General features: G+C 64.7%; 204 protein-coding genes, 1 pseudogene and 1 riboswitch (2 of these 206 only partly in view). Of the genes and pseudogenes, 90 read left to right on the forward strand and 115 right to left on the reverse strand.

Translation table 11 applies throughout. The annotated features are described in order from the left end of the window. The 10 genes from JY96_RS08120 to JY96_RS08165 all read right to left on the reverse strand — a co-directional run. A protein-coding gene (locus JY96_RS08120; protein ID WP_035036497.1) for a DUF1501 domain-containing protein crosses the window boundary here: on the reverse strand, positions 1-321 show its beginning. The gene continues 1092 nt to the left of window position 1, outside the view; only the first 321 of its 1413 coding nucleotides appear in the window; its start codon is at positions 319-321; its stop codon lies beyond the left edge, outside the window. A 13-nt stretch (positions 322-334) separates the two neighbouring features. Then, positions 335-1972: a DUF1800 family protein gene (locus tag JY96_RS08125; protein WP_081961128.1), complete on the reverse strand. Its 1638-nt coding sequence runs from the start codon at positions 1970-1972 to the stop codon at positions 335-337. Between the two features lie 91 nt (positions 1973-2063). After that, positions 2064-3488 carry a DUF1501 domain-containing protein gene (locus tag JY96_RS08130; protein WP_035036499.1) on the reverse strand — a complete coding sequence of 475 codons (1425 nt, stop codon included), beginning with the start codon at positions 3486-3488 and terminating at the stop codon, positions 2064-2066. Between the two features lie 14 nt (positions 3489-3502). Then, positions 3503-5245, reverse strand: a complete 1743-nt coding sequence (locus tag JY96_RS08135; protein WP_052162270.1) for a DUF1800 family protein — start codon at positions 5243-5245, stop codon at positions 3503-3505. 152 nt (positions 5246-5397) lie between these two features. Further along, complete coding sequence (locus tag JY96_RS08140; RefSeq protein ID WP_035041724.1) at positions 5398-8724, reverse strand: carboxyl transferase domain-containing protein; 3327 nt, start codon at positions 8722-8724, stop codon at positions 5398-5400. 87 nt (positions 8725-8811) lie between these two features. Continuing rightward, positions 8812-9042, reverse strand: coding sequence for a hypothetical protein (locus tag JY96_RS08145; RefSeq protein ID WP_052162917.1), 231 nt, complete (start codon positions 9040-9042; stop codon positions 8812-8814). Positions 9043-9223: 181 nt separating this feature from the next. Continuing rightward, complete coding sequence (locus JY96_RS08150) at positions 9224-10735, reverse strand: methyl-accepting chemotaxis protein (RefSeq protein WP_152606401.1); 1512 nt, start codon at positions 10733-10735, stop codon at positions 9224-9226. A gap of 162 nt (positions 10736-10897) precedes the next feature. After that, the gene (locus tag JY96_RS08155) at positions 10898-11764 is read right to left on the reverse strand and encodes a hypothetical protein (protein ID WP_035036501.1); all 867 of its coding nucleotides are present in this window, start codon (positions 11762-11764) and stop codon (positions 10898-10900) included. A 95-nt stretch (positions 11765-11859) separates the two neighbouring features. After that, positions 11860-13074: an acyl-CoA dehydrogenase family protein gene (locus JY96_RS08160; RefSeq protein ID WP_035036503.1), complete on the reverse strand. Its 1215-nt coding sequence runs from the start codon at positions 13072-13074 to the stop codon at positions 11860-11862. A 130-nt stretch (positions 13075-13204) separates the two neighbouring features. Then, a complete protein-coding gene (locus JY96_RS08165; RefSeq protein WP_035036505.1) occupies positions 13205-14515 on the reverse strand; it encodes an acyl-CoA dehydrogenase family protein in 1311 nt (436 codons plus the stop codon). Between the two features lie 120 nt (positions 14516-14635). On the opposite strand from JY96_RS08165, the gene JY96_RS08170 reads away from it, so the two are divergent. From JY96_RS08170 to JY96_RS08180, 3 genes are read left to right on the forward strand one after another with little or no spacing between them, the layout of a single operon-like run. Continuing rightward, complete coding sequence (locus tag JY96_RS08170) at positions 14636-15685, forward strand: AraC family transcriptional regulator (protein ID WP_035036507.1); 1050 nt, start codon at positions 14636-14638, stop codon at positions 15683-15685. Between the two features lie 56 nt (positions 15686-15741). Then, positions 15742-16839 (forward strand): RNA methyltransferase, encoded by a 1098-nt coding sequence (locus tag JY96_RS08175; protein WP_052162271.1) that lies wholly within the window; start codon positions 15742-15744, stop codon positions 16837-16839. 53 nt (positions 16840-16892) lie between these two features. Continuing rightward, complete coding sequence (locus tag JY96_RS08180) at positions 16893-17894, forward strand: PEP-CTERM sorting domain-containing protein (protein ID WP_035036510.1); 1002 nt, start codon at positions 16893-16895, stop codon at positions 17892-17894. Between the two features lie 27 nt (positions 17895-17921). Here JY96_RS08180 and JY96_RS08185 read toward each other — a convergent pair whose 3' ends face one another. Then, positions 17922-19916 carry an acetoacetate--CoA ligase gene (locus JY96_RS08185; protein WP_035041736.1) on the reverse strand — a complete coding sequence of 665 codons (1995 nt, stop codon included), beginning with the start codon at positions 19914-19916 and terminating at the stop codon, positions 17922-17924. 97 nt (positions 19917-20013) lie between these two features. Here JY96_RS08185 and JY96_RS08190 point away from each other — a divergent pair, with 97 nt between their 5' ends. Further along, positions 20014-21222, forward strand: a complete 1209-nt coding sequence (locus JY96_RS08190; protein ID WP_200883456.1) for a serine hydrolase — start codon at positions 20014-20016, stop codon at positions 21220-21222. Between the two features lie 16 nt (positions 21223-21238). Here JY96_RS08190 and JY96_RS08195 read toward each other — a convergent pair whose 3' ends face one another. The 4 genes from JY96_RS08195 to JY96_RS08210 form a co-directional block, all read right to left on the reverse strand. Continuing rightward, entirely contained in the window at positions 21239-21967 is a 729-nt protein-coding gene (locus JY96_RS08195) for an ABC transporter substrate-binding protein (protein ID WP_161784264.1), read from the reverse strand. A gap of 138 nt (positions 21968-22105) precedes the next feature. Beyond that, the gene (locus tag JY96_RS08200) at positions 22106-23293 is read right to left on the reverse strand and encodes a hypothetical protein (RefSeq protein ID WP_152606403.1); all 1188 of its coding nucleotides are present in this window, start codon (positions 23291-23293) and stop codon (positions 22106-22108) included. Positions 23294-23382: 89 nt separating this feature from the next. Beyond that, positions 23383-24366: a CDF family Co(II)/Ni(II) efflux transporter DmeF gene (dmeF, locus tag JY96_RS08205; protein WP_035036514.1), complete on the reverse strand. Its 984-nt coding sequence runs from the start codon at positions 24364-24366 to the stop codon at positions 23383-23385. Positions 24367-24401: 35 nt separating this feature from the next. Continuing rightward, complete coding sequence (locus JY96_RS08210; protein WP_035036516.1) at positions 24402-24977, reverse strand: TMEM165/GDT1 family protein; 576 nt, start codon at positions 24975-24977, stop codon at positions 24402-24404. Positions 24978-25041: 64 nt separating this feature from the next. Next, a riboswitch (yybP-ykoY riboswitch) is annotated at positions 25042-25182 on the reverse strand. A gap of 262 nt (positions 25183-25444) precedes the next feature. Here JY96_RS08210 and JY96_RS08215 point away from each other — a divergent pair. Then, positions 25445-27526: a serine hydrolase gene (locus JY96_RS08215; protein WP_035036518.1), complete on the forward strand. Its 2082-nt coding sequence runs from the start codon at positions 25445-25447 to the stop codon at positions 27524-27526. On the opposite strand, the gene JY96_RS08220 is transcribed toward JY96_RS08215, so the two are convergent. Continuing rightward, a complete protein-coding gene (locus tag JY96_RS08220) occupies positions 27511-28623 on the reverse strand; it encodes an ATP-binding protein (protein ID WP_035036520.1) in 1113 nt (370 codons plus the stop codon). The two genes, JY96_RS08215 and JY96_RS08220, sit on opposite strands and share 16 nt — an antisense overlap. After that, a complete protein-coding gene (locus JY96_RS08225; protein WP_035036523.1) occupies positions 28620-29759 on the reverse strand; it encodes an FIST signal transduction protein in 1140 nt (379 codons plus the stop codon). The genes JY96_RS08220 and JY96_RS08225 overlap by 4 nt, the downstream gene beginning before the upstream one ends. A gap of 359 nt (positions 29760-30118) precedes the next feature. Between JY96_RS08225 and JY96_RS08230 the strand changes: the two genes are divergently transcribed. The 7 genes from JY96_RS08230 to JY96_RS08255 are packed head-to-tail and all read left to right on the forward strand — an operon-like array spanning position 30119 to position 37084. Then, a complete protein-coding gene (locus JY96_RS08230) occupies positions 30119-32674 on the forward strand; it encodes an EAL domain-containing protein (protein WP_152606405.1) in 2556 nt (851 codons plus the stop codon). A gap of 30 nt (positions 32675-32704) precedes the next feature. After that, entirely contained in the window at positions 32705-32881 is a 177-nt protein-coding gene (locus JY96_RS23525; protein WP_161784265.1) for a hypothetical protein, read from the forward strand. Then, entirely contained in the window at positions 32878-33723 is an 846-nt protein-coding gene (locus JY96_RS08235; protein ID WP_035036525.1) for an HDOD domain-containing protein, read from the forward strand. Before JY96_RS23525 ends, JY96_RS08235 begins: the two co-directional genes overlap by 4 nt. 17 nt (positions 33724-33740) lie before the next feature. After that, entirely contained in the window at positions 33741-35039 is a 1299-nt protein-coding gene (locus JY96_RS08240; RefSeq protein ID WP_035036528.1) for an HD domain-containing phosphohydrolase, read from the forward strand. Then, complete coding sequence (locus tag JY96_RS08245) at positions 35036-35575, forward strand: response regulator (RefSeq protein WP_035036530.1); 540 nt, start codon at positions 35036-35038, stop codon at positions 35573-35575. The genes JY96_RS08240 and JY96_RS08245 overlap by 4 nt, the downstream gene beginning before the upstream one ends. A gap of 58 nt (positions 35576-35633) precedes the next feature. Further along, positions 35634-36308, forward strand: coding sequence for an alpha/beta hydrolase (locus JY96_RS08250; protein WP_035041748.1), 675 nt, complete (start codon positions 35634-35636; stop codon positions 36306-36308). Positions 36309-36355: 47 nt separating this feature from the next. Beyond that, a complete protein-coding gene (locus JY96_RS08255; protein WP_052162274.1) occupies positions 36356-37084 on the forward strand; it encodes an acetoacetate decarboxylase family protein in 729 nt (242 codons plus the stop codon). Here the strand turns inward: JY96_RS08255 and JY96_RS08260 are convergent. Both JY96_RS08260 and JY96_RS24115 read right to left on the reverse strand, forming a co-directional pair. Beyond that, positions 37044-37937, reverse strand: coding sequence for a LysR family transcriptional regulator (locus JY96_RS08260; RefSeq protein ID WP_035036536.1), 894 nt, complete (start codon positions 37935-37937; stop codon positions 37044-37046). The genes JY96_RS08255 and JY96_RS08260 overlap by 41 nt on opposite strands. 53 nt (positions 37938-37990) lie before the next feature. Then, complete coding sequence (locus JY96_RS24115; RefSeq protein WP_255352669.1) at positions 37991-38125, reverse strand: hypothetical protein; 135 nt, start codon at positions 38123-38125, stop codon at positions 37991-37993. 135 nt (positions 38126-38260) lie between these two features. On the opposite strand from JY96_RS24115, the gene JY96_RS08265 reads away from it, so the two are divergent. From JY96_RS08265 to JY96_RS08295, 7 genes are read left to right on the forward strand one after another with little or no spacing between them, the layout of a single operon-like run. After that, positions 38261-40381 carry a 3-hydroxyacyl-CoA dehydrogenase NAD-binding domain-containing protein gene (locus tag JY96_RS08265; RefSeq protein WP_035036539.1) on the forward strand — a complete coding sequence of 707 codons (2121 nt, stop codon included), beginning with the start codon at positions 38261-38263 and terminating at the stop codon, positions 40379-40381. Between the two features lie 27 nt (positions 40382-40408). Beyond that, positions 40409-41605 (forward strand): acetyl-CoA C-acyltransferase, encoded by a 1197-nt coding sequence (locus JY96_RS08270; RefSeq protein WP_035036543.1) that lies wholly within the window; start codon positions 40409-40411, stop codon positions 41603-41605. Between the two features lie 16 nt (positions 41606-41621). After that, the gene (locus JY96_RS08275) at positions 41622-42818 is read left to right on the forward strand and encodes an acyl-CoA dehydrogenase family protein (protein WP_035036545.1); all 1197 of its coding nucleotides are present in this window, start codon (positions 41622-41624) and stop codon (positions 42816-42818) included. Position 42819: 1 nt separating this feature from the next. Further along, positions 42820-43956, forward strand: coding sequence for an acyl-CoA dehydrogenase family protein (locus JY96_RS08280; RefSeq protein ID WP_035036547.1), 1137 nt, complete (start codon positions 42820-42822; stop codon positions 43954-43956). Positions 43957-43986: 30 nt separating this feature from the next. Further along, positions 43987-45666: a long-chain fatty acid--CoA ligase gene (locus JY96_RS08285; protein ID WP_035036549.1), complete on the forward strand. Its 1680-nt coding sequence runs from the start codon at positions 43987-43989 to the stop codon at positions 45664-45666. Positions 45667-45683: 17 nt separating this feature from the next. Beyond that, positions 45684-46877 (forward strand): acyl-CoA dehydrogenase, encoded by a 1194-nt coding sequence (locus tag JY96_RS08290; RefSeq protein WP_035036551.1) that lies wholly within the window; start codon positions 45684-45686, stop codon positions 46875-46877. 9 nt (positions 46878-46886) lie between these two features. Further along, positions 46887-47339 carry a ribonuclease HI family protein gene (locus JY96_RS08295; protein ID WP_035036553.1) on the forward strand — a complete coding sequence of 151 codons (453 nt, stop codon included), beginning with the start codon at positions 46887-46889 and terminating at the stop codon, positions 47337-47339. Between the two features lie 32 nt (positions 47340-47371). Here JY96_RS08295 and JY96_RS08300 read toward each other — a convergent pair whose 3' ends face one another. Beyond that, on the reverse strand, positions 47372-47980 hold the full coding sequence (locus tag JY96_RS08300) for a lipocalin family protein (RefSeq protein WP_235333878.1): 609 nt from the start codon (positions 47978-47980) through the stop codon (positions 47372-47374). Between the two features lie 89 nt (positions 47981-48069). Beyond that, complete coding sequence (locus JY96_RS08305) at positions 48070-49404, reverse strand: sigma-54-dependent Fis family transcriptional regulator (RefSeq protein ID WP_035036556.1); 1335 nt, start codon at positions 49402-49404, stop codon at positions 48070-48072. 165 nt (positions 49405-49569) lie between these two features. Here JY96_RS08305 and cydP point away from each other — a divergent pair, with 165 nt between their 5' ends. The 7 genes from cydP to JY96_RS08335 are packed head-to-tail and all read left to right on the forward strand — an operon-like array spanning position 49570 to position 54230. Then, a complete protein-coding gene (cydP, locus tag JY96_RS08310) occupies positions 49570-49755 on the forward strand; it encodes a cytochrome oxidase putative small subunit CydP (protein WP_035041754.1) in 186 nt (61 codons plus the stop codon). Then, on the forward strand, positions 49752-51305 hold the full coding sequence (locus tag JY96_RS08315) for a cytochrome ubiquinol oxidase subunit I (protein ID WP_035036558.1): 1554 nt from the start codon (positions 49752-49754) through the stop codon (positions 51303-51305). Before cydP ends, JY96_RS08315 begins: the two co-directional genes overlap by 4 nt. Before the next feature lie 24 nt (positions 51306-51329). Further along, positions 51330-52466, forward strand: a complete 1137-nt coding sequence (gene cydB / locus JY96_RS08320; protein ID WP_035036562.1) for a cytochrome d ubiquinol oxidase subunit II — start codon at positions 51330-51332, stop codon at positions 52464-52466. A gap of 39 nt (positions 52467-52505) precedes the next feature. Beyond that, on the forward strand, positions 52506-52628 hold the full coding sequence (gene cydX, locus JY96_RS22800) for a cytochrome bd-I oxidase subunit CydX (RefSeq protein ID WP_081961135.1): 123 nt from the start codon (positions 52506-52508) through the stop codon (positions 52626-52628). A gap of 53 nt (positions 52629-52681) precedes the next feature. Next, positions 52682-52948, forward strand: a complete 267-nt coding sequence (locus tag JY96_RS08325) for a cyd operon YbgE family protein (protein WP_035041755.1) — start codon at positions 52682-52684, stop codon at positions 52946-52948. A 9-nt stretch (positions 52949-52957) separates the two neighbouring features. Further along, positions 52958-53518: a hypothetical protein gene (locus tag JY96_RS08330; protein ID WP_052162276.1), complete on the forward strand. Its 561-nt coding sequence runs from the start codon at positions 52958-52960 to the stop codon at positions 53516-53518. Positions 53519-53525: 7 nt separating this feature from the next. After that, positions 53526-54230, forward strand: coding sequence for a class I SAM-dependent methyltransferase (locus JY96_RS08335; protein WP_035036564.1), 705 nt, complete (start codon positions 53526-53528; stop codon positions 54228-54230). 22 nt (positions 54231-54252) lie between these two features. On the opposite strand, the gene JY96_RS08340 is transcribed toward JY96_RS08335, so the two are convergent. The 12 genes from JY96_RS08340 to JY96_RS08395 form a co-directional block, all read right to left on the reverse strand. Then, a complete protein-coding gene (locus JY96_RS08340) occupies positions 54253-54678 on the reverse strand; it encodes a hypothetical protein (RefSeq protein WP_152606407.1) in 426 nt (141 codons plus the stop codon). Positions 54679-54854: 176 nt separating this feature from the next. After that, positions 54855-56237: a HAMP domain-containing sensor histidine kinase gene (locus tag JY96_RS08345; protein ID WP_035036567.1), complete on the reverse strand. Its 1383-nt coding sequence runs from the start codon at positions 56235-56237 to the stop codon at positions 54855-54857. After that, on the reverse strand, positions 56213-56878 hold the full coding sequence (locus JY96_RS08350) for a response regulator transcription factor (RefSeq protein WP_035036570.1): 666 nt from the start codon (positions 56876-56878) through the stop codon (positions 56213-56215). The genes JY96_RS08345 and JY96_RS08350 overlap by 25 nt, the downstream gene beginning before the upstream one ends. Before the next feature lie 37 nt (positions 56879-56915). Further along, a complete protein-coding gene (locus JY96_RS08355) occupies positions 56916-57674 on the reverse strand; it encodes a membrane protein (RefSeq protein WP_035036572.1) in 759 nt (252 codons plus the stop codon). 17 nt (positions 57675-57691) lie between these two features. Then, positions 57692-58123 (reverse strand): hypothetical protein, encoded by a 432-nt coding sequence (locus tag JY96_RS08360; protein WP_035041759.1) that lies wholly within the window; start codon positions 58121-58123, stop codon positions 57692-57694. A 36-nt stretch (positions 58124-58159) separates the two neighbouring features. After that, on the reverse strand, positions 58160-58942 hold the full coding sequence (locus tag JY96_RS08365; RefSeq protein WP_035036574.1) for a membrane protein: 783 nt from the start codon (positions 58940-58942) through the stop codon (positions 58160-58162). Between the two features lie 455 nt (positions 58943-59397). Then, entirely contained in the window at positions 59398-59562 is a 165-nt protein-coding gene (locus JY96_RS23530; RefSeq protein ID WP_161784266.1) for a hypothetical protein, read from the reverse strand. A 78-nt stretch (positions 59563-59640) separates the two neighbouring features. Beyond that, the gene (locus tag JY96_RS08375; protein ID WP_035036576.1) at positions 59641-60123 is read right to left on the reverse strand and encodes a GreA/GreB family elongation factor; all 483 of its coding nucleotides are present in this window, start codon (positions 60121-60123) and stop codon (positions 59641-59643) included. 43 nt (positions 60124-60166) lie between these two features. Further along, the gene (locus JY96_RS08380) at positions 60167-60409 is read right to left on the reverse strand and encodes a hypothetical protein (RefSeq protein WP_035036578.1); all 243 of its coding nucleotides are present in this window, start codon (positions 60407-60409) and stop codon (positions 60167-60169) included. A 306-nt stretch (positions 60410-60715) separates the two neighbouring features. Beyond that, complete coding sequence (locus JY96_RS08385; RefSeq protein ID WP_035036580.1) at positions 60716-61420, reverse strand: hypothetical protein; 705 nt, start codon at positions 61418-61420, stop codon at positions 60716-60718. Next, a complete protein-coding gene (locus JY96_RS08390) occupies positions 61417-62991 on the reverse strand; it encodes a hypothetical protein (protein WP_035036584.1) in 1575 nt (524 codons plus the stop codon). Before JY96_RS08390 ends, JY96_RS08385 begins: the two co-directional genes overlap by 4 nt. A gap of 395 nt (positions 62992-63386) precedes the next feature. Beyond that, positions 63387-64736 (reverse strand): chloride channel protein, encoded by a 1350-nt coding sequence (locus JY96_RS08395; RefSeq protein ID WP_052162278.1) that lies wholly within the window; start codon positions 64734-64736, stop codon positions 63387-63389. 50 nt (positions 64737-64786) lie between these two features. On the opposite strand from JY96_RS08395, the gene JY96_RS08400 reads away from it, so the two are divergent. Further along, positions 64787-65323: a MarR family winged helix-turn-helix transcriptional regulator gene (locus JY96_RS08400; protein WP_235333881.1), complete on the forward strand. Its 537-nt coding sequence runs from the start codon at positions 64787-64789 to the stop codon at positions 65321-65323. A gap of 27 nt (positions 65324-65350) precedes the next feature. Here the strand turns inward: JY96_RS08400 and JY96_RS08405 are convergent, their stop codons facing one another. Together JY96_RS08405 and JY96_RS08410 are read right to left on the reverse strand one after the other, a co-directional pair. Further along, positions 65351-66223, reverse strand: a complete 873-nt coding sequence (locus JY96_RS08405; protein WP_052162279.1) for a mechanosensitive ion channel family protein — start codon at positions 66221-66223, stop codon at positions 65351-65353. A 24-nt stretch (positions 66224-66247) separates the two neighbouring features. Then, positions 66248-68053, reverse strand: a complete 1806-nt coding sequence (locus JY96_RS08410; RefSeq protein WP_035041769.1) for a glycoside hydrolase family 15 protein — start codon at positions 68051-68053, stop codon at positions 66248-66250. Positions 68054-68122: 69 nt separating this feature from the next. Between JY96_RS08410 and JY96_RS08415 the strand changes: the two genes are divergently transcribed. Next, complete coding sequence (locus JY96_RS08415; RefSeq protein WP_035036587.1) at positions 68123-70357, forward strand: trehalose-6-phosphate synthase; 2235 nt, start codon at positions 68123-68125, stop codon at positions 70355-70357. 1 nt (position 70358) lies between these two features. Continuing rightward, positions 70359-71114: a trehalose-phosphatase gene (otsB, locus tag JY96_RS08420; protein ID WP_035036590.1), complete on the forward strand. Its 756-nt coding sequence runs from the start codon at positions 70359-70361 to the stop codon at positions 71112-71114. Between the two features lie 146 nt (positions 71115-71260). Here otsB and JY96_RS08425 read toward each other — a convergent pair whose 3' ends face one another. Genes JY96_RS08425 through atpD (JY96_RS08460) form a run of 8 tightly spaced genes read right to left on the reverse strand, consistent with a single transcriptional unit; the run spans position 71261 to position 77351 of the window. Then, complete coding sequence (locus JY96_RS08425) at positions 71261-72076, reverse strand: F0F1 ATP synthase subunit gamma (protein ID WP_152606409.1); 816 nt, start codon at positions 72074-72076, stop codon at positions 71261-71263. Further along, positions 72073-73491, reverse strand: a complete 1419-nt coding sequence (locus JY96_RS08430; RefSeq protein WP_035036594.1) for a F0F1 ATP synthase subunit alpha — start codon at positions 73489-73491, stop codon at positions 72073-72075. Before JY96_RS08430 ends, JY96_RS08425 begins: the two co-directional genes overlap by 4 nt. Further along, complete coding sequence (locus JY96_RS22100) at positions 73488-74264, reverse strand: hypothetical protein (RefSeq protein ID WP_052162280.1); 777 nt, start codon at positions 74262-74264, stop codon at positions 73488-73490. The genes JY96_RS08430 and JY96_RS22100 overlap by 4 nt, the downstream gene beginning before the upstream one ends. A 12-nt stretch (positions 74265-74276) precedes the next feature. After that, the gene (gene atpE, locus JY96_RS08440; RefSeq protein WP_369796192.1) at positions 74277-74528 is read right to left on the reverse strand and encodes an ATP synthase F0 subunit C; all 252 of its coding nucleotides are present in this window, start codon (positions 74526-74528) and stop codon (positions 74277-74279) included. A 27-nt stretch (positions 74529-74555) separates the two neighbouring features. Further along, positions 74556-75263, reverse strand: coding sequence for a F0F1 ATP synthase subunit A (locus tag JY96_RS08445; RefSeq protein ID WP_052162281.1), 708 nt, complete (start codon positions 75261-75263; stop codon positions 74556-74558). Further along, positions 75260-75538 (reverse strand): AtpZ/AtpI family protein, encoded by a 279-nt coding sequence (locus tag JY96_RS08450; RefSeq protein ID WP_052162282.1) that lies wholly within the window; start codon positions 75536-75538, stop codon positions 75260-75262. Before JY96_RS08450 ends, JY96_RS08445 begins: the two co-directional genes overlap by 4 nt. Next, a complete protein-coding gene (locus JY96_RS08455; RefSeq protein WP_035036597.1) occupies positions 75535-75966 on the reverse strand; it encodes a hypothetical protein in 432 nt (143 codons plus the stop codon). The genes JY96_RS08450 and JY96_RS08455 overlap by 4 nt, the downstream gene beginning before the upstream one ends. Next, entirely contained in the window at positions 75963-77351 is a 1389-nt protein-coding gene (gene atpD / locus JY96_RS08460; protein ID WP_052162919.1) for a F0F1 ATP synthase subunit beta, read from the reverse strand. The genes JY96_RS08455 and atpD (JY96_RS08460) overlap by 4 nt, the downstream gene beginning before the upstream one ends. Positions 77352-77807: 456 nt before the next feature. On the opposite strand from atpD (JY96_RS08460), the gene nirB reads away from it, so the two are divergent. The 6 genes from nirB (at position 77808) to JY96_RS08490 (ending at position 86670) form a co-directional block, all read left to right on the forward strand. Next, positions 77808-80330 (forward strand): nitrite reductase large subunit NirB, encoded by a 2523-nt coding sequence (gene nirB, locus JY96_RS08465; protein WP_035036600.1) that lies wholly within the window; start codon positions 77808-77810, stop codon positions 80328-80330. Between the two features lie 51 nt (positions 80331-80381). Further along, entirely contained in the window at positions 80382-80729 is a 348-nt protein-coding gene (gene nirD / locus JY96_RS08470; protein WP_035036607.1) for a nitrite reductase small subunit NirD, read from the forward strand. Between the two features lie 71 nt (positions 80730-80800). Beyond that, positions 80801-82087: a nitrate- and nitrite sensing domain-containing protein gene (locus JY96_RS08475; protein WP_035036610.1), complete on the forward strand. Its 1287-nt coding sequence runs from the start codon at positions 80801-80803 to the stop codon at positions 82085-82087. Positions 82088-82256: 169 nt separating this feature from the next. After that, complete coding sequence (locus JY96_RS08480) at positions 82257-83069, forward strand: formate/nitrite transporter family protein (protein ID WP_035036614.1); 813 nt, start codon at positions 82257-82259, stop codon at positions 83067-83069. 35 nt (positions 83070-83104) lie between these two features. Continuing rightward, entirely contained in the window at positions 83105-84865 is a 1761-nt protein-coding gene (locus JY96_RS08485; RefSeq protein WP_035036615.1) for a bifunctional protein-serine/threonine kinase/phosphatase, read from the forward strand. Between the two features lie 116 nt (positions 84866-84981). Then, complete coding sequence (locus JY96_RS08490) at positions 84982-86670, forward strand: alkaline phosphatase D family protein (RefSeq protein WP_081961136.1); 1689 nt, start codon at positions 84982-84984, stop codon at positions 86668-86670. A 27-nt stretch (positions 86671-86697) separates the two neighbouring features. On the opposite strand, the gene JY96_RS08495 is transcribed toward JY96_RS08490, so the two are convergent. Then, positions 86698-87810: an NADH:flavin oxidoreductase/NADH oxidase gene (locus JY96_RS08495; RefSeq protein WP_035036617.1), complete on the reverse strand. Its 1113-nt coding sequence runs from the start codon at positions 87808-87810 to the stop codon at positions 86698-86700. Positions 87811-87872: 62 nt separating this feature from the next. Between JY96_RS08495 and JY96_RS08500 the strand changes: the two genes are divergently transcribed. The 6 genes from JY96_RS08500 (at position 87873) to JY96_RS08525 (ending at position 95081) form a co-directional block, all read left to right on the forward strand. Beyond that, positions 87873-88781: an alpha/beta hydrolase fold domain-containing protein gene (locus JY96_RS08500; RefSeq protein ID WP_161784267.1), complete on the forward strand. Its 909-nt coding sequence runs from the start codon at positions 87873-87875 to the stop codon at positions 88779-88781. A 153-nt stretch (positions 88782-88934) separates the two neighbouring features. After that, positions 88935-89942 carry a YeiH family protein gene (locus JY96_RS08505; RefSeq protein ID WP_035036619.1) on the forward strand — a complete coding sequence of 336 codons (1008 nt, stop codon included), beginning with the start codon at positions 88935-88937 and terminating at the stop codon, positions 89940-89942. A gap of 156 nt (positions 89943-90098) precedes the next feature. Then, a complete protein-coding gene (locus JY96_RS08510; RefSeq protein WP_035036621.1) occupies positions 90099-91991 on the forward strand; it encodes a DUF1302 domain-containing protein in 1893 nt (630 codons plus the stop codon). Between the two features lie 44 nt (positions 91992-92035). Further along, positions 92036-93376 (forward strand): MFS transporter, encoded by a 1341-nt coding sequence (locus JY96_RS08515; protein WP_035036623.1) that lies wholly within the window; start codon positions 92036-92038, stop codon positions 93374-93376. Between the two features lie 48 nt (positions 93377-93424). Further along, positions 93425-94396 carry a quinone oxidoreductase gene (locus tag JY96_RS08520; RefSeq protein WP_035036625.1) on the forward strand — a complete coding sequence of 324 codons (972 nt, stop codon included), beginning with the start codon at positions 93425-93427 and terminating at the stop codon, positions 94394-94396. A gap of 13 nt (positions 94397-94409) precedes the next feature. Beyond that, positions 94410-95081: a DsbA family oxidoreductase gene (locus JY96_RS08525; protein WP_035036629.1), complete on the forward strand. Its 672-nt coding sequence runs from the start codon at positions 94410-94412 to the stop codon at positions 95079-95081. Between the two features lie 23 nt (positions 95082-95104). Here the strand turns inward: JY96_RS08525 and JY96_RS08530 are convergent, their stop codons facing one another. Continuing rightward, the gene (locus JY96_RS08530; RefSeq protein ID WP_035036632.1) at positions 95105-96148 is read right to left on the reverse strand and encodes an AraC family transcriptional regulator; all 1044 of its coding nucleotides are present in this window, start codon (positions 96146-96148) and stop codon (positions 95105-95107) included. Between the two features lie 188 nt (positions 96149-96336). Here JY96_RS08530 and JY96_RS08535 point away from each other — a divergent pair, with 188 nt between their 5' ends. The 3 genes from JY96_RS08535 to JY96_RS08545 are packed head-to-tail and all read left to right on the forward strand — an operon-like array spanning position 96337 to position 98870. Then, on the forward strand, positions 96337-97185 hold the full coding sequence (locus tag JY96_RS08535) for a TauD/TfdA family dioxygenase (protein WP_035041791.1): 849 nt from the start codon (positions 96337-96339) through the stop codon (positions 97183-97185). Positions 97186-97208: 23 nt separating this feature from the next. After that, the gene (locus JY96_RS08540; RefSeq protein WP_035036635.1) at positions 97209-98270 is read left to right on the forward strand and encodes a 3-keto-5-aminohexanoate cleavage protein; all 1062 of its coding nucleotides are present in this window, start codon (positions 97209-97211) and stop codon (positions 98268-98270) included. A gap of 21 nt (positions 98271-98291) precedes the next feature. Beyond that, positions 98292-98870 carry an alpha/beta hydrolase gene (locus tag JY96_RS08545; RefSeq protein WP_035036638.1) on the forward strand — a complete coding sequence of 193 codons (579 nt, stop codon included), beginning with the start codon at positions 98292-98294 and terminating at the stop codon, positions 98868-98870. On the opposite strand, the gene JY96_RS08550 is transcribed toward JY96_RS08545, so the two are convergent. From JY96_RS08550 to JY96_RS08610, 13 genes are all read right to left on the reverse strand, one after another. Continuing rightward, complete coding sequence (locus tag JY96_RS08550) at positions 98862-99668, reverse strand: protein-glutamate O-methyltransferase CheR (RefSeq protein ID WP_035036640.1); 807 nt, start codon at positions 99666-99668, stop codon at positions 98862-98864. The two genes, JY96_RS08545 and JY96_RS08550, sit on opposite strands and share 9 nt — an antisense overlap. Positions 99669-99695: 27 nt before the next feature. Then, positions 99696-100274: a chemotaxis protein CheW gene (locus JY96_RS08555; protein WP_200883459.1), complete on the reverse strand. Its 579-nt coding sequence runs from the start codon at positions 100272-100274 to the stop codon at positions 99696-99698. A gap of 5 nt (positions 100275-100279) precedes the next feature. Beyond that, positions 100280-101950, reverse strand: coding sequence for a methyl-accepting chemotaxis protein (locus JY96_RS08560; protein WP_081961138.1), 1671 nt, complete (start codon positions 101948-101950; stop codon positions 100280-100282). A 115-nt stretch (positions 101951-102065) separates the two neighbouring features. After that, positions 102066-102593 carry a chemotaxis protein CheW gene (locus JY96_RS08565; RefSeq protein ID WP_035036642.1) on the reverse strand — a complete coding sequence of 176 codons (528 nt, stop codon included), beginning with the start codon at positions 102591-102593 and terminating at the stop codon, positions 102066-102068. A gap of 3 nt (positions 102594-102596) precedes the next feature. After that, positions 102597-104279 carry a methyl-accepting chemotaxis protein gene (locus JY96_RS22105; protein WP_081961139.1) on the reverse strand — a complete coding sequence of 561 codons (1683 nt, stop codon included), beginning with the start codon at positions 104277-104279 and terminating at the stop codon, positions 102597-102599. A 53-nt stretch (positions 104280-104332) separates the two neighbouring features. Beyond that, entirely contained in the window at positions 104333-106510 is a 2178-nt protein-coding gene (locus tag JY96_RS08575; RefSeq protein ID WP_035036644.1) for a chemotaxis protein CheA, read from the reverse strand. After that, entirely contained in the window at positions 106507-106803 is a 297-nt protein-coding gene (locus tag JY96_RS08580; protein ID WP_052162284.1) for a lipid asymmetry maintenance protein MlaB, read from the reverse strand. Before JY96_RS08580 ends, JY96_RS08575 begins: the two co-directional genes overlap by 4 nt. Beyond that, entirely contained in the window at positions 106800-107171 is a 372-nt protein-coding gene (locus JY96_RS08585) for a response regulator (RefSeq protein ID WP_035036647.1), read from the reverse strand. The genes JY96_RS08580 and JY96_RS08585 overlap by 4 nt, the downstream gene beginning before the upstream one ends. Before the next feature lie 33 nt (positions 107172-107204). Continuing rightward, positions 107205-108500: a methyl-accepting chemotaxis protein gene (locus tag JY96_RS23720; protein WP_369796132.1), complete on the reverse strand. Its 1296-nt coding sequence runs from the start codon at positions 108498-108500 to the stop codon at positions 107205-107207. Between the two features lie 148 nt (positions 108501-108648). Continuing rightward, positions 108649-109272, reverse strand: coding sequence for a response regulator (locus JY96_RS08595; RefSeq protein WP_161784268.1), 624 nt, complete (start codon positions 109270-109272; stop codon positions 108649-108651). A 16-nt stretch (positions 109273-109288) separates the two neighbouring features. Then, the gene (locus JY96_RS22110; RefSeq protein WP_052162286.1) at positions 109289-112441 is read right to left on the reverse strand and encodes a hybrid sensor histidine kinase/response regulator; all 3153 of its coding nucleotides are present in this window, start codon (positions 112439-112441) and stop codon (positions 109289-109291) included. Positions 112442-112465: 24 nt separating this feature from the next. Next, positions 112466-113281 (reverse strand): ABC transporter substrate-binding protein, encoded by an 816-nt coding sequence (locus JY96_RS08605; protein ID WP_161784269.1) that lies wholly within the window; start codon positions 113279-113281, stop codon positions 112466-112468. A gap of 133 nt (positions 113282-113414) precedes the next feature. Then, positions 113415-114347, reverse strand: a complete 933-nt coding sequence (locus JY96_RS08610) for a LysR family transcriptional regulator (RefSeq protein ID WP_035036656.1) — start codon at positions 114345-114347, stop codon at positions 113415-113417. 155 nt (positions 114348-114502) lie between these two features. Here JY96_RS08610 and JY96_RS08615 point away from each other — a divergent pair, with 155 nt between their 5' ends. Beyond that, on the forward strand, positions 114503-114790 hold the full coding sequence (locus JY96_RS08615; RefSeq protein WP_035036658.1) for a hypothetical protein: 288 nt from the start codon (positions 114503-114505) through the stop codon (positions 114788-114790). A gap of 24 nt (positions 114791-114814) precedes the next feature. Here the strand turns inward: JY96_RS08615 and JY96_RS08620 are convergent, their stop codons facing one another. Then, complete coding sequence (locus JY96_RS08620; RefSeq protein WP_081961142.1) at positions 114815-116119, reverse strand: TAXI family TRAP transporter solute-binding subunit; 1305 nt, start codon at positions 116117-116119, stop codon at positions 114815-114817. A 145-nt stretch (positions 116120-116264) separates the two neighbouring features. Between JY96_RS08620 and JY96_RS08625 the strand changes: the two genes are divergently transcribed. Continuing rightward, entirely contained in the window at positions 116265-117776 is a 1512-nt protein-coding gene (locus JY96_RS08625) for a M20 family peptidase (protein ID WP_200883463.1), read from the forward strand. 12 nt (positions 117777-117788) lie between these two features. On the opposite strand, the gene JY96_RS08630 is transcribed toward JY96_RS08625, so the two are convergent. Beyond that, entirely contained in the window at positions 117789-118457 is a 669-nt protein-coding gene (locus JY96_RS08630) for a DsbA family oxidoreductase (RefSeq protein ID WP_035036660.1), read from the reverse strand. Positions 118458-118646: 189 nt separating this feature from the next. On the opposite strand from JY96_RS08630, the gene JY96_RS08635 reads away from it, so the two are divergent. The 3 genes from JY96_RS08635 to JY96_RS08645 all read left to right on the forward strand — a co-directional run bounded on the left by JY96_RS08635 (position 118647) and on the right by JY96_RS08645 (position 123541). Continuing rightward, entirely contained in the window at positions 118647-119291 is a 645-nt protein-coding gene (locus tag JY96_RS08635) for a DUF4142 domain-containing protein (RefSeq protein ID WP_052162287.1), read from the forward strand. A gap of 206 nt (positions 119292-119497) precedes the next feature. Further along, positions 119498-122002 carry a hybrid sensor histidine kinase/response regulator gene (locus tag JY96_RS22115; protein ID WP_052162288.1) on the forward strand — a complete coding sequence of 835 codons (2505 nt, stop codon included), beginning with the start codon at positions 119498-119500 and terminating at the stop codon, positions 122000-122002. A gap of 144 nt (positions 122003-122146) precedes the next feature. Continuing rightward, entirely contained in the window at positions 122147-123541 is a 1395-nt protein-coding gene (locus JY96_RS08645; protein WP_035036663.1) for a sigma-54 dependent transcriptional regulator, read from the forward strand. Position 123542: 1 nt separating this feature from the next. Here JY96_RS08645 and rpoN read toward each other — a convergent pair whose 3' ends face one another. Continuing rightward, positions 123543-124970, reverse strand: a complete 1428-nt coding sequence (gene rpoN / locus JY96_RS08650) for an RNA polymerase factor sigma-54 (RefSeq protein ID WP_035041825.1) — start codon at positions 124968-124970, stop codon at positions 123543-123545. A gap of 243 nt (positions 124971-125213) precedes the next feature. Between rpoN and JY96_RS08655 the strand changes: the two genes are divergently transcribed. Then, entirely contained in the window at positions 125214-125534 is a 321-nt protein-coding gene (locus tag JY96_RS08655; protein ID WP_035036666.1) for a BON domain-containing protein, read from the forward strand. 71 nt (positions 125535-125605) lie between these two features. On the opposite strand, the gene JY96_RS08660 is transcribed toward JY96_RS08655, so the two are convergent. Next, positions 125606-126019 carry a hypothetical protein gene (locus JY96_RS08660; RefSeq protein ID WP_035036668.1) on the reverse strand — a complete coding sequence of 138 codons (414 nt, stop codon included), beginning with the start codon at positions 126017-126019 and terminating at the stop codon, positions 125606-125608. Positions 126020-126127: 108 nt separating this feature from the next. Here JY96_RS08660 and JY96_RS08665 point away from each other — a divergent pair, with 108 nt between their 5' ends. Further along, positions 126128-127213, forward strand: coding sequence for a mechanosensitive ion channel family protein (locus JY96_RS08665; RefSeq protein ID WP_081961602.1), 1086 nt, complete (start codon positions 126128-126130; stop codon positions 127211-127213). On the opposite strand, the gene JY96_RS08670 is transcribed toward JY96_RS08665, so the two are convergent. Then, on the reverse strand, positions 127204-129570 hold the full coding sequence (locus JY96_RS08670) for a trehalose-6-phosphate synthase (protein WP_052162290.1): 2367 nt from the start codon (positions 129568-129570) through the stop codon (positions 127204-127206). The genes JY96_RS08665 and JY96_RS08670 overlap by 10 nt on opposite strands. A gap of 148 nt (positions 129571-129718) precedes the next feature. Between JY96_RS08670 and JY96_RS08675 the strand changes: the two genes are divergently transcribed. From JY96_RS08675 to JY96_RS08685, 3 genes are all read left to right on the forward strand, one after another. Further along, positions 129719-129997 (forward strand): hypothetical protein, encoded by a 279-nt coding sequence (locus JY96_RS08675; protein WP_152606411.1) that lies wholly within the window; start codon positions 129719-129721, stop codon positions 129995-129997. 215 nt (positions 129998-130212) lie between these two features. Continuing rightward, entirely contained in the window at positions 130213-132657 is a 2445-nt protein-coding gene (locus JY96_RS08680; RefSeq protein ID WP_035036671.1) for a PAS domain S-box protein, read from the forward strand. A gap of 72 nt (positions 132658-132729) precedes the next feature. After that, positions 132730-132972 carry a DUF3297 family protein gene (locus JY96_RS08685; protein ID WP_035036673.1) on the forward strand — a complete coding sequence of 81 codons (243 nt, stop codon included), beginning with the start codon at positions 132730-132732 and terminating at the stop codon, positions 132970-132972. A gap of 23 nt (positions 132973-132995) precedes the next feature. Here the strand turns inward: JY96_RS08685 and JY96_RS23870 are convergent. Both JY96_RS23870 and JY96_RS24120 read right to left on the reverse strand, forming a co-directional pair. Continuing rightward, a pseudogene (locus tag JY96_RS23870) lies at positions 132996-133841 on the reverse strand (putative bifunctional diguanylate cyclase/phosphodiesterase); the annotation flags it as partial. Between the two features lie 687 nt (positions 133842-134528). After that, positions 134529-134651 (reverse strand): hypothetical protein, encoded by a 123-nt coding sequence (locus tag JY96_RS24120; RefSeq protein WP_255352672.1) that lies wholly within the window; start codon positions 134649-134651, stop codon positions 134529-134531. Between the two features lie 60 nt (positions 134652-134711). On the opposite strand from JY96_RS24120, the gene JY96_RS08695 reads away from it, so the two are divergent. The 3 genes from JY96_RS08695 (at position 134712) to JY96_RS22120 (ending at position 137588) form a co-directional block, all read left to right on the forward strand. Continuing rightward, complete coding sequence (locus JY96_RS08695; protein WP_035036675.1) at positions 134712-136190, forward strand: RNB domain-containing ribonuclease; 1479 nt, start codon at positions 134712-134714, stop codon at positions 136188-136190. 29 nt (positions 136191-136219) lie between these two features. Next, entirely contained in the window at positions 136220-136717 is a 498-nt protein-coding gene (locus JY96_RS08700) for an LEA type 2 family protein (RefSeq protein ID WP_035036677.1), read from the forward strand. A gap of 136 nt (positions 136718-136853) precedes the next feature. Beyond that, complete coding sequence (locus JY96_RS22120) at positions 136854-137588, forward strand: glycine zipper 2TM domain-containing protein (RefSeq protein WP_052162292.1); 735 nt, start codon at positions 136854-136856, stop codon at positions 137586-137588. Here JY96_RS22120 and JY96_RS08710 read toward each other — a convergent pair. Further along, positions 137574-139346, reverse strand: a complete 1773-nt coding sequence (locus tag JY96_RS08710) for a diguanylate cyclase (protein ID WP_052162293.1) — start codon at positions 139344-139346, stop codon at positions 137574-137576. The genes JY96_RS22120 and JY96_RS08710 overlap by 15 nt on opposite strands. Before the next feature lie 309 nt (positions 139347-139655). Here JY96_RS08710 and JY96_RS08715 point away from each other — a divergent pair, with 309 nt between their 5' ends. Further along, positions 139656-141155, forward strand: coding sequence for an NAD(P)/FAD-dependent oxidoreductase (locus JY96_RS08715; RefSeq protein WP_035036679.1), 1500 nt, complete (start codon positions 139656-139658; stop codon positions 141153-141155). A 78-nt stretch (positions 141156-141233) separates the two neighbouring features. Here the strand turns inward: JY96_RS08715 and JY96_RS08720 are convergent, their stop codons facing one another. The 5 genes from JY96_RS08720 to JY96_RS08740 all read right to left on the reverse strand — a co-directional run bounded on the left by JY96_RS08720 (position 141234) and on the right by JY96_RS08740 (position 145369). After that, complete coding sequence (locus JY96_RS08720; protein WP_035036681.1) at positions 141234-143081, reverse strand: serine hydrolase; 1848 nt, start codon at positions 143079-143081, stop codon at positions 141234-141236. A 95-nt stretch (positions 143082-143176) separates the two neighbouring features. Then, entirely contained in the window at positions 143177-144256 is a 1080-nt protein-coding gene (hisC, locus tag JY96_RS08725) for a histidinol-phosphate transaminase (protein WP_035036684.1), read from the reverse strand. 216 nt (positions 144257-144472) lie between these two features. Further along, the gene (locus tag JY96_RS08730) at positions 144473-144814 is read right to left on the reverse strand and encodes an RNA-binding protein (protein ID WP_035036687.1); all 342 of its coding nucleotides are present in this window, start codon (positions 144812-144814) and stop codon (positions 144473-144475) included. A gap of 52 nt (positions 144815-144866) precedes the next feature. Next, positions 144867-145133 carry a translation initiation factor IF-1 gene (infA, locus tag JY96_RS08735; RefSeq protein WP_035036689.1) on the reverse strand — a complete coding sequence of 89 codons (267 nt, stop codon included), beginning with the start codon at positions 145131-145133 and terminating at the stop codon, positions 144867-144869. An 8-nt stretch (positions 145134-145141) separates the two neighbouring features. Next, complete coding sequence (locus tag JY96_RS08740) at positions 145142-145369, reverse strand: hypothetical protein (protein ID WP_035036691.1); 228 nt, start codon at positions 145367-145369, stop codon at positions 145142-145144. Positions 145370-145855: 486 nt separating this feature from the next. Between JY96_RS08740 and JY96_RS08745 the strand changes: the two genes are divergently transcribed. Next, complete coding sequence (locus tag JY96_RS08745; protein ID WP_152606412.1) at positions 145856-146113, forward strand: hypothetical protein; 258 nt, start codon at positions 145856-145858, stop codon at positions 146111-146113. A 2-nt stretch (positions 146114-146115) separates the two neighbouring features. Here JY96_RS08745 and JY96_RS08750 read toward each other — a convergent pair whose 3' ends face one another. Both JY96_RS08750 and JY96_RS22125 read right to left on the reverse strand, forming a co-directional pair. Next, positions 146116-146721, reverse strand: a complete 606-nt coding sequence (locus tag JY96_RS08750) for a DUF1566 domain-containing protein (protein ID WP_052162294.1) — start codon at positions 146719-146721, stop codon at positions 146116-146118. Further along, positions 146718-148574, reverse strand: a complete 1857-nt coding sequence (locus JY96_RS22125; RefSeq protein ID WP_161784270.1) for an ATP-binding protein — start codon at positions 148572-148574, stop codon at positions 146718-146720. Before JY96_RS22125 ends, JY96_RS08750 begins: the two co-directional genes overlap by 4 nt. A gap of 175 nt (positions 148575-148749) precedes the next feature. On the opposite strand from JY96_RS22125, the gene JY96_RS08760 reads away from it, so the two are divergent. Beyond that, the gene (locus tag JY96_RS08760) at positions 148750-149913 is read left to right on the forward strand and encodes a cyanophycinase (protein ID WP_161784271.1); all 1164 of its coding nucleotides are present in this window, start codon (positions 148750-148752) and stop codon (positions 149911-149913) included. 21 nt (positions 149914-149934) lie between these two features. On the opposite strand, the gene JY96_RS08765 is transcribed toward JY96_RS08760, so the two are convergent. Beyond that, a complete protein-coding gene (locus JY96_RS08765) occupies positions 149935-150123 on the reverse strand; it encodes a hypothetical protein (protein ID WP_035036695.1) in 189 nt (62 codons plus the stop codon). A 305-nt stretch (positions 150124-150428) separates the two neighbouring features. Here JY96_RS08765 and JY96_RS22130 point away from each other — a divergent pair, with 305 nt between their 5' ends. Further along, positions 150429-153023: a diguanylate cyclase domain-containing protein gene (locus JY96_RS22130; RefSeq protein WP_052162297.1), complete on the forward strand. Its 2595-nt coding sequence runs from the start codon at positions 150429-150431 to the stop codon at positions 153021-153023. On the opposite strand, the gene JY96_RS08780 is transcribed toward JY96_RS22130, so the two are convergent. Both JY96_RS08780 and JY96_RS23725 read right to left on the reverse strand, forming a co-directional pair. Then, on the reverse strand, positions 153006-153371 hold the full coding sequence (locus JY96_RS08780) for a hypothetical protein (RefSeq protein WP_035036697.1): 366 nt from the start codon (positions 153369-153371) through the stop codon (positions 153006-153008). The genes JY96_RS22130 and JY96_RS08780 overlap by 18 nt on opposite strands. A 64-nt stretch (positions 153372-153435) precedes the next feature. Beyond that, positions 153436-153588: a hypothetical protein gene (locus JY96_RS23725; RefSeq protein ID WP_200883465.1), complete on the reverse strand. Its 153-nt coding sequence runs from the start codon at positions 153586-153588 to the stop codon at positions 153436-153438. A 107-nt stretch (positions 153589-153695) separates the two neighbouring features. Between JY96_RS23725 and JY96_RS08785 the strand changes: the two genes are divergently transcribed. The 4 genes from JY96_RS08785 (at position 153696) to JY96_RS08800 (ending at position 160344) form a co-directional block, all read left to right on the forward strand. Continuing rightward, positions 153696-155177, forward strand: a complete 1482-nt coding sequence (locus JY96_RS08785; RefSeq protein WP_235333884.1) for a hypothetical protein — start codon at positions 153696-153698, stop codon at positions 155175-155177. Further along, complete coding sequence (locus tag JY96_RS08790; RefSeq protein WP_369796133.1) at positions 155174-156025, forward strand: hypothetical protein; 852 nt, start codon at positions 155174-155176, stop codon at positions 156023-156025. Before JY96_RS08785 ends, JY96_RS08790 begins: the two co-directional genes overlap by 4 nt. 6 nt (positions 156026-156031) lie before the next feature. Then, positions 156032-158848, forward strand: coding sequence for an ATP-binding protein (locus tag JY96_RS08795; RefSeq protein WP_035036700.1), 2817 nt, complete (start codon positions 156032-156034; stop codon positions 158846-158848). A 218-nt stretch (positions 158849-159066) separates the two neighbouring features. Further along, entirely contained in the window at positions 159067-160344 is a 1278-nt protein-coding gene (locus JY96_RS08800; protein ID WP_052162298.1) for a pectin acetylesterase-family hydrolase, read from the forward strand. 134 nt (positions 160345-160478) lie between these two features. Here JY96_RS08800 and JY96_RS08805 read toward each other — a convergent pair whose 3' ends face one another. Both JY96_RS08805 and JY96_RS08810 read right to left on the reverse strand, forming a co-directional pair. Then, complete coding sequence (locus JY96_RS08805) at positions 160479-160970, reverse strand: FxDxF family PEP-CTERM protein (RefSeq protein WP_081961145.1); 492 nt, start codon at positions 160968-160970, stop codon at positions 160479-160481. A gap of 340 nt (positions 160971-161310) precedes the next feature. After that, complete coding sequence (locus JY96_RS08810) at positions 161311-163170, reverse strand: phosphoenolpyruvate carboxykinase (GTP) (RefSeq protein WP_035036705.1); 1860 nt, start codon at positions 163168-163170, stop codon at positions 161311-161313. Positions 163171-163534: 364 nt separating this feature from the next. Between JY96_RS08810 and JY96_RS08815 the strand changes: the two genes are divergently transcribed. The 6 genes from JY96_RS08815 (at position 163535) to JY96_RS08840 (ending at position 167941) form a co-directional block, all read left to right on the forward strand. Further along, complete coding sequence (locus JY96_RS08815; protein WP_035036707.1) at positions 163535-164335, forward strand: hypothetical protein; 801 nt, start codon at positions 163535-163537, stop codon at positions 164333-164335. Positions 164336-164338: 3 nt separating this feature from the next. Further along, on the forward strand, positions 164339-165070 hold the full coding sequence (locus tag JY96_RS08820) for a molybdenum ABC transporter permease (RefSeq protein WP_152606415.1): 732 nt from the start codon (positions 164339-164341) through the stop codon (positions 165068-165070). Continuing rightward, positions 165067-166221: a molybdenum ABC transporter ATP-binding protein gene (locus tag JY96_RS08825; protein WP_161784272.1), complete on the forward strand. Its 1155-nt coding sequence runs from the start codon at positions 165067-165069 to the stop codon at positions 166219-166221. Before JY96_RS08820 ends, JY96_RS08825 begins: the two co-directional genes overlap by 4 nt. Positions 166222-166282: 61 nt before the next feature. Then, positions 166283-166888, forward strand: a complete 606-nt coding sequence (locus JY96_RS08830; RefSeq protein WP_035036711.1) for an MOSC domain-containing protein — start codon at positions 166283-166285, stop codon at positions 166886-166888. A 29-nt stretch (positions 166889-166917) separates the two neighbouring features. Next, positions 166918-167550 (forward strand): glutathione S-transferase family protein, encoded by a 633-nt coding sequence (locus JY96_RS08835; protein ID WP_035036714.1) that lies wholly within the window; start codon positions 166918-166920, stop codon positions 167548-167550. Between the two features lies 1 nt (position 167551). Then, positions 167552-167941 (forward strand): SRPBCC family protein, encoded by a 390-nt coding sequence (locus JY96_RS08840; protein ID WP_035036716.1) that lies wholly within the window; start codon positions 167552-167554, stop codon positions 167939-167941. Between the two features lie 5 nt (positions 167942-167946). Here JY96_RS08840 and JY96_RS08845 read toward each other — a convergent pair whose 3' ends face one another. From JY96_RS08845 to JY96_RS08855, 3 genes are all read right to left on the reverse strand, one after another. After that, positions 167947-168270, reverse strand: a complete 324-nt coding sequence (locus JY96_RS08845) for a hypothetical protein (RefSeq protein ID WP_035036719.1) — start codon at positions 168268-168270, stop codon at positions 167947-167949. Beyond that, complete coding sequence (locus JY96_RS08850) at positions 168267-169172, reverse strand: 5'-nucleotidase (RefSeq protein WP_035036722.1); 906 nt, start codon at positions 169170-169172, stop codon at positions 168267-168269. The genes JY96_RS08845 and JY96_RS08850 overlap by 4 nt, the downstream gene beginning before the upstream one ends. 74 nt (positions 169173-169246) lie before the next feature. Next, positions 169247-170254: an AAA family ATPase gene (locus JY96_RS08855; RefSeq protein ID WP_052162300.1), complete on the reverse strand. Its 1008-nt coding sequence runs from the start codon at positions 170252-170254 to the stop codon at positions 169247-169249. A gap of 224 nt (positions 170255-170478) precedes the next feature. Between JY96_RS08855 and JY96_RS22135 the strand changes: the two genes are divergently transcribed. After that, positions 170479-172947 (forward strand): hybrid sensor histidine kinase/response regulator, encoded by a 2469-nt coding sequence (locus JY96_RS22135; RefSeq protein ID WP_161784273.1) that lies wholly within the window; start codon positions 170479-170481, stop codon positions 172945-172947. On the opposite strand, the gene gspF is transcribed toward JY96_RS22135, so the two are convergent. From gspF to gspG, 11 genes are all read right to left on the reverse strand, one after another. Then, the gene (gspF, locus tag JY96_RS08865) at positions 172940-174166 is read right to left on the reverse strand and encodes a type II secretion system inner membrane protein GspF (RefSeq protein ID WP_035036725.1); all 1227 of its coding nucleotides are present in this window, start codon (positions 174164-174166) and stop codon (positions 172940-172942) included. The genes JY96_RS22135 and gspF overlap by 8 nt on opposite strands. 25 nt (positions 174167-174191) lie before the next feature. Then, positions 174192-175616: a type II secretion system ATPase GspE gene (gene gspE / locus JY96_RS08870; protein ID WP_035036728.1), complete on the reverse strand. Its 1425-nt coding sequence runs from the start codon at positions 175614-175616 to the stop codon at positions 174192-174194. 17 nt (positions 175617-175633) lie between these two features. Then, entirely contained in the window at positions 175634-177895 is a 2262-nt protein-coding gene (gene gspD, locus JY96_RS08875; protein WP_081961146.1) for a type II secretion system secretin GspD, read from the reverse strand. A gap of 3 nt (positions 177896-177898) precedes the next feature. Then, complete coding sequence (gene gspN / locus JY96_RS08880) at positions 177899-178795, reverse strand: type II secretion system protein N (RefSeq protein WP_235333885.1); 897 nt, start codon at positions 178793-178795, stop codon at positions 177899-177901. A 16-nt stretch (positions 178796-178811) separates the two neighbouring features. Next, positions 178812-179330 carry a type II secretion system protein GspM gene (gene gspM, locus JY96_RS08885; RefSeq protein ID WP_035041893.1) on the reverse strand — a complete coding sequence of 173 codons (519 nt, stop codon included), beginning with the start codon at positions 179328-179330 and terminating at the stop codon, positions 178812-178814. 22 nt (positions 179331-179352) lie between these two features. Further along, entirely contained in the window at positions 179353-180618 is a 1266-nt protein-coding gene (gspL, locus tag JY96_RS08890) for a type II secretion system protein GspL (RefSeq protein WP_035036731.1), read from the reverse strand. A gap of 124 nt (positions 180619-180742) precedes the next feature. Continuing rightward, a complete protein-coding gene (gene gspK, locus JY96_RS08895; protein WP_035036734.1) occupies positions 180743-181807 on the reverse strand; it encodes a type II secretion system minor pseudopilin GspK in 1065 nt (354 codons plus the stop codon). Between the two features lie 20 nt (positions 181808-181827). After that, on the reverse strand, positions 181828-182541 hold the full coding sequence (locus tag JY96_RS08900) for a type II secretion system protein J (RefSeq protein ID WP_052162303.1): 714 nt from the start codon (positions 182539-182541) through the stop codon (positions 181828-181830). Further along, positions 182541-182915 (reverse strand): type II secretion system minor pseudopilin GspI, encoded by a 375-nt coding sequence (gene gspI / locus JY96_RS08905; RefSeq protein WP_052162304.1) that lies wholly within the window; start codon positions 182913-182915, stop codon positions 182541-182543. Before gspI ends, JY96_RS08900 begins: the two co-directional genes overlap by 1 nt. Further along, on the reverse strand, positions 182899-183417 hold the full coding sequence (locus tag JY96_RS08910) for a Tfp pilus assembly protein FimT/FimU (protein ID WP_052162305.1): 519 nt from the start codon (positions 183415-183417) through the stop codon (positions 182899-182901). Before JY96_RS08910 ends, gspI begins: the two co-directional genes overlap by 17 nt. Continuing rightward, positions 183392-183844 carry a type II secretion system major pseudopilin GspG gene (gene gspG, locus JY96_RS08915; protein WP_035041901.1) on the reverse strand — a complete coding sequence of 151 codons (453 nt, stop codon included), beginning with the start codon at positions 183842-183844 and terminating at the stop codon, positions 183392-183394. Before gspG ends, JY96_RS08910 begins: the two co-directional genes overlap by 26 nt. Before the next feature lie 187 nt (positions 183845-184031). On the opposite strand from gspG, the gene JY96_RS08920 reads away from it, so the two are divergent. Continuing rightward, positions 184032-184628, forward strand: a complete 597-nt coding sequence (locus tag JY96_RS08920) for a hypothetical protein (RefSeq protein WP_052162307.1) — start codon at positions 184032-184034, stop codon at positions 184626-184628. Between the two features lie 3 nt (positions 184629-184631). Here the strand turns inward: JY96_RS08920 and ilvA are convergent, their stop codons facing one another. Both ilvA and JY96_RS08930 read right to left on the reverse strand, forming a co-directional pair. Continuing rightward, a complete protein-coding gene (gene ilvA / locus JY96_RS08925; protein ID WP_052162308.1) occupies positions 184632-186227 on the reverse strand; it encodes a threonine ammonia-lyase, biosynthetic in 1596 nt (531 codons plus the stop codon). Between the two features lie 46 nt (positions 186228-186273). Continuing rightward, a complete protein-coding gene (locus JY96_RS08930) occupies positions 186274-187539 on the reverse strand; it encodes an oxygenase MpaB family protein (RefSeq protein WP_161784274.1) in 1266 nt (421 codons plus the stop codon). A gap of 120 nt (positions 187540-187659) precedes the next feature. On the opposite strand from JY96_RS08930, the gene JY96_RS08935 reads away from it, so the two are divergent. After that, positions 187660-188766 carry an AraC family transcriptional regulator ligand-binding domain-containing protein gene (locus JY96_RS08935; RefSeq protein WP_035036737.1) on the forward strand — a complete coding sequence of 369 codons (1107 nt, stop codon included), beginning with the start codon at positions 187660-187662 and terminating at the stop codon, positions 188764-188766. Positions 188767-188844: 78 nt separating this feature from the next. On the opposite strand, the gene JY96_RS08940 is transcribed toward JY96_RS08935, so the two are convergent. The 9 genes from JY96_RS08940 to JY96_RS08980 form a co-directional block, all read right to left on the reverse strand. Beyond that, the gene (locus JY96_RS08940) at positions 188845-189261 is read right to left on the reverse strand and encodes a F0F1 ATP synthase subunit epsilon (RefSeq protein ID WP_035036739.1); all 417 of its coding nucleotides are present in this window, start codon (positions 189259-189261) and stop codon (positions 188845-188847) included. A 146-nt stretch (positions 189262-189407) separates the two neighbouring features. Beyond that, on the reverse strand, positions 189408-190817 hold the full coding sequence (atpD, locus tag JY96_RS08945) for a F0F1 ATP synthase subunit beta (RefSeq protein ID WP_035036741.1): 1410 nt from the start codon (positions 190815-190817) through the stop codon (positions 189408-189410). 36 nt (positions 190818-190853) lie between these two features. Beyond that, complete coding sequence (gene atpG / locus JY96_RS08950) at positions 190854-191720, reverse strand: F0F1 ATP synthase subunit gamma (RefSeq protein WP_035036743.1); 867 nt, start codon at positions 191718-191720, stop codon at positions 190854-190856. A 13-nt stretch (positions 191721-191733) separates the two neighbouring features. Beyond that, on the reverse strand, positions 191734-193287 hold the full coding sequence (gene atpA, locus JY96_RS08955) for a F0F1 ATP synthase subunit alpha (RefSeq protein WP_035036746.1): 1554 nt from the start codon (positions 193285-193287) through the stop codon (positions 191734-191736). Positions 193288-193429: 142 nt separating this feature from the next. After that, positions 193430-193963, reverse strand: a complete 534-nt coding sequence (locus JY96_RS08960) for a F0F1 ATP synthase subunit delta (protein WP_035036748.1) — start codon at positions 193961-193963, stop codon at positions 193430-193432. Between the two features lie 2 nt (positions 193964-193965). Continuing rightward, positions 193966-194436, reverse strand: coding sequence for a F0F1 ATP synthase subunit B (locus JY96_RS08965; RefSeq protein WP_035036750.1), 471 nt, complete (start codon positions 194434-194436; stop codon positions 193966-193968). Between the two features lie 49 nt (positions 194437-194485). Next, positions 194486-194743 (reverse strand): F0F1 ATP synthase subunit C, encoded by a 258-nt coding sequence (gene atpE / locus JY96_RS08970; RefSeq protein ID WP_035036753.1) that lies wholly within the window; start codon positions 194741-194743, stop codon positions 194486-194488. A gap of 86 nt (positions 194744-194829) precedes the next feature. After that, the gene (atpB, locus tag JY96_RS08975) at positions 194830-195738 is read right to left on the reverse strand and encodes a F0F1 ATP synthase subunit A (RefSeq protein ID WP_369796135.1); all 909 of its coding nucleotides are present in this window, start codon (positions 195736-195738) and stop codon (positions 194830-194832) included. Positions 195739-195750: 12 nt separating this feature from the next. After that, the gene (locus tag JY96_RS08980) at positions 195751-196113 is read right to left on the reverse strand and encodes an ATP synthase subunit I (RefSeq protein ID WP_161784275.1); all 363 of its coding nucleotides are present in this window, start codon (positions 196111-196113) and stop codon (positions 195751-195753) included. A 492-nt stretch (positions 196114-196605) separates the two neighbouring features. Here JY96_RS08980 and JY96_RS08985 point away from each other — a divergent pair, with 492 nt between their 5' ends. Genes JY96_RS08985 through JY96_RS08995 form a run of 3 tightly spaced genes read left to right on the forward strand, consistent with a single transcriptional unit; the run spans position 196606 to position 200243 of the window. Next, a complete protein-coding gene (locus JY96_RS08985; protein ID WP_200883467.1) occupies positions 196606-197472 on the forward strand; it encodes a hypothetical protein in 867 nt (288 codons plus the stop codon). Between the two features lie 2 nt (positions 197473-197474). Then, positions 197475-199100, forward strand: a complete 1626-nt coding sequence (locus tag JY96_RS08990; protein ID WP_035036759.1) for a GH3 auxin-responsive promoter family protein — start codon at positions 197475-197477, stop codon at positions 199098-199100. Positions 199101-199145: 45 nt separating this feature from the next. Then, on the forward strand, positions 199146-200243 hold the full coding sequence (locus JY96_RS08995) for a hypothetical protein (protein ID WP_035036761.1): 1098 nt from the start codon (positions 199146-199148) through the stop codon (positions 200241-200243). On the opposite strand, the gene JY96_RS09000 is transcribed toward JY96_RS08995, so the two are convergent. Continuing rightward, on the reverse strand, positions 200244-201629 hold the full coding sequence (locus JY96_RS09000; RefSeq protein WP_035036763.1) for a hypothetical protein: 1386 nt from the start codon (positions 201627-201629) through the stop codon (positions 200244-200246). A 145-nt stretch (positions 201630-201774) separates the two neighbouring features. Between JY96_RS09000 and hemE the strand changes: the two genes are divergently transcribed. Beyond that, complete coding sequence (hemE, locus tag JY96_RS09005; protein ID WP_035036765.1) at positions 201775-202893, forward strand: uroporphyrinogen decarboxylase; 1119 nt, start codon at positions 201775-201777, stop codon at positions 202891-202893. A 56-nt stretch (positions 202894-202949) separates the two neighbouring features. Here hemE and JY96_RS09010 read toward each other — a convergent pair whose 3' ends face one another. After that, positions 202950-204062 (reverse strand): septal ring lytic transglycosylase RlpA family protein, encoded by a 1113-nt coding sequence (locus tag JY96_RS09010; protein ID WP_035041914.1) that lies wholly within the window; start codon positions 204060-204062, stop codon positions 202950-202952. A gap of 128 nt (positions 204063-204190) precedes the next feature. On the opposite strand from JY96_RS09010, the gene JY96_RS09015 reads away from it, so the two are divergent. Further along, on the forward strand, positions 204191-205450 hold the full coding sequence (locus JY96_RS09015) for an alpha/beta fold hydrolase (protein ID WP_035036768.1): 1260 nt from the start codon (positions 204191-204193) through the stop codon (positions 205448-205450). Between the two features lie 123 nt (positions 205451-205573). On the opposite strand, the gene JY96_RS09020 is transcribed toward JY96_RS09015, so the two are convergent. Beyond that, a complete protein-coding gene (locus JY96_RS09020) occupies positions 205574-206248 on the reverse strand; it encodes a PEP-CTERM sorting domain-containing protein (protein WP_035036771.1) in 675 nt (224 codons plus the stop codon). A gap of 261 nt (positions 206249-206509) precedes the next feature. Here JY96_RS09020 and JY96_RS09025 point away from each other — a divergent pair, with 261 nt between their 5' ends. Both JY96_RS09025 and JY96_RS09030 read left to right on the forward strand, forming a co-directional pair. Beyond that, positions 206510-208624 (forward strand): ATP-dependent helicase, encoded by a 2115-nt coding sequence (locus tag JY96_RS09025; protein WP_035036774.1) that lies wholly within the window; start codon positions 206510-206512, stop codon positions 208622-208624. 261 nt (positions 208625-208885) lie between these two features. After that, positions 208886-209308 (forward strand): OsmC family protein, encoded by a 423-nt coding sequence (locus tag JY96_RS09030; protein WP_035036777.1) that lies wholly within the window; start codon positions 208886-208888, stop codon positions 209306-209308. Between the two features lie 20 nt (positions 209309-209328). Here JY96_RS09030 and coq7 read toward each other — a convergent pair whose 3' ends face one another. From coq7 to JY96_RS09060, 6 genes are all read right to left on the reverse strand, one after another. After that, the gene (gene coq7, locus JY96_RS09035; RefSeq protein WP_235333887.1) at positions 209329-209997 is read right to left on the reverse strand and encodes a 2-polyprenyl-3-methyl-6-methoxy-1,4-benzoquinone monooxygenase; all 669 of its coding nucleotides are present in this window, start codon (positions 209995-209997) and stop codon (positions 209329-209331) included. A gap of 107 nt (positions 209998-210104) precedes the next feature. Then, positions 210105-211259: a rod shape-determining protein RodA gene (gene rodA, locus JY96_RS09040; protein WP_035036780.1), complete on the reverse strand. Its 1155-nt coding sequence runs from the start codon at positions 211257-211259 to the stop codon at positions 210105-210107. After that, the gene (gene mrdA, locus JY96_RS09045) at positions 211256-213481 is read right to left on the reverse strand and encodes a penicillin-binding protein 2 (protein ID WP_052162312.1); all 2226 of its coding nucleotides are present in this window, start codon (positions 213479-213481) and stop codon (positions 211256-211258) included. The genes rodA and mrdA overlap by 4 nt, the downstream gene beginning before the upstream one ends. Before the next feature lie 24 nt (positions 213482-213505). After that, positions 213506-214021: a rod shape-determining protein MreD gene (mreD, locus tag JY96_RS09050; protein WP_035036783.1), complete on the reverse strand. Its 516-nt coding sequence runs from the start codon at positions 214019-214021 to the stop codon at positions 213506-213508. Further along, positions 214018-214986 carry a rod shape-determining protein MreC gene (gene mreC, locus JY96_RS09055; protein WP_052162313.1) on the reverse strand — a complete coding sequence of 323 codons (969 nt, stop codon included), beginning with the start codon at positions 214984-214986 and terminating at the stop codon, positions 214018-214020. Before mreC ends, mreD begins: the two co-directional genes overlap by 4 nt. 72 nt (positions 214987-215058) lie before the next feature. After that, a complete protein-coding gene (locus JY96_RS09060) occupies positions 215059-216102 on the reverse strand; it encodes a rod shape-determining protein (RefSeq protein WP_035036785.1) in 1044 nt (347 codons plus the stop codon). A gap of 344 nt (positions 216103-216446) precedes the next feature. Between JY96_RS09060 and gatC the strand changes: the two genes are divergently transcribed. From gatC to JY96_RS09095, 7 genes are all read left to right on the forward strand, one after another. Continuing rightward, positions 216447-216746, forward strand: a complete 300-nt coding sequence (gatC, locus tag JY96_RS09065; protein WP_035036788.1) for an Asp-tRNA(Asn)/Glu-tRNA(Gln) amidotransferase subunit GatC — start codon at positions 216447-216449, stop codon at positions 216744-216746. Continuing rightward, on the forward strand, positions 216743-218236 hold the full coding sequence (gene gatA / locus JY96_RS09070; protein ID WP_035036791.1) for an Asp-tRNA(Asn)/Glu-tRNA(Gln) amidotransferase subunit GatA: 1494 nt from the start codon (positions 216743-216745) through the stop codon (positions 218234-218236). Before gatC ends, gatA begins: the two co-directional genes overlap by 4 nt. Further along, complete coding sequence (locus JY96_RS09075; RefSeq protein WP_081961148.1) at positions 218233-219102, forward strand: metal-dependent hydrolase; 870 nt, start codon at positions 218233-218235, stop codon at positions 219100-219102. Before gatA ends, JY96_RS09075 begins: the two co-directional genes overlap by 4 nt. 5 nt (positions 219103-219107) lie before the next feature. After that, positions 219108-220601 carry an Asp-tRNA(Asn)/Glu-tRNA(Gln) amidotransferase subunit GatB gene (gene gatB / locus JY96_RS09080; protein WP_035036795.1) on the forward strand — a complete coding sequence of 498 codons (1494 nt, stop codon included), beginning with the start codon at positions 219108-219110 and terminating at the stop codon, positions 220599-220601. Positions 220602-220714: 113 nt separating this feature from the next. After that, positions 220715-222295, forward strand: coding sequence for a DUF2306 domain-containing protein (locus tag JY96_RS09085; protein ID WP_035036797.1), 1581 nt, complete (start codon positions 220715-220717; stop codon positions 222293-222295). Between the two features lie 14 nt (positions 222296-222309). Continuing rightward, positions 222310-223398 (forward strand): AraC family transcriptional regulator ligand-binding domain-containing protein, encoded by a 1089-nt coding sequence (locus JY96_RS09090; protein ID WP_052162314.1) that lies wholly within the window; start codon positions 222310-222312, stop codon positions 223396-223398. Further along, positions 223395-223844, forward strand: coding sequence for a DUF2834 domain-containing protein (locus JY96_RS09095; protein ID WP_035036800.1), 450 nt, complete (start codon positions 223395-223397; stop codon positions 223842-223844). Before JY96_RS09090 ends, JY96_RS09095 begins: the two co-directional genes overlap by 4 nt. 19 nt (positions 223845-223863) lie before the next feature. On the opposite strand, the gene JY96_RS09100 is transcribed toward JY96_RS09095, so the two are convergent. The 3 genes from JY96_RS09100 to pyrE all read right to left on the reverse strand — a co-directional run bounded on the left by JY96_RS09100 (position 223864) and on the right by pyrE (position 226066). Further along, positions 223864-224556, reverse strand: a complete 693-nt coding sequence (locus JY96_RS09100; RefSeq protein ID WP_152606417.1) for a hypothetical protein — start codon at positions 224554-224556, stop codon at positions 223864-223866. 39 nt (positions 224557-224595) lie between these two features. Beyond that, positions 224596-225315 (reverse strand): DUF4124 domain-containing protein, encoded by a 720-nt coding sequence (locus tag JY96_RS09105; RefSeq protein ID WP_235333888.1) that lies wholly within the window; start codon positions 225313-225315, stop codon positions 224596-224598. Positions 225316-225388: 73 nt separating this feature from the next. Continuing rightward, a complete protein-coding gene (pyrE, locus tag JY96_RS09110; RefSeq protein WP_035036804.1) occupies positions 225389-226066 on the reverse strand; it encodes an orotate phosphoribosyltransferase in 678 nt (225 codons plus the stop codon). Between the two features lie 15 nt (positions 226067-226081). Here pyrE and JY96_RS09115 point away from each other — a divergent pair, with 15 nt between their 5' ends. Together JY96_RS09115 and JY96_RS22140 are read left to right on the forward strand one after the other, a co-directional pair. Beyond that, positions 226082-226894 (forward strand): exodeoxyribonuclease III, encoded by an 813-nt coding sequence (locus tag JY96_RS09115; RefSeq protein ID WP_035036806.1) that lies wholly within the window; start codon positions 226082-226084, stop codon positions 226892-226894. A 204-nt stretch (positions 226895-227098) separates the two neighbouring features. Next, positions 227099-229332, forward strand: the 5' portion of a protein-coding gene (locus tag JY96_RS22140; RefSeq protein WP_052162316.1) for an EAL domain-containing protein. Its footprint extends 544 nt past the window's final position; the window shows 2234 of its 2778 coding nt (coding positions 1-2234); it begins with the start codon at positions 227099-227101; its stop codon lies off the right edge, out of view.

The following is a 229332-nucleotide window of genomic DNA, read 5'->3' on the forward strand; positions in this document are numbered from 1 at the left end:
CATCTGGCGTGCGCCAGGCAAGGCCACCGTCGGCTGCAGGGCCGTGGCCAGCAAGCTGCTTTGGGGCAAGGCCAGGCTGCCGCGCGCAGTGGCATACGGCGCGTAGCTGGCACTGTCAAAGGGGATGAGCGTGTTGGCGTGGTCGTTGCCGCCCTGCAGGAACACGCACACCAGGGCCTTGTAGCCGTCGGATGTGGACGTGGCCGCGGCGGCATCGGCCATGGCCGCCAGGTTGAAGGCCCAGGGCGCCGCCGAGCCCATCATGGACAGGGCGCTGGCACGGCGCAGGAAGGCGCGCCGGCTCGCATCGATTCGAGACATGAGGGGCCTTTCTTCAGCGTTGAACCAGGAACTCGGGCGCGCACAGCACGGTCAGCATGGCGGTGAGCACACGCCGTTTGGCGCCATCGGGCATGTCCAGCGGCAAGGTCGCCAGCGCGGTGGTGAGGTCCGACACCAGGGCGGCGGACAGGCTGCGCCCGGTGAACAAGAGGTTGATGCGGTCGACCAGCGTGGCGGGGTCGCTGGCCAGGGGCAACCAGTCGCTGTAGTCCACGCTCACGTTGGACGCCCCGTTGGGCAGGATGCCGAAGAGGAAGTTCACGTAGCCGATCACCGAGGATTCGTCGGTGATCTGGAACTCGGGCGCCACCAGGCCTTGCTGTGCCATGGGCGTGTTCAGGGGCACGTAAGCAGGCCGGAAGAAGTTGAACACCGAGGGCGCTCGCAGGGGGCTTTGCCCCAGGCGCTCGGGCGAGGACAGGTCACCCACGCCCCACAAGCCGTCGCTGCTCTGAAGCTTGACCACGCGGGCCCATTGCAGGAAGCGCAGGATGGGCTCACGCAGCTTGCCGATCTCGTCGTCGGGCAGCGGGGACAGCCTCAGGCGGGCCTCACCGTCCATCAACACCGCACGGATCACGGCCTGCAGGTCACCACGTACCCCGGCCCCGTTGTCATTGAAGACACGGGCCACGCGGGCAATGTAGTCGCCACTGGGGTTGCTGCTGGTCAGGCGCTGGATCAGCTGCCTGGCGATGAAGGGCCCGACATTGGGGTGCGCGCAGATGGTGTCCAGTGCCTGCTTGAAGGCCAGTTCGCCGGGCGTGTTGCCCGGTATGGTCGTGCCCAGAAAGGCTTTGACGAGCGTGCTGTGGTTGGCCGCCGTGAAGACCATGGGGCGGCGTGTGTAGTCGGGTGTGGTGCCGTCAAAGCCATCGAGATCCCAGCCGGTGAACACCCGGGCCAGGCCGGTGATGTCGTCCATGTTGTAGGTGTCCACAGCCTGCCCCTTGGCGTCCAGCCTGGGTGAGCCGTCGATATTGAGCTGCACCAGGCCGATGGTGAACAACTGCAGCAACTCGCGTGCGAAGTTCTCGTCGGGGCGGCGGCCGCTGCCGTCTTCCTTGCTGCTGCCGCGCATGCTCAGGTACACGCCCATGGCCGGCGACAGGGCCACGCGCTCGATCAGGGTGCGGAAGGTGCCAAAGCAGTTGGCCTCCAGCGTTTCCCAGTAAGCCACGCACAGCAGCTGCCCCCAGGGCACCGGCATGTTGCGCACCGACACGACGAAGATCTCTGACAGGGCCAGCACCACGCGCTGGCGCAGCACATCGGGCGCGTTGATCAGGCGAAACCACAAGGCGTTGTCCACACCCACGTCGGTGGACTTGTACTGCGCGGCGTGGAAGCCCATGGCCTGTGTCCAGGCCCACAAAGGGGTGGACAAGGGCATGGCGAATTGCTTGTCCAGCCAGGGGCCGTAGCCCAGCTGCATCAGGTCTGCGGCGTCAGCGGTGGTGGCGGCCACGCTGGCCTGGCCCAGAAACCGCGCCGCATCGTCCTCGGTGGGGGGCCCCAGTTGCTCATCGGTACACGCAGCCAGCAAGCCCGCGGCCACGCCCGCTGCAGCCAGCACAGCTAGAGACCGATCAGCCCGCTGGTCTTGCGACACGTCCTCGCCTGCATCCACGACACGCTCCCCATTTGATGTTCATGGAGGGCGAATCTAAGTAATGCAATCACATGAGACGCAACCAGTTGTTGATCTGGCAAACCCTTGGTCAGAAGAGCCCGGCCAACGGGCTCGGCCCCGGGAACTTCGCCAGATGCGGTGCGATCTGTTGCAAAGCACCGGGATCTGTTACGCCCATCCAGCCGGCCAGGGCCGCAGCCAGGTGATCCACCGAAGTGGTGGGCAGCAAGCGCCCCTGACCGATGTTGTGCTCACCAGCTTCGAAGTCGCTCACGTCGGGCCAGGTGCCGTAGAGTTGCCCGCCCTTGACGGCACCGCCCATCACGAAGTGGTGGCTGCCCCAGCCGTGGTCCGAACCATCACCATTGGACGTCAGCGTGCGCCCGAAGTCACTGGCCGTGAAGGTGGTGACCTGGTCGAGCATGCCCATGTCTCGCAGGTCGTTGTCCAGCTGGGCCATGGCTTCAGCCAGCTTGCCCAGCAGGCCCGGGTGTGCGCCCTGGAAGTTGTCGTGCAGGTCAAAGCCCCCCATCGACACGAAGAAAACCTGGCGCTTGATGCCACCGGCGCCGCCCAACTGCCCATGCGCTGCGATGATGCGCGCCGCGGTGTTGAGCTGCTGGGCCAGCGCGTTGCCTTCAAGGTAGCGCGCAGGTGGCACGCTCACCGTCGCGAGCTGCTCGATCAGCTGGCTGTTGGTGTTCATGGCACGGCGCATGATGGCGCTGTGCTCCTTGGCCAGGCGGTGGACAGTGGGTTGTTCGGTAGAGACGAGGGATCGAAAGGCATCCACACAGGCTTGTGAGCCAAACAGATTGGCCGCGTCCTTCGCCAGCAGGGGCACTGGCCCCTGCGGGTTGACCATGAACTGCCCGGCCTGTTGCCCAGCCAGGTACACGGCATTGCCGGACAGGTTCACGCACGTCAGCGAGGCCGTCGCGTTCTTGGACAGGCCGGCATCGCCAATCAGACCGCCCCAGCCCACGGTGCTGCCCTCTGCGCCATAGGACTGCCACACCGATTGCTGGTCGTTGTGGGAGAAGAGCTTGTCGGGCAGTTCCACACTGCGCTGCTGGAACTGTGTCTTGCTGGTCGGTTCATGCAGCGGGCCGATGTTGAGCAGGACAGCCAGGCGCCGTTGCTCGTTGAAAAGCGGCAGCAGCTTGCCCAGGGCCTCGGGCAAGGCCAGCGTGGGGGCACCGGCCGCATTCGGGCTGACGGGCTGCAGTTGCTGCGCGAGCAGTTTCGACTGGGGCAAGGCCAGCGCCCCTCTGAGCCGCGCATACAAGGCATAGCCGGCGTCGTCGACCGGGATGATGGTGTTGCCCTGGTCATTGCCCCCATGCAGGAAGATGCAGATCAGGGCCTTGTAGTCGTCACTGGCGCTGGCCTGTGCGGCGGCGGCCTGCGCCATGCCGGCCAGGTTCATGGCCCAGGGGGCGGCCACTGCGGCCAGGGACAAGGTGCCACTGCGGCGCAGGAAGCCTCGGCGGGTGATGTCGTTGTGGTTCATGCTCGTGGGCTCCCTCAGCGCTGGATCATGTAGTCCGGCGACGTCAGCATCAGATAGAAAGCGGCCTTGACGCGGTTGGCCAGGCGCACGCTGGTGTCCGCAGGCATCGTCTTGATCGCGGCCACGATGACATCGACGGTGACGCTGGCCAGGTTGCGCGCCGTGAGCATGAGGTTGAGGCGATCGACCAGCTTGACGGCATCGGTGGCCAGCTCCGTCCACTCGCTGTAGTCGACCACGATCTTCATCTCGGGGGCGCCATCCAGGTGCAGGAGCATGAAGTTGGCATAACCGACCACGGTGGACTCGTCGGTGATCTGAAACTCGGGCGCGACGAAACCGTCGGCGCTGACGCCGGAGTTGAGCGGCACATAACCCGGGCGGAAGAAGTTGAACACCGAGGGTGCACGCATGGGGCTTTGCGCCAGCCGATCGGCAGTGGACAGATCCGGGATGGACCAGGCGCCATCAGACGACGTCAGGCGCGCCAGACGGCCCCACTGCAGGAAGCGCAGCATGGGTTCGCGCAGCTTGGAGCGCTGCACGGCCTCGATACCGGTGAGCGTGTCACGGGCCGTGGGGTCGGTCAGGATGGCGCGGATGACGGCCTTCATGTCCCCGCGGATGCCTTGCCCGTTGTCCTTGAACTTGGTCGCCACACGCAGCACATAGTCCGGTGTCGGGTTGCTCATGACCAGGCGCTGGATCAGTTGTCTGGAAATGAAGAAGGGCACGTTGTGATGCGCGCAGATGTGGTCCAGGGCCTTTTCCAGGTCGCCGGCAGCGTCGTTGGCCTTGGCGGGGATGGTCAGCCCCAGGAAGGTCTTGCTGGTTTCGTCATGCAGTGAGGGGACGGGCACCATGGGGCGGCGTGTGAAGTCTGGCGTGGTGTCGCCGTCATAGGCCGGCGGGGTGCCCACATGGTCCACATCGAAGTCCCAGCCACTGAGCACCTTGGCCAGTTGCATGACGTCTTCATTGCTGTAAGTGTCCTGCTTGGTCGGCAGGCCGTTGTCATCCAGCACCTTCAGGCCAATGGTGAACAACTGCAGCAACTCGCGCGCGTAGTTCTCATCGGGGCGGCGGCCGCTCACGCTGTCGGCCTTCTGGCTGCCCCGCATGCTCAGGTACACGCCCATGGCCGGTGACAGGGTGATGCGTTCAATCAGTTCGCGGAAGTTGCCAAAGCAATAAGTCTCCAGCGTGTCCCAGTAGGCCAGGCAGGCGAACTGGCCCCAGGGGATGGGCAGGTTGTTCATGGAGACCACGAAGATCTCGGACAAGGCCAGCACGATGCGTTGGCGCAGCACGTCCTTGGCATTGAACAGCCGGTACCAGAGGATGTTGTCGACGATGGTGTTCTTGGCGATGTTGGCGGTGCCCTCGGCTTGCCCCAGGTCCTTGGCGATCTGCCACAGCGAGCCGACAGGCTTCACGGCGAACTGCTGGTCCAGCCAGGCATGGAAGTCCAGCTTGCCGGCGATCAGCGCATTGACTTCAGCCGTGGTGGCGCCCAGGCCAGCCTGGTCCAGGAAGCGCACCGCCTTCTCTTCTTGCTGCGGCGTGACGGCCTGGTCTACCTGAGACGGTTGCGCAGTGGCGCCTGTTGTCGGGGTGCCCTCACCGGCGCCGCAAGCGGCCAGGGCCGCGCTGCTGATGGCAGCCAGCCCCCATGTGCTGCTTGAGCCGGTTTCAGCTTGCTCGGGCGCACGCGCGCCCACAGGCGCCGCCAAAGCGCCCTCTTCCCTGTTGTTCATTTTGCCTGCCTGGTTTGTCTACGGGGCAGACTCTAACGCAGCGGCCACGGGGACTCAATGACCAGGCTGACACACCCCTGCAAACAGGGGCTGCGGGCTCTCACGCCATGAAAGGCGATGGGGCCAACGCGCGCGGATTGCCCTGAAACGCCTCACCAGGCATCCACAAAGGGGCGCTTGCGTCCTTGACGCGGCAGTGGCTCGGGCATGGCGGCCAGGCCGCGCACCAGCCAGCGGCGTGTGTCGGCCGGGTCGATGACGTCATCGAGCTCCAGGTGGGCAGCCATGTTGAGCGCCTTGCCCTTCTGGTAAGCCGCAGCCACGAGGCCATCGAACAGTTGCTGACGCTGCACCGGGTCCTCGATGGCGTCGAGCTGCTTGCTGAAGCCCAGGCGCACCGCGCCCTCGAAGCCCATGGGCCCGAACTCGCCGGTGGGCCAGGCCACGGTGAAGTCGGGCGCCAGCAGGCTGCCGGCGGTCATGGCCTGTGCGCCCAGGCCATAACCCTTGCGCAGCACCACGGTGAAGTAAGGCACGGTGAGGCTGGCCGCGGCCAGGAACATGCGCGAGAAGTGGCGCACGGTGGCGGTCTTCTCGGCATCGGGCCCGACCATGAAGCCCGGTGTGTCGCACAAGGCGATCAGCGGGATGTCATAGGCATCGCACAGCTGCATGAAGCGCGCGGCCTTGTCGGCGCCGGGTGCGTCGATGGCGCCGCCGAGGTGGCGCGGGTCATTGGCGATCAGGCCCACAGGGCGGCCTTCGATGCGGGCCAGCGCGGTGATCATGCCGGGCGCGAAGTCGCGGCGCAGCTCCAGCACCGAGGCCGTGTCGCACACGGTGTGGATGACCTCGCGCACGTCGTACACGCGAGTGCGCTTTTCTGGCACCACGTGGCGCAGCGTGCGTTGATCGGCACACTGCCAATCTGGTGTGCGGCCCTGGAAGTAGCCGATGTATTGCTGCGCCACCTGGATGGCGTCCTGCTCGTTGTCCACCACGATGTCGATGACGCCATTGGGCGCCTGCATGCTGACCGGGCCCACCTCTTCGGGCTCGAACTTGCCCAGGCCACCGCCTTCGATCATCGCGGGGCCGGCCATGCCGATGGTGGTGTCGCGCGTGGCGATGATCACGTCGCAGCAACCCGCCAGGGAGGCATTGCCCGCGAAGCAACGGCCATTGACGATGGCGATCGTGGGCGCCTGGCCGCTCAGTCGCGCCAGGCCGAGGAAGGTCATGTTGTCCAGCAGGCTGACACCAGGGTACTCGTCATTGGGGCGGCCACCGCCCCCTTCGGCCCACAGGATCAAGGGCAACTGACGCTGCAAGGCCAGGTGCAGCATGCGGTCGGTCTTCTTGTGGTTGATGATGCCCTGCGTGCCGGCGAACACGGTGTAGTCATAGGCCAGCACCATGCAGCGCGCGGCCTGCTCGCCGAACTGCGCGGCATTGACAGTGCCCAGGCCCGCGATCAGGCCATCAGCGGGGCTGCGTTTGATGAGTTCGTCTTCCTTGTGGCGGATGCGTTGTGAGGCCAGGGCCAGCGCGCCGTATTCGATGAAGCTGCCTTCGTCCAGGAAGTCACCGACGTTCTCGCGGGCGGTGCGATGGCCCTTGGCATGGCGCTTGGCCACGGCCTCAGGCCGGCGCTCGTCCAGCGTGACGGCATGGCGCTCGATGACTTCGGCCAGATCGGGGCGAATGTGGTCCGGGTCCAGGGCCTGCTCTTGGGCGGCATGAGCCTGGCCATCGTCTGCGGAAGGGTCCAGCGCCAGCAGGGCCTGGCCTTCGTTGACCACGGTGCCCACCTCGGCCAGCACCGCCTCCACACGGCCACCTTGCGGCGCCATGATCTCGAACTCCATCTTCATGGCCTCGATCACCGCCAGACGCTGGCCGGCGCGCACGATGTCGCCGGGCTGCACCAGCAGGGTCACGAGTGAACCGGGCACGCTGGCGTTCACGGCCACACAGCCTTCGGGCACGGCGTTGCTGCCAGGGGCTGCGGCCACGTGATCCGGGTGCCAGGCGTGTTGCAGCTCGCGCGGGCGAGGCTGTTGCGCGGCGGCTTGCAGCAAGGCGGCCACATGCAGTTGCAGCCAGCGTGTGCTGACGCGGTAAGCGGCCATGTCCTCGTGGGCCAGCAGGGCTTGCACAAAGGCGACGTTGTGGTCGACACCATCGAGACGGAACTCGGCCAGTGCGCGGCGCGTGCGCTGCAAGGCCGCATCAAAGCCCAAGGGGTGGTGCACGATGACCTTGGCCAGCAAGGTGTCGAAGCCCGGGTGGGGCTGCATGCCGGCGTGGCCGTGGCCGTCAACCCGGATGCCGGGGCCGGCAGGTGGCTCGTAGGCACGGATGGTGCCGCCGGCGGGCAGCGCACGCCCGTCCGGGCCCATGCGCTCGACATTGATGCGCGCCTGGATGGCACTGCCGCGCGGGCGGGCGATGTCAGGCTGCTGCAGTTGCAGATCAGCCAGGGACTGGCCTTGCGACAGCAGCAACTGGGCCTGCACCAGATCCAGGCCGGTGATGGCTTCGGTGACCGTGTGCTCGACCTGCAGGCGCGGGTTGGACTCCATGAAGTAGTAGGTGCTGGAGCCCGGGTGGTCCAGGTCCAGCAGGAACTCGAAGGTGCACAGGCCACGCAGCTTGACGGCCTGGGCCAGGGTCACGGCCGCATCCAGCAGGTGCTGGCGCAAGGCGGGGTCCAGACCCGGCGCGGGCGCGATCTCCACCAGCTTCTGGTGGTTGCGCTGCACGGTGCAGTCGCGCTCCCACGCATGGCTGACGGCGCCGGTGCCATCGCCCAGCACCTGCACCTCGATGTGACGGGCGCGGCGCACCAGTTGCTCGACGTACAGCTCGCCCCGGCCAAAGGCCGCCAGCGCTTCGGATTGGCAACGCGCGAAGCTGGGCGCGACGTCATCGGCTTGCTCGACGATGCGCATGCCCCGGCCACCACCACCGGCGAGCGCCTTGATCATCATGGCGGGCTGGGTGCTGTGTTCAGCAAGCTGCGCAAAGAAGGCCTGCGCCTGCGCCAGGGTCACGGCGCTGTCGATGCCCTCGGTCACCGGCACGCGGCAGCGGCGCGCCAGGGCACGCGCCTGAGCCTTGTCACCCAACAGGTCCAGCACCTCGGGTGCGGGGCCCACAAAGGTGAGGCCAGCCGCCGCACAGGCACGGGCGAAGTCGGCGTTCTCGCTCAGCAAGCCGTAGCCGGGGTGCACATGGGTGCAGCCTTGGGCCAGCGCCGCTTCCACGACTTGCGCAATGTGCAGGTAGGCTGGCACGCCCTTGCCGGGCAGCACCTGCACCGCGTCCATGTGGCAGGCGTGTTGCGCGTCCTGCTCGTCTTGCGCCACCAGGCCCACGGTGCGCCAGCCCAGCTCGCAGGCGGCGCGGGCAATGCGGATGGCGATCTCGCCTCGGTTGGCGATCAACAAGACGGGTTGGGCTGCAGAGGTGGGCATGGCGCAGGGCATGGCTGTCGGTGGCCGACGAAGCCTTGATCCTAGCCGTTGCGCCAGGGCCGGCCTGGCAAGGGCGTCCCTCGGGCGCTACACGCGGCGCAGGGCCTGCCGGATGCGCTCGACGGTATCCTCGATGCGCGCCTTGCTGGAGACCTCCAGCCCGAGCGCGCGCCCGATCTGGTTGACGATGGCGGGGTTGAGGGGCAAGCCACCCTTGTCGATGGCCGCGATCAGTTCGTGGGCCCGGCGCACTTCGGGCGGCCAGTCCTGGCGGGTGGGCAGCAAGGCGCCCAGCCCGCGTTGGCACCAGTCGGGCATCCAGCGCATCATGCGACGCCCCGCCCGGCGAGGGCAAGGTAGGCGGCGGCGCGTGTGCGTGAGCCAGGATGAAGGGTGGTGGACATGGTCAAGTCAACAAGACAATGCCCTGTATATCGGAGGGCAGCCGGGCCAACTTGAGGCGGCGGCCCGCCCCGATCCTGGCCGGTCAATTCAAAACTCAAGCCAGTTGCCCGGAATCGAAGCCCACGCGTACCGCGCCCCAGTGCCGCCCGTTGAGGTAGATGGGCATGGACAGGTCATTGATGACCTCGCCGGTGTCGCGCAGGTAACTCTGGAACAAAAAGGCCTTGGTGTTGTGGGCCAGCTTTTGCCCCACGGGGTCATCGAAGATGCGTTTGGCGCGGCAGTGGACCAGGTCGGTTTCGTACACGCCCGTGGGCCGCTGCGAGAACTTGCTGTTGTGGGCCGGCGCATAACCATTGTTGTCCACGGCCAGCGCGTACACGCACCCGGGCAGCGTGGCCAGGACCTGGTCGAACAGGCCCTGCAGGGCGGCCTCCACCTCGCCGTCGTAGCTGGTGGTGTAACGCGGCGGGTTGGCGCCTTCGATGGCACGGTAGTCCTGGTCGAACACATTGCGCCCTCGGCCCATCACGCCACCGAGGTAGCGGGTCACATCGTCCCGCAGGTTCTCCGTGGCCACCACAAGGGTGTCGAACACCGTGCCGCCGGTGCGGAACTCGGCCAGGGCGGTCTGGATGTCTTCGGTGTGGCCGCGCAATTGGTCCACACGCCGGGCCGAGCTGCTCATGGCATCGTGCACTTCATTGGCGGCCTTGGCCACGCCGTCGATGCGCGCGCTCATGTCGCGGTTGACGCTGGCGAGCTCCTGCGCGGAGGCGCCAATGGTCTCCACCGTCTCGGTCATCTGGCGAAAGTCGGCCACGAAGGATTCGAACCGGCTCACCGTGGCGGCGATCTCGCTGACCGACTCGACCACGCCCTGCTGAATCTGGGCCGTGCCTTCGGCGGTGGAGCCCACCAGGCGGATCATCTCGTCGCTGCGGTTGCTGATCTCCTTGGTCTCGGCATTGACGCGCTCGGCCAGGCTGCGCACCTCCTTGGCCACCACCGAGAAGCCCTTGCCGGCCTCGCCCGCGCGCGCCGCCTCGATGGCCGCGTTGAGCGCCAGCAGATTGGTCTGCATGGCGATCTGCTGGATGATGCCGCCGATCTCGCCAATGGCCTTGGCACGCTCGGCCAGCATGTTCACCGTCTGTGTGAACGCGTCGACCGATTGCTCGATGGTCAGCATGCGGGCCTTCACGCGCTCGAGCTCCTCCATGGAGGCCACGGCGGATGACAGGTTGCGCGTGGCGGTGTCGGCCACCCCCACGGCGCCGGTCTCGACACTGCCCGACAGCTCTATGACCCGCGCCGCGGATGCGGCCAGGGCCTCGGCATCATGGCGCTGCTGTTCGACCTTGATGGCGCTGGAATCCACCTCTTTCTTGAGGTGCGCCACGTTGATGGCTGTCTGGATGCTGCCGCCGCGCGCCGTCAGGATCAGTTCGCGGATGCGTTTGAGAAAGCGCGTGAAGGCACGAGCGGCCGGCGTGAAACCGGGTACGGCCACATCCAGCGAGGCCCGCCCCTTGTTCAGGGCGACCAGGGCGCCCGTCAGCGAACTGGACGCCAGCAGGCCAGACCACCATGTAGACCGGGACATCGCGCGCGCTCCCCTAGCTTGGACGACTCCAAAGATAGCCAAGCTGGGCGCCCTCGCCTAGTCGCAGGAGGTGATTTATCCCGATATTTTCGGACGCACCGTGTTTGTGCGTCCGAAATGCGCCACATTTGCACAAGTCAGGCTTGGTACTCCCCCGGGGTATCAGGCTTCCGCAGTCTGGATGGGGTTGGCGGCAGCGGCCAGGCGCGCCTTGAGCTGGGTGTTCTCGGCCTTCAGATCCACGATGATGCGTTGCAGGCGGGCAATGAACTGCTCATCGGTCTCACCTTCTTGCTGCGTGGCGGCAGGCTTGGCCTCATCGGGGGAGTCCAGCAAAGCCCCCACGGCAGCGGCGCGGGCTTGCGCCTTGGCTTCGCGCACCTGCTTGGCGGCCTGGCGCAATTCCTTCTTACCACCGGCTGCGGCAGCCACCTGCTCTTCCACAGGCAAGGAGGCCACGATGGCGGCGGCATTGATCGATATCTCACCGGCCTTGACCGCGGCGACCAGCTCGGGCGCGGCCGTCTTCTGGATCTTCTCGATCTGGCTGACGGTGGTGGCGCTGATGCGGGCGGCCTTGGCGATGGCTTCGCGGCTGTTGAGCGGCTCGACGGGCTTGGCCACGGCCGGTGCTTCAGTCTGGTCGCCTGGTGTGGCGGGGGTGGCCTCCGCAGACTCGGGCGCAGCCTGGGGCTGCTGTTGCACGCGCGAAGCGAGGATGTCCTTCTTGCGCAAGGCCAGCACGCCGCGCTGGAAATCCGACACGCTGCGGCGGCCCAGGTGCTGGTCGATCATCCACAGGTGAACGTCGTCCATGGACTTGAACGTGGGGTTCTGGATGGTGTTGAAGGGGATGCCGTGCTTCTGGCAGATGCCATAGCGGTTGTGGCCGTCCACCAGGACCTCGCCCCACAGGACCAGGGCGTCACGGCAGCCCTCGGCCAGGATGCTGCGCTCCAGCGCGTCGTGTTCTTCAGGGGTCAGCGGGTCGATGTAGACACGCAATTCTTCCAGGACTTGGATGTTCATGAGGCGCGGGGGCGGGGGCACTGCTTCGATCGGGGGGCCATTCTAATTGGACGAGCCCGAGCAGTGCACCGCCCACGCGGAGCGATCATCCAGCCTTACTTCAGCTCCGCCGAGCTCTTGCCCAGCAAGCGCCGGGCGATGATCAGCAACTGGATCTGCTGCGTGCCTTCGAAGATGTCGAGGATCTTGGCGTCGCGCGACCACTTCTCCAGCAAAGCCGTTTCCGTGTAGCCGATGCTGCCGGCCAGCTCCACGCACTTGAGCGCCACGTCCACGCAGGTGCGGCCTGCCTTGGCCTTGGCCAGCGAGGCTTCCAGCGAATTGGGGCGGGCGTTGTCCGCCATCCAGGCGGCTTGCATGGTCAGCAGGCGAGCCGCTTCATAGTCCGCCTGCATGCGGATGTAGTCGGCCACGGCAGCAGGCTGGCGGTGCACCGGCTTGCAGTAGTCCACCTCGATGCCACAACCCTTGAGGATGCGGCCCATCTCTTCGATGCAGGCGCGCGTCAGGCCCACGGCCATGGCCGCCACCAGCGGGCGCGTGTTGTCGAAGGTCTGCATGACCCCGGCAAAACTCTTCTCGGGGTTGACCTCGGGGTCGCCCAGCAGGTTGGCCTTGGGCACGCGGCAATCCTTGAGCAGGAAGGCGGCCGTGTCGGAGGCGCGGATGCCCAGCTTGTGCTCCAGGCGCACCAGCTCGAAACCCGGCGTGCCCTTCTCCACCACGAAGGACTTGATGGCCGCGCGGCCCAGGCTCTTGTCCAGCGTGGCCCACACCACCACCAGGTCCGCCCGGTCACCCGAGGTCACGTAGATCTTTTCGCCGTTGAGCACGTAGTGGTCGCCATCCAGGCGCGCCGTGGTGCGGATGGCGGCCGAGTCCGACCCACAACCCGGCTCGGTGATGGCCATCGCGGCCCAGCGGCCCTTGAAGCGCTTGAGCTGCTCGTCATTGGCCACCGACGCGATCGCCGAGTTGCCCAGGCCCTGACGCGGCATGGACAAGAGCATGCCCACATCGCCCCAGCACAGTTCCATGATGGACAAGGCCGTCGACAAGTTGGTGCCGTTGCGGTTGCCCTGCGACTTGTCGTTCGCATCACGGCGCACCCCGGTGGCGCCCGTGCCACCAACTTCGCTGTTGCCCTCGTTCATGCCGTCGATCACGGCGGCCAGCATGTCCAGCTCGACCGGCCGCTCATGCTCGGCCAGGTCGTACTTGCGCGAAATCGGGCGCAGCACCTCGGCAGCGGTTTCATGGGCCTGGCGCACCAGGGGCTTGAACTTGCGGGGAATATCCAGATTGATCATGAGAAACCTTTAAAGCGCAGACTCTGTGCATGCCACATCACCGACCCAGCGAACACCGCAGAACCGGCTCCGCCGGGCTGCTGGTGTTGCCCCCTTGAGGGGGCCGCCGAAGGCGGTAGGGGGTGGGCTCTTAAAGCAGCAAGCCACCTTCCATCACACCAACCGCACGCAAATCACGGTACCAACGCTCCACCGGGTGCTCCTTCACGAAGCCATGCCCGCCCAGCAGCTGCACGCCATCGTTGCCGATCTGCATGCCCTTGTCGGCACACAGGCGGCGCGCCAGCGTCACGGCCTCATCAGAAGGCAGATCGGCATCCACCAGGCTGGCCGCGCGCCAGGTCAGCAGGCGCATGCCCCCCATCTCGATGGCCATGTTCGAGATCGCAAACGCCACGGATTGCCGGTGGCTGATGGGCTCACCAAAGGCCTCGCGCTCGTTCACATAAGGGATCAGGTAGTCCAGCACGGACTTGGCGCAGCCCACCGCCATCCCGCACCAGGCCAGGCGGCCCAGCTGGATGCACTCGTTGTACACAGCCGGCTTGGCCTCGCCCAGCAGGTTGTTTGCCGGTACCGACACCGACTCCAGGCGCAAGCGCGCGCAGCCCGCCGCGCGCAGGCCCATGCTGCGGTCTTCCTCGACCGACAAGCCCTTGCTGGACGACTCGACCAGGAACAGCGCCGGGCCCGCGCCCTCCAGGTGCGCCGCCACAATGAACAACTCGGCCGTCTTGGCCAGCGGCACCATGGACTTGAGCCCATGCAGCACAAAGCCGTTGCCCACGCGCATGGCACGCGTCTGCAGCACATACGGGTCGAACAGGGCCACGGGCTCCTGCACGGCCAGGGCGGCAGCGGGCGGCTTCTCACCGGCAAAATCCGCCAGATAACGCGCTTGTTGATCCGCATCACCCCACAGCACCAGGCCCGTGCTCACGGCAGACGGTGCCAGGGCGGCAAACGCCAGGCCCATGTCGCCTTCGGCCATGGCTTCGGCGATCAGGGCATTGGTGATGGCCGACCGCTCCGACCCCATGCCGCCCAGCGACTCGGGGATGCCCAGGGCCGTGAAGCCCAGTTCGGCGCACTGTGCCAGCAAGGCCTCCGGCGCAGCATAGGCCGCGTCGGCCGCCGAGGCCGCCGGGCGCAATTGCTCCATGGCGAACGTGCGCGCAGCTTCTTGCAGGGCCGCCTGATCGTCGCTCGGGGTCAGATCAAACAGGTCACCACTGCCGCTACTCTTGGGCAGACGCTGTGGGGCACCCAGGTTCTTCACCGCCTTGAAGGCCCGGTTGGCGGCTGTCACGGTTTTGAAGCCGACTTTGGTGCCCTGGTAGAGCACCTTTTCGGTCGGTTTGCGCAGGTTGAGCTTGTCCAATTGCGGATTGGCCGCCATGCGGCTCAAAGAACGCAGGCCGAGTCGTGTGAGCGAGGTCATGGGTTGGATAAGATGCCAAGGTTGGATGAACAGTGGCAGGCATCTTGCCGAAGGCCCGCCACCAATACTTGCCCCTTTACGCCAGTCCAGTTGACCGGCCTTGCCAGAACACGCCACCCGATGCCCCTCGCCGCGCCGACCATGAAGCCGGATACCTACGCCTCAGCCCTGCGAAGCTGGCTGATCGCGGCCCGGAACGCGGTCGAGCAAAGGGGGGTGGATGCCGACGCGCTATTGCAGCAGGTGGGGCTGGACCTGTCCACTGCCACAGACCCGATGGCGCGCTACCCGGCCCACCTGGGCCTGGCCTTCTGGCAAAAGGCCGTCAACCTGATCGGCGAAGAGTTGCTGGGCATGGACGTGGCCCTGCAGTTCATGCCGCTGAACTTCAACGCCCTCGGGTATGCCCTGATGGCCTCGGAGAACCTGGGGCAGATGTACCTGCGCCTGTCCCGCTACGCCCACGTCGTGACCGACGCGGCCGACATCCGCTTCGAGGTGGACGCCGGTGCCGGCCGCCTGAGCATCCGGGGTGACTCGGCCCTGCTGGCCACGGTGGACGACGCCACCCGCTGGAGCATCTTCGACTACGCCATGCTCACGGTGGTGCGCGGCTCGCGCATGCTCTACGGCAAGGATTTCATGCCGCTGGAATTGCGCCTGCAGCGCCAGCGCCCCAAGGACCACACCCGTTTCGAGCGCGTGTTGCGCTGCATCCCGGTTTACGGCTGCCCTGACAACACCCTGGTCGTGGACCTGGCCACGCTCAACAAGCCGCTGTCGTACGCCAACACGGACGTGGTCAAGGCCAGCGAAACCACGCTGGACCGCTACAGCTCCAACCTGGGCGAGCGCCAGCTGACCGAGCAACTGGCCAATGTGTTCAAAGAACTGCTGCCCAGCGGCGAGCCCCTGCAGGACGACGTGGCCCAGCGCCTGAACATGACCCTGCGCACCCTGCAGCGCCGCCTGGCCGAGGCCCAGACCTGCTACCGCGACGTGCTCAACGACACGCGCCACCAGCTGGCCCTGAGCTACCTGGGCAGCCAGCAGTACTCGGTGGGCGAAATCGCCTTCCTGCTGGGCTTCTCCGAGGTCAGCGCCTTCACCCGCGCCTTCAAGCGCTGGACGGGATGCTCGCCGCGCGAATGGCGCAATCAGGCCGATTGAACCCGCCTCATCGGCCCCCTACACTGTCGCCCTGCCCCCGCGTCCTGAATTTCGCCATGCGCATTGAAGACATCCGCCAGCGTATGCAAGCGCTGGGCGCCAAACCCGTCCACATCCAGCGTGTGCTGCGTCTGTGGTCGCAAGCCCTGCCGCAAGAAGGTGGCAAACGCCGCCCCGAAGACTTCCTGCCGCTGGAAGTGCGCGAAGCCATGCCCGCCCTGCTGGCCGACATCCACCAGCTGGCCCGCATCCGTTCCGAGCACCCCGGTGAAGACGGCTCCGCGCGCCTGCTCGTCGAACTGGCCGATGGGCAGACCGTGGAAAGCGTGCTGCTGCCGCGTGACGGCCTGTGCGTGTCGTCGCAAGTGGGTTGCGCCGTGGGCTGCGTGTTCTGCATGACGGGCAAGGAAGGCCTGCTGCGCCAGGTGGGCAGCGCCGAGATCGTCGCCCAGGTGGCCCTGGCCCGCACACGCCGCAAGGTCAGCAAGGTCGTGTTCATGGGCATGGGCGAGCCCTCGCACAACCTGGACAACGTGCTCGAAGCCATCGAGCTGCTGGGCACCATCGGCAACATCGGGCACAAGAACCTGGTGTTCTCCACCGTGGGCGACCCGCGCGCGTTCGACCGCCTGCAAAGCCTGGAGCCTGGCCGTGTGAGGCCCGCACTGGCCTTGTCCTTGCACACCACCAAGGCCGATTTGCGCGCCCAGCTGCTGCCCCGTGCACCGCGCATGTCGCCCGAAGAACTGGTCGAACGCGCCGAGGTTTATGCACGCGCCACCGGCTACCCCGTTCAATACCAGTGGACCCTGATCGAAGGCGTCAACGACAACGTGGATGAGATCGAAGGCATCGTGCGCCTGCTCAAAGGCAAGTACGCGCTGATGAACATGATCCCCTACAACACCGTGGACGAACTCGACTTCAAGCGCCCCTCATGGGAGCGCGCCGCGGAGATCGCCCGGACCCTGCACCGCCGCGGCATCCTCACCAAGCTGCGACACTCTGCCGGGCAGGACGTGGATGGCGGCTGTGGGCAGTTGCGTGCGAGGCATGCTCATGCCGATGGGGCCCGTCCCCCTCAAGTGCGGAGGGTGCGATGGATTGACACACCCAAACCCAGCGCCGGCCCGGATAATTCGAATACCAACTAACGTGCCGGGGCATGCCGCCCACGGCATATCAATTCGTCATCGGGAGGATCTACATGCACCGCATTCGTCACATCGGTTTGGCCGCCTCGCTGCTGGCTGTTTCTTGCGCAGCCAACGCCTTCACCTTCGACCAGGACAGCTACTACGCGTCCTCAGGCCGCACCATCAGCCAGTTCTCGGCCAACGGTACGCTGTTGGACACCGTCACGCCCACTGGCCCGACGTCCCTGGGCACCGAAACACGTGGCATCGCATTCGGCGGTGACGGCCTGATGTACGTGGTCCGCGCGGACGACGTGTGGGGCAACAGTGGGCACTCTGGCGTCGATGTCATGAACGCCAGCGGGCAGGTGCTCCGGTCCTACGCCCTGGACACCGGGGTCAGCGGCAACATCGCGATGGGCAACATCGCCTTCGCCGGTGACGGCCACACCTTCTACGTCGCGGGTTATGGCGGCGTCTACCAGTTCGACAGCCAGACAACGGACGCCGGACACAAGATCATCAACGACAGCGGCTACGACCTGGCCGTGATGCCCAATGGCGACCTCATCCTCGGCCAGGAATACAGCATCGCGCGCTACACAACGGGCGGCACGCTGGTGTCCAGCTTCCGCAACCTGCAAGACCCTCAGCAACTGACTGCCGGCTTCAACGACTCGACCGACATTTCTCTGACCAATGTGCGCGGCATCGCCTATGACGCCAGCACGGACACGACCTATGTCTCCATGCTGGGCTACCACGGCGGCTCAAGCACCCAGATGAGCCACAAGATCATGGCCCTCGATGGGTTCAGCGACACCTTGAAGGGCATCACCACCTACACCTATGCCGAAGACCTGTATGCGCCGGGCAATGGCCAACTCATCGCCGGCAGCTGGGTCATGCCGCCTGGCGTGTTTGACGCGAACCTGCAAGCCAGCAAGCCGCTGGGCGACCACGATATCCTTTTCGTGACGGCCATGCCCGTTCCCGAGGCCGGCACCTCCGCCATGATGCTGCTGGGCCTGGGCGGGGTCTTGGCGCTGCGGGCATCGCGGCGCCGCGCTTGAGCGCCACACCTGGAACGGTACCCAGCCTCAAGGCTGGGCCGTCTTGTTGAACTGCGCCACATACCAGGCCAGGCAAGCCGGATTGGCCATGGCATCGGGGTTCACCACCTTGGCCAGCGGCTGCCCCAGGAACACCTTCTTGATCGGCACTTCCTGCTTTTTGCCTGACAAGGTGCGCGGGATCTCCGGCGCCTGCAAGGTCAAGTCAGGAATGAAGCGTGGCGACACCGCCACCTTGATCGCCTCGTTGATGCGCCCCTGCACCGCCGCATCCAGCGTGGCCCCCTCGCGCAGCACCACAAACAGGATCATGCGGCTGTCCCGCCCCAGGTACTCCAGATCGATCACCATCGAATCCAGCACCTCGGGCAAGGCCTCCACCGCCGCGTAGATCTCGCTCGTGCCCATGCGCAGGCCATGCCGGTTGATGGTCGCATCACTACGCCCATAGATCACACAGCTGCCATCGGTGTCGATCTTCAACCAGTCACCATGGCGCCAGATGCCCGGGTACACATCGAAGTAACTCGACAGGTAACGCGCATTGCCCTGGTCACCCCAGAAAAACAGCGGCATGGACGGGATCGGCCGGGTGCACACCAGCTCGCCCACCTCACCGATCACAGGCTGCCCCCGCTCGTTCCACGCCTCGACCGACGCGCCCAGGTAGCGGCACTGCAGCCGCCCCGGCACCAGCGGCAACTCGCGGTGCCCGCCAATGAACACCCCACAAAAGTCCGTGCCCCCTGAAATGTTGCTCCACCAGATATCGGGCGTGCCGATGCGCGCAAACTGATCCGAACCCCAACGCTGCGTTTCTTCCGACAAGGGTGAGCCGGTAGAGCCCAGCGTGCGAATGCGAGACAGGTCACCACACTGGCTCAAGTCCACGCCCGCCTTCATGCAGGCCGCATAGAACGCGGCCCCCGCGCCAAAGTACGTCACCTGGTGGCGTGCAGCAAAACGCCACAGCACCGTCCAGTCCGGCGCCTCCTTGCTGCCACCGGGGCTGCCATCGAACAGGCAGATGGTGGCGCCGGTGATCAAGCCGCTGATCTGGCTGTTCCACATCACCCAGCCCGTGGAGCTGTACCAATGGAAGCGCTCGCCCAGGCTGTTGGGCTTGTAGCTGCAGCCCACATCGCCGTGTTTGTTGCCCGCCGCACTCACCATCAGGATGCCGCCATGGCCATGCACCAAGGGCTTGGGCAGGCCGGTGGTGCCGCTGGAATACACGATCCACAAAGGGTGATCGAAGTCCAGCCACTCGGGCTCGAAAGCGCGCACGGCCTCGTCATCACGCGCGATGGCCTGCGCAAAGCGCAAGTCAGCCTTCACTGGCTGTGCGGCATACGGGCTCTCCAGCACGATCACCTTCTCGACAGTAGGCAACGAAGCGCGCAAGCCTTCCACCACCGTGCTGCGGTCCAGCCCCTTGCCCGCGTAGTGCACCCCTTCAGCCGCAATCAGCACACGCGGTGTGATCTGCTGAAAGCGATCCGTCACCGCCTGCGTGCCCATGTCCGGCGCACACACGCTCCAGATCGCGCCCACGCTGGCACAGGCCAGGAAGGCCACCACCGTCTCGGGCACATTGGGCAGGTAGGCGGCCACGCGGTCGCCCTTCTGCACCCCCAGCTCCTGAAGCGCGAGCGCAAACGAGGCCACCTGCCGGCGCAACTCGGGCCAGCTCAGCTCACGCACCTGCCCCAGTTCGTTCTCGCTGATGATGGCTTGCACACCGGCAGCCTGCGCAGCATCCACATGTCGCAGCACACGTTGCGCGTAATTCACCTTCGCCCCCGGGAACCACCTGGCACCGGGCATGCGCGCATCGGCCAGCACAGCCTCATACGGTGTGGGCGAGTGCATGCCCTCGTAATCCCAGATGCTTTGCCAGAAGGCGGTCTGGTCCTGCACGGACCACTGCCACAAGGCATCGTAGTTGTCGAAGCTCTGGCCACGCTGCTCACGCAGCCAGTCCTGGAACAGACGCATCTGGGGCACATAGGGAGGGCGCATGCTGATCGAAATGGCCATGAAGATCTGGTGACTTTATCCCAGCGGCTGCTTGCGAATATCCCGCACAATTTGCCCATCCTCACATCAAGGCATCACGATGAGCAGTTTGACGGTGACCCCGCAAGGCCATGACTTCAGCGCCCTGCACGCGGCCATGCAGCGTTATGTGGACGGCGAACTCCTCGCGGGCGTGTCATCGGCCGTGCTCGTGGGCCAGGATCTGGTGGACCTGCACTGCACAGGCTGGGCCGACAAGGAGCAGCAAAGCCCGCTGCGCGCCGACCACCTGTTTCGCATCTACTCGGGCAGCAAGCTGATCACCTCCTGCGCGGCCTTGCTGTTGCTGGACGAGGGCCGCTTCCAGCTGGACGACCCCGTCGAGCGCTACATCCCGCAACTGGGCCAGCGCATGGTGCTGCGCCCCGGCGCCACCTCCATCGACGATGTGGAGCCCGCACAAGGCCCGATCACCATCCGGCATTTGTTGAGCCACCAGTCCGGCCTGAGTTATGGCCTGCTGGACCCCGGTACGCTCATGTTCAACGCCTACCGCGAGCGCAAGATCCTGAGCCCACGCAACACGCTGGCCGACATGATCGATGCGCTGGCCGGCCTGCCGCTGCTCTTCCACCCTGGCAAGGGCTGGGAATACTCGATTGCCACCGATGTGATCGGGCACCTGATTGAAGTGGTCAGTGGCCAGCGCCTGGATGCTTTCCTGCAAGCGCGCATCTTCGAGCCGCTGGGCATGGTGGACACCGGCTTTGTGATCCCGCCCGATCAGCAACATCGCCTGGCCACGTATTACATGGGCACCGACTTCACCAAGCCCATGCAACCAGGCCTCACGCGCAATGACAACGCGCCCTACCCCAAGGCCAACCTCCAACCCGTGCCGTGGCTGTCGGGCGGTGGCGGGCTCGTTTCATCACTGGCCGACACGCTGGCGCTGTTGCGCAGCCTGATGCCTGGCGGCAAGGCCCTGCTCAAGCCAGAGACCCTCGCGATGCTGATGTCCAACCAGTTGCCCGATGGCCAGTGGATCCGCTTCCCGCGCTTTGGCGAGGTGATCGGCAAAGGCTACGGCCTGGGTGGCGCGGTGACCTTGATGCCCTCGCCCTTTGACCCACCCGCCTCCACCGGCGAGTTCCAGTGGGGCGGCCTGGCGGGCACGCACTGGTGGATCAACCCCAAGGCCAACACCGCTGGCGTGGTGATGACCCAGCGTGACATGGCCTTCTGGCACCCCTTCTCGTTCGAACTCAAGCAACTGGTCTATCAGGCGCTGCAGCCACAACAGGGCTGACCTTGTCGATCAAGGCCTACCTGGACGCCATCTCCCAGTCGAAGCTGTTGAGGTACTTGTCGACGACCTTTCTGACCTCATTGCGGCTTTTCAGGCGGGCCACGGCGGCCCTCAAGGCGGCGATGGTTTCATCATCGGCCGTCTTTTTCGAAAAGTGCAGTTCGAAGGTCTGCGTGCTCAAGACCAGCGGCTTGCCAAACTGCTCTTTCTTGATGCCCAGGAGATAGGCGTTGTAGAAGAGACCGATCGACGACCCCAGGGCGGCATCGATCCGGTCATTCATCAGCATCTTGAGCATCTGCGAGTAATCCGACACCTGGTACTTCTGGATATCGGCTTCGGCATCGAAGGCATCATCAAAGCGCCCGCCTCGGGGTGTGCCCACCACCTTGCCCCGCAAGTCGGCAAGGCTTCGGCACTTGAGCGCAGGCTTGCCCACCACAATCGTCGGCAAGCTCAGCACACCAGCGACGGGAATGGCGCCTTCGGCGAGCTCCGTACTTCGGTAGCGCAGCACAAAGTCCGCATCGCCGCGCGCCACCATGTGCGCCGAACGCGCATACGGCGTGATCTGGTTGGTATAGGTAAAGCCGGCTTCTGTGGCGATCCGGTTGCCGATCTCGTACATCATGCCGGTGGGCTTGCCATCTTTCCCGACGAAGCCAAAAGGCGCCGACTCGATGGTGACGATGCGCAGCTCCTTGGCCATGACGCCATGCAGCCACATCAGCGACAACAGGCCCACACCGAGCCTGCACAGCCGCGTTCCGAGTGTCCGAGCGCCAAGAGCCACACCGCGAGACATCAACCCCTCCATGAAGAGAGGGCATTATGACTTCAATGCAGCCTGTCGAGCGGCCATGAACCAGGGGGCGGCAGCAGTTCACCGCGGCCGCAGCAGGTCGTCGATCATGGCCTTGACCGCCTTCATCTGCGGTGCATCCTTGCGGGCAAAGGGCGGGCTGCTGCTGAACAAGCCGGCGTCACCCAGGGGGCTGGTGTAACCCCAGAAGTCCCAGCAGCCTTTGGGGTTGTACTGGTAAGGGCTCGCCAGGCTGCCCACCGTGCTGGCCTTTACCTGCGGGTACAGCACGACAATGCCCCCACTCTCTGCCCACGCGTTATAGCCAGCGCCCGTCACGAACTGCGTGCCGAACTCGTGCCCGTTGGCCTCGAAACTCTGCCCCTGCTCGCATCCATGAAAGGCCACGTGCAGCCTGCAATGGGCGCCAGCGTGCTCGCAGGCCTTGGGCACGTACAGCCAGCCGGTGCTGTCCAGGCCGCTGAAGACCTTCTTGTCGCCATAACGCGCCTGATTGAAGCGCTTCAGCGAACCCTTTTCATCGGCCACACCGGCTTGCCACGCGGGCGAGCCGGGGTAGAGCCACTTGAGCAGCTCACCCGCCGCATCCACATGGCATTGCGTCAGAAAAGGCGTCTGCGTGATGCTGCATTCCAGCTTGGCCCGAGGGCTGGGAAAGCCGTGCCCCGCGTCGGCCAGGTCCTCGCGGTGGATCTGGGCTGGTGGCACCTGCATGTCCTTGTAGTAGGTTTCAACTGCCGTGACCAACTGCCTGTCCACCACATGATCCTGCCCGCCCGAGAAGAGCCAGATGCGGTGGCGGGCCAGGTTGCTGCTGGCGTCGATGCCACCGGCCGCTTCGTTGTTGCGGGTGGCGCGCTCACTGAAGCCGACGTAGTCTTCCTGGTTGAGCACCTGGCACCCACCGCCAAACGCATGCGCCAGAACCAGTGCAAAAGGTGGGTCGGCCGGGCAGGAACAGTTGAGCATCGCCCGGCCCACCGAGCCATGAGAGCAGCCATACGGGCCACCGGCTATCACCGCCGCACCGGCCAGCGAGCCTGAGTAGGCCACCTGGAACTGCCCGGCCATGTAGGCGCCCGAAGACAAGCCCGATACGGTGACCGCATCGGCTTGCAGGCCCAGCGCGGGCAGGCGAGCCAGGTCCTTGGCGCTGGCCGCAAAGGGCGCGTAAAGCCCCAGCAGGCAGAGGCTCAACAAACACCAGAGGGCGCGCACGCGGCGACCCCATTCAACCCGAATGGCCATGGCAAGCTCCTGAATGAATTGGATATTTGCTGCAGCGCAGCAAACCCAGCATACACAGGTGAAGCCGCCTTGACAATGACGCTGCCGCGTCAGCGGTGATGCACCTCGATCGTCGCGTGCACGATCTCTTCGTGCACCTTCAAGGCCTCACGAATCACGGCGGGTGTGAGCGCAGGGTCACCCGTCACCACCGTCAGGGCACATGAGTAAGCCCCCTTGCCGACCCGCCACACGTGCAGGTCGGTGAGGTGGCTGTCGGCATGGGCATCCAGTTCGGCGATCACCTCGCGGATCTCGTCCACCACGGGGTGGTCCATCTCGCGGTCCAGCAGCACCTTGCCGGTTTCGATGATCAGGCCCTTGGCCCACACGGCCACCAGCACGGCGCCCACCAGGCCCATCACCGGGTCCAGCCAGGAACAGCCATACATCCAGCCACCGATCAGCGCCAGGATGGCCAGCACGGACGTCGCGGCATCGGCCAGCACATGCACATAGGCTGACTTCAGGTTGAGGTCATGCTGGTGCTCATCGTGGCCGTGGTGATCGTGGTGCGCGTGACCATGGCCGTGCCCATGATGGTGCTCGTGTCCACCATGATCGTGGTGATGATGGTCGTGTGCGCCACCCAGGATGAAGGCACACACCAGGTTGACCACCAGCCCGATCACCGCCACAACCAGCGCCTCGCGGTAATGGATGGGCTCGGGCGTCACCAGGCGCTCCACCGAGCCGAAGATCATCAGCCCCGCCACGCCCACCAGGAACACCGCGCTGGCAAAGCCCGCCAGCACCTCGATCTTCCAGGTGCCAAAGGCAAAGCGCGGGTCACGCGCATAACGGCGTGCCGCGGCATAGGCAAAGGCGCTCAGGCCAATGGCGATGGCGTGCGAGCTCATGTGCCAGCCGTCAGCCAGCAGGGCCATGGAGTTGAACCACCAGCCGGCGGTGATCTCCAGCACCATCATGGCCAGCGTGATCCACATCACCAGCCGCGTGCGGGTTTCGGCCTGCTGGCTGCCTTCGTCAAAGATGTGCTCATGGATCCACTGGGACAGATCGGTCTCACGCATACAAGGTCCTTTTTCTTGCCTGGTCTGGCGCCCGCTCAGGCAAACAGCTTGTCGATCTTGAACAGGGTCAGCAAGCCCATCACCGCGAAGATGGCCGCGGCAATGCCGTGCACCAGCTTCATCGGGATCTTCTCGGCAAAACGGTTGCCCACGAACACGGCCGGCACGTCGGCGATCAGCATGCCCAGCGTGGTGCCCGCCACCACCCACAGGGGGTTGGCGTAATGCGCCGCCAGGGCCACGGTGGCCAGCTGGGTCTTGTCGCCCATCTCGGCCAGGAAGAAGGTCACCAGCGTGGCGCCGAACACGCCCAGCTTGTGTGCCACCTTGGTTTCTTCCTCTTCGATCTCGTCGGGGATCAGTGTCCAGATGGCCATGCCGATGAAGCTCAAACCCAGCACCCAACGCATGATGTCCGGGCTGACCATGGAGGTGATCCAGGCGCCCAGGGCACCGGCCAGGCCGTGGTTGACGAGGGTGGCCACCAGGATGCCCAGGATGATGGGCACGGGGCGCTTGAAGCGCGCCGCCAGGATGAAGGCCAGCAATTGGGTCTTGTCGCCGATTTCAGCGAGGGCGACCACACCGGTCGAAACGAAGAGGGATTCCATCAGAAGTCCTTGGCTGGTGCATGCGCATGACCATACGCCGCCCACCAGCCGTGAAGCAGCACATGGTCAGACGTCTTGCCAAGAAAAAAGCCGCTGGCTGTTGAAAACCAGGGCTGTAACCGCCGGCGCCATGGCCCTGTGGGGCCAATCATGTTGACGCAGGCCACCTCGCAATGAGGTGCAGCTACTCCCGAATGACGGGGGCGAGTGTACCAAAACAACGGCGCCCATCCCCCACGCGGGGGCGTCAAGGCACCGGCACACGCAAACCAAAACCGGAATCCGCCACCGCCCCTCTCGATGGGGCCAACCCACCTTGGGGGGAAGCGAACAGGCCGCCAGACGCCTTCAATGGCGACCTGTCAGCACGGCACGGCGCCCCAACGGTCACCCCCAAGAAGGGCAAGCCAAGCAACCTTCAACCGCGCTGCACCGTGCAACCCGATTTTTTGTTCTGGAGAACCTCTGTGAAAACCTCGACCCGCCAGCGCCTCAAGCGCAGCACCCTCACCCTCGCCAGCTTCGCCGCCGGTTTTGCCGCCACCTTCCTGCCCCTCACCGCCATGGCCGCCGCCACCCTGCAGGTGGTGCAAGGCAGCGGCGAGTTCCAGACGCTCGACACCGCCGTCACCGTGACCGCACCCACCGCTTTCACCATGCAATGGACCACCGACCAAGTCGGCGCCGCGGGCGGCACCTGGAAGGTGAGCAATGCCAACGGCCAGGTCGTCGCCAGCGGTGAGGCCACACCGGCCCCCGCCGTGGGCCACTTCCTGCGCTTCACCATCCCGCAAAACGCCTTCCTGCCCGCCTCGGTGGCCAGCACCCAGAAGTTCAACCTCAGCATCCAGCCGCACAACGGCGTGATGCAGGCCATGGGCGCCGCCTCGCCCAATGTGCTCATCACCGAAGTACCTGCCACCACCACGCCGCCCATCGTGTTCGGGCCCAGCGCCAACTTCCCCAAGGTCGACATCGTCAACTACGAAGAGAAGATCGGCGTGGTGCCGCTCACCCAACTGCACTACGCGGGCGCCGACATCACCCTGCGCATCACCAACAAGAGCAAGGTCGTGACCGATCCCGCCTGGCTGGCCGTGAAGGACACCAACCTGCTGATGCGGCAGAACACGTCGGGCGTGAGCATCCCCTCGTTGCAACCCGGTGCCTCCACCACCGTGAGCGTGCACCTGGATGCCGTGCTGCCGCCACCCACCTCGCAGATGCCGGAAGAGCAGCAGTACAACCAGTGGAATGCGCAATACCGCAATGTGTGCGGCCCGCAACTGAGCAGCGTGCTGGACTGGCGCGGCCCTCAGGCCCAGACGCCGATTGGCTCACACCTTGAGTCTCTGCTTGTCAAGGAAGGCTGGCGCGATTACGCCAAGGTGCCGCCCAGCACGCCCATCTGCCAGGGCAACCAGTGCGTGCGCGTGTGTGACATCGAAAAGAACATCCACGCCCAGCTGGATGGCAAGGTCACGGGCTACTCGTACTTCGTGGGCCAGTACCCCAAGTTTGGCCATCACGGCGATGCCCGCACGGCGGCCGCCGCGCCTGAAACCGCGTTCAAGTCCAACACCAAGATCACGGTGGCCAGCGTCAGCAAGCTGGTGACCACGATCGCGGCCGTGCGCCTCATCGACCAGAAGGCCGCCAGCATGCCGCTGGGCCTGGACACGCCCATCGGCGCTTACCTGCCATCGGATTGGGCTCTGCAGAGCAAGTACATCAAGAACATCACCTTCGCGCAGTTGCTGGGCCAGCGCAGCGGCATCAAGGACTACGGCAACGTGTCCATGGACTATGCGCAGCTCAAGAAGTTCTTCACGCAAAGCACCAATGCGATGGCCAACACCTCGTGCCAGGGCTCGGGTGTGAAGAACCCCGCCAACCCGGTGAACGTCAATGACCAGAGCTGGTGCTACAGCAACTACAACTTCGCCATCATGCGTGTGCTGCTGCCCAAGGTGGCCGGCTTCGCCGAAGACGCCAACCAGGCCACCCGCCCGCAGACCCTGGCCAACCAGTACACCTCGCTGGTTCAGCAGAACGTGTTCAACCTCGTCGGCCAGAACGGCGTGAGCTGCAAGCCACCCGTGAACTCGACCAACTACGCCTTTGCCTACAAGGGCCCCGGCAGCAACGCCCAGGGCACGGACTGGGGTGATGTGTCGCTGATCTGCGGTGCCGCTGGCTGGTACCTGTCGGTGGAAGACATGGCCAAGGTGATGCTCAGCCTGAACGCCAAGGACGGCAAGATCCTGGCGGCCTCTGGTGGCAAGGACCTGTTCAACACCATGCGCCTGCGTGGCCTGGGCTGGGACGTGGACAACAACGGCGAGCTGGAGAAGAACGGCGGCTGGGGCGCCAACTGCGATGGCAACAATGTGTGCGACAACATCACCACCTCGGTGGCCATGTTCGGCCCGGTGACCGGCCCCCGCGTGCTGGGCGTGCTGTTCATCAACTCCAACATCACCGGTGGCGGTGGCGCCCAAGGCGTGCTGGAGAAGGCTTACAACCAGTCGCTCTACATCAAGCCCTGACGCTCAGGCGCCTCACTCTCAGCCTGGCGCACGGGTAGCACGACCCTGAACGTGGTGCCCGCACCCATCTGGCTACTCACGGATATATGCCCATGGTGCTTGTTGACGATGCCGTAAGACAGCGACAAGCCCAGGCCCGTCCCTTTGCCAACCGGCTTGGTGGTGAAAAAGGGATCAAAAATCCGCTTGAGGTGCTCATCCGATATACCGTGGCCCTCATCGGCGATTTCCACAAACACCTCATCGGCACCGGCCATACCCGTCCGGATCGTGATCTTGCCGCGCCGTTCATGCATCGCATGGGCGGCGTTCACCAGCAAATTCATCAACACCTGGTTGATTTGAGAGGGCATGCATTCGATATCTGGAATCTGGCCATAAAGCTTGACCACCTCGGCAACGTACTTGATTTCGTTGTGCACGATGTTCAGCGTGCTGTCCAGACCTCTATGCAGACTGGCCCATTGCCACTGCGCCTCGTCAACATGAGAGAAGTCTTTGAGATCCTGCACGATCTGCTTGACACGACTGATGCCATCGTTGGACTCGGCCAACAAGGCAATGAGGTCTTCGCGCAAATACGCCAGATCAAGCGTGGCCCGCATGGCCGACATCTGGGAGCTGGCCTCATCGGTCAGATCTTTTTCGTGCACCTCGTAGGCCGCAATCAGCTCCAGCAAGTCATCCACATACTTGCGCAAGGTGCCGATGTTGGAGCCCACAAAGCCAATGGGATTGTTGATCTCATGCGCGACACCAGCGGCCAGCTGGCCGATTGACGCCATTTTTTCTGCCTGCAACAGCTGATGATGCGCCTCCTCGAGGCGCTTGATCAGGGCCTGCTGATCGGCCTTTTCCTTCAGCAAGGCTTGCTCTACGGCCTGTCTCTGGGCCAATTGCAACTGCAACTGCGCGTTGCGCTCCGTCAATTCCTCCGACATCAACTCTAAGGTGCGTTCGATGGAATTGCGATCTACATCGGCATCACGATAGGCATCGCTGATCGCGGAGAGAAAAGCATCCAACTCCCCCGGTGCAACCGAAACCTTCGACAGATGCCGAAGAATCTGGCGCTCAAGCAGTTTGTGGTAAGTCACGATTCTGCAAAGGTTGTGATGGTCATGGTCTGGTTGTGCAACTCGCACTTGGTCACGCCGCCGTGCGGACATATCTCGCCGTACGAATAGAAGCCGGCCAGCAAAGCCTGCGGGCCCAGAACCTGCCGAACCCCTTCAAGCTCTTCCTCCACCCGTTGCTTGAGCACCAACTTGCGTCCCACGCAGCTGATCAGCACAGCCAATGCGGGCGCGAAACTGTCGAGTCGCTGCAATCCAGAGCGCGCAGCGCCCGCTGCGCCGTCAATCAAACGATCGAAATTGGCCTTCATCAGCGTGGCACGCGAACCCTGTGGCACGTCGCCCGCAAATGTCATGCTCCCACCGACATCATCCACAGACAAGATCGTACGCACGACGCTGTCATGGATATTTTCGCCACGCAAGGACAGGGGAAAGGACAAGGCGCTGGACGGCAACTGAGCCGCGTAATCCTTCCCCAGGTACCGTTTGTAGAGCGCCAGGGCAGGCTGACCATCCAGCTCGTACAACACATTGCCATCGGACCTTGTGACCAGGCGCTCTGGGCCGAAGGTATCCCATCCGCCCAAGGAGCCATAGCCGACCCGCAGTCGTGCGCCATAAAAGCCAATGGCAACGACGGCGTTCGCCATGACCTCACCGCCAGCACACACCATGGTTTGCTTGAAGCGATCACCATCACCGGCCAGCCCACCAGTAACCGCCACGGTGGATGGCAGACTTTCCCGCAGGCCTCTGGCCAGCGCCGTGCCGTTCACCGAGAGTCCGTCGGACAGCACCATCACATGCGCCAGGCCAGGCAGATTCAGCGCATGGCCCAAGGTCGAGCCAGCCTGATAGCTGTCCTGCATGCCGTCGACCGTGGCCGTGGCCATGCGCACCTGCGTGTCCGAGAAATGAACGGCCGTGGCCACCAGCGTATCGTCCTGGACACGTGTATCCAGGATCTCTCCCGCCGTGGAGCACCCCACGATACATGCGTGTGGATACGCTGCAGCCAGCCCGGCCAACGCATCCGTGTTGTTGAGCGCCTCCGGCGCGCCAAACGCCAGCACCCACTGGGCGGCCCCTTTCTGCTCAGGACGGGAGCCGGACCAACCGTTCGCGAGACTCCAACTCAATTGTTCAACCTGCATGGCGAGACTCCGAATGGGTGGGAACAGGGCGTCCGTACTTTCGGCCACGCAAGCGAATAAATGAGTCGATGCGCGCAACGCGACGGGCGAGCGCGTGATGTATTGGCGTAATTGAGGCAGCTTACGTCCGTGCACCACCGGCCATCGGATGAGAGCCCCTTTGATGTGTGGGGATAGGCCCGACTTTTGCCGCGATGCCAACTCGGTCTAATATCACAGCGTCAACATGAAGTGTCATTGCGCACTGCAGGAACAGCAGTAAAACAGCAACGTATGCGCGAACGCTGATCCAGACACAGGCTGTCTCGTGTCGACCGGGCTTGTTCCGGTACATAAGAACTCATCTTGTGAGGCCTACTGTGCACGTGCCGTTCGATCATGAGCGCTCGAATGCCCCCCTCCTCAAGGGAGGTCTTGCTGCGCCGAATCTGCAAGAGTTCGTGCTGGACCGAGCGCCCTGGCCGATCGTGGTCATTGATACCCATGGGCGGCTGCGCTATGCGAACGAAGCAACCGCCGCCATGCTGGGTTGGCCTCGCGAGCAGCTGGAGACGATGTCCATTTTTGACATCGCGCCACACCGCAGGCCGGATATGTGGGCCGACAGCGTGCACATGCTCAAGCAAAGAGGGCCCTTGACGCTGAGCAGTGATTGGCAGACATCAAAGGGCGAGCTCCTCTCGCTGGAGCTCCATGCCTGCTTCATGCCCATCGCCGACATGGACCACATCCTTGTATTTGCAAGAGACGTATCGGCTCAGCAACGCGCACTGGAACAAGCCTTCAGGCTCGCTCACATTGACGAACTGACAGGTCTGCCCAATCGGAAGATGCTGCAAGACCGGATCGACAAAGAGGCCCTGCTGGCCATTCAGGAAAATCGTCGAATCGGCCTGCTGGCCGTAGAGATCAAGGAAATACGGCACATCAACGAGTCCCTGGGTTACGCCTTGGGCGACCAGTTGCTGATGACCCTCACACGACGCATGTCGAGTTGCTTGCGCGGGTCCAGCGTACTCGCCCACTTTGGTGAAGGCGAGTTTGCGCTGCTGCTTGCACAGGATTCAGATGTTGATGATGATGTTGCCTTGCAGGTTGGCCGGCAAATTCGCGATGTGTTGACCACGCCGCTCAGGCTTGAGCACCAGAACATCCAGCTCACGTGCGACATCGGCATCGCCATCTTCCCTCAAGACGCGCGTGAGCCTGGTCACGTCCTGAGGCAGGCACAGGTCGCCATGCGCCTGGCCACGGCTCAAGGCATCAATCAAATCAGCTTCTACACACCAGAAGCCAACGCCAGGGCCAGCGCGCAGCAAGCCAGGGAAGCCGCACTGCACCACGCGCTGGAGCGCGGTGAATTGTTTCTGCTTTACCAGCCTCAAATCGACCTGAAGACGGGGCAGATCGTCGGCGTAGAGGCCTTGCTGCGCTGGCGAAGCCCCGTGCTGGGCGATGTTCCCCCCGATGCCTTCATCCCCATTGCCGAATGCACAGGGTTGATCCTGCCGATCAATAACTGGGTGTTGAAAAGTGCCTGCGAGGCCGCCGCTCGATGGCGGCAAATGGGGCTACCGGCCATTCAGATGGCCATCAACCTGTCGCCCCGCCAACTTCGACAACCTGATCTTGCCAGCACTATCCAGACCATCCTGATGCAATCGGGGCTGCCACCCCAACAACTCTCCATCGAAGTGACCGAGGGCATGTTGATGGACAACCTGGAGCAGGTGTCCAAAACACTGGCAGACATTCGGTCCATCGGGATCGACATCTCGCTGGACGGATTTGGAACGGGTTGCTCGAACCTGAGCAGCCTGCGGAACCTTCCCATCAACGTCATCAAGGTCGACCGTTCCCTCGTGCCCGATGTGACCGCGGCCGCGAGAGATGTGTCCATCACCCGCGCCATCATCAACATGGCTCACAGCATGCAGACAAAGGTGATGGCCGTCGGCGTGGAAAGTGAAGGGGAATTGGCTTTGCTGCAGGCCAATCGATGCGACCTGATGCAGGGCAACTTCTTCAGCAAGCCGCTGCCGGAAGAGGAACTGCTGCCATTGTTGCGTGATGGCAAACATCTGCCCAGTGAGGCGCTGGGACACCAGGCACGTCAGCGAACGCTGCTGCTCGTCGACGATGAAGACAACATCGTCTCTGCGCTCAAGCGCCTGCTGCGCCGCGATGGCTACAACATCGTCACCGCCAACAGTGGCGCCCAGGGCTTGCAGCGACTGGCAGAACATCAGGTGGATGTCATCGTCTCGGATCAGCGCATGCCGGGCATGACCGGCGTCGAGTTCCTGAGACAGACAAAAGAGCTCTACCCCCAGACCATCAGGTTGGTGCTGTCCGGCTATACCGAGCTTCAATCCATCACGGATGCCATCAACGAGGGCGCCATCTACAAGTTCCTGACCAAGCCGTGGGATGACGAGCGTGTGCGCGCCCATATCAAGGAAGCATTCGAGCAAAAGGAAATGGCCGACGAAAACCGACGGCTGGACAGAGAGGTTCAGCAGGCCAACCTGGAACTGGCGGATGTGAACCGACGATTGAAAGCCTTGCTGGCCACGCAGAGCGAGCGCATCCTGAAAGAGGAGGCCAGCCTGGAGATCGCCAGAGATGCGCTCGAGAACATCCCCTGCCCTGTCGTCGGCATTGATCAAGAGGGCATGGTTTCATTCATGAACTCGGACGCCGACTTGCTGTTCGACGGCGCGGCAGTCTTGCTGGGCATGCATATCGACGACGTCAGTTGTCCCCCACTGACACGACTCTGGCAGACCCAGGATGGGTGCCATCACGACATCGAAGTGCACGGGCGGGCATACCGGGCAGTATGCCGCGCCATGAAGGGCGACGCCCACTCACGCGGCGCGCTCATGGTTCTCATGCCGATCGCCGATTGCTAAAAAACAGCCCATCAAAAATCAGGAAGAAACATGATCAATACCCCCCCTCCGACCTCGACCGAGCAACCCGCCCCCAACCAGGATCAAGATCACCGGGAACAAGTCCGGCGCGAACTCGAACACCGCTTTCGTCATGGTCTGCGCGCGAATCAGGTCAATCCCCTTCTCCATTTGCTCATGCACTACAAGCTGGAGCAGCAGCGATGAGCAACCTTGTCACACCCGAGGTGCTCAAAGCCCGATTAAAGGATTTGCCGTCACTGCCAGCCGTGGTGGCTGAACTCATCGCCTCCATCGGCAACGACACAGTGACCTCTGACGACGTTGCCACAAAATTATCAAAAGACCTGGCCTTGAGCGCCAAGACACTGCGCTTGGCCAACTCATCGTTTTACGGCATGTCGAGACAGATCGAAACCATCCAGGAAGCGGTCACCATCCTGGGCCTGCGAACGGTGCGAAATCTGGTCATCGCCGGGGGCTTGACGGGCTGGGCCAAACCTCCAGCGAGTGTCGATTTCAATTTTCACGCTTTCTGGCGACACGCCATTGGTACGGCCCTGTGCGGGCAGGCGCTGGCCATGGAGCTCGACATGGATGCGGATATGGGCTTTACGGCCGGGCTGCTGCACGACATCGGGCAAATGAGCCTGACCTGCTGCTTCCCGGATGAGTACATGCAAGTTCTGCTTCATCGACGAACACATGACTGCATGCTCATTGACGCGGAACGGGCTGTTCTGGGTACAGATCACGCCGTCATCGGAGGACTGATTGCCGAGCAGTGGCGGTTTTCCCCCGTCATTGCCGAGGCGATTGCGCACCACCATGCGCCTGCCATGCACCATGGCCCCGGGCTCGTGGGCCTCGCACACATGGCCGATGCCCTGTCGCATGGCCTTGGCCTATCTGGCCTGGAGGACGAATACGTTCCCCTCACGCCGCCAGCCATCTGGGGCGCCATGGCCCCCAGTTCCGAAGCGTTCACACGCTTGTTTGCCAAGGTCGAAACCCAATTTGAAAGCGTGTGCCAGGCGCTTCAAATCTGACGAGAGAGGATGGCAGCATGAGCACCAATCCCTTGAGCCCGGAGCGAACCATTCTCTGCGTGGATGACGAGCCCAACATCCTGTCATCCTTGAAGCGGCTCTTTCGGCCTACAGGCCATCGCGTCCTCACGGCCGATAGCGGCGAATCGGCGCTGGCCATGCTGGAGACCGAGCCCATCGATCTGATCATCTCGGACATGCGCATGCCCGTGATGAACGGTGCCGAGTTGCTGCGACAAGCACGGCTGCGCCAGCCTCATGCCACCCGTGTGCTCCTGACAGGCTACGCGGACATGGCGTCGACCGTTGCGGCCATCAACGAAGGTCAGATCTACCGCTACATCGCCAAGCCCTGGCAAGACGACGATGTCCTCATGCTGATCAAGGACATCTTCGAGCGGCAAGCCTTGCAAGCCGAGAAGGACCGCCTCGAAGCGTTGACCCAGCAGCAGAACGAGCAGCTGAAAGAACTGAACGCGACCTTGGAGGACAAGGTCGAAGCGCGGACGGCAGAGCTCGCACTGGCCAACGATCGGCTGAAGAGGGGCTACTTCAACTCGATCAAGACTTTCTCCAATCTGATCGAATTGCGCGGAGGCCCCTTGATGGGCCACGCGCGCAAGGTGGCGGACCTGGCCAGAAAGATCGCCCAGGCCTTGAGCCTGGAGCAAGCCGCAGCCCATGAAGTGTTCATCGCGGCCCTGATGCACGATATCGGTCACATCGGCTTGTCTGATCAGATCCTCGCCAAACCGGTCTCCAAGATGTCACCGGAGGAGGCCACTCGTTACCGCCTGCATCCCATCTTTGGTGAGCAGGCCTTGCTGGTTCTGGATGACATGCAGCCGGTGGCCTCGCTCATTCGCTCGCACCATGAACGCCACGATGGCAAGGGCTTTCCAGATGGACTGAAGGGAGACGCGATTCCCTTGGGCGCCCGCATCCTGGCTGTCGCCGACACTTACGAGGACTTGCAGTCGGGCCACTTCATTTCGGAATGTCTGTCGGCGGCGGATGCCCGCATCATGATCGGCCGAGGCGCCGGCGCGCAGTTCGATCCGCAGGTGGTGGAAGCCTTCCTCGGCCTGTTCGCCAAGCCGACCCCGCCCTCACCCCACCGGAATCTGAAACTGAGGACGGATGAACTGCGCCCAGGCATGGTCCTGGCTTGCGATTTCCTGTCCCAGGAAGGCGTGTTGCTGCTGTCCGCCGACCACGTCCTGACCGCGGAGCTGATCATGCGCATCCGAACATTCGAACAACGCAGCGGCAAGTCGCTGTTGATGTCGATCAGACCGCCCATGGAGAAAAAATGAGCCGCTTATTGCTGGTTGACGACGAGCCCAACGTCGTAGCTGCCCTGCAAAGAGTCATGCGCCGACGCCTCGCAGGTGCCGTTCAGGTCGAAGCGTTCGACAACCCGCTGACTGCGCTGGCGCGCATTCAGAGTGTGCCGTTCGATGTGGTGCTCAGCGACTTCAGAATGCCGCAGATGGATGGCTTCACCTTCCTCAAGCTCGTGAAAGCGAAATGGCCTCACTGCGTTCGGATGGTGCTGAGCGCGTCCACTGAAGTTGAAGCGCTCATGAAAGCCGTGAATGACGTGGAGGTCTTTCGCTACTTGAGCAAACCATGGCAGGAAGACGAACTTATCTCGCAAATCCAGCTCGCGCTGGCACACAGCGCTGCGAGCCGAGAAGAACGTGCATTGGCAGACGACAGACGGGCTCAGATCGGAGAGATGTCGCCCCAAGCCCGTGAACTCAAACGCCTGGAAGAAATGGAGCCCGGCATCACGCAGGTCAACTGGGGCCCGAATGGCGAGATACTGATGCCGCCACTGGACCCATGAGCTTCATGGTAGAGGGTCAGGGATGAGGTCCAGGCACATCAAGAAGTGGATTGAAGCCATGGATCACAAGCAACAACTCGAAGCCATCGAACTCGAAACGGCACCCCACCCCACGGCCAGCATCATCATCCTGCATGGGCTGGGGGCCGATGGCAGCGACTTCATCCCTGTCTGCCGCGAACTGGATCTGCGCGCCCAAGGCCCCATCCGCTACGTGCTGCCCAGCGCCCCGGTGATGTCGGTGAGCATCAATGGCGGCTACGAGATGCGCGCCTGGTACGACATCCTGCCCACCAACGACCTGGCCAGACGCGAAGACGAAGCCGGCTTGCGCCGCTCGCACCAGGCGATCAACGCCTTGATCGACCGCGAAGTGCAACGGGGCATCGCGCCAGGGCGCATCGTGCTGATGGGCTTTTCGCAAGGCTGCGCCATGGCCCTGATGACCGGGCTGCGTTACCCCCACAGGCTGGCGGGTATCGTGGCCTTGTCAGGCTACCTGCCCCTGCCCGGCAGCACCGAGGCCGAGCGCCATGCAGCCAACCAGCACACGCCCATCTTCATGGCACACGGCACGGACGACGACGTGGTGCTCATGAGCCGTGGGCAAGCCGCGCAGGCCAGTTTGACCACGCTGGGTTACCAGGTCGAATGGCATGACTACCCCATGGCCCACAGCCTGTGCCTGGAAGAAGTCGAAGACATCAACGATTGGCTGATCAAAGTGCTGTAGGCTGCGCGCCTGAACCGGATTGAAGCGCCGCCGCAGAGCCGCACGCCATGAGCAACGAAGCACACGTACTGGAAAAAAGTGAGGACCTGCCCAATGTGCCCCTGGCCCCCGCGCCATGGGACATCACGGGCAACGGCTACATCGTGGCCGTGTGGATGCCACGCGAGGTGATCGACACCAACAGCTTCCTGCCGCCTGATCTGGCCCACACGCACCGCGGCCGCCTGGCCCTGATGATGTTCGTGGACTACCACGAGTCCCCCTGCGGTGCCTACAAGGAGCTGCTCTACATCCCCGGGCCCCTGAGCTTCAGCTCGCAAAGAACACGCTCGATCACGCGCTGCTTCGTGTCCACGTATGACAGCGTGGTCAACGGCCGGCGCAACTGGGGCATCCCCAAGGACCGGGCGGACTTCCGCATCTACTACGGCCAGGATGGCGTCGACCGCGTGCGCGTGCAGCACCAGGGCCACACCTTTGCCGAGTTCGCCTTCCAGGAAAAGGGCCCGTCCACGCCGTTCAATGCGGCCTTGATCCCGCGCTTCCTGCGCACCTTCGGCCAGCACTGGGAAGGGCACGAGTACGTCTACACACCCAGCGCCACCGGCCAGGTGCAATGGGCCACCATGCTGGAGGCCCGCTTCGATGCGGCTTACTTCCCTGATCTGTCGCGCGGCAAGGTGCTGGCGGTGATCAAGGCACGCCACTTCAACATGCGCTTCCAGCCCGCCACCATCACACGGATTGCCGCGCCTTTTCCAGGACAAATTCGATGAAGGTGGACGCCGCCCGCGTGTGGTGGCGGTTGGGCATGTAGAGCATCACCATGCGCGTGCCGAAGATGCTGAGCTTCCAGTCATCCAGCGTGGTCAGCACCTCGCCCGAAGCCACCGCGTCATGCACCACATAGTCTGGCACCAGGCCCAGGCCCAGGCCGGCCAGGATGGCCTCGCGCAGGAAGGCGAAGTTCTCTGAAGTCAAGGTGGGTGACAGGGGCACCTCGTGGCGCTCGCCATGCAGGTAGGCTGACAGCCGCAGCTGCCGCCCCACCACCCCCGAGGTGATCACGGGCAGCTTGTCCAGGTCTTCGAGCTGCGCGGGCAGGCCATGCGCCTGGGCATAGGCCTTGGAGGCGCAGGCCACGTAACGCACGGGCCCCATGTCGCGCGCGACCAGGTTGTCGGGCGGGTCCGACATCACGCGCACGGCGATGTCCACCTCGTCGCGCAGCAGGTCGACCACGCGGTTCTCGAAGACCACGTCCAGCACGATGCCGGGGTAGGCGCGCTTGAAGTCGATCAGCCAGGGCGACATCACCATTTGCCCATAACCACTGGGCACACTCAGGCGCACGCGCCCTTGCAGGCTCTGCCCCAGCGTGGCCACGGACTCGCGCGCGGCCTCCAGCTCATTGCGAATCTTGCGGCCGTGTTCATACAGCTGCAGGCCGATCTCGGTGGGCTCGATGCGGCGGGTGGTACGGCGCACCAGTTGCTGGCCGACGGCCCGCTCAAAGGTACCCAGGTGGTAGCTGACGTTGGCGCGGCTCATCTTGAGCCGGCGCGCCGCCTCGCTGAGGTTGCCGGCGTCCAGAATCTCGACCAGCAGGGTCAGGGATTGCAGCTCCATCTGCGGATGACGCTCACTTGAGAAGGCTGCGCACGCCCATCCCCCCTGGCGCCTTACTTCTTCTTGCTGCGCTCGGGCACCACGGTCACCTTGGTGGGCATCACGGCACCCGCCGACACAGGTTTGGCCGGCGACAGATCCTTCTTGGGCTTCTTCGCTTCCTTGCTGTTGCGTTGACCTTTGGGCATGTTGGGCTCCGTCTGATTGTTCAAAATGATTTGACAGTCTGTCAACGGTAACAGGGATTGTCAAGCGCAAATGCTTCTCGAACAATGCATGTTCCACGCCGGGCTGTCGTCCGGCGCGCCAGGAGGAGGCCCAACATGAACACCGCGCACCACCCCGTTCAGCTGACGGTTCAAAACCACATCGCCGTGGTCACCATCGACAACCCGCCCGTCAATGCCCTGGGCGTGGCGGTGCGGCGCGGCCTGCAGCAGGCCATCACCCAGGCCCAGGCCGATGCCGAGGTGCACGCCGTGCTGATCGTGGGTCAGGGCAAGGCCTTCATCGCGGGCGCCGACATCCGCGAGTTCGGCCTGCCGCCGCAAGCGCCCGCCCTGCCCGATGTGTGCAACGCCATCGAGGCCTGCACCAAGCCCGTGGTGGCGGCCATCCACGGCCCTGCGCTGGGCGGTGGGCTGGAGGTGGCCATGTCCGCACATTACCGCGTGGCCACGGCCAGTGCCAAGCTGGGCCTGCCCGAAGTGCAACTGGGCCTGCTGCCCGGTGCCGGCGGCACACAACGCGCCCCGCGCCTGGTGGGCGCCCAGGCTGCGCTGGACATGATGCTCAGCGGCCGCCATGTGGGCGCGCAGGAGGCGCTGCGCATGGGCCTGATCGACCTCGTCGCCACCAGCGACGATGTGCAAGCCGAAGGCCTGGCCTATGTGCGCCACGTGCTCAGCGAAGGCGGGGCCGTGCGCCGCACACGCGACCAGACCGAAGCCCTGGCCGACCGCGTCAAGCACCAAGTCGCCATTGACGCAGCGCGCGCCGACGTGGCCAAGAAGCGCGGCCTGTTCTCGCCCGCCAGGATCGTGGACTGCGTGCAGGCCGCACTGGACCAGCCTTTCGACGAAGGCCAACGCACCGAGCGCACCTTGTTCGAGCAGTGCCTGGCCAGCCCCCAGCGCGCCGGCCTGATCCACAGCTTCTTCGCCGAGCGCGAAGTGCTCAAGGCCCCCGAGACCAAGGCCGCCAAGCCCCGCCCGATCAAGGAAGTGGGCGTGATCGGCGGCGGCACCATGGGCGCCGGCATCACCGTGGCCATGCTGGATGCAGGCCTGCACGTGACCATGCTGGAGCGCGATGCCGCCGCCCTGGCGCAAGGCATCGCCCGCGTCGAGAAGGTGTACGACGGCCTGATTGCCAAGCAGCGGCTCACCACCGAGGGCAAAACCGCCATCCTGGAGCGGCTCACCGGCGCCACCGATTACAGCGCGCTGGCCCAGGCTGATCTGGTGGTCGAAGCGGTGTTCGAAGACATGGCCGTCAAGCACGCCGTGTTCAAGCAGCTGGATGCCGTCTGCAAACCCGGCGCCGTGCTGGCCACCAACACCTCCTACCTGGACATCAACGAGATCGCCAACGCCATCTTCCGTCCGCAGGATGTGATCGGCCTGCACTTCTTTTCGCCCGCCAACATCATGAAGCTGCTGGAGATCGTGGTGCCAGCCAGGGTCAGCGCCGACGTCGTGGCCACCGGCTTCGAGCTGGCGCGCCTGCTCAAGAAGGTGCCCGTGCGCGCGGGGGTGTGCGACGGCTTCATCGGCAACCGCATCCTGGCCACCTACCGCACCGCCGCCGACTACATGATGGAAGACGGCGCCTCGCCTTATGACATCGACCAGATGGCCCGGGCGTTTGGCTACCCCATGGGCCCGTATGAAGTGAGTGATCTGGCCGGTGGTGACATCGGCTGGGCCACGCGCAAGCGCCGCGCCGCCACGCGTGACCCCAACGCCAAGCCCTCACGCTACGTGCACATCGCCGACAAGCTGTGCGAGCGCGGCTGGTTCGGCCAGAAGACCGGCCGCGGCTACTACCTCTACCCCAATGGCGCGCGCAACGGCACACCGGACCCCGAGGTGCTGGCCATCGTGACCGAAGAACGCGCCAAGGCCGGGATCACGCCAAGGTCATTCACCGCGGACGAGTTGCAGCGCCGCTACCTCGCGGCCATGATCAATGAAGGCGCCAAGGTGGTGGAAGAAGGCATCGCCCTGCGCCCGCTGGATGTGGACGTGACCCTGGTGCACGGCTATGGCTTTCCGCGCTGGCGCGGCGGCCCCATGAAGTACGCCGACATGGTCGGCCTGCCCCAGATCCTGGCCGACATCCGCGCCTTTGCGAAAGAAGATCCGCTGTTCTGGCAACCCGCCGCGCTGCTGGTCAAGCTGGTGGAAGAAGGCCGTGATTTCGAGAGCCTGAACAAGGCCTGATCCCCCATACCCAAGGAGACCAAAACCATGCGTGAAGCCGTCATCGTGTCCACCGCCCGCACCCCGCTGACCAAGTCGCACCGGGGCGAGCTCAACATCACCCCGGGCCCCACGCTGGCCTCGTTCGCCGTGAAGGCTGCCGTGCAGCGCGCGGGCATCGACCCCGGGCTGATCGAAGACGCCATCCTGGGCTGCGGCTACCCCGAAGGCACCACGGGCCGCAACATCGCGCGCCAGGCCATCATCCGCAGCGAACTGCCCATCAGCATTGCCGGCACCACGGTCAACCGCTTCTGCGCATCGGGCCTGCAGGCCATCGCCATGGCCGCCAGCCGCATCATCGTGGACGGCGCCCCGGCCATGATCGCCGGCGGGGTGGAAAGCATCTCTGGCATCAGGACACGTGAAGACGGCGATTCGGGCATGGACCCGTGGATCGTCGAGCGCAAGCCCGCGCTGTACATGGCCATGATCGAGACGGCCGACATCGTGGCCAAACGTTATGGCATCAGCCGCGAAGCGCAGGATCGCTTCTCAGTCGAGAGCCAGCGCAAGACTGCCGAGGCGCAGGCCGCAGGGCGCTACAAGGACGAGATCGTGCCCGTCACCACGACCATGGCCGTGGTCAACAAGGACACCAAGGAAGTCACGCAGCAGCAAGCCACGGCGGACCATGACACCTGCAACCGCCCCGGCACGAGCTATGAATCACTGGCCAAGCTGCCGCCCGTGCGTGGCGCCGACCAGTTCATCACCGCGGGCAACGCCTCCCAGTTGTCAGACGGCGCCTCGGCCTGCGTGCTGATGGAGCGCAAGGAGGCCGAGCGCCTGGGCCTGCAAGCGCTGGGCGCCTTCCGTGGCATGGCCGTGCACGGCTGCGAGCCCGATGAAATGGGCATCGGCCCGGTGTTCGCCGTGCCCAAGCTGCTGGCACGCCACGGCCTGAAGGTCGAGGACATCGACCTGTGGGAACTCAATGAAGCCTTCGCCTCGCAAAGCATCTACTGCCAGCAACAGCTGGGCATCCCCGATGAACGCTTGAACGTGAACGGCGGCGCCATCTCGATCGGCCACCCCTTCGGCATGACGGGCGCGCGCCTGGTGGGCCACGTGCTGCTGGAAGGCCGCCGCCGCAAGGCGCAGAACCCCGGCGTGAAATGGGCCGTGGTGACCATGTGCATCGCAGGCGGCATGGGCGCGGCCGGCCTGTTTGAAATCTACTGACCCAAGGACCCCGATCATGGACTTGAGTTTCACCCCTGAAGAACAAGCCTTTCGCGACGAGGTGCGCGCCTTCTTGCGCGACAAGGTGCCCCAGCGCTTGACCGACAAGGTGCGCCACGGCGTCCACCTGAGCAAGGCGGACCACGAGGAGTGGCACGCCATCCTCAACGCGCAAGGCTGGCTGGCCAACCACTGGCCCCAGGCTTACGGCGGCACCGGCTGGAACGCCATCCAGAAGTTCATCTTCGAAAACGAGTGCGCCCTGGCCTATTGCCCGCGCACCGTGCCCTTCGGCCTCAACATGCTGGGGCCCGTGCTCATCAAGTACGGCAACGAGGCGCAAAAGCGCCACTGGCTACCCCGCATCCTCAACGGCCAGGACTGGTGGTGCCAGGGCTACTCGGAGCCTGGTGCCGGCTCGGACCTTGCCTCGGTGAAGACCAGTGCAGAGCGCCGGGGTGACCACTACATCGTCAACGGCCAGAAGACCTGGACCACGCTGGGCCACCACGCCAACATGATCTTCTGCCTGGTGCGCACCAACCGCGAAGCCAAGAAGCAGGAAGGCATCAGCTTCCTGTTGATCGACATGGCCACACCCGGCGTGGAAGTGCGGCCCATCATCACGCTGGACGGCGAGCACGAGGTCAACGAAGTCTTTTTCACCGACGTGAAGGTGCCCGTCGAGAACCTGGTGGGCGAAGAGAACAAGGGCTGGACCTGCGCCAAGTACCTGCTGACCTACGAGCGCACCAACATCGCGGGCGTGGGCTTCTCGGTGGCGGCCATGGAACGCCTCAAGCTGGTGGCCAGCCGCGTGATGAAACACGGCAAGCCCCTGGCGCAAGACCCGCTGTTTGCCGCGCGCATGGCCAAGGTCGAGATCGACCTGGAGAACATGAAGACCACCAACCTGCGCGTGATCGCCGCCGTGGCCGGTGGCGGTGCGCCGGGCGCGGAGAGCTCCATGCTCAAGATCAAGGGCACCGAGATCCGCCAGGAACTCAACGCGCTGATGCGCCGCGCCATGGGGCCGTATGCCCTGCCCTTTGTGCACGAAGCCATGGAAGACGGCTACACGGGTGAACCGCTGGGCCAGCCGGAAGCGGCCAGTGCAGCGGCCCAGTACTTCAACAACCGCAAGCTGTCGATCTTCGGTGGGTCCAACGAGATCCAGAAGAACATCATCTCCAAAATGATCCTGGGGCTCTGACATGAACTTCACACACACAGAAGACCGCCGCATGCTGGCGGACACGCTCAACCGCTATGTGGCCGAGCAGTACACGTTTGACGCCCACCTGGCCAATGTCGCGTCCCCCACGGGCTTCAGCCCGCAGCACTGGGCCCAGTTTGCCGAGATGGGCGTGATCGGTGCCTTGTTCGATGAGGCCCATGGCGGCTACGGCGGCGCCGGTTTTGACATCGCCGTGGTGTTCGAGGCGCTGGGGCGCGGGCTGGTCGTCGAGCCCTTCCTGGCCTCGGCGGTGCTGGCGGGCAGCGCGCTGGCGCATGCCGGCGACGAGGCCCAACGCGCCCTGCTGGAAGACCTGATCGACGGCAGCACCGTGGGCACCCTGGCGCACGGCGAACCGGCATCGCACTACGAACTCGCCCATGTACAGACCACCGCCGCGCGCACCGGCGAGGGCTGGGTGCTCAATGGCCACAAGGCCGTTGTGCCCGCGGGCGACCATGCGCAGCTGCTGATCGTCTCGGCGCGCACGGCGGGTCAGGTGAACGATGAACAGGGCATCTCGCTGTTCATCGTGCCCGCCGACGTGCCGGGCCTGAGCGTGCGCGGCTACCCGACCATCGATGGCGGCCGCGCAGCCGAAGTGCAACTCCATCAAGTCAGGCTGCCCGCCAGCGCGCTGCTGGGCGCCGAAGGGCAAGGCCTGGCCACGCTGGAACACGCCATCGGGCGCGGCGTGCTGGCCTTGTGCGCCGAATCACTGGGCGCCATGGAAGTGGCCAAGCAAGCCACCATCGACTACCTGCAGACACGCAAGCAGTTTGGCGTGCCCATCGGCAGCTTCCAGGCCCTGCAGCACCGCATGGCCACCCTGCTGCTGGAGATCGAGCAGGCCCGCTCGGCCGTGATCAACGCGGCGGCCGCGCTGGAGAACCCAGACCGCATCACGCGTGAACGTGCGCTGTCTGCCGCCAAGTACAGCATCGGGCGCATCGGCACGCTCGTGGCTGAAGAATGCATCCAGCTGCATGGTGGCATCGGCATGACCTGGGAGCTGCCCTTGTCGCACTACGCCAAGCGCCTGGTGATGATCGACCACCAGCTGGGTGACGAAGACCACCACCTGGCGCGCTACATCGCGCTGGGCCAGGCCTGACGCACCCAGGCAACAGGCACACTACAGGCCATGTCAGACCGCCACCTCGCCAACTGGCCACCCGGCATCCCCCGGCACCTGGACTTGCCGGCCACGCACCTCTTCCACAACGTGGAGGTGGCAGCGCAGCGTGCGCCCGACAAGCCCTACCTGGTCTTCTATGACACCTTGATCAGCTTCGCGCGCTTCAAGGACGAGAGCGAGCGCCTGGCGGGCTACCTGCAGCAAGCCTGTGGCGTGAAGAAGGGCGACCGCGTGCTGCTCTACATGCAGAACAGCCCGCAGTTCGTGCTCGCCTACTACGCCATCCTGCGGGCTGACGCCGTGGTGGTGCCGGTCAACCCCATGAACCTGAGCGAGGAGCTGCGCCACTATGTGAGCGACGCGCAAGCCCAGGTCGCCTTCGTATCGCAAGAGCTGTATGCCCAGCTCCAGCCCTTGCTGCAAGAAGACCGCCAAACAGGGCAAGGCCTGCAACACGCCATCGTCGCCACCTACAGCGATTACCTCGAAGCGCCCACCGACCTGCGCGTGCCCGACTTCGTGGCCGCACCACGCCAGGCCGTGCATGACGCTGGCGCCGTGGCCTGGGCCGAGGCGCTGAACAGCGGCCACCAGCCTGGCCCCATGCAAGCCGGGCCGGACGACCTGGCCGTGCTGCCCTACACCTCGGGCACCACCAGCCACCCCAAAGGCTGCATGCACACGCACCGCAGCGTCATGTACAACGTGGTGGCACGCGGCGTGTGGCTCAAGAGCTCGCCTGATGGCGTGCAACTGGCCGTGCTGCCTTTCTTCCACGTGACGGGCATGCAGAACGCCATGAACGGCACGCTCTACCTGGGCGCCACCGCCGTGCTGCTGCCCCGCTGGGACCGCGAAGTGGCCCTGCAGTGCATCGCCCGCTACAAGATCACGGGTGCACAGGTGATTTCCACCATGGTGGTGGACATGCTCAGCCACCCACGCATCAACGAATTCGACCTGAGCAGCCTGGTCAGCATCGGGGGCGGTGGCGCGGCCATGCCCGAGGCGATCGCCGCCAAGCTGAAAGCGCTCACGGGCCTCGATTACATCGAGGGCTATGGCATGTCCGAGACCATGGCCGCCACGCATGTGAACCCCACGCAGCGCCCCATGAAGCAATGCCTGGGCATCCCCATCTTCGATGTGGACGCGCGCGTGGTGGACCCGCTCACCTTTGAAGAGCTGCCGCCCAACGAAGTGGGCGAGATCATCGTCAACGGCCCGCAGGTGATGAAGGGCTACTGGCGCAACCCGCAGGCGGATGCCGACACCTTCATCGAACGCGATGGCAAGCGCTTTCTGCGCACCGGCGACCTGGCGCGCGTGGACGAGCACGGTTACTTCTTCATGGTCGACCGCCTCAAGCGCATGATCAATGCCTCGGGCTTCAAGGTCTGGCCAGCGGAGGTCGAAGCCTTGATGTACCACCACCCCGCCATCCAGGAGGTCTGCGTGATCGCCTCGCCAGATGCCAAGCGCGGTGAAACCGTCAAGGCCGTGGTCGTGCTCAAGCCCGAGCAACGCGGCCAGGTCAGCGAACAAACCATCATCGACTGGGCCCACGGCCATATGGCTGCCTACAAGGCCCCACGCATCGTTCAATTCACCGACGCCCTGCCCCGCTCCGGCACTGGCAAGATCCAGTGGCGAGAGCTGCAACAACAAGAACGCGCCCCACATTGACAGACAGGACACACACCATGAGCACCACCAACGCATCGTTCAACTGGGCCGACCCCTTGCTGCTGGACGACCAGCTCACGCAGGAAGAACGCATGATCAAGGACGCGGCCCGCAACTATGCGCAAGACAAGCTGCTGCCGCGCGTGACCGAGGCCTTCCGCAAGGAGCAGACGGACCCGGCCATCTTCCGCGAGATGGGTGAGCTGGGCCTGCTGGGCGCCACCATCCCTGCCGAATACGGCGGTGCGGGCCTGAACTACGTGAGCTACGGCCTGATCGCCCGCGAGGTGGAACGCGTGGACTCGGGTTACCGCTCGATGATGAGCGTGCAGTCCTCGCTGGTCATGGTGCCCATCAACGAGTTCGGCAACGAGGCCACCAAACGCAAGTACCTGCCCAAGCTGGCCAGCGGCGAGTACATCGGCTGCTTCGGCCTGACCGAACCCAACCACGGCTCGGACCCGGCCGGCATGCTCACGCGCGCCACCAAGGTGGACGGTGGCTACACCCTGCGCGGCAACAAGATGTGGATCAGCAACTCGCCGATTGCCGATGTGTTCGTGGTGTGGGCCAAGCTCAATGAAGACGGCAAGGACCACATCCGCGGCTTCGTGCTGGAAAAGGGCTTCAAGGGCCTGAGCGCACCGGCCATCCACGGCAAGGTGGGCCTGCGTGCTTCCATCACCGGCGAGATCGTGATGGACGATGTGTTCGTGCCCGAAGAAAACGCCTTCCCCGAGGTGCGTGGCTTGAAGGGCCCCTTCACCTGCCTGAACTCGGCGCGCTACGGCATCTCGTGGGGCGCGATGGGCGCCGCCGAAGACTGCTGGTTCCGCGCCCGCCAGTACACGCTGGACCGCATCCAGTTCGGCCGCCCACTGGCCGCCAACCAGCTCATCCAGAAGAAGCTGGCCGACATGCAGACCGAGATCGCCCTGGGCCTGCAAGGCAGCCTCCGACTGGGCCGCCTGAAGGACGAAGGCAAGGCCGCCGTCGAGATCACCTCGATCATGAAGCGCAACAACTGCGGCAAGGCCCTGGACATCGCCCGCCTGGCGCGCGACATGATGGGCGGCAACGGCATCAGCGACGAGTTCGGCGTGGCGCGCCACCTGGTCAACCTCGAAGTGGTCAACACGTATGAAGGCACGCACGATGTGCATGCGCTGATCCTGGGGCGGGCGCAGACGGGCATCCAGGCATTCTTCTGATCGCTGGGCGTGGTTGAAGAACAAGCTGCGAACTGGATCGTGCACTGCGATGGCAGCGCCCTGCCCAACCCGGGCCGCATGGGCCTGGGCGCGACCCTCATCGCGCCAGATGGCAGCCGGCACACGCTGTCAATGGCGACGCACACCACCGGCTGCAACAATGAGGCCGAGGTACGTGCGCTGATCGCGGCGCTGCAGGCCTTGCAACAACACGGCGCCCGCTCGCTGCAGGTGCACAGCGACAGCAGCATCCTGATTGAGCAACTGGGTGGCGTGAAGCCGGCCAAGCCCATTGCGCGCCTGAGCACCTTGTTCAACGAGGCCCGAGCGCTGCTGCAAGCGTTCGATCACACCCGCCTGCAATGGATACCGCAACACCGCAATGGGGAGGCCGATGCGCTGGCGCGGGCGGCGCTGGGCTTGCCACCACGCCCACCGGCCAAAACATCGAAACGCCGCTAAGGGCCCTTGAGCAAAGGGCCCCACGCCATCGGTCAATCCTGTTTGGTGGCCTCAAGCTTGCTCAGGTCGAACCCCATCTTCGACAGGCGGGCCAGCAAGGCCTGGTAGTCCTTGGGCGCCACATGCGGAGTGCGGGACAGAATCCAGAGGTATTCCCGTTTGGGCTCGCTCACCGCCACCAGCTGGTACTGCGCATCCAGGTCGATGACCCAGTAGTCGCCCCAGACAAAGGGCAGGAAGGACAACCATGCTGGTGCAAAACGAACCTCCAGTTTGGGTGACGTGGCTGGCCCCAACTGCCGCCCGGCGCCGATGACTTCGATCGTTTCACCGCTGTCCACCCGGCAACGGTTGATGACCTGCACCCCGCCATCCGCTTGCAGGCTGTAGTCCGCACGGGTCGCGCCGGTGCATTTGCGCTGAAACCGGTTGGGGAACTTGGCGATCTCGAACCAGGAGCCCATGTACCGAGGCAGGTCCAGCGAGGGAATCGCCTGCAAGGTGCCCTCACCGGGCTGGCCATCGCTGCCGGGCACCGGCTCGTGACCGACGGACTGGGCCTGGGCGCTCATGCAGCACAGGCCACACAGACAGAAAAAGGCCACGAGCCCATTGGCTCGCCATGAGTGGTTTGACGACATAGACTGCTCCTGTGTCATTCAGTATGCATTGAACACACAACGCCGATCACGCGCGCTGCCAGCATCTTGAGCCGGGCGGCCCAAGCGGCTCAGCGATCAGGCTCGATCTCCTTGAGCTTGCGGTACAAGGACCTGGGGCTGATGCCCAACTTCCTGGCCAGCTCGGCGCGCGTGCCCTGGTGGTGGGCCAACTGGGCACGCAAGGCCTTGCTCGCGATGTCCTTGATGGTCGTCACTGCCGCGCCTTGCCCTTCACGCGGCCAAGGTGTGCCCACGCTGGCCACCGTGCGCCCCATGTGGCCAGACAACGCACGCCGGACATGCGATGCCTCGATCAGATCGCCATCACACAACAAGGTGGCGCGCTCGACCACATTGCGCAGCTCTCGCACATTGCCGGGAAAGTCGCAGGCGCTGAGCTCGGCCATCGCGCCCTCGCTGAACTGCAGCTGGCGTTCCGGCTCGATGCGCTGGAGCATGGTGTTGGCCAGCAGCGGCAAATCCTCACCGCGTTCACGCAAAGGCGGCAGGTCGATCGGGAAGACGCTCAGACGATGAAACAGGTCCTCGCGAAACAGCCCCGCCTCGATCATGGCGGGCAAATCACGGTGCGTGGCCGACACCACGCGCACATCGGCGCGCCGCAAGGCCGTGCTGCCCACACGCCGATACGTGCCCGACTCCAGCAAGCGCAGCAACTTGACCTGCATGGGCAAGGGGATGTCACCGACCTCGTCCAGAAACAAGGTGCCACCGCTTGCAGCCTCCACCAGCCCGGGCTTGGCACTGGTCGCCCCCGTGAACGCGCCCTTCTCATGCCCGAACAGCTCGCTCTCGAAAAGCGTCTCCGTCAACGAAGCGCATTCGACCACCACCAGCGGCCCTTTGGCACGCTTGCTCGCCGTGTGCACCGCCCTGGCCACCAGCTCCTTGCCCGTGCCCGACTCGCCGCGCAGCAAGACCGCAGCCTGCGAAGGCCCCACCCGCGAGACCAGCTCCAGCATCTCGCGGAATGGGGCCGAGCGCCCCACCAGCCCCTCGCCCGTCACCGCACCGCTGCCAGCGTTCAACTCGTCCATCTTTTCAACAAAGAGGGTCAAGTCCCCGTTCGGGTTGCGCAAGGGGATCAGCTCGATATCGACATACGCCTCACCAGCGGGCGTGTGATGGAGGTGCAGCACACGTTCGCGCTGCCCGGAATGCCGGGCCTGGCTCAGCGGGCAACTCTCCCCGGCCTGATCACAAGGCCGGTCGAAGTGGTGCGAAACCTCGTAACAGGTGCGGCCCACAACCGACTCGAACGCGCCATATCGCCGTCGATAGGCCGCGTTGGCCGCCAGGATGCGGTACTGCTCATCGAAGAGGATGTGCGGCTCGGCGAGCGTGTTGAGATAGTCGATGAGCTCCGACGGCAGCACGGACATACGGTACCCCCAACAGTATTTGGCGCGCATGCCAGTTTATGCCAATCTGGCATGAATGCAACTGCCAATTTGGCATCACCGCCAGTCAAAACACACGTAAGTCACTGATTCATAAAGCACGAATCACCCTATCGCGCTGGCACGAATCCTGTAATGAACCTGGACATGAATCAGACAGACCGACGTTTGCTGCGTCATGTCATCACGGCTGTGGCGATCAAGCTGATCGCCCTGGCGGCGCTGTGGCAACTCTTTGTGCGCGATGAGCGCGTCATCGTGGACACCGAACGCGCAGCCATGCAATTAGGGGTCGCGGCACAGCCTGCGCCCGCTCAAGGAGCTTCCAAGTGATCTCAGAACAACTTGTCGACCTCTCGCGGCTGCAGTTCGCCGCCACGGCGATGTACCACTTCCTCTTCGTGCCGCTGACACTGGGCATGGTCTGGATGCTGGTCATCATGGAAAGCGTCTACGTCATGACCGGGCAGGTCATCTGGAAGGACATGACGCGCTTCTGGGGCAAGCTCTTTGGCATCAACTTCGCGCTGGGCGTCACCACCGGCATCACGCTGGAGTTCCAGTTCGGCACCAACTGGGCCTACTACTCGCACTATGTGGGCGACATCTTCGGCGCCCCGCTGGCCATCGAAGGCCTGATGGCCTTCTTCCTCGAATCCACCTTCATCGGCCTGTTCTTCTTTGGTTGGGACCGCCTGAGCCGCACCCAGCATTTGCTGGTGACCCTGCTCATGGCCCTGGGCACCAACCTGTCGGCCTTGTGGATCCTGATCGCCAATGGCTGGATGCAGAACCCGGTGGGGGCCGAGTTCAGCTGGCAGACCATGCGCATGGAGATGGTCGACTTCTGGGCCGTCGTCTTCAACCCGGATGCGCAGGCCAAGTTCGTTCACACCGTGTCCGCCGGCTACGTCACGGGCGCCATGTTCGTGCTGTCCGTGTCGAGCTGGTACCTGCTCAAGGGGCGTGATGTCGAATTCGCCAAGCGCAGCTTCCGGGTGGCCTCGGCCTTCGGCCTCGCCTCTGTGCTCAGCGTGATCGTGCTGGGCGATGAGTCGGGCTACACCGTGGGCGAAGCGCAGCAAACCAAGATGGCCGCACTCGAAGCCATGTGGCACACCGAGCCAGCGCCTGCCGGACTCAAGCTCATCGCAGGCATCAACGAAGCACAACGCAAGAACGACTGGGAAATCGAGGTGCCTTATGTCATGGGCCTGATCGGCACACGCTCGGTGAGCAAGCAGATTCCGGGCATCCATGACATCGTCGAGCGCAATCGCGAACGCATCGTGCGCGGCATCGTGGCCGTCACCGCGCTGGAGACCTTGCGCCACAACCGGCAGGACACCGTGGCCCGCAAGGTGCTCGAAGACAACAAGCATGACCTGGGCTTCGGGTTGCTGCTCAAGAAGTATGTGAGTGACGTCCGCCAGGCCACGCCCGCCATGATCGACCAGGCAGCACGCGACACCATCCCCCGCGTCACACCGATGTTCTGGGGCTTCCGCGCCATGGTCGGGCTGGGCTTCGCCATGCTGGCCCTGTTTGCCATGGCCTTCTGGAGCACGCTCAAAGGCGCCTGCCAGAAGCACCGCTGGCTGCTGCGCTGGGCCCTGATCATGCTGCCCACACCGTGGCTGGCCTGCGAGCTGGGCTGGTTCGTCGCCGAATACGGTCGCCAACCCTGGACGATCTACGGCGTGCTGCCCACCCACCTGAGCGTCTCCACGCTCAGCGTTGAAAGCCTCTATGGCTCGCTGGCCGGCTTCATTGGTTTCTACACCGTGCTGTTGGTGGTGGAGATGTTCCTGATGGTGAAGTTCGCGCGCATGGGGCCCGGCAGCCTGGGCACGGGCCGCTACATGAACGAGCCCGCTCACTGACGCGCAGACATCCAGGAGAAAGACATGCTTGATTACCCTACGCTCAAAGTCATCTGGTGGCTGCTGGTCGGTGTGCTGCTGGTCGGCTTCGCCATCATGGATGGGCACGACATGGGGGTGGGCACCTTGCTGCCCTTCGTCGGCCGCAACGATGTCGAACGCCGTGTTGTCATCAACACCGTCGGCCCGCACTGGGATGGCAACCAGGTGTGGTTCATCACCGGGGGCGGTGCCATCTTTGCCGCGTGGCCGCTGGTGTATGCCTCCGCGTTCAGCGGCTTCTACTGGGCCATGCTGGCCGTGCTGTGGGCCCTGTTCTTCAGGCCGGTCGGCTTTGACTACCGCAGCAAGATCCACAACGCCACCTGGCGCAACACCTGGGACTGGGGCCTGTTCGTGGGCGGCGCCGTGCCACCCCTGATCTTTGGCGTGGCCTTCGGCAACTTGCTGCAGGGTGTGCCCTTCAACTTTGACATCTACCTGGTGCCCAGCTACAGCGGTACCTTCTGGCAACTGCTCAACCCCTTTGCCTTGCTCACCGGCGTGGTCAGCAGCGCGATGATCACCTTGCAAGGTGCCAGCTACCTGGCCCACCGCACCGAAGGCACCGTTCAACAAAGAGCCATCTCGGCGGGCACGGGCGCGGCCTTGGTGATGGTCGTGGCCTTCATCGGCGCGGGTGTCTGGCTGCAAACCATCCCGGGCTACCGCATCACGTCCATGCTGGACACGGCTGCCCTGCCCGACCCCTTGAACAAGACGGTGGTGCGCGAAGCAGGTGCCTGGATGGCCAACTACGGCCGCGCACCGGCCCTGTGGTTGCTGCCCGCCCTGGGTGTGCTCGGGGCGCTCGGGGCGGCGCTCCTGATGAAGGCCCGCCGGACGCTCAGCGCCTTCGTGGCCTCGTCACTGGGCATCGTCGGCGTGATCGGCACGGCTGGCTGCAGCATGTTCCCCTTTGTCATGCCCTCAAGCAGCGCGCCCAATGCCAGCCTCACGGTGTGGGACAGCGTCTCCAGCCACCTGACCTTGAGCCTGATGTTCTGGGCCACGCTGATCTTCATGCCGCTGATCATCAGTTACACCGCCTGGGCCTACCGCGTGATGCGCGGCAAGGTCACCGAGGCCTACATCCGCGAGCACGATCACGCCGCGTATTGACGGCCTGAACGAACCAGCAGCCAACATAAGGAGCATCTCATGTGGTACTTCACCTGGATTCTGGGCATCGGCTTCGCCGTGCTCCTGGCCATCCTCAACGCGATGTGGGGAGAAAACCAGGACGCCCGCGTGCAATCGCATCGCTCATCTGACGACGCTTGAACGGCTTGGCCATGCGCAACGAGCCCCTCGCACGGCTGCCAGAAGCGCCAAACATGCCCGACGGGCGGCCTTTGCACTGGCCCAGCCTGATCGTGGCACTGGCCATCATGCTGGCAGGCACGGCCTACCCACCGCTGCTGACCTCGCCGGCAGGTCACGTTGACCACCGGCTCGCCAGCCTGGTCTTCATGGCCATGGCCGCGGGCTTTGTACGCGGCGTCGGTTTTGTGCCGCGATACTGGTTATGGCGGGTGCTGTTCTCTGGTTGGTCATGTGCCTTGGCCCTGATGGCGGCCGTCTGGCTGAAATGGCTTCACTAGGGGCCGCAGATGTATTTCCGCATCCTGCATGACGAATCACAGGGGCTGGTGAGCTACCTGCTGGCCGACCTGGATGCGCGCGAGGCCGTGGTGATTGACCCGAGGGCGCAAGACGTCCGCATCATCGAAGCCATGCTGCAGGAGCACCATCTGTTGCTCAAGGCCCGGCTGTTCACGCACGCGCACGACGGCCTGGCGCCTGCTGATGCGCAGATCCGCTCGCAACAGCTGCAGCAAGGGGGCCTGGTCGAACTGGGGGCCGAGCACTTGCGCATCCTGAACACACCGGGCCACACCGCCGATTGCCTGAGTTTCCTGTGGCGGGACCGCCTGTTTTGCGGCGGGCTGCTTTCGGCGGCAGAATGCCCGAGGCAACCCAAGGTGGCCGCACCGCAAGCCATGTGGGACAGCGTCATGAACACCGTCTTCAAACTCCCCGCCGAGACCTTGACATTCTCCAGTCATGCCCGAGCCACATCGCCGGTCAGCACGGTGATGGCACAACGCCGACACCACCCCTGGTTCTCCGGGCTCAGCAGAGATGACTTCCTTAACCTGATGCCGCACTGATTCCGCCATGAAATCTCACATCGAACTGGTCAACAACGAACTGGATGTGCTGTCCAGCCTGGTCCCGCTGCACGCAGCGCGCATCATCGAGCTGGGCTGCGGCGCAGCGGCCCTGGCACGCGAGTTGACGCAACGCCACCCTGATGCAAGCTACGTTGGCTACGAGGTGGACCTGATCCAGCACGGGCGCAACCTCCAGGCGCCTGCGGCCGGCATGCAGTTCGAGGTCGGCGGGGCGGAGAAGATCCCGCAAGCGGATGCGCAGTTTGATCTGGCCTTGATGCTCAAGTCCTTGCACCATGTGCCGCTTGACAGCATGGACCAGGCTTTGAATGAAGTCGCCAGGGTGCTCAAGCCCGAAGGCTTCCTGTATGTGTCAGAACCGCTCTACGAGGGGGCGCTCAATGACATCGTCAAGCTGTTCAACGACGAGGGGCTCGTGCGTGCGGAAGCCCAGAAGGCGGTGGACCGCGCCACCGAATCACCTCAGGCACGTTTCGCAGAAGTGGCGCGCGTCAGGTTTGACATGCCCGTTCATTTCCAGGACTACCCACAATTCGAGCAGCGCATGATGCGCCCGACCTACAAGGACCATGGCATCGACGACGCCATGATCGAACGCGTCCGGGCGCCCTTCGAGGTGCATTGCGGCCCGGACGGCGCCCATTTCGTTCGCCCCATGCTGGTCCGTTTGCTCCAGCGCATTCGCTGATCCGGCGACGCGCCGCGCCCGTCTACTTGTCTGCAAAAAACTGGTCGATCTTGCTGCCCAGCAGGAAGCCATGGTCTTGCTCATGCAGCCCCAGATGCGCCAGGTGATCCCGGACCTGTTGCGTGACAGCGTGCACCGCCTCCAGCCCCTGTTCGGCGACCAGTTGCGCCATGAGCTCGCAACGCAAGGCCAGCAGCCCGCGCAACTCTTCCAGCTCCCGCGACTGGATGGATGACTTCTCGCCCGGCCTTCTGGCCGCCTCGGCTTGAAACGCAAGGTGCGTTCGCGCCAGCAGGTGATTGAGGTCCGCATCTGAACCCAGTGAAATGCCCAGCAGGCGGGCCAAGGTGGCGATGCGCATGCTCACAGGCAGCAACTCGTCCAATTTGCGCAAGTCGCGGTTCGAGACGGAGGCCGAGGTAAGAGAAGGCGAGTTTTCTGATGTCATCACAACGCGATTCACAATATTCTGCTTACCCGCCCCACAACGGGAGGGCGCGCACCATGCGAGCCTACTCCTGATCCAGCGGTGCGTGCAATGGGTTGGCCCGCCATGGCAGTCGGCGCACCAGTGCTGCTAGCAGTGGCACTGGCTGAATCGATCTAACGAATAAGAGACATGGTTTAGTTCGATGGGGACCGGCGAGGGAGACTCAGCGTTACCGTCAAGCCACGATCATGCTCAGGCTCCGTGCAAGTCAGGGTGACCTCGGCTTCGAGCCGAGCAGCAATTTCCTTGACGATAGACAGGCCCAATCCAGAGCCGCTTTCCTCTGTCCCCAAAATTCGATAGAACGGTTCGAAAACGCGCTCCCGCTCTGGCGCGGGAATGCCCGGACCATGGTCGCTGACGGTGATGTTGACATGCTCAGCGTTCAGGTGCACGCCGACATCGATCTGGCTTCCCTGCTGGCTGTAGCGGATGGCGTTGTCCACCAGGTTCTTCACGACGGTCAGGATCGCCATTTCATCGGCAACGACCACCGCGTCGTCGCTGTTGGTCATCCCCAGATCAATGTTTTTAGCTTCCGCCTGGTAGATGAAATCTTCAATGACTTTGCGGACCAAAAGGTCAACTGCCACCGATGATGTCGCATTTCTTGGCGAGTCAGCTTGAGCACGAGCCAACGATAAAAGTTGCTCAAGCAGATGGCGCCCCCGCTCGATTCCCTCACGGACAGTGATCAAACGGTCTTTGGCCGTGGCGGACATGTCAGCTTGTGCCAGACGCTCTGTCTGCAAAGACAGAGCCGCCAGCGGCGACCGCAGTTCATGTGCTGCATCAGCCAAGAAGCGTCGCTGCATATCCATGGATTGTTTCACTCTGGCAAGCAGCCCGTTGATGGCAGCCAGGAACGGCCGCAACTCGACAGGCACGTTGTCTACCTCTACAGGATGCAGCGCTTGTTCGGATCGGGCGTTGACCTCATCTGAAAGTTGCGTGAGCGGGGTCAGCAGCTTGCGCACCATGGTGGCGACCACCAGGACAAGCAATGGCGCGAGCAGCAGCATGGGCGCGATGGTCCGCAAGGCGCTGCCTCGCGCTATTTCATTGCGCATGCCTGCTTCCTGGGCAACGACCACGCGAGATCCGTCTGTCGTGGATCGAATCACAACGCGATAGTCTTCTCCATCCACTGACAAGGTGTGAAGTCCATCGTTGATGCTTGACGGGATGTTCAAGTTGACCGTGGACTCTGAACTACGGGCAGGCAGCCCAGTCCGTGGCACCCACTGCACTGAAACGCGGGTCTCCTCATCCGCATCGGGCGTCGATAAATCCGTATTCAAACGGCCCGCGTGCTGGCTCGGTGTCATCGCTGCCAGGACCGCGATTTGTTTGAGCATGCTGTCTTGCAACTCATGCGCTTGCGCCAGGGCTGCAGTGAATGACACGACGCCTGCAACCAGCGCTGCAAACAGACTGGTAACAGCCAGGAAGAAAGACAGCCGGAACTGAAGGGAGTGCTTCAAACGAGCCCTCAAACGGGTTTGGAAACCATCCATCCCACCCCCCTTACGTTCTTGATGATGTCTGCACCCAACTTGCGCCTGATCGCATGAATCAGGTATTCCACAGCATTGCTCTCGACTTCTTCCCCCCAGCCGTAGATGCGGTCTTCCAGTTCACTGCGTGACAAGATCGCCCCGGGGCGAATCAGCAGCGCCTGCAGCAAGGCAAATTCGCGTCCGGACAACTGGATCGGCGTCGCATCGCGGACCTGGGCCTGCCGGGTGGTGGGGTCGAGCGAAACCATCCCGTTGCCCAGTACAGGCGCCGCATTGCCATTCTTGCGCCGCAACACAGCGCGCATGCGTGCCAGCAACTCTGCCATTTGAAATGGCTTGAGCACGTAGTCATCGGCGCCCCCGTCCAGGCCTTGCAGGCGGTCATCGAGGCCGTCTCGTGCCGTGATGATGAGCAAAGGCACGGGGTTGTCTGTTGCACGCACGCTGCGCAAGACATCCAGGCCGTCCTTGCCTGGCAGCCCCAGGTCGAGCAACACAAGGTCGTAATGCTGGCTCTTCAAGGTACCCAGAGCGGTCAAGCCATTGCGTACCCAGTCCGTCGCGTATGACGCGTCCTTCAAGGCAGCAAGGACGGCCTCGCCAATCATCGGATCATCTTCCACCAGCAAGACGCGCATGCGATCTCCTGTGTCCACTTGAGGAGATCCAGTGTAATCAGTGCGTAGCCGATGCGGCACGCTGCCTGAATACCAACATGCAGCCCACCATGAATGCCAGCAGCGCCAAGGATGCGCTGTAGCGGCTCAACGCCAGGCCGCCGCTGCTCAGTGGCTTGTCGAGAAAGTCGCCCACCACGGCACCGAGCGGACGGGTCAGGATGAAGGCGCCCCAAAAGAGGGTCGTTCTGGAAATGGTGGTCCATCGGTAAGCGACCGTGATCAGTGCCAGCATCCCACCGAACAACAAGGCTGCGCCTGTGTAGCCCATGCCCGCCGTATCGGCCGTCCAGTCCCCCAGCGCGGTGCCCAAGGTCTGGGAAAACATGATCGTGACCCAGTAGAACATCTCGGCCTTGGGGGAGTTCACCGCTCCCACGGACACTGAACCCATCGTCCGGTACCAGATGTACAAGGAAGCGAGTAACAGCCCCAGCAGCAGACTGCTGCCCCCGGCGTAGCCGATCCCCAGGGAGCGATCCGCAAAGTCAGCCAGGGTGGTGCCCACGGTCGTCGTCGCGACGATGGTGATCCAGTACAGGCCAGGGTGAAACTTGCGGGCTTTGACCTGGGCAATGACCGCGACCAGGAACACTGCGGCAAAAATGCCGGTGCTGAGCAGGTAGCCCAGGTTCAAAGACATGGATGCCGCGTCACCACCGGTTTCACCCAGGGTGGTGGCGGCAATCTTGATGAGCCAGAAGCCCAAGGTGACCTCGGGGACTTTGGCCAGGGCGCGTTCGCTTGGGGTTGTCATGGCGCGGTGCTTTCGGTTCAGTGCTTGCCGGTTGGCGTAGCAAAGGTCTGCAACAAGTTGGTCATGGCTGACTTACAGTCGGGCTGAGTCGGTGCATCGGCTCGCAGTGCCTCAAGGGCCTCGTCGATTGCTTTGTCAAGCTTGTGCCAGTCCTCGGCTGCTCGAGGCTTCAATCCCGCCTCGGCCGCGTCCCAGGCCACTTCCAGATCCTTGATGCGGTCTTTTGCCTTGGGCAGATCCCCCTTATCCACCAGCGCAGCCACGTCGCTGGCGATGGCCTGGAAGGCGGACAAATCACCCAATCTGGATGCGACACCGCTTTGGGATGCCTGGGCATTTGTTGCCTTGGCGGGCGTGTCGGAGGGTTTGCTGCACCCTGCGGCGAGGGTCAGGAGCACCGCAAGGCTTGCAGCCAGAGCGGGACGGATGAGGATCTTTGGATTCGGCATGAGGAACGCTCTCAGCATGGTTTGTGTCGACAGTGCTCAGCGAGCGGGGGGGGCAAGTTTCGGGGATCTGGACTTGCGCTGTGCGTTGGCAACCAGGATGACGATCACCGACAGGAACAAGGCGCTGGTCCACATTGCCCCCATGCCGATGCCACCGTAGGCCTTGGCCTGGGTCAGCAGATCACCCAAGGCCGCGCCGAATGGGCGCGTCAGGATGTAGGCGATCCAGAAGGTCAGCACAGCGTTGCCACCCGTGCGCCACAGCGCAAACGTCAGGCTGATCAACAAGCCGAAGGTCATCACGCCAATCGTGAACCCAAGCCCCAGGGCTTCCGTGGCCAAGTCACCTGCAGCGGTGCCCAATGCAAAGGTGCACAAAATCGTGGCCCAGTAAAACAGCTCCCGACGCCTCGTCACGATGTCATGGATGGACAGGGTGCGCTCCACGCGATGCCAGACGTAGAACAGAACGGCCAGCAGTGCAGCAAATGCCGCCGTGCTGAGGTACAAACTGACCCCCAACCCGTCTGTCAGCAGGTCTGTGATCTGCGTCCCGACCACACTGACCAGCACGACGGTGAGCCAGTAGACCCAAGGCGTGTAGCGCCATGTGCGAAGTTGCATGACCAACGCGGCGAGCAAGAATGCCCCCATGACGGAACGGGTGAGGCCTTGCCCCAAACCCGCATTCACCGCAAGGAAATCCGCCACGGTTTCGCCCACGGTCGTGGACATGATCTTGATGATCCAGAAGGCCAATGTGACCTCAGGAACTTTGTTCAGCCAGGTGTTGGATGGCCGTTCAGGTATTTTTTTCATGAACCTCTCCACAAATCGACTTGCAATGCCTTCAGTCTGCGCACGAAGACTTAGCGCCGACATAGCTTGCCGATTCATGCGCGCACCCAGCCGCGACGAATCAGCGCACTGAACAAGTGCAGACGGATGCGCTCCGTCAAGCCATAGGTTGCGGCCAGGTAAAACGGGGCCATGCACCAGCTCAGGCATGCACTCACCAAAGCTGCCGCCGGGGCACCAATCATGTCGAACGGGAAGTGCACGCCCACGTAGATGCGGGCCCAGGCCACCGCCCACCACTAGGTCAGGTGGTCACTTGGGAAGGACGCGTCAGGGTAATCCCCCCGCAAAACCAGCTGGAGCAACAGCGCGGCAACGATGTAGGCCAACAGCTGCAAGGCGGTCAAGGCACCCCCCCGGGTGTGTCAACGGCATGCGCCGTGCAGCGTGGCACCCCCGCATGACCGGACGAGGCCTCAGCCCACAGCGTGCATCTGGATGAGCGCGTGATCACGCACCTCCCCAGGGTGCCCACCCAGGTTGAAAGGGATCGACGTGAACGCGACCAGGATGACCGGAACCAGGGTGGCGAGCACCACGCGGAAAAACTGGGCAGCGAAATCGTGTTGGGCATGTTTCATTTTGCAGCACCACCAATGAGTGAATCAATGCCCTGATCTTCGCGGCCCATTCTTAAGGCCTGCTGATGCCAGTGCGCCTCAATGAACCCACAGCACCTCAAACTGCAGTCGAGTTGGCGCACCCTGTATCGACACCTCATCCCCCTCGCATTTACCCAGCATGGCCCTGCCCAAAGGGGTTTCGCGGCTGATGACTTGAACGACCTCGGTACCGCTGACCAGCTTCATGCTGCCCCCATCCGGGCCGAGAAAGAGCTGTTGCTGCTTGTCGTCGGCATCGACCAGGCAGACCAGTGCGCCGAGCTGGATGCCTTTGCTGGCGTCGTAAGGGCGCGGGCGGAACTGCCGCCAATTGGCCATCGCCTGGCGGATGGCTTCGGCACGACGCGCCTGGCCGGTGGCCAGGTAAGCGGCTTCGAGCCCCAAGGTGTCGTATTTGTTTTCGGCGATGTTCTCTTCGTGCGTCGCCGTTTCATGGGCCACCCGCGCGGCCTGTTCGGCTTGCTGCAGGTCTTCGGCGAGCCGTTCCAGCACCTGCTGCTGCAGCAAGCATTTATCCATGATGAAAGCCAGGCATCTCGAACAAGCGGGGGTCAGGTCCTGATCATGGAAAGGTCAAATCCAGACCAAGCTTCCTGCCAAGGGCGAAGGTGAGGAACAACAGGGTCACGAGCAATAGCGTGAAGACAAGGGCTACTTTGCCGCCCTCGCGCAGCAACGCGCTCAGCTTCTCCTTGCCATTCTCCTTTCTGCCTTGGTCGTAATGCCACTTGATGGCGAAGAACATGCCCGTGCCCAGCACGAGCACCTTGAACACGATGAAGACTGCAGGGACCCAATCCATGATTCTCAGTATTTTCGGGGTGATGACTTGACACGATCCATCGTGAGACGCACCAGCCTTCAGGGGCGGCCCATCTCGCCGAGGTCACACCCGGATTAATGTAGATGCATTTGCTGGTGCAATGCGGTGACCGGCGAGGCCTCGAAGCTTGGGGGCTTGTTCAGATTCCTCAATGTGAGACTGCAATCAGTCTGGAGCTGCCGATTGGTGGCCGGAAGTCGGAAATGCAGCGCTTGCGGTCTGCCACAATTTTCACCCCAGTTCACGGTAACCGGCGTCAACCGGTCACTGTACTCGTTGGTCGTGCGTTCAATCGGCGGGCAGCGCATTGGCCAGCGCCATGCGGACTTCATCGTCGTTCGCCGAGCCAAACAACACGATCCATGCAGTCTCTGGGCTTGCCGGCAGGCGCGGAACGTCAGTTCCAGCTTCAAAGGCTAGGCCAATCTTGACGTGTGTCCAGAGCACATCCTTCAGGTACTGCACCTCCGTCCTCAGGCGGTCTCGTGAGCTTTCAAGCTGAAGACGGACAGCCTCGCCCCCCTCGTCATCGAACGGATTGGGAGCATGTAGATGCTCACCGGCGTGCTCGTAGATCGCGACAAATCGCTCAAGCATCTCTTTCTCCTTGCCAACCTCGAGGCGCTTAGTGCCGTCAGAGAGATGAAGGAGCTCGCAAAGCGGCCGTGGAAGGCAATGCGGCGTGATCTCGGCCAGCCGTCGCAAGATGTGTCCGACCTTCCAGTCGCGACGGTAGTTGGGGTTGTCCTTTGCCTCCGCGCGCAGCGCAGCGTACCTGGCCTCGTCGGCCATGATCCCGCCGAAGGCGACCAGCTCAACGATCTTGCGTACCTGCAGCCACATAAACTCGTTGTCGAAGATGGTTGACAACGTGCGGGGCTTCTTGGCGCCGAGGACCCGATCAATCGCCCGCAGGCGTTGCTTGACCTCAACCATCGCAGCGCGATAGCGGTCATGAGGCTGCACGGGAATTGTGGTGGACGGGATGCTCACGATTGATCTTCAGGGGTGCCAACGGCATCAAGCGATATGCCAACCGCTCTAGCAATTTTCTCCATCGCGGCTGTGCGGACGTTGCTAATGAGGGCCGGCATAGGGAAATTTTTGACCTTGCTGCGGTAGTAGTCGTGGAACTGGTAGCGGCTGCCTCCAAGATCCTGACATGCTGCAGTCGCGTCGCGCAAAACATCAAACAAGTCGACCACACCCTTGGCAACAGCCTCCATCAGACGCTCGTACTCCAGGATGGGCAGGAAGAACACTCGATTCAACGGTAGCCGGTGCTTTGAAAAATCAGGCGGCGCATCGACTCGTCCAGCACCACACACCTGGTCGAGCATCAGCCCTGTCCCAATCAAGAGATCACGGCTCGTGACGACGATCAAGTAGTGAACGCCGTCGTTCGCGTCTCTGGTATCCGGTGGATCGTCGACCAATTGATGGCTCACCGCATAGCCTTGCTTCAGAGCGCGCAGCAGGTGCGGTGTCTGCCCTCGGACGCCGCGCTCAGTCTCCTGCAACAACACGTCCTCATGGAACAGGCCCATCTTGGCCTCGACCAGCAATCGATCAGCTCCGCAACTGAGGATCACGTCGACGGCGTTGTCCGTCGAGTCGTACCGCTTCCAGTAAGCGTCTTCTGTCATGAGGGGAAGCTTGGTGGCCATCGCCAACTCCTCGACGTACCTCTCGAAAACCTTGCTAAAAGGTTCGGTGTAGCTATCCCCAAACTGCGCCAAGCGTAAGTGAACGATCTCGTCAACGCACCGATCAACGATGGCAGGGTGCCACATCACCAGGGTGCCATCGCGATGCCTGAATAATGGGTAGCGCTTGAACGCCGAGAACTCGTAGAGTTCTCGGCTGCGCGTGCCTTTGGCTCGGGGCAATTGGCGAACCAAATCCCGTAGTTCTGGCAGTGACGGAGCAAGCATCGACAAAAAGCGCTCTGTTGCGGTGCGACAGTGAGGGCGCAGCATCTCCAACGCCGCCATGTTAGGCACATGGTTGACGCCGCTCTTGGCTGCAAAGACCAATGTGATTCCAAGCATCACAAAGTACATCGGCTCCATGCCCATGACTTCGATGTATTGCTGCCGGCAGACGTGCCCCTTCGGCAGTCGATCTATCAGCCCCGACCAACGGAACAAACCCCAGATGTCCTGCTGCTGATAAGGCATCTGACAATTCAGGATCTGCCGCATCATGAGCATTACGTTGACCTTACCCAACCGGACCTTGCGCTCAATATGCGCGGCGTCGCCTCCACTCCAAAGTAGGTTGCGGAGCTCATTCAAGTGCTCAGGCGGTAGCCTGTCACCGATGCGAAGGGGCGAAGCGCCTTGCAGTGCCCATTTGGCGATCAACACCAGCAGCCAGGGAAACTTCTCCAGCGCCTCATGGGGATCGGCCGGGGCACTTCGCAGAACCACCATGACGGCATCCACGACAGAGCCAGCGCTGAACTTGTCGAGATGAGCGAGGACCGTACGAAGAGAATCTGCCCAAGGCAGACCCGGCTCTTCGGCTTCTGCGTCCGATGGCATTTGTACGGGATCGATCATTGTGAGCGTCCTCCCCGAACGCCTGCAGTCCAACTTTTCGGCAAATAGTTTAGGGGGTAAGGTCGGTGCTTTTGCTCAGTGCTCTAAGCGTACGAACATGGAGTGCCGCGTATCAAGACTGTCGAACTCGGCTATGAGCCGCTTCATCAGGGTTTATCAGCCCCCACGTTGCAACAGAGATTGACTGCTTGTTCCGCTAGTCGCCGTTCAGCCACCCGAGCCGACCGACTGCCCCCAGCCCTGCTCCGCCATTGCACTGCAAGCAGCTGTGACGCAGCGCTTGCCGCCATTCAGCCCCGCGCTTCGGGCGACCGTTTCACACCAAAGAGCATTCAACTCGCCGTGGGCTCGCACGCCCAACGCGCCCTGCAACGAGCTCGAAGGCAGTTAGCACCTCATGGCGCAGGTGGTGCCGGTGGTGCCGAACGCTGCCCCGCGACCACCTGCTTGAGCAGCAGGCCCGCCAGCGTCCCGTACAAGGGCTTGCTGATGACCCTGGAGATGCCGCTGGCGATCAGGGCGCAGGCCATCAGGCTGAGCACCATGGCGTGGCCGTCCACCATTTCCATCACGATGATGAAGGAGGTCAAGGGCGCCTGCGTGGCCGCGGCCAGGAAACCGGCCATCCCCAGCGCGATCAGGATGGGGGCTTGCGGGAACTGGAGCAGCTGCGCCACATCGTTGCCCAATGCGGCACCGATGGCCAGCGAGGGCGCAAAGATCCCGCCGGGCACGCCTGACCAGGTCGTCAGCCAGGTCGCCACAAACTTCAGCACCACATAGATCAAGGAGGTGGACTCGGCCCCCTCCAGCATGGTGCGGGTGTGCGTATAACCGCTGCCAAATGTCATGCCTTGCGTCACCACGCCGATCACCGCAATCGCCAGGCCGCACAGGCCGGCAAAGGCAACGGGTTGGCGCGCACGAAAGCGGTTGAAGCGGTCGTTTGATTGCCCGCTCAATGAGGCAATCAGCGTCTTCGAAAACACGCCGCCGGCCAGCCCGCTCAGGATCGCCACCAGCAAGCCCGGCAGCACGGTGGACCACCCCACCTGCGACACGTGGATGACGCCAAAGTAGGTGGCGTTCCCGTTGATGGACACGGACACCAGGCCCGCCAGCACGATCCCCGCGATCAGCAGGCCACTGTTGCGCTTTTCCGGCGCCCCTGCGAGCTCTTCGATGGCGAACATCACGCCGCCCAGGGGCGTGTTGAATGCGGCCGCAATGCCTGCCGCACCGCCTGCGACCAGCAAGCCGTGTTCGTTGACCAAGGTGCGCCGGGGAAGCCAGCGCCGCACACTGACCATGACGCCCGCGGCGATCTGCACGGACGGGCCCTCACGCCCCAGAGAGAGCCCAGCGAGCACGCCCCAGCAGGTCAGAAAGATCTTGGCCAGCGTCAGGCGCAGCGACACCAGCAGGCTGCGCTGCGCGGGCACCATGGCCCCTTCCAGGGTCGCCACGACCTGCGGGATGCCGGACCCCGCCGCGCCGGGGGCAAACCTGCGCGTGGCCCACACGATGGCGCAGGTGCATGCAGGCGTCAGCAACAGCGGCATCCACCAGACTTGCTTCTGCCAGCTGGAAAACCACGCCAGCGCGTGTTCGGTCAGCCACGTGAAGGCCACGACAGTCAGGCCCGCCACAGCGGCCGTCGCCACGACCAAGCCTCTCGACAGCCACAGCCGCCAGTCGCTGATCTCCCTGTGCAGGGCCAATATGGAATGGGAGTCAGGCTTCATGGATGTCATGACGGCATGTTAACGTTGCACCAGGCTCCATCCAGAAATCCATGAGCAGCAAATCCGTTGCGCCGTCCACGGCGAGTTCGATGACCCAGCCCCCAACTCACCCAAGCCCGCCGAACGCCACGGAGACGCAAAAGCAAGTCCTGCGGCAGTTTCGAATCGTCTTCAACGCGGTCAAGACGCACTTCCGCCAGGTCGAAAAAAGCGTGGGCATTGGTGGGGCTCAACTCTGGGCACTCAGTCTGATCCAGCAGCACCCCGGCATGGGCGTGGGCGAACTGGCGCTGGCCATGGATGTGCATCAGTCAACCGCCAGCAACCTGGTCAGGGCGCTGGTCGAGCAAGGCCTGATCAAGACAGCCAAGAGCGAGAAAGATGGGCGTGCCGTGGTGCTGACCGTGCTGCCTGCCGCCAACCGCGTGATCACCAAGGCCCCCACCCCCTTCACAGGCGTGCTGCCTGAAGCGCTGGCGCGACTGGACCCGGCAACGCTCAAGCGCCTGGATCGCGACCTGAGCAAGCTCATCGCCCTGCTGGAGGCAGACGAAAGCGCCGCCAATACCCCGCTGGGGCAATTGTGAGGTGACCGTGCGGGATGCATGCCTTGCCTACGAGGTGGCGAGTGGCCGTGCCCCCGGGTGAATGGCCAACTGCGGGAAGGGGATCTCGATGCCCTCTGCATCAAAGCGATTCTTGAGCCGCAAGAGGAAGGCGCGCTTGACATCCCACTGCTGGAGCGGTGCGACCTTGAAGCGCCCCCGCACGATGACGGCCGAGTCGTCCCAGCGCTCCACGCCCGCCAGTTCGAAATCTTCCACGATGCGATCCAGAAAGACGGCATCGGCCCGCATGCCGGCAGCGACATCCTTCATGACGGTCATCACGCGGTCGAGGTTCTCCTTGTAGGCCACGCTCACGTCGACAACGGCATATGCGAAGCCCCGGCTCATGTTCACCACGCTGGTGACGATGCCGTTGGGCACGAAGTGCACGTTGCCGTCGTAGTCCCTCAGGCGGACATAACGCAGCGTCACCTCTTCCACGAGCCCGGCATGGTCGCCCAGCTGGACGACGTCACCCTGGCGAATCTGGTTTTCGATCAGCAGAAAGAAGCCCGTGAAGTAGTCTTTGACCAAGGCCTGAGCGCCAAAGCCGACGGCCAGGCCCACCACGCCTGCGGCGCCCAGGATCGGGGCCACCGATACGCCCAGTTCGGCCAGAACGAGCATGCCGGCCACCAGGGAAATGGCCACGGCCGCCATGTAGCGAAAGACACGGCCCAGGGTTTCCGCACGCTGCACGGCCTCGCGGTCACCAAATCGCGTGGCGATCCGGATGCGCAAGGCGCGGATTGCACGCTGCGACAGCACGATGCCCCACCAGGCCGCCACGATGATGAGCGCGATGCGCAGGGCACTCTTGATGCCGTTGTCCAGGGCGTGAAGGTCACCCGTTGCCAAGTTGAGCCAATCTGGCTGCATGTCAAACTCCGAAACAAGAAGAGGTCAGACCGCGCTGTCCCATGGCTCGGACAGGTTCACGGCGCCGTTGATGACGCCGACCATGGAGTAGGTCTGTGGGAAGTTGCCCCACAACTCCCCGCCCTGCAGCGCCATGTCTTCTGACAGCAGGCCGACGTGGTTGCGCCGGGCCAGCAGGGCCTCGAAGCAGTCACGCGCCTCCTGCTGGCGGCCGATGCGGGCGAGCGCATCCACCCGCCAGAAGGCGCACACATTGAAGGCGGACTCCGGTCGGCCGAAATCGTCCTCGGCTTCGTAGCGACGCATGTAAGGCCCATCGCACAGCGCCGATTCCAACGCATTGACCGTGCTCACGAACCGCGGGTCCCGCGCGGGCAGAAAGCCCACCTCGGCCATGAGCAGCACGCTGGCGTCCAGCTCCATGCCACCAAAGCTTTCGACAAAGGCCTGACGCTTTTCACTCCAGGCGCATTCGATGATGCGGCGGTGGATGATGTCCGCCCGGCCGCGCCAGTGCGCCGCACGATCGGGCAGCGCCAGTGCCCTCGCGATCTTGGCCAGGCGATCGCAGGCCGCCCAGCTCATGAGCGAGGAAGAGGTGTGCACGCGTGCGCGCGTGCGCAACTCCCACATGCCGGCATCCGGCTGATCATGCAGCTGCCAGGCCTTGTCCCCCATGGTTTCAAGCAGATGAAAGTCGCTGGCGTTCGCGGGCCTGAACAGGCGCTGGTCATGGAAGGCCTGTGCCGCACCCATGACGATGTTGCCGTAGACGTCATGCTGAAAGTGCTCGAAGGCCTGGTTGCCCACACGCACAGGCCCCATGCCCCGATACCCCGGCAGGCCGGTCAGGATGTGCTCGGTCAGCGTGCGCTCCAGCCCGATGCCGTACAAGGGTTGAACATGCCCCTCTGCACCACGCACGATGTCGTGCAGCCAGCGCAGGTAGTCTTCCATGGTCCCTACCTCGGACAAGCTGTTGAGCGCGCGCACCACAAAGAAGGCATCGCGCAGCCAGCAGTAGCGATAGTCCCAGTTGCGGCCACTGTCCGGCGCTTCGGGAATGCTGGTCGTCATGGCGGCCACGATGGCGCCTGTTTCCTCGAACTGGCACAGCTTGAGCGTGATGGCCGAGCGGATCACGGCATCCTGCCACTCCAGCGGCACCGCCAGGCGGCGCGTCCATTGCCGCCAGTGCTGCAAGGTCTGCTCTTCAAAGTCACGCGCCGTTTCTTCGACACCAGCGGTCAACGTTTCGTCGGGGCCGAAGATCAGACTGACGGGCTCATGCAGGGTGAACCAGGTGCCTTCTGCAACGTAGGTCGGTGACGCGCTGGTGGTCAGGCGCAAGGTGATGCCAGGCAGCAAATAGCGCAGGTGGTTGCTGCCCCGGGACACCTCGGGATCCTGTTGCCCCCACTCGCCCCGGGGCCGGACCACCACGCGAATGCGAGGATGCCCGCTGAGGATGCGAATGCGCCGCACCAGCTGCGCGGGCCGGAACATGCGGTCGCGCTGGCGGAACCTCGGCGCAAAGTCCGTGATCTCGATGGCTTGCCCGTGTTGATCGAACAAGCGGGTGCGCACGATCGCGGTGCCACGCTCATAGAACTGTTCCGTGCGCACCATGCCTTCGAGCTCGACACGCAGGCGCCCCTGCTCCGCGTCGTCTTGAGGCGCGCCCAACAGGGCGTGGAAAACAGGGACGCCATCGAAGCGTGGCATGCAGCACCACACCATGTCACCCCGGATGTCAACCAGGGCACTGATGGCGCAATTGCCCACGAGGGCAAGGTCCAGGCTGGTCTGGGAAAAGTTGTTTGCAGGCATTTGCATTTGTACAAATATATAATGAAACCCCGAAACAGTGCGTGGCGTGGCAGGCCCAACCTCAAACGGATGAAGACCATTCGACTTCAACTGCGCTTTCTGTTGCCTTTGCTGGCCATCTTGCTCGCTGCAGCTTTCGTCGCCCTCCCCCTGATGGACAGGTTGACCCTGCGCTGGTTTGCCCGCGACCTCAACATCCGTGGCGAGCTCATTTCCAACACCTTGTCGGACTCCATCCTCGATGCCTCCGTCGATGGGAAATCCAACAAGCTTCAGGCGCTGTTTGACCGCGCCGCGCAGGATGAACGCCTCGTGGCCATCGGCCTGTGCGGTGCAGATGGTTCACTGTTGCTGAAGACGCCGGCTTACCCCTCATCGCTCGATTGCGATCAGGCACGCGACATATCGGAGCAGACCAATCCGCAGCTGGACTTGCCATCCGGCGCGGTGCACGTTGGCTCGCACCCCGTCAACCTGGGCACGGGCGCGACCGGCCAACTGGTGGTGCTGCACGATCTGAGCTTCATCGCACGCCGCAGCGAAGACACCCGCCACTATCTGGTGATCTTCATCACCGGGCTGGCATTGGCCATTGCCTTGATCACGGTGGTGGTGGCGCAGATCAGCTGGCGCGGCTGGGTATCGGGCATGCAGGCCATCTTGCGGGGCGAGGGCATCTTGTCACCCATGGTGGCCAACAGGCCAGAGCTGCAGCCCTTCGCCACCGAAATCCGCGCTCGCCTGCGGGATCTGGAAGACGAGTTCCGGCGCAGCCAGGGCTTGATCTCGGAATGGGACCCTGAGCGCCTGCGCGCCCTGCTGCGCACGCAGTTGCGCGGCGACCAGCTCATCGTGGTGTCCAACCGCGAACCCTATATCCACGAGAAGGGACCGGATGGCATCGTGGTCAAGCGGCCCGCCAGCGGGCTGGTGACGGCCGTTGAGCCCGTGATGCGTGCCTGCTCGGGCACCTGGATCGCGCATGGCAGCGGCTCCGCCGACGCGCTGGTGGTTGACGCCCACGACCGCGTCAGCGTGCCACCCGAGAGCAACGAATACCAGTTGCGTCGCATCTGGATGACGCCAGAAGAAGAGCAAGGCTATTACTACGGCTTCGCCAATGAAGGCATGTGGCCACTGTGTCACGTGGCGCATGTGCGCCCGGTGTTTCGTGAGTCGGACTGGGAGGCCTACCGCGCCATCAACCAGCGCTTTGCCGACGCCGTGGTGGCCGAAGCAAAAGGCGAGGACCCTGTGGTGCTGGTACAGGATTACCACTTCGCCCTGCTGCCGGCCATGATCCGCGCCAAATTGCCCCGCGCGACCATCCTGACGTTCTGGCACATTCCCTGGCCCAACCCGGAGTCCTTTGGCATCTGCCCCTGGAGAAGGGAGATTCTGCAAGGCATGCTGGGCAGCACCATCCTGGGCTTTCACACGCGCTTTCATTGCAAGAACTTCATGGAAACGGTGGACCGTTTTCTGGAGGCGCGCATCGAGCAGGAGCACTCCACCATTTCCTATCGAGACGACGAAACGCTGGTGGAGAGTTACCCCATCTCCATCGCTTGGCCTTCCGAAGCTGAGACGCAGGCCTGGCCTTCCGTTGAAACCTGCCGCCAGCGTGTCTTCGAGCGGCTTGGCTTGAGGCCCGACACCTGCCTGGCGGTGGGCGTGGACCGTTTCGACTACACCAAGGGCATCCTGGAGCGGCTGCACGCGGTCGAGCGCTTGCTCGAAAAGCACCCGCAATGGATCGGCCGTTTTGTGTTCGTCCAGGTGGCAGCGCCCACACGCTCTTCACTGGAGGAGTACCGCGCCTTCCAGGAGCGCATCCATCGGGTCACGGACCGGATCAACCAACGATTCGGCACCGACACGTATCAACCCGTCCATCTGCTGGCGTCCCACCATGAACACGACGCCGTCAATGAACTGTTCCGTGCGGCCCACATGTGCGTGGTGACCAGCCTGCACGACGGCATGAACCTGGTCTGCAAGGAATTCGTGGCGGCCCGAGACGACGAGCAAGGCGTGCTCATCCTGAGCCGCTTCGCTGGCGCGGCCCGTGAGATGCCCGAAGCGCTGATCGTGAACCCGTATCACGTCGAGGAGACCGCCGACGCCTTGCACCGAGCTGCCTCCATGCCGGCAGCAGAGCAACACGAACGCATGGCCAGCCTGCGCGTGACCGTTCGCGAATACAACGTCTACCGATGGGCTGGGCGCATGCTGGCCGATGCCAGCCGCTGGCGCATGCGGGAACGCATCGAGGCCAGAGTACAACGACACATGAGCAGCTGACATGAGGCACCTGTTATCGGCCGAGGGTACGGCCTCACTGACGACCCAGATCCTGCGCAAGCCACTGCTGGCCTTCGATTTCGATGGCACGCTCGCGCCCATTGTTTCCAGGCCAGATGACGCCAGGGTCTCCATGCCCGTTGCCAGACGGCTCAAGGCGCTATCGGCCCACCTGAGCATCGCCATCATCTCCGGGCGAAGCGTGGACGACGTGCTGGGCCGACTGCAGTTCGAGCCCGCCTACGTGATCGGCAACCACGGTGCGGAAGACCCGGCCATGCCGCCGGATCAGGACCACGCACAGGTACTGGATGGCTTTCGCATGCGCTTGAAAGGCGCGCGCGTCCTGCTGGACCAGGTGGGTGTCGTCGTCGAGGACAAGGGGGCCTCCCTGGCCCTGCACTACCGCCTGGCGCGCGATCGGCACGCTGCCTCGAACGCCATCGCAGGCCTGCTGGCCAGACTGGACCCGGGCCTCAAGGCGTTCGGCGGCAAATTCGTCGTCAATGTGGTGTCGAAATCAGCCCATGACAAGGCGCAGGCCCTGGCCACGCTGGTCAGTCGCTGCCAGGTGGACTGCGCGGTGTTTGTCGGCGACGACATCAACGACGAACCCGTGTTCGCACGCCATGACCCGAACTGGCTGACGGTGCGGGTCGGGCGGGATGACGCCAACTCTCAGGCTCAGTTCTTCATCGACAGTGTGAGCGAGATGCCCGCCATGCTGGACCTCATGCTGGCCGCGCTTTCGTCATGAACATTCGTGCGCTGGGGCCGAGAAAATACCATTTGTACAAATATAATCAAGGCTCTGGCGGATTTGAATTTTGATCAAGCAGTCAGAGCGACTTTTTTCGGAGCCCGCTGGGCTCCGTTTTTTTTGTGCGTGCAGCACGACACCAGTCACGGCCCGCCCGACACCATGGCACTGCTGGCCAGGGTCTCCAGCTCATTGGTGATGTTGGCCTGCCTCAGGGCGGCATGACGTTGCCGCAGGGCACGGCCCAATTCATCCAGGTGGTCCTGCGCGCGCTGCATCTGGGCCAGGCGCCAGTGGTTCTCCTGCTCCAGCGAGGCATACAGTGCACCTTGAATCGCCAGGCGCAGGGCCTGGCGGTTCAAGGCCTCGCGCAAGGTGCTCACCGGCAGATATGTTTGCGGCGCATGGCGTGCCGTGCACGCAAGCGGCGAGGCCGGCGGCCACAGTTGCTGGCGCACCAGCCCATCGTCGCCGGCGTACAGCAAGCCGATCCGGTCGCCCCCCTGCAGGGCCAGGTTCACTTGATCCAGCCAGGCATCCAGCACCATGTCGGCCTCTTGCGATGTGGCACAACCCGGCAAGGCCTGCAGCTCGTCGCACTGGCCCTCCAGCTGCATCAACAGGCGGCGACTGGCGATCAGCAAGCTCGCCTGCGGGTCGTCGGCACGCAGGGCGCTTGCCGACGCGGCCAACTGGGCATTGAAGGCGCCGCAAAAACCGCGCTCGGCGCCCAGCACCAACCAGGTTTGCCGCCCGCCCGCGGGCTCGCCCGCTTGCGACTCACCCTCGGCGATCACCCCCAGGGCATCAGACAAGGCTTCATGCGCCAGGGCGTGGGCCTGCCTCATGCGCGAGACACGCTGCAGCTCCGCAAAGGCCAGGTTCTTCATCGACTGCACGATCTGGCGCAGCTCTTCAAGCAATTTGCCGCGTTCGCGCAGCACGGTCTCGCCACTCATGGCGCGCGCCCCAGCCAGTTGGCCACCGCAGCCACCCACTGTTCACGCGGCACACTCAGGCCGGGTGCGGCAGGCAGATGCTCGGACAGGTCTGCCAGGGCCCGCTGCAGGCTGGCCTGATCAAGCTCGCTGAGCCAACCTTCGTTGAGCGCCACCAGCCAGGCCATGTTGTAAGCCACGGGCCGAGGTGCCAGCCGGCTCTGGCGAAACAAGGCCTGCAACAAATGGCCGCGCTTCATCTTGGCGGCCGTCTCGTCATCGAGGTGGGTGCCAAAGCGCGTGAAGAGCTCCAGCTCCAGGAACTGCAGATAGTCCAGGCGCAGGCGCTTGCATTCATGGGCAATGGCGCGGTCTTGCGCCTTGCCACCGATGCGCGACACCGAGGTGCCCACATCGATGGCCGGGAACATGCCCGCGGCCACCAGCTTGTTGCTCAGGTAGACCTGCCCGTCCGTGATGGAGATCAGGTTGGTGGGGATGTAGCTGGATATCTCGCCCAGTTGCGTGGGCACGATGGGAATGGCCGTCATGCTGCCCCCGCCCAGGGCCGCACTGAGTTGCGTCGAGCACTCCAGGAGGCGCGAATGCAGATAGAAGATGTCCCCCGGATAGGCCTCGCGACCCGGCGTGCGCCGCAGCAGCAGCGACAACTCGCGGTAGGCTTGCGCATGCTTGCCCAGATCGTCGTAGACGATGAGGGTGTCGTGCCCCGCGTGCATCCAGGACTCGGCCAGGGCACAGCCCGCGAACGGCGCGAGGTATTGCAGGCCGGGCAGCGTGCCGGCCTCGGCGACCACGACCGTCGTGTGTGCCAGGGCGCCCTGCTCGGTGAGCACGCGCAGGGTCTCGGCCACTTCCGCGCGGCGTTGCCCGATCAGCACAAGCACGCAGCGCACGCCTTGATCATGTTGGTGAAGGATGGCGTCCAGCGCGATGGCGCTTTTGCCCGTGCCGTCGTCGCCGATCAACAGTTCGCGCTGCCCCCGGCCGATGGGCAGCAAGGTATCGATGATCGTGTTGCCGGTGTAGAGCGGACGGTTGACCGGGTCACGCTCGATGATGGCCGGCGAGCGCGCATCCATGGGGCGCTGGTCGGTGAGCACCGGCGCGGGCAGGCCGTCCAGCGGCCGCCCCAGGGGGTCCACCACGCGCCCCAACAAGGCATCACCACACGCCAGGTTCAGCCTTTGCCCGCTGCGGCGCATGCGCAAGCCCGCGGTCAGGTCCCCCGTCTGCTCCAGCAGGATGCAGCCCACCAGCGCTTCGTCCAGCTGGAACACCCAGGCGCGGCTGCCATCCTGGGAGACCAGCACCTCGCCCAGCGAGACGGAAGGCAGGCCCTGCAGCCAGGCGATGCCATCGGCCAGACCGATGACCGTGCCCACTTCCTCGATGACCAGACCAATGGGGTTCATGCCGGCGCCACCACCGGTGGGGTGTCGAGGGGCGCCTGCACGAAGGCATCGACGCCATGACGCAAGCTGGCCTCCAACTGGTGGCCGGGCAGGTGCGCGCAGATGCCTGACAGCAAAGACGGGTCTTCACGCCAGACGACCTTGGCGGCCTGCCCCATGAGGGCACTGAGTTGCGCTTCGACACGTTCGCACAGCACCGTCGACGGCGGGTAGGCCGTGCTCACGTCGATGACCGGCGCGTCGCTGCGGGACTGCGCCCAGCCATCACGCAAGGCCAGCGTGGCCTGGTCGGACTGCGCAGCCAGATCCGCGAGAAAGACATCGATGATGGCCGCCTCCAGCGCCGGTGAAGCCAGGCGCGCCATGTACGCCGAGACAAAGGCCGAGGTGCGCTGGCGCATGACCTGTTCACTCTGGTCACACAGGCGCATACGCTCCTGCTCCGCACGGGCCTTGGCCTTGTCCCGCTCGGCCTGCAACTCGGTATCGAGCACCTGCATGCGCTTTTGCTTGAGCGCGGCCATGTCGGCGCTCAACGCCGCCTCGGCCTTCACGCGTTGCGCGGCCAGATCGGCCATCTGCTGCTTGAGTTCTTGCGCGCTGGCTTGCACCGCTGCGCGCTGTTCTGCCAGCTCCCGGGCCTGCATCGCTTCCCGATCCGCCTTGGCCTGGAGCGCGGCCTGGATAGGGCGGAACAGAAATCGGTTGAGCAGCCAGATCAACACCAGGAAGTTGATGATCTCCAGGACGAAGGTGGTGCCGTCAAGTTCCATGGTGGCCTCCCGTTACTTGAGAAAGTACTCCAGCAAAGGGTTGCGAAACAGGATGATCAGGGCGATGACCAGGCAGTAGATGGCCAGCGATTCGATCATCGCCAGGCCAATGAACAGCGTGCGGCTGATGGACTTCTCGGCCTCGGGCTGCCTGGCCAGCGCATCCAGCGCGGCCGCAATGGCCTTGCCCATGGCCACGGCCGGGAAGAAGACGCCCAGGGCGATGACCAGGCCGGCCACCACGGTCGACGCCAGGCTGAACATGTGCAGATCATTCATGGAAGTTCCTTGTCAAGATGAGGAAGACGTAGGCGGCGTTGCATCGTCACCCCGATGCGCCTCGCTGACCTCCAGCGCACTGGCGATGTAGATCAGGGCGAGCATGCCGAAGATGTAGGCCTGCACCAAGGCTTCGACCACATGCAGCAGGAGCAGGGGGATGGGGATGAGCAAGCCCGCCACCAGCAGCACCAGCATGGCGGCCATCTCCAGGCTCATCATGTTGCCGAACAGGCGGATGGCCAGGGCCAGCGTGCGCGTGACCTCGCTGATCAGGTGAAAGGGCAGCAGGATGGGGCTGGGCGACAGGTAGTGCTTGAGGTAGGGCCCCAACCCTGCGGCGCGGATGCCATACACGTGCACGGCCACGAAGACGATCACGGCCAATGCGCTGGTCACGGAAAGATCGCGCGTCGGCGATGACAGCCCCGGCACCAGCCCCAGCAGGTTGGACAGCAGGATGAACAACCACAAGCTGGCGACGAAGGGCAGCACGCGGGCCACATGCTGCGGCGCGACGACCTCGGCCACGGCGTCGTGCATCAGGGTGTAGGCTGCGCTGGCCAGGCGCGGCACGGCCCCACCGTCTCGACGCAGAAGAAGCCCGATGCGCCAGGACACACCCGCCAGCAAAACGGTGATCAACACGGACAGGATCAAGGGCTCACGCAGGGCGATGCCGTGCCATTGCAGCCAGACCGATGCGTCCAGGCCCGTCATTGGCCGTGCTCCTTGAAGAATCGGTAGACGTTGTAGATGCCCACGGCCAGCCCCAGCAGGATCAGGTTGATCGTCCATCGGAACGAGTAGCCAGCGGCCTGCTCGTCCAGCCAGCGGCCCAGGTAGGCGCCCGCGATCAAGGGCACCGTCAGCAGCAAGCCCGCCGTGCCGCCGGTGACCAGCAAGCCCAGCACGCCGCGCGTTCGAGGGGTGCGCAGCTGGCGGATCTGCCGGGACAGCTGCTTGCGCAACCGATCGTCGTCCTCGTCGCTCATGATGTCGCCTGCCCGGTCTGGGCCAGTTGCTGCATGCGTTGGTAGAGGGCCTGGTCCAATTGCGCCACGCTGTCTCGGGTACTCATGCGCAGTGTGCGCTCGCTGGCCAGCAGATCATCCAGTTGATGTTGTAAAGACTCAGGCTCCTCACCCAGCAGGAAGCGCCGGCTGACCATGCGAACCTGCGTTGAGCTCGCGCCACGCTCGCAGAGCAACAAGCCGCCAGCGCTGGCGCCATGCTGCCAGCCTGGGCCCTGGCTCGTGCGGTACCGGAACAAGCCGGGCTCCAGGACCGTGACCAGACCGGCGTGGCCGGGCAGGATGCCGAACTGCCCGGACGCGTCTTGCGCAATCAGGCTCATGACCTGATCGAGGCGGGTCGCGCTGCGCCCATCGAGCAACATCACGGTGATGGTCGGTGCGCTCATGTGGGCATGGCCCCCTTCATGTAGCACGCGTCTTCGGTGAGGTGGTCATACGCGCCATCGAGGAAGCGTTCGCAGTCGGCCAGCACGGTGTCGAGCGGCACCGTCTCGCCAGCCAGGCCCGAGTGATCGGCCACGACAAAGAAGGGCTGGGTCAGGTAGCGCTGCAGCCGGCGTGCGCGCATCACGATGCGGCGGTCATCGGGCGACAGCTCTTCGATGCCCAGCATGGCGATGATGTCCTCCAGCTCCTTGTAGCGGGCCAGGTGCTCGCGCACGCCCGAGGCCACCCGGTGGTGGCGCTCGCCCACGAGGCGCACATCCATCATGCGGCTGTTGGATGCCAGCGGGTCCACCGCCGGGTAGATGCCCCGCGCGGCCTGGTCACGCGACAACACCACCACCGTATCCAGGTGGGCCTGGATGGCCGCGATGGACGGGTCACTCATGTCGTCAGCCGGGACGTATACCGCCTGCACGGCGGTGATCGCACCCTGCGCGGTTGAGAGGATGCGTTCTTCCAGGCTGGCGATCTCGGTGAGCAAAGTGGGCTGGTAACCCACACTGGACGGCATGCGCCCCAGCAGGCCCGATATCTCGGTGCCGGCCTGGATGAAGCGAAACAGGTTGTCCATCAGGAACAGCACTTCGCTGTGACCGGCATTGCGCAAGGCCTCGGCGCAGGTCAGCGCGGTGAAGCCGGTGAAGAAGCGCACACCAGGCGTTTCGTCCATCTGGCCGAAGACCATGACCGAGCGGTCCATCACGCCAGCTTCGCGCATTTCATGCCACAGCTCGTGGCCTTCTCGGATGCGTTCGCCCACGCCGGCAAAGACCGATGCCCCCTGGTACATGCTGCTCACGGCATGCATGAACTCCATCATCAGCACCGTCTTGCCGACGCCGGCGCCGCCAAACAGCCCTGTCTTGCCCCCGCGCACGAAGGGGCACAGCAGATCGATGACCTTGACGCCCGTGGGCAAGATGTGTTTGCCGGGCACGGTGTCGATGAGCAGCGGCGGTGCCGCGACCACGGGCCGGCATGCCACCTGGCTCAGCGGCGGGCCACCGTCCAGGGGCTGGCCCAACACATTGATCAGCCGCCCGAGGCAGCCCTCGCCCGCGGGCACCGACAAAGGGGCGCCGCTGTCGTGAACGGGCATGCCCCGCGCCAGCCCGTCCGAGGTTTGTAAAGCAATGGCGCGGACCATGTGCTCTGACACGTGTTGCACCACCACCAGCATGATTTGATGCTGGTTCAGCGAGACGGTCAGGAGGTGGCCAAGTTGTGGCAGCGGCGTGCCACGCACATCCACGACCGTGCCCCGCACGGCCGCCACCTCATGACGGGCCTGCACGGCCAACGGCAAAGCATGCCAGGTATCCATCTGCACCGAGTCCCCTGTCCGCCCGCACAGCGGGCCCTTCAGTCTCTCGAACGAAATTCAGTGCATCACCTTAGCACCACTTTGCTGTGGCTTCGTGTCAGGCCGCGGTGTCCCGATCACCAGCGGCCAGCACGGACTGAACGCCACTCGTCTGGCGCGAGACAGCGGGATCGCACCGATGCGGTGCGACATGCCCCCCACCCCACCGCGCCACGGCCCGGCGCTGGTGCATTTCCAGCGCTGGCAGCCTGGCACGCATGTTGCATATGTGATGGTGTGCATGCAGGTAAGGTCGCCTCAGTGTGCACACCCCCTCTCCGCTAACGACGGCGGAAATCAGTTGGATGCCTTTGGTCCGTGTGGCCAGGTGCCCGCTCATTTTTTCCCTCTGGCAAACCTGCCGGATTCGAGCCTCGCTCATCCCACCGGTTTGCCTTCGCCGTCGCAGGAGCACACATGAAGATCGTCGTCGTTGGTCATGGCATGGTTGGCCACAAATTCCTTGAAAGCCTGGCTGAGACCGGCTTGAAGGATGCCGAGATCACGGTGCTGTGCGAGGAGCCTCGCCCCGCTTACGACCGGGTCCACCTGTCTGAATACTTCTCGGGCAAGTCGGCCGAAGACCTGTCTGTGGTCGAGCCCGGCTTCTTCGAACGCACCGGCTACAAGCTGCGCCTGGCCGCCAAGGCCGCGGCCATCGAGCGCCGCACCAATACCGTGACCACGGCCGATGGCGAAGAATTGGTCTACGACAAGCTGGTGATGGCCACCGGCTCCGTGCCCTTCGTGCCACCCATCCCGGGCCGCGAGCGCGACAAGTGCTTTGTCTACCGCACCATTGAAGACCTGGATGCCATGAAGGCAGCCGGTGCCAAGGCCAAGAACGGCGTGGTGGTGGGTGGTGGCCTGCTGGGCCTGGAATGCGCCAAGGCCCTGCGCGACATGGGCCTGGACACCCACGTCGTCGAGTTCGCCCCGCGCCTGATGGCCGTGCAGGTGGACGAAGGCGGTGGCCGCATCCTGCGCAACAAGATCGAAGCGCTGGGCGTGCACGTGCACACCAGCCACAGCACCGTGAAGATCGTGGACGGTGCCGAGCACCTGCACCGCATGGTGTTCGAAGACGGCAGCTACCTGGAGACCGACATGATCGTGTTCTCCGCCGGCATCCGCCCGCGTGATGAACTGGCCCGCCAATGCGTGCTGGCCATCGGCCCACGCGGCGGCGTGGTGATCGACGACCACTGCCGCGCCAGCGACCACGATGTCTACGCCATCGGCGAGTGCGCCTCGTGGCACGAGCAGACCTTCGGCCTGGTGGCCCCTGGCTACGACATGGCCCGCATCGCCGCCAAACACATTGCGGGCGACGCACAAGCCAGCTTCACCGGCGCCGACATGAGCACCAAGCTCAAGCTGATGGGCGTGGACGTGGCCTCCATCGGGGACGCCCACGGCAAGACCCCGCACAGCCGCGCCTTCCAGTACATCGACGAGGTCAAGCAGATCTACAAGAAGATCGTTGTCAGCGAAGATGGCCAGAAGCTGCTGGGCGCCGTGCTGGTCGGCAATGCCGATGAATACGGCACCTTGCTGCAGATGGCGCTCAACGGCATCACCCTGCCGGCCGACCCCGAGTTCCTGATCCTGCCGTCCAGCGACGGCAAGGCCAAGCCCGGCCTGGGCCCCGACGCCTTGCCTGACAGCGCCATGATCTGCTCGTGCAACAGCGTGAGCAAAGGCCAGATCTGCGCGGCCGTGGGCGATGGCGCCACCACCATCGCGCAATTGAAGTCCTGCACCAAGGCCGGCGCCACCTGTGGCGGCTGTGTGCCGCTGGTCACGCAGGTCATGAAGGCCGAGATGGGCAAGCGTGGCATGGCCGTGAACAACCATGTGTGCGAGCACTTCCCCTACTCGCGCCAGGAGCTGTACCACCTCATCCGCGTCGGCGAGATCAAGACCTTCGACGACCTGCTGGCCAAGCATGGCAAGGGCCTGGGCTGCGACATCTGCAAGCCCACCGCCGCGTCCATCTTCGCCTCGGTGTGGAACGAGTTCGTGCTCAAGAAGGAGCTGGCCAGCCTGCAAGACAGCAACGACTACTTCCTGGGCAACATCCAGAAGGACGGCAGCTACTCGGTGGTGCCGCGCATGCCCGGTGGCGAGGTGACGCCCGAAGGCCTGATCGCCGTGGGCCAGGTGGCCAAGAAGTACGGCCTGTACACCAAGATCACCGGTGGCCAGCGCGTGGACCTGTTTGGCGCGCGTGTGGAAGAGCTGCCCCTGATCTGGGAAGAGCTGATCGCGGCGGGCTTCGAGTCGGGCCATGCGTATGGCAAGTCGCTGCGCACGGTCAAGAGCTGCGTGGGCTCGACCTGGTGCCGTTATGGCGTGGACGACAGCGTGGGCCTGGCCGTGGAGCTGGAGAACCGCTACAAGGGCCTGCGTGCGCCGCACAAGATCAAGTTTGGTGTGTCGGGCTGCACGCGTGAATGCGCCGAAGCGCAAGGCAAGGACGTGGGCGTGATCGCCACCGAGAAGGGCTGGAACCTGTATGTGTGCGGCAACGGGGGCATGAAGCCCCGCCACGCCGAGCTGATCGCCTCGGACCTGAGCAAGGCCGAGCTGCTCAAGCTGATCGACCGCTTCCTGATGTTCTATGTGCGCACGGCCGACCGCCTGCAGCGCACCAGCACCTGGCGCGACAACCTCGAAGGTGGGCTGGACTACCTCAAGGGCGTGCTGATCCAGGACACGCTGGGCCTGGCCGCCGAACTGGAGGCGCAGATGCAGCACGTGGTGGACACCTACCAGTGCGAATGGAAAACCGCCGTGACCAATCCCGAGGTGCGCCAGCGCTTCCGCTCTTTCGTCAACAGCGATGCCAAGGACGAGCGCATCGTGTTCGTCAAGGAACGCGGCCAGATTCGCCCGGCGCGCCCTGAAGAGCGCGAAACCGCCGATGTCGCCAACTGATGCAAGCCACCGACACCAAGCGCTGTCATCACGCCAAGGAAGGAAACACCAATGAACGCCGTACTGAAACCCGTTGAGGACTGGGTGTCCGTCTGCCCGATCGATGCCATCGTGCCCAACACGGGCGTGTGTGCCCTGGTGGAGGGCCGCCACATCGCGGTCTTCCGCGTCGGGCACAACAAGCTGTTCGCCGTTGACAACCTGGACCCCAAGACCGGCGCCAGCGTGATGTCACGCGGGCTGATCGGCAGCCTGGGTGAGCGCGTGGTGGTGGCCTCGCCGCTGTACAAGCACCACTTTGACCTGCTCACCGGCGAGTGCCTGGAAACGCCGGACTACAGGCTGCAAACGCACGACGTGCGCAATCAAAACGGGCAGGTGCTGGTCGCGCTGAATTGATCTGCTTCATGCGCGGTGAGGCCGCAAATTGCGGACAATGGCGGACCTGTGTCGATGACAACCCCTCTGCCATGCCCCTGTCCGCCTCTCACCTCGTTCTGCGCGCCAAGCAACTGGAGATCGAGGCCATGCGCCACCTGGCCGGGCGCGTCGAGCTGGCCAACGTCATCGGGCAGTTGATCCACGCCTTGCAGCGTGAGCGGGGCGTGACCAGCATCTTCCTGGCCTCGGGCGGCCAGCGCTTCCAGGCCGAACGGCAGGCAGCCGTGGACAAGGCCCAGCCCATCGAGGTGGCGCTGCGCGCGCTGTTCGAGCAACAGATGGCGCCGGAGCAAGGCGCTTCGGCCCGCACCTTGTCGCTGATGGCCTGGGCCCTGCTGGGCCTGGACGCCCTGGCCGATCTGCGCGTGCAGATTGCACAGCGCCAACCTACGGCGCACGAGGCCGTCGCCGCCTTCAGCCGCCTGATTGCCGGCCTGGTCGAGCTGATCTTCCATGTGGCCGATGCGGCGCAGCACCCCGGCATCTCCCGCCTGCTGGTGGCCTTTGTGCACCTGGTGCAAGGCAAGGAGGCCGCGGGCCAGGAACGCGCCGTCGGCGCCCAGCTATTGGCCTCGGGTGCGAACGACGAAGCCGAGCAGCAGCGCATCGTGCACCTGATCGACGCACAAGAGCGCAGCCTGCAGGTGTTCGACGAGTTCGCCGAACCTGCCTTGCGTGCGCGCTGGCAGCAGCTGCAGCTCACGCCCAACATGGCCCAGCTGGAACGCCTGCGCCGCACCTTGTGCATGGCCAAGCCCGGCGCCAGGCTGGACACGAGCCTGAGCGACACCTGGTTCGCGGTGACCAGCGAACGCATCTCTGAAATGGGGCGGCTGCAGGTCGAGCTGGTGCAATGCCTGCGCCAGGCCTGCCAGGCGCAGATCCAGGCGGCAGAGCAGGACCAGCAGGACTCCGAGGGTCTGTTGCAACGGTTGCGCGACAACCCCCCACCCCACAGCGGTGCCGTAGCCCGGTTCTTCAACGCCAGGGAGACCGTTGATGCCGCCCCCGCTCTGCTCACACCCGATCAGCCCTCGGTGTCCTCGCTGGTCGACCTGCTGCAGGCGCAGTCCACGCGCCTGGCCAACATGGAGTCCGAGCTGGAAGCCGCACGCCGCGCCCTGCATGAGCGCAAGGTGATCGAGCGGGCCAAGGGCGCCTTGATGGCCCGCATGGGCCTGACGGAAGAAGCGGCCTTCCGCGCGCTGCAAAAGGCCTCCATGGACCACAACCGCCGGCTGCTGGATGTGGCCGAGGCCACGCTGGCACTGCCCGACTTCGCCTTCGCCCCGCCGGGCAGCACGCACCAGAAATAGGCGGCCAAAAGCAGGCATGGAACCTGCGTACCACTGACGCGTCAGGCTAAAGGCGGCCTGATGACTCGCATACGTGGATAACGGCGTCCCGTCCAGCATCGGCTTCACGCCGATACCTGGGGGTGCGCCGTTTTTGCTTTTCCATCCTCACTCTTCAAAGGAAGTCCGTATGGCCTATCTCGCCCCCAACGAGTTCGTGACCAAAATGGTCGATGCCGGTGAATCCAAGCTGCTGATGTCCACCCGCGACACCATCATCCGCGCCTACATGGCTGGGGCCATCCTGGCCCTCGCCGCCGCCTTTGCGGTCAGCATCACCGTCAACACGGGCAACCCGCTGATCGGCGCCCTGCTCTTCCCGGTCGGCTTTTGCATGCTCTACCTGATGGGCTTCGACCTGCTCACGGGCGTGTTCACGCTGGTGCCGCTGGCCGTGCTGGACAAGCGCCCGGGCGCCACCTGGGGCGGCGTCATGCGCAACTGGTCGCTGGTGTTCCTGGGCAACTTTGCGGGCGCGCTCACGGTGGCCGTGTTCATGGCCATCATCTTCACCTTCGGCTTCAGCGAAGCGCCCAACGCCATCGGCCAGAAGATCGGCCACATCGGCGAAGGCCGCACGGTGGGCTACGCCGCCCATGGTGCCGCCGGCATGCTGACGCTGTTCATCCGCGGCGTGATGTGCAACTGGATGGTGTCCACCGGCGTGGTCGCCGCGATGATGTCGACCTCGGTGTCCGGCAAGGTCATCGGCATGTGGATGCCCATCCTGGTGTTCTTCTACATGGGCTTCGAGCACTCCATCGTCAACATGTTCCTGTTCCCCTCAGGCCTGATGCTGGGCGGCAACTTCACGCTGATGGACTACTTCATCTGGAATGAAATCCCCACGGTGGTCGGCAACCTGGTGGGTGGCCTGACCTTCGTCGGGGCCACGCTCTACTCCACGCACTACAAGACTGCGCCCAAGCGCGTGGCGGCCTGACACCAGGCACCGAAGGCACGGAGCACACCGGGCACATGCGCGCCCCACAGCCCGCGACGCTGCACGTCACGCTCGGCCAGCACTCGCAGGCCGGGCGCAAGGCCGTCAACCAGGACTTCCATGGCGCCACCGTGCCGCAGGGCAGCCAGCTGCGTACCAAGGGCATCGCGCTGGCCCTGGCGGATGGCATCAGCAGCAGCGCGGTCAGCCAGGTGGCCAGCGCCGCGGCGGTGCGCGGCTTCCTGGACGACTACTACAGCACCTCCGAGGCCTGGTCGGTGCGGCGTGCCGCGCAGCGCGTGCTGAATGCCACCAACTCCTGGCTGCATGCCCAGACCCAAAAGAGCGACGCCCGTTTCGACAAGGAGCGAGGCTACGTCTGCACCTTCAGCGCCTTGATCCTCAAAGGGCGTGAGGCCCATCTGCTGCACGTGGGCGACGCGCGCATCTACAAGCTGCACCCGCTTGCGCTGGAGCAACTCACCGAAGACCACCGCGTGCGCCTGTCGTCGGCCGAAACCTATCTGGGTCGTGCCCTGGGTGCCGGCCCTTCTGTGGACATCGACTACCGCTGCTGCCCCACCGACGTGGGCGACATCTACCTGCTGGCCACAGACGGTGCGTATGAACACCTCGATGCGGCGGCCGTGCACACGGCCTTGCAGCAGCACCCAACGGACTTCGACGCGGCTGCGGCCTCGCTCACCGCCATCGCCCTCGAACGGGGCAGCCAGGACAACCTCACGCTTCAGATCGTGCGCATTGATGCCCTGCCCGACGAGCAGGCCTCGCAGCTGCTGGCCCAACGCGAAGGCCTGCGCCTGCCACCCCCCTTGCACGCGCGCATGAGCTTCGAGGGCTACACCATCGTGCGCGAACTGCATGCGAGTTCACGCAGCCATGTGCACCTGGCGGTGGACCAGGCCAGCGGGCAACAAGTGGCGCTCAAGACCCCGTCGGTTGACTTGCAACATGACCCGGCCTACCTCGACCTCTTCCTGCTGGAGGAATGGATCGCGCGCCGGCTCGACAGTGAGCATGTGCTCAAGGCCTGCGTGGCCGAGCGTCCGCGCGAGCACCTCTTCGTGGCCATGGAGTACGTGGAAGGCACCACGCTGGCGCAATGGATGATCGACCACCCCAGGCCAGATCTTGGCAGCGTGCGGCGCATCGTCGAGCAGGTGGCCAAAGGCCTGCAGGCCTTTCACCGCAAGGAGATGCTGCATCAGGATCTGCGCCCGGAGAACCTGATGCTGGACCAGCACGGCACCATCAAGATCATCGACCTGGCCTCCACCCATGTGGCCGGTCTGACCGAAGGCACGGCGCAGGCCCGCCCCCAGGCCATCCTCGGCTCGCTGCAATACACCGCACCGGAATACTTCGTGGGCGGCGTGGGCACCCCGCAATCGGAGCTGTTCTCGCTGGCCGTGATCACCTACCAGTTACTCACGGGCCAGTTGCCCTATGGTTTGCAGGTGACCCAACTGCGCTCGCCAGGCGATCTGCACCGCCTGCGTTATGCCTCGCTCAGCGTGCACCGCCCGGACCTCCCGCCCTGGCTCGATGCCGTGCTGCGTCGGGCGCTTCACCCCCAGATGGGCAAGCGACAAGAGGCCCTGTCGGAGTTCGTGCATGACCTGCACACGCCAGGCGCCCAGTATCAGCAAGACCGTGGACCCGCGCTCATCGAGCGCAACCCGGTGATCTTCTGGAAGACCCTGTCAGCCGTGCTGGCGTTGGCCGTGCTGCTCTTGCTGGGCCTGCGCGTGCTGGGGCATGGCAGCCCTGGCTGACACCGCCAACCGGCTTATGCCTGGCCCCTGCACCGTCAAGCCCCATTCACACAAGCGCTCTAGGCTGCAGCCCTGATCGACCGAGTCCGGTTACCACCATCAGGAGATGCAGTCACATGAGCAAGCAAGACAAGCAGCAACAGGCCTCCCGCCGGGCCTTCCTGTTCAACACCACCGCATCGGCCGCTGCCGGTGTGGCCCTGCCGGCCTTGTTCAAGCCGGGCATGGCCCAAGCCCAGAGCACATCAGCCGGTGCGCCGGCCATCATCACCTCGGACGCCGAGCGCCCCGTGGCTGCACAAGGCCTGCAGCTGGGTGACCCGCGTGGCGACGCCATGATGGTGTGGAGCCGTGCCGACCGCCCTTCGCGCATGCTGGTCGAATACAGCCTGGACGAGTCCTTCAAGAAGGCCACCAGGATCGTGGGCCCGTATGCCCTGGAGACCACCGACTTCACCGCCCGCCAGGACCTCAGCAAGCTGCCCGGTGGCCGCGAGGTCTTCGTGCGCGTCAGCTTCCAGAGTCTGAACAACGACCGCGCCCTGAGCGAGCCCCTCACCACGCGCTTCACCACCCTGCCCTGCTTTGCGTCGGACCTGAGCTGGCTCACCGGTGGACACGGCCGTGGCCGTGCGGGCCAGGACATCCGCTTCCAATGGGGTGGTGACACCGCCGGCCAGGGCTGGGGCATCAACCCCAGCTTCGGCGGCATGAAGATCTACGAAGCCATGCGCCAGCGCGCACCGCACTTCTTCATCCACAGCGGCGACAACATCTATGCGGACGGCCCCATCAAGGAAAGCGTCACCGCTGAAGGTGGCCAGTTGTGGACCAACATCGTCACGCCCGAAGTCAGCAAGGTGGCCGAGACGCTCAACGAATTCCGCGGCCGCTATCGCTACAACCTGCTGGATGACAACCTGCGCCGCTTCAACGCCGAAGTGCCGCAGATCTGGCAATGGGACGACCACGAGGTGTGCAACAACTGGTCGGATTCCAAAGACCTCAGCGGCGACGCCCGCTACACCGAAAAGAACGTGCCCCTGCTGATCGCACGTGGTGCGCGCGCCTTCATGGAATACGCGCCCATGCGCCCCTTCGACGCCACCGAGTCGCAGCGCGTGTACCGCAAGTTCTGCTACGGCCCGCTGCTGGAAGTGTTCGTGCTGGACATGCGCAGCTACCGTGGCGCCAACAGCGCCAACCTGCAGACACAAGCCGGCCCCGAGGCCGCCTTCCTCGGCCGCGAACAGCTCGACTGGCTCAAGCGGAGCCTGGCTTCGTCACGCGCCACATGGAAGGTCATCGCCGCTGACATGCCCATCGGCCTGAACATCGGTGACGGCAAGACGGCACAAGGCCTGGACCGCTGGGAGGCCGTGGCCAACGGCAACAACGGCGCCCCGATGGGCCGCGAGCTGGAGTTCGCCGAGCTGTTCAGCTTCATCAAGAAGCAGCGCGTGCGCAACACTGTGTGGCTCACCGCCGACGTGCACTACTGCGCCGCGCACTACTACGACCCCAACAAGGCCGTCTTCCAGGACTTCGAGCCCTTCTGGGAATTCGTCTCCGGCCCGCTCAATGCCGGCACTTTCGGCCCCAACACGATGGATGGCACCTTCGGCGGGCAAGTGGTCTTCCAGAAGACGCCGCCAGCTGGCCAGGCCAACCTGTCGCCGCTGTCGGGCCTGCAGTTCTTTGGCGAGATCAACATCGACGCCCAGAGCCGCGAGCTGACCGTGGACCTGCGTGACATCCACGGCGACTCGGTCTACAGCAAGACGCTGCAGCCACGCATGGGCTGAGCCAGCGCACTCAGCCCGCGCAAAGGCTCAACGCTGCCCGATGCGCGTTGAGCCGAACAAGGCCTTGTGCTCGGCAGGTTGCGAGCGCCAGTACTGCCTGGGCGCGCTCACCTGCCCGCCCAGTTTGGCCGCCGCGTGCCAGGGCCAGTGCGGGTCGTACAAGATGCCCCGCGCCAGCGCGACCGCATCGGCGCGGCCCTCGGCCACGATGGCTTCGGCCTGCTCTGGCTCGGTGATCAGCCCCACGCCGATCACCGGGATGCCGACCTGCTGGCGCACGGCCTCGGCCAGCGGGATCTGGTAGCCCGGCCCCACCGGGATCTTCTGCCCGGTCACCAGGCCACCGCTGGACACGTGTATGAAGGCACAGCCGAGCGCCTCCAGCGCTTGGGCGAACGCCACGCTTTGTTCGATGTCCCAACCGCCTTCGGCCCAGTCGGTGCCCGAGATGCGCACCCCCACGGGCTTGTCGGCCGGGAAGGCCTCGCGCACCGCGGCGAACACCTCCAGCGGGAAGCGCATGCGGTTGGCCAGCGAGCCTCCGTACTGGTCCTCGCGTTGATTGGACAAGGGCGACAGGAACTGGTGCAGCAAGTAGCCGTGCGCCGCGTGCACCTCGACCAGGTCGAAGCCCAGGCGTGCGGCACGTTGGGCCGCCTGCACAAACGCGTCGCGCACCCGCTGCAAGCCGGCCTCCTCCAGCACCACCGGTGGTGGCTCGTTGAGGCCATGGGCGATCGGCGATGGCGCCACGACCGGCCAGCCGCCCTCATCGGGCAACAGCAGGCTGCCGCCCTCCCAGGGCACGCGGCTGGAGGCCTTGCGCCCTGCGTGCGCCAGCTGGATGCCAAGGGGCATGTCCGAATACCGTCGCACAGCGCCCAGCACCTTGTGCAAGGCGGCCTCGGTCTCGTCCGAATACAAGCCCAGGTCGGCCGGCGAGATGCGGCCGATGGGCTCCACACCCGTGGCCTCGACGATCAACAAGCCCGCACCCGACAGCGCCAGCTGCCCCAGATGGATGGTGTGCCAGTCCGTGGCCTGGCCCTCTTCGGCCGAGTACTGGCACATGGGCGCGATCACGATGCGATTGGGCAACTGCAACTGCCCCAGCTTCAAAGAAGAAAACAGTTTGCTCACGGTGCGGTACTCCTTGGCCGGTGACCTGGTTCATCATGTGCATGGTTCAACTGAAGCGCGCCATGCCCAGCATTCGTCATCACCTGATTGTGGCCTTCCTGCGTTTGACACGCCGCAAAAGGGTCTACGCCACCGTTGAAGGCATGTACGCCGGGGTGGCGCAGGTGCGCCGCGCGGGCCCCGCCCGGCCGAGCCAGCGCCTCCAGAAGCGCGTGCAGGTCACACGGCACCAGGACGGCCCCCACGAGGTCTACACACTGCGCCCTCGGGCGCCTTCAGCGCAGGCGCCGCATCTGCTGTATCTGCACGGCGGCGCCTACATCCGGCCCATCACGCCCTTTCATTGGGACTTGCTGGCCGACCTGGTCGAGCGCACCGGCTGCGTGGCCACGGTGCCCTTGTACCCCCTGGCGCCTGAACACAGCTGCGAGCAGACGCTGGAGATGGTGCTGCGTGTGCACGCGCGCCTGTTTGCGGAGGCCGGCCCATCGCGCCCATCACGCCTGACCATCGCCGGGGACTCGGCGGGTGGTGGCCTGGCCTTGGCCCTGGCGCTGGCCCTGCGCGACCGCGGTCTGCCACCAGCCGACCACCTGGCCTTGATCACCCCCTGGGTGGACGTGGCCCTCACACATCCCCAGATCAAGGACACGGCCCCCACCGACCCCATGCTGGCCGTGCCAGGCGCACAAGAAGCCGGGCGCCGCTATGCGGGCCACTGGCCCATCCATCATCCTTATGTGAGCCCGCTGCATGCCGAGCTGCATGGCCTGCCGCCAACCACCTTGCTGATCGGCACACGCGACATCCTCTGCCATGACGCGCAGGCGCTGGCCGACAAGCTGGTGGCACATGGCACGGCAGTGCAGGTGCACATGGGCGAAGGCATGATCCATGTGTGGCCACTGCTGCCGATTGCCGAGGCGCAACAAGCGCGGGCCGTGCTGGCGCAGGCGATCCGCCCCGGCTAAGCCGGCCCGCCCCACTGGTAGCGCCCTTGCCGGGTATTTCCCCGCCATGTCATGAATAGGTAACTCGCCGTCGCTCAGCGTCAATCGTGCGCTGGAGAAAGTCCGAACAATCTTTCTCCATCCCCACTGTGCCCTTGAGCAAGCGAGCCCTTCATGACCACCCTGTCCATCAGCGCCTGGCCTTCGCAAGGGCGCCTGCTTTTTCCCGGCATGCTGGCCTGCTGCGTGGTGGCGGCGGCGGCCATGTTCCTGTCGCAGCATTACGGTGCCCCCGTGATGCTGTTTGCCTTGCTGCTGGGCATGGCGATGAACTTCCTGTCGGTCGACAGCCCTTGCAAGCCGGGTGTGGAGTTTGCCGCGCGGCAGGTGCTGCGCATCGGCGTGGCGCTGCTGGGCCTGCGCATCACCTTCCATGAGGTGATGGCCCTGGGCTGGCAGCCCATGGCGCTCGTGGTCGTCTCCGTGGCCGTGACGATCGTCGTGGGCATGATCGCAGCCAAGGCCATGGGCTTTCAATCGCTGTTCGGCCTGCTCACGGGCGGCGCCACGGCCATCTGCGGCGCCTCTGCGGCGCTGGCGCTCTCGGCGGCCTTGCCGGCCCACCCGGGCAAGGAGCGCGCCACCTTGTTCACTGTAATCGGCGTGAGCGCCCTGTCCACGCTGGCCATGATCGCCTACCCCATGCTGGTCAAGATGCTGGGCATGGACCCGCGCACCGCCGGCATCTTCCTGGGCGGCACGATTCACGATGTGGCGCAAGTGGTGGGGGCTGGCTACAGCCTGTCGCACGAGACGGGTGACATCGCCACCATGGTCAAGCTGATGCGCGTGGCCATGCTGCTGCCGGTCATCGTGGTGGCCACGTCCATCACGCGCGCCCGGGGCGACGGTGAATCGGTTCGCCCGCCTTTGCTGCCCTGGTTTGCGGTGGCTTTTGCCGTGCTGGTGGCCATCAACAGCACCGGCTTGGTCCCAGCGCCGGTTCAAGGCCTGGGGCGAGATCTGTCGAGCTGGTGTCTGGTGATCGCGATTGCCGGCATCGGCATCAAGACCCAGCTCAAGGAGCTGGCCAGCGTGGGCCTGCGCCCCATCTTGCTGATGGTGGGCGAGACCGTGTTCCTGGCCGCCCTGGTGCTGTTGGCCCAGCACTGGATGGCGTGAACGCCTGCGAACCCCACGCCCTGGGATTTACCCGCAGTGGCACGTCTCGTTAAGTCCCCGTCACCTCCAGTCAAGCGACGATGCACCTGGCACGCAACACTGGAACCGCTTGATGAGCATCAAGCGAACGTTCAACCCACTGCCGTAGGCCACGCCATGAAACTGTTGCAACACGCTCTCGCTGTCACCCTGCTTGGCGCGGCCCTGCCCGGCCACACGCAAGATCAAGGCGCAGCCCACACCGAACCAGATGGCGTGAAGACCAAGGTCAGCGGCACCGTCACCTTTGGCACCATGGTGCGCATGGAAGACGCCAGCCCCAGCGACTACGCCTACCCGCCCTCCACCATGGTGCCCACGGCCGCGCCGGGCCAGTTGGTGGGCAGCATGGGTGGCGCCGATCTGAACTACGAGAAGCACCATGCCGTGTCCACCGTGCTGAAGGCCCTGGTTGACCTGGATGTGCGTGGCCAGCACAGCGGCTTCTTTGCCCGCGGCTCGGCCTGGACAGACTTCACGCTCGGCCACGCCAACGCTGCCTACGGCAACTACCCCAACCGCTACCAGACCAACACCACCTTGAGCGACGACGGCTTTGACCGCGAAGCCCGCTTCAATGGCCTGGATCTGCTGGACGTGTACGCCTGGCACCACATGGACTTCAGCGATGGCAAGCAGCTGGATGCACGGCTGGGCCGACAAGTGCTGAACTGGGGCACGGCGCAGTTCACCACGGGCGGCATCAACTCGGCCATCAACCCTTTGAACCTGGCCGCCCAGGTGCGCCCCGGCTCGCTGCCGCAAGAAGGCAAGGTGCCATTGAGCATGCTCAACCTCAAGCTGGCGCTGAGCCCGCAATGGAGCGCCGAAGGCTTCCTGGCGCTGGAGAGCCGCACCACGGTTCTGCCGGGCTGCGGCACCTTCATGGACGTGTCGTCCATCCTCGTGCATGGCTGCATGCTGGCCGGTGCCGTGCCTCGCCCCTACAACGGCACGCCCATGTCCACCGTGGACACGCTGACCGAGCAGGCGATCCTGTCGAGCGGCTACTACGTGCACCGCGACTCCGATGAAAACGCCCGGCGCGGTGGCCAGTTCGGCCTGGCCCTGCGTTTCAAGTCCGAGCCCCTGCACACCGACTTTGGCGCCTACGCCATGAACATGCACAGCTCGGTGCCTTACCTGCGCATCAAGGTGGAAGACATCAACGGCAGCACCCTGCCTGCCGGCCTGGCCAGTGCCTTTCAGCGCCTGTCTGACCCCAACGGCCTGCGCTATGCCGCCACCTACCCTGAAAACATCCAGGTCTACGGCCTGAGCTTTGACAGCAAGCTCAACCCGGCATCCAACGTATATGGTGAGGTGGCGTATCGCCCCAACCAGCCCTTGAGCATGAACGCCACCGATCTGCTCAACGCCTTCCTGCTGCGCACGCCCACCGCCATGCTGCAACAAAGCAAGGACGTGCTGGCCATCCCCGCCGGTGGCGACTTCTACGCTTACGACCGCTTCCACGTCACCACCGCCAGCCTGGGCAGCAACCGCGTGATGCCCAAGCTGCTGGGCGCGAGCCGCGTGGTGCTGTCTGGCGAAGTGGGCATCAGCCATGTGGCCAACCTGCCTGACCCGCTGCAGATGCGTTATGGCCGCTCGCTGGCTTATGGTGGGGCACCGTATCTGGTCAACGGCACGCTCACAGCCTGCTCGGAGGCCCAGCCTGGCCTCTCGGGCGTGCCGGGCAAGACCTGCACCACGGACGGCTTCATCACGCCCAACGCCTGGGGTGTGCGTGGCCGCGTGGCCGCGGTGTATGCCGATGCCTTGTGGGGTGCGCAACTGACGCCCTCGCTGTTCCTCGCCAAAGACGTGGACGGCTACTCGTTCGATGGCACCTACTCCAAGGGCCGCACCACCATGCGGCTGGGCCTGCGCGCCGACTGGAGCAAGACCTTCTACACCGACATCCAGTACACGCGCTTTGCGGGCGGACACTACAACCTGCTGTCAGATCGCGACAACGTGATGCTGGCCGCCGGCGCCAACTTCTGACCGCGCCCGCCGCCCTCCCTTCGCCCAACCACAGGTACACCGCCATGCACATGCCCAGCCATGACACGGACCCAGGCAGCGACGACTACCTCGTCAGCCGGCCTCACGCCTGGTTCGCTTTCGCGATGACCTTCGCCCTCATGCTGTTCGACTACATCGACCGCCAGGTGATCGTCTCGCTGTTCCCCTACCTCAAGGCCGAGTGGTTGCTGTCAGACAAGCAACTGGGTGGTCTGGTGTCCATCATCTCGGTGGTGGTGGCGGTGGGCAGCATCCCTGTGGCGCTGGTGGCCGACCGGCTCAGCCGGGTCAAGAGCATCGTCGCCATGGCGCTGGTGTGGAGCGCGGCCACCACCTCGTGCATGTTTGCCGGCAGCTATGCGCAGCTGTTCACCGCCCGCGCCGTGGTGGGCGCCGGTGAAACCGGCTACGGCTCGGTGGGCGCGGCGCTGATCGCCAGCATCTTCCCGCGCCGGCTGCGTTCAGCCTTGCTGGGCGCCTTCTTCGCGGCGGCCTCGCTGGGTTCGGTGCTGGGGGTGGTGCTGGGCGGTGTGATCGCCGCGCGCTTTGGCTGGAAGGCGGCCTTTGGCGTGGTCGGCATCCCCGGCCTGCTGCTGGCCCTGCTCTACCTGCTGGTGCGTGATTACAAAACGGTGGAGCTGACACCGAAGCTCAACCAGGCCACCCAATCGGCCAGCAAGCTGGCGGCCCACATCACGGGCACGCTGCTGCGCACGCGCACCTTGCTGTGGGCCTGCCTGGGCGCCCCCATGCAGCTCATCGTGGTGGCGGCCATCTGGTCCTGGTTGCCCAGCTTCCTCAACCGTTATCACGGCGAAGCGCCAGATGTGGCCGCCAAACACGCGGCGCTGGTGGTGCTGTGCGGTGCGGTCGGCAGCGTGTTCTGGGGTGCGGTGGTCGAGCGTGCCGCAGCCGGACGCCCCAAGGTGCGCCTGCAGATCATGGCCGCCTTGTGCGTGCTGACGCTGATCATCTTCGCCACGGCTTTTGGCGCGCTTCCGCAGGGCACGCAGCAGTTCAAGCTGATCCTGCTTGGCGGCTTCGTGATGTCGTGCACCGTGGGCCCGGTCACCGCCGTGGTATTCGATGTCGTGCACCCTGGCCTGCGCTCCACCGGCGGCGCCGTGTTGTCCCTGTTCCAGAACCTGCTGGGGCTGGCCGTGGGGCCCTTCATCGCCGGCGTGATGTCGGACTGGTGGGGCTTGAACACTGCACTCACCGTCATCCCCTGCTTCAGCGTGCTGGCCGCGGTGTGCTTCCTCATGGCCATGCGCAATTACGAGAGCGACATCAACGAGGTGGCCCACGTGAAGCTGCAAGCCGCACCGGCTGGCGCCCCCGCCCCCGAGCGCGTGCCGGCCTGAGCAGGCCCCCGCCCACCCCTCCTTCACATCCAAACCAGAGTACACATCATGACCAAGGCCATTCGTTTCCATGAAACCGGCGGACCGGAAGTGCTGAAGCTGGAAACCGTCGACGTGGGAGAGCCCGGCCCAGGCCAGGTCCGCGTCCGGCACACCGGCATCGCGGTCAACTTCATCGACATCTACTTCCGCATCGGGCGCTACCCGGCACCCCTGCCCAGCGGCCTGGGCTCCGATGCCGTGGGCGTGGTCGAGGCCGTGGGCCCGGGCGTGACCTTCCTCGCAGAAGGCGACCGCGTGGGCTACATGCTGGGCCCGCTGGGCGCCTATTCGGAGGCCCGCGTCATGCCCGCCGAGGTGCTGATCAAGATCCCGGACGGCATTTCCGACAGCACGGCCTCGACCCTCATCATGAAGGGCCTGACGGCGCAATACCTGTTTCGCCAGGTCTACCCGCTCAAGGCCGGTGACACCATCCTGTACCACGCCGCAGCCGGTGGCGTGGGCCTGATCGCCTGCCAGTGGGCCAGAGCCCTGGGCGTGACGATGATCGGCACCGTGGGCTCGGACGAGAAGGCCGCGATCGCCAAGGCCCATGGCTGCGCGCACGTGATCAACTACAACAAGGAAAGCTTCGTCGAGCGCGTCAAGGAGATCACCGACGGCAAGGGCGTGCCCGTGGTCTACGACTCGGTGGGCAAGGACACGCTCATGGGCTCGCTGGACTGCCTGCAAAAGCGCGGCACGCTGGTGAGCAACGGCACCAGTTCGGGCCCGGTCATCGTGGACACCACGCTGCTGGCCGTGAAGGGCTCGATCTGGCTGACGCGCCCCGCCATGGTGGACTACGCCTTGCCCCGCCACAACATGCTGGCCATGGCCGACGAGCTGTTCGACCTGGTGCTGCGCGGCGAGATCAAGAGCGAGCCCAGCCAGACCTTTGCGCTGGCCGATGCGGCGCAGGCCCACAGCGCGCTGGAGTCCCGCCAGACAACCGGCGCCACGGTGCTCATTCCCTGAAAGCAGACACCGCATGCGCACGCTCACCATCGACGCCAGCGTCGACCTGATCTGCCCCTGGTGCATGATCGGCAAGCAGCACCTGACGCAGGCCCTCGCCCAGCTGCGGCAAACCGATCCGGATGTGTCTGTGCGCGTGCGCTGGCATGGGCTGCAACTGCTGCCCGATCTGCCGCCAGAAGGCCAGCCCTTCATGGACTTCTATGTGAACCGCCTGGGCAGCCCCGAGGCGGTGGCCCGCCGGCAGGCGCAGGTCCAAGCTGCCGGCGACGTGGTGGGGCAGGCATTCGCGTTCGAGCGCATCGCCACCATGCCCAACACCAGGCTGGCACACGAGATGGTGCGCAATGCCGCCACGGTCTATGGTGCCGACTGCGGCGATGCCTTGATCGACGCCTTGATGCAGGCTTATTTCATGCACGGGCAGGACATCGGGCAACGCAGCACGCTGGTGGCGCTGGCCCAAGGCATGGGCCTGGACATGCTGGTGGTGCCCGGCCACGCCAGCGCTGCTCGGGCCTCTCGGACCATGCCACCCAACGCACCGGGCCTGGTCTCACGCGGTGTGCCGCACTTCGTGTTCAACCAGCGTGCGGCCATTGAAGGCGCCTCGCACCACAGCGTCCTGCTGGAGGCCATGCATGCGGTGCTGCGACCGGCCTCGGCCACCGTGCACCAAGCTTGACAACGGGTTGATGGCTTGACGGCCTAACGGCCTTTCGGCGCCGTCTTGGCTCGCGGGCTAGCCTTGGCCTCGTGTGCCAGCTCCCGCGCCCGCTTGGGGTTGGAACCAAACTGCGCGCTGTACCAACGCGTGAACGCACTGGGTGCGGAAAAGCCCAACAAGGCCGCCACCTCGGTCAGGGGGCGCTCGCTGTTTTCCACATGCCGCGTGGCCAGCTCCACCCGCAGGTCATTGACCAGCGTGGAAAAGCTCACCCCCTGGTCGGCCAGGCGCCGCTGCACCGTGCGGCACACCAGCCCCAGATGCGCCGACACCTGCTCGATGCTGCAGCGCCCACTGGGCAGCAGCAACAAGACCGTGCGCCGCACCTCGTCCACCAGGGAGGGCTCCTGCACCACCACCGAGGTGTCCAGCAGCTGCTGCGCATACCGTGCCATGGCCGGGTCGGCCGACGGGTTCGCCGCGTCCAGCTCGGCCTTCGAGCACACGATGCCGTTGAAGTCGTGGTTGAACTCCACACAGGGCCCGAACACACGCAGGTGCGTGCTGGTATCACGCGGGGCGGCATGCACGAAGCACACGCGGCGAGGCCGCCAATCGGCCCCCAGGAACTGCCGCATCATGCGCAGGATCACGCCCACCGACAGCTCCACCGCCTGGCGCACAGGCTGGGCACTGCCCACGATCACCTCGTCACGGATCACCACCATGCCACCGGCCTCTTCAACGGTCAGCGACAAGGCGCCATTGAGCATGGCCAGGTAGCGCAGCAAGACCTCCATCGAATCACGCAAGGTGGGCTGATCACGGATCAACAGGCCCACAGGACCCATATTGGACAGCCGGCGGCTTTCGGCCATGCGCAGGCCAAAGCTCTCGATACCCGACGCCTTGGCTGACTGCTCCAGCAACTGCACCGCCCGATCAGCCGGTATCCGCAGATCGGGCTCATTGAGCACATTGGAGCTCAAACCCACGTCGGCGAGCATGCGATAGGGGTCCAGGCCGGCCGCACGTGCGACCTCGTTGTAGTTTGTCAGAGCCGCTGCGCGAACAAGAGGAACCATCGGGGAAATCGCGTAGTGAGATGTCATCGAATGGTAAGTGCCGGTCCTCTGAAGTCAAGCGGGCAGAACCCGGCAAACCAATAATCCAAATCGTCAACACGGGCAATCCGACACAGGAGACACAGGCCATGACACTTGGTTTCGACAACGGCCCCGCCATCGTGCGCGCCGAGTTCCTGGGCTACACCATGGAGGTGGAGCCCCTGACCTGCAGCATCGGCGCCGAGCTGCGCAAGGTGAGCCTGGCCGCAGCCGCCGTGGACGATGACCTGCTGGCGCAGATCCGGGCCTTGTTGCTCAAGCACAAGGTCTTGTTCTTCCGCGATCAGGACATCACCCGTGCCGAGCACGTGGCTTTTGCCCGTCGTTTTGGCGAGCTGGAAGACCACCCCGTGGCCGGCAGCGACCCGGATCACCCCGGCCTGGTGCGCATCTACAAATCACCCGAGGCCAAGGTCGACCGCTATGAAAACGCCTGGCACACCGATGCCACCTGGCGCGACAAGCCGCCCTTTGGCTGCGTGCTGCGCTGCATCGAATGCCCGCCCGTGGGCGGCGACACCATGTGGGCCAACATGGCGCTGGCCTACGAGATGCTGCCCGATCATGTGAAGACCCAAATCGCCTCGCTGCGTGCGCGCCACAGCATCGAAGCCAGCTTCGGCGCGGCCATGCCCATCGAGAAGCGCCTGGCGCTCAAGGCCCAGTACCCCGACGCAGAACACCCGGTGGTGCGCACGCACCCGGAAACCGGCGAAAAAATCCTGTTCGTCAACGCCTTCACCACGCACTTCACCAACTTCCACACCAGCGAGAACGTGCGCTTCGGGCAGGACGCCAACCCCGGCGCCTCGCTGCTGCTGAACTACCTGGTGTCGCAGGTCTACATCCCCGAATACCAGGTGCGCTGGCGCTGGAAGCCCAACAGCGTCGCCATGTGGGACAACCGATCCACCCAGCACTACGCGGTCATGGACTACCCGCCCTGCCACCGCAAGATGGAACGCGCCGGCATCGTTGGCGATATCCCCTTCTAACCCCCCGCTCACAAGGACCAGCCATGAACTTCATCGACGGCGCTCTCTTCCCTGAAAACCAGGAAAAGCTTGTCATCACCTGCGCGCCCTACGGCCCCGAGTGGATGCCTTCGGATTTCCCGGAAGACATCCCCGTGAGCATGGACGAACACATCCAGAAGGCGGTGGATTGCTACAACGCCGGCGCCACCGTGCTGCACCTGCATGTGCGCGAAGAAGACGGCAAGGGCAGCAAGCGCCTGTCCAAGTTCAACGAGCTGCTGGCCGGCCTGCGCGAAGCCGTGCCCGACATGATCCTGCAGGTGGGCGGCTCGATCAGCTTCGCGCCGGAAGGCGACGGCGAGGTCGCCAAGTGGCTCAGCGACGACACGCGCCACATGCTGGCCGACCTCAGCCCCCGGCCCGACCAGGTGACGATTGCCATCAACACCAACCAGATGAACGTGGTGGAGCAGATGTGCGATGCGGACCTCAAAGGCACCTCGCTGAACGAGCCGGCCATGTACCGCGCCTACCGCGAGATGACCATCCCCGCTGGCCCGGAGTGGGTGGAAGAGCACATCAGCCGCCTGTCGAACGCAGGCATCCAGACCCACTTCCAGCTGGCCAACATCACGCAGCTCGAAACGGTGGAACGCATGATGCGCCGCGGCACCTGCAACGTGCCCCTGATCCTGACCTGGGTGGCCATTGGCGGCGGCTTCGACCAGCCCAACATCTACAACCTGGCCAACTTCGTGCGCGCCGTACCCGATGGCGCCGTGCTGACGCTGGAGACCTCCATGCTCAACGTGCTGCCCATCAACATGATGGCCATCGCCATGGGCCTGCACGTGCGCTGCGGCATCGAAGACAACATCTGGACGCAAGACCGCAAAGCCAAGATGAGCTCGGTCAAGCAGATCGAACAGCTGGTACGCATTTCGCGCGAGTTCGGCCGCGAGATCGCCAACGCCGATGAGGCCCGCCGCATTTACCGCATCGGCGAGTTCTACAACAGCGCCGACGAAACGCTGGCCAAGAACGGCTTTGCCCCCAACCGCAAGGCCGGCCAGCGAGGCTTCCTGCAGCACGCCCTGGCCTGAAGCAAAGAGGGGCGCCGCGACATGAACGATGTGACCGTGCTGATCGTGCCGGGCTTGCGTGACCACGTGAGCACGCACTGGCAGACCCTGCTGGAAGACAAGCTGCGCCTGCAAGGCCACAAGGTGGCCAGCGTGCCGCCCATGGGCCGCGAGGATCTGGATTGCCAGCAGCGCGTCGACGCCATCGAGCGCGTGGCTCGGCGCATCGAAGGCCCGTTCGTGATCGTGGCGCACAGCGGTGGCTGCATCATGGTGGCGCACTGGGCTCAACAAACCCGGTGCCAGGTGCTGGCCGCCTTGCTGGCCACGCCCCCGGACTTTGATCGCCCCATGCCCGATGGCTACCCCAGCGTGGAAGCCCTGCGCGAGGGCGGGTGGCTGCCGGTGCCGCGCCTGCCATTGCCTTTCTCCAGCGTGGTGGTGGCCAGCCGCAACGACCCCCTGGCGGGTTTCCTGCGCGTTGAAGCCCTGGCGCTGGACTGGGGCAGCATCCTGATGGACCTGGGGAACGTGGGCCACCTCAACCCGGCATCGGGTTATGGTGACTGGCCCATGGCGCAGTTTCTGATCGACGCCTTGTGCACGCGTTCGTCAGACTAGTGGCTTGCGATAGATGGACGGGCGCACCATCTCCAGCTCGGCGGTCACGCCATGCAGGCTCTCCGAATGGCTGATGAAGAAATAGCCGCCGGGCTTGAGCTGCTGAATCAGGCGTGCCATCACGCCCTGCTTGGTCTCGACTGAAAAGTAGATCATCACATTGCGCAGGAAGATCACGTCGAACTGGCCCACATCGGGCAGGCGTTCATTGAGGTTGATCTGTGCCACGTTCACCCGCTCGCGCAAGGCCTTGCTGACCAGAAACCAGCCCTCCTGGCTGCCCACGCCCTTGAGGCAATGGCGGATCTTGTACGCCTTGGGGATGTTGGCGGCGTCCTCGATGGGGTACAGCGCCTGGCGCGCCTGCTCCAGCACACGGGTGCTGATGTCGGAGGCCAGGATCTCGAAGCGCGTGTGGCCCAGTGCTTCGGCCAGGACCATGGCCAGGGTGTAGGGCTCCTCGCCGCTGGAGCTGGCCGCACTCCAGACACGCACCTTGCGCTCCTGACGCAGCGAAGGCAACACCGCCTGCGCCAGAAAATCAAAATGCTGGGGCTCGCGGAAGAAGTAAGTCTCGTTGGTGGTCAGCAGGTCCAGCGCGACCTGCCGCTCCCTCTGATCCTTGAGGACCAGCGCCAGGTAGTCGCCGTAAGAGCCCAGGCCATGCTGGCCCAGTCGCTTGGCCAGGCGCCCACTGATCAAGGGCTTCTTGGCCTCGCTCATGTGGATGCCCGCCAGGTCAAAGACCAGGCGGCTGAAGCCCTTGTACTCTTGTTCGCTGAGCGTGGCGTAGCTCATCTTGTCACTCCGGCTGGTCGCGCCGACTCAATGCGGGTTGCTGGTCGCGGGCGCGTCACCAGCGGCCTGGCCATTGAGCGTGGCCAGCTCGTCCACCGACAGCACATTGCCCAGGTCCAGCAGAATCACGAAGCCGTTGTTGACCTTGGCCATGCCATCGATGAAATCGGCGCGGATGCCGGTGCCAAAGCTCGGAGGCGGCTCGATGTGGGCGCTGTCGATCTGGCGCACGGCACTGACTGCGTCCACGATGATGCCCAGCACGAAGGTGTCCTGCTCGGCCTGCACTTCCAGGATCACGATGCAGGTGCGCCGCGAGGTCTCGGTGCGGGCCCGGCCAAAGCGGGCATTGAGGTCGATGACCGGCACCACGGCACCACGCAGGTTGATGACCCCGCGCATGAAGGCGGGCATCATCGGCACGCTGGTGATGCCGCCAAACTCGATGATCTCGCGCACCCGCAGGGTGGCCACGCCGAACAGTTCACCACCCAGGCTGAAGATCAGGTACTGGCTGACATGGCGGCCCATCTGGGCCTTGGCCTGGGGCGTTAGCGCCTCGCCTTCCCCACTCACTGCAGTATCACTCGAAGACAGTCCACTCATGGCACTCACTCCTCGAATTGCACGAACTCTTGGTGGTTGACCGGCTCGTCGCGATGCCGACGGTTGCCCACCAAGGGCTTGCGCGTGGTGCCATGGGCCACGGCGCCTGCCAGCAATGGCGCCTTGGCGGCACGCTTGATGGCCTGGCCGGCGGCCACGTGGGCACCGGGCGCACCGCTGGTGGTGAAGAAGCTCATCAAATCCTGCAGCTGCTCGGCCTGGCCGCTCATCTCTTCGGCGGTAGCGGCCAGCTCTTCCGAGGCGCTGGAGTTCTCTTGCGTGAGTTGCGACAACTGGGTCACGGCGGTGTTGATCTGGTTGATGCCGGTGGCCTGCTCGTTGGAGGCCAAGGCGATTTCCTGCACCAGGTCCGAGGTCTTGGCAATCGAAGGCACGATGGTGTCGAGCAACTCGCCGGCACGTTCAGCCAGTGCCACGCTGGACTTGGCTACCTCGCCGATCTCTTGTGCCGCCTCCTGGCTGCGTTCGGCCAGCTTGCGCACCTCGTCGGCCACCACGGCAAAGCCCTTGCCGTGCTCGCCTGCGCGGGCGGCTTCAATGGCGGCATTGAGCGCCAGCAGGTTGGTCTGGTAGGCGATGTCGTCGACGATGCTGATCTTGTCGGCAATCGTCTTCATGGCCACCACGGTGTCCTTCACGGCCTGGCCACCTTCCACGGCCTCCTTGGCGGCCTTGCTGGACAGGCCTTCGGTCACCTGAGCGTTCTCGGCGTTCTGCTGCACCGAGCTGGCGGCCTGCTCGATCGTGGCGGAAGTCTCTTCCACGCTGGAGGCCTGCTCGGTCGAGCCCTGGCTGATGCTCTGCGCCGTGGCCGACACCTGCTCGGCTGCGGCAGACAGGGCTGAGGAGGAGCTGCGCACGTCACCAATGATCTGGGAGAGCTTGTCGGACATGCGCTTGATCGCCGCCAGCATGCTGCTGTCATCGCCAGGCTTGATCGCCACCTGCACGGTCAGGTCACCCTGGGCAATGCGGCTCACCACATCGGCCGCATAAGCGGGCTCGCCACCCAGTTGCTTGATGAGGCTGCGGGCAATGACAAAGCCGATCAGGCTGATCACCAGCAAGGTCGCCCCCGACACCGTCATGGCCGAGATCAGGGCGCTCTTTTTGGTGCGCGCGGCCTCTTCGGAGCCGGTCTTGGCCAGTTCGATGTTGTAGTCACGGTGGGCCTGCAAGGCGTCCGTGAGCTTGCTCACCAAGGCACGGTTCTGGATGTTGAGCGCCACCGCTTCCTGGCGCTTGCCAGCCGTGACCAGCTTGAGCAGCTCGGCGCGGAAAGCCATGTAGTCCGCAACAGCTGCACGGTCGGCGGCCAGCAAGGCCTTGTCCTTCTCGTCAGCGATCAGCGGTTCGTACTTCTTGAACGCCTCTTCGGCCTTCAGCGCCAGCGCATCCACGGCTTTCTGCGACTCCGCGATGCGGTCCTTGTCGTCGTCGGCCACCTGCTGCCAGATGCGGGTCCGCATGGTGGCGATGCTTGCCGCCGCCTCGTCCACCAGCAGCAAGCTGGGCAGCACGTTGACGTAAGAGTAGTTGGCAGCGTCGTACACCTTCTCCATCTGGAGGGTCGACAAGCCCGACAAAAAGGCAATGCCGGACAAGGCGGACAACACCAGCAGGATGAACTTCTTGGCTACGGTCAGGTTTTTCATGACAGCGAGCTCCCTTGCGGATTCACATTGAGAGGACAGGTTGCCCACGCATCACAGCCATGGACGTTCCGGCTTGAACAAACGGTGAACGCCCCGAAGGGGGCGAGCAGCCGTATCAACTGGCTTGGCTGGCCGCCATGCCGTCCAGCATGGCAATTTCATCCACCGACAGCACCTTGCCCAGGTCCAGCAAGATCACGAACTGCCCTTTGACCTTGGCAATGCCGTCGATGAAGTCCGCGCGAATGCGCGTGCCAAAACTGGGTGCGGGCTCCACATCCATGCTGTCGATCTGGCGCACGGCACTGACGGCGTCCACCACGATGCCCAGCACATGGGTGTCGGCGTCGGACTGGACCTCCAGGATCACCACGCAGGTGCGCCGGGAAATATCGGTGGCCGCGCGGCCGAAGCGCGCATTGAGGTCGATGACCGGCACCACGGCCCCGCGAAGGTTGATGACGCCGCGGATGAAGGACGGCATCATCGGCACGGTGGTGAGGTTGCCGTACTCGATGATCTCGCGCACACGCAGCGTGCCAACGGCGAACAACTCATTGCCCAGGCTGAAGATCAAGTACTGGCTGACCATGCTCGCCTTGGTCAGCCCCGGCGGCAGGGTGGTAGCGGTGAGGGTGCTCATGGCTCAACCCTCGAAATTCACGAACTCTCGTGCATCGACCTCGGCCGGCGCATCGTGACGGCGTCGGGCCTTGGCCATCGGGGCCGAACGAGCGCTCGGGGCGCTGGCCGCCGCCTTGAACGCGCGTTGCTGGGCCATCTGGCCGGTCTTGAAGTAGCTCACCAGTTCCTGCAGCTGCTCGGCCTGCCCGCTCATCTCCTCGGCCGTCGCAGCCAGCTCTTCCGAAGCGCTGGAGTTCTCCTGCGTCAGCTGCGACAGCTGGGTCACGGCGGTGTTGATCTGGGTGATGCCGGAAGACTGCTCGTTGGAGGCCGAAGAGATTTCCTGCACCAGGTCCGAGGTCTTGGCGATGGAGGGCACGATGGCGTCCAGCAGGCTGCCAGCGCGTTCGGCCAGCGACACGCTGTTCTTGGCCACTTCACCAATCTCGGCAGCGGCTTCCTGGCTGCGCTCGGCCAGCTTGCGCACTTCTTCGGCCACCACGGCAAAGCCCTTGCCATGTTCACCTGCGCGCGCGGCTTCGATGGCGGCGTTCAGCGCCAGCAAGTTGGTCTGGTAGGCGATGTCATCCACGATGCTGATCTTGTCGGCAATCGTCTTCATGGCCTGCACGGTTTCCTTCACGGCATGGCCGCCTTCCACAGCCTCCTTCGAGGCCTTGCCCGACATGTCCTCGGTCACGCGAGCGTTGTCGGCGTTTTGCTGCACGGACGACGCCATTTCTTCCAGCGAAGCAGAGGTCTCTTCCACACTGGCCGCCTGCTCGCTGGCACCCTGGCTCATGCTTTGTGCCGTTGAGGCAACTTGCTCGGAAGCAGACGACAGGGCGTCCGAGGCGGCCCGCACATCACCGATGATCTGCGACAGCTTGTCCGCCATGTTCTTGACCGCGGCCAGCATGCTGCTGTTGTCACCAGAGGCCAGTTGCACCTGCACGGTCAGGTCGCCATCGGCCACCTGGCGCACCACCTCGCTCACGTAAGCCGGCTCGCCACCGAGCTGCTTGAGGATGCTGCGGGTGATCCAGGTGCCGATCGCGATCAGCATGGCCAGCATCAGGCCGGCACCGGCCAGCATGCGGGTCTTGGCCGTCGAGATGATCTGGTCAGAGGCCTTGACGGCATCGTCACCATACTTGACGTTCAGGTCCACCAACTTGCCCAGCGAGTCATTGCTGGCATCGAACAGCGCGTCCACCGCGGCGGCGCGCTTGTAGTACTCCTCGTACAAGTCTTTCTGGCGCTGCGGGTCGGTGTTGGTGCTCAGGGCCGTGACGATTTCATCCACACGGTGTTCTGCGTTCTTCCATTCCTCGAACTGCTTGACGAACGCCCTCCACACCTGCGCCTCTTCCGGCTCTTGCGGCAGAGGCTCGTAAATGTTCCAGCCCTTCTCCAGGCGCTTCCACACCTCCTGCTTGTCTTTCAGGATGGCCACGATCTTGTCCTGGGCGTGGTAGTCGTTTTCATAGAAAGCCACCTTGCGCGTGTCGGCCATGATGGTCGAATTGGTCTCGTTGACCATCTCCAGGCTGAGCACGGATGGCAAGCGGTTCTTGCCCAGCTCGGCAATGGATTCACTGGTGCCACCCAGCGCGACCCAACCGATGGCACCGACCAGGCAAAGCGCCAGAACCGAGATGGTGAGCAAGCCAACCAACTTGGCTTTCAAAGACAGGTTTGTCATGATGTGGTGTCCTACAAAAAGGGGGAATGCCCCCGTTCAGGTTACGATGGAGATCAGGCGCTCGCGCCGGCCAGTTGCCGCTCGCTGCTGCGCACGTTTTGCGAAATCAAGGTGGACACATCCAGCAGCAGGGCCACGGAGCCACTGCCCAGGATGGTGAAACCACCCACGCCCTGGATGTTCTGGAACACCTTGCCCAGCGGCTTGATGACGGTCTGCAGCTCGCCCATGAGCTGGTCCACGACCAGGCCCACGCGCTGGCCACCGCCTTGCACCACGACCACGTTCTGGCGGCGGCCGGGTTCGCCTTCAATGTCATACAGCTCGCGCAGGCGCACCAGGGGCAGCACCTCGCCGCGCAGGTCCAGCCAATCCTTGCCATTGGTCCGCTGGCGAGACATCTCGATGCACTCGACCACCGTGCTCAAGGGCACAACGAAAGAGGACTTGCCCACCCCCAGCAGGAAGCCATCGATGATGGCCAGCGTCAGCGGCAGGCGGATGCACACGGTGGTGCCCACGCCTTCCACGCTGCGCAGGTCGATGGTGCCGCGCAAGGCCATGATGCTGCGCTTGACCACGTCCATGCCCACGCCACGGCCCGAGAGGTTGCTGATCTGCTCAGCGGTGGAAAAACCCGGCTGGAACACGAGGTTGAAGATGTCCTGCTCGCTCAAGGCCGCATCGGGGGCCACCAGGCCACGCTCGATGCCCTTTTGGAGGATGCGCGCCTTGCTCAGGCCACCACCGTCGTCACGGACTTCGATGACCACCTGGCCGGCTTCGTGCTGGGCATGCAGGCTCACCGTGCCCTGGCTGGGCTTGCCCGCTGCAGCGCGGCGCTCGGCGCTTTCGATGCCATGGTCCATGGCATTGCGCACCAGGTGGGTGAGCGGGTCGGCCAGCTTCTCGACCACGGTTTTGTCCAGCTCGGTCTCGGCGCCGGTGATCTGCAAGGCGATATCCTTGCCCAGTTCCTGGCTGACGTCACGCACCACGCGCTGGAAGCGGTTGAAGGTGCCACCGATCTGCACCATGCGCAGGTTCAGGGCCGAGTCCCGTACCTCTTCCATCAGGCGGGCGACTTCGTAGGTGGACTGGATCAGGTCCTTGATCTTGTGCTTGCGGGCGATCAGGTTGGCACCGGCCCCCGCGATGATCAGCTCACCCACCAGGTCAATGAGGTGATCCAGCTTGGCCGCATCCACACGCAACTGCTGCGTCTCGGGCTTGCTGCCTTCGCGCGCCTTGCTCTGCTTGGCCAGGGCCACATCCACCACTTCGGCGTGCACCTGCCTGGCCTCGACCAGCAAGTGGCCCAGCGGCGCCACGGCCTGGCCTTGGTGGCCTTGCACGGTCTGGGTGTCCAGGGCCTCGTCCAGCTCGGCCTGGGTGAGCGCCCCACAGCGCACCAGGATCTCGCCCAGGCGCAGATCCGACTCGGGCAATTCGGCGATCAAGGCGGCGTATTCACTGAGCTTGCTGCGTGGCGGCAGGATGCGCACCAGGCTGTCTTCACGCACGAAGTCAAAGGCGCTTTCGATGGTGGCCTTGTCCGCGCTGCTGCGCAGGCCGATCTCGAAGCCCAGGTGGCAGTCATCGGGCTCCAGCTCGGACAGGCCGGGCACGTTCTCCGTCAGGGTGACGATGTGCTCGATCTGCCCGATGGTCTGCAGGAAGCGGATGAAGCTCAGCGGGTCGAAGCCATCACGGATGGTGTCGCGCCCAAAGCGCAGCGACAGATGCCATAACTCGTTGCTGACTGCGTTGAGGGGGGCGTCGCTGCAGGGCACGCTGTCTGCCGCCGGTTCACAGGCCGGTTCCGAGTGGCTGCCTGCCTGGCCTTGAAGGCGCAAGGTGAGCGCGGCCACGAGCTCCTGCCCGCGGCGCAGGCTGGCCTCATCGGGCTCCTGCGCATGGAACACCAGCTCGACCAGCTCGCGGATGTGATCCCCCACGCGCAGCATCACACTGGAGAGCCCGCTGTCAAAGCGGATGTGGCCTTTGCGCACTTCATCCAGCACGCTCTCCGCCACGTGCGTGAAGGCCACGATGGCATCCAGCCCGAAGATGCCGGCCGAGCCCTTGATGGTGTGGGCCGCCCGAAAAATGGCGTTGATGGTTTCGGCGTCATCGGGCTGCTGCTCGATGTGCAGCAAGGCCGCTTCCATGCGATCAAGCAGATCGCGGGCTTCGCTGAAGAAGGCCGTCATGGCCTCGTCATGGCTCATACGGTGGCCTCCTCGATGTTCTCTTCACAGGCGAATTCGCTGCAGATGTCCACCAGCTTGAACGACTCGACCAAAGCGAGCGGTGGCGACTTCAGGCACAACTTGATCTCGCGCTTGCGGCATTCCTGGCTCAGGGCCAGCAGGAGCTGCACGCCGGCACCATCCACCTCGCGGACCTCGCTCAGGTCGACCTGCAAGGCCTCGCCTGGGGTCAGTGCCGCGAGCAAGCGCACTTTCAGTTCGTGCGCGGTGTAGACGGTGAGCTCCTGCTCGATGTGGACGGCGGCGCTCATGGCATCACCAGCTTGCTGACCACGTTGAGCAGCTGCGGCGGCAGAAAGGGCTTGATGATCCAGGCCTTGGCGCCAGCGGCCTTGCCTCGCTCCTTCTTGTCCTCGCCGGTTTCGGTGGTCAGCATGACCACGGGCGTGTACTTGTAGGCCGGCAACTGCTTCATGCTCGACACGAAGCCGAAGCCATCCAGGTTGGGCATGTTCACGTCGCTGATCACGAGGTGGTACTTGCGGCCGTCCAGCTTGCTCAGGCCCTGCTTGCCGTCTTCGGCCTCAACCACATCAAAGCCGGCCCCGGTCAGCGCGATGCGCACGGCCGTCCTCAAGGAGGATGAATCGTCCACCACCAGGATGGTCTTGTTGCTCATGTTCGGGCACTCCCTTCAGTCAAGGTGATTCGCTCAGAAGAACGTGGTGTTGTCTTCCACCGCGCTGTGCTGCGGCGTGGTGGGCACGCTGGCCAGCGCCAGCCCCTCGTGCGCGGCGGTTTCTTCCGGCGTGGTGTAGGTCTGTTTGAGCGCAGCCAGCCAGGCCTCCACCTGCCATGGCGGGGTGGCAGGCTGCTGCACGCCCGTCGCCAGTTCGTTGACGTTGTGGGCCGTGTGCATCAGCATCTGGCTGATGCGGTCTTGCGCCTGCACGGCAATCAGGACCTCGTTGATCTCGTCGCGCATGGTCAGGCCCTCGGCCAGCAGCGCCTGCGAATCGGCCATGACGTTGGAGGCCGTGTCGCGCATGCGTTGGACCACGTCCTCGATGGCCTGGCTGGCACGCGCCATCAAGGCCGCGTCTTCCTGAGTGAAGGCATCGCAGCTGGACTGGGCGCCGCGGATGGCGCTGTTGACCTGGGCGATGACCTTCTCGATGCGCTCGCCGGTCTGGGCAGATTGCGCAGACAGGTGGCGAACCTCCTTGGCCACCACGGCAAAGCCCTTACCGGTTTCGCCCGCACGGGCGGCTTCGATGGCCGCGTTGAGCGACAGCAGGTTGGTCTGGCGAGCAATGGCGCCCACTTCGGACGCCATCTCCTGCAATTGCCCCACGAACTGCGACACGGCGACCACCTCGCCCAGCAGGTGCCCGCGCGAATCCAGCGCCTGGCGCAGGTCGTCGACCAGGCCCACCAGCTGGGTTTGGGATGTTTGCAGGGCTTGCAGCAGGCCCGCCTCGGCGCCGTGGCCCGCACGGTCCACCGTCTGGCACAGGCGCCCGGACATGCCGGCAAAGCGCTGCGTCAGGGCGTCCATGGCCTGGGTCAGCAAGGTGCGCGCGTAGTCGATCTGGCGGTACCAGATGGGCAGCACGGCGGTATTGAGGGCCTGCAGATCATCGTGTGCAGGCGGGGTGGCGGCCTGCGCCTGGCGCAGCTTGGCCTGGTATGTTTGATATACCCAGCGCAAACCCAGAGAAACACCCAGAAATGCCAGACCAGTCAACCACAGCCATTCAGGCCAGATACTGGTCAGCCAGATAAAAAAAGCCCCCAGACCGATATAAGCCCATTCAGGGCCATATCGGCTGGAGGCAAGATCGAGCGGGCGACCGGCAGGCCCTGCTCGCGAGGTATTGATCCACGCACCCGGTGTTGGGGCAGGCTGTACAGAGCCTGTGGCAGACAAGGTATCCCAACGCTGGTGTGTCATGACGATCCTGTTTGAACGATCAGTGGACTCCCCGGGCGCCTGGGGGCCGTCCATGTGTTCATCATCGTCAAAACACACAATTTGTTAACCGCCAATGAGCCGGTTCAACATGCGCTATTTCACGAATTCGCAGGCGAGCACGTACGAAAGCACAACGGGCGTGTACAAAAACACGCCCGTTTCGACATGAAAGAAAGAGGGCTCAGGCGCCCTGGGCCTGCAGCGCGGCACGCACCCCTTGGCGGAATGCGTCGATGAACACGGCGGGCTCGAAAGGCTTGCGCATGAAGGCCACGCCGGCAGGCAGGTTGCCCTTGGTGGCCAGATCCTGCAAGGTGTTGCTGGACACGGCCAGGGTATAGCGGGGTTTGACCGCGCACCCGGTCTGTAATTGCCGCAGCATTTCAAACCCATTCATATGCGGCATCAGCAAGTCGGTGATCAGCACATCGGGGGCCATGCGCCCGACGGCAATCAAACCGTGGAAACCATTGGTGGCCGCGGCCACCGAGGCGGCTGGAAAGGCCTCGGCCACCATATGGGCCAGAATATCCCGGTCATCGGGGTTGTCGTCCACGATCAGGATGGACAAGGCCTCGCTCTGGTCGTTTTGCGGCACCGCTGACGGCTGATCCGCATCAGGCACCGCCAGTCCATGCAGGCGAAACAGCAGTTCGACCCCCTCGGCCTCTATGCGGCGGTGCCCGCCCAGGGTCTTCCAGGCCTTTAACTGGCCGGTGTCCACCCAGCGCTGAACGGTCTGGGTCGAGATGCCCAGGCGCTGGGCAACGGCGGTGGTGGAGTAGGAGCGGGTTTTGTCCGTCATGGCGTGGCTCGGGAGGTCATGCAGTTTGCCCGGCATCACTGACATCGGCCAGATAGGCATGCAGCTCGGCAAGGGCTTCCTGCAAGTGGTCTTCCAGGGATGCGAGGTGAAGCCATGGTGCCTCCGGGCCCTCATCCGTGATGGCCGCTTGCAGCAGGCGTGCCGTGTGTGAAAGTGCCTCTGCGCCGATGGTGCCCGCAGAGGAGATGAGCTGGTGGGCGATGTCGGCTGCGACCTGCGGCCTGCCACCTTCCAGCGCGGAGCGGATGAGGTGCGCGTCCTCGCGCCGCGAGTGGATGAAGCGGGTGGCAATGCGCTGGTACAGCTCGGCCTTGCCCATGCAGCGGCGCATGCCCACATCGAAGTGGATGCCGCGCTCGGGTGGCGCTGGCTCGCCCGTCCCCAGCCCCGCCTGGCCCGCAGCCTGAGCGCCCTGGTCGTCATGCAGCCAGCGGGCCAGCACCGTGAACAGCACCTGGGGCTCAAAGGGCTTGACCACACAATCGTTCATGCCTGCGGCCAGGCAGGCGGCCCGGTCACTGGCCAGGGCATGTGCGGTCATCGCGATGATGGGCAGTTTGGTGTGGCGCGGGTCCTGGCGGATGCGGCGCGTGGCCTCCAGCCCGTCCATGCCGGGCATCTGGATGTCCATCAGCACCAGGTCGAAGGTCTGTGTGAACAACAGGTGCAGGGCCTCCACGCCGTCTTCGGCAACCATCACGTGCATGCCCGCTTCATCGCGCAACAATTCGGTGGCCACGATCTGGTTGATGGCGTTGTCCTCGACCAGCAGCACACTGCGCCCCCGGAGTTGGGCAGGTGCCAGGCTTCCCGCTGCACGGTGGGCGTCTTGCTGTTGGGCGGCGGGTGCCGGCAGGTGGCGCGCCTCCAACAGCACGTCGTGCAAGGCACGCCGCCCGACAGGCCGCACCAGCCCGCAACGCACCCCTAGGGCTGTCATGCGGCGCGTCACGTCCTCATCCATGAACGACGTGATCAGGATCACTTCCGGCACAGGTGCTGGCCGGTTGCGGATCAGGGACACCAGCTCATAGCTGTCGATCTCCGGCAGATTGGTGTCCAGCAGCACCACCTCATACGCTTCGGCGGGCACCGCCTGCTTCAGTTTGCTCAGGCCGGCCAGGCCAGACTCGGCCAGGGTCGGGATACAACCCAGGCTGCTCAGCAGTGTCTTGCAGATCTCGCGTGAACGCAGGCTGTCATCGATGACCAGCACACGCAGCCCGCGCAGCGCTTCATGAACGTGCAGGGGTTCGCCCCCCGCATCGGAGACACCGAACACGGCCGTGAAATCAAATCGCGTGCCCACGCCATGTTCGCTGCTCACGGTGATGTCGCCGTGCATCAAGGCCACGATCTGCTTGGAGATCGCCAGCCCCAGCCCGGTGCCGCCATACAGGCGGGTGGTGGAGGCATCCACCTGCGTGAAAGGCGTGAACAGCTTGGCCTGCTGCTCCGCGGTCATGCCGATGCCCGTGTCCAGCACGGAGAACTGCAAGATCAGCCGCCCTTGATCCACCGGGCCCGCCTGGCGAACCAGCACCGCCACCTCGCCGCTGCTGGTGAACTTCACGGCGTTGTTGCACAGGTTGATCAGCACCTGCCCCAGGCGCAATGGGTCGCCCACCAGGGTGGTGGGCAGGCCGGGCGCCAAATCGATGAGGAAGTCCAGGCCCTTTTCATGCGCCTTCAAGGCCGTGATGGTGCTCAACTTGTCCAGCACTTCCTCCAGGGCGAAAGGCTTGGCCTCCATCTCCAGCTTGCCGGCCTCGATCTTGGAGAAGTCCAGGATGTCATCGATGATGCCCAGCAGGGAGCCCGCCGACACCATCACGTTTTGCAGGTAGTCCTTCTGCTTCTTGCTCAACTCGGTGCGCAAGGTCAGCCGTGTCAGGCCCAGGATCGCGTTCATGGGCGTGCGGATCTCGTGGCTCATGTTGGCCAGGAACTCGCTCTTGGCCCGGGTGGCCTTCTCGGCGCCGTCACGCGCCTTGGCCAGGTCGGTATTGGCTTGCTCCAGCTGGGCCGTGCGCTCCCTGACGCGGTCTTCCAGCTCGGCATTGAGGCGTTGCACCCGCTCTTTGGCCATGCGGCTTTCGGTGACGTCCAGGTTGATGCCGACCAGGCGCACCACGCGCCCGACCTGGTTGCGCACCGCAATGGACTCTGCCCTGATGACCCGGGATTCACCATCGGGGCGGGTGATCGTGAACTCTGTGGCCAGATCGTGATCGCCGCGAACGGCGGCATCCAGCTCCTGCCTCATGCGTTCGGCATCTTCGGGTGTCAACGTCTTGCGCCAATCTGTCACGGTGCCGGAGAAGTTCTCCTTGGGCACACCAAAGAGGCGGTGCATCTCGTCGTCCCAGACCAGCTTGTCCTGATCGATGTCCCAGTCCCACACGCCGATGCTGGCGGCGCGCGTGGCCAGCTTCAAGCGGTTCTCGCTGGACTGCAGCGCCTCGAAGCGGTTGGCCAGCATCATGGACATGTCGTGGATGGAGCGCTTGAGCGCATGCAGCTCCCCGAAGAACAGGAAATCGCTCGGCTCGCGGGCGGCCGACTTGCCCTCGCCAATGGAAGCCGCATGCGCTTGCAGGCGCTTGATCGGCTGGATCATGGCAAACCACAGCATCACGGTCAGCGCGACCACCAGCGTGATATCCAACGCCACGATGACCGCGATGATGGACGAGCGGCGCTGATTCAGGTCCTCCTGCAAGAAGCGCCCGGACACGTACACCTTGACCGTGCCCAGGGGCTCCTTGCCATGGTAGACCACGCGCTCTTCGGCCAGCAGATCCGGGTCGGACACCGGCCCCTTGAGCCCGACGACATGCCAGCCACTGTCCCGAACGATGCCATACGGCTTTTCTGACGTGGACACGACGATGGCATACACCTCGCGGTCGATCATCCCGGAATGCAGGATGGCCTGGATGTTGGTTTCATCCATGTTCCAAACGGGCAAGGCCAGGCCAGCCGCCTGCTGATCCACATTGGCCGCCAGCGTGGCGTGCAACTGGCCCCAACGCTGTTCGCGCTCTTCGTGGTAAACCACCGCGGCAAAGGTCGACAGGAAGACGGTGACCACCGTCACCAGGCCGACGATCAGGAACAGCGCAATCGACAGTTGGCGTATTTTCATGGCGTGCGTTTCATGGCGTGCAGTTCAGTGGGCCTTGGCCTTGACACGGTCGAGCAGCTTCGCACGCCACAACGCCTGCAGTTTGGCGATGTGGCCCTCTTTTCTCAACTGCTCGAAGCCGGCCTCAAAAGCCTGGCGTGCGCGCTGCGAAACGGGATGCCGGCGGCTGAAGGCGATGTAGGCATGCTCACTACCAAAGTCGCAGATGGTGGTGAAGGTGCCTGAGACCCCGGCCTGCGCGGCAATGAAGTCCAGGCGCTTGACAGCATCCACCGTGACGAGCGCGGCGTCAATGCGGCGGGCTTGCAGCTTGCGCAGGTTGTTGACCTCCGACTGCGCGTCATCGGCATGGATCTGCGGCTGGCTGAACAGGGCGTCCACCGCGGGCCGGTATTCATAACCAGCGACCCGACCGATGCGCAGCGGCCGGGGCCACCGTGCGGGGTCACAACCCGAGAGGCCCGAGTCCGCGCGACCCACCAGGAGGTTGGACGCACTGAACACCGGGTGGACGGGGTACAGCAATTGCGCCTGCAACGCCGGCGTCTTGCTGGTGGAGAAGCAGGCCAGCAGCTTGCCGGACGACGCCAGCGCCTTGCAACGGGCATACGGCATCACCTTGAACTCGACGAGCCAGCCACTGCGTTCGAATGCGGCGCGCACCACGTCGTTCACATAGCCAGAGCCATCGGCGTAGGACCAGGGTGCGGCGTCATCCTCGGCCCCGATGACCGCGCGAGGCCGGGCCTCGGGCAAGGCCGCCTGCGCCAGGCCATGCGTCGGCACCACCATGGCACAGGCCCATCCCCAACTCACGAACCAGGCACGCCATGCAAGCACCACCAATCGCTCTCCAGCTTTCGACTGTCGGAGATTGAACCGCACGCGGGGGCGGATGTCCATAGCGAACAGATGGGCTTTTCCCCTGCTGTGGCGCGCATGTCAATGCAGGCCTTGCACCACAGGCTCGGCGTCACAGCCCCAGCCAGGGGTCCTTCTCTTCGCCACCAAAGGTCTCGATCAGAAAATCGAGGAACACCCGCGTGCGCATGGGCATGTAGCGGCGGCTCGGGTAGGTCGCAAACAGGTGCAGCACCGACAGGGACCAGCCCGGCAACACGCGCTCCAGCCGGCCTTGCTTCAAGGCCTCGTCCACCACGTAAGACGGAAAGCCCGAAGCCCCCAGGCCGGCCAGCGCGGCGGCATACAAGGTGTCGATGTGCGAGCTCAGCATCACCGCCTGGGAGGGCACCACGGTGATGGCCCCATGAGGCGCCGCACGCAAGGCCTCGCGCTCGGGCTTGAAGGTCATCTCCTGGATGTAGGCGGGGTGCACCAGGCTCAGGGCCAGGTATTCGCTGGGATGCCCGGGGCGGCCATGCCGGTCCAGAAACGCGGGCGAAGCGCAGGCGATGATGTGCGAGCAGGTCAGGCGCCGGGCCACGAACTGGCCATCGAGCTGCCCCGAGGTCGACACCACGATGCACACATCAAAGCTGTCGTCGATGCTCTCTGCGACGTTGGGTGCGACCAGCTCGATGCTGATGCGCGGGAAGCGCGCCAGAAAGGTGGGCAACACACGCGCCAGCTGGTGCGCGGCGAAGGCCGGTGGCACCTGCACCTTCAGGCGCCCGGACGGGTCCGTCGTGGCCGAGGTGGCCTCGCCTTCGATGTCGGCCAGATCGAGCAGCAGCTTGCGCGCCTTTTCCAGGTAGCGCTCGCCCGCGGCGGTGAGGACCAGCGTGCGGGTGGTGCGGTTGAGCAGGCGCACGCCCAGGTGCGCCTCCAGCTCGTTGATCAAGCGGGTGACCACCGAGGGTGACAGGTCCAGCTCGCGGGCGGCGGCGGCAAAACCCTGGCAGTCCACCACGCGGCAAAAGACGGTCATGGCCTGGATGCGGTCCATCGGTGCTCCTTGATCGGGCCGTGGTTCAGGTTGCAGCCCAGGTCATTATTCTCGTTTCAAGAACAATGCATTCGCGTGAAGGTGGTTTTTCTTTCTGTTCGCGGTTCTTACAGTGAACCCATCGACAACAGACACCCCACCGAAAGGCCCCCATCATGAACGCCCTGAACGCCACCCTGCTCGCCGCCACCAGCCTCCTGGCCGCCGCGCTGTCCACCTCGGCCCTGGCCGCCGACAAGGCCGATCAGCGCAGCAGCGCCACCGCCAGCCAGGCCGCCCCTGCTGATGCCACCAGCGAGAAGACCCGCGCCGAGTTCCTGCGTGCCCGCAAGGCCGGCGAACTGGACTACGGCCACGAGTTCCAGATCGCCGAGACCACCGCCTTCAAGCGCGCCAAGACCGAAGCCGCCCCGCTCACCAGCACCCAGGTGGCCTCGCACTGAGCACGGCAGCCGCGCCCCCTGCGCTCACGCCATCTTGCTCAAGCGGTGACGCACCAGCTCGATGTGCGCGCGCAGGTTGTACAGGTTCTCTGAAAAAGCCAGCGGCGTGCGGATGTGGCTGACGCCGCGCTCGATGTCGTCGAGCCGGCTCATGGCCTGCGCCTTGTCGAGCTGGCTGCCCTCCAGGTCCAGCTCGTACTCCAGCTGCTTGAGGCGGCCATACCAGCGATAGATGCGCGACTTGATCCGCCAGGCGTACACCGAAGGCGCCAGGCGCATCACCGGCAGGAGCACCGCCACCAGCGGGATCAACAAGACCACCAGCCGGTCTGCCCAGACTGCGATCCAGAAGGGCAGGTAGCGATGCAGGAACGACGGCCCGTTCTTCATGTAGCGGGCCGCGTCGTCGCTCAAGGGGATGTCCACGCCATTGGGTGAAGGGAACTCGCCCTCGTGGTGCAGCATGCTGGCGTCCCCCGTGAGGTCGGTGGCCACGGCCATCAGCAAGTCGATCAGCGCAGGGTGGATGTCGTCACGCACGACCAGGTTGGCCGTGGGCGCCACCAGCATCACGTCATGGTCCGGGATGTTGCGCGCCAGATCGAAGCTGCCCATGGGCAGGACGATGTGGGCCAGGAAGGGGAACTGGCGTGAATACGCTTCTGCTTGCGCGAAGTCCAGCAAGCGCACCCCCGGCTGGCGAATGAGCTTGCCCACCAGGTTGGACTCGGGCGCGCCCACCACCATGATCGCGTCCAGCTGCTTGTTGATCAGCTTTTGCGCGGCCTCTTCGGAAGGCCACTCGGCCAGGCGCGTGTTGTGCGCGTCCACCCCATTGGCCGCCAGCAACTGTGCCGCCAAGGCGTGCACACCGCTGCCCTTGGGCCCGATGGACAAGGACCGCCCCTTGAGCGCGCTGAGCCGCTCCACCTTCAAGCCCTGGCGGTAGAACACCCAGACCGGCTCGCGGTACAAGGAGGCCAGGCTCATGAGGTCTTCGCCATCGGCATCGGTGGCCACGCCACCTTGCACCACGGCCAGCGTGACACCCGAGTGGCGGTCATTGAGCAGGCGCAGGTCTTCTTGCGCGCCGTGCGTGGTGCGCAACTCCAGCTTGATGCCGTTTTGAGCCAGGGCCGTCTGCATGTCCTTGGCCAGGCTTTCGTAGGCGCCGCCCTCTTGCCCCACCGTCATCACGATGCGGCTGGGCGGTGCGGGCGCAATGAAATGGCTGGCCACCCAGAAGGCGCCCGCCACCAGGGCCAGTGCGCCGATGAAGGTCACCCAGAAATCCAGCGAGGTCCAGCGGGACCAGATCCATCGAGCCATGTTACGCCATTCTTCAAAACCGGCATCTTAGCCAGGGTAGACGACAAGGGCGCGAAGCGGGCCTGCTCGCCTATCATCGCGCGACCCGCAAACCCCGGGCGAATCGCTGCCCACCACACCCATGACACCAGCCGCCCGCCGCCTCATGCCCACCCCGCGCGCCCGTGCACACGCCATGCGCGGCCGCCTGCTGCCCAGGCTGGCGCTCACCTTGCTGGCCCTGGTGGCAGGCCTGGCCGCCATCATGGCGTGGCACACCTGGCGCATCGGGCAGCGCGCCTCGCAAGACGCCAACGTGCCAGCCCGGCCTGGCGCGGCGGTGAACGCCCAAGCCGTGGCACAACGCCTGAGCCAGGCCGTGCAGCAAGCCACGATCTGGGGCCCCAAGGATGAGCATGCGGCCGCGTTCGAGGCCCTGCACCAGCAACTGCAAACCGGCTTTCCTCATGCGCATGCCGCCTTGAAACGCCAGACCTTCGGGCGCCACGCGCTGCTCTACACCTGGGTCGGTCGCGACCCGCAAGCACAGCCCATTGCGCTGCTGGCTCACCAGGACGTGGTACCCATCGCCCCGGGCACCGAGAAGGACTGGCAGCAGCCCCCCTTCTCCGGCGCCATCCAGGATGGCTTCGTCTGGGGCCGTGGTGCCTGGGACGACAAGGGCAACGTCATGGCCATCATGGAAGCCGTCGAGATGCTGGCCCAGGCGGGCTTTCAGCCAAAACAAACCACCTACCTGGTCTTCGGCGCCGATGAGGAAGTCGGTGGGCAGGACGGTGCCCTGCTCATCGCGCAATGGCTGCAGCAGCAGAAGGTGCGCCTGCGCTTTGCCATGGACGAAGGCCTGTTGATCACACACGACATGGTGCCCGGCGTGCGCAAGCCCGTGGCCTTGATCGGCATGGCCGAAAAGGGCTACCTCACGCTGCGCCTGAGCGCCAAGGCCCAGCCCGGCCACGCCAGCATGCCGCCGATGCGCAGCGCCATCGGCCTGGTTGGTGAAGCCGTGGCACGGGTGGAAACCCATCAGATGCCCGCCCACCTGAGCGGCCTGCCGCGCGAGATGTTCGAGACCGTCGCACCCGAGGTGCAAGGCCTCAACCGCTGGCTGCTGAGCAACCTGTGGCTGACCGAGCCCCTGGTCATCAGCCAGTTGCAGAAAGCGCCCTCCACCAATGCCATGGTGCGCACAACCACGGCCGCCACCGTGTTCCAGGCCGGCGAGCGCGAGAACGTGCTGCCGGGCGTGGCCTCGGCCTTGATCAACTTCCGGCTCTTGCCCGGAGACAGCAGCGCACAGGTGCAAGCCCATGTGCAGCAGGTGCTGGCCGGGCTGGATGTGCAGGTGACACACGAGCCGCAACTGGTGGAAGCCTCGCCGGTGTCCCGCTCCGGCACGCCGGCCTACCGGCTGCTGGCACGCACCCTGCGCGAGCTCCAGCCCGATGTGGTCGTGGCCCCGGGGCTGCTGGTGGGCGGCACGGATTCACGCCACTTTGCCGCCGTCAGCGAGTCCATCTTCCGCTTCTCGCCGGTGCACGCCGGCCCATCTGACCTGGCCCGCTTCCATGGCACCAATGAGCGCATCGGCATCGACAACTACGTGCAGATGATCCAGTTCTACGAGCGCCTGCTGCGCAACACCGACCAGCTTTGATGCGGGCCCCGGTCAGCCGGCTGCTGACTCCGACTCGGCCGCGATCTGGCGCAAGGCCTGCTCGAACACCCCGGCAGGCTGCCCACCCGAGATCAGATGCCGGCTGTTGACGATGACCGCCGGCACCGAATGGATGCCGTGTGAGGTGTAGAAGGCCTCTTGCTCGCGCACCTCGCGAGCAAACTCGTCACTGGCCAGAATGGCCTGGGCCCGCGCCACATCCAGCCCCGCTTGCTGCACGGCGGCCAGCAGCACCATGTCGGCGCCCATGTCCTGGCGATCGCGGTGACAGGCCTGCAGCAGCGCCCGCTTCAGGGCCCGTTGCTGCACCGGGCCCGTTTCACCCGCCCAATGCAAGAGGCGGTGGGCATTGAAGGTGTTGTAGATGCGGCCCCGGCCCTCGGGGCTGAAGGCGAAGCCCACCTCGGCACCGCGCTGGCGAATGGTTTCTCTGATCTGAGCCTGCTGCGCCGGTGTGGAGCCGTACTTCTGGGTCAGGTGCTCGCCGATGTCCTGCCCACCGGCCGGCATGTCGGGGTTCAGCTCGAAGGGCTGGAAATGAATCACCGCTTCGACCTCGCCCTGAAGCCGCTGCAAAGCCAGCTCCAGCGCCGACAGGCCGATGGCGCACCAGGGGCAGGACACATCGGAAACAAAATCAATCTTCAAGGCAGTGGGCATGCGGCAAGCTCTTCTGGACAGGTATTGATCGTAACCAAAGCAACATAACCAGATCCTCAGGGGGGTTGTGCCTCGTACGCCCACGCACGCACGATGTGGGATGGGCATGCCGGGCATGCCAATTGCCGCTCAAGGAGCACGACTGTTCCAGCCCATGGAACACCCTCGTTCACCCCCAGGAGAACCCCGATGAAGCTGTGCCCCACTCCCTCCCGAGCCACCCAAGGTGCGGTCTTGCACGCCTTGCCCGGTGTGTTGTGTGCCTTGTTGTTGAGCTTGAGCCATGCGCCCATGGCGTGTGCACAAAGCCAGGCGCTCCCGCATCCGCCTACAGCGGCCTCCGCTGCTTCGCCGCCGGCTGTCACGCTCGTGCACAAACTGCCCCAGGCCGATGCCGACTTTCTGCATGACGCCATTCAACAGTGCCTGACGAACGCACAAAGCAGCCAACTCGCGCTGGAAACCAGCCGCGATACCCAGGTCAAGAACCTGGCCCAGCAAATTCTGACCCAACACGCCAAAACACGCGATCAACTGGTGACCCTGGCCATGGCCAAGGGTGTCGAAGTCCCCACCACGCCCTCCTTGACACAAAAAGCCAGGCTGATGATGCTGTCCATGCGAGACGGCGGCAGCTTCGACAAGGACTACATCAGAAGCTGGGCCATTGCCGCCAATGAAGCCGCTGTCGAACTGTTTCAAAAGGCCGCTGCAGAAGCGGATGACAATGACGTCAGGGCCCTGGCCAAGGAGGCCGTCCCCGCGATGCAGCATGCTGTGGAGTTGGCCCGGTCCCTGCAGTTGAGCAACGCGCAGAGCAAGGCCGACAACTGAGCTGCCATGGCAGGCGGGATCGAAGTCATGCCGGCCAGCGAAAACCGACAAGTCGGTAAACCTTGCAGGGTCGAGGCAGAAAATGCCGCAAGCAGCCCCTGCCCGACGTCCCCCCGAGGTATGACTGAACATGGGGATCTACCGTGGCCCTGATCGGATTGCTTCCTCCCCCCAGGCGGCCTGCAAGCTCACTGCAGGCTCGCCTCATGCTGCTCATCGTGATCGTGGCCTTGCCCATGGCGCTGCTCATGGCCGGGCTGATCACCCAACACCTGCGCGACGAACAGGCCCGTTTCGAGTCAGCCATGCAGAACCGCGCAGCAGGGTTGTCGCAAGCCGTGGACCGCGAAATTCGGGCATCCATGAGTGCGCTCAATATCCTGGTCGTATCCGACACCCTGCAACGAGACGACCTGGCCGGCTTCTTCAGTGCCGTGGCAGCCCTGCCCAGTGCACCCGGCGCATGGCAGGGCGTTTTTCTGATCGGACCAAACGACGAGGTGCTCCTCAACACGGCGCAACCACAGGGCAAGCCACTGGGCGTCTTTGCGGACAAAGCCTTGCTTGATCTCGTGCGCCGGGCACCACAACCACGATTGAGCAACCTGGTGTTGGCCCCTGACGGGCAATGGCGCACCAGTGTGCTGGCGCCTGTGCTGGTCAAGGGGCGTGTTCGCTACGTGCTGGGCGCATGGCTGGCACCCTCGATCTGGCAAAGGGTGCTGGAAGACCGCGCGCAATCCAGCGGACCACACGCAGGCTACACCTGCCTGGTCGAAGGGCACCTGCGCCAACTGGCGTGCGAGCGCGGCGGCGAAGCGATGCCGAGTCACCCCTTGCCTGATCCGCTGCAGACCTTACTGCGTCGACATCCCTCAGGGTGGGTTCGCGGTGATGCCTTGCGAGCCAGCGACAACCATGCGGCGTGGCAAGCCGTGGGGCCTTTTTCCTGGCAAGTGCTGGTCATTGAGCCGGTGTGGCCTGCCCTGATTGCGCAACTGGGCGGTGCGGCAGAGTTGTCCATCGCGGGTTTGCTGACCCTGATCGTGGCCGTGACGCTCGCCTTGAAGCTGGTTCGGCGCGAACACGCCCCCTCACCGGCACGCCGCCATCCCGCCTCGGCCGCCAAGGCTCCGCTCACAAAGCAACCGCAGCCGCGCGTGAACCAGCTCCCCCGCGAGCTGGACGAACGCGTTCTGATCGAGTGGGCGCAAAGCGTCGGGCACATCGGCTTCTTCAACCACGCACATGGCAGCCCGCAGGTGAACTGGACACCAGGCCTGTCGCTGCTGCTGGGGCTGCCTCAGGCGGCATGCGAAGGCAGCTGGCGCCAATTGCTACGCCGCCTGAACCCGCAGGACAGACGGCGCCTTGTGCAACAGGTCAAACAAGCCCTGCACGAAGGCATCGCGCAACTCACCCTGGAGGGCCGCTGCCTGTCGGGTGAGCCGCAACCTCGCTGGCTGTCATGCCGCGCATCCTTCACCTACGACACGCAGCGGCGGGCACAGAGCATCACCGGCATGGTGATGGACATCAGCCCGCAGAAGGCGCTGGATCACGAGCGCGCCGCCTTGATGGTGCGCGAGCAGTCGGCGCGCCAGGAAGCAGAACGGGCCAACCGCGCCAAGGACGAGTTTCTGGCCATGCTGGGCCACGAGCTGCGCAACCCGCTGGGGGCCATCTCTGCGGCCTGCGAAGTGCTCAACCGCGCAGCGCCCCAGGAGGAGGTCGCACAGCGAGCCCGCCAGATCATCGCACGCCAGACCTCGCATCTGTCCCGGCTCATGGACGACCTGCTCGACGTGTTTCGTGTGATTTCCGGCAAGGTCTTGCTGGTACGCGCACCCATGCTGCTCGGACAGGTCGTTCAACGTGTGGCTCACACCCTGGAGCTGGCAGGCCAGCTCGGTGCGCATGAACTCAGCCTGAAGATCGACGAGGTCTGGGTTCATGCCGACATCACGCGTATGGAACAGGTGATCACCAATTTGCTGAGCAACGCCGTGAAGTACACGCCAGCCGGTGGCGCCATAGAAGTCCGCGTTCAGAAGCAGGACAACCACGCCGTTCTGCAAGTGCGAGACAGCGGTGTGGGCATGACCTCCGAACTCATGGGCCATGTGTTTGACATGTTCGTTCAGGGCGAGCGCGCCATGGACAGGCCACAGGGCGGGCTGGGCATCGGGCTCGCACTGGTGCGCCGGCTGACCGAGCTGCACGGCGGCCAGGTCAGTGTGGACAGCCCTGGACCGGGGCGAGGCTGCACGTTCACCGTGCGCATGCCGCTGGCCCAGGCCTTGTTGGCGCCCGTTGAATCCAGCGCCGAGCAAGGTGCGAGCGCCCCGCGCCGGGTTGTGGTGGTTGAAGACAACGAGGACACGCGTGAGGCCCTGTGCGCCTTGCTCACCCTGAACCACCATGACACCTACTCGGCCACGGAGGGCCGAAGCGGCCTGGAACTGATCATGCAGGTACAACCCGATGTGGCCCTGATCGACATCGGCTTGCCCGGCCTGACCGGGTATGACGTGGCCCGCCACCTCCGATCTGCAGGCTATGGCGGGCGGCTGATCGCGGTATCCGGCTACGGCCAGCCCGCCGACGTGCAACGTGCCCATCAGGCGGGCTTCAACCAGCACCTGGTCAAGCCAGTGAACCCCAGCCTGCTCGAACAGTTGCTGATGCCCATGCCACACGGCGCGTGCTGATTCACTGCAAGCCCCTGCTGAGATCAGGGCCGACTGCGTCAAGGGAATCAAACTGTAAACAGTCGGCCTACTGGCTTGACTGGGTGGCATGCGGCTGCACAATCAATCGACAGGGAGCCGACAGATGTCCAAGGAGCACCGACCATGCCTCATGCATTGGTTGTCGATGATGAAGCTGACGCGGCAGACATGCTGGCGTCACTGATTGCCAGCGAGGGCTTCAGTGTGGCCACGGCAGGGTCCTTGCGCGAGGCACGTCGTCAACTGGCCTTGCAGGAGCCTGATGTCGTTCTGCTGGACCTGATGCTGCCCGATGGCAGTGGCATGCAACTGTTCGATGACGAACAAGCCCTGGTCAATGCCGAGGTGGTGTTGATGACGGGCCACGCCAGCCTGGAGACATCCATCCAGGCACTGCGCCTGGGTGCCGCCGATTACCTGCTCAAGCCCATCCAGCTCAAACAACTGTCGGGCGTGCTGTCCAGGGCCATCAAGCCAGCCGCCCTGAAGGCCGAAGCCAGCGCCCTGCTGGACGGCCTGGAGCGAGAAGGTCACTTTGGTCTCCTGTGGGGCCGCTCGCCGCTCATGCGCCGTGTCTACGATCAGATCGTCAAGGTGTCGGCCACGGCCGTCACCGTGCTGATCACAGGGGAAAGCGGCTGCGGCAAGGAGGTGGTGGCCAGCACCGTACATGAACTGAGCCGCCGGCGCCATCGCCCCTTCATCGCGGTGAACTGCGGTGCCATCTCGCCCAACCTGATCGAGAGCGAGCTGTTCGGCCACGAGAAGGGCAGTTTCACAGGCGCCGAACGCCAGCATCAAGGCATCTTCGAGCGGGCCAACGGCGGCACGCTGTTCCTGGATGAAATCACGGAAATGCCCCTGGATCTGCAGGTCAAGCTCTTGCGCGTGCTCGAAACCAACAGCTTCTCGCGGGTGGGCTCAACCCAGACGTTGCAGGCCGATGTTCGCATCATGGCGGCCACCAACCGGCCGCTTGACCAGGCGGTGAAATCCGGCAAGCTGCGCGAGGACCTGCTGTATCGGCTCAATGTCTTTCCCATCGCGCTGCCCCCTCTGCGCGATCGCATGGAGGACATTGCCTTGATTGCCGCGCACTTTCTCGATGAGATCTCGCGCCGCGAGGGTGCGGTCAAGCAATATGACCCCCAGGCGCTGGGCAGGTTGAGCAACTATGCCTGGCCTGGCAATGTGCGAGAACTGCGCAACATCGTGCACCGTGCTTATGTGATGGCCCCTGGCTCGGTGATCACCGATGAATGCCTGCCCTGCCCTGATGAACCACCTTCCGTGGTGTCAGGGGCACCGGTGCTGCACATCGATCTCGGCACGCCGTTGGCCGAGGTCGAGCGCCAGGTCATCCTGGGCACACTGGACCATCTTGGCCGGCACAAGGAACGCACGGCCGCCACGCTGGGCATCAGCCTCAAGACGCTCTACAACCGTCTCAAGGAATACGCCACGATGCCGTCCGCGCTGGACGAGCATGATGCGGCGTCCGAGTCGCCCAAGGCTTGAGTCACCCTTGGCGCCTTCGGCGTTGGCCGGCCATCCCGATGTTCATCATCTGGCGGTACTTCGTGACCGTGCGGCGGGCCACGGCCAGGCCTTGTCTTGCCAACAAACGGGTGATGTCGACATCGGAGTAAGGCCGTGCGGTGTCCTCGCTGTCGAGGATCTCCTTGATCAGACCGCGGATGGCCGCGGTCGAGCATGTTCCGCCGTTGCTGGTGTGCACCGCGCGCGAAAAGAACCGTTTGAGTTCAAAGACACCCGCGCTGGTGGCCAGGTACTTGTTGTTGATGACCCGGGACACCGTGGATTCATGCAGCCCCAATGCCTGGGCCACATCTCGCAGGCTCAAGGGCCTCATGCCCATCTCGCCGTACTCCAGAAACAGGTGCTGTCGCTGCACGATGAGCCGGGCCACGCTGACGATGGTATGAAAGCGCTGCTCGACATTGCGCACGATCCACCTGGCCTCATGCAGGTGCGCGGCCAGTTCGGCGTGACGGGTGCCACGATGGCGCTGGAAGAGGTCAAAACACGCCTGGTTGATGCTGACCCTGGGCACGGCCGCCGGGTTCAGCGTCACGACCCACTGGCCCTTGTCTTGCCGGGCAATCACGTCCGGCACGATGAATGGCAGGGGGTCGGCACTGTAGCGCCAACCCGGATGCGGGTCCATGTGCCTGATGCGCTCGCAGACCGCGCGCACGTCGGCCAGACTTTGCCCCAACACCTGGGCCAAGGTATCTGTGTCCCGCGTCGCCAGCAGGTCCAGATGATCGCGGATGATGGCCCGGGCCATCCTCTGCTGCCTCAACCCTTCGATCTCGGCAATCTGCAAAGCCAGGCATTCCTGCACGTGGCGTGCACCCACGCCTGTGGGCTCCATGACCTGCACCCGGGCCAACGCCTGCAAGAGTTCCTGCTCCGTGACCGCAGGCTCCAGGCCGGCCAAGGCCGCCAGCTCGGACAGGTCCTGGCGCAAATAGCCGTCGTCGTCGAGTGACTCGATCAACAGGCCCACCAGGGCCCGCTCACGATCGGACAGCTTGAGTGCATTGGCCTGCACATGGAGATGCGGTCGCAAGCTCGTTGCCACAGGGACCCGGTTGACGACCGTGTCGTCATCCCCCCGATCCGCCACCATGCCACCCGTTGCGGGCCACGGCATCGCGGCACTGGCCCACGGTGCATCGGCGTCTTCAATGAGCACATCGGCCTGGCGGCTGGCGGGCTCGATCGGGCTTGCCTGGTCATCGTCATGGGCCGCCTCGGCAACCGGGTCAAGCTGTTCGAGAAACGGGTTCTGCGCCACGATCTCGCTGACTTCCTGTGCAAAGTCAAGCGAAGACAACTGCAGCAGGCGAACGGCCTGTTGCAGCCGAGGACTCATGGTGGCACGCTGTAGCGCGGCCTGTCCGAGGGCGGTCTGAAGCATGACGGGGTGCTCTCTGTGATGGATGCGGTACATGGCGCGGCGCAACATCCATGCCCACGCGAAAACCAAGGGCGCGCTGCTGAACAGAGCAGCCAACGCTACATGGTTTTGTGCGTCTTGCCGCAACGATTGCCGATTCAAGGGCGCGTGGCCTGCGCCAGACCGGTACGTCTTTTGCTCACCTGTATTCATACAGCCCCTGCTTTGTCCCGGGCTGTCAGGCCACTCAAAAGGAGCCACACCATGAAGAGCTTGATTGTTGCGCTGAGCCTGGCATGCCTGCCAGCCATGACCCTGACCTCCTGCGCGGTCACAACCGGGCAAAGCTCGGTGGGGCAGTACGTTGACGACAGCACCATCACGGCCCGAGTGAAAGCCCGGTTCGCAGAGAACGAGAAGGTCAGCGCCATGCGGCTGGGCGTGGAGACGCTGGGCGGCGAAGTCCTGTTGTCAGGTTTCGCGCTGACCCCCGAAGAGCGTGCCCTGGCTGGTGACCTCGCCATGACGGTTTCGGGTGTCAAGAGTGTGCGCAACAACATCGAAGTTCGCGCCACCCGGAAATGAAACGGCCCACCTGTCAGGCAGCCGTCATGGGCAGACCACCAGCGTGGCAGGTGGCCACCCATGACACCCACTCAGCGTGGCGAGCTGGCGCCGCCCTCTCGCCTGTAAGCCCCGTGCGGGTCAACGGGGTCCGTATCGGCATTGCTGGCGCTGCCTTGATTGTGCTGGGCCTTGGCCTTGCTGCCCGACTTGTGCTTCTTGCCCTTGGCCGCGCCAGAGGCCTTGTCGTCGGGTTGGCTGGCTGCATCCCCGCGCATGCCCGCGGCCGGCGGCGCATTGTCCATGGACCATGGCGGCATGCTGGGTGCTGCCCCGTCTGAGGGTTTCGTAACGCGATCGGGGCTTGAGCCCGCAGTCGAACCCGGGTTGTCGGCTTGCGCCTTGGGAGGCTCGCCAGTGGAGGCCTGATCGGCCCGCACGGCCCCGACCATCGACAGCAAGGTCGTTGCCAGCGCAGCGTGAATGAATTGTTGACGCACGTTCATTGAATAGCTCCTTACGGAAGTGACTCGACAACACGAGACTGGGTTGCCGCATCACTGCAGGGGCAAGTGGCGTGCCTCGGTGCCTCGATCAGCAGAAAGGACGCAAACGTGACTGCCCTCGAAAACCTCTGGCTGCATGACCAGTCGCAATGGCTGCACGTCGGTGTCATCGGCCTGGTGCTGGCTCTGAGTGCCAGCCTGGTCTTTCGCGGCGTCGACGCCTTGCTCACACGGGCGGCAACAGGTTCCGATCTTTTGCAAAAAGTGCGGCAAACAACGCGCGCGCCGCTCAATGCCCTGCCCCCCCTGCTGGCGCTCGAGCTGGTGATCTTCAGCGCCCCCGATCAACTGATCGGGGTGAGCGTGGTGCGGCAGGTGTGCACGGTGGCCCTCATCTTTTGCACCACCTGGCTGCTGACGCGCACCGTCAGCGCCATGGGCGATCTGATGTCGTCTCGACAACCTGCCGGGGCCGTGGACAGCGTGGCCTCACGCAGGCTCATGACGCAAACGCGGGTCATCACGCGCAGCGCCACCTCCATCCTCAGCCTGATCGGCATCGCCATGGCGTTGATGACCTTCCCGGATGTCCGCCACATCGGCGCCAGCCTGTTGGCTTCTGCTGGCCTGGCCGGCATCGTTGCGGGCCTGGCCGCCCGGCCGCTGCTGGGCAATCTGATCGCGGGGCTGCAGATCGGCCTGACCCAGCCCATCCGGCTGGAGGACGTGGTCATTGTGGAAGGCGAATGGGGCTGGGTCGAAGAAATCAATGGCACCTATGTCGTCGTGAGGCTATGGGACCAGCGGCGCATGGTGGTACCCCTGGAATGGTGGACCCAACACCCCTTCCAGAACTGGTCTCGGTCGAGCTCGGCCATCATTGGCTCGGTCTTCCTGTGGGTGGACTACCGCATGCCTTTACAGCCTTTGCGTGATGAGCTGCAACGCAGCTGCCAGGCCTCCAACAACTGGGATGGCCGGGTCTGCCTTCTTCAGGTGACCGAAGCGGGTGAACACGCCATGCAACTGCGTTGTCTGGTCAGCTCTGGCGACTCCCCGAAGAACTGGGACTTGCGTTGCGAGGTGCGAGAGCAACTGCTGGCCTGCATCCAGAAAGGCTATCCGCAATACCTGCCACGCTTGCGGGCCGACTGGGACAAGATCCGCCCGCTTGCACCCGAGCGTCATGCCTGACGTTGACGCGTGGCAGATTCGCTGGACTCGTGGCGCCAGGGCACGTGCATGCGCCTGGACGTCGGGTGGGCAACCTGCACGATCCGGTTTTGCACACGGATGCGCTGCCGCTCGTCTGCCGCATCGAGCAGCATGCGGCCAGCCCAACGATAGATATTGAAATCCACCAGCCGCTGACGCATGGCCCGCATGCGCTCTTGCTGCTCGGCCCTGCTCATGGTGAGGGCCCTGTGCAAGGCATCTGTGGTCTGCCCGATGTGGTATGGGTTGACGACCAGCGCTTCGTAGAGCTCGCTGGCTGCCCCAGCAAAGCGGCTGAGAATGAGCACCCCGTCTTCGGTATCCCTTGCCGCCACGAACTCCTTGGCCACCAGGTTCATCCCATCATGCAGGCTGGTGACCATGGCCAGATCTGCCGCCCGGTAGTGCTCGGTCACGGCCCTGTTGTCATGGTGCTCGATGAGCAGGATGATCGGCGGAGGCGAACCCGGCGCGAGGCGGGTGAAGTGGTCGTTGATGCGTGAGGCATGCTCGCGCACGCTGGCATCCAGCCGCCTGTAGGCCTCCAGCGTGGAGCGTGTTGGCGCTGCAATCTGAATGAACGTGAAGCGCCCCACCCATTCAGGCCGGGTCTCCAGCAGGTGCTCGACCGCCAACAGGCGCTCCACAATGCCCTTGGTGTAGTCCAGCCGGTCCACCCCGATGCCCAGCTCGTGCTCGCTGGGCAGCCCATGGCGCATGCGCACGGCGCTGCGGGCCTGCATCTTCAAAGCCTGGGCATTGTCAGGTGGTGGCGTCCAGTGAATGGAGATGGGGTAGTCACGCACCTTGGTTCGTTGTCCCTGGAAGATCACCGAATCATCTTCGCGGGAGATGCGCGACTCCATGAACCGGTCCACGGACTCCAGGAAGTTCTGGCAGTGGTAACGCGTGTGAAAACCCAGGATGGTGCTGCCCAGCAGGCCCTCGATGATGTGCCGGCCCCAGGGGCAGATGCCAAAGGACTCGGCGTTGGGCCAGGGAATGTGCCAGAAGGTCAGGATGGTGGCCTGCGGCAGGCGCTCGCGCAGGAGCTTGGGCAGCAAGGCGAAGTGGTAGTCCTGCACCAGGATGACGGGATTGGGTGAGCGGGCTTCGGCCACGACGGCATCGGCAAACTTGGCGTTGACTGCCTGGTATTGCAACCAGTCACTGTCACGAAACACGGGGCGCTCGTGGGCAATATGGCACAACGGCCACAGTCCCTCGTTGGCAAAGCCAAAGTAATAGCCTTGCTCCTCTTGCTGCGACAGCCAGACACGGCGCAGCGTGTAGGCGCCTTTGTCCTGGCCGCCGTCCTGGGAGTGGGGGGGCACCTGGATGCGTGACCGAGCGTCCACCACATCCGCATCGGCCGAACCGCTGCCATGGGCCACCCAGGTACCCGAACAAGCCCGCATCACGGGCTCCACGGCGGTCACCAAGCCACTGGCTGGGCGATCCACGCGAATGACGCCATCCTCCTGTCGCTGATGGATATAGGGCTCGCGGTTCGACACCACGATCAACTCGTCGCCAAACAGGTGCTCGCGCAACAGCAGCTTGAGCGTCTCGGGGCGCCATTCGATCGTGGTGTCCTTGAGGATGCGGCGGTCTTCGTGGACGCTGCGCAAAAGGCGGCGCAGATCAGGCAACAAAGGCTCGATCTCCGGCGCTGCGCGCCGCTGCCCTGGCGCCACGTGATCCTCACGCAAGATGCGGCGCACACCACTCACCCAGTAGCGCCAGCTCCAATTGGCCATCAGCAACAACATGGCAGCCAGGCACAGCCCCAGTCCGGCGAAGACCCAGATCACATAACGTTGTGTCTGCTCACCACGGCGCCAGGCAACCTGGCGGCTGTGAACCACCACCATGCGGGCCTGGTCACCATCTGGCAAAGCGGTCAGCGGCAAGGTCACCTGGCTCACATGGACCCCCAAGCCGCCGTTCCGCCACAGCTTGCCCATGTCGTTCGGCGCATCGCCTTCGCAACCCAATGTCATCGGGTAGGTCTGGCTCCAGGCAAACAACTTCCGATGGCTGTCGCACACGGCCACGGCAAGCAGGCGCTTGTCCTGCGTCAGCGCGTTGAGCCGACTCGTCAGGGGCGCGCGTTCGCCGGAACGGATGGCCCCCTGAACCGGTTCCACCATGGCTTGCCCCAGCAACAGGGCGCGCTCATCCAGGTCACGGTCGGCCCAGTTCGACAGCAAGGGCTGAACCAGATTGAGCACGATGGCCGACAAGAGCACGATGACCAGCATCAGTGGCAGGATGAGCACGACACTCCAGCGAAGCATGCGCAGCCAGGCCCCGCGCACAGTTGAAGCAGACATGGTGATGCCCCTTGGAATCCGCGCGAATCACGCCCAGGGATGGGGGCAAACAGCGTGCCCGCAACAGGCCGGCAGGCAGCCCCATCGACGCACAGCTATGTCAAACTCGCTGTGCGCGGCATTCGCCAGCCCCAAACCGGATCCCACCATGAGCATCGTCGTGTACTGGCTGACCCAGGGCCAGCCTTTCGTGGCCACCTTCAATGACCAGCAGCTGCTCGAAGCGCTTGCTTTCTCCGAAGCCAAGCGCAAGGAGAAAGACGCCGATGGCAAGCCGCTGCACAGCCACATCGTCACCAACTCCGAGCTGGGCGACCACGTGGGCAAGCCCGGCGTCAGCGACGAGCTGCCTGCCGACTACAGCTGGACCAAATCCCACCGGGGCGGCCCACCCGAGTCCGGCAACCCGCCCCGGACCCTGGCTTGAGTTCGCTCGACCTCATGACCGAGACGAACGCCATCGTCAAGCAGGGTCTGCCAGCAAAACGACAGCAAGATTCGACGAGAGAATGGACTGTGCTTGCCCCTCATACCTTGACAGGGTATTCTGGCTTGCCGAGCATCAGTCAAATCGCATGTGAGTAAGACCTGCGAGGTGTTCTGTTGACGTGAACCGTGCTCATCTGTCGTTGCGCTGAACATATGGTCAAAACGTCTCGCCTCGGGCTCGTTGCACTCAACGTCATGATGACGGTGTTCTGCGCGACCACGCTGTGGCGGTCCTGGCAGGCGGACATGGCCGCCGGCAAAACACAAGCGCTGACCACGGCACGCCTGCTAGAGCAAGGCGCGACTGCCTCCTTCGACAAAATTGCCGTGGTGCTGTCCGGTGTGGCCGACCGCCTGGAACACGAGGCCACCGAGGGTGCGCAGGAGAGCGGCACGAACTTGTGGCAGACGGTAGACCAAGCCATCAGCCGCATCCCAGACGTTCAGCAAATCGAGGTGTTCGATGCGAATGGCCAGCAGCTCTGTGGTCAACCCATGCAACGCTGCATGCACCTCGACATTTCAGCCCAAGACTACTTCCAGCGTTTGCTCAAACAGCCAGATGAGCGTGTCGGCTTTTACGGCACCTACACAAGCCTGGCGGATGGGCAACCTTGCGTGATCATGGCGCGCGCCCTGTTTCGCGCGCCGCACGCCTTCAATGGCGTGATCATCGCCGTCATCCCCGTGTCGCGATTGAGTTCGCTGATCGCCAAGGCCAGCCTGGGACAACATGGCATCGCCGCACTCCGCTCCAGCACATTGAATCTGGTGGTGCGCTATCCGGCAGCGCCTCCCTCGGCCAGTTTGGCCAACCAGCTCACCACCGAGCTCACCCGGGTCATCCAGAGCGCGCCCAACGAAGGGGTGTACCGATCCACAAGTCAACTCGATGGCGTAGAGCGTGTCATCGCGTACCGGCGCATGCCCGACCTGGCACTGTATGTCATGGTTGGCAACGCGCTCGATGATTTTATGGCGGACTGGTGGTGGCATCTCGCCTGGATGATCGCCTTCCTCCTGACCTTCTTCACGGCATCCTGGTCCTTGAGTCGGCGCACGCTTCGGCGAGCCAGGCAGTACGAGCGAACCCAAAGGCTCTACAACACCGCGCCCTGCGGGTACCACACCCTTGATCCGCACGGCCGCTACCTGAGCATCAATGACACCGAACTCACCTGGCTGGGATGCCCGCGCGACGAGGTGATCGCTCGACTGAGCCCCACCGACTTCATGACCGAAGAGAGCCGACAGACCTTTGCGCAGAACTTTCCTGCCTTCAAGCAAAAAGGCGAACTCAACGGCCTGGAGCTGGAACTCGTGAGCCGACAAGGTGTCGTACGCCGCGTTCTGGTCAGTGCCAAGGCCGTGCAAGACAAGCAGGGCCAGTTCACCATGAGCAACTCGGTGATGCATGACATCACGCCGCTGCATCAGGCCAGGCAGGCATTGCGCGAACAAGCACGACAGCAGGCCCTGATGCTCAATACCGACCTGATCGGCATCATGCGGCTTGTGCAGCGTAAAACCGTGTGGGCCAACCAAGGCATGACGAGAATCTTCGGTTACCCCGGCGAGGCGTGGCAGGGCATGCCCGTGCGGCAACTCCATGCCGACGAAGCGAGCTATGCGCACGTTGGAGAAGAGGCCTATGCCGCCTTCAGGCAAGGGCGCCCCTACCGGACGCAGCTTCAGATGCGGCGCATGGACGGCAGCCTGGTCTGGATCGACGTCAGCGCTGCACGCCTGTCGGACACCACAGAAGAGGTGATGCTACTCCTAGCCGACATCACCCCCTTGAAAGAGGCCGAACAAGCCCGCTTGAAGGCCGTGGAGCTGGAGGCGCAAAACCAGCAGCTCAGGGCGCTCAGCCGCCTCAAGGACGATTTCCTGGCCAACATGTCGCACGAATTGCGCACACCGCTCAACGCGATCATGGGCTTCACGCAGTTGCTGCAAATGCAGCGCTACGCACCCGATAGCGCCTTGTATGGCTCCGCGCTCCATCAAATCGAGTCAGGCGGGCAGCGTCTGCTGGACCTGGTGGAATCGATGCTGGCTTTCGGTCAGGTCGAAGCCGGCAAAATGCCCTTCTCACCGGCCATGATCGATGTTCAGGCGGCGCTCGACGATATCTGCGACACCGTTCGGCCTCAAGCGCAGCAACACCAGATCGAACTGCATACAGCGATTGACCCGACCATGAGCAAGGTGGAGGTCGACCCCTTGCGCCTGCGCCAAATGGGTGTGGCGCTCGCGAGTAATGCCATCAAGTTTTCCAGACCTGGCAGCCTGGTATGGGTGCGTGCCGGCTACCTGGGCGAACTCGAGTGGTTCCTGGAGGTGGAGGATCAGGGCGCAGGCATCGCCGCATCCGACCTCTCCAGGCTGTTCACGCCCTTTGTCCAACTGAGCTCCGGCATGAGCCGCACCCACGAGGGCGCGGGCCTGGGGCTGGCCCTGGTGCGCCACATGGCTCGGGCGCAAGGCGGCGAGGTCTATTTGCTCACACAGGAAGGCGTCGGCAGCATCTTCCGGATCGTTTTGCCTCGACAGGCTCCCGTGCCCGCCGACGCATGGGCCTCGGCCAACATTTGAAGCGCCGTCAAATCTTGGACAATACCGGCCTGAGCAAGTTCTGCTGAACCCGACCCTGAACAAGAAGACACCATGAGCGAAGCCGCCCCCGCCCTGCCCGACCGCCTGTCCATCGACCCCTCCAGCCCTTACTTCAACGCCGACGTGTTCCAGCACGACATCGGCATCCGCTTCAATGACAAGGAGCGCAAGGACGTCGAGGAATACTGCGTGAGCGAAGGCTGGATCAAGGTCGCCGCCGGCAAGAAGGTGGACCGCAAGGGCAAGCCCCTGATGCTCACGCTCAAGGGCAAGGTCGAAGCCTTCTACAAATGAGGCACGGGCGCGCGTGACGCGCCTCAGGCCTTGACCGGATCGACCGTCTGGCCCGCGAGAGGCGGCTGCGACGCGTCCTCCTCTGCCTGGCGCGTGAGGAAGCCCTCGAAGTCCGCAATGGCCACGGGCTTGCTGAACAGATAACCCTGGAAGCGGTGGCAACCAATGGTCGTCAGGAAGCTGCGCTGGCCTTCGGTCTCCACCCCTTCGGCAATCACCTCCAGGCCCAGGTTCTGGCCCAGGCTGACCACGGTGCTGGCAATGGCCGCGTCGTTGGGGTTGGTCTGCAGGTCGCGCACAAAGGCCTGATCGATCTTGAGCTGGTCCAGCGGCAGCCGCTTGAGGTAGGACAGCGACGAGAAGCCGGTGCCGAAGTCATCGAGCGAGAAGCTCACGCCCCGCTCCTTGAGCGCCGACATCTTGGCGATGATGTCATCCACGTCGTTGACCAGCATGCTCTCGGTCAACTCCAGCTTGAGCCGGCTGGGTTCGATGCCGCAGCGATCCACGATGCTGAGCACCTGCGCAACAAAATCGGGTTGACGAAACTGCCGCGCGCTGACGTTCACCGCCAGTTGCAAGGCCGCCGTGGCCGGGTTTTGCGCCCAGGCCGCCAGCTGCGTGCAGGCCTGCTTGAGCACCCAGTCACCCAGCGGCAGGATCAAACCGGTCTGCTCGGCCATGGGGATGAACTCACCCGGCGACACCATGCCGTGGCGCGGGTGTTTCCAGCGCACCAGGGCCTCGGCACCAATGACACGGCCATCCGCATGCACCTGCGGCTGGTAGTGCAACAGGAACTGGCCTTCGATCAAGGCGGTACGGAAGTCGGCCTCCAGCGCATTGCGGGCGTTCACGTCGGCCTGCATGACCTGCAGGACCATGTAGAGCGTGGCCACGGCAAAGATGTCATTGCCCCAGGCATTGAGGGCGCGCACATCATCGGGCTGCACATAAGCAGGCGCCACACCAAAACGCGTCAGATCCAGAAAGACAAAGGCCGCAAAGAAGAGCAGCGGCACGCCATGGCGCAACACGCTGTGGCGACCACGCAGCAACAGGTATGCGCCAGCCCCCAATGAGGGCAACAGGTGATGGGTGGAGCGCGGCACCTTGTCCGAGGGCACGTCGATCACCAGGCAGATGCCGATCAGGGTGACGAACAGCGTGCCCAGCACCAGCATGCCCGCCGCATGGGCCTTCTGCCTGCGCGTCAGCACCACCCCGACGATGCCGGTGGCCAGCAGCCACAGCTCCATGGGCACGGCCAGCCATTGCGCACGCAGGGCAAACAAAATGGCCCACCCTGCCCCCGCCACGATCAGGAAGGAGCAGCCGATGAGCACCATCAGCTCGATGCGGCGCTGATGCTTGTCGCTGGGACTGCGCCAGACGCCGCTGCTGTTTTGTTTGGCTGGTTTGCCCGCTTGCTGGCCAGAAAAAAGCATGTAGGCTTGAGCGAGGAGGGATGAAGGTTACACGTTATATCGGATGCAGGCGCGCGCCCCTTGAGGGTAAGTGCCAAGCATCGCCATAGCGTGAACAATGCGCGCGCATCAGCGCGCATCGGCCATCAACGCCATCGCCCTACCCTTCTTGTATTCGGACAAGATGACCGTGAACGTGGCGCCGTCTTCACACAAGCACCGCTTCAAGGTCCGCTCGCTGAGGTTGACCATGTGCGCCACCTGGCGGCACAGGCGCGTTAGAGTGGGGGCGAACCCCTTGCTCTGCGCCCAATGACCTCTTCACAAAATCGCCACCACCATCGCACCGACCTGGCCCGCATCGCCGTGGAGGCCATGATCGAACGGGGCCTGGAGCCCAGCTTTCCGGTCAGCGTTCAGCGCCAGCTCGATGCCCTCACGGGCCCCGCGCAAGATGCTGACCCGCTCATCCGCGATCTGCGCGCCCTGCCCTGGTGTTCCATCGACAACGATGATTCGCTGGACCTGGACCAGCTCACCGTGAGCGAGCCACTGGCCGATGGTGCCGTCAGGATCATGGTGGCCGTGGCCGACGTCGACAGCCTGGTCGACAAGGGCTCGCCCATTGACGAGCATGCGCGCATCAACACCACCTCGGTCTACACCTCGGCCAGGATCTTTCCGATGCTGCCCGAGCGGCTGTCCACCGACCTGACCTCGCTGAACCTGAACGAAGACCGACTGGCCATCGTCACCGAGATGACCATCGCGGCCGATGCGGCCATCACGCACGCCAGCGTCTACCGAGGCCTGGTGCGCAACAAGGCCAAGCTCGCCTATGACGCCATCTCCGCATGGATCGATGGGCGGGGCCCTTTGCCGGATGCCGCCCGCACCGTGCCCGAGATCGAAGGCCAGTTGCGCCAGCAGGACGAGGTCGCGCAGCGCCTGCGCAAGCAGCGCCATGCACAAGGCTCGCTGGAGCTGGAGACCTTTCAGCCGCGTGCGGTGTTTGAAGGCGAGCGCGTGGTGGACATCCGCCAGCAGGTCCAGAACCGCGGGCGGCAGCTGATCGAGGAATTCATGATCGCCGCCAACACCTGCACCGCCAATTTCCTGGCCCGCCATGGCGGGGCCTCGTTGCGCCGTGTCGTGCGCTCACCGGAGCGCTGGCTGCGCCTGGTCGAGCTGGCAAGCAAATACGGCGAGACCTTGCCCAGGACACCCGACTCGCGCGCCCTTGAAGCCTTTCTGGCGCGACGCCATCGGGCCGACCCCTTGCGCTTTCCAGACCTGTCGCTGGTCGTGGTCAAGCTGATGGGCGCGGGCGAGTATGTGGTGGAGCGCGCCAGCAACGAGCCCATCGGCCACTTTGGCCTGGCCCTGCATGACTACACGCACTCGACGGCCCCCAATCGACGCTACCCTGATCTGATCACGCTGCGCATGCTCAAGAGCCTGCTCAAAGGCGACAAGGCCCCGTACAGCGCCGACGAGCTGCAGGCCCTGGCCATTCATTGCACCAACCAGGAAGACGCTGCACGCAAGGTGGAGCGTCGGGTGCGCAAGTCCGAAGCGGCGCTGTTTCTGGAGTCCCGCATTGGCGAAGTCTTCGATGCCATCGTGACCGGCCGCACCGACAGTGGCACCTGGGTGCGCCTGATCACGCCGCCAGCCGAAGGCATGCTGGTGGGCCATGTGCCCGAACTGGACGTGGGCCAGACCTTGCGTGTCAAACTGAAGGACACCAATGTCGAGCGCGGCTTCATTGACTTTGCCGCCATTGCTTGAACACCACCTTTGCTCACGGAAATCAAACCATGGTGAACCTGCACAGACGCCACTGCACTCGCACCCTCGCGCTGGCTGCCGCCAGCATGGCCTTGACCGGCTGCGCCAGCTTGACGGGCGCCGAGGCCGTGCGCGTGAACGTGGTCGGGCTGGAGCCCCTGCCCGGCGAGTTGATGGAAGCGCGCATGGCGCTCAAGCTGCGCGTGCAGAATCCCGGCGACACGGCGGTGGACTACGACGGCATCTCGGTGGAGCTGGACGTGCGCGGCAACAGCTTTGCCAGCGGCGTCAGCCCCGAAAAGGGCAGCATCCCGCGCTTTGGTGAGGTGCTGATCTCGGTGCCGGTCTCGGTGTCGGCGCTGGCCGTCTTGCGCCAGGTGGCCGGCATCGCCGGTGGCAGCAACAGCAATGGCAGCAACCGCATCGAATACGCGCTGCGTGGTCGCCTGGCGGGCAGCGGCTTTGGCGGGGCTCGGTTTTCGTCCAGTGGCGAGGTCGAGTTGCCCAAGGGGCTGATGGGCCGGTAAGCATGCAACACCAACCAGGCAACACCTCTCATGCAAACAAAGCCTGGTTACAACTTCACACGGCAACAGGCCATCCAAGGTGCATGCTCGTGCGTTGTAAGCCCATGCGCTGCTGTTTTAGCGCCAGGAGAAGACCATGTCCGAAGAAACAAAGCCCAGTAGCAACGTCACTGTCCAGATCCCCCGCACCGCCCTGTTTGCCGGAGGCGGTCTCGCCCTGGCCGGCCTGGGGCTGGCGGCCGGCATGATGCTGCGCTCGCCCTCCACGCCTTCCGCGCCGGCCGATGCACAGCAAGCCTTGGTGCAGGCCTCGGGCCCCGTGGCGGCCAATGGCGAGCAAGGCAAAGCCCCTGCAGGCAAGGAGGCCGCCACCGCGAACGCTGGCAGCCACAAGCGTGAAGCCCGCCATCAGGCCGCTTACGAGGGCGGCGAGCAAAACGCCCAACCCATGTCGCCTGAGCTCAGCGGCCGCCCGGCCGTGGCCTGCGCCAACTGCGGCGTGATCGAAGCCGTGCGCGCCGTGCAGCAAAAGGGCCAAGGCTCCGGCGTGGGTGCCGTGGCCGGTGGCGTGCTCGGTGGCGTCGTGGGCAACCAGATGGGCAAGGGCAGCGGCAAGACGGCCATGACCGTGCTGGGCGCCATTGGCGGCGGCCTGGCCGGCAATGAGGTCGAGAAGCAGACGCGCACCGTCACCGTTTATGAAGTGCGCGTGCGCATGGACGACGGCAGCGAGCGCACCTTCACGCAAAGCACCGAGCCCACGCCCGGCACGCGCGTGGAAGTCAATGGCCACAGCTTCCGCGCCATCGAGGCCGGCGCTGACAGCGGCCGCCCTGCCACCATCCAGACCTCGGGCTCAGGCGGCGTCTGACACCGCCATTTCGGTGCGGTTGCGGCCCGCGTGCTTGGCCTTGTACATGGCGTCATCGGCGCGGGCCAGCAAGGTGTCGAGCGCCAGGCCGTGCGTACCTGAGGCCGCCAGGCCCACGCTCACCGTGAGGTGAAGCGGGGGCTGCCCCTCGCCCAGCGCGATCTCCTGCGAGGCCAGCGCCTCACGCAGACGTTCGGCAAAGCGCCAGCCGTCATCGGGCTCGCAGTGGGTCAGCAAGACCACGAACTCTTCACCACCCAGGCGCGCCACCAGATCGCCCTGGCGCCGGGAGTGCTTGAGCGTATGGGCCACGGCCTTCAAGGCCTGGTCACCTGCGGCATGGCCTGCGGTGTCATTGATCTTCTTGAAGAAGTCCACATCCAGCAGCATCAGCACCAGCTGAAAACCATGGCGGCGGGCGCGCGCCAGCTCCGCTTCGGCGGCTTCGAAGAACGCGCGGCGGTTGGGCAAGCCTGTGAGGAAGTCCGTGGTGGACTGCTCGCGCAGGCTGACGATCAGCTTGTCGCGCTCCAGCTCCAACGCGGCACGCGCCTCGCTCTGCTGCTTCAAGGCGTTGATGCCACCAAAGACTTCGGCGAACTCGTCACCCGCCACGGCCTTGGGCAGCTCGCGGCTCAGATCACCCGCGCTCATGGCATGTAGCACTTCAGCCGCCTGAGACAGGGGCTGGACAAAGCGCTGATGCGCCACACGCAACAGCAGCAAGATCAGCCCCATCAACAGCGAGGTGGTGACCAGCACGCCCGCCAGCCATTGCCGCGAACTGGCCTGCGCGCGGGCGCAATGCCGCTCGGCACTGTCGAGCAAGGCGTCACGCAGCGCCAGGATGGCATTCATGTCCGGCACATAGGCCGCAGCGAACTCTGCCGGCGTCATCGCGACCGGGGCCGCATCCCTGCCGCTTGCCAGCACCTTGTCGACCAGGCGGGTGGCCTTGTCAAAGTAGTCGCGCTCCATGACCGCGAGCGCGACCTGAACCGCATCCCCTGCGTCGAACTGCCCGACCCGCAAGTCCAGCAGGTGCCGCAGCTGCTCGATGCGCCCCTTGACGCGCTCGACCGCAGCCAGCTCATCGGGCGTGAAGCGCTGCTGCCGCGTCAGGGCCGGCGTGAACAGGGAGCCCAGCTGGCCCGCATATTCGCGCAGCTCGGCTGACAGGCGAGCCGCCCACACGGATGAACCCAGCGTCGGGTCGGCCAGTTGCGCGTCATCGGTCAGCACCGTGATGGCCGATGCCAGCAAGGGCACCAGGTCCACCATGCCCCGTACGCTGTCACGGATGGCATCGGGCTGGCGCTGAGCCAGTGGCAAGGCGGCTTGCCGATCAACGGCCGCCCGTGCCAGCCTGAGCCCCTCCAGCAAGGCATCGGCTTCACGCTGCACCCGCTGGTAGCGTGCCTGACCGGCCTCGTGCTGCCAGACCTGCCGAAAGTTGGCCAGGGCCTGATCCGTGCGCGAGCGCGCTATGGCCAAAGCCTCGCGCAGACGCGGGCTGCCCGAGGGCGTCTCGTCGCCCAGCACCCCATTGGCCGGGCCGCGTTCGCGAGAGACCATCTCCATCGCGACCAGTGCCAGCCGCAAGCGGGCAACCGCCTGCTGCCCTTCTTCGGCACGTTGCAGCTGGCGCCACTCCATCTGCACCAGGCGGGCTTCCATGAGCAAAAACACCAGCACCAGGCTCACGGCCATCAGCCGGAACCAGCCTCGCAGGGTCAGGGTACGTTTGAGTCTGTCCATTGTCAGTCGGGTGGCGCGCCATGCACAGCGCACCAAGTCGACTGTATCAACAAGACGTGACGACTGCTGCAGCGCAGCATCACATCAGCCCTTTTGCCGCCTTTGCCGACAAAAAGGTATCGGCCACGACAAAGCGCCATTCGCACAGGAATCCCATTTGACAATGAGAGTTTTCAAATATACATTCCCCACCGTTTCGTCGCTTGATGCACGTCAACCGTGATCCAGTGACAAAGTACCTTCCAGGTTGAATGGCCCCCGGGCTACAAAACCAGACGCAGCCAACTGGACCAGCAGGAGACAAGCAGCATGTCCGAACACTTAGATGTCTTGATCGTGGGCGCAGGCCTGTCCGGTATCGGCGCGGCCTGGCACCTGCGCAAGGAATGTCCTGGCAAGTCGTTTGCCATCCTGGAAGGCCGCGACACGATCGGTGGCACCTGGGACCTGTTCCGCTACCCCGGCATCCGTTCCGACTCGGACATGTACACCCTGGGCTACAACTTCAAGCCCTGGACGGAGCCCAAGGTCATCGCCGACGGCGACCGCATCCGCAACTACATCCAGGAAGTCGCCCGTGACGGCGGCATCCAGCAAAACATCCGCTTCGGCCACAAGGTCGCCGCTGCCGCCTGGGACAGCGAGACCGCCAAGTGGACGCTGACCGTACAGCAGAAGAGCGGCGAAACCGTGCAGCTCACCTGCAACTGGCTGATGATGTGCTCGGGCTACTACAACTACGAAGAAGGCTTCACGCCCGAGTTCAAGGGCCGCGACGACTTCAAGGGCCAGATCATCCACCCGCAGTTCTGGCCTGAAAAGCTGGACTACAGCGGCAAGCGCGTGGTCGTGATCGGCTCGGGCGCCACCGCCATCACCCTGATCCCCTCGATGACGGACAAGGCCCAGCACGTGACCATGCTGCAGCGCACGCCCAGCTATGTGATCTCGGTGCCGCAGTTCGACCCGATGGTGCGCTTCCTGCTGAAGTTCCTGCCGGACATGACGGTCTACAACATCAGCCGCGCCCGCAACAACTTCATCACCCAGATGATCTTCAAGTTGTCGCGCAAGTACCCCAACTTCATCCGCAAGCTGCTGCTCAAGCAGGTGAAGGCGCAGGTCGGCCCCGACTTCGACATGAAGCACTTCACGCCGCCTTACAACCCCTGGGATCAGCGCCTGTGCGCCGTGCCCAATGGCGACCTGTTCAAGGTGCTCAGGAAGGGCAAGGCCTCGGTGGTCACCGACCAGATCGACCGTTTCGTGGACAAGGGCATCCTGCTCAAGTCCGGCCAGACGCTGGAAGCCGACATCATCGTCACCGCCACCGGCCTGAACCTGCGCCTGTTCGGTGGCATGCAGATGTCGGTGGACGGCAAGCCCATCGAGATGAACAAGCACATCTCGTACAAGGGCCTGATGTTCAGCGACATCCCCAACTTCTCGAACACCCTGGGCTACACAAATGCCTCGTGGACGCTGAAGGCCGACCTGATCGCCGAGTACGTGTGCCGCCTGATCAAGCACATGGACAAGACCGGCACCCGCATCGCCATGGCGCGCCGCGACCCCAATGTGCAACCCGCCCCGCTGCTGGACATGACCTCGGGCTACGTGGCCCGCGCCGAAGCCACCCTGCCCAAGGGCGCCGACCGCGCGCCGTGGAAGCTCTACCAGAACTACGCGATGGACAAGGAGCAGCTGCACAACGGCAAGCTGGAAGATGGCGTGATGACCTTCTCCAAGCCGCACAAGGTGGCACGCCCTGAGACGGCACCAGAGCCGGTGCGCCGTTACGGCAGCTGATCCCATCAGGCTGTCAGCACGAAACAGGGGCCGTCACATGGCTGTGGCGGCCCCTGTGCACTTCAGCGGTTCACACGGTCAGTTGATCGTTGTCGTGTCCAGGATGTGGGTCAGGCTGTTGCCCAGGTCATCCAGCGAGGGTGACACACCCGGCGCCCAGTCGCGTGTGTTGATCGTGTAGGCCCAGTCCACACCATCCCCGCGCGACACCGCCAGGGTCGAGGCGCCGGGCGTGCTGCCCGAGCGGGCCGAGCCGGGGGCACGTGGCCCGTTGCCCCAGGCCGCATGCAGGTGGATGAACTGCACCATCGCATGCGCTGAAGCGCCTGTGCCGTCATTGGGGTCACCCACTTCGTTGATCTCGCCGTCACCGCCATACACCGACGGGATCAGGCGTGTGGACGACAGATCCAGCGGGCTCAGGCCCAGGCCTTCATCTTCCGCAATGGCCTGGTGGCTGCTGCGCTTGTTGGCCAGCGTCGGGAACACCTCGACTTCGGTGATGCTGGCCGGCTGCAGCAAGCTGGTCTTGACGACATCGAAGTAGGACTTGCCGGTGACCTTCTCCACCACCGCGCCAGCCAGCAGGTAGCCGAAGTTCGAGTACTTGGTGTTGGTGCCGGGCGCGAAGTCCAGCACGCGGCCATACATGTAGCGCGCCACATCCAGCTTGGTCACAGGCCGACCCAGGTTCATGTCCACTGCGATCTTGCGCATGTTGTAGGTGGGGTCGAAACCCGAGCCTGTGCCGGTGTCGTCGTAGCCGCCCATGTGGTCCAGCAGTTGCTGCACGGTGATGTTGTCGCTGCGTGCATCCGCCGGGTGCGTGAAACCCAGCAGCGGGTAGACCTTGGTGGTGGGCGTCAACTGTTTGCTGTCATACAAGGCTTGCACTGCCGCTTCCAGGAACATCTTGCTGCAGCTGGCCAGCAGGAAACGATCAGAGGGTTGCGTCATGCGGTAGCCCGGCTCGGCCCAGGTGTAGGCGCGCGAGAACTTGCTCACGCCGTTCTTGCCGATGGCCAGTTGGGCGGCACGCACACCGTGTGCCTGCATGAAGGCCTGCATGGCGTGGTCCAGCGCGGCCAGATGGGGCACGGGTGTGCCGGTGGCCGACCACTGGCGCGCCATGAGGATGTCCTGCTTGGCGAAGATGGCGGCGTAGCGCGTGTCCGAGCCCACGCCACCACCCTGTACGCAGATGGGGTACAGGCCGGCGGCCTTCTGCTTGTCGAACTCGGCCTGGTAATCCGCCGCGCTCATGCCATGCCTGGCCACCCAGGGGCCAACCACATCGTCCTTGAAGACCGAGCAGTACATGTGGTCGCTGGAGACGGCCACATACGACGGCCTGTAACCCGACAACTGGTAGCCCGGCAACTGCACCTCGGCATTGAACACATCCTGGTAGCTCTCACCCGTGTCCGATGGGTGTGCATGCCACTTCACGAAGCCCGGGTTGGCATGCCAGACGGCCATGTAGCGGCGATCTGAAGGGGTGCCGTAGATGGCCACCGAGCGCAAGGCCATGCGCTGGTTGTGGGCTGTCTTGTTGAGGTTCTGGAAGGTGCCTGCGTTGGCTTCGGGGCCTGATGGCACGCCGTGGCGCGCCATCCAGCTGCCGGCAAGGCCTTGCTCGAACACCGCGGCAAACACGGCGTTGCCCGCCGTGCCCGTGGCCGACACCAGCACCGGCACATAACCCTTGGCCGTCCAGTTGTTGAAGAAGGACTGGTAACCCTCGCTGTTGACGCCGTGCACGGCCACCCAGGCCGCACCCGTGCGCTGCACCCAGACGGCCGCGTAACGCGCGTCGCCAGGGTCGCCATACACGCTCAAGGAGATCATCCTGAAGCCCTGGGCGCTCAGGTTGTTGAAGTTGGTCTGGTGCTGGGTACTGGTGACCCCGTGGTAAGCCTGAAACATGGTGTCGCTCCTGCGGGTTGATGAGTGACCCCACTGTCTGCCCCTCGCGCGGCAGGCACCATCCCTAGCAGCGCACCGTCAAGCTAGGGGGCGGCTCATGGCGCCAGCAGCACGCCAAGCGCGTCCAGCAAGCGCGCGCACTCGGCGTCCGTGCCCACCGAAATGCGCAGGAAGGGCTCGATGCGCGGCTGCTTGAAATGCCGCACCAGGATCGCCTGTGCACGCAGCCGTTGCGCCAGTGCGCCGGCATCATGCGCAGGGTGCGTGGCGAACACGAAGTTGGCCGCGCTGGGCAGCACATCAAAACCCAGTGAGCACAAGCCGGCCACCAGGCGCTCGCGGCTTTGCATGACGCGCGCGCAGGTCTGGCGGAAGTAGGCATCGGCCTGGAAGGACGCCACGGCACCGGCCTGCGCCAGCCGATCCAGCGGGTAGGAGTTGAACGAGTCCTTGACACGCGCCAGGCCCTCGATCAAATCAGCGTGGCCCAGCGCATAACCCACACGCAGCCCCGCCAGCCCGCGGGACTTGGACAAGGTCTGCACCACCAGCAGATTGGGGTGGCGACCGATCAGGCTCACGGCGCTCACGGCGCTCTCGCCGCCAAAGTCCACATAGGCCTCGTCCACCAGCACCACGCGATCGGGATGCTGGTGCAGCAGCGCCTCGATGTCAGCCAAAGGCAAAGCGATGCCCGTGGGCGCGTTGGGATTGGCGAGCACCACGCCGCCCACCGTGCCCGCAGGCCGCGCGTAGTCGCGCACGTCGATGCCGAAGTCCGCCCGCACCGGCACCTGCTCATGCGGGATGCCATACAGCCTGCAATAGACCGGGTAGAAGCTGTAGCTCACATCCGGCATCAACACCGGCAGACCGTGCTGGAACAAGGCATGAAAGGCATGGGCGAGCACCTCGTCCGAACCATTGCCCACGAAAACCTGATCAGGCTGCACACCATGGTGCGCGGCAATCACGCGCCGCAACTCGCCCGCGTCCGGATCGGGATACAAGCGCAGCGCATCGGCATTGGCCTGGGCGATCGCAGCGAGCACCTCGGGTGCCGGGCCGTACGGGCTCTCGTTGGTGTTGAGCTTGACGAGACCAGGCAGACGAGGCTGCTCACCGGCGACATAGGGCGTCAGCTGCGTGACAAGCGGGCTCCAGAATCGGCTCATGAAAAGGTCCTTGCCAAAATGTTCCAGCCAAAGAAAAAGGCGCCTTGCGGCGCCTTTGCGTGTTGTCTGAGCTACTTGCTGCTTGAGGTCTCAAGGTCTTTGCAAGTTGAGCGTGCAGGCACGACCACGGCGCCATGGCGAACCATGGTGATGGTGGTGATGCGACAAGGCGATCAGGGCCTGCATGTTCATGGGCTCAGTATGGCACGGGTTCGATCAGTACGAACCGCGGCCACCGCGGTAGCCACCGCCATTGCCGCCGCCATTGCCACCACCGTAGCCGCCGCCGTAGCCGCCCGAAGGACGGTCTTCCTTGGGACGAGCCAGGTTCACGACCAGGGCGCGACCGTCAACGGTCTTGCCGTGCAGGCCACGGATGGCGGCTTGCGCTTCTTCAGCCGAAGACATTTCGACAAAGCCGAAGCCCTTGGAACGGCCAGTGTCACGGTCCATCATGACCTTGGCGGACATGACGTTGCCGAAGGCACCCATTTCTTGTTGCAGGTTGTCGTCGCGGACAGAGTAGGCCAGGTTGCCGACGTAGAGTTTGTTTTCCATGATGGATCTTTCGAGAGAGAAATTTGAATGTGTGAAATCTGCAGACGCGTGTTCAACGGAACTTGCGTCGTGCGGGAGGAGGCCCGCCATTCATACGGGTTTCGAGATGGCGGAAGGTGATACGACCCTTGCTCAGGTCGTAAGGAGACAGCTCCAGGGACACCTTGTCGCCAGCCAGAATGCGGATACGGTTCTTGCGCATCTTGCCGCCCGAGTAGGCGATGAGTGCATGACCGTTTTCGAGTGTGACGCGGAAGCGGGCATCAGGCAGGACTTCGTCCACCTGGCCGCGCATTTCAATGAGGTCTTCTTTGGCCACGTAGGTCCTTAAGTTGCTTGCCGTACAAAACTACGACCCTGGGTCAGGGCGTACAGCGTGGCTTCTTCGCGGGTGGCAAAGAAGGGGGTGAACCGGAAGATCCGGTCGTGGGTACCGGACCCGCGTCCGCTGCGCACGGAAACCGAGGCGGCGTACTGACCAGATTCAGTGAGTTTGATGAGCGGCGACAAGAGGTACTTGCCGACCGAGAGCGCGTTGGCTGATGTGATGTTCACGAATGAGCGTGTAAAGCACGAGGTCGTAAAACGACCGTGCTGATCGGGGCGGAAGCATACGGACGGTGCGTACGACTGGAGGGTCAACGCAGGTCAACGATGCAATGCGTAAAGGGGGTGGGCTCGCCGATGGAGTGATCGACCGCGGTCTGTCGGGTCGTCAAGTCTGATCGAGCGGTAAAGGCGACGTGTTGGTCGAATCGTGGATCAGACGATTGGGCTGCGTAGGTAAGCAAATTGCAGCAGTGAGGACACTGTATCAGGCTTGCGGCATTTGTGCTTGCTTTTTTTGCAGCACAAAAGACTGGCTTTTTTTCGCCGCAAGCGCATACTCGTTTCCCCCAGCGCGCCCGGCAAGGTCGACAAGACCGACACGCACAGTGTGATCACAGCGTGATCAGTTGGCTTGGCGCGCTGAAAAATGGCCCGTTACATGGCCAGAAAAAATGGCTTGTCAGGGAGCCACGCAACTACCGGATGGACGTGATGAGACAACACACCAGCCCCATGCCGAGTCACCCGATTCCCGCCTCGCGCGGTGAAGAGTTGGAGCGAGATTTCCTGGCCTACCTGAACATGATCAGCCAGAACAAGGCGCGGCTGCTGCCGCCCGGCTTTCTGGCCGACTACCAGGCTTTTGGCTGGATCGAGATGCGCAACGGCGTGCCCTGCCCCACCGACGCGGGCATGCAGGCAGCCCGCCACATGAGCAAACCACCGCATCACGCGGCAGCGCGACGCTGAACTCAGTCCTGCGGACGCACCAGCCTCACGGGCAAACGGGCCGTGCGCTTGGGCATGTCGTCACGCGCATCGCCTGAATCCATGTCCACCGCCCAGCCATTGAGAAAGGCCATGCGGTTGAGGCCGGTGTTGTCCTGGCTGCGCATGACGGTGCCGTAGTTGTACGGGTTGGCCGTGCCGCTTGCCGCTGCCACTTTGGCGGTGCCGGCCCAGTACCAATCATGCGGCGCTGCCGGGAACAAGGCCTGGGACAGGCCGCGCCGGGCACCGGTCTCGTTGACGAGGCGGCGCAAGTCCGTCACGCGGGGCAGGCGCCAGTCCAGGCCATCGGCCTTGCGCCGTGCGCTGGCCAGTGCCAGGGCCTCCTTGTGCGTGGCCAGCACGGGCTCGCCACGGCAGGTCTTGCCATCCCAGTGCATGCCCTCCACGCAGCGGGCCCAGATCTGCCGCGCGTGCACATCCACCACTTCCGTGCCGTCGCTGGAAGGCACCCAGCCGGCAGACGCCGGCTTGCCCGCAGCCCAGGCGCTGGCCGAGACCCACACCATGGCAACGGCCAGCCCATGCACCACACGGCCACCCACTCGACCACCATCACGCCTGCTCATACCCCCAGCTCCTGGCTGCACTTGCACGCCCCGGCGCATTGCAAGTGGCGTTTCAACAATTGCGCCAGATCGCTGGGCGTGAAGGGCTTGGCCAGGTGGTCATCCATGCCGGCCATGCGGTAGCGGTCCCCCAGCACGTCCTTGCCATTGGCGGTCAGGGCAATGATGCCCACGGGCGCCTGCTTGCGCTGGCGCTCCTGCGCGCGAATGCGGCGCGTCGCCTCGAAACCGTCCATCACAGGCATCTCGCAGTCCATCAGCACCAGGTCCGCCCGCTGGCGAGCCAGCCAGTCGACGGCGTCGCGGCCGTTGTCGATCACGGTGACCTGCACGCCCATGGTGCGCAACTCGGCTTCGGCAATCATGGCGTTCACCGGGTTGTCCTCGACCAGGAGCACGTGAGGCGTGCCATTCAGCCCCAGGTCTGGCGCGTCGGCTCGCCCGGCCTGCGCGCGGCTGGCGCTGGCCGGGTGCCCGAGCGGGGCGTCCTGGCACACCGGCAAGGGCAGCGTGAAGCTGAACACCGAGCCCTTGCCCACTTCGCTGACACACAGCAGCTCACCCCCCATCGCCCGGCACAGGTCGCGCGAAATGGTCAGCCCCAGCCCCGTGCCGCCAAAGCGGCGCTGGTAGGTGCCCTCGGCCTGGTGGAAGGCCTCAAAGACCCGCACCACGTCGCTCGCCGGAATGCCAACACCGGTGTCACTCACCTGCACCGTCAGCAGGCCGGTCTGAGCATGGTGGCGCGCGCTCAGGCGCACATGGCCTCTGGGGGTGAACTTGACCGCGTTGCCCAGCAGGTTGTGCAGCACCTGGCGGATGCGCACCGGGTCCCCCATCACATCCAGGTCATGCGCAATCTCGATGGCCATGAACAGGCTCAGGCCCTTGTCCTGCGCGCTGACCCTGGAGGTCTCGCACATCTCCTGCAACAGCGTGCGCAGGTTGAAGGGCTGCGCATGGATGGGCAGCTTGCCAGCCTCGATGCTGGAGAAATCCAGGATGTCGTTGATCACGTTGACCAGGTGCTCACCCGAGCCCTTGATCAGGTCCAGCTGGCGCAGGCGCTGCATGTCGTGCTCATTGCCCCGCAACTGGCGCGTCAGGCCCAGGATGCCGTGCAAGGGCGTGCGCATCTCGTGGCTCATGGTGGCCACGAAGCGGCTCTTGGCCTCGCTCAGGGCCTTGGCCTGCTGCAAGGCCTCGTCGCGGATCTGCGCCACCTGCTCGCTCTCAAAGCGCAGGGTCAGCAGCTCCTTGATGCGCAGGTTCGAGCGGCGCCCCTCGTTCAACAGGATCACCCAGGTGCCGACAAAGGCCGCCGCGCAATACATACCCAGGTCGTCGCCACGGGCCAGCACGAAACCGATATTGGGCAGCATGATGGTGGAGACAAAGCCCGTCACCGAGGGCAGGTCCACGTGCAGGATGAAGGTGCCCAGCGTGGCCACCCCGATCACCACGCTGATGGTCACCACCGCGATCTCCAGGTGATCCAGCGGCGTCAACCCCCAGACCAGCGCACTCCAGGTCAGGCCATCTGCGGCGGTCAGGGCGCGGTAGACAAACAGCGAGCTGCCGGTGCGGCGCGGGGCCCGCGTCAGGAACCAGGCCGAGTAGCCGAAACGGGCGCTGCTCATCAGCATGCGCGCCACCATCCACAACTCCAGCCCGGGGTGCTGCACGCGGCTTTGCAGCACCAGCGCCGTCCCCAGCGTGCAGATCAGGCTGAACAGCATGGCGTTGGGCAGCAGCTCGTGCATGGCCCGCTCGCGCGCGCTGTTGACCCGGGCCGCCATCTCGGGCGAAGCCTGGTTTTGATCTGAATGAAATGAAGACGTCAAAAGGGACATGCGGATGCCGGCTGGCTCAAACAGGCCCACCCGACTCATCCCTCTTCGGCAACAATCACACAGACCCAACCAGGGTTTGCACGCCACCGTGCATTGCTGACGTGAACTCGTGCACGCCCATGCGCCCCGAAACCATTGTTTGCGCCACATGAAACAAGCCCAGGAGCCCCGCACCATGACTGACTGCCTTGTCGCCACTCGCGCCTGGTCGCGCCGGGCCTTCGGCCTGCTGCTGGCCACGGCCTGTACCCTGGCCATCGCCGGCAAGAAGCCGTATGACTACTACGTCACCGGCAACCCGGATGCCCCCGTGCAGATCAGCACGCCGCCAACGACACCCTCGCTGGTGCTGATGGGCGGCGGCCCCGATGTGGACGCGGCCTTCCGCTGGATGATCACGCGCGCCGGCATCCAGCCGGGCTCCGGTGGCCGCTTCGTGGTGCTGCAAGCCTCGGCCCGGGACACCTATGGCCCCTACATCCTCTACAGCAATGCGCAGCTGTCCACCACCACCCCGGCTGTGGATGGCTGGACGGGTGGGGCCGCACTCGGCCTGAGCTCGGTTGAAACACTCAATGTGCCCAGCGTGGGCGCCGCCAATGACCCCTTCGTCAACGCCGTGGTGGCCCGTGCCGACGCGGTCTTCATCGCAGGTGGCGACCAGGCCAACTACATCGCGTTCTGGAAGGGCACGGAACTGGATCGCACCTTGCAAGCCGTGCTCGCCCGCCACGCGCCCGTGGGGGGCACCAGTGCCGGCATGGCCGTGCTGGGGCAGTTTGACTTCAGCGCCCTGCGTGGCACCGTCACTTCGGCGCAGGCGCTGGCTGACCCATACAACAAGTACGTGACGCTGGACCCCTCGCCCTTAAGCCTGAGCGGCGGCTTCATCACCCCGCCCGCGCTGGCCAACACCGTGCTGGACACCCACCTGGACAGCCGTGACCGTATGGGTCGCCTGATCACCTTCATGGCGCGCCTGGTGGCGCCTGTGGGCACGAAAGGCTGCACCGGCGGCATCCTGAGCACCAGCGCCGCCCGCGGCATTGGTGTCGATGTGGAAGCGGCCTTGCTGGTGCAAGGCAATGGCGCCTACCAGCCTTACACAGCGCGGCGCGTGACCAATGTGTCCACCGTCAGCGAAAGCGCGGTGTACTTCCTGCGGCCGCTGCAGGCACCCACGGTGTGCGCGCCCGGCAAGCCCTTGAGCATGAGCACGGTGGAAGTGCGCAAGCTGGCGGACTCGGACACCGTGTTCAACCTCAGCGACTGGAGCGGCGTGGCGCCCTACTACGTGGACGCCATCTCCGGGGCACTCAACCCCAGCAGCCCTTACTGACGCTCATGCCGCTGGTGGACCCTAGTGCCGCAAGGCCGGGTCCACGTCGAAGTCCATCAGGAGGCTGGCCATCTCCAGCGCCCGCCACAGGTGGGCTGGCATCTGCATGATCTTGTCCGGCGTCTTGGAATGGCTGACCCACGCGCCGATCTCGTGGTGCTGATCAGGTGTCAGCAGGTTCAGGGACAGCATCTCGTCGAGCAATTGCATGGGGGCCCCCTTTCGCGGCAGGTGCACCGGGCCGACAAGCGCCCGGTACGCCAGATCACTATCTCACAGCAGGCCACCCTACACCCTGGGGAGTACACGGCCACAAGCGCATTAATTCAGGTCTTGGCCAGAAAAACACACCCTGATTCAGGGGTGCGTTGACCCCAAAGAGGGCGTCTAGTAGTCTGGTGTACTGCTTATTGCGCCTGTCGATTCAGGCCAGATCACAGGAACCGCCCGCCCATGGCCTACCCCGCGGCCCCAGCCTCACTCAGCTTTGGCTTGTCAACAGCCGATAACCGGCCGTGAACCTGACGACCCGACTTCATCGTGACGACACCCCGCGTCGTGACGCGCTGGAGTCCGCGCGTGCCGCCGCGCCCGACTCGGCCGAAGCCGTGCTCGCGCAAGCTCGCCTGAGCCTGCGCTTTCCCAAGGCCCTGGAGGCCGAATTTGCCGCGGACACCCTGGAGCCCCGCCGCCGCCTGCTGGTGTCGTGCGCCCTGCTGGGTTGCCTGGGGGTGCTCATCGGCACCAGCAGCATCGACGAGGCCACCCCCGAGATTGCGGCCTTCGTGTGGCAGCTGGTCTGGATCTGGACGGCGCTGGCCCTGGCCGGCACGCTGAGCACCTGGTTCAGCCCCGCGCACCTGCGGCGCAACTGGCACGCCGAGTTCACCACTGCCTTGCTGGCCACCGCCATGAGCCTGCTGGTGACCTGGATGGCCACGGCCAGCAAACCCGACACGGCGATCACGCATTCGGCCATGGCCTCCATCCCCGTGATGTACAGCTGCATCGCGGCGCGGCTGCGCTTTCACTGGTCGCTGGGCTCGGCGCTGATCTCGTTTGGCGCCTACGCCCTGTTCGTGAAAGGCTCGACGCCCTACCAGGCCCAGATGGTGTCGAGCCTGACGCACCTGATGGCCTTGAGCTATGCCTTCGCGCTGCTGGCCAACTACGCCTTCGAGCACCGCGAGCGCCGCAACTGGCTGCTGCGCAAGGTCGAGGACCAGCAGCGGCAGGCCCTGCTCCAGACCTCCGCCCAGCTGCACCTGCTGTCCATCCAGGACCCGCTCACCGGCCTGAACAACCGCCGCCAGTTCGACGCCGCCTTGCAGCAAACCATCGAGCAGGCCACCCGCAGCCAGATGCCACTGAGCCTGCTGGCGGTCGACGTGGACCACTTCAAGCGCTACAACGACACCTACGGCCACGCCGCCGGTGATGCCTGCCTGATCGACATCGCCCGCATCCTGGCCATGCAGGCCCATGTCCACGGCGGCTCGGCAGCCCGCCTGGGTGGCGAAGAGTTCGCCCTGATCCTGCCTGGCCACGCCCCCGAGATGGCGCGCCTGGCCGCCCAGTCGGTGTGCACCGCCATCGCGGCCGTGCGCATGCCGCATGGCGCCTCCGACGTGGCCGACCATGTCACCGTCAGCGTCGGTCTGGCCCACTGGCAAACCGAGGGCCATGACAACGCCCAGGCCCTGCAGGCACGCGCCGACCGCGCGCTCTACCAGGCCAAGGCCCTGGGGCGCAACCGCATGCACGAGGTGCAGGATGCGGCCCAGCCCGGTGATGCCCGCGATACGCCTGCCCCCGCCCTTGCGCCCGGCCAGGCCCTGCCCGCGCACCTTCTGCCCACCGACGACGCCCCAAGCAGCGAGGCCGAGCAAGACGAAGCGCGCTGCCAGCACACGCTGGAGAGCCAGTTCCGCTGGCTGCGCTTCCCCGCGCCGCTGGAAGACGCGTACGTGGCGCACAACGCCGAGCCGCGCCGCAAGCTGCTGGCCATCAACACCCTGGTGGGCCTGATCACCTACAACGTGTTTGCACTCAGCAACCGCGCGATGTTCCCCGACATCCAGGAGTCCGTGCTGGACGTGCAGGCTTGGCTCAGCGGCCTGCTGCTGCTCCTGGCGGTGCTCAACTACTTCGTCCCCCGCCCGCTCTGGCGCGAAGGCATCTACAGCCTGGGGACAGCCGTCCTGGCGCTGGTGTCGACCTGGATCGTGTCGCACAGCCACCTGACCTCGGCCCTGTGCTACTCGGTGAGCCTGATGCTGATCCCCATGTTCTCGGCGGTGGGCGCGCGCCAGCCCCTGTGGTTCACCTGCTTCCCCGCGGTGATCACCTCCGTGGCGGTGGCGACGCTGCTGCAGCCGGTGGGCCCGGCCCAGGCCGTGGTGTACCGCGACAGCCTGTTCATGGTCATCAACAACACGGCTTACACCCTGATCCTGGCCTACACGCTGGAACACGGCTCACGCAAGGAATGGTTGCTGGCGCGCATTGACGGCCTGCAGCGTGATGCCCTGCTCGCCGCCAGCCAGCGCCTCAAGACGCTCTCGGTGGTGGACCCGCTCACCGGCATCTGCAACCGCCGCCAGTTCGAGGACGACCTCGATCGCATCTGGGGCGAATGCCTGCAGGACCAGCGCCACCTGGGCATGCTGATCATCGACGTCGACCACTTCAAGCTGTACAACGACAAGCAGGGCCACCTGGCCGGCGACGACTGCCTCAAGCAGGTGGCCGGGCTCATCAGCCAGACGGCGCAAGCGCACAAGGGGCTGGCGGCCCGGCTGGGTGGCGAAGAGTTTGGTGTGCTGCTGCCCGGCGGCACGCTGGAGCAGGCACGCAACCTGGCCGAGCGCATCCGGCACGCGGTCAGCCAGGCCGGCATACCGCATGACTACTCGCCCTCAAGGCATGTCACGGTCAGCATCGGGGTGGCCAGTGTCACGCCACAAGAGGGCATGGACCGCGTCTCGCTGTTTGCCACCGCCGACAAGGCCTTGTACGAGGCCAAGCGCGCGGGGCGCAACCGCGTCATGGGGCCCAATCAGGCCGACACGGGCCCCCGGCGCAACACGCCCTCAGTGGGCCTTGCCTGAACGGCCGTTCTTGGCTTCAACGCTGGCCAGCAGGTCCTTGCCCGACAAGCCGGCAAACAGGGCTGCCGCGCGCGTCTTGATTTCCAGCAACTCGTTGGGCGTCACTGAATACTGACCGGTGGTCTTGTTGACCTGGATGCCGAATTCGACGTCCTTGCCGTTGTTCGACAAGATGCCGCTGGTGAACTCGTAGTCCTCGCTGTCCACCGGCAGGCCTTCGACGCTGACGTCGTAGTCGTCGTAGGTGACGCGGCTGATTTCACCGCTGGCCAGGTCCAGCAAACCCGTCGAGGTGATGACCTCGTCAGACAGTTCGTCGGCAATCTTGATGGGCACCTTCAAATCCACGAGCTCTCCCCTTCATCCTGAAAATGGCAAAAGGGCGCGATTCTGGCACGAGCGCCCCATTTCGTCATGCGGCAGGCGGCGGCTCGGGGTTGTCAGCCACAGGCTGATCCGAGGCAACGGGGGCGCCTTGCGTCTTGCGCTGAGCCTTTTCTTCCTTCTTTTTCTTCTTTTCCAGCTCGCGCTGACGTTTTTCGTACTGGTAATTGGGTTTGGCCACGAGGCATCTTTCGGTTGTGTATTGCTCACGATACCCGAGCTTGTCCCAATCGTCTAACTTATTGCGACAAGAAATCGGGGCCAAGCCTTCCGGCACAATCACCCCCCATGATCGAGGCGCCCCTTCCAGAACAAAACGAGAGCACCAGCTTCGAGGCCTACTTCCGGGATCCGGAATTTGCCCCCCAGCAGCCCCTGGCCTGGGCCCTGAGCCAGCGCCAGGACCTGCTGGAAGCCCTGCGCGGCCTGTTCAGCGGCCCCCAGGCCCTGGTGCAACTGCGCCTGTGGTGCTTCATGGAACTGGCCAGCCAGCCTCAGGCCCGCCTGTCGCGTGACGACGTCAACCGCCTGTTCCACGCCGTGCTGCCCGAGGCGCTGGACAACGTGCTCAAGCGCCTGCGCGACCTGAATTTGCTGGTCTGGGACGCCACCCCGCAGGATTACCACCTCTCGCCCCTGGCGCAACAGGTGCATGGCCTGCTGGCCCCGCTGACCACCCCGCCCGCCGCCGAATACGACGACATGGCGGCCTTGTTGTCGCAGGTGGCCGGTGCCCAGCAGCTCGGCCTGGTCAGCACAAACCAGCTCAAGCACCTGCACGCCCAGCTGGCGCGCCTGCATGACGAGTTCTCGGACGCGATTGCCAGCGGCTCGGAATCGCGCCTGCGCCTGGCCCAGCCGCGCTTTGATCGCGCCCTGGAACTGGTAGACCGCGCCGGCCAGGCCCTGACCGCGCTGATCCGCGCCGAGCACGAAGACCCGCGCCTGGAGCGCGAAGCCCGCGCCATCGGGCAGGAACAGGCTCGCCTGCTGTCCATGGCCAGCCAGTTCACACGCGCCCTGCAACAGGCCGACCGCCAGCGCGTGACGCTGGGCTCCACCGGCCTGACGACCTCGGACGTGCGCGCCTGGCTGCAACGCCACCCGGCCCTGCACGAGCTGATGGGCGAGGCCCTGTCCGTGCCGGTGCGGCCGGTGATGGTCAGCCAGCACGACCTGGTCGACGTGGCCGAAGGCGAATTCGAGCGCGACCGGCCGGGCGCGCAAGGCAGCGCCGGCCTGCCGCCGCCCGCCGAGGCCGCCTCCGGCACGCTCGACACGCTCAGCCTGCCACCCGAGCTGGGCAACCTCATCAGCCTGCTGGACCGCTGGTCCGAGCTGGCCACCGAAGAGGCCGCGGCCCGCGCCGCCTCACCGGATCAAGACCCGAACGCGCCCCCGCCCGGTACGCGCCCCCTGGCCGACGCCATCCTGGGCGGTCGTTTCGCCCAGGCGGCCTACCGCCTGCAACTCATGCCCCTGGTGGGCGATGCGCAGGCCCAGACCCTCAAGGGCCTCACGGGGGATCTGGCGCGTGCGCCCTGGCAGTGGCGCTTCAAGTCCAAGCACATCACCCCGGATGACGAGTCCGTGGCCCTGATCAGCGATGGCGATGTCCTCCCGGCCCGCTTTGACGAACAAGGCCAGGTCATCCCCCTGCCGCCCGACGATCGCGAGCCCATCGTCCTGACGGCCGCCCCGAGCCAGGACGCGCCCACCCGCCGCAAAGGCGCCGGCGCCCCGAAGAAATCCAACCAAGCACAAGCATGAGCGCACACCTCGACGACGCGGCCTTGTTGGCCGCCGAACTATTGGCGCGCCGCTGGCTGCCCCGCCAGCACCCCAAGGTCAAACGCGCCCTCATCGACGCCGAACTGTGGCAAGCCACGCAGGACCGCCTGGCCCAGGTCGGCCTGCGCCTGATCGACAACCTGTATGCCGACCACGTCAGCGTGGCCCTGCTGCGCCAGGCCGAATCCACCGTGTTTGGCGAATCAGGTCTCAACAGCCACAACAACATCGACCTGCCGCGCGACGCCGTCTCGCTGCTGGTGGTGCTGTGGGCGCTGATCATCCTGCCCAAGCGCGAGCGCCAGGCTGCCCGCGCCGCCAACCAGCATGGCGACGAACAGAACGACATGTTCGGCAAGGATCGCCCCGTGCCGACCGCCGCCAGCGTCAGCCCGCTGGTGTCCTACCGCGCGCTGCTGGCCGACTTCGGCGTGCAGCTGGGCAAGAAGACCCGCCTGGACACCAACCTGCGCCGCCTGGAGAACCACGGCTTCATCGGGCGCAAGGGCGAGGACATCGTCGAAGGCCCGCTGCTGGATTTGCTGCTGGACTACGACGCGCTGGCCTCGCGCATCCTGCAAGGCGCCTTGGGTGATGTGCTGATGCAGGCCAAGGAGCTGATCGGCAACTTGCCGCTGGCCCTCACGAATCCGGTGCAAGAGGAGCTCGAAGAGATCCCCGATGAGGACCTTGGCGAGGCTGAAGATGCCGCGCCGCCTGCCATGGCCTCTGAACCCGACGCCCCCGTTGTCAGCACCGATGCCGCCCCAGCAGCGTCCGAGGCCGACCCCACTGTGGCCCCCTCTGCCGCCCCCGACCAGGCCTGATCCCCGATGTTTCACCTGCAAAGCCTTGAACTGCTGCACTGGGACTACTGCCAGCGCCTGACCCTGCCGCTCGACGGCGCCATCATCACCGTGGCCGGCCCCAACGGCTCGGGCAAGACCACCCTGCTGGACGCCATGCGCACCCTGCTGGGCCTGGACTGCTCGGGCGGCCGCAACTACAAGACCTACGCCCGCCACGCCAACGCCGACAGCGCCTGGCTGCGCGCCACAGTGGACAACCGCCCCCGCAACCGCCAGTCCTCCAACCGGCCGTTTGCACGTTGCCTGCTGTACGCGGACACCGTGACCCTGGCCTGCCGCATCGACCGCAATGGCGGGGACTGGACGCGCCGCTACATCATGGTCGAAGGCGATGTCTCCATCGAGCAGATGATCGAACGCGGTGACAAGGACTGGCTGGGCATCGACAACTGGCGCAAGCGCCTCGAAGGCGCCGGCCTGAGCCGTGCGATCGCCAAGGTGCTGGCGCTGGAGCAAGGCCAGACCGACCGCCTGTGCGAGTACTCGCCCAAGGAGCTGCTCAAGCTGGTGTTCGACGTCTTCGGTGACCAGGACGTGCTCGACCGCTACGACGAAGCGCGCAACCACCAGAAGCAGCTCACGCAGGAAGTCGAAGCCGCGGACCGCGAGCTGTCTCACGGCAAGGCCCAGCGCGCTGAGCTCGAATCGCGCGTCAACAACTACCGCCAGTGGGAGCTCAAGTGCCAGGAGCGCGAAACCCTGGCCACCGAAGTCGTGCCCGTGCTCAGCAATGTGGAGACACGCAAGAGCCTGGCGGGCAAGCTGCGAGAGCTGCACAAACAGCGCCTGCAATCGTCTGACGACCGTCGCCAGCATGGCCAGGTCAAGGCCGACCTGCTGCAGCGCCTGCAGGACCAGACCGACGCCGCCACCCGCGTGGAAGAGCTGGAAGCCCAGGTGCGCAGCGCCCGCCGCGTGCAGGAAGAAGCCCGTGATGCCGAACGCCCCGTCGAGCTGCTGGTCAAGCGCGCCGACGAGCTGCAAGGCCTGGCCAGCGTCGAAGGCGACGCGCAGCAGCTCACGCAGCGCATTGCCGAGCTGGGTGAACACAAGCAGAAGCTGTCCACGCAATGGCAGCGTTTGAAGGACCAGCGCGACGACGCCCAGAAGGCCATGGACGGCCTCAAGGGCCAGCGCCTGGCCCCGCCCCCACCGGAGGTCACGCGCTTTCGCCGTGTGCTGGACGAAGCCGGCATTGGCCACCACCTGATCGCCGACATCATCGAGATCACCGATGAGAAGTGGCGCGCCGCCGCCGAAGGTGTGCTGCGCGGCAGCCGCTGGGTGGTGGTGCTGGAGCGCGCAGGGCAAGAAGCCCAGGCCCTCGCCCTGGCCGAGAAAGAGCGCTACCGCCACTACGTGGTGGCCGATGCCGAACACGCGCCCGCGCAACCCGACAAGAACAGCCTGCTGGCCGTGCTGAACTTCTCCGCGCCCGCGCCCCATTGGCTGCTGCGCCAGCTGGGCAACATCCGCCGTGTGGCCCACACCGAAGAGGGCGTGAAGGTCGGCGGCGAGTGGATCACGCCTGACGCCTACCACCGCGACCCGCGCGGCGGCCGCAGCGTCTGGGTGGACCCCAGCCAGTACCAGTTCGGCGCCTCGGCCATTGCCACACGCCGCGACAGCATCGACAAGCGCTTGGCCCAGCTCGACGAAGAGATGACGCGCATCGTGCGTGACCAGGCCTTCTTCGACCGCCAGCTGCAGGACGCCCGCAAGGCCGCACAAGGCTTCACCGCCGCCGCCGAGCTGGCCGAGCGCGAAGCCGAATTCGCCGAAGCCCGCCGCCAGCTGCCCGTGCTCAAGCAGGCCCGCGCCGAAGCCGGCGAGCGCTGGCAACAGACCGAGGCCCAGCTCAAGCGCGCCGTGGTCGAGCAGACCAATGCCCAGCACGCCTACAAGCAGGCCCAGGAACGCCTGGCGCACATCGAACAGCGCAGCGCCCAGCACGAGCGCGAATGGCAGATCCGCTTTGATGATGTCATCGCGCAGGCCGTGATGTCACGCGAGGTGAAGCTGCAACTGCCGCGCAGCTGGCGCCGCCCCGAGCGCATCAAGGAGATGCTGGGCCACTACGGCAACGCCACCCAGGCCCGATTGCGTGCCGAAGCGGTGGAGCGGGAACTCAATGAAGGCAAGTGGGAAACCGACCCCACCGTGATCGAGCAGCTCACGCTGATGAACGCCAACGTGCTGCGTCAGGAAGACGAGCTCAACCAGCGCAAGGCCAGCAATGCCGCGGCGGCGATTGCCGTGGACAACGCCCGCGAGCGCTACACCGACGTGCTCAAGGTGACGGTGCGCCGCTACCGCAAGAACATCATCGAACTGGGCCAGCTGGCCGGCGTGGAAGTCAACGCCGAACTGCCCCACCTCGATGGCGACGACTCCGGCCTGCGCCAGGCCGAACTCAAGGTGCACTTCAACTTCGACGGCAAGGGCAGCATCGGCCTGAACGACGGCGAAGCCTCGGGTGGCCAGCAGGTGATCAAGTCGCTCATCCTGCTGGTGGGCCTGATGAAGGACGACGAAACCCCGGGCGGCTTCGTGTTCATCGACGAACCCTTCGCCCACCTGGACGTGCGCAACATCCAGCTGGTCGGCCACTTCCTGCGCTCCACGCGTGCGCAGTACGTGCTGACCACGCCGATCACGCACAACGTCGAGGTGTTCGAGCCGGCGGATGTCACCCTGGTCACGGCCAAGAAGCCCAAGGGCGCGCGCTGGGCGCCGCCCATCGGTGTGCTGCAACGCCGCGTGCCCACCGAGTTCGCCTGAATGCCATGCCGACAAAGCCTGCCAGGGCACTTTGTCAGCCGCCCGACGACTCGGGATTACCCGACGGGCATTGCACGCCAAGCGTCACCGCCCTGACACTTCCATCCCCCTCGGGTTAGGGGTGTCGGGGGACGAGCGGTGGCTAACCCGCCCCTGGAAAAAAACACTGTGTTCCAGACTTCATCACATGGTTCATACAACCCGTTGATGGAGTCAACATGTCACTCAATGCATTGATCAAGGCCGCGTCCAAGGCCGTCGGTATCAGCCTGCTGTGCAGCATCGCCGCCCAGGCCGCCTACCTGAAATGGGAAATGGTCGAGCTGCCCGCCTCCAGCGGCGCCTCCTGCGGCAACGGCACCCCGTACCGCTTCTTCGTCAACCGCACGCCCTTCACCAGCAAGACGGTGGTGATGTTCGAAGGCGGCGGCGCCTGCTGGGAAAAGGGCACCTGCGAAAACAAGGCCGGCACGCAACTGGCCGCGGTGAACCCTGACGGCATCCCCACCAACTACATGAGTGACTGGAACCGCCAGGCGCACTACGGCCTGGTGACGCCCTTCACCGCCCGCATCGACCCGCTGACTGCGGTGCAGACCCAGAGCTGGAACATCGTCTACCTGACCTACTGCACGGGTGACGTGCACGCCGGCAACAAGGTCACGACCTACTCCGACAGCACCGGCTCCATCGCCTGGTACCACCGTGGCGCCGTCAACGCCAAGGCCGTCAGCGACTGGATGGCCGCCAACCTGCCCAAGCCCGATGTGCTGCTGCTCACCGGCTTCTCGGCCGGCGGCGTGGGCTCGACGGTCAACTTCCCCTACATGCGCACCAAGGTCAAGGCCAACAAGGCCGCGCTGCTGGCGGACTCCGGCCCGCTGTTCTGGACGCCCCGCGATGGCGACCCCGCGCAATACCCTTCGCAGCCCCTGCACAACAAGATCCGTGAGGTCTGGGGCCTGGATGAGCCCAATGGCCTGGCCACCGAGTTGATCACCAAGTACCCGGCTGCTGGCGACACCAACAACCTGGGCTCCGTCACCGCAGGCCTCAACAAGATCTTCCCGAACGACCGCATCGGCTACGCGATGTTCCAGGAGGACATGGACTTCTCGGCCTTCTCGTACACGGCCTTCTACCCCGACATCTCGGGCGCCGCGACGGACGCCGATCGCCAGGCTGCGCTCAACAAGCGCTGGCGCCTGGACATCAACAACACGCTGTCGCACATCCCGCCTGCCGCCAACATGGGTTACTACATCCCCAACTACCGGCAGATCAACCTGTCGCACTGCCTGACCATCGTGACCTTTGGCGACACGGGCATCAAGGAAGCCAACCTGGCCAACGTCGGCACCTTCGTCGACAACCTGCTGGACTTCTCGGGCAGGACGCCGGTGATCCGCTCGCTGGAGCAAAGCCGTGTGAAGGCACCGGCCACCAACCTGTCCGACCTGATCGCGCAGATCATCGGCAAGTCCGGTCTGTTCTGACCTGGGCGCGCGGGCCCTCGGCGGGCCCCGCATGACCACGGGCTCGACGGACTCGTCGGGCCAAACAAAACGGGCTCCAGTGGAGCCCGTTTCTCATGGGGCGGCAACGCCCCGGGTCAGCCGGCGGCCGGCACTCAGTTGCGCTGGCGACGACGCGCCACCAGGCCCATCACACCCAGGCCAGCCAGGGCCAGCGCCATGGATTCAGGTTCGGGCACCGCCGGCGTGGCGTACAGGCTGCCCACATAGGCATGGCCGCCCTTGGGGTAAGCGCCCTCAACCGTCAGCGTGTGCGCCCCGGCAGCCAGGCCGCTGAAGTTGAAGCCATAGCCGGTCGGGGTGGAGGTCAGCGCCAGGGCGTTGCCATCGATCAGCACGGAGCTGAACGACACCGTGCCGAAGAACATGCCCACCGAGCCGATCACATCGCTCTTGCCTGACAGATCAAAGAAAAAGTCGTCGCTGAAGACGCCCCCGGCGGCCTTGCCGGTGGCCAGCAAGTCGCCATACAGCGAGGGGGTGGGCGACAGGGTGCCCAGTGAATCGTCGGGATAGGCCACCACCCCCGCCGATGCCGCGCCGGCCAGCAGCACCGAAGCCGCTGCAAGTACCACGTTCAATTTCATGGAAAAACCTCCTAGAGCCCGCCAGAAGAACCATCTGACTGATGGGGAAAACGCTCAAGCCCGTGAACACACCGTCACTCTGACTCATTCAGGTTTCGGTTTTATGTCACGAACAGGGCACACCGTACCCCCCAATCCGGTGGAACATCGTGACAGAACGTACAGCCCACTGGGCTGAATGACTCATTCAGACACAGTCCTCCAGAGGCGCTTGCAATTTCATGTCATGTGAAGCCCTGTCACATGGCGGACAAACGGGCCACGGGTTCCGCCCAGGCACGGCGCACCGGCAAAGAAAAAGGCCCCGAAGGGCCTTTCCTCATCCGAAGCCAGGAAGGCCTCAGGCAGCCAGACGCTGCTCCAGCTTCGCCTTGGTGGCGGGCATGGCGGCAGGCAGGTTGTAAGCCAGTTGCGTGAACAGCTCGTCGTGCAGCTTGAGTTCTTGCGCCCAGGCAGCCTTGTCGATGCCGATGACGGACTGGAACTGGTCCTTGGTGAAGTTCAGGCCGTTCCAGTTGATGTCTTCGTAGTTGGGGCTCAGGCCGAAAGCGTTTTCCACGCCGTTGGCCTTGCCTTCCAGGCGGCCGACCATCCACTCCAGAACGCGCATGTTTTCGCTGTAGCCAGGCCACACGAACTTGCCGTCAGAACCCTTGCGGAACCAGTTCACGCAGTAGATCTTGGGCAGCGCGTGACCAGCGGCCTGCAACTTGGCGCCCAGGTTCAGCCAGTGCTGGAAGTAGTCGCTCATGTTGTAGCCCATGAAGGGCAGCATGGCGAACGGGTCACGGCGCACCACGCCCTGCGCACCGAAGGCGGCAGCGGTGGTTTCGGAGCCCATGGTGGCAGCCATGTAGACGCCTTCGGTCCAGTCACGGGCTTCGGTCACCAGCGGCACGGTGGTCGAGCGGCGGCCACCGAAGATGAAGGCGTCGATGGCCACACCGGCGGGGTTGTCCCATTCGGGGTCCAGCGCGGGGTTGTTGGTGGCGGACACGGTGAAACGGGCGTTCGGGTGAGCGGCCTTGACGCCGGTTTCCTTGGCAATCTGGGGCGTCCAGTCCTTGCCTTGCCAGTCGATCAGGTGAGCGGGCGGCACGTCGGTCATCGACTCCCACCACACGTCGCCGTCATCGGTCAGGGCCACGTTCGTGAAGATCACGTCGCGGTCCAGCGACTTCATGCAGTTGAAGTTGGTCAGCGTGTTGGTGCCAGGGGCCACGCCGAAGTAACCGGCTTCGGGGTTGATGGCGTACAGCTTGCCGTCGGCAGCAGGCTTGATCCAGGCGATGTCGTCACCGATGGTGGTGACCTTCCAGCCCTTGTAGCCTTCTGGCGGGATCAGCATGGAGAAGTTGGTCTTGCCGCAAGCCGAGGGGAAGGCGGCCGCCACGTGGTACTTCTTGCCTTCGGGGTTGGTCACGCCCAGCAGCAGCATGTGCTCGGCCAGCCAGCCTTGCTCGCGGCCCATGTTGGAGGCGATACGCAGGGCGAAGCACTTCTTGCCCAGCAGCGCGTTGCCGCCATAGCCCGAACCGTAGGACCAGATTTCGCGGGTCGTGGGGTAGTGAACGATGTACTTGGTGTCGGGGTTGCAAGGCCAGGCCACGTCCTTCTGACCTTCGGCCAGGGGGGAGCCAACCGTGTGCACGCAAGGCACGAACTCGCCATCGGCGCCCAGCACGTCGATCACGCCCTTGCCCATGCGGGTCATGAGCTTCATGTTGACGGCCACGTAGGCGCTGTCAGACAGTTCCACGCCGATGTGGGCGATGTTCGAACCCAGGGGGCCCATCGAGAAGGGGATGACGTACAGGGTACGGCCCTTCATGGCGCCCTTGAACAGCGCGTTTTCGCCGGTCTGCAGCTTGGCGCGCATCTCGTCGGGGGCACACCAGTTGTTGGTGGGGCCGGCGTCTTCCTTGCGGTCCGAGCAGATGAAGGTGCGGTCTTCCACGCGGGCCACGTCGGACGGGTGGGTCCAGGCCAGGTAGCTGTTGGGGCGCAGCTCGGGGTTGAGCTTCTTGAACGAACCGGCAGCCACGAGCTGGGCGCACAGGCGGTCGTATTCTTCCGTGGTGCCGTCGCACCAGTAGATGTCCTTGGGCTGCAGCAGGGCAGCCATTTCGGCCACCCAGGCAATCAGCTTGGTGTTCTTGACGTAGGCAGGTGCGTTCACCTGTGCAGCAGTCGTCGTCATGTGAAAAGCTCCAGAAAGTAAAAAACAGGGTCTCGGCAGCCCCATAAAAAGCGTGATTCAGCTTATGAATCAACAACTTATGAAGCTATCGACACCCCGCTATCGGTGTGATCCCTGGCCCTCGTGAGGCCGACAATCCGTGACAGTGGAACCGCGTAGTTTAGTCCACTCGCCGCGCTTTGAGTTCCCCCCTCGGCCGGGGGGGCTGCGACAGCCCGGCATATCAGGGTGAGACTTGAGTCACGAACTGCCCGTGTTTTTGTATCCTGATACATCTTGCGCCGCACCTTTTGGTGTGTGCCGGGCCGCTGCGGGCACACTTGTCACCAAGGCTCTTTTGCGACTTTTTTCACAAATACACACCATGCCCGAGCTGGCCCGCCGCCCTTTTCTGCAACTGAGCCTCAGCGGTGCGCTGGGCTTGTGCGTGGCGCCTGCCGCTTTGGCGCGTGAGCGCGTGGTTGCCCGGGCAGACAGCCCGCTGGTCGGGGTGGACCCGCTGTTCATCTCCACCGGCCTGACGGGGCGCTGGCAATCGGCCATGAAGCAGGATCTGGGCTGGTCGGCACGCTGGTCGGCGATGGACACCAGCGAGGTGCTGCAGCAACTCGAACAAGGCCAGGTGGACGCAGGACTGTTCCTGTCGCACCCCAAAGCCGACGAGCTGGACAAGCAGGGCCTGATCTACAACCGCGTCACGCTGGCGCGCACCGATGTGCTGCTGCTGGGCCCCGTTGACGACCTGGCCGGCATCCACAGCGAAAGCGACCCGGCGCGGGCCCTGGCCCAGGTGCTGGCGGCCCACAACGCGGGCGCGGCGCGCTGGCAACCGCCGCCTGCGGGTTCGGCACTGGCCGCACTGGCCGATCAACTCACGAAGGGGCAGGCTGGCAAAGGCTTGCCTGGCAACGCCAACAAGGCAGCACAGAACGCACCGGCCTACCGCCTCATGACCCGCGCCCAGTGGCTCAAGGCACCGCCCAAGGGCGAGCGCCTCAAGGTCTGGCTGGCCGATGCGCCCGCCATGTCGCTGCAGGCCCAGATCGCCAGCTCGTTCAGGGCGCGCCACGCCGGGGCCAAGCTGCTGACCACCTGGCTGCAATGGCCCCTGGCCCAGAACGCCATCAAGTCCACCCGCCCGGCCTGGCAGGCCATGAAGGAGTGAGCCGTGTCTTCATTTGAACTCGAAGCGCTGTCCTTGAGCCTGCAGGTCGCCGTGATCACCTTGCTGATCTCGACCCCACTGGCCGTGGTGCTGGCCATGGTGATGGCGCGCACGGCCTGGCGTGGCAAGGTGGTGCTCGACACCCTGATCCTGCTGCCCATGGGCCTGCCGCCGGCCGTCATCGGCTTCGGCTTGCTCGTCGGCCTGGGTGGTGTCGGGGGCAATGGCGGCTGGCTGCACAACCTGACGGGCTACAGCCTGAGCTTCTACCCCGCAGGCGCCATCATCGCGGCCAGCGTGATGACCGTGCCGCTGATGGTGCGCATCCTGCGGCCCGCGTTCGAGGCCACCGACCCCATGCTGCTGCCGGTGGCCCGCACCCTGGGCGCCTCGCGCTGGCAAGGCTGGTGGACGATCACGCTGCCACTGGTGTGGCCGGCCGTGGCCTCGGCCATGGCCCTGGGGCTGACGGCCGCCTGGGGCGAGTCGGGCGCCACGCTGGTGCTGGCGGCCGCCTTGCGCCCACACCACGTTGGTGACACCACCGCGCCGGTAGCCCTGGTGCAAGCCCTGCTCAATCAACAGGACGGTGAAGACGCGGCCTGGCATCTGGCCTTGGTGTCGCTGCTGATCGCCATCGCGGCCATCGCCATCAGCGAATGGGGGCGCCAGCGCTGGCGCCGCCGCTGGCAGGCACGCCTGCGCCCCGTTGGCCTGAGCGTATCGACCACATGAACGAACAAACACTGCCGCGCACACTGAGCGTCGAGCTGCGGCTGCAACAACCTGGGCTGGACATCCGCGCCCAGTTCCGCGTGCTGCCCGGCAAGGTCTGCGCCCTGGTGGGGCGTACTGGCTCGGGCAAGAGTGCCCTGCTCAAGGCCACGGCCGGGCTGATGCCCGCCAAGGGTGGGCGCATCGCGCTGGGCACCGATGCCGTCTACGACTCGGCCTCGCGCGTCAACAAGCCGCCCAACGAGCGCCGCATCACCTGGCTGGACGGGCACACGCACCTGTTCCCCCACCTCAACGTCAAGGCCAACCTGCAGTACGGCATCAAGGGCCTGGGCCTCACCCGCCAGGCGCCCGCGTTCGACCAGGTGGTGAGCTGGCTGGATCTCTCGTCCCTGCTCCAGCGCCGGCCAGAGGGCTTGACCGTGAGCCAGCGCGTCAAGGTGGCGCTGGGCCGCGCCTTGATCTCCGGCCCGAACGCCTTGCTGCTGGATGACCCGCTGGGCGAAGTGCCCGCGCACGAGCAGGAAGCCTTGCTGGAATTGCTGGCCGAGGTGCCTGAGCGCTTCAAGATGCCCATGGTGCTGGTGAGCCCGCGCATGAACGAGGTCATCCGCCTCGCCGACGAGGTGGTCATCCTGCATGAAGGCCGCATGGCCAGCGCGGGGCCGGCGGCCCAGATCCTGTCTGATGTGTCCTTGTCCACCTTCCTCGAAGGCGTGCATGCAGGCAGCGTGCTGGAGGGCCAAGTCAAGCGCCACGACATCGACTGGTTGCTCAGCGAGGTGGATGTGTCCGGCCAGCGCGTGACGGTGCCCGCCACCCTGCACTCCGTGGGCAGCAAGGTGCGCCTGAAGGTGCGCGCCCGCGACATCACGCTGCACCGAGCCGTGCCCACGGACACCAGTTGCAGCAACCACCTGCGCGGGCGCATCACGCAGATCATGCTGGCGGGCGAACATGGCACCTATGGCGCCGTGGGCATGGAGCTGGACCGCGCCCTGGACGCCGCCGACAGCTCGCAGCTCAAGGCTGGCGCGCCGATCTGGGCGCTGCTCACACGCAAGTCCATCCAGCAGATGGGCTGGGCGCCCGGGCAACCCGTGGTGCTGGGCTTCAAGGCCATGGCCACCACGGTGTCGGCCTGGCACTGACGCGGCCTTCGGGGCGGCGGCATACTGGCAACCCGCCCCCCTCCATCACAACCGGCCCGCCATGCCCAGCCTCCTGCCACGCCAACTGCTGTCGATCAACGTCGCCACGCCCAGCCCCATCACCATTGAAGGCCGCCAGATCATGACGGCCATCGGCAAGCGGGCCGTGAGCACCCTGGCCGACCCGCAACGCGTGGTGGTCCGCCCGCTGGGCCTTGAGGGCGACGATCAGGCCGACACCAGTGTGCATGGGGGCTTGAGCAAGGCGGTGTACGCCTACCCGCATGAGCACTACACTTTCTGGCAGACGGTGCGTGCGCAGGCACAAGCCCAGGCCTGGGGCGAGGCACTGCCTCACGGCATGCTGGGCGAGAACCTGACGCTCACCGGCCTGCTGGAAAGCGACGCGCATGTGGGCGACGTGCTGCAGTTCCCCGATTGCGCCCTGGCCATCAGCGAGCCGCGCCGGCCTTGCTACAAGTTCCAGGCCATCATGGGCTTCAAGCAGGCGGTGAAGATGATGGCGCAGTCCGGCTACTGCGGCTTTTACCTGACCGTGCGCCAGCCCGGCACCATCGCGGCCGGCGAGTCTTACGACGTGATCCCCGGCGCGCGTGAAGTCAGCATCGCCGAATTGTTCAAGGCCCGGATGCACCGCGGCGTTTGAGCCGCCCAAACCAGCCACAGGAGAAGCCCATGCCCAGCGAACGCCACGTGATCCTGCACCACGCCCCCCAGACCCGATCAGCCGGCGCCCTCGCGCTGCTGGAAGAACTGGGCGCCGACTACGAGTTGCACGTGCTCAACCTGAAAGCCGGCGAACAACGCCAACCGGCCTACCTGGCCATCAACCCGATGGGCAAGGTGCCGGCCTTGTCGCACCAGGGCACGCTCATCACCGAACAAGGCGCCATCTACATCTACCTGGGTGACTTGTACGCCGACAAGGGCCTGGCGCCACAGATGGGTGACCTGCAACGCGGCGCTTACCTGCGCTGGCTGGTGTTTTATGGTTCGTCGTTCGAACCGGCCGTGGTGGACCGCGCCATGAAGCGCGAACCGGCGCCGCCCTCCACCTGCCCCTACGGTGATTTCGACACCATGCTCAAGACGCTGACGGACCAGCTGGCCAAGGGCCCCTACCTGCTGGGTGACCGTTTCTCGGCCGCCGATGTGCTGTGGGGCACGGCCTTGCGCTGGACCACCCAGTTCGGCCTGGTGCCCACCACGCCGGTGATCCAGGCCTACATCGAGCGCGTCACCAGCCGCCCGGCGTCGGTGCGTGCCGCGGCCATTGACGCGGAGCTGCTCGCCAGCCAGACTGCCTGACATGCGCACGCTCAACATCACCGTCACCCTTGCTGTGGAACCCGATGCGGTCATGGCCTATGCGGCCGACCCGCGCAACCTGCCGCACTGGGCACCTGGCTTTGCACGCGGCATCGAACCGGAGGGCGACGAGTGGGTCGTGCACACGGATCAAGGCCCTGTGCGGCTGTGGTTCACGCCGCCCAATGCCGATGGCATCCTGGACCACGTGGTGCGCCTGCCCAATGGCGAGGAAATCATGAACACCATGCGTGTGCTGGCGCATGAGTCGGGCAGCACCGTGTCCTTCGTGCTGCACCAGCGTGCCGGCATGAGCGAAGCCCAGTTCGAGCAGGACGCCGAACTGGTTCGCGCAGACCTGCTCAACCTCAAAGCCTTGCTGGAAGACTGATCAGGTCAGTCTTCGTCGTCCCAGCGTTTGAGACTGCGCTTGAGCTCGTCCAGCCACTTGCGCACATCGGCGCTGGATGACAGCGTCTGCTTGAGCCAATCGGGGCGCTGGCTGGGCTTCTTGGCCAGCGACACGGCCAGGGCAGGCTTGTCGCCGGCTTGCAGGCTCAGCTCGATCACCGGCAAGCCCTTCCACTCGAAGCGCACCAACTCGCCCGTGCCTTTTTCAGCCAGAGGCTTGAGCTCACGCAGATCACGGCGCAGCTTGACCAGGGCCTCATCGGCCTTGAACGGCGGCAGGGCAAAGAAGTCCGACAGTTCCTCGCTCATGATGGGTCTCCCACATTGACGATGCCGGCGGCCACATGCCCGGATGGCACATGGGGCGCGGCGTTTTCGACATGACCGGTCTGGTCATCGAAGAAGAAATCGGGCTCGAACTCACGCAGGAACTCGCCCTTGGGCAAGCCGCCCAGGAACAAGGCTTCGTGCACCTCGATGCCCCAGTCCATCAGCGTGCGGATGGCGCGCTCGTGGGCGGGAGCCCCACGTGCCGTGACCAGCGCGGTGCGGATGCGCATGGCCGATTCGCCCTGCTGCAATTCATGCAAGGCCATCAACAAGGGCTTGAAGGGGCCGCCTTGCAAAGGCTGTTCGGCCATGGCCACCTCGTGCGCCTGGAACGCATCCAGACCACCCTTCTGGAACACCCGCTCGGCCTCATCCGAGAACAACACCGCGTCCCCGTCAAAGGCGATGCGCACTTCATTCGGATGCGCCTCGCCAGCCCGCGCCGCATGCGGCAACACGCGCGCGGCCGGCACACCCGCGGCCAGCGCCGAGCGCACATCATTCTCATTGGCCGACAGGAACAGGTGCGCCTGCAAGGGCCGCAAATAGCGCCAGGGGCTTTGCCCGCGTGTGAACACACCGCGCTCGATGGGCAGGCCATAGTGCTTGGCAGAGCGGAACACCCGCATGCCCGAGACCGGGTCGTTGCGTGACAGGATCACCACCTCCACGCGGGCCTCGTCCGGCGTGTTGAAAGCCAGCAGCTTGCGCACCAGCGAGAAGGCCACGCCCGGCTTGGCCGGCTCGTCGACCTTGTCGAGCTGCAACTTCATGTAGGCGCGGTCGTCCTCGCCTTCGAACAGGCGGTTTTCTTCTTCAAAGTCGAACAAGGCGCGCGAAGAGATCGCGACGACCAGACGTCCAGACAGGCTGGCGGGCATGACAAAGGCCTCATGGCAAGGTGCACAAGAGGCCTAGTGTAGTGGTCGGCAAGCCCGCTTCAGGCCGGCAGGGCTTACTGCACAAAGCCCATGGCCTGGCGCTTGCCGCCTTGCTCGGGCAGGTCCCGCACTTCCAACGCGTAACGCCCGTCCAGCTTGGCATTGCCGAACGCCATCATCAAGGCGCGCCGCATTTCGCGCGGGGCGCAATGGCTCAACTCGGCGAGCACGGCCTCGCTCAGATCAGGCTCGAAACGCTGTCCCCAATCGTGATCGGCCCTGATGCTGCGGTACAGCTTGGATGCGATCTTGCGCGCGGCCTCCTCGTCGGGCATGTCGATGTCGAACACGTTCATGCGGTTGAGGATGGGGTCGGGAATGCCACGCAGGTCGTTGGCCGTGGCCACCCAGATCACCTGGCTGGCGTCGATCGACACCTCGGCGAACTCGTCGGTGAACTGCCCGGCCGTGTCGTGCTCCAGCAGGCTGTAGAGCGAACCCAGCGGGTCATACGCGTGCTCGCCACCGCTCTTGTCGATCTCGTCCACCACCATCACGGGGTTGGCGTACTGGCCATCCACCAGGGTCTCGAACACCTTGCCCGGGCGCGCGCCCTTCCACTGGCTGGAGGCGCCCGACAGCACCCAGCCTGCGGTCATCGAGCTCATGGACACGAAGCCCATGCCCGTGCCCAGCAGTTGCGCCACCTCGCGCGCAAAGTGGGTCTTGCCGACACCGGGCGGGCCCAGCAGCAGCATGGGCGTGATCTCCAGCGCATCGCGGCTGTCGCTGCACAGGGCCAGCTGGCGCTTGAGGTCGTCCAGCACTTCATGGAAGTTGGGCAGCTCGTCGTAGAGGTGCTCCATGGCGGGCAGGCCCGATGGCTTGACCTGGAAGCGCTCGGGGCCCATCTCCAGCATGCGCTCATACGTGGCCCGCAGGGCTTCATGCTCGCGCGGCGGCAGCTTGCCCAGGCGCTTTTCGACCTCGTGGAGCTTGTAGACATGCCGCATGTGGGCGATGGGGATGCGCCCCTTGTAGGTCTCTTGTTGCACAGGCACAAGTTCGGTACAGCTGCTCATATCAGCCCTCCAGGCGTCAACATGCTCTCCCCATCATTGCAGCAAAGGCCATGAAGCCAGAGCCCTTGAACAAGGGGGATGCAGCCATTCATATCATCGAATCCAGACCTCGCCAAGAGGCCCGCCCCGGAGAAGCACAGGGCATCCGTGAGCAAAGGCGCACATGCACGCTGAACAGCGACAATAAGCCCATCGCCCAGATAGCCCAAGTGGCCCGCCCTGACATGCGCACCGCGTCCGTCGTGCTTGACCCGACCATTCCAAGTCCGGCTCGAAGCCCCGCTCAACGTTTACTGTTTGCCCTGCTCGGCTGGATCGCCGTGGCCTCGGCCATCACCTTTGTGGTGTGGCTGGTGAGCCCCTGGTTGATCCCGTCGGCCAGCAACGCCGCGGTCGAGTTCACGGCGCACCGCTTCCGCATGCTGCCCTCGGCCAGCCAGGCGGGCACCAACTGGCAGGATGTCAGCCTGCCCGACACCTGGGCCGCCCGGGGCCTGCCCTCCAAAGGCATCGCGCGTTACGAGTCCACCTTCCTGCTCAGGCAGGCACCCGCCACGCTGCAGCAGCAGACCTGGGCCGTGCGCGTGGACCGCCTGAGCTTCCAGCACCGCGTATGGGTCAATGGCCAGTTGATCCATGCCCAGTTGCTGGACGCCGACCCGCTGGGCCGCCCCATGGCCTACCTGCTGCAGTTCCCCACCAGCCTGCTGCAGCCGGGCCTCAACCAGCTGCAGGTGGAAGTGCAGCACGCCAGCATGGGCGGTATGTCGGCCCCGATGATCGGCGCCACCGACGAGCTGATGCCCGGCCACACCATGCAGGCCTTCCTGACGCAGACCCTGCCGCTGACCATCAACATCGTGGCCACGGCCTTTGCCTGCTTCCTGATCAGCATCTGGCGCCAGCGCCCCACCGAGCTGGACATGGGCATGCTGGGCCTGCTGTGCGTGGTCGTGTCGGTGCGCAACTGCAGCTACTACATCGTCGACGGGCCCACGCTGTCACAAGCCATGACCGGCTGGCTCTACCTGACCGCCCAGGTCACGGCCACCGTGCTGCTGGGCGCCTTTGCGATGGCGATTGCGGGCAAGCGCTGGCCCTGGTTCACCAAGGCGCTGTGGGCCGTGCAGATCGGCTTCCCGCTGCTGGCCGGGCTGGCGGCGCAACAGGGCATGCTGGAAGCGGCCCGCGCCGTGACCTACCCGCTGCTGCTTCTGCTGATGCTGCCCACGCTGGCCTTGTTGCTGCGCCTGCACAAACGCTTCAGCAAACCGGCGGCCATCGGCATGGTGCTGGGCATTGCCGTGTCCCTGGTGGCCGGGGTGCACGACTACCTGCGCCTGATCGGCATGGTGTCGGTCATGCACACCTACTGGTTGCCCATGGCCACCCCTATCACCCTGGCCAGCTACGGCCTGGTGCTGATGAACCGCTTTGTGGAAGCGGGCAAGACGGCCGAGCAGCTCAACATCGAACTCGAAGCCAAGGTGCAGGAGCGCACCCAGGCCCTGGTGGCCGCCAATGCCGCCAAGGGCCACTTCCTGGCGGCGGCCAGCCATGACCTGCGCCAGCCCGTGGCTGCCATCGGCCTGTTGTCCGGCCTGTTGCGCGACCGCCTGCGTGATTCGGCCCTGCATGCCATGACGCTGCGCCTGATCGACGCCGTGCGTGCCATGGAGAACCTGCTCAACGGCCTGCTGGACCTGTCTCGCCTGGAGGCGGGCGCCATCAAGCCGCATTGGCAGGTGGTGGACCTGCACGCCATGCTGGAACGCATCGGCACGCACGAGCAGGAGATGGCCAACAGCAAAAGCCTGCGCCTGCGCGTGCACCCCACCAGCGCCACGGCCTACAGCGACCCCATCCTGCTGGAGCAGATCGTGCGCAACCTGATCGGCAACGCCCTGCGCTACACGCAAAAGGGTGGCGTGCTGGTGGGTGTGCGCCAGCGTGGCGAGCACCTGCTGATCCAGGTGTGGGACAGCGGCCAGGGCATCGCACCGCAAGACCAGCAACGCATCTTCGAAGACTTCGTACAGCTGGCCAACCCTGAGCGCAACCAGGCCAAGGGGCTGGGCCTGGGGCTGGCCATCGTGCAACGTGCCACCAAACTGCTGGGCAGCCGCATCCTGCTGCAATCGCGCGTGGGCAAGGGCTCGTGCTTCTCGATCGAGGTGCCAGCGGCCAGGGCGGCCTTGCTGGGCACCAAGCCGGTGGCGGGCTCGGCCAGATCCGCCACGGCATCCAACAAGGCACCGGCGCCCGCCAGGCAGCCATCGATCTTGCCGCTCGAAGCCATTCACCTGGCTGCGGCTGAGGTCGACAAGCCGCTGCGCGACAAACACATCATCCTGTTGGACGACGACGAAGTGCTGCGCCCGGCCCTGAGCGAGCAACTGCGCTCATGGGGCGCCCACGTCAGCCAGGTTGGCTCGCTGGAAGACCTGGATGAGTTGCTGCAACGCGTGATGCTGGTCGACCTGCTGTTGACCGATCACCGCCTGCCCGATGGCAGTGGCCTGCAGGCCATCGAGATGGCTCGGGCGCGTCACGCCGGGTTGGGGGTCGTGGTGGTCACGGGGGACACGGGCGAAGCGCCCATGAAAGCCTTGCAGGCCTGCGGGGCACCGGTGCTGCACAAGCCCTTCCCCGCTGAAGCGCTGCTCAAGGCGCTTCAGCAGCAGCTCACTTGACCCAGGTGTTCATCTGCATGATCGGCATCATCACCGACATCACGATGAGCATCACGACCAGGCCCATGACCACGATCAGCAAAGGCTCCAGCACGGTCGCAATGGCCAGGGCCTTGCGTTGCACCTCGCCCGAGAGCTGATTGGCCGCGCGCTGCAGCATGACGGGCAGCTGGCCTGTCTGCTCGCCCAGGCGGGCAAACATCGACAATAAGCCAGGGAAGCGTTTCTTGGCCGCCAGGGCCGAGGCCAGCGGCGCGCCTTCGCGGACCTGCACGAGGGCCTCCATGGCGTCCGCCCGCATCGCACGGTTGGACAGCGTTTCAGCGGCCGCCTGCAGCGCCTTCAGGATGGGCACGCCCGAGCCCGCCAGCATGGCCAGCGTGCCGGCAAAGCGCGCCGCGTTGTAGCCGCGCGAGAGTTTGCCGATGAGCGGCAGCTCCAGCCAGAAGGCATCGAACTTCTGGCGGAAATCTTCATTGCGCCGGGCGAACATCAGCGCCGAGAAACCCACGATCAGCACGATGGCCAACAGCCAGCCCCAGTTGCGCATGAAAGCGCTCAGGCCCAGCATGAACTGCGTGAGCGCCGGCAAGGCCCGCTTGCCGCTGGAGAACACCTGCGCCACCTGCGGCACCACGAACACCAGCAAGGCGATCACGATCACGATGGCGAACACCGACACGATGGCCGGGTACAGGGTCGCGCCAATCAGCTTGGATTTCAGCGCCTGCTGCTCTTCCAGGTCATTGGCCAGCTTGTCGAGCACGCCGCCCAGCTGGCCGCTTTGTTCACCGGCCGCCACCACGCCACGGTACACATCGTCGAACTCGCGGGGCGAGCCCGCCAGCGCACGCGCAAACGGCGAGCCAGCATTGACCTCGGCACGCAGGTGCGACACCAGCTCGCGCTGGCGCGGGTCCTCGGCCTCGTCTGCCAGGGCCGTCAAGGCGCGCTCCAGCGGCAGGCCAGCCACCACCAGGCCCGACAGCTGACGCGTCCAGATGGCCAGGGCCGATGAGTTGAACACGCGGCGAACGAAGAGCTGCTTGTTGAGGCCTTCACCCTCGCCCGCCGTCCCCTGGACCACGGTCTCGACCTTGAGTGGCACCAATTGCTGCAGGCGCAATTGCGCGCGCGCGGCCTTGGGGTTGTCGGCCTCGACCAGGCCATTGACGGTCTTGCCGGCAGGGTCCAGGGCTTCAAAGCGGAAGGCGGGCATGGTGTGTGGGCCTTGTTGTTCGCGCTTATTCTCGGGTCACCCGCAGGACTTCTTCCAGCGAGGTCACCCCTTCGGCCACCAGGCGGTCACCGTCATCGCGCATGGTCTTCATGCCGGCCAGTTGCGCGCGCTCGAACAGCTTGGCTTCGGACGCCTGCTCGTGGATCAGCGTGCGGATGTCGTCATCGGCCACCATCAACTCGTACACACCGGTACGGCCCTTGTAACCGCTCATGCCGCATTCGCTGCAACCCACCGGGTGCCACTTGCCATGGCCGTCCTGGCGCTTGCAATGCGGGCACAGCTTGCGCACCAGGCGCTGGGCCAGCACACCCAGCAGCGAAGACGACAGCAGGAAGGGCTCGATGCCCATGTCGGTCAGGCGGGTCACGGCGCTGGGCGCGTCATTGGTGTGCAGCGTGGCCAGCACCAGGTGGCCCGTCAGCGATGCCTGCACGGCGATCTGGGCGGTTTCCAGGTCACGGATTTCACCGATCATGATGACATCCGGGTCCTGACGCAGGATGGCGCGCAGGGCCTTGGCAAAGGTCAGCTCGATGCGGGCGTTGACCTGGGTCTGGCCGATGCCGGGCAACTCGTACTCGACCGGGTCTTCCACGGTCAGCACATTGGTGGTCTGCGAATCGACCGTGCTCAGGCCGGCATACAGCGTGGTCGTCTTACCCGAGCCCGTGGGACCGGTGACCAGCACGATGCCGTGCGGCTGGCGCAGCAGGCGCTTGAAGCGCTCCAGCGAGTCGCCGCTCATGCCCAGCGATTCGAGGGTGAACTTGTTGGCGTCGCCCTTGTCCAGCAAACGCAGCACCGCGCGCTCACCGTGCGCCGAAGGCAGGGTCGAGACACGAACGTCCACCGCGCGGCCACCGATGCGCAGGCTGATGCGGCCGTCTTGCGGCAGGCGCTTTTCAGAGATGTCCAGCTCGGCCATGATCTTCAGGCGCGAGATCAGCGCGGCGTGCAGGGCCTTGTTGGGCTGCACCACTTCGCGCAGCGTGCCGTCCACACGGAAGCGCACGGCCGATGAACGCTCGTAGGGTTCGATGTGGATGTCGGAGGCACCATCCTTGGCCGCCTGCGTCAGCAGCGCATTGAGCATCCGGATGATGGGTGCGTCGTTGCTGGACTCCAGCAGGTCTTCGACCGCGGGCAGGTCCTGCATCATGCGCGACAGGTCCACCGCGCTTTCGACTTCGCCGACCACGGCAGCGGCGCTGCCTTCGCCCGCGGCATAAGCCGTGGCGATGCGCTGCGACAGCGTCTCAGCGGGCTCCTGCTCGATGGCATGCACCACGTGCAGGCGCATCACCTCGGACAGGGCTGCGGAAGACACCGCCGGGCTGGCCCACAAGGTGGCGCGCGTTTCATCGCACTCCAGCAAGATGCCATTGGCCTTGGCAAAGGCATAGGGAAGAGGGTGACGTGCGGCCATGGCCTTCTATCCCTTGTTTACTTGCTGCCTGCGGCCGCGGCGGGCTCCTGCCCAGGTGCTTGCGGCGTCAGCTTGGGAGCGAACCCCGAGCTGGACGGCATCACCACCGTGGGGGCCGGCGCATTGGGGTCGTCCAGCGGCTGGCGCACAGAAGGCATGCTCAGCTTGTTGCTCAGCTTGAGCGGATCCAGTTGCGGCGCCTCGTTGATGGGCAGCACATAGCTCTTGTCGGGCACAGAGGTGATCTGGCGCTGGCGCATGTACTCGTAACGGTCCATCGTCAGGCTGTTGCTGTCGTCCTGGGTGCGCATCACCGCCGGCCGCAGGAAGACCATCAGGTTCTTCTTGCTGCGCTCGCGCGAGCGGCTCTTGAACAGGTTGCCCAGTATGGGGATGTCACCCAGCAGCGGCACCTTGCTGTCGCCATCGCCGTACGAGTCAGACAACAGGCCACCCAGCACCAGCGTCTGGCCGTCGTCCACCACCACGGTGGTCTCGATGGTGCTCTTGTTGGTCGTCAGGCCATTGGGTGAAGACTTGCTGGACGGATCGACGTCCGACTTCTCCTGGAACACCGTCATGCGCACGGTGCCACCTTCGCCCACCTGCGGGCGCACGCGCAGCACCAGGCCCACGTCCTTGCGCTCCACCGTGGTGAAGGGGTTCACCGAACCGCTGCTGGAGGTGGCGCCGTTGGTGTAAGAGCCCGTCACGAAGGGCACGTTCTGGCCGACCACGATCTTGGCCTCTTCGTTGTCCAGCGCGATCAGGTTCGGCTTGGACAGCACGTTGGCGCCCGTGTTCTGCTCCAGGAAGGTCGCCAGCGCGCCGAGGTTGTAGGTGCCTTCCGAGTTCTTGTGCAGCAGGCCGATGTTGAAGCCCGTCAGCCCCTGCACGGCCGACTTCGTGGTCACGCTGAACAGGCCCGGCACGGAGCCATTGGCCAGGTTGGTACCCGCACCGATGACATTGGTGGAACCGGCCGCACCGGCCCACTGGAAGCCGACTTGCGCCAGCTTGCTCTCGTCCACCTGGACGATCATGGCCTCGATGTAGATCTGGGCGCGACGACCATCCAGCTGGTCCACCACGGCGCGCAACTGCTTGTACAGCGAATCGGTGGCGGTGATGATCAGCGAGTTGGTCGAGGGGTCAGCCTGGATGAAGCCACCCGTCGAAGGCTGGGCCGAAGCGCCCACAGGCGAGGTCGATTGCGTCGATGCGCCGCCGGCCGAGCTGGCCATGCCTGCCCCTGCGGTCGAGGTCGGCAAGCCGCTCGCACCGGCACTGGCCGCCCCACCCGAGCCGCCCGAAGAGCCACCCGCACCCGGGAAGGCCGCGCGCAACACCTGCGCCAGCTTCACCGCATCGGCGTTCTTGAGGTAGACCACGTGGATGCCGCTGCCCCCCAGGCCCGAGGTACCAGGGCGATCCAGGCGCTGGATCAGGTTGCGCACCAGCGTCATGCGGGCGGCATTGGGCGCGCGCACCATCAGCGTGTTGGTCCGTGCATCCGACAGCACCATGGTGCTCTGGGCACCCGCCGCGGCACCGGGAGCCCCATGCGTCGAACTGCCGCCGTCGGCCAGCTTCTGCACCACCGGCGCCAGGTCCGACGCAATGGCGTATTGCAGCGGGATGGCCTCCATGTCCGTGGCCGTGGGCACGTCCAGCGCTGCGATCATCTGGCCGATGCGCTTGAGGTTGTCGGCGTAGTCCGTGATGACCAGGGTGTTGGTCGACGCGTTGGCGTTGATCGTGTTGTTCGGGCTGATCAGGGGGCGCAGCACGGTCACCAGGTTGTTGGCACTCTCGTACTGGATACGGAAGATCTGGGTGACGACCTGGTCACCCGATTGCTTGACCGAGCCCACATCCACCGTGCCGGTCTGCAGCTTGGCTTCGGCTTCAGGCACCACCTTCAGCAGGCCGGCCACTTCCACCAGGCTGAAGCCCTGCCCACGCAGGGCGGCCAGGAAGTTCAGATAGGCCTCGCGCGGCGTCAGCGGCTGATCGCTGTACAGCGTGATGGCACCTTTGACGCGAGGGTCGACCAGGATCTGGCGGTTGATGATCGCCGCCATGGCGCGTGCCACGCCTTCGATCTCGGCATTCACGAAGTTGAGCGTGACCGTTGGCGCCGAAGCCGCCTTGCGGGCAGCAGGCGGCGCAGCCAGGGCCAGACCGACCGGCAGCAAGCCGCCTGGCCCGAAGGTCAATGCCAGGGCCACGGCCAGTGCGCCGGCACGGGGGCGAGTCAGCAGGGGATGGGTCTTCATGACTTATCCGATCGAAATGACAGAACGGTCGCCCTCGCGGCGGCCGATGATGTTCAACAAATTGTCCAGTGCGCCGCGTTCGGCCTCACTGGCGCGGGCTTCGCCACGAAAGCGCATCCCGCCGGAGCTCACGCCCCCTTGGCCAGACAGCTGCAGGGCGCCGTCCAGCGTGTTCAATTGCATCTGCAGCAGGCCCTGGGGATCGCCGCTCAGGTTCAAGCGGTAAGAGCCCAGTCGGTCCAGCGTGGTCAAGCGCGAAGACACGTTCTCCAGCATCAGATCAGCCTGCCCCTGGATGCGCAGGCGCCCTTGCGCCCACTCGAAAGACAGATCCCGGCTCGACAGGCGCAAGACCCCGGCCAGTTGCAGCGTGTTCCAGGGCGTGCCCAGCCCCCCCAGCCAGGCGGCGGGCCAGTGCCCGACCTCGCCCGTCGCTTGAGCGAGCACATCGGTCTTGACGCGCCCCATGCCGAAGGCCACCTGCATCACCACCGGTGTGGGGATGCAGCAGTCCTGCTGGAAGGTCAGGCGCAGGCCCAGGCCGCTCAGGCGCATGGTCCAGTTCAAGCGGCCAGGCAAGGCCCGCGCATCACGACTGCCGGGACCACCCGTGAGGACCACCACGGCATCGCCATGCCAGATGGTGCCTTGTGACTCGGCCAGCAGCAAGCGCTGGCCCGAAAGCTCCACCACACCTTGCGCCAGCCAGCTGGCCGGCGCATACACCACCAGCCCCACCAGCGCGCCCAGGCCAGCGCCCCACCAGCCCCAGCGACGGCCGGCCTTGCGCATGTTTTCCCAGCGCGCGACCTCCATCGTCGACTCGAGCCAGCGCGTGGTCAAGGCGCCCGCGCCTTGCATCCAGGCAGGGCGACGGCTCAGGAAAGGAATGCCAGCCATGTGCGCGTGCCCGGCCTTAACGGCCGCCTCCTGCGCCCGGCCCCATGGCCAGGACGATGTTGCCCGAGTACACCCCTGGCTCGACCTGCATCAGGCCGGCCTCGGTGGGCTTGGCGCGCGCCGCGCCACGGGCCTCATCCAGCCAGGTGGCCAGGGCATCACCCGAGACGCGGTTGAGCGTGAGCGTGGCGCGGTCACCTTGCAGATTGAGCTTGGCCCCGGCCCCCAGGCGCTCCGTGGCCGAGCGCAGCGCCGCCTCGGATTGCGCGGGCGGCACAGGCGGACGCTGGCGCAGCATCTGGGATTCATCGGCCAGGCGGCGCATCTGGTCCAGCTGCGCGTCAAGCTCACGCAACTGCGCAGGGGTCTCAGACAGGGTGCGCCAGGCCGGGCGGATGCCCACCAGCACCAGCAGTGTCAACGCCAGCAGCCAGCCCGCCACCGTGGCCATCTGGCGCTCGCGCGGGGCCATGGCAGCCCACTTGGCCTGCAACTCCTGGCGCAGCGCTTGAAGAGAGGAAGCTTGAGAACTCATCTGTTTGCTTTCAATGCGTTCATCAGCCATTGGCGCGCCGCACGGTCAGGCGGCCATCCGCCGACTCGACCTGCACGCCAGCCGCGCCCAGCTTGCGACGGAACTCGTCCAACTCGACCGCGCCCCAGGAGGCAGGCGGCATCACGGTCAGCGAGCTGCCGTCGTACTGCAAGCCGGCCGTAGGCTGCTCAGGCGGCCAGGCGCTGGCCACTGCGGCCATCAAAGACTCCAGGTCATTGCCACCAGCCTGGCCCGCCATGGCACGCAAGGCTTCGGTTTCGCGGCGCATCTGCACCGGCGCATCCAGCACGGCCTGCACCTGCGGGTGGGCCTGCTTGAGCAGTTGCACCATGGTGGCGCGCTTGGTCTTGACCAGTTGCGATTGTTGCCAGGCCCACAGATTGAGCCCCAGCACCTGCGCGGCCACCAGGGCCATCAGGCCCATGCGGGCGGGCCGCCATTGCGGGCTCATGAAGCGCCGCCACTGGTCGCTCAGGGCATATACACCTTTGCTGCGAGGTGTCAGCTCGAACTGCAGCAGGTTCCAGATCGAGCGGGCCGCCAGCAGGAGGTGCTCGGGCTGGCTTTGCACCGTCACGGCACGGCCCAGCCAGCGCTCGGCCGGCGAGGCCACAGGCGGCGTGGCGAAGAAGCGCGCATTGATGGGCAGCGGGTCAGGCAGCAAGGTGCGCGACAGGCTGCCGGCCACCGGCCAGGTCGCCACGCCATCCGGGGTGGACCAGGTCAGCAGCATCTCGGCGCCAGGCTCAGCCCCCTCGGGCGCACCGGCTGCACCAAACTCGTGGAAGTAGGCCGATGGCGGTTCGTCCGGCGCCACGCCGGGCACCACGCGCTCCACGCGGATCTTGGCCTTTTCCAGGGCCATCAGCTGGCTGGTCAACCAGGTATGGTCGCAGGCCGCAATCCAGGTCGGCTGGCCGGCCTTGGCCATCGGGGCCACGGCCAGGTGCATGTTCTCGGGGTCTTCGAGCAGGGCCTCTTCCAGCATGCTGGCCAGCGCGGCGCGCAGACGGGCCGCCGGCGCCTTGGGCAGGCTCAGGCGGTGCCAGCTCAGGTCGGTCGGGGCCATGACGGCCACCACACTGTCGGCCCGGGGCAACATGGGTGCCGTGGCACGCCCCTGCCGCGTGGCCGACATGCCGTCGACGCTGAGCACATAGCTGTACTCCTTCGGCCCGGGCGACGCTGGCGCAGCCCCGGCCTCCGACGCGGTCACGTCGGCGCTCAGGCGCGTGCGCGCCGGCAGTTGAATGATGAGAATGCTCATGCCCAGACGGTCAGATATTCAGAATATTTCAGCATCCAGCATAGATGCCCCGGCATTGTAGGAGCGCAGGAATAGCGCCCATTTAAGGATTGATACCTGCTTCGAGCGCAAAGAATGCTTCCCATCATGGGGGCGTCGCGCCGTCTGCGCCACGGTCCAGGCCCGAAAAACGCGACTGCTGTAGCACCAGCACGTCAGAGCCGCCGGGCTGGCGCTGCACCAGGTGGCGTTGCTCGATGACGTTGTCTTCGTAACGCAGGCGGCCTTTGACTTCAAAAAATTCGGATTTGACGTCGAGGCGGTTGAAATCCCATTCGGGCTGGGCGTGCCCCAGCACCTCAAAGAGGTCGCCGGTGGCCTTGAAGGGCTTGCGCTGCCGGGCCTGCACCAGCCGCGCCGCCCGCGCCAGGTCCAGGCCGTCCACCACGGCCGCGATCACTTCCTTGGGTGCGGTGTTGACGTTCACCTTGGTCTCGGCCGTGGGCAACAAGGTGACGTAGGGGCGCAATTTCTCCAGCGTGCCCGCATCCAGCCCCAGCCACAAGAGCTGGTCGAAACTCTGCGGCATCAGCGGGGCCTGCGAACGGCCCATTTCGCCACCCAGCTTATCCAGCAAGGCAGGGTCGCTGCTGGCAAACGAGGCCTCGGCCAAAGCGGCCTTGGTCATCGCCGCCGCGATGCCATCGGCCAGGGAGGGCGGCAGGCTCAGGAACTCCAGCAGGCGCTTGAACACCTTGACCTCGGCCTCATTGGTCGTCACGCCGTCCACCAGATGCCGCAGGTTGTATTTGGCGTGCGCGTCATCGACCTTGCCGGACAGGAACGCCTCGGGAGAGTCGTCCGAATCCGTGGCGCTGTTGTTGCCGTCCGCCGCCAGGAAGGTGGACAGGCGGGCCTCGGCCAGCGGCATGGCCCACACCTCGCCGAGGTGGTCGACCTGCTCGTTCTTGCCGTCCTCACGCAAGATGAGCCGCGCCCAGTCCAGCGCACCGCTGAGCACCCACGCCGATTGCGAGCGCACGCGCTCGGCACTCTCGACCTGCACGGCGCGCCATTGCTGCCAGACCATGGACGCCGCCAGCGTGGACACCAGCGTCACGATGACCATGGCCATCAACAGGGCGGCGCCACGCTGGGCCGATGGCCTGGGATGGCCGCTGGCCGCACGGGAAAATGGCTGATCGAGCATGGTGTTCCGGCCCTCTTCGGTCAGTTGCCCTGCAGCTGGGGCGCCAGCATGACGTCACGCGTCAGCGTGCCTGCAAAGCCGCTTCCCTCGCCCAGCGTCATCTGACAACGCACCGCATTGGGCAAGGCCTGCCTCAGGCTGGGTACCGGTGCTGCCCCGGTTGCCCCACCAACCGGGATGGCCTGCGTCGTCTTGACCACATCGCCAGTGGACTGGCAACTGCTCATCGAGCCGCCGCGGAAACAGTACACCTGCCAGCGCTCCACGCCTTTCAGCGCGGTCAAGGTGCCCGGCTCGCGCCCCTGCAACTGGTAAGAGCTCAGCCAGTAGCGCTGCAACTCACCGACCTTGGTGGTCACCGGACTGGCCCAGCGCAACAGGCGGTCACGCCGCACATACCAGGTCACCACCTGCATGCCTTCGCCACTGCGGCGGGTCAAGCGCAAGTGCGCGCCGTCAAACTGCATGCCATCCACGATCTGCGTGTCCATGACCTGGCCCATGTCCGCCTCGAACTGGGTGACCACCGACTGCAGGCGCAGGGTCTGCTTGAGGTTGCCATCGGCCACCTGGCGGGCCGTGCTGATGCTGTCCATGCCCTTCCAGGCCGTGGCCGACAACACCGCCAGAATCAGCAGGGACACCAGCACTTCGATGAGGGTGAAGCCCTGCTGGGCAAGGGCTCGGGGGCCCACACCAGGCTGCACACGGGGCATGAAGACGGGCTGGTTCATCAGAAACGCGGCAACACCGTGGACAACTTGACGATGGGCTGCTGCGCCTCGTCCATCACCTGGGCATCCACCCGCCGGAAGTTCAGGTTGGGCGTCGGGCGCACGGTCATGTGCCCCGGAAAGGTCCGGCCCAGTTGCTGGCAGCTGAAGTCACTGTCGCCCACGGGGGGGTAGATCCTGGACAGCTTGAGCGAGGTGATCTGGTTTTCGGCGCACCACTGCGCCAGGGTCAGGTCGTTCATGCGCTGGGCATTGAGTGTCAGCCCGCCCGCCGCCTTGATGCCGGCCGACAGGGTGATGGCCACGATGGCCAGCGCCACCAGCACCTCGATGAGGGTCATGCCGAGCGCGAGTTGGTCAGCGTGCCGGCGCATTGGCCACCTCCTGCGCTGAACCGGCCGCATCCTCTTCGGCCTCGTTGCCGGTGAGCACGGCGAAGGGGCTGAGCCCATCCGTGCCCACGATGATCTGCTTGTCTTCCACACGAAGGATGACGCTTTGCGCGCCGATCACGGGCTCCGGGCCCAAGACGATGCTGCGCGCGCCCACGACTTCTGCCTTGACGTCAGGCTCCAGCCATTTGAGCGGCGGCATCAGGGCGGGCGGCAGGCCCAGGAACTGGTAATCGGCGTCCGGGCCGTTGGGCTGAGGCACCCACAGCACCGTCATGGCGCCCGCACGCGCCTGGGTGCGAGCCGACTCCAGCAGCGCGATGAGCCGCGCGGCCTCGCGCTCCAGGCGGGTCGAAGAAGGATCGGGGATGGCGAAGGCCACCACCGCGGTGGTGATCGCGATCATGGCCACGACCACCATCAACTCCAGCAAGGTGAAGCCGCGTGCGCGGCGCGCCTTATTGCCAGGAGCCGATATCGGCATCACGGCCTTCGCCACCGGCCTGGCCATCCGCACCAAAGCTGAACACATCCACGGGCCCCTTCACGCCGGGGTTGACGTACTGATAGGAATGGCCCCACGGGTCATTGGGCAGCTTCTCCAGATAGGGCTTCCAGTTGGGCGGCACGGGCGAAGCGGAAGGCTTGGTCACCAGGGCCTGCAGACCTTGCTCGGCCGTGGGGTAACGCTGGTTGTCGAGCTTGTACAGCTTGAGGGCCTGCATGAGATTGCTGACGTCGGTGTGCGCGGCGGTCACGCGGGCGTCGTCGGCCCGGTCCAGCACATTGGGCACGATCAGGGCGGCCAGCAGGCCAATGATCACCAGCACGACCATCAGTTCGATCAGCGTGAAACCACGCTGCACGGCTTTGACGGCCTTCCGGGCAAGCTGAGGGGTACGCGCAAACATCTTCATGTCCATTTCCGAAAACAATCTTTTCAATCAGACACCGAAACCGACGCCTTGGTTCCACACGGTGCTGCGAGGGCGCAAGCATGCACGAGGACCAGGGTGGCCTGATGCGGGATGAACCCGAGGTTCAAAGGCCACTTTTGGCGGTCACGGTGCATCGAACACCCATCATAATGGCCGGATCATGGCATCACGCATCTTCGCCCTCATCATTTGGGCCGCTGTCGCGGCCAGTCTGGCGTACTGGGGCCTGCGCTGGTTGGCCCGCCCGACCGGTGTTCCCGCGAATGCCACGCCCGTCTCGCTGGACAGCGGCGCGCAAGGCGACCTGCATCGCCTGCTGACGGGCCCGGTGAAGGCCTCCGGCCCGGTGGTGGACCCGTCCGCCGCGTCTGCGCTGGCCAGCCGCATCAAGCTGCTGGGTGTGGTGGCGCCGCGTCAGGAAGGCGACACCGGTGGCGTGGCCCTGCTGTCGATCGATGGCAAACCGCCCAAGGCCTTCCGCATCGGCGCGACCATCGAAGGTGACCTGGTCCTGAAATCGCTCACGCAACGCGGCGCGTCCATCGGGACGGCCGACGGCCCGGCCACCACCACCCTGGATCTGCCCCTGCTGCCACCACCCCCGACGGGTGCCCTGCCACCCGTCAGCGGCTTCAGCACCACCGGCAACGAGCTGACGCACGCCCCAGGCGGCGTGCCTGGGGCCGTTGGCCGCCTGAGCAGCCCCGAAGGCGGCCCCGCACCGGGTGGCATGCCGCCCCCGGGCATGTCCCGCTGAAACTCAGCGCAGGAACAAGCGGTAGACCGGGTTGCGGGTCTCGTCCACGTAGATGTAGCCCAGCCGATCCAGGAAAGGCTTGATCGCCTTCGTCTCGGCCTTGGGCACCTGCAACCCCACCAGGATGCGCCCGTAGTCGGCCCCCTGGTTGCGGTAATGGAACAGGCTGATGTTCCAGCCCGGCGGCAAGCTGGTCAGGAAAGTCATCAAGGCGCCGGGGCGCTCCGGGAAAATGAAGCTGTAGAGACGCTCACCCTCGGCCAGCGAAGAACGCCCGCCCACCATGTGGCGGATGTGCGTCTTGGCCAGTTCGTCATGCGTCAGGTCCACCGTCTGGAAGCCCTGCTTCTCGAACAGCTTGGCGATCTTCTTGGACTCGCCCTTCTCGCTGGTCGTCAGGCCCACGAACACATGCGCCTGCTTCTCGTCCGAGATCCGGTAGTTGAACTCGGTGACGCTGCGCGGGCCGATGGTCTCGCAAAAACGCTTGAATGAACCGCGCTCTTCAGGAATGGTCACGGCCAGCAGGGCTTCGCGTTGCTCGCCCACCTCGGCGCGCTCGGCCACGAAGCGCAGCCGGTCGAAGTTCATGTTGGCGCCACAGTTGATGGCGATGTAAGTCTTGCCCTGGCCACCATGGCGCTCGGCGTACTGCTTGATCGCGGCCACGCCCTGCGCACCGGCCGGCTCGACGATGGAGCGCGTGTCCTGGTAGATGTCCTTGATGGCGGCGCACACCTCGTCGGTGCTGACGATCACGAAATCGTCCACCAGGGCCTTGGTCAAGCGCATGGTCTCTTCACCCACCAGCTTCACGGCCGTACCGTCCGAGAACAACCCAACCTCGGGCAGCGTGATGCGCTTGCCCGCCTTGACGGAGCGCACCATGGCGTCGGAATCACTCATCTGCACGCCGATGACCTTGATCTCGGGGCGCACGGCCTTGATGTAGGCCGCCACACCACTGATCAGGCCACCACCACCGATGGCCACGAAGACCGCATCGATCGGGCCGCTGTGCTGGCGCAGGATCTCCATGGCCACGGTGCCCTGGCCGGCGATCACATCGGGGTCATCAAAGGGGTGCACGAAGGTCATGCCCTTCTTGCGCTCCAGCTCCTTGGCGAACAAGGCCGAATCCGAATAGCTCTCACCGTGCAGCACGATCTGCACATTGTCGCCACCGAAGTAGCGCACCGCGTCGATCTTGACCTGCGGCGTGGTGGTGGGCATCACGATGGTGGCCTGGCAACCCAGGCGGCGCGCGCCCATGGCCACGCCTTGTGCGTGGTTGCCGGCCGACGCGCAGATCACACCCTTGGCCAGGTGCGCCCGGCTGAGCTGCGCCATCTTGTTGTAGGCACCGCGCAGCTTGAAGCTGAACACCGGCTGCTGGTCCTCGCGCTTGAGGTAGACCTTGTGCCCCAGGCGCCGCGACAGGCTGCGCGCTTCGTCCAGCGGGCTTTCAATCGCCACGTCGTACACCTTGCTGGTCAGGATCTTTTGCAGGTAGTCCTGAACGGTCAACGGTGTGGTCTTGGGTTTGGCAGCGGGCTTCTTGCTTTTTGCAGGAGCGGCGGCCTTGCGCGCGGTGGACATAGGCGTGGGCTTTCGGGATCAAACTCAGGGTCTGTAGCCCTAGAGTCTAGCCTGCCTGCCTTTTCGCGGGGTGGGCCCCGCCGGTCAGATGTGGTGAACCATGCGCGCCCATCAACACCTTGAGGTAGTCACGCTGACGCTGCCCCGCCCAGCGGCGCCACACCGGCATCAAGCCTGGCACGGCGTGCAGCACCAACGAGCGCAGCAGGAAGGGCCCCATCGTCAGCAGGGGGTACCAGGGCAAGGTCGCGGGCAGACCCAGCGCCCGCATGCCTTGGCTTCCCACGAACCACCTCACCAGGCTCAGGTGGCGAGCCTTGTTGAAACGCCCGCGCAGACCCGGCAGGTTCGGGTAGAGGCGTTGCAAAGGTTCGTCCATCAAGGCCTGGCCCAGCATCACGCTGGTTTCATCGGCAGACGCCTGGCTGAGCACGTTCTGATAAAGCAGCGTGCGGCCCTGCTGCTCGTCGTCACACAGGTAGCGCTCGTCCACGCCCATGAGCCAGCCGATGTAACGCCACAGGTGCATGACCGCCTCGGACTCGCGGCGGGACAACCACACCCCCGTGGTCTTCAGGGACAAGAGTTGCACCACGCTGAAGGCCAGGTAGGTAGCCTGCATGTCCAGCTGGTTGACGGGCACACCCAGACTGGCGGCGTCCCATTTAGGCGAATGGCCCAACTGGTGTCGCACCAGTGCATGCATCACCCGCACGCGCAAGGTCATCATGAAGCCGGCACCGCCCGGCGCCATGCCACCCTCTTCGGTACAGGCCAGCCACCACGAGGTGGTCTCGGCCACGCGACGTTGTGCGCCCTTGTGCAACGAGCCCGTCATCACCAAGGTCTGGTTGATGGCCGAGGCCTGGTAGCCCGCCATGAGGCCCGCGTCGCGCAGCACCATCATGCCGTGCAGGCCCGTGCCGCGCAGGGCCTGTGCACCTTCGATCATCAAATCCTCACGCACCCAATCCGGCCAGCCCGCCGTGCGGCAGACAAATTGGCGCAAGGGGGCCGCCGTGGTCTCATTGAGATCACGAGGGGCAGCCAAGGCTCGCTCGAACAAAGGCCAGGCACGCGCCATGCCGAATTCATGCATCCAGGCCACCAGATCATCCGCAAGAGGGTCGCCCTCCCACAAGGCTTGCCCCATGGTCGCCCAGGCCTGCTGGTCGGGCTCGGGGTCCCCCTTGACGAGCAGACGCAAGCGGCTGGCCATCTGCCGCGAGGCCTTGAGGTCCGCGCCGAGGCGGCTGGGCGCAGGTTGTGCACCCTCTGGCCTTGCGCCTGTCGCCGTATCATCGTTTCTCATGGAGGAAGCCATCATGCTGTGTTCAGGACAGATTTCAATGAAGCCCATGATGGCTTCGCATGGCCACCAGGTCATTGACCGCCAACGCTGCACGCTTGACCGCAGCACACCAGACAAACCATGAGCACGAGCGCCGATCAACCAGCCCAGAACACGCCCCTCAAAGGGATACAGGCCGCCTTCGTGCGGGTGCTGCCCGATGCGGTGAGCGCACGAGGCCTGTCCGCAGCCCCCGTCTGGGACGCGCTCGGGCTCAAGGTGGACGAGGCCCCTGAACACACGCGCGTGCCCGTGGCCGGCCTGTGCCGCGCCATCGATGTCGCGTGCGGGCTGACGGGCGACCCCCTGGTGCTGATCCAGGCCGCCCAGGCGGTGCGCCCGCTGCACCTGGGCAGCCTGGGCTACGCGCTCATGAGCAGCCCGCTGGGCGAAGACGGCCTGCTGATGTACGAGCGCTTCCAGACCCTGCTGTGCGACGAATTGCTGGCGCGCCACCGCGTGGCCAAAGGCCTGATCGAAGTGCGCCACGAAGCCGTGGACACCCCCCTGCCCCGAGACGCCCGCTTCTGGTGGCTGCTGATGGGCGCGCGCCTGGCCTTTGCGCGCTGGGTATCCGGGCGTGACCTGGTGCCCGTGCGCATCGACATCCCAGCCCCTCGCCCAGCGGGCGCAGATGCGTTCGACCGCTTCATCGGCAGCCCCGTTCGCTATGACACGCCAGACTGCCGCGAGCTGATGCCGGCTGACTGGCTGGCCTGGCTCAACCCGAACGCCGACCCCGCCATGCATGCCCTCATGCAGGCCCGCACCGCCCAGCAACTGGCCAGCCAACCCCAGGGCGACGCCGTGCTGATGCGCGCCAGGGTCGTCCTGTCCGAACGCATGAGCCTGGGGCTGGAGATGAGCCTGGACGCCGTCACCCAGGCCCTGCATGCCGACACCCATGACGCGCAGGCCATCACGCCCAGGCAACTTCAGAAGCGCCTGGCCGACCGGGGCTTGAACTTCAAGGATCTGATCGAGGAGGTACGGCGCGAGCGGGCCTTGCGGCTGCTGCGGGACACCTCTCAAGCCATCGGCGAGATCGCCCAGGCCTGCGGTTACACCGAAGTCAGTCCCTTTCACCGCGCGGTGCGGCGCTGGACCAGCCTCACCCCAGCCCAGGTTCGTCAGCAAGCGCAGACACCGGGATCAGCCCCCGCATCGGCGACAAGCAGGCCCGCATGAATGAAAAAAGCCCGCGGCGCGAGCAGCGGGCTTTTGCAAGCCAGGCCCATTTGCATGAGCCCGAGCCTTGGGTATCGATTACTTCTTGCGCAGACGGGCAATGGCAGCCAGTTGAGCCACCATGGTGGCCAGCTCGCTCTGAGCCTTGGCCAGGTCCAGCTCGCCCTTGGCGTTCTGAACAGCTTCCTGAGCCAGACGCATGGCCTCATTGGCCTTGGCCTCGTCCAGGTCCTTGCCGCGGATGGCGGTGTCGGCCAGAACGGTCACGCAGCCAGGTTGCACTTCCAGAATGCCGCCGGCCACGAAGACAAATTCTTCTTCCTTGTTGTCAGCGCGCTGGATGCGCACGGCGCCCGGCTTGATCCGGGTGATCAGCGGTGCGTGCTTCGGCAGGATGCCGAGCTCACCCACTTCACCGGGCAAGGACACCAACGTCGCTTCACCCGAAAAGATCGACTCTTCGGCGGAGACAACATCAACGTGAATGGTGGACATGCTTTGTTTCCTTAAACGCTCTACTCAAGCGCGTAAAAAGGATGTGAGCACCAAGTAATCGGGTGTCAGGCAAGGCGCCGCGCACAGACGTAGCGGAAGCTACGTAGAGCACGGCAACGCCGCCTGCCGCCCGATTACGCCGGTGATCACGCCTTTTTGGCTTTTTCGAAGGCTTCGTCGATTGTGCCGACCATGTAGAACGCTTGCTCAGGCAGTGCATCGCACTCGCCATTCACAATCATCTTGAAACCACGGATGGTTTCCTTCAGGGGCACGTACTTGCCAGGCGAACCGGTGAACACTTCGGCCACGTGGAACGGCTGCGACAGGAAACGCTGGATCTTACGAGCGCGGGCCACCAGGAGCTTGTCCTCGGGTGCCAGTTCGTCCATACCCAGAATCGCGATGATGTCGCGCAGCTCCTTGTAGCGCTGCAGCGTGTTTTGCACGCCACGGGCCACTTGGTAGTGCTCTTCACCGACCACGTGCGGGTCCAGCTGACGCGAGGTCGAGTCCAGCGGGTCCACGGCGGGGTAGATACCCAGCGAAGCGATGTCACGAGACAGCACCACGGTGGAGTCCAAGTGAGCGAAGGTGGTGGCAGGCGACGGGTCGGTCAAGTCGTCCGCAGGGACGTAAACGGCCTGGATCGAGGTGATCGAGCCGACCTTGGTCGAGGTGATGCGCTCTTGCAGGCGGCCCATTTCTTCGGCCAGCGTAGGCTGGTAACCCACGGCGGAAGGCATACGGCCCAGCAGCGCGGACACTTCGGTACCGGCCAGGGTGTAGCGGTAGATGTTGTCCACGAAGAACAGCACGTCACGGCCTTCGTCACGGAACGACTCAGCGATCGTCAGACCGGTCAGGGCCACGCGCAGACGGTTGCCCGGCGGCTCGTTCATCTGACCGTAAACCATGGCCACCTTGGAGTTGCTCAGGTTGTCCAGGTCCACGACCTTGGAGTCGGCCATTTCGTGATAGAAGTCGTTGCCCTCACGGGTACGCTCGCCCACACCAGCGAACACCGACAGACCCGAGTGAGCCTTGGCGATGTTGTTGATGAGTTCCATCATGTTCACGGTCTTGCCCACACCGGCGCCACCGAACAGACCCACCTTGCCGCCCTTGGCGAACGGGCAGATCAAGTCGATCACCTTGATGCCGGTTTCCAGCAGGTCTTGCGAAGGCGACAGTTCGTCGTACGCAGGGGCCTTGCGGTGGATGGGGGCGGTCTGAGCCAGGTCCACGGGACCGCGCTCGTCGATCGGCGCGCCCAGCACGTCCATGATGCGACCCAGGGTGGCCGGGCCCACGGGCACGGTGATCTGGGCGTTGGTGTTGTACACCTGGTTGCCGCGGCGCAGGCCGTCAGACGAACCCAGCGCAATGGTACGGACGATGCCGTCACCCAGCTGCTGTTGCACTTCGAGGGTCAGCGTGGAGCCTTCCATCTTCAGAGCGTCGTACACCTTAGGCATCTGGTCGCGGGGAAATTCCACGTCCACCACGGCGCCGATACACTGAACGATCTTGCCCACTGTTTGCGTGTCAGCCATTTTTCGTTCCTTCAATCAATTCAAAATCTGCGTGAATCAAACCGCGGCCGCACCGGCGACGATTTCGGACAGTTCCTTCGTGATGGCGGCCTGACGGGTCTTGTTGTAGACCAGCTTCAGTTCCTTGATCACGTTGCCTGCGTTGTCGGTGGCGGCCTTCATGGCCACCATGCGCGCGGATTGCTCCGACGCCATGTTCTCGGCCACAGCCTGATAGACCAACGCTTCGACATAGCGAACCATCAGTTCATCGATCACCGCGACAGGGTCCGGCTCATAGATGTAGTCCCACTGGTGCGTGGTTTCCGATTGCAGCGTGGTCGCGTTCAGCGGCAGCAGCTGTTCAACCAGAGGTTCCTGCTTCATCGTGTTGATGAAGCGGGTGAAGCACAGATAGACCGCGCTCAACTCACCAGCTTGATAAGCATCCAGCAGCACCTTGACAGGGCCGATCAGCTTTTCCAGATGGGGGGTGTCCCCCATGCCGACCACGCTCGACACCACGTTGGCGCCGATGCGGTTGAAAAAGCCTGCAGCCTTGTTGCCGATGGCGACGACGTCAGCCTTGACGCCTTCACCTTCGAGCTCCTTGAGCTTGTTGGTGACAGCGCGCAGCACGTTGGTGTTCAAACCACCGCACAAGCCTTTGTCCGTGCTGACCACGATGAAGCCCACCTTCTTGCCACCGGTGTTGGTGACCATGAAGGGATGGACGTACTCGGGGTTGGCATGAGCCAAGTTCGCCGCGATATTGCGCACCTTTTCAGCATAAGGACGGGCCGCACGCATGCGGTCCTGGGCCTTGCGCATCTTCGAAGCCGCGACCATTTCCATGGCCTTGGTGATCTTCTTGGTGTTCTCGACGCTCTTGATCTTGCCGCGTATTTCCTTGCCTGCCGCCATGGCGTGCTCCTATTTAGGCGAAGGTCTTCTTGAACGCGACGATGGCCGATTGCAGTTCGGCTTCAGCGTCCTTGTCCAGGGCCTTCGAGGCTTCGATCTTGCTCAGCAGCGCAGCGTGGCTGGTCTTCAGGAACTGGTGCAGACCAGCTTCGAAGGCCAGGATCTTCTTGACGTCCACGTCGTCCATGAAACCCTTGTTCACGGCAAACAGCGTGGCACCCATCAGGGAGATCGGCAGCGGAGAGTACTGAGCCTGCTTCAGCAGTTCGGTCACGCGGGCACCGCGGTCCAGCTGCTTGCGGGTTGCGGCGTCCAGATCGGAAGCGAACTGCGCGAACGCAGCCAGTTCACGGTACTGCGCCAGGTCGGTACGGATACCGCCGGACAGGCCCTTGATGATCTTGGTCTGGGCAGCACCACCCACGCGGGACACGGAGATACCGGCGTTGATGGCGGGACGGATACCAGCGTTGAACAGCGACGTTTCCAGGAAGATCTGGCCGTCGGTGATCGAGATCACGTTGGTGGGCACGAAAGCGGACACGTCACCGGCTTGCGTTTCGATGATGGGCAGAGCCGTCAGCGAACCCGTCTTGCCCTTGACTTCACCCTTGGTGAAGGCTTCGACGTAGTCGGCGTTCACGCGGGCTGCACGCTCCAGCAGACGCGAGTGGATGTAGAACACGTCGCCAGGGAAAGCTTCGCGGCCTGGTGGGCGGCGCAGCAGCAACGAGATCTGACGATAGGCCACAGCTTGCTTGGACAGGTCGTCATACACGATCAGGGCGTCTTCGCCACGATCGCGGAAGTACTCGCCCATGGCGCAACCGGAGTAGGCCGACACGAACTGCAGGGCAGCCGAGTCAGAAGCCGAAGCGGCCACGACGATGGTGTATTCCATGGCGCCAGCTTGTTCCAGCGAGCGCACGACGTTCTTGATCGACGAAGCCTTCTGACCGATGGCGACGTAGATACAGGTCACGCCCTGGCCCTTCTGGGCGATGATGGCGTCGATGGCCACAGCCGTTTTACCGGTCTGACGGTCACCAATGATCAGTTCGCGCTGACCACGGCCCACGGGCACCATCGAGTCGATCGACTTGATACCGGTTTGCAGAGGCTGCGACACGGATTCACGGGCGATCACACCAGGGGCGATCTTCTCGATGGGAGAAGTCAGCTTGGCGTTGATCGGGCCCTTGCCGTCGATGGGTTGACCCAGGGGGTTCACCACGCGACCAACCAGCTCGGGACCAACGGGCACTTCCAGGATGCGGCCCGTCGTCTTGACGGTGTCGCCTTCGGCGATGTGCTCGTAGGCACCCAGAATCACGGCGCCGACGGAGTCGCGCTCGAGGTTCAGGGCCAGGCCGTAGGTGGGGACGCCGGAGGCGTCAGCGGGGAACTCCAACATTTCGCCCTGCATGGCATCGGACAGGCCGTGCACGCGGACGATACCGTCGGTCACGGAGATGACGGTACCTTGGTTGCGAATGTCGGCAGCCGCGCCGAGACCTTCGATGCGGCTCTTGATCAGTTCGGAAATTTCTGCGGGATTCAGTTGCATTGCTTTGCTCCCAGTCTGGTCAAGGGCTGCACTGTGGCAAACCTCGTTGACAACGACCGGCGGTTGTCAGGAGTGGCATGAAAACCACCGGTAGGAATTGAGCGACTATTGGTTGCGTCGGTTCGGTTACCCGTACTGCGACTCAAGCCAAGAGAGTGGACTTCATGCGTTCGAGGCGAGCCTTGACGGAAGTGTCGAGCACTTCGTCACCCACCACGACGCGCACGCCGCCAATCAGTTCAGCGTCGAGTTCGACCTTGGCTTCCAGCTTGCGGCCAAAACGCTTTTCCAGCGGCCCCATGATCTCAGCCAGTTGAGCGGCATCGATCGGGAAGGCGCTGAAGATCTGCGCTTCGGACACACCCTGGCGAGCCTTGACCAGCGCCTGGAACTGCTCGACCATCAAAGGCAGAGCGGCCAGACGACCGTTTTCCAGCACGGTGCGCAGGAAGTTGGTCAAGGACGTAGCCAGTGTCACCTTGGCTGCCGCCACGATCACGTCGAACACCTGGTTCGATGTGACCTTGGGGTTGTCAGCCAGGGCTTGCACTTGCGGATCACGGGCGACAGCTGCCACAGCCTCAAGGGCCTGTTGCCAGGCAATCAGCTCGGCATCAGGCACAGCTTTGAACAGGGCCTCTGCGTAGGGGCGGGCGATAGTGGCAAGCTCAGCCATGATCACAGCTCCGACTTCAGGCGGCTCAGCAGGTCAGCGTGGACCTGGGCTGAAACCTCACGACGCAGGATCTGCTCGGCACCCTTGATGGCCAGACCGGCAACCTGTTCGCGCAATGCCTCACGGGCTTGCACGACCAGTTGCGCGGCTTCAGCCTTGGCGTCGGCCACGATCTTGTCAGCCTCGGCCGTTGCACGGCTCTTGGCGTCTTCGACCAGGGCGTTGCCACGCTTTTCAGCGTCAGCGATGCGCTTGGCGATTTCCTCGCGGGATTGGCTGAGCTGCTCCTGGACGCTTTTGTTGGCGTTGGCCAGCTCAAGCTTGGCCTTGTCAGCCGCAGCCAAACCGTCAGCGATCTTGCCTGCGCGCTCGTCGAGGGCCTTCGTGATGGGTGGCCACACGAACTTCATCGTGAACCACCACAGGATCATGAAGACCACGATCTGCGCAATCAGCGTTGCGTTCAGATTCATGGCTCGGACCTTTCTCGGTTAATTGAAAAATTCAGTCGAGAAAGACCGATTACTTGGCCAGGTTGGCGATGAAGGGGTTCGCGAAGGCGAACAGCATGGCGATACCAACACCGATCAGGAAGGCAGCGTCGATCAGACCGGCCAGCAGGAACATCTTGGTTTGCAGTTCGTTCATCAGCTCAGGCTGGCGAGCGGTGGCTTCGAAGTACTTGCCGCCCATCAGGGAGATACCGATACAAGCACCCAGAGCGCCCAGACCAATGATCAGACCGCAAGCCAGAGCGACGTTACCCAACACGATTTCCATGATTGCTCCTAGATAGAAAAGAAAGAGAGGTTAGAAAAGAAACTGAGAAAAGATGAAGTTCAAAGATCAGAGGGGGGGATAACTGATCAGTGACCTTCGTGAGCCTGACCGATGTACACCAGGGTCAGCATCATGAAGATGAAGGCCTGGAGCGTGATGATCAGGATGTGGAAGATGGCCCAGGCGGTACCGGCGATGATGTGACCCAGGAACAGGCCCCAACCACCCAGCGACGAGAAACCGACGGCGCCCATCAAGGCGATCAGCATGAACACCAGCTCGCCGGCATACATGTTGCCCCACAGTCGCATGCCGTGGGAAATGGTCTTGGCGCCGAATTCGATCAGGTTCAGACCGAAGTTGGCAGGAGCCAGCAGGATGATGCCGACCGGGCCGTGCGCGTGGAACGGGGCCGTGAACAGCTCCTTGATCCAGCCGAACAGGCCCTTGATCTTGACGTTGTAGTACAGGCAGATCAGCAGCACGCTCAGCGACATGCCCAGCGTGACGGACAAGTCAGCCGAAGGCACGATGCGCAGGTAGGCGTGGTGCGGGTCCAGGCCCTTGGCCTCGTAGACCTTGCCCCAGATGGTGGGCAGCAGGTCCAGGGGCAGCAAGTCCATGGCGTTCATGAAGAAGATCCACACGAACACGGTCAGGGCCACAGGGGCCACGGCCTTGCGGGAGGTGGCGTTGTGGATGATGCCCTTGGCCTGGGTATCAACCAGCTCGACGATCATTTCGATCGCAGCCTGGAAGCGGCCGGGCACACCAGACGTGGCCTTGCTGGCGGCACGCCAGAGCATGAAGATGGCCAACAGCCCCAGGGTCACCGACCAGAACAGGGAGTCAAAGTTGACGTAGGAAAAATCGGCAATGCTTTGCGCATCTGCATGGTTTTGCAGGTGGCGCAAGTGGTGATTGATGTATTCACCGGCCGTTGGCGCGTGGTGCGCAGCGTTTTCAGCCATTTCGGCGTGAGCATCAGCAGACATCAGCAACTCTCGTCAAACAAAATTCTTCTTGCGACGCTGCCACACGAGCAGCGCCACCCCAATGACCTTCAAGCACAACACCAGGGTCACCAGCATGGCCGCCCAGTTCAGGGGCTTGATCCACACAGGCGCCAGCGCGAGCATCGCGCCGGTCAGCCCCAGCTTGAGAATCTCCCAAACCAGGAGCCCCCCCACGCTTCGCCCTGCATTGCGCCCGAACACCCCCCGCGCCATCAGCGCGTTGGGCACCACGGCCACCGCTGCGCCATACAAGGCGGACACGGCAGACGCCGGGCTGAGCGACAGGGCACCCCACACCAGCGCGACAAGCACCCCGAATGCAGCCTGCACGGCCAGCACTTGCCACACGGACATCGAAGGGTGCCGGGCAGAAAGGGCGCTAGCCTCTTCCCGCGTCAGCGGCCGGACAGGGAGGTCGTCGTCTTTGTTCCAGTCGGAGTCGTCAAAGGACATGGCAGATAGCGGCTGTCTGGCGACTGACTCGTTCATGGGCACAAAAACGCCGACCCTGGCGTCGGCAAAACCTAAAGATTATACGCACTTACCCGCGAACAGTCCAAGCCCTAGTTCCTTACTTGTTTCAAACAGGGCGTGAAATCCCCCTCAAGCACGGGTGCCGCGGCGACAGGCTTAGTCGCCCACGAACCACAGCCCCGTGTTACCCCTTACGTTAGACACCCCCCATCTAAGTGGCGCACTGGGACAAGCCCGGTGTCGCTTTCAGGCCCGCGAAGGCATGCTTGGTAACAAGTTAGTAATAGAGATCAACGCGGCTCTCACCCCTCGGCGCATGCCAGGGGTCGGGGGTTGTGTTTTCTGAAGCCCGGCGCTCAGGTGGAGTTCAGCATGTCCTCAACGGCGAATAAAGAAAAAGTCAGTACGTTCTTTCGTCCTATCGAATCGGTGACGGTGAGCAACATCAAGCAGATGTATGACATCTACGCCAACTACTACGAGAACACCTCGCTGGACATCTTCCTCAACGACCTGAGCAAGAAGTCGGGCGTGATCCTGGTGACCCGCAAGTCCGACGACAAGATCGTGGGCTTCTCGACCCAGACCTTCTTCGACATCAAGGTCGACGGCAAGCGTGTGCGCGGCATCTTCAGCGGCGACACCATCATCGAGCAGGCCTACTGGGGCAACAACGCCCTGGCCAACACCTTCTACCGTCGCCTGGTCATCGAGCGCATCAAGCGCCCGTTCACGCCCTTCTACTGGTTCCTGATCTCCAAGGGCTACAAGACCTATCTGCTGCTGACCAACAACTTCTACAACTACTACCCCAATGTGAACGGCAAGGACGAGAAGTACCGCCGCATCACGGAGCAGTATTGCGAGCAGCTGTTCCCCGAGTACTTCGACAAGGAGAAGATGCTGCTGGACTTCGGCCAGACCTATGTGCGCCTCAAGGGTGACGTGGCCGAGATCACGCCGGAGTTGAAGTCCGCCAACCCGCACATCGCCTTCTTCGAGAAGGTGAACCCCACCTGGCGTCGCGGCACGGAAGTGCCTTGCATTGGTGCTTGCGATTACGAAAGCCTGTTCCGCTCGATCGTGGACGTGCCCTGGAAGTGGATCAAGAAGCACATGCTGGGCACGCACAAGCCGGCCGGCCTGGATCTGGCCAAGCAAGCCGCGTCACAACAAGGTCGCCAGGAATGGCTGGAGCCCGGCGCGGATGAAGCCAGCGCAGGCTCCAAGGCCTCCTGAGCATGGGCGTCGGAACCACCCTCGGACACCACCTCCTCAGATTGCTTGTCGCCCCCGGGCGGCGCCGCTTTGAACAGCACCTCGGCGAACTGGAATCCGTCCAGCGCGCGCGGCTTGCCCGTTGGTTGTCTGCCGTATCCCGATCCTCCGAAGGCCAGCGTCGCGGCATCCGCGCAGACTGGTCGTGGGAAGAGTTCGTACGCCAGGTCCCCGTGTCCACCTACCAGGACTACGCCGAGATCATCACGGCTCAGCGCGAGCGCAAGCAATCCCTGCTGATCGACTCGCCGGTGATGCGCTACCAGCCCACCAGCGGCTCGACCTCGGGCGTGAAGTGGGTGCCCTACACCAAGATGTTCCTGGATGAACTCGACCAGGTCATCACCGCCTGGGTGGGCGACCTGTATCGCCAGTTCCCGGGGCAAGGCCATGGCACACACTACTGGTCGCTGTCGTGGATCCCCACGGAGATGCGCAGCCAGACGGCTGGCGACATCAACGACGACATGAAGATGTTGTCCTGGGGCAAGCGCCTGCTGGCCTACCTGACGCAGGCGGCACCGCAGGACATCGCGCTGGCCGAGACCTCGGATGACTCGCTGTTCGCCACCATTGCTTACCTGGCGGCCGATGAGAGCCTGGGCTTCATCTCGGTGTGGAGCCCGACCTTCGGCCTGGGCCTGCTGGAGCAGATGGCGGCGTGGCGCCAGGAGCTGGCTGCGGCCTTGAGCACAGGCCAGTGGGGTGAGCGCCAGGCCCGCATGGCCGGCCTGCCTTGCCCGCAATCGCACCGTGCTGCGCAACTGCTGCTGCATTGGGACGGTCAACTCAACGCGCGCTTCTTCGAGCAGCTCTGGCCACAACTGGCCGTGCTCAGCGCCTGGGACACGGCCGCAGCCGCACCCTGGGCGCAAAAGCTCAAGGGCTTTCTGCCGCACGCCAACTTCCAGGGCAAGGGCCTGTGGGCCACCGAAGGCGTCGTGACCTTCCCGTTTGATGGCCGCTACCCGCTGGCCTATCTGAGCCACTTCTACGAGTTCGCCGACGCCCATGACGGCAAGATCTTCGCGCCCTGGCAGTTGCGTGAAGGCCAGGAAGTCATCCCCATCATGACCACGGGCAGCGGCTTTGCGCGCTACCAGATGGCCGACGTGATCCGCGTTGAAAAGCCCTTGGGACAGGTGCCCTGCTTCACCTTCCTGGGTCGCAACGATGGTGTCGACCTGGTTGGCGAGAAGACCAGTGCCACCACGGCCCAGATGGTGCAGGATCAGTTGCAACTGGATGGCAGCATGCCCGTCACGCTGCTGGCGCTGGACGAGGCTCGCAACCACGCGCCCGGCTATGTGCTGCTGGTGGAGTGCGCACCCGAAGCCCCGCGTGGGGCGCTGCAGACCGCGTTGGCCGAACAGGTTGAACGAGCCCTGCAAGGCAACTTCCACTACAAGCTGGCGCGTGAGCTGGGGCAACTGCAGCATGCAGCCTGCGTGGCCCTGCCCCACATGCGGGCCATCTACCTGGATCAATGCCGGGAGCGCGGCATGATCGAGGGCAACATCAAGATCGAACCTTTGCGACACTGGCGTGGTGCTGTACCCGCGGTGTTGCGGCAGTCGCTGGACAGCTGATCGGCGCCGGCATTCCATTTCACTCTCATTGATCACCCGTACACCATGGCCATCACCGTACGATTGGGTACCCCCGCAGACAACGCCAAGATGCAGGATCTGATCACCAAGATCACGATGCCTGGTGTGGCGCAGATGTGTTTCCAGCGCGCGCCTGATTTCTTCGTGGGCGCCAAGGTCATCGGCGACGAGTTCGTGCTGACCGTGGCCGATGACGACGAGCGCCCCGACGTGCTGGCCGGCCTGACCGTGATCTCCGGCCGCGACCTGTACATCAGCGGCAAGAAGCGCCGCGTGTACTACTCGGGCGACACGCGCGTGGACCCTTACTACCGCCGCCGGGGTATTGCGTCCAACCTGTTCATCGAGCAGAAGAAGCACCGTTCGACCGAAGACCTGCTGCAAGGCATCGTGTTGAAAGAAAACACCGCCCCGCTGGATGCCGCCAAGAACTCGGCCGATGGCGTGCTGTTCGACTACTGGATCAGCCACAGCATCGAGACCAGCTTCATCTTCACGCGCAAGATCACACCGCGCATCCCTCAGGGCGTGCAGATGCGTGCGGCCACGGCGGCCGATGTGCCCGCCATGCAAGCCTTCTTTGATCGCGAAGCGCCGCGCCGCAATGGCTACCCGGTCTACGACTTCGAGAAGCTACTGGCCGGTGACCCGTATTACGCGGGCCTGAGCATCGGCGACTATGTGCTGGCCATGCGCAACGGCCAGATCATCGGCATGATCGCCGGCTGGAACCAGAAGGCCTACAAACAGACGCGCATCGTGGGCTTCAAGCCCATCATCAAGCTGCTGCGCCCGATCTACAACCTGTACGTGGGCATCACGGGTGGCTTCAAGCTGCCCCCGATTGGCGGCGTGCTGAACTACCTGACGCTGGCCAACATCCTCGTGGCCAATGATGATGCGGCCGTGCTGCAAGGCCTGATCGACTACGTCATGGCCAACCAGGGCCAGAAGTACGATGCGCTGGCCACGGCCTTCACGCAAGGCGACCCGCTGGAAAACGTGCCTCGCGGCTACAAGCGCCAGAAGCTGTACTCCAGCCACTTCTGGCTGAGCTATGGCGCCGACCCGCGCCCGGGCATTGACAACCGGCCCTTGTACGTGGAGCTGGGGCGCCTCTGATCAGGCCTTGGCGGGCGGCGATGGCAGTGCTTCTGCCTCCGCCACCATGCGCTCGAAGGTCTTGTCCAGCCGGCGCAAGAAGTCGTTGACATCCTCCACCGAGGTCTCGGCCAGTTGCCAGGACAGCGGGATGAACAGTCGGCCATCGGTTTCGACCAGGGCCGGCAAGGCCGCCACGCTGGCCACACTGGGCATGAACTGGTCAATGCGCACAGGCACATCGGGCGGGTTGATCACGCTGCTGACGTCACCGATGCTGGTGGCGTGACCACTGATCTTGGGGAAGCGGTCCTTGCGCTTCATCTGCACGCCCACATAGCCCACCAGGGTGCGACCCAGCCAGGGCATGAGCTCCTCCAGCAGATAGGTCCAGCACATCTCGCGGCGCGTGAAGCGGGCCAGGCCCTCTTTCGTCAGGGCGTCGACCGAGCGCACACGCTCCAGCAAGGACTTGCGCGGGTCCTGCTCGATGACCAGGAAAGCGCCCACATGGTTGCCCCACAGCGGGCCATGGCCAGCGGACTCGGGGTAATAGCGGCGCAGGTTGACCGAGATGCGGATCACGGCTGCGGCCTTGGGATCGTCGGGCGCCTGCTCCAGAAAGGTCTGCGCGATGGCCGCAACCTGGAAGGTGTTCATCGACACGCCCAGCTTGCGCGCCGCCTGGCGCATGGCCTTGGTGCCCGTGGGCACATGGTGATGCCGCAGGCCCGTGGTGGAGAAGTTGGGGCTGTGCCGGCGCGGGATCTGCTGGATGTTCAGTTGCTTGAGCAGCCGGGCCTCGGCCACCTTGTGCTGGCGGGAGCGCCAGATCTGGCGCGGCCACTGCCACCAGTGATCGGGCGCGACCGAGCCCAGCATGGACGGCGCTTCAATGGCCATGGGCTCCATGGGCTGGCCATTGAGCCCGCGCACGATCTGGTTGACCAGATTGAGCATGGTCATGCCATCACCAAAGATGTGCGGCACGGCCAAAAGAATCACGGCGCGCTCGGGGTGCGGCACAAAGCGCACACGCATGCCGATGCCGCGCTCCAGCGGCACCACCTCGTTGAGCATGCGCCGGTGCCAGGCTTCCAGCGCGGCAGGGTCGTCCACATTGATGTGCGCATCCACCTGGAAGGCCAGGTCGAACAACTGGTCGACGACATGGTCGTCGGGCAGGATGCGGAAGTGGTAGCGGTGCGGCCCGGCTTCCAGCATGGCGCGCAGCTTGGGGTAGTTCGTCACCAGCTGGCGCAGCACGCGGCGCACCAGCGCCTCGTCCAGTGGCGCATTGAAGCGCAGGATATAGGGCTGCATCACCCCGGCGGCCAGGCCTTCGATGGCGGCGTAGCCGAACTCGGTGCGGTTGAGCGGGATGATGTCGTCGGTGATGAATGCCATGCATTTGATGGTGCCAGAAGCCGCGAGCCCCTGGCCTCATGGCTTGTGCGGATGCCCCCCTCAATGCGGGTCGAGACGCACCCCAGCCCATGCGACCTGACACGCGTCAGTGGGTCACACCGGCAGGACTGCCTACAATCCCGGGATGACTGCCGCCTCCACCCCCTCCAGCATCGCCCTGCCCCCACTGGCCAACGACCGCTTCCTGCGTGCCTGTTTGCGCCTGCCCACGGATTACACGCCGGTGTGGTTGATGCGCCAGGCGGGCCGCTACCTGCCGGAGTACCGCGCCACGCGTGACAAGGCCGGCAGCTTCATGGGCCTGGCCACCAACAAGGAGGCCGCCTGCGAGGTGACGCTGCAGCCGCTGGACCGCTACGACCTGGATGCGGCCATCCTCTTCAGCGACATCCTCACCGTGCCGGATGCCATGGGCCTGGGCCTGAGTTTCGCGGCCGGCGAAGGCCCCAAGTTCGCGTCCCCCGTGCGTGACGAAGCAGCAGTGGACAAGCTGGCCGTGCCCGACATGGACAAGCTGCGCTACGTGTTCGATGCCGTCAGCACGATCCGCCAGGCCTTGTCCGATGACCAGGGTGTGGGCCGCGTGCCGCTGATCGGCTTCTCGGGCAGCCCCTGGACGCTGGCCTGCTACATGGTCGAAGGCGGCGGCTCGGATGACTACCGCCTGGTCAAGACGCTGATGTACCAGCGCCCCGACCTGATGCACCGCATCCTGGCCATCAATGCCGACGCCGTGGCGCTGTACCTCAATACCCAGATCGAAGCCGGCGCGCAGGCCGTGATGGTGTTCGACTCCTGGGGGGGTGTGCTGGCCGATGGCGCCTTCCAGCAGTTCAGCCTGGCCTACACGAAGCGTGTGCTGGCCCAGTTGAAGAAAGAGCACAAGGGCTACCGCATCCCGCACATCGTGTTCACCAAGGGTGGCGGCATCTGGATCGACGAGATCGCCGACAGCGGCTGCGACGTGGTCGGACTGGACTGGACCATGAACCTGGGCAAAGCCCGCGCCATGGTCGGTAACCGCGTGGCCCTGCAAGGCAACCTGGACCCGAACGTGCTGTTTGCCGAACCGGAACAGATCCAGGCCGAGGTCATCAAGACGCTGGACAGCTTTGGCGTGCCCGGCCCGCAATCCGGTCATGTGTTCAACCTGGGCCACGGCATCAGCCAGTTCACGCCGCCTGAGAACGTGAGCGTGCTGGTGGACACGGTGCACGCCTACAGCCGCAAGCAGCGCGGCTGAGCCACCAGGCGCGATCAAACGTGATCGAGGGCGATCAGGGCTGGCGGGCGCCCTGATCAGCGGCGCTCGACCACCAGGGGCCGCAACTGCAAGGTGACCCTGGCCTGCTGCGCGGCGGCCAGCGCTTCGCTGCGCGAGCCATAAGGCCCCACCTGCAGCTTGAAATACGACGCCTCATGGAACACGGCCAGCATGGGCAACAAGTCGGCCATCTCGCTGGCCACCTTCTGCTGCAGGCGGTCCACGCCATCGCGCTTGCCCAGGGCGGCCAGCTGCACCCAGAAGCCCTTGGCATCAGGCGTGTAGGCCCGGGCCTGCGCCTCCTTGACCGGCACATCGGCAGAGGTGGCCGGCGCCTCGGACAGCGGCGTGACATCGGGCGCAACCGGCTGCGACACGCCCTTGGCCACCACGGACATGATGGGATCGTCACCCAGCTCCTTGGCGGTCGACAAAGACGTGACCGGCGAGCCGATGGATGCCCCCGCGGACGCCCCCGCTGAAGCCACCTGCACGGCATCCGGGTCCATCAGGGTGCCTCGGCGCCAGGCGCCGGAGCGGATCTCGTCAAAGGTCAGCCGCTCGATCTCGACCTGCGCACTGCCGGTGCTGACCATGCCCAGCTTGACCGCCGCGGCGTAACTCAGGTCCATCACGCGGTTGGAGTGAAAGGGGCCGCGGTCATTGATGCGCACGATGGTTTCCTTGCCATTGGCCAGGTTGCGCACGCGGGCGTAGCTGGGAATGGGCAAGGTGCGGTGCGCAGCCGTCAGGCCGTACATGCTGAACATTTCGCCGCTGGCCGTGCGACGGCCATGGAACTTCGTGCCATACCAGGAGGCCTGGCCGCGCTCCTTCCAGCTGACATCGGCCGCCACGGGCTCATAGCTCTGCCCCAGCACCACATAAGGTTTGTTGGGGCCACCCGGCTTGATGGGCTCCACCTGCGGCACCGGGTCGGGCAAGGACGCCAGATTGGGCGGCGCGTCGCTGGGCGGGCCGTCCTTGTCGGGGTTGCGCAAGCCGGGCTCCAGTGGGCGACCGACAGGGGCTTGTGCCCGCATGCCACCGGGCTGGGGCCCCGAGGCGCAGCCCGCCACCAGCGCAGCCAGGGCCATCAGCCCCAGCGCAGGCCAACGGGAAGGATGTAATGATGCGCGGCGTGACATGGTGGGCACCATAACCGATACACGGCCGGCTGTGCACGCGGTAAGCCCCTGAGCGGTAACGCGATGCATCCTTTGCACATCGCGGCACAATGTGAGCTGTCACCGAAACCGCCCTGCCCCTGTCCATCATGTCCAAACCTCTGGAACACGCCTTCGATCACCCTTTTGAGCGCGGCATGCGCAACCGCCGAGCCGCCCTGGGCGATGCCTGGGTGGACAAGTCCGTGGCCAAGGCCAACGCCTTCAATGCCGAATTCCAGCACTTCATCACGGACTACGCCTGGCACGGCGTGTGGGGCCGCCCCGGCCTGGACTGGAAGACGCGCCGCATCATCGTGATGGCCGTGACCTGTGCACTGGGCCGCTGGGATGAGTTCGAGATCCACATGCGCGGCTCGCTCACGCCAGGCAACGCCCACACGCTGAGCCCGGAAGAGGTGCGCGAGGCCCTGATCCAGATTGCCATCTATGCGGGCGTACCAGCCGCCAACACCGGCTTCGCCAAGGCACTGGGCATCATGCGCGAACTGGGCATCGAGCCGCCACCGCATCCAGCCGACCAGTCCTGGCACCCGGGCGTTGGTCGCTCGGTGTTCACCAGCACGCGCCCCAAGCTGCACGCCACCGTGCGCGAGGCACGCCACGGGCAGGCTGCACACACCATCGTGCTGAGCCACGCACTGGGCCAGGACAGCTCGATGTGGGACCTGGTGGCCAACGAGCTGGCCGCCACCTGTCGGGTGATCTGCCCGGACACGCGCGGGCATGGCCGCTCGCAGATCCCGTCCGAGCCCCTGTCCATGACCGAACTGGCTGCCGATGCCGCACGCCTGATCGACGAGGTCGCCGAAGGCGAGCCGGTGATCTGGGTGGGCCTGTCGATGGGCGGCATGATCGGCCAGGAGCTGGCCATCCGTCACCCCGACAAGGTCAAGGCCCTGGTGCTGGCCAATACCACCAGCGGCTACACGGCGGCCGGCCGTGAAGCCATCGGGCAACGCATCGAAACCGTCGAGTCCTACGGCTTGAGCGCCATCAGCACCAACACCATGGTGCGCTTTTTCAGCGAAGCCTTCCGCCAGCAGCATGCGGCCACCGTGGCCCGCCACCAGCGCCTGCTGGAGGCGACCGACCCGGAAGGCTACACCGCCTGCGCCGCCGCGCTGTGCGATATGGACACCTCCGGCAAACTCAACCTGATCCGCGTGCCGACCCTGGTGATTGCCGGCAGCCACGACGAGGGCACGCCAGTGGACATGGCGCTCGCGCTCGCACGGGGCATCCACGGGTCGCAGATGGTGACGCTGCAGGGCTGTGCCCACCTGAGTGCCGTTGAACAACCGCAGGCTTTTGCCGAGGTGCTGGGCGAGTTCGTCGCCAGCATTTGAACGGGTTCGCGCACCAAGGCGCGTGCCCATGAAAAAACCCCGCAGTGCCGAAAGGCATGCGGGGTTTTCAGTATCAGGCCAGCCGGATGACCGGCCCGGGCTCGTTTGTCTCTTCTACTCTTGTCAGGCTGCGCGGCGACGGGCCACGGCGGCCACGCCCACCAGACCCAGGCCCATCAAGGCATAAGTGGCGGGCTCGGGGATGGCAGGCGTGCTGGCCAGTGCGCCAATGAAGTGCACGCTGGTGTTCAGGCCCAACAGACCCGTGTAGGGGCTGGCGACGTTACCCAGGTCGATCATCGGCACGGTACCGGCCTTGGAAAAAGCCGCAGCGGTCACACCGGAGCCGGTGATGGTCAGGGTCGTGGTTTCACCTTCGGCAAAGGTCTTCGACGCGAAGTCGATGTTCCAGGGGTAGGTGTAACCAGCGTCCTTGATCTGGGGCAGCAGCCAGTTGTAGCCGGAACCAAAAGCCAGCGACGTGTTGGACGACGTCAGCTTGAGGGTACCGTTCGGGCCAGCCAGCCACAGGGCTTCGACGAAGGTCCCGCCGGTCTTGGACGGGAACGCATTGGTCGGCTGGGTCAAGGTCACTTGCACGCCACCGGTGATGTCGGCGATGGTCAACGAGGCCACCGAGTAGCTCAGTGTCTTCGTGTCCAGCAGATCCAGCGCGGTGGACGTGTCAAAGAACGTCTTGAAGTCATACGAATAGCTGGCAGCCCAGCTGGCGGACGAGGCCAGGCTGAGTGCAGCAATGCCGGCGGCCACAGCCGTTCGGCGCACTAACTTGATCATGGAATCTCCTCTCTTGGCGGGTGGGCGTTGAGGGTGGTCCACATCACATACAGCTCGAAATGCGTGACTTTTTACCCAACGTTAGGCGATCGTAAAGATTTAATGCTTCGCATCAAAGAGGGGTTGTCCCGCCCCTCACTTATGGGGCCCTCAACGACATTTCATGATGCGGCAGCTGGCGTGATATCACGCCCGACATCGCGCGCTTGCTCTATGCTTGCCCCCTTGCCCGCCCCTGATCTGCCTGTTTTTTGAGCACTGATGTCGTCCCACGCTGACCACGCCGCCCCGCCCATGATGAACCCGGCCCAGATGGCCGCCGTGCAACACCTGGACAGCCCCTGCCTGGTGCTGGCCGGCGCCGGATCCGGCAAGACACGCGTGATCACCCACAAGATCGCCCGCCTGTTGCAACCAGGCCCGGGCGCGGACCTGGCGCCCTCGCAGATCGGTGCCATCACCTTCACCAACAAGGCCGCCGCCGAAATGCGCGACCGGGTCAAGGCGCTGATTGGCCCCAAGGCGGCATCCAAGCTGCTGGTGTGCACCTTCCACTCCCTGGGGGTGCGGCTGTTGCGCGAGGATGGCGAGGCACTCGGCCTCAAGCCCACTTTCTCGATTCTGGACAGCGACGACGTCACCAGCATCCTGCGCGACGCCGGCGCCACCACAGACGCCAAGCTGGCGCGCAGCTGGCAATGGCAGATCAGCCTGTGGAAGAACATGGGGCTGACCAGCGGCCAGGCCATGTCGCACATCAAGACGGACGAAGAGCAGATCGCCGTGCGAGTGATGAAGCTGTATGAAGAACGCCTGCTGGCCTACCAGGCGGTGGACTTCGACGACCTCATCAGCCTGCCGCTCAAGCTGCTGGCCGAGCACGAGCATGTGCGCCTCAAATGGCAGCGCCAGTTACGCCACGTGCTGGTGGACGAGTACCAGGACACCAACGCCACGCAGTACGAGCTGCTCAAGCTGCTGGTGGGCCAGCAGGGCATCTTCACGGCGGTGGGCGATGACGACCAGTCCATCTACGGCTGGCGTGGCGCCACGCTGGACAACCTCAAGCGACTGCCGCAGGACTTCCCCAACCTGAAGGTGATCCCGCTGGAGCAGAACTACCGCTCCACCTCGGCCATCCTGCGGGCGGCCAACAACGTCATCGAAAGCAACCCCAAGCTGTTCCAGAAGACGCTGTGGTCGGACCTGGGCGAGGGCGACCCGGTCAAGCTCATGGAGTGCGACAACGAAGAGCACGAGGCCGAGCGCACCGTTTCGCACTTCATGATGCTGCGCATGAACCTGCTGGAGCGCCATCCCGGTGACCCGAGCAAGACGGACTGGAACAACTTCGCCATCCTGTACCGCGCCAACCACCAGGCCCGGCCCTTCGAGCAGGCGCTGCGCAAGGCCAACATCCCTTACAAGGTGTCGGGCGGGCAGAGCTTTTTCGACAAGGCCGAGATCAAGGACCTGTGCGCCTGGCTGCGCCTGCTGCTCAACAATGACGATGACCCGGCCTTCCTGCGCGCGGTGACCACGCCCAAGCGCGGCATCGGCCACCAGACGCTGGGCTCCTTGGGCGAGTTCGCGGGCAAGTGGAAGGTCAGCCTGTTCGAGGCGCTGTTCTCGGAATCCCTGTCTGCCTCACTGAGCGCCAAGGCGCTGGGCAGCCTGCACGAGTTCGGCCGCTACGTGAACGACCTGGAGTACAAGGCGCGGCAGACCTATGGCAGCGAGGCCGCCAAGGAGATGCTGATGGACTGGTTGAAAGACATCGGCTACGAGCAGCACCTGTACGACAACGAGGAAAACGAGAAGGTGGCTGCGGCCCGCTGGACGAACGTGCTCGACTTCATCGACTGGGTGGCCAAGCGCTGCGGCGGTGAGATCGAGAACGATGGCGGCATGAGCCACGAGACCGAGAAGAAAAGCGTGCTGGAGATCGCCCAGCTGATCTCGCTGATCACCAGCCTGGCCGAGCGCGAAAGCGACCAGAAGCAGGTGACCTTGTCGACCCTGCACGCCTCCAAAGGCCTGGAGTGGCCGCACGTGGTGCTGGCGGGCGTCAACGAAGGCTCACTGCCGTTTTCGCGCGAGGAAGGCGAGATCACGCCCCAACAGGTCGAGGAAGAGCGCCGCCTGATGTACGTGGGCATCACCCGTGCCCGGCTGACGCTGGGCGTGAGCGTGCTCAAGCGCCGCAAGAAAGGGCGCGAGTATGTGCAGGCCATGCCCAGCCGCTTCGTCGCGGAGATGAAGCTGGGCGAAGGCGGCGGGCCGAAGGAAGACCCGCGCGAGAAGCTCAAGCGCCTGCGTGAGGAGATGGCGGCCAAGGCGGCGGCATCCAAGGCCGCAGCGCGCGCTCAGGGATGAGTGCGAGCACTCACTTCAGCGTCACACTTCTTGCACTGAGCCAAAAAAAAACCCGAGATTTGAATCTCGGGTTTCAGAATCCACCAAAAGGAGGAGTGGAGGAGACAAACGAAACAAGCACGTGTAAGACAGTTCAATTGTTGAAAAGTTCCACACGGCTGAAACAAATTGTAAAGCAGGCGTGATTATTTCGCAAGGGTTTCACCGAGGCACAATGCGAACCCATCGCCGAGGCGATGACTTAGCGCAAGGACTCCGCAAATGGAATGCACGATCAACTGGCAACCCACCTCCGGCATGGCTTTCATGGCGGAAACCGGCAGTGGCCACATCATCAACATGGATGGCGCCCCGGAAGGCGGCGGCCGCAACCTGGCCCCCCGGCCCATGGAAACCGTGCTGGCCGGCACCGGTGGCTGCACGGCTTATGACGTGGTGCTGATCCTCAAGCGGGGCCGCCACGACATTCGCGGCTGCCAGGTCAAGCTCACGGCCGAGCGCGCCGAGACCGACCCCAAGGTGTTCACCAAGGTCAACATGCACTTTGTCGTGACGGGCGTGAACCTGCCGGATTCGGCCGTGGCCCGCGCCATCCAGATGTCGCACGAGAAGTACTGCTCGGCCTCGATCATGATCGGCAAGACCGCCGAGATCACGACCAGCTTCGAGATCGTCGCGGCCTGATCGGGCTCCCGGCCAAGGGGTCAGATGTAGTGCGCCGTGGTCGTCATGACCTTGGCGGCCAGGCGCATCAGGCCCCGCACGGGTGAAGGCAACTCGATGCCACCCGCGCGCTGTGCCGCATCGGCGTGGGCCACCTCGTCGTCGCGCATCTGGGCCACGATGGCCTTGGATGCCGCATCCCCTGCGGGCAGGCGGTCCATGTGGCTGTTGAGGTGGTGCTCCACCTGGCGCTCGGTTTCCACCACGAAGCCCAGGCTGATCTTGTCGCCCGCCCTGGCGGCCAGCAGGCCGATGCCAAACGCCCCGGCGTACCACAGCGGGTTGAGCAGGCTGGTGCGGCTGCCCAGCGCCTTGAGGCGCTGCTCCGTCCAGGCCAGGTGATCGGTTTCTTCGCGCGCGGCGGCCTCGAACTGGGCCTTGAGCGCCGGGCTGTCGGTGCCCCAGGCTTGCGAGGCATACAGGGCCTGCGCGCACACTTCGCCCACGTGGTTCACCCGCATCAGCGAGGCCGACAGGCGTTTTTCTTCCTCTGACAGTGCCGTGGCTTCCGGTTCGGCGGGTTGCGGGCAAGGCCGCGTGGCCACGTGCTCGGCGAAGACCGTGCGCAAGGCCGTGTCGAAGGACATGATCAGGCGGTCCATGCCGTCGTGGCGGATGGCCGAAGAAGAGGCGCGGGCAGACGTGTTCATGGGCGGGATGTTAACGCCCCGGCATGCCTGCTGTCTTGCGCCGGATCAGGCCCTCATGGGTATGCGCGGCGGGGCATGTGCGGCGCCTGCAAGCCGGGGCCCGCCGCTCAACGCTGCATCAGCCCGCGGCTCTTGGCGATCGACATCAGCATGCCCAGGCCCAGGCCCAGGGTGACCATGGCCGTGCCGCCATAACTGATGAAGGGCAAGGGCACGCCCACCACGGGCAGGATGCCGCTGACCATGCCCATGTTGACGAAGGCATAGGTGAAGAAGCTCAGGGAAATCGCCCCGGCCAGCAGGCGAGAGAACAGCGTGGGGGCCTGCGACGCGATCACCAGCCCGCGGAAGATCAGGGCCAGGAAGCCCACCATCAGCGTGATGCCACCGGCCAGGCCGTGCTCCTCGGCATAGGCCGCAAACACGAAGTCGGTGGTGCGCTCGGGGATGAACTCCAGGTGGGTCTGCGTGCCTTGCATGAAGCCCTTGCCCATCACCCCGCCCGAACCGATGGCGATCATGCCCTGGATGATGTGAAAGCCCTTGCCCAGCGGGTCGGTGGTCGGGTCCAGCAGGGTGCAGACGCGGTTCTTCTGGTACTCGTGCAGGCCCACCCATTTGACGCCAGGCTGGCACAACTGGGTCTGGTAGGCCACGATCAGGGTGATGCCCACGGCACCCGCCACCAGCACGGGCAGGATCAGGCGCCAGTTCAGGCCAGCGAAATAGATGACATACAGGCCCGAGGACAGAACCAGCATGGCCGTGCCCAGATCAGGCTGCTTGAGGATGAAGGCCACCGGCAAGAGCACCAGCGCACCGGCAGCGGCAAAGTCCAGGCCGCGCAACTGCCCTTCACGCCGCTGGAACCACCACGCCAGCATCAGCGGCATGGCGATCTTCAGGATCTCGGAGGGCTGGATGACCATGCCCACGTTCAGCCAGCGCGTGGCGCCTTTCTTGGTGATGCCGAACACGGCCGTGGCCAGCAGCAGCGCCATGCCCACGGTGTACAGCGGCACGGCCAGTGCCATCAACTTCTGCGGCGGGATCTGGGCCACCAGGAACAGCATCAGCGCGGCCAGCATCACGTTGCGGGACTGGTCGACAAAGCGCGAGCCATTGTCAAACCCCACCGAGTACATGTTGACCAGGCCCAGCGCGCACATGAAGACCACGATGCAGATCAGGGGCAGGTCAAAGCCCTGAAACACCGGCTTGATGCGCTGCCACCAGGAAGGTTTGTCAAAGGCCACGCTCACGGCAGCTCCTTGGAGGCGGCCGGGCTGGCCGCGTTGGTCGGATGACGGGGCATGGGCGCCGGCGCGGGGGCGCTCACCGAGGCTGGCTGCGAAGGTGCCGCCGGCGAGGGCCAGGCGGGCGCACCAAGCGGAGCTACCGCCGAAGCAGGCGCTGCCGATGAGGCCGCCACCGTACTGGATGCGGCACCGGATGCGGCAGACGCGGCGCTGGCAGCCGAGGCAGCCGAGGCCGCAGCGTCCGGCGTTGTGGGCACGTCCGCACCAAAAGCGTCCAGGCCACGAGGCAGCGGCATGGCCGAGGCCTTGCGCGGCACACCGATCGGGCTGGCCGCCTTGCCGATCTGCACAGCAGCAATGTCTTCTTCGCTGGGGTATTGGTCCATCAGCAGATAGTCCAGCACGCGGCGCGCGATGGGTGCAGCGGCCTCGGAGCCAAAGCCCGCGTTCTCGACGATCACGGCCAGCGCCACGCGGGGGTTCTCCAGCGGGGCAAAGGCTTCATACAGCGAATGGTCACGCTTGTATTCGTCCATCTTGGAGGCCACGTATTTTTCATTCTGGCGCAGGCCCACAGCCTGAGCGGTACCCGTCTTGCCACCGCTCTTGTAGCCAGCCCCGATGAACACACGTGTCGAGGTGCCCTCTTGCGTCACACCGTACATGGCATCGCGGATGAAGGCCGTGTGCTCGGGCTTGTACACCAGCGGCGTCAGGGCCTGGCTGGAACTGACGCGGCGCTCGCGGGTCAGCACGTTTTCAATCTCGCGCACCACACGAGGCTGGTAGCGCTGGCCGTCGCTGGCCAGCGTCGCCAGGGCCGTGGCCATCTGCAGCATGGTGAAGTTGTTGTAGCCCTGGCCGATGCCCAGCGAAATCGTCTCGCCGGCGTACCACTTGCGCTGCTCGGGCCGCTTGTAGGCATTGCGCTTCCATTCGGTGGAGGGCAGGATGCCGGTCACCTCGCCCTTGAGGTCGATGCCCGTCAGCCGGCCAAAGCCCAGCGGCGCCATCTGGTCATGGATGGTGTCCACGCCCAGGTCATTGGCCAGCGAATAGAAGTACACGTTGCTGGACTCGACGATGGCGCGGCGCATGTTCATGGCCCCGCCGCGTTCGTTCTCGGGGCTGCGGAACTTGTGGCCACCGAACATGAAGAAACCGTTGTCCATGACGATGGTGGCGGGGTTGCGCTTGCCGGTGTTGAGCGCCGCCAGGGCCATGAAGGGTTTGTAGGTGGAGCCCGGCGGATACGTGCCGCGCAGGGCCCGGTTCAGCAGCGGCTTGTCGGCCGATTCGTTGAGCTCTTTCCAGTTCTCGCTGTCGATGCCGTCCACGAACAGGTTGGGGTCGAACGTCGGCTTGGAGACGAAGGCCAGGACCTCGCCATTGCGCGGGTCGATGGCCACCAGCGCACCGCGGCGGTCGCCATACAGGCGCTCGATCAGGGCCTGCAGCTTGATGTCGATCGACAGGTGGACCGTGTTGCCGGGCGTGGCCGGGTTGGAGCGCAAACGCCGCACCGCGCGGCCACCCGCGCTGGTCTCGACCTCTTCGAAACCCGTGATGCCATGCAGCTCGCGCTCATAGCTCTGCTCGATGCCCAGCTTGCCGATGTGCTCGGTGCCGCGGTAGTTGGCCTGGTCCTCGTCGGACCAGTCCTCCATGGCATCGGCCTCCCGCTGGTTGATGCGCCCGATGTAGCCCAGCACGTGGCTGGCCAGTTCACCATAGGGGTAATGGCGGAACAGGCGGGCCTGGATGTCGACACCGGGGAAGCGGAAGCGTTGCGCGGTGAAGCGGGCCACCTCCTCATCCGTCAGACGGGTGCGGATGGGGATGGACTCGAAGCTCCTGGACTCTTCACGAAGACGCTTGAAGCGGCGGCGGTCACGCGCCTGGATCTCGACGATGTGGGACAGCGCGTCGATCGTGGCCTCGACGTCGTCGACCTTGGAGGGCGTGATCTCCAGCGTGTAGGCCGAGTAGTTGTTGGCCAGCACCACGCCGTTGCGGTCCACGATCAGGCCCCGGTTGGGCACGATGGGCACCACGGCGATGCGGTTGTTCTCGGCCTGGGTCGCCAGGTCTTCATGGCGCACGACCTGCAGCGTGTACAGGCGGAACACCAGCAGCCCGAAGCAGAACAGCACGAAGCCCGCAGCCGCCCAAAGGCGAGCGCGGAAACGGCTCAGCTCCTGTTCGAGGTTCTTGAGTTCGGTCATGCGGGGCGCGGCTGGGAACCCGGCTTACAGCGGGCGGTTCTTGTCGCGGTCAGGCGCACGGCGTTGCGGCGCCAGCAGCAGGAAGGACGCCACCGGCCACAACAGCGACTCGACCAACGGTGCACCGAGCAGCCCCCAACCAGGGAAGGAGGCGCCGGCGACCATGCGCACCAGCAGGGACACGGCATGCGCTGCCACGAACAAGGGCACGATCTGCACGGCCTGCGACGCCACCGTGAACCACAGCAGGCGGCGGTGCACCGTGATGGCAAAGAAGCTCAGCAGTGTGTAGGCCAGGGCATGCTGGCCCAGCAGCGCGCCCTGGTGCACGTCCATCAGCAGGCCCAACACGAAGGCGCCGCCCACGCCCACGCGGCGAGGCTGGTGCACGTTCCAGAACACCAGCGCAACGGCCAGGAAGTCCGGCACACCGGCGACCCGGCCCCAGGGCAGCATGTTCAGGCACAGGGCCACGAACAGCGAGAACCAGATGAACAGCGGGTTGACGGGGAGCAGCAGTTCGCTGCCGCGCGGCATCATGGTTTGCCTCCGGTTTCTTTCTTGCTGGCAGGATGGTGAACCTTGCCGTGGCGGCTGGCGCTTTCCGCGGCAGAGGCGGACGCAGAGGCCGCATCAGCGGGCCGCTCGGGCATCTTGCCGGCGGTGGGCTCCAGCAGCAGCACGTGGCGCGTGCTGTCCGGGTTGGCCAGGGGCACCAGGCTGATGCGGGCAAAGGCCGAATCGGCACGGCGGTCCACCTGCAGCACCTTGGCCACGGGCAGGCCGGCCGGGTAGACACCGTCCAGGCCGGAGGTCTGCAGCACGTCACCCACCTGCACGTCGGCGTTGCCGGCCATGAAGCGCAACTCCATGCCGCGTGCGTGCGGGGTGCCGTAGGCCACGCCACGTTGCTGGGTGCGCACATTGACCACAGGCACAGCCGCATCCTTGTCGGTCACCAGGGTCACTTCAGACGTCAGGGGGTAGACCCGCGTGACCTGGCCCAGCACGCCGGCCTCATCGATCACCGGCGAGCCCAGCACCACCTTGGAGGCGCTGCCCTGGTCGATCACGACCTTGCGGGTGAAGGGGTCGGGCGCGTCATACTGGATTTCGGCGGCCATGCTGGCCACATCAATGCGTGGACGCAAGGCGAGCAAGGCACGCAGACGGGCGTTTTCGCGCTCCAGCTGGTCGGCGCGCATCACGCGTTCAGCCTGCTGCATCACCAGACGCTGCGCCCGGGCCTGCGCCTGCCTGGCCTCGTCCAACCCGGACAGGTAATGCCCGGCCGAATCCCACCATCTTGACGGGGCCAGCAGCACTTCCTGCACGGGGTGCAGGCCGGTGGCCACGAAGGCGCGCAGCGGTTGCGTGACCTTCCAGCGCGAGTCGGCCACCATCATGAACACCGCCAGCGCCGAGAAAAACATCAGACGCGTGAACGCCGAAGGCCCTTGCTTGAAGAAGGGCGGCGGCGTTCGATCCAGCGTGGCCAGGGGCATGGTGGCGGGTCAGCTCCCAATAACAAGCCAGGCGCCATGTTGGAGGCGCCTGTTGGTCACGACAAGAGGTGTTTATTCCGAGGTGAAGATGCTGCCCAGGCGCTCCATGCGCTCCAGGGCCATGCCGCAACCGCGCACCACACAGGTCAGCGGGTCTTCGGCCACCAGCACGGGCAGACCGGTTTCTTCGGCCAGCAGGCGGTCGAGATCACGCAGCAGCGCGCCACCACCGGTCAGCATCATGCCGCGCTCGGCGATGTCGGCGCCCAGTTCGGGTGGCGTCTGCTCCAGCGCGTTCTTGACGGCCGACACGATCTGGTTGAGCGGGTCGGTCAGGGCTTCGAGGATCTCGTTGGACGAGATGGTGAAGCTGCGCGGCACGCCTTCGGACAGGTTGCGGCCCTTGACTTCCATCTCCTTGACCTCGGAGCCGGGGAAGGCAGAACCGATTTCCTTCTTGATGGCTTCAGCGGTGGGCTCGCCGATCAGCATGCCGTAGTTGCGGCGGATGTAGTTGATGATGGATTCGTCGAACTTGTCGCCGCCCACGCGCACGGAGCCCTTGTAGACCATGCCGCCCAGGGAGATCACGCCCACTTCGGTCGTGCCGCCGCCGATGTCGACCACCATGGAGCCCGAGGCCTCGGACACCGGCAGGCCGGCGCCGATGGCCGCGGCCATCGGTTCTTCGATCAGGTAGACCTCGGAGGCACCGGCGCCCAGGGCCGATTCACGGATGGCGCGGCGCTCGACCTGGGTGGAGCCGCAGGGCACGCAGATGATGATGCGGGGAGACGGCTTGAGGACCGAGCGCGGGTGCACCATCTTGATGAACTGCTTGAGCATCTGCTCGGTGACGGTGAAGTCGGCGATCACGCCGTCCTTCATCGGGCGGATGGCCTCGATGTTGCCGGGCACCTTGCCCAGCATGGCCTTGGCCTCGGCGCCCACGGCCTGGATGGTCTTCTTGCCGTTGGGGCCACCCTCGTGGCGGATCGACACCACGGAGGGCTCGTCCAGCACGATGCCCTTGTCACGCACATAAATCAGCGTGTTGGCCGTGCCCAGGTCGATGGCCAGGTCGGTAGAAAAATACTTGCGAAACATTCCGTACATGCGGCGAACTCCGGCTCCGGGCCTTGTGCCGCTGCCGCCCTGGCGCAAAACCGATCAACGGCTCACCCGGCAAAACCGGGGAACGCGTCTGGTGCGAGGCGGAACGCTGGCGGGCAAAGGCCCCTGAAAACACGCGCGCAGCCTGCCTGCAATGACCCGGCTGCGCGACAAAACAATCACCCTGACCGCCAATGCGCCAATTCAGTGCAAATGCGGCTTGTGGATAACCTAGGATAATACCCCAAGGCCCTGCCCTTTCCCGCCTGCGCGGGGGTGAATTCCGCTTGTAAACGCAACGTAAATCACCCGGCATCGGCCACTGTCTGTTACCCCTGGATGAAGCCATGGCCCTGACCCCTGCCGACGTCAGCCGCATTGCCCAACTCGCCCGCCTCGAACTGAGTGCCGACGAGCAAGGCGCGATGCTGACGCAATTGAACGAATTCTTCGACATCGTCGAGAAGATGCGCGCGGTGGACACCTCCGGTGTCGAGCCGCTGTACACCCCCTTGTCCGCCATCGAGGACGTGACCCTGCGCCTGCGCGAGGACGCCGTCACCGAGCCCAACAACCGGGAGGCCAACATGGCCAACGCCCCCGCGCAAGACGGCGGCCTGTTCCTCGTGCCCAAGGTGATCGAATGACGACCGCATTGCATGACCTGACCCTGGCCGAGCAAAGCCAGCAACTGGCATCCGGCCAGACCACCAGCGTGGCGCTGACGCAGCACGCACTGGACCGCATCGCCGCGCACACCGAGCTGGGCGCCTTCCTGCATGTGGACGCCGCGGGCGCGCTAGCTGCCGCTGCCGCGTCCGATGCCCGCCGCGCGGCCGGCCAGGCCCTGAGCCCGCTGGATGGCGTGCCCATCGCGCACAAGGACATCTTCGTCACGCAAGGCCTGCCCACCACGGCGGCCTCGAAGATGCTCAAGGGCTACCAGTCGCCATTTGACGCCACCGTGGTGGCGCAGCTCAAGGCCGCTGGCGCGGTGACCGTGGGCAAGCTCAACTGCGACGAGTTCGCCATGGGTGGCGCCACCGAAAACTCCGCCTATGGTGTGGCCCGCAATCCGTGGATGCTGCAGCAGATCGCAGGCGGCTCGTCGGGTGGTTCAGCCGTGGCCGTCTCGGGGCGACTGGTGGCAGGCGCCACCGGCACCGACACGGGCGGCTCGATTCGCCAGCCTGCGGCGCTCACCGGCATCACCGGCATCAAGCCCACGTACGGCCGCTGCTCGCGCTACGGCATGATCGCCTTTGCCTCGTCGCTCGACCAGGCTGGCCCCATGGCCCGCACCGCCGAAGACTGCGCCATGCTGCTGCAAGCCATGAGCGGGTTTGACGAGCGCGATGCCACCAGCGCGCAAGAGCCTGTGCCCGACTTCATGGCCGTGATCAACACGCCCCGTGCCGATGCCACCACGGCCCAGCCGCTCAAGGGCCTGCGCGTGGGCGTGCCCAAGGAATTCTTCGGTGAAGGCGTGAGCGCCGATGTGCTGGCCGCCACGCGTGCAGCGCTGTCTCAGCTCGAAGCCATGGGCGCCACGCTGGTGGACATCAGCCTGCCACGCACCGAGTTGTCCATCCCCGTGTACTACATCATCGCGCCGGCCGAGGCCTCGTCCAACCTGAGCCGCTTTGATGGCGTCAAGTTCGGCCATCGTGCAGCCAAGTACGGTGACTTGAACGACATGTACCGCAAGACCCGCGCCGAAGGCTTCGGCCCCGAGGTCAAGCGTCGCATCATGATCGGCACCTATGTGCTGTCCCATGGTTATTACGATGCCTATTACTTGCAGGCACAGAAGCTGCGGCGCATGATTGCCGATGACTTCCAGGCCGCGTTCAAGGCCTGTGACGTGATCGCTGGCCCGGTGTCGCCCAGCGTCGCGCGGCCCATCGGTTCGCAAACCGACCCGGTGGCCGAGTACCTCGCCGACATCTTCACGCTGCCTGCCTCGCTGGCGGGCCTGCCCGGCATGAGCGTGCCCTGCGGCTTTGGTGAACACGGCCTGCCCGTTGGGCTGCAGTTGATCGGCAACTACTGGCAGGAAGCCGGTTTGCTGCACACCGCGCACGCCTTCCAGCAAGCCACCGACTGGCACCAGCGCCGCCCCGCGAGCCTGTCATGAACACCACTGCTTCAGCCCTCCACACGGATGGCATGACCGTGCGCCACCTCGATGTGGACATCAGTCAGGGCTTTCCGATCTACTGGAACAACAACGACGCCTACCGTTCGCAATTGCTGAACGCGTTGTCGTTCATGTTCCCGGTGGGCGAGCAGTTCTTCATCGACAGCGTGCGCCACTACGCCCAGGATGTGGCCGCGCAAGGCGACACGCAACTGGCGCAGGACATCAAGCACTTCGCCGGCCAGGAGGCCACGCACCGCCACCTGCACCAGCAGTACAACGACTTCCTGGTGGCCAAGGGCTACACGCCCTGGGTCGAAGAGGCGCTCAAGCGGGTGATCCGCCTCACGCGCTTCTTCTCGCCGCTGAGCAAGCTGGCCATCACCGTGTGCTACGAGCACTTCACCGCCATCCTGGGTGATGGCCTGCTGCGCCACCCAAGCTGGTCTGAAGGCATGGCCCCCACCATGCGCACCATCTGGCTGTGGCATGCGGCCGAAGAGTCCGAGCACAAGGCCGTGGCCTTCGACACCTACCGCGCCATGCATGGTGGCTACGGGCGCCTGCGTGCCTTTTACCTGCTGATCTCGCTGGAGTTCCTGGTGTACGCCTTCGTGCAAAGTACGATCATGCTGCTCAAGGACGGCCAGTTCTTCAAACGCCAGACCTGGGGCAGCGCGCTGCGCTTCTGGCTGGGCCGCGAAGGCATCCTGTGGCACACCGCGCCACACTGGCTGGCCTTCCTCAAGCCCGGCTTCCACCCCTGGCAACACGACAACCGGGCGCTGGTGGCGCGCTGGCGAGCTGAGTTCGCCAACGCCTACCGCCCCTTGACCCCACAAACTACGCGATCCCCCGCCTGACGCCCATGAGCTCTCTGTTGATCCGCGGCTACGAAGTCGTCATTGGCCTGGAAACCCACGTCCAGCTGTCCACCCAATCCAAGATCTTCTCTGGTGCCTCGACGCAATTTGGCGCCGAGCCCAATACCCAGTCCTGCCCGGTGGACCTGGCCCTGCCCGGCACCCTGCCCGTGATGAACAAGGGCGCGGTCGAACGCGCCATTGCCTTCGGCCTGTCGGTGGGCTCGCACATCGCGCCGCGCTCGATCTTCGCGCGCAAGAACTACTTCTACCCTGACCTGCCCAAGGGCTACCAGATCAGCCAGTACGAGATCCCCGTGGTGCAAGGCGGCACGGTCAGCTTCTTCGTGGGTGACAAGGAACACACCGTGCGCCTGGTGCGCGCCCACCTGGAAGAAGACGCGGGCAAATCGTTGCACGACGACTTCATCGGCTTCAACGGCGAGAAGTCTTCCGGCATCGACCTGAACCGCGCCGGCACGCCGCTGATCGAGATCGTGACCGAGCCCGATATCCGCACCAGCACCGAAGCCGCCGAGTACGCACGCGCCCTGCACACCCTGGTGGTGTGGCTGGGCATCTGCGACGGCAACATGCAGGAAGGCTCCTTCCGCTGTGACGTGAACATCTCGGTGCGCAAGCCTGGCGCGCCCTTGGGCACCCGCCGCGAGATCAAGAACCTCAACAGCTTCAAGCACATCGTGCAAGCGGCTGACTACGAGATCAACTGGCAAATCGACGAGATCGAAGACGGCCGCGCCATCCAGCAAGCCACCGTGCTGTTCAACCCCGACACGGGCGAGACACGCGCGATGCGCACCAAGGAAGACGCGCACGACTACCGCTACTTCCCCGACCCCGATCTGCCCCCGCTGGTGATCTCGCCGGAGTGGGTGGAACGTGTGCGCGCCACCATGCCCGAGCTGCCTCGTGTGATGGCCGCGCGCTTTGAAAGCGAGTACGGCCTGCCGGCTTATGACGCGGCCTTGATGACGCAATCGAAGGCGTTTGGTGCTTACTTCGAAGCAGCGGCCAAGGCATGCGGTAGCCCCAAGCTGGTGTCGAACTGGCTGATGGGCGAGGTCTCGCGCCGCCTGAACGCCGCCGAGCAAACCATCGAGCAATCGCCCATCAGCGCCGAGCTGCTGGCCGCGATGATCTCGCGCATTGCGGATGGCACCATCTCGAACAACGGCGCCAAGCAGGTGTTCGAGGCGCTGTGGAGCGGCGAAGGCATTGATGAGGCCACGGTGGTGGACAACCTCACGCGCGTGGACGACGTGATCGCCGCCAAGGGCCTCAAGCAGATGAGCGACACCGGCGAGCTGGAGAAGATCCTCGACGACATCCTGGCGGCCAACGCCAAGTCGGTTGAAGAGTTCCGCGCCGGCAAGGAAAAGGCCTTCAACGCGCTGGTGGGCCAGGCCATGAAGGCCACCAAGGGCAAGGCCAACCCGGCCACCGTCAACGAGCTGCTCAAGAAGAAGCTGGCGGGTTGATCCGGGCCGCCATGCCGGGCTCGCACATTGGCGAATCCGGCATGGCATTGGCGCGCACGGCACAGGCGTCGTCCCTAGGATGACGCCATCCTGCCGCTCGCCCCGCCCGCACCATGAGCCTGTCCGCCCCCATCCCGCTGTCTCGCGCCACCCCGTGGCACACCTGGCTGCTGCGTGCAGTCGCCCTGGCGATGACGCTGGCCATGCTGCTGTACGGCCTGGCCGCCATCGATGCTGGGATCGTCAACTACCGGGGCGCGGGCAATGCTGAAGTGGCCGCCAAACGCATGGCCATGCAGCGTGCCGCCGAAGCCGGGCAGACGGTGGGCGACACAGCAGAGATCGCCGAGCATTCCAGCATCATGCTGGCCCTGCTCAGCAAGGTCAGCTCGCCCACCTATGCCTACGGCAAGAGTGGCCTGAGCGAGCCGCTGATCCACTACGCCACCATGCCCAAGGCCAACGGCATCGTGCTGTCGGTGCACAACGTGCTGGGTGGCGCCTGCATGTTGTTTGGCGCGCTGCAGTTCTGGCCAGCCTTTCGCCGGCGCTTCCCGCTGTGGCACCGCGCGTTTGGCAGCATCTACCTGGTGGCCGCGCAGGCCGCCATGGTCGCCTCGATGGTCTACCTGGTGCGCACACCGATTGCCGACATCTACGACCAGCTCACCTTCTATGTGGGCCTGTGGGGCCTGGCCGTCGGGGTGACGCTCAGCCTGTGGATGGCCATCTATTCGATGTGGCGCAAGCAGATCGCCCAGCACCAGGCCTGGATGTGCCTGAACTACGGCATGTTGCTGACCGCGCCCATCCAGCGTTATGGCTGGCTGGCCTTTGGTGCTGCCGCACCGCAGTTGCGCCAGCTGGAAGCCAACTATGCCGTCACCGGCGTGCTGGTGCCACTGTGCGTGATGATCGGCTACGGCCTGTTCAACATCAACCGCTGGCTGCAGGCGCCGCGCTCGGCCAAGGCCATGGACAAGGTGGCGCAAGGCTTCAAGGCCCAGGCCGGGCTGGGGCGCACGCTGGCGCTGCTGGGCCTGCCGGTGTTGCTGGCCGCAGGGGCCAGCACGGTGCAACACTACCTGCTGAACCCCGGGCTGGGCCAGGCCATCCACGCCGCCGAGCTGATCCCCGCGGGCGTGATCCAGATGGAAGACGCCGTGGTGGCCGAGCATGCGCTGAGCCGCACCGTGTTCGCGCTGGCCACCTTGCTGGGCCTGCTGGGCGGCGCACGCCTGTTGTGGACCGCCTTTGTCACCCAGCAGCCTGCGGCACGTATTCTGGGCGCGGGCACACAAGCGCTGGCAGCCGGTGGCGCCATCGCAGGCGCCCTGCTGGTGATGTGGGGCGTGCACATGGGCATGCCCAGCTTTGCCACCATCCAGGGCGGCGCCCTGTACGTGTTCGGCGGCGCCATCACCATGCTGTTCTCGGCCTTGCTGGGCCTGGCCTTGCACCTGCGGCAAGTCGCCTGGGCCAAGGAGTGGGGCCTGTTCGTGATCGCCTGCCTGGTGGCCACCCCCAGCTTCTACTGGATGTTGCCCGCGCTGGGCGCCATGGGCTTTGATGCCTCGTTCGTGAAGGCAGGCCACGTGTTCCGTCTGGCCAGCTACGGCCAATGGATGTTGATGATCGGCATCTTCGTGTACGCCATCTACGGCGAAGCCACGCACAGTAAACTGGCCCGCTGAACACGACCCGGCCCATGGTGAGCCCAGACCGCATCCTCAAGAGCCTGACCTTCCCCATCCAGTACCTGGAGATCGGGGAGTCGCTCGCCCGCGAGCTGCACCAGGATGTCGAGGCGCTGTACCACCACTGCGGCATCGACCTGCCCCGGCCCTTCATGCCCTGGCAGACCATCACCGGCAAGCAGATGCAGCTGGCGCTGGAGTTCTTCCTCAAACTGTGCCCGCCGGGCCCGCCGCCGCTGGTGCCCTTCATGGCGCACTTCCCGCTGACCACGCACGGCCCGGTGGGCATGCTGGCCATCACCTCGGCCAACCTGGGTGAAGCCCTGCAAGGCGCCTTGAAATACGCACCCCTGGTGATGCCGGCCTACAGCATGCGCCGCCAGGACGTGGGCGACGAAGTCCACATGATCATCGAGCGACTGCACGACTTCGGCGCCGTCAACGACTTCTTCACCGAGACCGTGGTGGCCGCGCCGCTGAAGATCATGCCCTTCCTGACCCAGCCGATTTCGGGTGGCACGGTCTACCTGATGCACAGCCCCATGGGTGACCCGGCCGAGTACGAAGCGGCCTTTGGCCTGAAGTTCGTGTTCAACGCCAAGCAGAACAAGATCGTGTGGCCCAGGCAGGATCTGGGCATCCCGCTGATCGCGCGCAGCCGAGCCTCGCACATGCTGATGAAGGCCACGCTGGAGCAGCAAAGCCAGGCCCGCATCGACATGAAGCCGACCACCCAGGAGGTCAAGCGCCGCCTGCAGGCCGCGGTGCGCCAGAAACAGATCGTGGATGCCGATGCCCTGGCACAGGCCCTGGCCATGTCCCCCCGCACCTTGAGCCGCCGTCTGCAAGACGAGGGCACGACGCTGCCGCAGTTGCGTACCGAGGTGGGCGTCGAGTACGCCGAGCTCTTGCTGCTGGAGACGGACAAATCCATCGCGCAAGTGGCGCATGCCGCCGGCTTTGCCGATGCGGCCGCCTTCACCCGGGCGTTCAAGCGCGCCACTGGCCAGACACCCTCGCAGCGGCGCACAGGCTCGGCGCAGCTGGATGCCCCCATCAACCCGGCAGCCCGGCCTGCCAGCACACCATCCTCATCATGACCCTGACACGTCGGCAAACCGCGCTGTGTGCGCTTTATGCCCTGATCGCCCTGGCAGCCCTGGCGGGCACCGCCGCCCAGCTCAAGCCGTATCTGGCCCTGGGCGTGGTGCAAGGCAATGTGCACTTCTGGCAGGACACGCTGCTCAACGCCGCCAGCCGCTTCATCACGGTGGACATCATGTTCGTGTTCCTCGTGGTCTGGCGCTGGATGCTGACGGAGGCACGCCGGCTGAGGATGGGTGGCTACGGCTGGTACTTCCCGGCTTCGCTGCTGATTGCCTTCAGCGCGACGCTACCGGTGTTCATGATCCACCGCGAGATCGCGCGCAGCCGCCTGCCCCAGGCGGAGCAGGAAAACACGGGCCTGCTGGGTGGGTTGAGCGTGCTGCTGGTGGGCGGCGTGGCACTGGCCTACACCTGGCGGGCGGTCGTGCTGGCGGGTTGAGCGCGCTGGCGTCTTGCTCTTACTTGACCAGGCGCCGCTCACCTTCGCACCCGTCCTTGAAGGCACGCAACTCCGCGGCAAAGGCGTTGACGCGTTGATCCAGCTCGCCCGACCGCTTGTTGAACAGATCCACCCGCTCGCTGAAACCCACCACGCTCCGGTTGAGCTCATCACGCGCCCGATTGGCCTCTTGCCCCCGCTGGTTGCTCTGACGCACCTTCTCGTTGTGCAGCTTGACGCGCTGGTTGAATTGATCGATGTCTGCGCGTGCGGTCCGGGCATCCTGGCCCTTGTTCGCACTGGTTTTTTGCAAGGCCTGCTTGCGGGCATCGAGCTCACGGCTTTCTTCGGCCAGCGCGCGTTGATCCAGGCGCAGCAGTTCAAACTGCTTGTCCAGCGCGGCACGTCTTGCCTCCAGTGCGGCACGCTCTTCTCGCAAAGGTTGCACGCCGATTTGCAGGGCTTGCCGCTCGGTGTCGAGTTCGGCTCGGCGAGACCGCAGCCCCGTGCTGCCGCTCATGCAGCGCTCGATGGCCTCGATCGAGGTGGTCGCCATGTCCTCGGGCATTTGCGATTTCCAGCGCATCACAATGCCCGGCAACTGCACAGGCTCTGACTGTTGCGCCATCGCCGTCGACGCCCCCAAGGCCATGACAACGGCCTTGACCAAGCGCCCATGAAACAGCGCCCTCTGTCTGATCTTTGTCGTCATAGGGGCACTCTAGCCACCCTTGATGACGACAACGCGACATCAACGAGGCAAGGAAGCCCCTTCCGAGGTCCCCGGCGGGGCACCACCCCACAAGCGCTTGAGCCGGGCGAGCTCGGCGTCGTACAGCGCATTCACCCGGGCGATTTCAGCCGTCTGCTGCGTGATGATGTCCTGCTGCGCCTGCTGCTGGGCATCGTTGGCTTCCAGCTTGCTCTTGAGCTTGTAGGGCAGACGCCGGCCCTTGTAGAACTCGGTTTCGGCCGTCAGGGGCTTGCGTTCTTCCTGCAGCTCCTTGAGGTGCAACTCGGAGGCGGCGATGCCCCGACGCAGGTCATCCAGGGCCGCTTCACGCGCCTTGTTGTGCGCAGCCTCATTGGGGAAGCGCAGCATCAGGTTGCGGTCACGCCGCACCGCGTCTTTCTGGGCCGCTTCGGCCAGTTCCTTCTGGCGCTGGCGCTCTTCGGCAGCGGCACGCTCCTCGGCGTTCATGCGGGGCGGCAGCGTCTTGCGCTGAGAGCCGTCCTTGTTGAGCACGCGCTGCTCGCGGTCCAGGCACTCGGGGATCGGGCGGTCCGAGGTGATCCGCTTGCCGGAGGCGTCCACACAGGTGTAGATGCCGGCCGCGTTCGGCGTGTTGCCTGATGACGATGTGGCCGCCAACGCACAGGGAGCCTGCGCCAGCATGCACGCCGCGACCAGTTTCGCCCCAATATGGGGCGTGATCCAGCGTTCAAGGGCTCCCGACTCAAACCTCATCATGGCTCCGTGCTGTGGCGCGTACGTCGCACGCCCTTATCGACCGATTGTGACCTGATCCTGTGATTTCAACGGCTCAGACGCCATAGCGTTGACGGTAAGCCAGCACCGCAGGATGGAAAGCGGTCAACGCCGGATCGGACTCCGTCTGCAGATACTGCAGCAAATCGGCCAGCGTGGCGATGGCAACAACGGGCAAACCGTAGTGCTGTTCCACCTGTTGCACGGCGCTCTCGCTGGCGTCCTGGCCGTTGGCGGTGGCCTTTTCCTGGCGGTCCAGGGCAATGGTGACACCGGCCGGCTTGGCGCCCGCCTTCAGAATCAGGTCAAACGACTCACGCACCGAAGTGCCTGCGGAAATCACGTCGTCAATGATCAGCACGCGGCCCTGCACGGGGGCGCCCACCAGGGTGCCGCCCTCGCCGTGGTCTTTCGCCTCCTTGCGGTTGTAGGCGAAGGGCTTGTTGTGGCCCAGGCGTGCCAGTTCGATGGACACGGCCGCGGCCAGGGTGATGCCCTTGTAGGCGGGGCCGAAGAGCATGTCGAATTCCAGGCCAGACGCGATCAGGCGCTGTGCATAGAATTGCGCCAGGCGGCCCAGCTTGGCGCCGTCATCGAACAAGCCGGCGTTGAAGAAATAGGGCGACAGGCGCCCCGCCTTGGTCTTGAATTCCCCGAACCGCAGCACCTTGGATTGCACTGCGAAGGCCACGAAGTCCTGGGCCAACGTGTCGTTTGAAGAGGTGTTGCTCATATAAATGGGTATCTCGTGTTTCGTCTGGTCTCACTCAACCTCAACGGCATCCGATCTGCCGCCACCAAGGGGCTCGTGCCCTGGGCTGAAGCCATGTCTGCCGATTGTATGGGCGTGCAGGAACTCAAGGTCCACATCGACGACATGCCCGAGCCGCTCAAAGCCGTGGCCGGCATGAACGGGCACTTCCATCATGCAGAAAAGAAGGGCTACTCCGGCGTGGGGCTGTACACGAAGCACGAGCCTTCGGACGTGATCATCGGCCTGGGCAACAACGACCCCAGCGGCGAGTTCGACCCCGAAGGCCGCTACGTGGAGCTGCGCTTTGACAAGCCCGGCCGCAAGCTGTCCATCATCAGCTGCTACTTCCCCAGCGGCTCCAGCTCGGAAGAACGCCAGGAGGCCAAGTACCGCTTCCTGGACATCATCCACCCGCACCTGGCCTCGCTGCGTGGCGAGCGTGAGTTCATCCTGATCGGCGACGTCAACATCGCCCACAAGGAAGCCGACCTGAAGAACTGGAAGGGCAACCTCAAGAACAGCGGCTTCCTGCCCGAAGAACGCGCCTGGATGAGCAAACTGCTCGACCCCGCAGGTGAGACGCGCCTGGTCGACGTCTACCGACGACTGCACCCCGACACCACGGACGCGTGCTACACGTGGTGGAGCAACCGCGGCCAGGCCCGCGCCAAGAACGTGGGGTGGCGCATTGACTACCACCTGGCCACGCCCGCGCTGGCCGAGACCGCGAAACAGGCCGCCGTTTACAAAGACCAGTGGTTCAGCGACCATGCACCACTGACCATCGATTACGACTTCAAGCTGTAAGCCGCGCGAACACGAACTCCGCCTGCGCCGCCGATCCACCAAGAAGCCAGGCGTCCATGCCGCAAAACCGCGCGCCAGCCGGCCCGTGGTTTGGTTACCCTTGTCAGAGTCGCGCCGTAAGGCGTATCCAGGCGAGGGTGACGTGACGTACTGACGAGGCCTCGATCCACTGACTCATCCCTGAACCGAGAAGGGGGAACGTCCATGAGGGGCTTTCGCGGGCTGTCGCTGAGAACGCGGGTCACGCTGCTCACGCTGGCGATCTTGCTGACCATCATCTGGTCATCCGCCTTCATCACGGGCCGTACGCTGCAGCGCGACGTCGGCGAGGTGCTGGGGGCGCAGCAACTCGGCACGGCGGCCATCATCGCGGCCACCATCGACAATGAGCTCAAAGAGCGTCAACATGCGCTCGAAAGCATGGCCACCAGCCTGGCCAAGGCCGACATGCACGACGCCGCAGGGCTTCAGCGCGAGCTGGCGCAACACCTTGTGTTCCAGAACCTGTTCAATGGCGGCAGCTTCATCACCCAGGCCGATGGCACGGCACTGGCCACGATGCCCGTCACCGTGCGCAGGCAGGGCGTCAACTACATGGACCGGGATTACCTCCAGGGTGCCTTGCGGGCGGGCCAGACCTCCTTCGGCCGCCCGGTCATGGGCCGCAAGATCGCTGCGCCGGTCATTGCCATGGCCACACCCATTCGCGACGCACAGGGGCACATCGTCGGCGCCCTGGCTGGCGTCATCAACCTGAGCCAGTCGAACTTTCTGGACTCCTCCGGCTACAACCAGATCAGCAAGACCGGCAACTACCTGCTGGTGGACGCCCGGCATCGCGTGATCATCACCGATGCCCGCAAGCAGCGCGTGCTGGAAGCGCTGCCCGCGCCCGGCGTCCGGCCCTGGGCCGACCGCTTCATTGCCGGCTTCGAGGGCAACCTGACCTTCGTCAATGCGGCGGGCGTGGAGGTCTTCTCGTCCATCAAACAGATCCCCGCGGCCGGCTGGTATGTGGCCGTCCAGATCCCCACGGCGCAGGCCTTTGCCCCCATCACCGCCATGCAGCACCAGATCTGGCTGACGGCGCTGGTGCTGACGCTGCTGGCCGGGCTCCTGACCTGGGGCATGCTGACGCGCGAACTGGCCCCGCTTCAAGCAACCGAGCGGGCCCTGACCGCCCTGCGCCAGGGCCAGGATGCGCTTGGGCACTTGCCACTCACCCGCAGCCGGGAGGTCAACAGCCTGATCGACGCGATCAACAGCCTGATCGACGAGTTGGCTGAACGGCAGGCCGCGCTCAATGAAAGCGAGGCGCTGTACCGAACCGCGTTTCGCACCAACCCTGATGCGGTGAGCATCGGCCGGGTGCGCGATGGCCAGTTCATCGATGTCAACGATGGCTTCACGCGCATCTATGGCTGGCGCCGGGAAGAGACCTTCGGGCAAACCGCGGAGTCTTTGGGCATCTGGACGGCCGCCGACCGGGCCGCGCTGGTCGAGGCGCTGGGGCCTGACGGGCACTGCCAAGACCTGGAGGTCGAGCGGCGCGCCAAGAATGGGCGGGTCTTCAGCGCGCTGGTGTCATCCACCCGGGTGACCCTGGCGGGCGAGCCCTGCGTGCTGACCGTGACACGCGACATCACCGAGCAAAAGGCGGTGGCCGAGCAGATCCAGCAACTGGCCTACACCGACCCGTTGACCTACCTGCCCAACCGCCGCTTGCTGATGGACCGGCTGCAGCAGTCCATCGCCAACAGCGTGCGCCACCATTGGCTGGGGGCACTGGTCTACATCGACCTGGACGACTTCAAGACGCTCAACGACACGCAGGGGCACGACAAGGGCGACCTCTTCCTGGTGGAAGTGGCCGATCGGCTGAGCGCCAGCATCCGCCGCGGTGACACGGTGGCCCGGCTGGGTGGCGACGAGTTCGTGGTCCTGCTGGAGCACCTGAGCGCGCACATTGATGAAGCCGCCACGCAGGCCAGGCAGGTGGCAGAGAAGATCCTGACGGCACTGAGCCAGCCCAGCCAGCTGGAAGGCGTGGCGCACCACGGGTCGGCCAGCATCGGCATCACCCTGTTTGGCGACCAGGCCGAAAACGCGACCGAGCCTTTGCGGCGAGCCGACCTGGCGATGTACCAGGCCAAGGCAGCCGGCCGCAAGACGCTGTGCTTCTTCGACCCGCAGATGCAGGCGCGCATCAGTGCCCGCGTGGCGCTGGAAGCCCGTATGCGCGAGGCCCTGACCCAACAGCATTTCGAGTTGCACTACCAACCGCAGGTCAACGAGGCTGGGCAGATCCTGGGCGTGGAGGCCCTGGTGCGCTGGCAAGACCCGCAGCGGGGCATGGTGTCGCCCGCCGACTTCATTCCACTGGCCGAAGAAACCGGGCTGATCCTGCCACTGGGCGCCTGGGTGCTGGAGACCGCATG

The sequence above is a fragment of the Aquabacterium sp. NJ1 genome (assembly GCF_000768065.1).
Lineage (GTDB): Bacteria > Pseudomonadota > Gammaproteobacteria > Burkholderiales > Burkholderiaceae_C > Aquabacterium.

What these genes read in the sequence shown, in the direction of transcription:
- JY96_RS08130 (WP_035036499.1), bottom strand. Translation starts at nt 3,488, where the DNA reads ATGAACCACAACGACATCACCCGCCGAGGCTTCCTGCGCCGCAGTGGC.
- JY96_RS08135 (WP_052162270.1), bottom strand. Translation starts at nt 5,245, where the DNA reads ATGAACAACAGGGAAGAGGGCGCTTTGGCGGCGCCTGTGGGCGCGCGT.
- JY96_RS08140 (WP_035041724.1), bottom strand. Translation starts at nt 8,724, where the DNA reads ATGCCCACCTCTGCAGCCCAACCCGTCTTGTTGATCGCCAACCGAGGC.
- JY96_RS08145 (WP_052162917.1), bottom strand. Translation starts at nt 9,042, where the DNA reads ATGCCCGACTGGTGCCAACGCGGGCTGGGCGCCTTGCTGCCCACCCGC.
- JY96_RS08150 (WP_152606401.1), bottom strand. Translation starts at nt 10,735, where the DNA reads ATGTCCCGGTCTACATGGTGGTCTGGCCTGCTGGCGTCCAGTTCGCTG.
- JY96_RS08155 (WP_035036501.1), bottom strand. Translation starts at nt 11,764, where the DNA reads ATGAACATCCAAGTCCTGGAAGAATTGCGTGTCTACATCGACCCGCTG.
- JY96_RS08160 (WP_035036503.1), bottom strand. Translation starts at nt 13,074, where the DNA reads ATGATCAATCTGGATATTCCCCGCAAGTTCAAGCCCCTGGTGCGCCAG.
- JY96_RS08165 (WP_035036505.1), bottom strand. Translation starts at nt 14,515, where the DNA reads ATGACCTCGCTCACACGACTCGGCCTGCGTTCTTTGAGCCGCATGGCG.
- JY96_RS08170 (WP_035036507.1), top strand. Translation starts at nt 14,636, where the DNA reads ATGCCCCTCGCCGCGCCGACCATGAAGCCGGATACCTACGCCTCAGCC.
- JY96_RS08175 (WP_052162271.1), top strand. Translation starts at nt 15,742, where the DNA reads ATGCGCATTGAAGACATCCGCCAGCGTATGCAAGCGCTGGGCGCCAAA.
- JY96_RS08180 (WP_035036510.1), top strand. Translation starts at nt 16,893, where the DNA reads ATGCACCGCATTCGTCACATCGGTTTGGCCGCCTCGCTGCTGGCTGTT.
- JY96_RS08185 (WP_035041736.1), bottom strand. Translation starts at nt 19,916, where the DNA reads ATGCGCCCTCCCTATGTGCCCCAGATGCGTCTGTTCCAGGACTGGCTG.
- JY96_RS08190 (WP_200883456.1), top strand. Translation starts at nt 20,014, where the DNA reads ATGAGCAGTTTGACGGTGACCCCGCAAGGCCATGACTTCAGCGCCCTG.
- JY96_RS08200 (WP_152606403.1), bottom strand. Translation starts at nt 23,293, where the DNA reads ATGGCCATTCGGGTTGAATGGGGTCGCCGCGTGCGCGCCCTCTGGTGT.
- dmeF (WP_035036514.1), bottom strand. Translation starts at nt 24,366, where the DNA reads ATGCGTGAGACCGATCTGTCCCAGTGGATCCATGAGCACATCTTTGAC.
- JY96_RS08210 (WP_035036516.1), bottom strand. Translation starts at nt 24,977, where the DNA reads ATGGAATCCCTCTTCGTTTCGACCGGTGTGGTCGCCCTCGCTGAAATC.
- JY96_RS08225 (WP_035036523.1), bottom strand. Translation starts at nt 29,759, where the DNA reads ATGCAGGTTGAACAATTGAGTTGGAGTCTCGCGAACGGTTGGTCCGGC.
- JY96_RS23525 (WP_161784265.1), top strand. Translation starts at nt 32,705, where the DNA reads ATGATCAATACCCCCCCTCCGACCTCGACCGAGCAACCCGCCCCCAAC.
- JY96_RS08235 (WP_035036525.1), top strand. Translation starts at nt 32,878, where the DNA reads ATGAGCAACCTTGTCACACCCGAGGTGCTCAAAGCCCGATTAAAGGAT.
- JY96_RS08240 (WP_035036528.1), top strand. Translation starts at nt 33,741, where the DNA reads ATGAGCACCAATCCCTTGAGCCCGGAGCGAACCATTCTCTGCGTGGAT.
- JY96_RS08245 (WP_035036530.1), top strand. Translation starts at nt 35,036, where the DNA reads ATGAGCCGCTTATTGCTGGTTGACGACGAGCCCAACGTCGTAGCTGCC.
- JY96_RS08250 (WP_035041748.1), top strand. Translation starts at nt 35,634, where the DNA reads ATGGATCACAAGCAACAACTCGAAGCCATCGAACTCGAAACGGCACCC.
- JY96_RS08255 (WP_052162274.1), top strand. Translation starts at nt 36,356, where the DNA reads ATGAGCAACGAAGCACACGTACTGGAAAAAAGTGAGGACCTGCCCAAT.
- JY96_RS08260 (WP_035036536.1), bottom strand. Translation starts at nt 37,937, where the DNA reads ATGGAGCTGCAATCCCTGACCCTGCTGGTCGAGATTCTGGACGCCGGC.
- JY96_RS24115 (WP_255352669.1), bottom strand. Translation starts at nt 38,125, where the DNA reads ATGCCCAAAGGTCAACGCAACAGCAAGGAAGCGAAGAAGCCCAAGAAG.
- JY96_RS08265 (WP_035036539.1), top strand. Translation starts at nt 38,261, where the DNA reads ATGAACACCGCGCACCACCCCGTTCAGCTGACGGTTCAAAACCACATC.
- JY96_RS08270 (WP_035036543.1), top strand. Translation starts at nt 40,409, where the DNA reads ATGCGTGAAGCCGTCATCGTGTCCACCGCCCGCACCCCGCTGACCAAG.
- JY96_RS08275 (WP_035036545.1), top strand. Translation starts at nt 41,622, where the DNA reads ATGGACTTGAGTTTCACCCCTGAAGAACAAGCCTTTCGCGACGAGGTG.
- JY96_RS08280 (WP_035036547.1), top strand. Translation starts at nt 42,820, where the DNA reads ATGAACTTCACACACACAGAAGACCGCCGCATGCTGGCGGACACGCTC.
- JY96_RS08285 (WP_035036549.1), top strand. Translation starts at nt 43,987, where the DNA reads ATGTCAGACCGCCACCTCGCCAACTGGCCACCCGGCATCCCCCGGCAC.
- JY96_RS08290 (WP_035036551.1), top strand. Translation starts at nt 45,684, where the DNA reads ATGAGCACCACCAACGCATCGTTCAACTGGGCCGACCCCTTGCTGCTG.
- JY96_RS08300 (WP_235333878.1), bottom strand. Translation starts at nt 47,980, where the DNA reads ATGTCGTCAAACCACTCATGGCGAGCCAATGGGCTCGTGGCCTTTTTC.
- JY96_RS08305 (WP_035036556.1), bottom strand. Translation starts at nt 49,404, where the DNA reads ATGTCCGTGCTGCCGTCGGAGCTCATCGACTATCTCAACACGCTCGCC.
- cydP (WP_035041754.1), top strand. Translation starts at nt 49,570, where the DNA reads ATGAATCAGACAGACCGACGTTTGCTGCGTCATGTCATCACGGCTGTG.
- cydB (WP_035036562.1), top strand. Translation starts at nt 51,330, where the DNA reads ATGCTTGATTACCCTACGCTCAAAGTCATCTGGTGGCTGCTGGTCGGT.
- cydX (WP_081961135.1), top strand. Translation starts at nt 52,506, where the DNA reads ATGTGGTACTTCACCTGGATTCTGGGCATCGGCTTCGCCGTGCTCCTG.
- JY96_RS08325 (WP_035041755.1), top strand. Translation starts at nt 52,682, where the DNA reads ATGCCCGACGGGCGGCCTTTGCACTGGCCCAGCCTGATCGTGGCACTG.
- JY96_RS08330 (WP_052162276.1), top strand. Translation starts at nt 52,958, where the DNA reads ATGTATTTCCGCATCCTGCATGACGAATCACAGGGGCTGGTGAGCTAC.
- JY96_RS08335 (WP_035036564.1), top strand. Translation starts at nt 53,526, where the DNA reads ATGAAATCTCACATCGAACTGGTCAACAACGAACTGGATGTGCTGTCC.
- JY96_RS08340 (WP_152606407.1), bottom strand. Translation starts at nt 54,678, where the DNA reads ATGACATCAGAAAACTCGCCTTCTCTTACCTCGGCCTCCGTCTCGAAC.
- JY96_RS08345 (WP_035036567.1), bottom strand. Translation starts at nt 56,237, where the DNA reads ATGGATGGTTTCCAAACCCGTTTGAGGGCTCGTTTGAAGCACTCCCTT.
- JY96_RS08350 (WP_035036570.1), bottom strand. Translation starts at nt 56,878, where the DNA reads ATGCGCGTCTTGCTGGTGGAAGATGATCCGATGATTGGCGAGGCCGTC.
- JY96_RS08355 (WP_035036572.1), bottom strand. Translation starts at nt 57,674, where the DNA reads ATGACAACCCCAAGCGAACGCGCCCTGGCCAAAGTCCCCGAGGTCACC.
- JY96_RS08360 (WP_035041759.1), bottom strand. Translation starts at nt 58,123, where the DNA reads ATGCCGAATCCAAAGATCCTCATCCGTCCCGCTCTGGCTGCAAGCCTT.
- JY96_RS08365 (WP_035036574.1), bottom strand. Translation starts at nt 58,942, where the DNA reads ATGAAAAAAATACCTGAACGGCCATCCAACACCTGGCTGAACAAAGTT.
- JY96_RS23530 (WP_161784266.1), bottom strand. Translation starts at nt 59,562, where the DNA reads ATGAAACATGCCCAACACGATTTCGCTGCCCAGTTTTTCCGCGTGGTG.
- JY96_RS08375 (WP_035036576.1), bottom strand. Translation starts at nt 60,123, where the DNA reads ATGGATAAATGCTTGCTGCAGCAGCAGGTGCTGGAACGGCTCGCCGAA.
- JY96_RS08390 (WP_035036584.1), bottom strand. Translation starts at nt 62,991, where the DNA reads ATGATCGATCCCGTACAAATGCCATCGGACGCAGAAGCCGAAGAGCCG.
- JY96_RS08395 (WP_052162278.1), bottom strand. Translation starts at nt 64,736, where the DNA reads ATGAAGCCTGACTCCCATTCCATATTGGCCCTGCACAGGGAGATCAGC.
- JY96_RS08400 (WP_235333881.1), top strand. Translation starts at nt 64,787, where the DNA reads ATGAGCAGCAAATCCGTTGCGCCGTCCACGGCGAGTTCGATGACCCAG.
- JY96_RS08405 (WP_052162279.1), bottom strand. Translation starts at nt 66,223, where the DNA reads ATGCAGCCAGATTGGCTCAACTTGGCAACGGGTGACCTTCACGCCCTG.
- JY96_RS08410 (WP_035041769.1), bottom strand. Translation starts at nt 68,053, where the DNA reads ATGCCTGCAAACAACTTTTCCCAGACCAGCCTGGACCTTGCCCTCGTG.
- JY96_RS08415 (WP_035036587.1), top strand. Translation starts at nt 68,123, where the DNA reads ATGAAGACCATTCGACTTCAACTGCGCTTTCTGTTGCCTTTGCTGGCC.
- otsB (WP_035036590.1), top strand. Translation starts at nt 70,359, where the DNA reads ATGAGGCACCTGTTATCGGCCGAGGGTACGGCCTCACTGACGACCCAG.
- JY96_RS08425 (WP_152606409.1), bottom strand. Translation starts at nt 72,076, where the DNA reads ATGAGTGGCGAGACCGTGCTGCGCGAACGCGGCAAATTGCTTGAAGAG.
- JY96_RS08430 (WP_035036594.1), bottom strand. Translation starts at nt 73,491, where the DNA reads ATGAACCCCATTGGTCTGGTCATCGAGGAAGTGGGCACGGTCATCGGT.
- JY96_RS22100 (WP_052162280.1), bottom strand. Translation starts at nt 74,264, where the DNA reads ATGGAACTTGACGGCACCACCTTCGTCCTGGAGATCATCAACTTCCTG.
- atpE (WP_369796192.1), bottom strand. Translation starts at nt 74,528, where the DNA reads ATGTTCAGCCTGGCGTCGACCGTGGTGGCCGGCCTGGTCATCGCCCTG.
- JY96_RS08445 (WP_052162281.1), bottom strand. Translation starts at nt 75,263, where the DNA reads ATGACGGGCCTGGACGCATCGGTCTGGCTGCAATGGCACGGCATCGCC.
- JY96_RS08450 (WP_052162282.1), bottom strand. Translation starts at nt 75,538, where the DNA reads ATGAGCGACGAGGACGACGATCGGTTGCGCAAGCAGCTGTCCCGGCAG.
- JY96_RS08455 (WP_035036597.1), bottom strand. Translation starts at nt 75,966, where the DNA reads ATGAGCGCACCGACCATCACCGTGATGTTGCTCGATGGGCGCAGCGCG.
- atpD (WP_052162919.1), bottom strand. Translation starts at nt 77,351, where the DNA reads ATGGATACCTGGCATGCTTTGCCGTTGGCCGTGCAGGCCCGTCATGAG.
- nirB (WP_035036600.1), top strand. Translation starts at nt 77,808, where the DNA reads ATGAAGATCGTCGTCGTTGGTCATGGCATGGTTGGCCACAAATTCCTT.
- nirD (WP_035036607.1), top strand. Translation starts at nt 80,382, where the DNA reads ATGAACGCCGTACTGAAACCCGTTGAGGACTGGGTGTCCGTCTGCCCG.
- JY96_RS08475 (WP_035036610.1), top strand. Translation starts at nt 80,801, where the DNA reads ATGCCCCTGTCCGCCTCTCACCTCGTTCTGCGCGCCAAGCAACTGGAG.
- JY96_RS08480 (WP_035036614.1), top strand. Translation starts at nt 82,257, where the DNA reads ATGGCCTATCTCGCCCCCAACGAGTTCGTGACCAAAATGGTCGATGCC.
- JY96_RS08485 (WP_035036615.1), top strand. Translation starts at nt 83,105, where the DNA reads ATGCGCGCCCCACAGCCCGCGACGCTGCACGTCACGCTCGGCCAGCAC.
- JY96_RS08490 (WP_081961136.1), top strand. Translation starts at nt 84,982, where the DNA reads ATGAGCAAGCAAGACAAGCAGCAACAGGCCTCCCGCCGGGCCTTCCTG.
- JY96_RS08500 (WP_161784267.1), top strand. Translation starts at nt 87,873, where the DNA reads ATGCCCAGCATTCGTCATCACCTGATTGTGGCCTTCCTGCGTTTGACA.
- JY96_RS08505 (WP_035036619.1), top strand. Translation starts at nt 88,935, where the DNA reads ATGACCACCCTGTCCATCAGCGCCTGGCCTTCGCAAGGGCGCCTGCTT.
- JY96_RS08510 (WP_035036621.1), top strand. Translation starts at nt 90,099, where the DNA reads ATGAAACTGTTGCAACACGCTCTCGCTGTCACCCTGCTTGGCGCGGCC.
- JY96_RS08515 (WP_035036623.1), top strand. Translation starts at nt 92,036, where the DNA reads ATGCACATGCCCAGCCATGACACGGACCCAGGCAGCGACGACTACCTC.
- JY96_RS08520 (WP_035036625.1), top strand. Translation starts at nt 93,425, where the DNA reads ATGACCAAGGCCATTCGTTTCCATGAAACCGGCGGACCGGAAGTGCTG.
- JY96_RS08525 (WP_035036629.1), top strand. Translation starts at nt 94,410, where the DNA reads ATGCGCACGCTCACCATCGACGCCAGCGTCGACCTGATCTGCCCCTGG.
- JY96_RS08530 (WP_035036632.1), bottom strand. Translation starts at nt 96,148, where the DNA reads ATGGTTCCTCTTGTTCGCGCAGCGGCTCTGACAAACTACAACGAGGTC.
- JY96_RS08535 (WP_035041791.1), top strand. Translation starts at nt 96,337, where the DNA reads ATGGAGGTGGAGCCCCTGACCTGCAGCATCGGCGCCGAGCTGCGCAAG.
- JY96_RS08540 (WP_035036635.1), top strand. Translation starts at nt 97,209, where the DNA reads ATGAACTTCATCGACGGCGCTCTCTTCCCTGAAAACCAGGAAAAGCTT.
- JY96_RS08545 (WP_035036638.1), top strand. Translation starts at nt 98,292, where the DNA reads ATGAACGATGTGACCGTGCTGATCGTGCCGGGCTTGCGTGACCACGTG.
- JY96_RS08550 (WP_035036640.1), bottom strand. Translation starts at nt 99,668, where the DNA reads ATGAGCTACGCCACGCTCAGCGAACAAGAGTACAAGGGCTTCAGCCGC.
- JY96_RS08555 (WP_200883459.1), bottom strand. Translation starts at nt 100,274, where the DNA reads ATGAGTGGACTGTCTTCGAGTGATACTGCAGTGAGTGGGGAAGGCGAG.
- JY96_RS08560 (WP_081961138.1), bottom strand. Translation starts at nt 101,950, where the DNA reads ATGAAAAACCTGACCGTAGCCAAGAAGTTCATCCTGCTGGTGTTGTCC.
- JY96_RS08565 (WP_035036642.1), bottom strand. Translation starts at nt 102,593, where the DNA reads ATGAGCACCCTCACCGCTACCACCCTGCCGCCGGGGCTGACCAAGGCG.
- JY96_RS22105 (WP_081961139.1), bottom strand. Translation starts at nt 104,279, where the DNA reads ATGACAAACCTGTCTTTGAAAGCCAAGTTGGTTGGCTTGCTCACCATC.
- JY96_RS08575 (WP_035036644.1), bottom strand. Translation starts at nt 106,510, where the DNA reads ATGAGCCATGACGAGGCCATGACGGCCTTCTTCAGCGAAGCCCGCGAT.
- JY96_RS08580 (WP_052162284.1), bottom strand. Translation starts at nt 106,803, where the DNA reads ATGAGCGCCGCCGTCCACATCGAGCAGGAGCTCACCGTCTACACCGCG.
- JY96_RS08585 (WP_035036647.1), bottom strand. Translation starts at nt 107,171, where the DNA reads ATGAGCAACAAGACCATCCTGGTGGTGGACGATTCATCCTCCTTGAGG.
- JY96_RS23720 (WP_369796132.1), bottom strand. Translation starts at nt 108,500, where the DNA reads ATGGACGGCCCCCAGGCGCCCGGGGAGTCCACTGATCGTTCAAACAGG.
- JY96_RS08595 (WP_161784268.1), bottom strand. Translation starts at nt 109,272, where the DNA reads ATGACGGACAAAACCCGCTCCTACTCCACCACCGCCGTTGCCCAGCGC.
- JY96_RS22110 (WP_052162286.1), bottom strand. Translation starts at nt 112,441, where the DNA reads ATGAAAATACGCCAACTGTCGATTGCGCTGTTCCTGATCGTCGGCCTG.
- JY96_RS08610 (WP_035036656.1), bottom strand. Translation starts at nt 114,347, where the DNA reads ATGGACCGCATCCAGGCCATGACCGTCTTTTGCCGCGTGGTGGACTGC.
- JY96_RS08615 (WP_035036658.1), top strand. Translation starts at nt 114,503, where the DNA reads ATGAACGCCCTGAACGCCACCCTGCTCGCCGCCACCAGCCTCCTGGCC.
- JY96_RS08620 (WP_081961142.1), bottom strand. Translation starts at nt 116,119, where the DNA reads ATGGCTCGATGGATCTGGTCCCGCTGGACCTCGCTGGATTTCTGGGTG.
- JY96_RS08625 (WP_200883463.1), top strand. Translation starts at nt 116,265, where the DNA reads ATGCCCACCCCGCGCGCCCGTGCACACGCCATGCGCGGCCGCCTGCTG.
- JY96_RS08630 (WP_035036660.1), bottom strand. Translation starts at nt 118,457, where the DNA reads ATGCCCACTGCCTTGAAGATTGATTTTGTTTCCGATGTGTCCTGCCCC.
- JY96_RS08635 (WP_052162287.1), top strand. Translation starts at nt 118,647, where the DNA reads ATGAAGCTGTGCCCCACTCCCTCCCGAGCCACCCAAGGTGCGGTCTTG.
- JY96_RS22115 (WP_052162288.1), top strand. Translation starts at nt 119,498, where the DNA reads ATGCTGCTCATCGTGATCGTGGCCTTGCCCATGGCGCTGCTCATGGCC.
- JY96_RS08645 (WP_035036663.1), top strand. Translation starts at nt 122,147, where the DNA reads ATGCCTCATGCATTGGTTGTCGATGATGAAGCTGACGCGGCAGACATG.
- rpoN (WP_035041825.1), bottom strand. Translation starts at nt 124,970, where the DNA reads ATGCTTCAGACCGCCCTCGGACAGGCCGCGCTACAGCGTGCCACCATG.
- JY96_RS08655 (WP_035036666.1), top strand. Translation starts at nt 125,214, where the DNA reads ATGAAGAGCTTGATTGTTGCGCTGAGCCTGGCATGCCTGCCAGCCATG.
- JY96_RS08660 (WP_035036668.1), bottom strand. Translation starts at nt 126,019, where the DNA reads ATGAACGTGCGTCAACAATTCATTCACGCTGCGCTGGCAACGACCTTG.
- JY96_RS08670 (WP_052162290.1), bottom strand. Translation starts at nt 129,570, where the DNA reads ATGTCTGCTTCAACTGTGCGCGGGGCCTGGCTGCGCATGCTTCGCTGG.
- JY96_RS08675 (WP_152606411.1), top strand. Translation starts at nt 129,719, where the DNA reads ATGAGCATCGTCGTGTACTGGCTGACCCAGGGCCAGCCTTTCGTGGCC.
- JY96_RS08680 (WP_035036671.1), top strand. Translation starts at nt 130,213, where the DNA reads ATGGTCAAAACGTCTCGCCTCGGGCTCGTTGCACTCAACGTCATGATG.
- JY96_RS08685 (WP_035036673.1), top strand. Translation starts at nt 132,730, where the DNA reads ATGAGCGAAGCCGCCCCCGCCCTGCCCGACCGCCTGTCCATCGACCCC.
- JY96_RS24120 (WP_255352672.1), bottom strand. Translation starts at nt 134,651, where the DNA reads ATGGTCAACCTCAGCGAGCGGACCTTGAAGCGGTGCTTGTGTGAAGAC.
- JY96_RS08695 (WP_035036675.1), top strand. Translation starts at nt 134,712, where the DNA reads ATGACCTCTTCACAAAATCGCCACCACCATCGCACCGACCTGGCCCGC.
- JY96_RS08700 (WP_035036677.1), top strand. Translation starts at nt 136,220, where the DNA reads ATGGTGAACCTGCACAGACGCCACTGCACTCGCACCCTCGCGCTGGCT.
- JY96_RS22120 (WP_052162292.1), top strand. Translation starts at nt 136,854, where the DNA reads ATGTCCGAAGAAACAAAGCCCAGTAGCAACGTCACTGTCCAGATCCCC.
- JY96_RS08710 (WP_052162293.1), bottom strand. Translation starts at nt 139,346, where the DNA reads ATGGACAGACTCAAACGTACCCTGACCCTGCGAGGCTGGTTCCGGCTG.
- JY96_RS08715 (WP_035036679.1), top strand. Translation starts at nt 139,656, where the DNA reads ATGTCCGAACACTTAGATGTCTTGATCGTGGGCGCAGGCCTGTCCGGT.
- JY96_RS08720 (WP_035036681.1), bottom strand. Translation starts at nt 143,081, where the DNA reads ATGTTTCAGGCTTACCACGGGGTCACCAGTACCCAGCACCAGACCAAC.
- hisC (WP_035036684.1), bottom strand. Translation starts at nt 144,256, where the DNA reads ATGAGCCGATTCTGGAGCCCGCTTGTCACGCAGCTGACGCCCTATGTC.
- JY96_RS08730 (WP_035036687.1), bottom strand. Translation starts at nt 144,814, where the DNA reads ATGGAAAACAAACTCTACGTCGGCAACCTGGCCTACTCTGTCCGCGAC.
- JY96_RS08745 (WP_152606412.1), top strand. Translation starts at nt 145,856, where the DNA reads ATGAGACAACACACCAGCCCCATGCCGAGTCACCCGATTCCCGCCTCG.
- JY96_RS08750 (WP_052162294.1), bottom strand. Translation starts at nt 146,721, where the DNA reads ATGAGCAGGCGTGATGGTGGTCGAGTGGGTGGCCGTGTGGTGCATGGG.
- JY96_RS22125 (WP_161784270.1), bottom strand. Translation starts at nt 148,574, where the DNA reads ATGTCCCTTTTGACGTCTTCATTTCATTCAGATCAAAACCAGGCTTCG.
- JY96_RS08760 (WP_161784271.1), top strand. Translation starts at nt 148,750, where the DNA reads ATGACTGACTGCCTTGTCGCCACTCGCGCCTGGTCGCGCCGGGCCTTC.
- JY96_RS08765 (WP_035036695.1), bottom strand. Translation starts at nt 150,123, where the DNA reads ATGCAATTGCTCGACGAGATGCTGTCCCTGAACCTGCTGACACCTGAT.
- JY96_RS08785 (WP_235333884.1), top strand. Translation starts at nt 153,696, where the DNA reads ATGATCGAGGCGCCCCTTCCAGAACAAAACGAGAGCACCAGCTTCGAG.
- JY96_RS08790 (WP_369796133.1), top strand. Translation starts at nt 155,174, where the DNA reads ATGAGCGCACACCTCGACGACGCGGCCTTGTTGGCCGCCGAACTATTG.
- JY96_RS08795 (WP_035036700.1), top strand. Translation starts at nt 156,032, where the DNA reads ATGTTTCACCTGCAAAGCCTTGAACTGCTGCACTGGGACTACTGCCAG.
- JY96_RS08800 (WP_052162298.1), top strand. Translation starts at nt 159,067, where the DNA reads ATGTCACTCAATGCATTGATCAAGGCCGCGTCCAAGGCCGTCGGTATC.
- JY96_RS08805 (WP_081961145.1), bottom strand. Translation starts at nt 160,970, where the DNA reads ATGAAATTGAACGTGGTACTTGCAGCGGCTTCGGTGCTGCTGGCCGGC.
- JY96_RS08810 (WP_035036705.1), bottom strand. Translation starts at nt 163,170, where the DNA reads ATGACGACGACTGCTGCACAGGTGAACGCACCTGCCTACGTCAAGAAC.
- JY96_RS08815 (WP_035036707.1), top strand. Translation starts at nt 163,535, where the DNA reads ATGCCCGAGCTGGCCCGCCGCCCTTTTCTGCAACTGAGCCTCAGCGGT.
- JY96_RS08825 (WP_161784272.1), top strand. Translation starts at nt 165,067, where the DNA reads ATGAACGAACAAACACTGCCGCGCACACTGAGCGTCGAGCTGCGGCTG.
- JY96_RS08830 (WP_035036711.1), top strand. Translation starts at nt 166,283, where the DNA reads ATGCCCAGCCTCCTGCCACGCCAACTGCTGTCGATCAACGTCGCCACG.
- JY96_RS08835 (WP_035036714.1), top strand. Translation starts at nt 166,918, where the DNA reads ATGCCCAGCGAACGCCACGTGATCCTGCACCACGCCCCCCAGACCCGA.
- JY96_RS08840 (WP_035036716.1), top strand. Translation starts at nt 167,552, where the DNA reads ATGCGCACGCTCAACATCACCGTCACCCTTGCTGTGGAACCCGATGCG.
- JY96_RS08845 (WP_035036719.1), bottom strand. Translation starts at nt 168,270, where the DNA reads ATGAGCGAGGAACTGTCGGACTTCTTTGCCCTGCCGCCGTTCAAGGCC.
- JY96_RS08850 (WP_035036722.1), bottom strand. Translation starts at nt 169,172, where the DNA reads ATGCCCGCCAGCCTGTCTGGACGTCTGGTCGTCGCGATCTCTTCGCGC.
- JY96_RS08855 (WP_052162300.1), bottom strand. Translation starts at nt 170,254, where the DNA reads ATGAGCAGCTGTACCGAACTTGTGCCTGTGCAACAAGAGACCTACAAG.
- JY96_RS22135 (WP_161784273.1), top strand. Translation starts at nt 170,479, where the DNA reads ATGCGCACCGCGTCCGTCGTGCTTGACCCGACCATTCCAAGTCCGGCT.
- gspF (WP_035036725.1), bottom strand. Translation starts at nt 174,166, where the DNA reads ATGCCCGCCTTCCGCTTTGAAGCCCTGGACCCTGCCGGCAAGACCGTC.
- gspE (WP_035036728.1), bottom strand. Translation starts at nt 175,616, where the DNA reads ATGGCCGCACGTCACCCTCTTCCCTATGCCTTTGCCAAGGCCAATGGC.
- gspD (WP_081961146.1), bottom strand. Translation starts at nt 177,895, where the DNA reads ATGAAGACCCATCCCCTGCTGACTCGCCCCCGTGCCGGCGCACTGGCC.
- gspN (WP_235333885.1), bottom strand. Translation starts at nt 178,795, where the DNA reads ATGGCTGGCATTCCTTTCCTGAGCCGTCGCCCTGCCTGGATGCAAGGC.
- gspM (WP_035041893.1), bottom strand. Translation starts at nt 179,330, where the DNA reads ATGAGTTCTCAAGCTTCCTCTCTTCAAGCGCTGCGCCAGGAGTTGCAG.
- gspL (WP_035036731.1), bottom strand. Translation starts at nt 180,618, where the DNA reads ATGAGCATTCTCATCATTCAACTGCCGGCGCGCACGCGCCTGAGCGCC.
- gspK (WP_035036734.1), bottom strand. Translation starts at nt 181,807, where the DNA reads ATGCTCGATCAGCCATTTTCCCGTGCGGCCAGCGGCCATCCCAGGCCA.
- JY96_RS08900 (WP_052162303.1), bottom strand. Translation starts at nt 182,541, where the DNA reads ATGAACCAGCCCGTCTTCATGCCCCGTGTGCAGCCTGGTGTGGGCCCC.
- gspI (WP_052162304.1), bottom strand. Translation starts at nt 182,915, where the DNA reads ATGCGCCGGCACGCTGACCAACTCGCGCTCGGCATGACCCTCATCGAG.
- JY96_RS08910 (WP_052162305.1), bottom strand. Translation starts at nt 183,417, where the DNA reads ATGCCGATATCGGCTCCTGGCAATAAGGCGCGCCGCGCACGCGGCTTC.
- gspG (WP_035041901.1), bottom strand. Translation starts at nt 183,844, where the DNA reads ATGTTTGCGCGTACCCCTCAGCTTGCCCGGAAGGCCGTCAAAGCCGTG.
- JY96_RS08920 (WP_052162307.1), top strand. Translation starts at nt 184,032, where the DNA reads ATGGCATCACGCATCTTCGCCCTCATCATTTGGGCCGCTGTCGCGGCC.
- ilvA (WP_052162308.1), bottom strand. Translation starts at nt 186,227, where the DNA reads ATGTCCACCGCGCGCAAGGCCGCCGCTCCTGCAAAAAGCAAGAAGCCC.
- JY96_RS08930 (WP_161784274.1), bottom strand. Translation starts at nt 187,539, where the DNA reads ATGAGAAACGATGATACGGCGACAGGCGCAAGGCCAGAGGGTGCACAA.
- JY96_RS08935 (WP_035036737.1), top strand. Translation starts at nt 187,660, where the DNA reads ATGAGCACGAGCGCCGATCAACCAGCCCAGAACACGCCCCTCAAAGGG.
- JY96_RS08940 (WP_035036739.1), bottom strand. Translation starts at nt 189,261, where the DNA reads ATGTCCACCATTCACGTTGATGTTGTCTCCGCCGAAGAGTCGATCTTT.
- atpD (WP_035036741.1), bottom strand. Translation starts at nt 190,817, where the DNA reads ATGGCTGACACGCAAACAGTGGGCAAGATCGTTCAGTGTATCGGCGCC.
- atpG (WP_035036743.1), bottom strand. Translation starts at nt 191,720, where the DNA reads ATGGCGGCAGGCAAGGAAATACGCGGCAAGATCAAGAGCGTCGAGAAC.
- atpA (WP_035036746.1), bottom strand. Translation starts at nt 193,287, where the DNA reads ATGCAACTGAATCCCGCAGAAATTTCCGAACTGATCAAGAGCCGCATC.
- JY96_RS08960 (WP_035036748.1), bottom strand. Translation starts at nt 193,963, where the DNA reads ATGGCTGAGCTTGCCACTATCGCCCGCCCCTACGCAGAGGCCCTGTTC.
- JY96_RS08965 (WP_035036750.1), bottom strand. Translation starts at nt 194,436, where the DNA reads ATGAATCTGAACGCAACGCTGATTGCGCAGATCGTGGTCTTCATGATC.
- atpE (WP_035036753.1), bottom strand. Translation starts at nt 194,743, where the DNA reads ATGGAAATCGTGTTGGGTAACGTCGCTCTGGCTTGCGGTCTGATCATT.
- atpB (WP_369796135.1), bottom strand. Translation starts at nt 195,738, where the DNA reads ATGTCTGCTGATGCTCACGCCGAAATGGCTGAAAACGCTGCGCACCAC.
- JY96_RS08980 (WP_161784275.1), bottom strand. Translation starts at nt 196,113, where the DNA reads ATGTCCGTGTGGCAAGTGCTGGCCGTGCAGGCTGCATTCGGGGTGCTT.
- JY96_RS08985 (WP_200883467.1), top strand. Translation starts at nt 196,606, where the DNA reads ATGTCCTCAACGGCGAATAAAGAAAAAGTCAGTACGTTCTTTCGTCCT.
- JY96_RS08990 (WP_035036759.1), top strand. Translation starts at nt 197,475, where the DNA reads ATGGGCGTCGGAACCACCCTCGGACACCACCTCCTCAGATTGCTTGTC.
- JY96_RS08995 (WP_035036761.1), top strand. Translation starts at nt 199,146, where the DNA reads ATGGCCATCACCGTACGATTGGGTACCCCCGCAGACAACGCCAAGATG.
- JY96_RS09000 (WP_035036763.1), bottom strand. Translation starts at nt 201,629, where the DNA reads ATGGCATTCATCACCGACGACATCATCCCGCTCAACCGCACCGAGTTC.
- hemE (WP_035036765.1), top strand. Translation starts at nt 201,775, where the DNA reads ATGACTGCCGCCTCCACCCCCTCCAGCATCGCCCTGCCCCCACTGGCC.
- JY96_RS09010 (WP_035041914.1), bottom strand. Translation starts at nt 204,062, where the DNA reads ATGTCACGCCGCGCATCATTACATCCTTCCCGTTGGCCTGCGCTGGGG.
- JY96_RS09015 (WP_035036768.1), top strand. Translation starts at nt 204,191, where the DNA reads ATGTCCAAACCTCTGGAACACGCCTTCGATCACCCTTTTGAGCGCGGC.
- JY96_RS09020 (WP_035036771.1), bottom strand. Translation starts at nt 206,248, where the DNA reads ATGATCAAGTTAGTGCGCCGAACGGCTGTGGCCGCCGGCATTGCTGCA.
- JY96_RS09025 (WP_035036774.1), top strand. Translation starts at nt 206,510, where the DNA reads ATGTCGTCCCACGCTGACCACGCCGCCCCGCCCATGATGAACCCGGCC.
- JY96_RS09030 (WP_035036777.1), top strand. Translation starts at nt 208,886, where the DNA reads ATGGAATGCACGATCAACTGGCAACCCACCTCCGGCATGGCTTTCATG.
- coq7 (WP_235333887.1), bottom strand. Translation starts at nt 209,997, where the DNA reads ATGAACACGTCTGCCCGCGCCTCTTCTTCGGCCATCCGCCACGACGGC.
- mrdA (WP_052162312.1), bottom strand. Translation starts at nt 213,481, where the DNA reads ATGACCGAACTCAAGAACCTCGAACAGGAGCTGAGCCGTTTCCGCGCT.
- mreD (WP_035036783.1), bottom strand. Translation starts at nt 214,021, where the DNA reads ATGATGCCGCGCGGCAGCGAACTGCTGCTCCCCGTCAACCCGCTGTTC.
- mreC (WP_052162313.1), bottom strand. Translation starts at nt 214,986, where the DNA reads ATGCCCCTGGCCACGCTGGATCGAACGCCGCCGCCCTTCTTCAAGCAA.
- JY96_RS09060 (WP_035036785.1), bottom strand. Translation starts at nt 216,102, where the DNA reads ATGTACGGAATGTTTCGCAAGTATTTTTCTACCGACCTGGCCATCGAC.
- gatC (WP_035036788.1), top strand. Translation starts at nt 216,447, where the DNA reads ATGGCCCTGACCCCTGCCGACGTCAGCCGCATTGCCCAACTCGCCCGC.
- gatA (WP_035036791.1), top strand. Translation starts at nt 216,743, where the DNA reads ATGACGACCGCATTGCATGACCTGACCCTGGCCGAGCAAAGCCAGCAA.
- JY96_RS09075 (WP_081961148.1), top strand. Translation starts at nt 218,233, where the DNA reads ATGAACACCACTGCTTCAGCCCTCCACACGGATGGCATGACCGTGCGC.
- gatB (WP_035036795.1), top strand. Translation starts at nt 219,108, where the DNA reads ATGAGCTCTCTGTTGATCCGCGGCTACGAAGTCGTCATTGGCCTGGAA.
- JY96_RS09085 (WP_035036797.1), top strand. Translation starts at nt 220,715, where the DNA reads ATGAGCCTGTCCGCCCCCATCCCGCTGTCTCGCGCCACCCCGTGGCAC.
- JY96_RS09090 (WP_052162314.1), top strand. Translation starts at nt 222,310, where the DNA reads ATGGTGAGCCCAGACCGCATCCTCAAGAGCCTGACCTTCCCCATCCAG.
- JY96_RS09095 (WP_035036800.1), top strand. Translation starts at nt 223,395, where the DNA reads ATGACCCTGACACGTCGGCAAACCGCGCTGTGTGCGCTTTATGCCCTG.
- JY96_RS09100 (WP_152606417.1), bottom strand. Translation starts at nt 224,556, where the DNA reads ATGACGACAAAGATCAGACAGAGGGCGCTGTTTCATGGGCGCTTGGTC.
- JY96_RS09105 (WP_235333888.1), bottom strand. Translation starts at nt 225,315, where the DNA reads ATGATGAGGTTTGAGTCGGGAGCCCTTGAACGCTGGATCACGCCCCAT.
- pyrE (WP_035036804.1), bottom strand. Translation starts at nt 226,066, where the DNA reads ATGAGCAACACCTCTTCAAACGACACGTTGGCCCAGGACTTCGTGGCC.